General features: G+C 38.7%; 184 protein-coding genes, 3 tRNA genes, 5 pseudogenes, 4 riboswitches and 1 other annotated feature. Of the genes and pseudogenes, 161 read left to right on the top strand and 31 right to left on the bottom strand.

Annotated elements, in window-relative coordinates; translation table 11 throughout:
- Positions 1 to 207 precede the first annotated feature (207 nt).
- The 6 genes from K364_RS0117370 (at position 208) to K364_RS0117340 (ending at position 5,389) form a co-directional block, all read left to right on the top strand.
- Entirely contained in the window at positions 208 to 1,068 is an 861-nt protein-coding gene (locus tag K364_RS0117370; RefSeq protein ID WP_028309076.1) for a BON domain-containing protein, read from the top strand.
- Between the two features lie 103 nt (positions 1,069 to 1,171).
- Positions 1,172 to 2,425, top strand: a complete 1,254-nt coding sequence (gene murA / locus K364_RS0117365; protein ID WP_028309075.1) for a UDP-N-acetylglucosamine 1-carboxyvinyltransferase — start codon at positions 1,172 to 1,174, stop codon at positions 2,423 to 2,425.
- A gap of 41 nt (positions 2,426 to 2,466) precedes the next feature.
- Positions 2,467 to 3,597: a S1C family serine protease gene (locus tag K364_RS0117360; RefSeq protein WP_028309074.1), complete on the top strand. Its 1,131-nt coding sequence runs from the start codon at positions 2,467 to 2,469 to the stop codon at positions 3,595 to 3,597.
- Between the two features lie 97 nt (positions 3,598 to 3,694).
- Positions 3,695 to 3,862: a CxxH/CxxC protein gene (locus K364_RS26395; RefSeq protein WP_084296012.1), complete on the top strand. Its 168-nt coding sequence runs from the start codon at positions 3,695 to 3,697 to the stop codon at positions 3,860 to 3,862.
- 238 nt (positions 3,863 to 4,100) lie between these two features.
- The gene (gene rlmH, locus K364_RS0117345) at positions 4,101 to 4,580 is read left to right on the top strand and encodes a 23S rRNA (pseudouridine(1915)-N(3))-methyltransferase RlmH (protein WP_028309073.1); all 480 of its coding nucleotides are present in this window, start codon (positions 4,101 to 4,103) and stop codon (positions 4,578 to 4,580) included.
- A gap of 98 nt (positions 4,581 to 4,678) precedes the next feature.
- Complete coding sequence (locus tag K364_RS0117340) at positions 4,679 to 5,389, top strand: DUF5131 family protein (protein WP_028309072.1); 711 nt, start codon at positions 4,679 to 4,681, stop codon at positions 5,387 to 5,389.
- A gap of 50 nt (positions 5,390 to 5,439) precedes the next feature.
- Here the strand turns inward: K364_RS0117340 and K364_RS0117335 are convergent, their stop codons facing one another.
- Positions 5,440 to 6,354 carry an IS1595 family transposase gene (locus K364_RS0117335; RefSeq protein WP_051534181.1) on the bottom strand — a complete coding sequence of 305 codons (915 nt, stop codon included), beginning with the start codon at positions 6,352 to 6,354 and terminating at the stop codon, positions 5,440 to 5,442.
- 147 nt (positions 6,355 to 6,501) lie between these two features.
- A complete protein-coding gene (locus K364_RS0117330; protein WP_035270027.1) occupies positions 6,502 to 8,076 on the bottom strand; it encodes an SDR family oxidoreductase in 1,575 nt (524 codons plus the stop codon).
- A gap of 210 nt (positions 8,077 to 8,286) precedes the next feature.
- Here K364_RS0117330 and K364_RS0117325 point away from each other — a divergent pair, with 210 nt between their 5' ends.
- The 3 genes from K364_RS0117325 to K364_RS0117315 all read left to right on the top strand — a co-directional run bounded on the left by K364_RS0117325 (position 8,287) and on the right by K364_RS0117315 (position 10,239).
- Complete coding sequence (locus tag K364_RS0117325) at positions 8,287 to 8,748, top strand: MarR family winged helix-turn-helix transcriptional regulator (protein WP_028309069.1); 462 nt, start codon at positions 8,287 to 8,289, stop codon at positions 8,746 to 8,748.
- A 94-nt stretch (positions 8,749 to 8,842) separates the two neighbouring features.
- Positions 8,843 to 9,742 (top strand): hypothetical protein, encoded by a 900-nt coding sequence (locus tag K364_RS0117320; RefSeq protein WP_028309068.1) that lies wholly within the window; start codon positions 8,843 to 8,845, stop codon positions 9,740 to 9,742.
- Between the two features lie 17 nt (positions 9,743 to 9,759).
- Positions 9,760 to 10,239 carry a MarR family winged helix-turn-helix transcriptional regulator gene (locus K364_RS0117315; RefSeq protein ID WP_035270126.1) on the top strand — a complete coding sequence of 160 codons (480 nt, stop codon included), beginning with the start codon at positions 9,760 to 9,762 and terminating at the stop codon, positions 10,237 to 10,239.
- 93 nt (positions 10,240 to 10,332) lie between these two features.
- Here K364_RS0117315 and K364_RS25840 read toward each other — a convergent pair whose 3' ends face one another.
- A complete protein-coding gene (locus tag K364_RS25840) occupies positions 10,333 to 12,222 on the bottom strand; it encodes an LTA synthase family protein (protein WP_051534179.1) in 1,890 nt (629 codons plus the stop codon).
- 304 nt (positions 12,223 to 12,526) lie between these two features.
- On the bottom strand, positions 12,527 to 12,994 hold the full coding sequence (locus K364_RS0117305; RefSeq protein ID WP_028309066.1) for a CarD family transcriptional regulator: 468 nt from the start codon (positions 12,992 to 12,994) through the stop codon (positions 12,527 to 12,529).
- Between the two features lie 591 nt (positions 12,995 to 13,585).
- Between K364_RS0117305 and mttB the strand changes: the two are divergent.
- The 5 genes and pseudogenes from mttB (at position 13,586) to K364_RS0117265 (ending at position 20,332) form a co-directional block, all read left to right on the top strand.
- Positions 13,586 to 15,064 (top strand): annotated as a pseudogene (gene mttB / locus K364_RS27385) ([trimethylamine--corrinoid protein] Co-methyltransferase).
- 110 nt (positions 15,065 to 15,174) lie between these two features.
- Positions 15,175 to 15,427, top strand: a binding site (T-box leader).
- Between the two features lie 108 nt (positions 15,428 to 15,535).
- Positions 15,536 to 17,128, top strand: a complete 1,593-nt coding sequence (locus tag K364_RS0117285) for a 2-isopropylmalate synthase (RefSeq protein ID WP_028309062.1) — start codon at positions 15,536 to 15,538, stop codon at positions 17,126 to 17,128.
- A 273-nt stretch (positions 17,129 to 17,401) separates the two neighbouring features.
- Entirely contained in the window at positions 17,402 to 18,199 is a 798-nt protein-coding gene (locus tag K364_RS0117280) for a methyltetrahydrofolate cobalamin methyltransferase (protein WP_028309061.1), read from the top strand.
- A gap of 20 nt (positions 18,200 to 18,219) precedes the next feature.
- A pseudogene (gene mtbB, locus K364_RS0117275) lies at positions 18,220 to 19,665 on the top strand ([dimethylamine--corrinoid protein] Co-methyltransferase).
- 16 nt (positions 19,666 to 19,681) lie between these two features.
- Positions 19,682 to 20,332 carry a cobalamin B12-binding domain-containing protein gene (locus tag K364_RS0117265; RefSeq protein ID WP_035270020.1) on the top strand — a complete coding sequence of 217 codons (651 nt, stop codon included), beginning with the start codon at positions 19,682 to 19,684 and terminating at the stop codon, positions 20,330 to 20,332.
- A gap of 77 nt (positions 20,333 to 20,409) precedes the next feature.
- On the opposite strand, the gene K364_RS0117260 is transcribed toward K364_RS0117265, so the two are convergent.
- Both K364_RS0117260 and K364_RS0117255 read right to left on the bottom strand, forming a co-directional pair.
- A complete protein-coding gene (locus K364_RS0117260; RefSeq protein ID WP_028309057.1) occupies positions 20,410 to 21,495 on the bottom strand; it encodes a response regulator transcription factor in 1,086 nt (361 codons plus the stop codon).
- A 36-nt stretch (positions 21,496 to 21,531) separates the two neighbouring features.
- Entirely contained in the window at positions 21,532 to 22,767 is a 1,236-nt protein-coding gene (locus K364_RS0117255) for a sensor histidine kinase (protein ID WP_169734768.1), read from the bottom strand.
- Between the two features lie 215 nt (positions 22,768 to 22,982).
- Between K364_RS0117255 and K364_RS24640 the strand changes: the two are divergent.
- A pseudogene (locus tag K364_RS24640) lies at positions 22,983 to 24,255 on the top strand (4Fe-4S dicluster domain-containing protein).
- 14 nt (positions 24,256 to 24,269) lie between these two features.
- Here K364_RS24640 and K364_RS0117245 read toward each other — a convergent pair.
- The 7 genes from K364_RS0117245 to K364_RS0117215 form a co-directional block, all read right to left on the bottom strand.
- A complete protein-coding gene (locus tag K364_RS0117245; protein WP_028309055.1) occupies positions 24,270 to 25,163 on the bottom strand; it encodes a hypothetical protein in 894 nt (297 codons plus the stop codon).
- A 48-nt stretch (positions 25,164 to 25,211) separates the two neighbouring features.
- Positions 25,212 to 26,180, bottom strand: a complete 969-nt coding sequence (locus K364_RS25835) for a copper amine oxidase N-terminal domain-containing protein (RefSeq protein WP_051534178.1) — start codon at positions 26,178 to 26,180, stop codon at positions 25,212 to 25,214.
- A gap of 112 nt (positions 26,181 to 26,292) precedes the next feature.
- Positions 26,293 to 27,315, bottom strand: coding sequence for a hypothetical protein (locus tag K364_RS0117235; protein WP_028309054.1), 1,023 nt, complete (start codon positions 27,313 to 27,315; stop codon positions 26,293 to 26,295).
- 398 nt (positions 27,316 to 27,713) lie between these two features.
- Complete coding sequence (locus K364_RS0117230) at positions 27,714 to 28,427, bottom strand: DUF4367 domain-containing protein (RefSeq protein WP_028309053.1); 714 nt, start codon at positions 28,425 to 28,427, stop codon at positions 27,714 to 27,716.
- Positions 28,420 to 28,977 carry an RNA polymerase sigma factor gene (locus K364_RS0117225; protein WP_028309052.1) on the bottom strand — a complete coding sequence of 186 codons (558 nt, stop codon included), beginning with the start codon at positions 28,975 to 28,977 and terminating at the stop codon, positions 28,420 to 28,422. Before K364_RS0117225 ends, K364_RS0117230 begins: the two co-directional genes overlap by 8 nt.
- 162 nt (positions 28,978 to 29,139) lie before the next feature.
- Positions 29,140 to 30,009: a DMT family transporter gene (locus K364_RS0117220; protein ID WP_028309051.1), complete on the bottom strand. Its 870-nt coding sequence runs from the start codon at positions 30,007 to 30,009 to the stop codon at positions 29,140 to 29,142.
- A 78-nt stretch (positions 30,010 to 30,087) separates the two neighbouring features.
- The gene (locus K364_RS0117215; RefSeq protein WP_028309050.1) at positions 30,088 to 30,339 is read right to left on the bottom strand and encodes a peptidase dimerization domain-containing protein; all 252 of its coding nucleotides are present in this window, start codon (positions 30,337 to 30,339) and stop codon (positions 30,088 to 30,090) included.
- Positions 30,340 to 30,552: 213 nt separating this feature from the next.
- Between K364_RS0117215 and K364_RS0117210 the strand changes: the two genes are divergently transcribed.
- Entirely contained in the window at positions 30,553 to 30,918 is a 366-nt protein-coding gene (locus K364_RS0117210) for a type II toxin-antitoxin system RelE/ParE family toxin (protein WP_028309049.1), read from the top strand.
- Positions 30,911 to 31,195: a helix-turn-helix transcriptional regulator gene (locus K364_RS0117205; RefSeq protein ID WP_028309048.1), complete on the top strand. Its 285-nt coding sequence runs from the start codon at positions 30,911 to 30,913 to the stop codon at positions 31,193 to 31,195. Before K364_RS0117210 ends, K364_RS0117205 begins: the two co-directional genes overlap by 8 nt.
- A gap of 167 nt (positions 31,196 to 31,362) precedes the next feature.
- On the opposite strand, the gene K364_RS0117200 is transcribed toward K364_RS0117205, so the two are convergent.
- From K364_RS0117200 to K364_RS26385, 5 genes are all read right to left on the bottom strand, one after another.
- Positions 31,363 to 32,571 carry a M20 family metallopeptidase gene (locus K364_RS0117200; protein WP_051534177.1) on the bottom strand — a complete coding sequence of 403 codons (1,209 nt, stop codon included), beginning with the start codon at positions 32,569 to 32,571 and terminating at the stop codon, positions 31,363 to 31,365.
- A gap of 18 nt (positions 32,572 to 32,589) precedes the next feature.
- The gene (locus tag K364_RS0117195) at positions 32,590 to 34,023 is read right to left on the bottom strand and encodes a YfcC family protein (RefSeq protein WP_028309046.1); all 1,434 of its coding nucleotides are present in this window, start codon (positions 34,021 to 34,023) and stop codon (positions 32,590 to 32,592) included.
- A 137-nt stretch (positions 34,024 to 34,160) separates the two neighbouring features.
- On the bottom strand, positions 34,161 to 36,149 hold the full coding sequence (locus K364_RS0117190) for a sigma-54 interaction domain-containing protein (protein WP_028309045.1): 1,989 nt from the start codon (positions 36,147 to 36,149) through the stop codon (positions 34,161 to 34,163).
- A 420-nt stretch (positions 36,150 to 36,569) separates the two neighbouring features.
- The gene (locus K364_RS27095; RefSeq protein ID WP_028309044.1) at positions 36,570 to 36,824 is read right to left on the bottom strand and encodes a hypothetical protein; all 255 of its coding nucleotides are present in this window, start codon (positions 36,822 to 36,824) and stop codon (positions 36,570 to 36,572) included.
- Between the two features lie 48 nt (positions 36,825 to 36,872).
- The gene (locus tag K364_RS26385) at positions 36,873 to 37,844 is read right to left on the bottom strand and encodes a DUF3231 family protein (protein ID WP_169734767.1); all 972 of its coding nucleotides are present in this window, start codon (positions 37,842 to 37,844) and stop codon (positions 36,873 to 36,875) included.
- A gap of 431 nt (positions 37,845 to 38,275) precedes the next feature.
- Here K364_RS26385 and K364_RS0117170 point away from each other — a divergent pair, with 431 nt between their 5' ends.
- Positions 38,276 to 38,914 (top strand): DUF3298 and DUF4163 domain-containing protein, encoded by a 639-nt coding sequence (locus K364_RS0117170; RefSeq protein ID WP_169734766.1) that lies wholly within the window; start codon positions 38,276 to 38,278, stop codon positions 38,912 to 38,914.
- 118 nt (positions 38,915 to 39,032) lie between these two features.
- Here K364_RS0117170 and K364_RS0117160 read toward each other — a convergent pair whose 3' ends face one another.
- Positions 39,033 to 39,938 (bottom strand): LysR family transcriptional regulator, encoded by a 906-nt coding sequence (locus tag K364_RS0117160; RefSeq protein WP_028309041.1) that lies wholly within the window; start codon positions 39,936 to 39,938, stop codon positions 39,033 to 39,035.
- A 121-nt stretch (positions 39,939 to 40,059) separates the two neighbouring features.
- Between K364_RS0117160 and K364_RS0117155 the strand changes: the two genes are divergently transcribed.
- The 26 genes from K364_RS0117155 (at position 40,060) to K364_RS0117030 (ending at position 63,523) form a co-directional block, all read left to right on the top strand.
- Complete coding sequence (locus K364_RS0117155) at positions 40,060 to 41,280, top strand: pyridoxal-phosphate-dependent aminotransferase family protein (protein WP_242841743.1); 1,221 nt, start codon at positions 40,060 to 40,062, stop codon at positions 41,278 to 41,280.
- 339 nt (positions 41,281 to 41,619) lie between these two features.
- Entirely contained in the window at positions 41,620 to 42,096 is a 477-nt protein-coding gene (gene ybaK, locus K364_RS0117150; RefSeq protein ID WP_028309039.1) for a Cys-tRNA(Pro) deacylase, read from the top strand.
- Positions 42,097 to 42,173: 77 nt separating this feature from the next.
- Entirely contained in the window at positions 42,174 to 42,956 is a 783-nt protein-coding gene (locus K364_RS0117145; RefSeq protein ID WP_156946522.1) for an aldo/keto reductase, read from the top strand.
- 73 nt (positions 42,957 to 43,029) lie between these two features.
- Positions 43,030 to 43,128, top strand: a riboswitch (TPP riboswitch).
- Between the two features lie 117 nt (positions 43,129 to 43,245).
- Positions 43,246 to 43,440, top strand: coding sequence for a sulfur carrier protein ThiS (gene thiS, locus K364_RS0117140; RefSeq protein WP_028309037.1), 195 nt, complete (start codon positions 43,246 to 43,248; stop codon positions 43,438 to 43,440).
- A gap of 6 nt (positions 43,441 to 43,446) precedes the next feature.
- Complete coding sequence (thiF, locus tag K364_RS0117135) at positions 43,447 to 44,253, top strand: sulfur carrier protein ThiS adenylyltransferase ThiF (RefSeq protein WP_028309036.1); 807 nt, start codon at positions 43,447 to 43,449, stop codon at positions 44,251 to 44,253.
- Between the two features lie 33 nt (positions 44,254 to 44,286).
- Positions 44,287 to 45,066, top strand: coding sequence for a thiazole synthase (locus K364_RS0117130; RefSeq protein ID WP_028309035.1), 780 nt, complete (start codon positions 44,287 to 44,289; stop codon positions 45,064 to 45,066).
- Complete coding sequence (gene thiH, locus K364_RS0117125; RefSeq protein ID WP_028309034.1) at positions 45,063 to 46,166, top strand: 2-iminoacetate synthase ThiH; 1,104 nt, start codon at positions 45,063 to 45,065, stop codon at positions 46,164 to 46,166. Before K364_RS0117130 ends, thiH begins: the two co-directional genes overlap by 4 nt.
- Positions 46,167 to 46,769 (top strand): thiamine phosphate synthase, encoded by a 603-nt coding sequence (locus tag K364_RS0117120; protein ID WP_028309033.1) that lies wholly within the window; start codon positions 46,167 to 46,169, stop codon positions 46,767 to 46,769.
- A 261-nt stretch (positions 46,770 to 47,030) separates the two neighbouring features.
- Positions 47,031 to 47,573, top strand: coding sequence for an RNA polymerase sigma factor (locus K364_RS0117115; RefSeq protein WP_051534176.1), 543 nt, complete (start codon positions 47,031 to 47,033; stop codon positions 47,571 to 47,573).
- Positions 47,574 to 48,902 carry a TolB family protein gene (locus tag K364_RS0117110; RefSeq protein ID WP_028309031.1) on the top strand — a complete coding sequence of 443 codons (1,329 nt, stop codon included), beginning with the start codon at positions 47,574 to 47,576 and terminating at the stop codon, positions 48,900 to 48,902. It abuts the gene before it with no gap.
- Positions 48,902 to 51,106 (top strand): hypothetical protein, encoded by a 2,205-nt coding sequence (locus K364_RS0117105; protein WP_028309030.1) that lies wholly within the window; start codon positions 48,902 to 48,904, stop codon positions 51,104 to 51,106. The genes K364_RS0117110 and K364_RS0117105 overlap by 1 nt, the downstream gene beginning before the upstream one ends.
- Positions 51,103 to 52,029, top strand: coding sequence for an ABC transporter ATP-binding protein (locus K364_RS0117100; protein ID WP_028309029.1), 927 nt, complete (start codon positions 51,103 to 51,105; stop codon positions 52,027 to 52,029). The genes K364_RS0117105 and K364_RS0117100 overlap by 4 nt, the downstream gene beginning before the upstream one ends.
- Positions 52,026 to 52,955, top strand: a complete 930-nt coding sequence (locus K364_RS0117095) for an ABC transporter permease (RefSeq protein WP_028309028.1) — start codon at positions 52,026 to 52,028, stop codon at positions 52,953 to 52,955. Before K364_RS0117100 ends, K364_RS0117095 begins: the two co-directional genes overlap by 4 nt.
- A gap of 110 nt (positions 52,956 to 53,065) precedes the next feature.
- Entirely contained in the window at positions 53,066 to 53,428 is a 363-nt protein-coding gene (locus tag K364_RS24630) for a YtxH domain-containing protein (protein ID WP_242841742.1), read from the top strand.
- A gap of 2 nt (positions 53,429 to 53,430) precedes the next feature.
- A complete protein-coding gene (locus tag K364_RS0117085) occupies positions 53,431 to 53,877 on the top strand; it encodes a hypothetical protein (protein WP_028309027.1) in 447 nt (148 codons plus the stop codon).
- Positions 53,878 to 53,945: 68 nt separating this feature from the next.
- Positions 53,946 to 55,169 carry an aconitase X catalytic domain-containing protein gene (locus K364_RS0117080; RefSeq protein WP_028309026.1) on the top strand — a complete coding sequence of 408 codons (1,224 nt, stop codon included), beginning with the start codon at positions 53,946 to 53,948 and terminating at the stop codon, positions 55,167 to 55,169.
- A 133-nt stretch (positions 55,170 to 55,302) separates the two neighbouring features.
- Positions 55,303 to 55,716 (top strand): aconitase X swivel domain-containing protein, encoded by a 414-nt coding sequence (locus tag K364_RS24625; RefSeq protein ID WP_051534174.1) that lies wholly within the window; start codon positions 55,303 to 55,305, stop codon positions 55,714 to 55,716.
- A 23-nt stretch (positions 55,717 to 55,739) separates the two neighbouring features.
- Complete coding sequence (locus tag K364_RS0117070) at positions 55,740 to 56,150, top strand: thioredoxin family protein (RefSeq protein WP_028309025.1); 411 nt, start codon at positions 55,740 to 55,742, stop codon at positions 56,148 to 56,150.
- Complete coding sequence (locus K364_RS24620) at positions 56,125 to 56,601, top strand: MauE/DoxX family redox-associated membrane protein (RefSeq protein WP_051534173.1); 477 nt, start codon at positions 56,125 to 56,127, stop codon at positions 56,599 to 56,601. The genes K364_RS0117070 and K364_RS24620 overlap by 26 nt, the downstream gene beginning before the upstream one ends.
- 129 nt (positions 56,602 to 56,730) lie before the next feature.
- The gene (locus K364_RS0117060; RefSeq protein ID WP_028309024.1) at positions 56,731 to 57,699 is read left to right on the top strand and encodes an ornithine cyclodeaminase family protein; all 969 of its coding nucleotides are present in this window, start codon (positions 56,731 to 56,733) and stop codon (positions 57,697 to 57,699) included.
- Positions 57,700 to 57,771: 72 nt separating this feature from the next.
- Positions 57,772 to 58,797 (top strand): proline racemase family protein, encoded by a 1,026-nt coding sequence (locus tag K364_RS0117055; RefSeq protein WP_028309023.1) that lies wholly within the window; start codon positions 57,772 to 57,774, stop codon positions 58,795 to 58,797.
- Between the two features lie 34 nt (positions 58,798 to 58,831).
- Complete coding sequence (locus K364_RS0117050) at positions 58,832 to 60,001, top strand: branched-chain amino acid ABC transporter substrate-binding protein (protein ID WP_242841741.1); 1,170 nt, start codon at positions 58,832 to 58,834, stop codon at positions 59,999 to 60,001.
- A 79-nt stretch (positions 60,002 to 60,080) separates the two neighbouring features.
- Positions 60,081 to 60,998, top strand: a complete 918-nt coding sequence (locus K364_RS0117045) for a branched-chain amino acid ABC transporter permease (RefSeq protein ID WP_028309021.1) — start codon at positions 60,081 to 60,083, stop codon at positions 60,996 to 60,998.
- Between the two features lie 5 nt (positions 60,999 to 61,003).
- On the top strand, positions 61,004 to 62,017 hold the full coding sequence (locus K364_RS0117040) for a branched-chain amino acid ABC transporter permease (RefSeq protein WP_084296003.1): 1,014 nt from the start codon (positions 61,004 to 61,006) through the stop codon (positions 62,015 to 62,017).
- 16 nt (positions 62,018 to 62,033) lie between these two features.
- Entirely contained in the window at positions 62,034 to 62,810 is a 777-nt protein-coding gene (locus K364_RS0117035) for an ABC transporter ATP-binding protein (RefSeq protein WP_028309019.1), read from the top strand.
- Positions 62,807 to 63,523, top strand: a complete 717-nt coding sequence (locus K364_RS0117030) for an ABC transporter ATP-binding protein (RefSeq protein WP_028309018.1) — start codon at positions 62,807 to 62,809, stop codon at positions 63,521 to 63,523. The genes K364_RS0117035 and K364_RS0117030 overlap by 4 nt, the downstream gene beginning before the upstream one ends.
- A 139-nt stretch (positions 63,524 to 63,662) precedes the next feature.
- Here the strand turns inward: K364_RS0117030 and K364_RS0117025 are convergent, their stop codons facing one another.
- Positions 63,663 to 64,886 carry an MFS transporter gene (locus K364_RS0117025; RefSeq protein WP_028309017.1) on the bottom strand — a complete coding sequence of 408 codons (1,224 nt, stop codon included), beginning with the start codon at positions 64,884 to 64,886 and terminating at the stop codon, positions 63,663 to 63,665.
- A gap of 168 nt (positions 64,887 to 65,054) precedes the next feature.
- Here K364_RS0117025 and K364_RS0117020 point away from each other — a divergent pair, with 168 nt between their 5' ends.
- The 9 genes from K364_RS0117020 to cydC all read left to right on the top strand — a co-directional run bounded on the left by K364_RS0117020 (position 65,055) and on the right by cydC (position 74,896).
- On the top strand, positions 65,055 to 65,330 hold the full coding sequence (locus tag K364_RS0117020; protein ID WP_028309016.1) for a YqhV family protein: 276 nt from the start codon (positions 65,055 to 65,057) through the stop codon (positions 65,328 to 65,330).
- A gap of 4 nt (positions 65,331 to 65,334) precedes the next feature.
- The gene (locus tag K364_RS24615; protein WP_051534172.1) at positions 65,335 to 66,057 is read left to right on the top strand and encodes a 2-phosphosulfolactate phosphatase; all 723 of its coding nucleotides are present in this window, start codon (positions 65,335 to 65,337) and stop codon (positions 66,055 to 66,057) included.
- Positions 66,058 to 66,166: 109 nt separating this feature from the next.
- The gene (locus K364_RS0117010) at positions 66,167 to 66,583 is read left to right on the top strand and encodes an RrF2 family transcriptional regulator (RefSeq protein ID WP_028309015.1); all 417 of its coding nucleotides are present in this window, start codon (positions 66,167 to 66,169) and stop codon (positions 66,581 to 66,583) included.
- A 123-nt stretch (positions 66,584 to 66,706) separates the two neighbouring features.
- Positions 66,707 to 68,329 carry a hydroxylamine reductase gene (gene hcp / locus K364_RS0117005; protein ID WP_028309014.1) on the top strand — a complete coding sequence of 541 codons (1,623 nt, stop codon included), beginning with the start codon at positions 66,707 to 66,709 and terminating at the stop codon, positions 68,327 to 68,329.
- Between the two features lie 175 nt (positions 68,330 to 68,504).
- A complete protein-coding gene (locus tag K364_RS0117000) occupies positions 68,505 to 68,915 on the top strand; it encodes an RrF2 family transcriptional regulator (protein ID WP_028309013.1) in 411 nt (136 codons plus the stop codon).
- Positions 68,916 to 69,020: 105 nt separating this feature from the next.
- Positions 69,021 to 70,385, top strand: coding sequence for a cytochrome ubiquinol oxidase subunit I (locus tag K364_RS24610; RefSeq protein WP_242841740.1), 1,365 nt, complete (start codon positions 69,021 to 69,023; stop codon positions 70,383 to 70,385).
- Complete coding sequence (gene cydB, locus K364_RS0116985; RefSeq protein WP_028309012.1) at positions 70,385 to 71,404, top strand: cytochrome d ubiquinol oxidase subunit II; 1,020 nt, start codon at positions 70,385 to 70,387, stop codon at positions 71,402 to 71,404. The genes K364_RS24610 and cydB overlap by 1 nt, the downstream gene beginning before the upstream one ends.
- A gap of 13 nt (positions 71,405 to 71,417) precedes the next feature.
- Positions 71,418 to 73,127 carry a thiol reductant ABC exporter subunit CydD gene (gene cydD, locus K364_RS0116980; RefSeq protein ID WP_035270006.1) on the top strand — a complete coding sequence of 570 codons (1,710 nt, stop codon included), beginning with the start codon at positions 71,418 to 71,420 and terminating at the stop codon, positions 73,125 to 73,127.
- Positions 73,128 to 73,183: 56 nt separating this feature from the next.
- Positions 73,184 to 74,896 carry a thiol reductant ABC exporter subunit CydC gene (gene cydC, locus K364_RS0116975; protein WP_028309010.1) on the top strand — a complete coding sequence of 571 codons (1,713 nt, stop codon included), beginning with the start codon at positions 73,184 to 73,186 and terminating at the stop codon, positions 74,894 to 74,896.
- 257 nt (positions 74,897 to 75,153) lie between these two features.
- On the opposite strand, the gene K364_RS24605 is transcribed toward cydC, so the two are convergent.
- Positions 75,154 to 75,927, bottom strand: a complete 774-nt coding sequence (locus tag K364_RS24605; RefSeq protein ID WP_035270003.1) for a type II toxin-antitoxin system Phd/YefM family antitoxin — start codon at positions 75,925 to 75,927, stop codon at positions 75,154 to 75,156.
- Positions 75,928 to 76,177: 250 nt separating this feature from the next.
- A riboswitch (cobalamin riboswitch) is annotated at positions 76,178 to 76,365 on the top strand.
- A 152-nt stretch (positions 76,366 to 76,517) separates the two neighbouring features.
- On the opposite strand from K364_RS24605, the gene K364_RS0116965 reads away from it, so the two are divergent.
- The 12 genes from K364_RS0116965 (at position 76,518) to K364_RS0116910 (ending at position 88,696) form a co-directional block, all read left to right on the top strand.
- Positions 76,518 to 78,686 (top strand): anaerobic ribonucleoside triphosphate reductase, encoded by a 2,169-nt coding sequence (locus tag K364_RS0116965; protein WP_028309009.1) that lies wholly within the window; start codon positions 76,518 to 76,520, stop codon positions 78,684 to 78,686.
- Positions 78,673 to 79,200: an anaerobic ribonucleoside-triphosphate reductase activating protein gene (gene nrdG, locus K364_RS24600; RefSeq protein WP_051534171.1), complete on the top strand. Its 528-nt coding sequence runs from the start codon at positions 78,673 to 78,675 to the stop codon at positions 79,198 to 79,200. Before K364_RS0116965 ends, nrdG begins: the two co-directional genes overlap by 14 nt.
- A 114-nt stretch (positions 79,201 to 79,314) precedes the next feature.
- Positions 79,315 to 79,764, top strand: coding sequence for a hypothetical protein (locus tag K364_RS0116955; protein ID WP_051534170.1), 450 nt, complete (start codon positions 79,315 to 79,317; stop codon positions 79,762 to 79,764).
- 181 nt (positions 79,765 to 79,945) lie between these two features.
- Positions 79,946 to 80,132: riboswitch (cobalamin riboswitch) on the top strand.
- Positions 80,133 to 80,263: 131 nt separating this feature from the next.
- Positions 80,264 to 81,202, top strand: coding sequence for a nickel ABC transporter permease (gene nikB, locus K364_RS0116950; protein ID WP_028309007.1), 939 nt, complete (start codon positions 80,264 to 80,266; stop codon positions 81,200 to 81,202).
- Between the two features lie 19 nt (positions 81,203 to 81,221).
- A complete protein-coding gene (gene nikC / locus K364_RS0116945; protein WP_242841739.1) occupies positions 81,222 to 82,055 on the top strand; it encodes a nickel transporter permease in 834 nt (277 codons plus the stop codon).
- Positions 82,055 to 82,801 (top strand): class I SAM-dependent methyltransferase, encoded by a 747-nt coding sequence (locus tag K364_RS0116940; RefSeq protein WP_028309005.1) that lies wholly within the window; start codon positions 82,055 to 82,057, stop codon positions 82,799 to 82,801. Before nikC ends, K364_RS0116940 begins: the two co-directional genes overlap by 1 nt.
- 27 nt (positions 82,802 to 82,828) lie before the next feature.
- Positions 82,829 to 83,527, top strand: coding sequence for an epoxyqueuosine reductase (locus tag K364_RS0116935; RefSeq protein ID WP_028309004.1), 699 nt, complete (start codon positions 82,829 to 82,831; stop codon positions 83,525 to 83,527).
- Positions 83,528 to 83,565: 38 nt separating this feature from the next.
- The gene (locus K364_RS0116930; protein ID WP_028309003.1) at positions 83,566 to 85,125 is read left to right on the top strand and encodes an ABC transporter substrate-binding protein; all 1,560 of its coding nucleotides are present in this window, start codon (positions 83,566 to 83,568) and stop codon (positions 85,123 to 85,125) included.
- Positions 85,126 to 85,223: 98 nt separating this feature from the next.
- Positions 85,224 to 86,246, top strand: a complete 1,023-nt coding sequence (locus tag K364_RS0116925; RefSeq protein ID WP_028309002.1) for an ABC transporter ATP-binding protein — start codon at positions 85,224 to 85,226, stop codon at positions 86,244 to 86,246.
- A complete protein-coding gene (locus tag K364_RS0116920) occupies positions 86,246 to 87,223 on the top strand; it encodes an ABC transporter ATP-binding protein (protein ID WP_028309001.1) in 978 nt (325 codons plus the stop codon). Before K364_RS0116925 ends, K364_RS0116920 begins: the two co-directional genes overlap by 1 nt.
- Positions 87,224 to 87,312: 89 nt before the next feature.
- Positions 87,313 to 88,185, top strand: a complete 873-nt coding sequence (locus K364_RS24595; protein WP_051534169.1) for a DMT family transporter — start codon at positions 87,313 to 87,315, stop codon at positions 88,183 to 88,185.
- A gap of 55 nt (positions 88,186 to 88,240) precedes the next feature.
- A complete protein-coding gene (locus K364_RS0116910; protein WP_028309000.1) occupies positions 88,241 to 88,696 on the top strand; it encodes a nicotianamine synthase family protein in 456 nt (151 codons plus the stop codon).
- Between the two features lie 38 nt (positions 88,697 to 88,734).
- On the opposite strand, the gene K364_RS24590 is transcribed toward K364_RS0116910, so the two are convergent.
- Positions 88,735 to 88,989 (bottom strand): AbrB/MazE/SpoVT family DNA-binding domain-containing protein, encoded by a 255-nt coding sequence (locus K364_RS24590; protein WP_051534168.1) that lies wholly within the window; start codon positions 88,987 to 88,989, stop codon positions 88,735 to 88,737.
- 332 nt (positions 88,990 to 89,321) lie between these two features.
- Between K364_RS24590 and K364_RS0116900 the strand changes: the two genes are divergently transcribed.
- Positions 89,322 to 89,939, top strand: a complete 618-nt coding sequence (locus tag K364_RS0116900) for a DUF3793 family protein (protein ID WP_051534167.1) — start codon at positions 89,322 to 89,324, stop codon at positions 89,937 to 89,939.
- A 231-nt stretch (positions 89,940 to 90,170) separates the two neighbouring features.
- Here K364_RS0116900 and K364_RS27995 read toward each other — a convergent pair.
- Positions 90,171 to 90,653 (bottom strand): annotated as a pseudogene (locus K364_RS27995) (IS1634 family transposase); the annotation flags it as partial.
- A gap of 383 nt (positions 90,654 to 91,036) precedes the next feature.
- On the opposite strand from K364_RS27995, the gene K364_RS0116895 reads away from it, so the two are divergent.
- From K364_RS0116895 to K364_RS0116795, 17 genes and pseudogenes are all read left to right on the top strand, one after another.
- The gene (locus K364_RS0116895) at positions 91,037 to 92,419 is read left to right on the top strand and encodes an aminotransferase family protein (RefSeq protein ID WP_028308998.1); all 1,383 of its coding nucleotides are present in this window, start codon (positions 91,037 to 91,039) and stop codon (positions 92,417 to 92,419) included.
- Between the two features lie 56 nt (positions 92,420 to 92,475).
- Positions 92,476 to 94,212, top strand: a complete 1,737-nt coding sequence (gene xsc, locus K364_RS0116890; RefSeq protein WP_028308997.1) for a sulfoacetaldehyde acetyltransferase — start codon at positions 92,476 to 92,478, stop codon at positions 94,210 to 94,212.
- A gap of 174 nt (positions 94,213 to 94,386) precedes the next feature.
- Positions 94,387 to 95,227: pseudogene (locus K364_RS27990) on the top strand (aldehyde dehydrogenase family protein); the annotation flags it as partial.
- Positions 95,228 to 95,416: 189 nt separating this feature from the next.
- Positions 95,417 to 96,610 carry a M20 family metallopeptidase gene (locus K364_RS0116865; protein WP_028308995.1) on the top strand — a complete coding sequence of 398 codons (1,194 nt, stop codon included), beginning with the start codon at positions 95,417 to 95,419 and terminating at the stop codon, positions 96,608 to 96,610.
- Positions 96,611 to 96,650: 40 nt separating this feature from the next.
- Positions 96,651 to 97,886 (top strand): sensor histidine kinase, encoded by a 1,236-nt coding sequence (locus K364_RS0116860; protein ID WP_242841737.1) that lies wholly within the window; start codon positions 96,651 to 96,653, stop codon positions 97,884 to 97,886.
- A complete protein-coding gene (locus K364_RS0116855) occupies positions 97,879 to 98,655 on the top strand; it encodes a response regulator transcription factor (RefSeq protein WP_028308993.1) in 777 nt (258 codons plus the stop codon). The genes K364_RS0116860 and K364_RS0116855 overlap by 8 nt, the downstream gene beginning before the upstream one ends.
- A 266-nt stretch (positions 98,656 to 98,921) precedes the next feature.
- On the top strand, positions 98,922 to 100,124 hold the full coding sequence (locus tag K364_RS0116850) for an NAD(P) transhydrogenase subunit alpha (protein ID WP_028308992.1): 1,203 nt from the start codon (positions 98,922 to 98,924) through the stop codon (positions 100,122 to 100,124).
- Between the two features lie 72 nt (positions 100,125 to 100,196).
- Positions 100,197 to 100,493, top strand: a complete 297-nt coding sequence (locus K364_RS0116845) for an NAD(P) transhydrogenase subunit alpha part 2 (RefSeq protein WP_028308991.1) — start codon at positions 100,197 to 100,199, stop codon at positions 100,491 to 100,493.
- Positions 100,490 to 102,478, top strand: a complete 1,989-nt coding sequence (locus K364_RS0116840) for an NAD(P)(+) transhydrogenase (Re/Si-specific) subunit beta (RefSeq protein ID WP_028308990.1) — start codon at positions 100,490 to 100,492, stop codon at positions 102,476 to 102,478. The genes K364_RS0116845 and K364_RS0116840 overlap by 4 nt, the downstream gene beginning before the upstream one ends.
- A 154-nt stretch (positions 102,479 to 102,632) precedes the next feature.
- A complete protein-coding gene (locus tag K364_RS0116835) occupies positions 102,633 to 102,974 on the top strand; it encodes an NAD(P)(+) transhydrogenase (Re/Si-specific) subunit beta (protein ID WP_242841736.1) in 342 nt (113 codons plus the stop codon).
- A gap of 450 nt (positions 102,975 to 103,424) precedes the next feature.
- Positions 103,425 to 104,735 carry a TRAP transporter large permease gene (locus K364_RS0116830; RefSeq protein ID WP_028308988.1) on the top strand — a complete coding sequence of 437 codons (1,311 nt, stop codon included), beginning with the start codon at positions 103,425 to 103,427 and terminating at the stop codon, positions 104,733 to 104,735.
- 152 nt (positions 104,736 to 104,887) lie between these two features.
- Positions 104,888 to 105,979: a TRAP transporter substrate-binding protein gene (locus K364_RS0116825; RefSeq protein ID WP_028308987.1), complete on the top strand. Its 1,092-nt coding sequence runs from the start codon at positions 104,888 to 104,890 to the stop codon at positions 105,977 to 105,979.
- Positions 105,980 to 106,011: 32 nt separating this feature from the next.
- Positions 106,012 to 106,542 (top strand): TRAP transporter small permease subunit, encoded by a 531-nt coding sequence (locus K364_RS0116820; RefSeq protein ID WP_028308986.1) that lies wholly within the window; start codon positions 106,012 to 106,014, stop codon positions 106,540 to 106,542.
- 931 nt (positions 106,543 to 107,473) lie between these two features.
- Entirely contained in the window at positions 107,474 to 108,913 is a 1,440-nt protein-coding gene (locus tag K364_RS24580; RefSeq protein WP_051534166.1) for a sigma-54 interaction domain-containing protein, read from the top strand.
- 246 nt (positions 108,914 to 109,159) lie between these two features.
- Positions 109,160 to 110,806: an amidohydrolase gene (locus tag K364_RS0116805; RefSeq protein ID WP_035269994.1), complete on the top strand. Its 1,647-nt coding sequence runs from the start codon at positions 109,160 to 109,162 to the stop codon at positions 110,804 to 110,806.
- Positions 110,807 to 110,921: 115 nt separating this feature from the next.
- The gene (locus K364_RS0116800; RefSeq protein ID WP_028308983.1) at positions 110,922 to 112,385 is read left to right on the top strand and encodes a sodium:solute symporter family protein; all 1,464 of its coding nucleotides are present in this window, start codon (positions 110,922 to 110,924) and stop codon (positions 112,383 to 112,385) included.
- Between the two features lie 48 nt (positions 112,386 to 112,433).
- Complete coding sequence (locus tag K364_RS0116795) at positions 112,434 to 113,657, top strand: Zn-dependent hydrolase (RefSeq protein ID WP_028308982.1); 1,224 nt, start codon at positions 112,434 to 112,436, stop codon at positions 113,655 to 113,657.
- 585 nt (positions 113,658 to 114,242) lie between these two features.
- On the opposite strand, the gene K364_RS24575 is transcribed toward K364_RS0116795, so the two are convergent.
- Positions 114,243 to 116,069: an amidohydrolase gene (locus tag K364_RS24575; RefSeq protein WP_051534165.1), complete on the bottom strand. Its 1,827-nt coding sequence runs from the start codon at positions 116,067 to 116,069 to the stop codon at positions 114,243 to 114,245.
- 305 nt (positions 116,070 to 116,374) lie between these two features.
- Positions 116,375 to 117,835, bottom strand: a complete 1,461-nt coding sequence (locus tag K364_RS0116785; RefSeq protein ID WP_242841735.1) for a transposase — start codon at positions 117,833 to 117,835, stop codon at positions 116,375 to 116,377.
- 252 nt (positions 117,836 to 118,087) lie between these two features.
- Here K364_RS0116785 and K364_RS24570 point away from each other — a divergent pair, with 252 nt between their 5' ends.
- The 3 genes from K364_RS24570 to K364_RS0116770 all read left to right on the top strand — a co-directional run bounded on the left by K364_RS24570 (position 118,088) and on the right by K364_RS0116770 (position 119,991).
- On the top strand, positions 118,088 to 118,549 hold the full coding sequence (locus tag K364_RS24570) for a DUF3793 family protein (protein WP_051534164.1): 462 nt from the start codon (positions 118,088 to 118,090) through the stop codon (positions 118,547 to 118,549).
- A 127-nt stretch (positions 118,550 to 118,676) separates the two neighbouring features.
- Positions 118,677 to 119,132, top strand: a complete 456-nt coding sequence (locus K364_RS0116775) for a DUF441 domain-containing protein (RefSeq protein ID WP_028308980.1) — start codon at positions 118,677 to 118,679, stop codon at positions 119,130 to 119,132.
- A gap of 145 nt (positions 119,133 to 119,277) precedes the next feature.
- On the top strand, positions 119,278 to 119,991 hold the full coding sequence (locus K364_RS0116770; RefSeq protein WP_028308979.1) for a CvpA family protein: 714 nt from the start codon (positions 119,278 to 119,280) through the stop codon (positions 119,989 to 119,991).
- A 29-nt stretch (positions 119,992 to 120,020) separates the two neighbouring features.
- Here the strand turns inward: K364_RS0116770 and K364_RS0116765 are convergent, their stop codons facing one another.
- A complete protein-coding gene (locus tag K364_RS0116765) occupies positions 120,021 to 120,236 on the bottom strand; it encodes a hypothetical protein (RefSeq protein ID WP_028308978.1) in 216 nt (71 codons plus the stop codon).
- Between the two features lie 216 nt (positions 120,237 to 120,452).
- On the opposite strand from K364_RS0116765, the gene selD reads away from it, so the two are divergent.
- Genes selD through K364_RS0116735 form a run of 5 tightly spaced genes read left to right on the top strand, consistent with a single transcriptional unit; the run spans position 120,453 to position 124,243 of the window.
- On the top strand, positions 120,453 to 121,496 hold the full coding sequence (gene selD, locus K364_RS0116755; RefSeq protein WP_084295990.1) for a selenide, water dikinase SelD: 1,044 nt from the start codon (positions 120,453 to 120,455) through the stop codon (positions 121,494 to 121,496).
- A complete protein-coding gene (gene yedF, locus K364_RS0116750) occupies positions 121,496 to 122,071 on the top strand; it encodes a sulfurtransferase-like selenium metabolism protein YedF (protein ID WP_028308976.1) in 576 nt (191 codons plus the stop codon). The genes selD and yedF overlap by 1 nt, the downstream gene beginning before the upstream one ends.
- Positions 122,072 to 122,082: 11 nt before the next feature.
- Positions 122,083 to 122,970: a HEAT repeat domain-containing protein gene (locus K364_RS0116745; protein ID WP_028308975.1), complete on the top strand. Its 888-nt coding sequence runs from the start codon at positions 122,083 to 122,085 to the stop codon at positions 122,968 to 122,970.
- Complete coding sequence (locus tag K364_RS0116740; RefSeq protein WP_242841734.1) at positions 122,894 to 124,033, top strand: mechanosensitive ion channel family protein; 1,140 nt, start codon at positions 122,894 to 122,896, stop codon at positions 124,031 to 124,033. The genes K364_RS0116745 and K364_RS0116740 overlap by 77 nt, the downstream gene beginning before the upstream one ends.
- Before the next feature lie 3 nt (positions 124,034 to 124,036).
- Entirely contained in the window at positions 124,037 to 124,243 is a 207-nt protein-coding gene (locus K364_RS0116735; RefSeq protein ID WP_035269983.1) for a DUF951 domain-containing protein, read from the top strand.
- 43 nt (positions 124,244 to 124,286) lie between these two features.
- On the opposite strand, the gene K364_RS0116730 is transcribed toward K364_RS0116735, so the two are convergent.
- Positions 124,287 to 125,915: a BCCT family transporter gene (locus K364_RS0116730; RefSeq protein ID WP_028308972.1), complete on the bottom strand. Its 1,629-nt coding sequence runs from the start codon at positions 125,913 to 125,915 to the stop codon at positions 124,287 to 124,289.
- A gap of 596 nt (positions 125,916 to 126,511) precedes the next feature.
- On the opposite strand from K364_RS0116730, the gene K364_RS0116725 reads away from it, so the two are divergent.
- The 29 genes from K364_RS0116725 (at position 126,512) to menC (ending at position 159,755) form a co-directional block, all read left to right on the top strand.
- The gene (locus K364_RS0116725; protein ID WP_028308971.1) at positions 126,512 to 127,702 is read left to right on the top strand and encodes a trans-sulfuration enzyme family protein; all 1,191 of its coding nucleotides are present in this window, start codon (positions 126,512 to 126,514) and stop codon (positions 127,700 to 127,702) included.
- A 62-nt stretch (positions 127,703 to 127,764) separates the two neighbouring features.
- Positions 127,765 to 129,213 (top strand): trimethylamine methyltransferase family protein, encoded by a 1,449-nt coding sequence (locus K364_RS24565; RefSeq protein ID WP_051534163.1) that lies wholly within the window; start codon positions 127,765 to 127,767, stop codon positions 129,211 to 129,213.
- A 129-nt stretch (positions 129,214 to 129,342) separates the two neighbouring features.
- Positions 129,343 to 130,764, top strand: a complete 1,422-nt coding sequence (locus K364_RS0116715; RefSeq protein ID WP_028308970.1) for a trimethylamine methyltransferase family protein — start codon at positions 129,343 to 129,345, stop codon at positions 130,762 to 130,764.
- Between the two features lie 35 nt (positions 130,765 to 130,799).
- Entirely contained in the window at positions 130,800 to 132,218 is a 1,419-nt protein-coding gene (locus tag K364_RS0116710; RefSeq protein WP_051534162.1) for a sigma-54 interaction domain-containing protein, read from the top strand.
- A 122-nt stretch (positions 132,219 to 132,340) separates the two neighbouring features.
- Positions 132,341 to 132,646: a 30S ribosomal protein S6 gene (gene rpsF, locus K364_RS0116705; protein ID WP_028308968.1), complete on the top strand. Its 306-nt coding sequence runs from the start codon at positions 132,341 to 132,343 to the stop codon at positions 132,644 to 132,646.
- 27 nt (positions 132,647 to 132,673) lie between these two features.
- The gene (locus K364_RS0116700) at positions 132,674 to 133,072 is read left to right on the top strand and encodes a single-stranded DNA-binding protein (protein ID WP_028308967.1); all 399 of its coding nucleotides are present in this window, start codon (positions 132,674 to 132,676) and stop codon (positions 133,070 to 133,072) included.
- Between the two features lie 128 nt (positions 133,073 to 133,200).
- On the top strand, positions 133,201 to 133,428 hold the full coding sequence (gene rpsR / locus K364_RS0116695; RefSeq protein WP_028308966.1) for a 30S ribosomal protein S18: 228 nt from the start codon (positions 133,201 to 133,203) through the stop codon (positions 133,426 to 133,428).
- A 60-nt stretch (positions 133,429 to 133,488) separates the two neighbouring features.
- The gene (locus K364_RS0116690) at positions 133,489 to 134,463 is read left to right on the top strand and encodes a YybS family protein (RefSeq protein ID WP_028308965.1); all 975 of its coding nucleotides are present in this window, start codon (positions 133,489 to 133,491) and stop codon (positions 134,461 to 134,463) included.
- A gap of 29 nt (positions 134,464 to 134,492) precedes the next feature.
- Positions 134,493 to 134,942 (top strand): 50S ribosomal protein L9, encoded by a 450-nt coding sequence (gene rplI / locus K364_RS0116685; RefSeq protein ID WP_028308964.1) that lies wholly within the window; start codon positions 134,493 to 134,495, stop codon positions 134,940 to 134,942.
- A gap of 16 nt (positions 134,943 to 134,958) precedes the next feature.
- On the top strand, positions 134,959 to 136,923 hold the full coding sequence (gene lonC / locus K364_RS0116680; protein WP_084295986.1) for a Lon family ATP-dependent protease: 1,965 nt from the start codon (positions 134,959 to 134,961) through the stop codon (positions 136,921 to 136,923).
- A 17-nt stretch (positions 136,924 to 136,940) separates the two neighbouring features.
- On the top strand, positions 136,941 to 138,278 hold the full coding sequence (gene dnaB, locus K364_RS0116675; protein ID WP_028308962.1) for a replicative DNA helicase: 1,338 nt from the start codon (positions 136,941 to 136,943) through the stop codon (positions 138,276 to 138,278).
- 224 nt (positions 138,279 to 138,502) lie between these two features.
- A complete protein-coding gene (locus K364_RS0116670; protein WP_028308961.1) occupies positions 138,503 to 140,212 on the top strand; it encodes a hypothetical protein in 1,710 nt (569 codons plus the stop codon).
- A 93-nt stretch (positions 140,213 to 140,305) separates the two neighbouring features.
- The gene (locus K364_RS0116665) at positions 140,306 to 141,181 is read left to right on the top strand and encodes a diacylglycerol/lipid kinase family protein (protein ID WP_035269976.1); all 876 of its coding nucleotides are present in this window, start codon (positions 140,306 to 140,308) and stop codon (positions 141,179 to 141,181) included.
- A 13-nt stretch (positions 141,182 to 141,194) separates the two neighbouring features.
- Positions 141,195 to 141,647 (top strand): 2-thiouracil desulfurase family protein, encoded by a 453-nt coding sequence (locus tag K364_RS0116660; RefSeq protein ID WP_028308959.1) that lies wholly within the window; start codon positions 141,195 to 141,197, stop codon positions 141,645 to 141,647.
- Positions 141,648 to 141,918: 271 nt separating this feature from the next.
- Positions 141,919 to 143,202, top strand: a complete 1,284-nt coding sequence (locus K364_RS0116655) for an adenylosuccinate synthase (protein ID WP_028308958.1) — start codon at positions 141,919 to 141,921, stop codon at positions 143,200 to 143,202.
- A 575-nt stretch (positions 143,203 to 143,777) separates the two neighbouring features.
- Positions 143,778 to 145,469, top strand: a complete 1,692-nt coding sequence (locus K364_RS0116650; protein WP_028308957.1) for an L-lactate permease — start codon at positions 143,778 to 143,780, stop codon at positions 145,467 to 145,469.
- A gap of 280 nt (positions 145,470 to 145,749) precedes the next feature.
- On the top strand, positions 145,750 to 147,129 hold the full coding sequence (locus tag K364_RS0116645) for an FAD-binding oxidoreductase (protein WP_028308956.1): 1,380 nt from the start codon (positions 145,750 to 145,752) through the stop codon (positions 147,127 to 147,129).
- A gap of 15 nt (positions 147,130 to 147,144) precedes the next feature.
- Positions 147,145 to 148,425 (top strand): (Fe-S)-binding protein, encoded by a 1,281-nt coding sequence (locus K364_RS0116640; protein ID WP_028308955.1) that lies wholly within the window; start codon positions 147,145 to 147,147, stop codon positions 148,423 to 148,425.
- Positions 148,426 to 148,514: 89 nt separating this feature from the next.
- Entirely contained in the window at positions 148,515 to 149,114 is a 600-nt protein-coding gene (locus K364_RS0116635) for a LutC/YkgG family protein (protein WP_051534161.1), read from the top strand.
- Between the two features lie 56 nt (positions 149,115 to 149,170).
- Positions 149,171 to 151,375 carry an L-lactate dehydrogenase (quinone) large subunit LdhH gene (gene ldhH / locus K364_RS0116630; RefSeq protein WP_035269973.1) on the top strand — a complete coding sequence of 735 codons (2,205 nt, stop codon included), beginning with the start codon at positions 149,171 to 149,173 and terminating at the stop codon, positions 151,373 to 151,375.
- Between the two features lie 178 nt (positions 151,376 to 151,553).
- Positions 151,554 to 152,255 carry a FadR/GntR family transcriptional regulator gene (locus tag K364_RS0116625; protein WP_028308952.1) on the top strand — a complete coding sequence of 234 codons (702 nt, stop codon included), beginning with the start codon at positions 151,554 to 151,556 and terminating at the stop codon, positions 152,253 to 152,255.
- 102 nt (positions 152,256 to 152,357) lie between these two features.
- Positions 152,358 to 152,433, top strand: a tRNA-Lys gene (locus tag K364_RS0116620).
- Between the two features lie 14 nt (positions 152,434 to 152,447).
- Positions 152,448 to 152,522, top strand: a tRNA-Glu gene (locus K364_RS0116615).
- 5 nt (positions 152,523 to 152,527) lie between these two features.
- A tRNA-Phe gene (locus K364_RS0116610) sits at positions 152,528 to 152,603 on the top strand.
- Between the two features lie 157 nt (positions 152,604 to 152,760).
- Positions 152,761 to 153,495: a hypothetical protein gene (locus tag K364_RS0116605; protein WP_035269970.1), complete on the top strand. Its 735-nt coding sequence runs from the start codon at positions 152,761 to 152,763 to the stop codon at positions 153,493 to 153,495.
- Between the two features lie 124 nt (positions 153,496 to 153,619).
- A riboswitch (cobalamin riboswitch) is annotated at positions 153,620 to 153,798 on the top strand.
- A 75-nt stretch (positions 153,799 to 153,873) separates the two neighbouring features.
- Positions 153,874 to 154,929, top strand: coding sequence for a nicotinate-nucleotide--dimethylbenzimidazole phosphoribosyltransferase (gene cobT / locus K364_RS0116600; protein ID WP_028308950.1), 1,056 nt, complete (start codon positions 153,874 to 153,876; stop codon positions 154,927 to 154,929).
- A 146-nt stretch (positions 154,930 to 155,075) separates the two neighbouring features.
- Complete coding sequence (locus tag K364_RS25820) at positions 155,076 to 157,748, top strand: PAS domain S-box protein (protein ID WP_051534160.1); 2,673 nt, start codon at positions 155,076 to 155,078, stop codon at positions 157,746 to 157,748.
- Positions 157,749 to 157,818: 70 nt separating this feature from the next.
- Complete coding sequence (locus K364_RS24555) at positions 157,819 to 158,649, top strand: GNAT family N-acetyltransferase (RefSeq protein WP_051534159.1); 831 nt, start codon at positions 157,819 to 157,821, stop codon at positions 158,647 to 158,649.
- Positions 158,646 to 159,755: an o-succinylbenzoate synthase gene (menC, locus tag K364_RS0116585; protein ID WP_028308949.1), complete on the top strand. Its 1,110-nt coding sequence runs from the start codon at positions 158,646 to 158,648 to the stop codon at positions 159,753 to 159,755. Before K364_RS24555 ends, menC begins: the two co-directional genes overlap by 4 nt.
- Positions 159,756 to 159,872: 117 nt before the next feature.
- Here the strand turns inward: menC and K364_RS0116580 are convergent, their stop codons facing one another.
- From K364_RS0116580 to K364_RS0116570, 3 genes are read right to left on the bottom strand one after another with little or no spacing between them, the layout of a single operon-like run.
- Positions 159,873 to 160,664: an ABC transporter permease gene (locus K364_RS0116580; RefSeq protein ID WP_028308948.1), complete on the bottom strand. Its 792-nt coding sequence runs from the start codon at positions 160,662 to 160,664 to the stop codon at positions 159,873 to 159,875.
- The gene (locus K364_RS0116575) at positions 160,664 to 161,353 is read right to left on the bottom strand and encodes an ABC transporter ATP-binding protein (protein ID WP_051534158.1); all 690 of its coding nucleotides are present in this window, start codon (positions 161,351 to 161,353) and stop codon (positions 160,664 to 160,666) included. The genes K364_RS0116580 and K364_RS0116575 overlap by 1 nt, the downstream gene beginning before the upstream one ends.
- Positions 161,346 to 161,663, bottom strand: coding sequence for a PadR family transcriptional regulator (locus K364_RS0116570; protein ID WP_035269968.1), 318 nt, complete (start codon positions 161,661 to 161,663; stop codon positions 161,346 to 161,348). Before K364_RS0116570 ends, K364_RS0116575 begins: the two co-directional genes overlap by 8 nt.
- 542 nt (positions 161,664 to 162,205) lie before the next feature.
- Between K364_RS0116570 and K364_RS26780 the strand changes: the two genes are divergently transcribed.
- The 41 genes from K364_RS26780 to K364_RS26775 all read left to right on the top strand — a co-directional run bounded on the left by K364_RS26780 (position 162,206) and on the right by K364_RS26775 (position 184,253).
- Positions 162,206 to 162,352 carry a hypothetical protein gene (locus K364_RS26780; protein ID WP_156946507.1) on the top strand — a complete coding sequence of 49 codons (147 nt, stop codon included), beginning with the start codon at positions 162,206 to 162,208 and terminating at the stop codon, positions 162,350 to 162,352.
- Positions 162,353 to 162,354: 2 nt separating this feature from the next.
- Positions 162,355 to 163,560, top strand: a complete 1,206-nt coding sequence (gene tuf / locus K364_RS0116560; protein WP_028308945.1) for an elongation factor Tu — start codon at positions 162,355 to 162,357, stop codon at positions 163,558 to 163,560.
- A 209-nt stretch (positions 163,561 to 163,769) separates the two neighbouring features.
- The gene (gene rpsJ, locus K364_RS0116555) at positions 163,770 to 164,078 is read left to right on the top strand and encodes a 30S ribosomal protein S10 (protein ID WP_028308944.1); all 309 of its coding nucleotides are present in this window, start codon (positions 163,770 to 163,772) and stop codon (positions 164,076 to 164,078) included.
- An 18-nt stretch (positions 164,079 to 164,096) separates the two neighbouring features.
- Positions 164,097 to 164,729, top strand: a complete 633-nt coding sequence (gene rplC, locus K364_RS0116550; RefSeq protein WP_028308943.1) for a 50S ribosomal protein L3 — start codon at positions 164,097 to 164,099, stop codon at positions 164,727 to 164,729.
- A gap of 28 nt (positions 164,730 to 164,757) precedes the next feature.
- A complete protein-coding gene (gene rplD / locus K364_RS0116545) occupies positions 164,758 to 165,384 on the top strand; it encodes a 50S ribosomal protein L4 (RefSeq protein ID WP_028308942.1) in 627 nt (208 codons plus the stop codon).
- Positions 165,384 to 165,671, top strand: coding sequence for a 50S ribosomal protein L23 (rplW, locus tag K364_RS0116540; protein ID WP_028308941.1), 288 nt, complete (start codon positions 165,384 to 165,386; stop codon positions 165,669 to 165,671). Before rplD ends, rplW begins: the two co-directional genes overlap by 1 nt.
- A 17-nt stretch (positions 165,672 to 165,688) precedes the next feature.
- Entirely contained in the window at positions 165,689 to 166,516 is an 828-nt protein-coding gene (rplB, locus tag K364_RS0116535; RefSeq protein WP_028308940.1) for a 50S ribosomal protein L2, read from the top strand.
- A 27-nt stretch (positions 166,517 to 166,543) separates the two neighbouring features.
- Entirely contained in the window at positions 166,544 to 166,828 is a 285-nt protein-coding gene (gene rpsS / locus K364_RS0116530; RefSeq protein ID WP_028308939.1) for a 30S ribosomal protein S19, read from the top strand.
- 74 nt (positions 166,829 to 166,902) lie between these two features.
- Positions 166,903 to 167,247 (top strand): 50S ribosomal protein L22, encoded by a 345-nt coding sequence (gene rplV / locus K364_RS0116525; RefSeq protein ID WP_028308938.1) that lies wholly within the window; start codon positions 166,903 to 166,905, stop codon positions 167,245 to 167,247.
- A complete protein-coding gene (rpsC, locus tag K364_RS0116520; protein WP_028308937.1) occupies positions 167,247 to 167,909 on the top strand; it encodes a 30S ribosomal protein S3 in 663 nt (220 codons plus the stop codon). Before rplV ends, rpsC begins: the two co-directional genes overlap by 1 nt.
- A 3-nt stretch (positions 167,910 to 167,912) precedes the next feature.
- Entirely contained in the window at positions 167,913 to 168,347 is a 435-nt protein-coding gene (rplP, locus tag K364_RS0116515) for a 50S ribosomal protein L16 (RefSeq protein WP_028308936.1), read from the top strand.
- On the top strand, positions 168,337 to 168,534 hold the full coding sequence (gene rpmC / locus K364_RS0116510; protein WP_028308935.1) for a 50S ribosomal protein L29: 198 nt from the start codon (positions 168,337 to 168,339) through the stop codon (positions 168,532 to 168,534). The genes rplP and rpmC overlap by 11 nt, the downstream gene beginning before the upstream one ends.
- Before the next feature lie 32 nt (positions 168,535 to 168,566).
- Complete coding sequence (gene rpsQ / locus K364_RS0116505) at positions 168,567 to 168,830, top strand: 30S ribosomal protein S17 (RefSeq protein ID WP_028308934.1); 264 nt, start codon at positions 168,567 to 168,569, stop codon at positions 168,828 to 168,830.
- A 34-nt stretch (positions 168,831 to 168,864) separates the two neighbouring features.
- Positions 168,865 to 169,233 carry a 50S ribosomal protein L14 gene (gene rplN / locus K364_RS0116500; RefSeq protein ID WP_028308933.1) on the top strand — a complete coding sequence of 123 codons (369 nt, stop codon included), beginning with the start codon at positions 168,865 to 168,867 and terminating at the stop codon, positions 169,231 to 169,233.
- 36 nt (positions 169,234 to 169,269) lie between these two features.
- Positions 169,270 to 169,599, top strand: a complete 330-nt coding sequence (rplX, locus tag K364_RS0116495; protein ID WP_028308932.1) for a 50S ribosomal protein L24 — start codon at positions 169,270 to 169,272, stop codon at positions 169,597 to 169,599.
- Positions 169,600 to 169,626: 27 nt separating this feature from the next.
- Positions 169,627 to 170,169, top strand: a complete 543-nt coding sequence (gene rplE, locus K364_RS0116490; RefSeq protein WP_028308931.1) for a 50S ribosomal protein L5 — start codon at positions 169,627 to 169,629, stop codon at positions 170,167 to 170,169.
- A 25-nt stretch (positions 170,170 to 170,194) separates the two neighbouring features.
- Positions 170,195 to 170,380, top strand: coding sequence for a type Z 30S ribosomal protein S14 (locus K364_RS0116485; protein WP_028308930.1), 186 nt, complete (start codon positions 170,195 to 170,197; stop codon positions 170,378 to 170,380).
- Positions 170,381 to 170,407: 27 nt separating this feature from the next.
- The gene (rpsH, locus tag K364_RS0116480; RefSeq protein WP_028308929.1) at positions 170,408 to 170,806 is read left to right on the top strand and encodes a 30S ribosomal protein S8; all 399 of its coding nucleotides are present in this window, start codon (positions 170,408 to 170,410) and stop codon (positions 170,804 to 170,806) included.
- A 22-nt stretch (positions 170,807 to 170,828) separates the two neighbouring features.
- Positions 170,829 to 171,371 (top strand): 50S ribosomal protein L6, encoded by a 543-nt coding sequence (gene rplF, locus K364_RS0116475; protein WP_028308928.1) that lies wholly within the window; start codon positions 170,829 to 170,831, stop codon positions 171,369 to 171,371.
- Positions 171,372 to 171,426: 55 nt separating this feature from the next.
- On the top strand, positions 171,427 to 171,795 hold the full coding sequence (rplR, locus tag K364_RS0116470) for a 50S ribosomal protein L18 (RefSeq protein ID WP_028308927.1): 369 nt from the start codon (positions 171,427 to 171,429) through the stop codon (positions 171,793 to 171,795).
- 18 nt (positions 171,796 to 171,813) lie between these two features.
- The gene (gene rpsE / locus K364_RS0116465; protein WP_028308926.1) at positions 171,814 to 172,314 is read left to right on the top strand and encodes a 30S ribosomal protein S5; all 501 of its coding nucleotides are present in this window, start codon (positions 171,814 to 171,816) and stop codon (positions 172,312 to 172,314) included.
- Between the two features lie 12 nt (positions 172,315 to 172,326).
- The gene (gene rpmD, locus K364_RS0116460; protein WP_028308925.1) at positions 172,327 to 172,512 is read left to right on the top strand and encodes a 50S ribosomal protein L30; all 186 of its coding nucleotides are present in this window, start codon (positions 172,327 to 172,329) and stop codon (positions 172,510 to 172,512) included.
- Positions 172,513 to 172,524: 12 nt separating this feature from the next.
- Positions 172,525 to 172,965, top strand: coding sequence for a 50S ribosomal protein L15 (gene rplO, locus K364_RS0116455; RefSeq protein WP_028308924.1), 441 nt, complete (start codon positions 172,525 to 172,527; stop codon positions 172,963 to 172,965).
- Entirely contained in the window at positions 172,966 to 174,228 is a 1,263-nt protein-coding gene (secY, locus tag K364_RS0116450; RefSeq protein WP_028308923.1) for a preprotein translocase subunit SecY, read from the top strand. It begins immediately after the preceding gene.
- A gap of 21 nt (positions 174,229 to 174,249) precedes the next feature.
- Positions 174,250 to 174,900, top strand: coding sequence for an adenylate kinase (locus K364_RS0116445; RefSeq protein ID WP_028308922.1), 651 nt, complete (start codon positions 174,250 to 174,252; stop codon positions 174,898 to 174,900).
- Positions 174,900 to 175,646: a type I methionyl aminopeptidase gene (gene map, locus K364_RS0116440; RefSeq protein ID WP_028308921.1), complete on the top strand. Its 747-nt coding sequence runs from the start codon at positions 174,900 to 174,902 to the stop codon at positions 175,644 to 175,646. Before K364_RS0116445 ends, map begins: the two co-directional genes overlap by 1 nt.
- 21 nt (positions 175,647 to 175,667) lie before the next feature.
- Positions 175,668 to 175,970: a KOW domain-containing RNA-binding protein gene (locus tag K364_RS0116435; RefSeq protein ID WP_028308920.1), complete on the top strand. Its 303-nt coding sequence runs from the start codon at positions 175,668 to 175,670 to the stop codon at positions 175,968 to 175,970.
- 4 nt (positions 175,971 to 175,974) lie between these two features.
- A complete protein-coding gene (gene infA / locus K364_RS0116430) occupies positions 175,975 to 176,193 on the top strand; it encodes a translation initiation factor IF-1 (RefSeq protein ID WP_028308919.1) in 219 nt (72 codons plus the stop codon).
- Positions 176,194 to 176,326: 133 nt separating this feature from the next.
- On the top strand, positions 176,327 to 176,440 hold the full coding sequence (gene rpmJ, locus K364_RS0116425) for a 50S ribosomal protein L36 (protein ID WP_028308918.1): 114 nt from the start codon (positions 176,327 to 176,329) through the stop codon (positions 176,438 to 176,440).
- A 20-nt stretch (positions 176,441 to 176,460) separates the two neighbouring features.
- Complete coding sequence (rpsM, locus tag K364_RS0116420; RefSeq protein ID WP_028308917.1) at positions 176,461 to 176,832, top strand: 30S ribosomal protein S13; 372 nt, start codon at positions 176,461 to 176,463, stop codon at positions 176,830 to 176,832.
- A 16-nt stretch (positions 176,833 to 176,848) separates the two neighbouring features.
- On the top strand, positions 176,849 to 177,238 hold the full coding sequence (gene rpsK / locus K364_RS0116415) for a 30S ribosomal protein S11 (RefSeq protein WP_028308916.1): 390 nt from the start codon (positions 176,849 to 176,851) through the stop codon (positions 177,236 to 177,238).
- A 14-nt stretch (positions 177,239 to 177,252) separates the two neighbouring features.
- On the top strand, positions 177,253 to 177,879 hold the full coding sequence (rpsD, locus tag K364_RS0116410) for a 30S ribosomal protein S4 (protein ID WP_028308915.1): 627 nt from the start codon (positions 177,253 to 177,255) through the stop codon (positions 177,877 to 177,879).
- A 52-nt stretch (positions 177,880 to 177,931) separates the two neighbouring features.
- On the top strand, positions 177,932 to 178,879 hold the full coding sequence (locus K364_RS0116405; RefSeq protein WP_028308914.1) for a DNA-directed RNA polymerase subunit alpha: 948 nt from the start codon (positions 177,932 to 177,934) through the stop codon (positions 178,877 to 178,879).
- Positions 178,880 to 178,901: 22 nt separating this feature from the next.
- Positions 178,902 to 179,240 (top strand): 50S ribosomal protein L17, encoded by a 339-nt coding sequence (gene rplQ, locus K364_RS0116400; RefSeq protein WP_028308913.1) that lies wholly within the window; start codon positions 178,902 to 178,904, stop codon positions 179,238 to 179,240.
- A gap of 230 nt (positions 179,241 to 179,470) precedes the next feature.
- The gene (locus K364_RS0116395) at positions 179,471 to 180,295 is read left to right on the top strand and encodes an energy-coupling factor transporter ATPase (RefSeq protein ID WP_028308912.1); all 825 of its coding nucleotides are present in this window, start codon (positions 179,471 to 179,473) and stop codon (positions 180,293 to 180,295) included.
- Positions 180,271 to 181,143: an energy-coupling factor transporter ATPase gene (locus K364_RS0116390; RefSeq protein ID WP_028308911.1), complete on the top strand. Its 873-nt coding sequence runs from the start codon at positions 180,271 to 180,273 to the stop codon at positions 181,141 to 181,143. The genes K364_RS0116395 and K364_RS0116390 overlap by 25 nt, the downstream gene beginning before the upstream one ends.
- Positions 181,136 to 181,933: an energy-coupling factor transporter transmembrane component T family protein gene (locus K364_RS0116385; RefSeq protein ID WP_028308910.1), complete on the top strand. Its 798-nt coding sequence runs from the start codon at positions 181,136 to 181,138 to the stop codon at positions 181,931 to 181,933. Before K364_RS0116390 ends, K364_RS0116385 begins: the two co-directional genes overlap by 8 nt.
- Before the next feature lie 207 nt (positions 181,934 to 182,140).
- Complete coding sequence (gene truA, locus K364_RS24550; RefSeq protein WP_051534156.1) at positions 182,141 to 182,944, top strand: tRNA pseudouridine(38-40) synthase TruA; 804 nt, start codon at positions 182,141 to 182,143, stop codon at positions 182,942 to 182,944.
- Between the two features lie 86 nt (positions 182,945 to 183,030).
- A complete protein-coding gene (rplM, locus tag K364_RS0116375) occupies positions 183,031 to 183,459 on the top strand; it encodes a 50S ribosomal protein L13 (RefSeq protein ID WP_035269962.1) in 429 nt (142 codons plus the stop codon).
- Positions 183,460 to 183,473: 14 nt separating this feature from the next.
- Positions 183,474 to 183,866 (top strand): 30S ribosomal protein S9, encoded by a 393-nt coding sequence (gene rpsI / locus K364_RS0116370; RefSeq protein ID WP_028308908.1) that lies wholly within the window; start codon positions 183,474 to 183,476, stop codon positions 183,864 to 183,866.
- A gap of 210 nt (positions 183,867 to 184,076) precedes the next feature.
- Positions 184,077 to 184,253, top strand: a complete 177-nt coding sequence (locus tag K364_RS26775) for a hypothetical protein (protein ID WP_156946506.1) — start codon at positions 184,077 to 184,079, stop codon at positions 184,251 to 184,253.
- 382 nt (positions 184,254 to 184,635) lie between these two features.
- Here K364_RS26775 and K364_RS0116355 read toward each other — a convergent pair whose 3' ends face one another.
- Positions 184,636 to 186,384 (bottom strand): IS1634 family transposase, encoded by a 1,749-nt coding sequence (locus tag K364_RS0116355; RefSeq protein ID WP_028308907.1) that lies wholly within the window; start codon positions 186,382 to 186,384, stop codon positions 184,636 to 184,638.
- Positions 186,385 to 186,663 lie beyond the last annotated feature (279 nt).

Here is a 186,663-nt window from a genome sequence, read left to right as displayed (position 1 = left end):
TTTTTTCATTTGCATCACCCATATCGTTAGGGTATGGTAAATAATACCATCCATTTCGATTATGGGGACATTTTGCAATTGTCAAGTGTTTTTGGGATTATCTGGTTGCATTTTGAAAATATTTTTGGATTATGCTTTGGTGTTATTTTCCATCAACTGCATAAGTCCTGTTTATTAAAGAACTTATAAAGCAGGGAGGTTATGTTTATGAAATTAAATGACTCCCAGGTTAAGGATGCTATAATGACAGCCCTAATGAAGGATGGAATGTCAGATATTAATGTTAATGTCCGCAAGGGTATTGCTTCTATATGGGGAGTGGTTGACGTCCTGGATGACAGAAATAAAGTGGAAACTGTAGTTAAAAGAATCCCCGGGGTTAAAAAAGTTGAAAATAAACTAGTTATATCTGCTGATGGTGAGATTGGTGATGATAAGGTTGCAGAAATGATAAGCAAAAAACTTTTTGAAAAGCCTGGCTTGGATAGACTAACTGTAGAGGTTCATAAAGGAATTGCCCTGCTCATGGGTAATATAGACAGCATAGATCAAGAACGAAAGGCAATAATCATAGCCTCTAAGGTTTTAGGTGTTAAAGAAATAATCAGTAAACTTAAAATAAAAGATGAGCATAAAAAAGACGATGCTACATTGGTAAATGAAATTGAAAGAGCCATATCTCTTGAAGAAAGTCTGGACCTGCTGGATATTCGCACTCAGGTTAAAGATGGCAGGGTGATTCTAAGTGGTACAGTTGATAAAGCTAATCAGGCCATACTAGCAGAGGATGCTGCCTCTGCAGTAAAAGGGGTTAGGAGGATAACAAATAAGCTTCAAGCCATAGAAAGTGGTGGCCAGGATAACCGTCTAACAAAAAGGGTAAGAATTCTCCTGGCACAGCAGCCGCACATTAACAACGAAAATATTTCGGTATTTGTTGTGGCTGGAACTGCATATTTAAGTGGCGAGGTATATACTTCTGGTTCCAAAAAGGCAGCAGAAGTATTGGCGGCCTCAGTGCCAGGGATTTTAAGAGTAATTAATAACATCCACATAGACCATCATTAAATCTTGCATCTAAAGAAAACCATGCATACTTTTACTTTATTGCAGGAATACCCGCGAATTCCTCGAATATTTATTAAAAATAGAGGGTTTAGCGGGTGATTTTATGAAAAGGGTTTATGTAAATGGTGAGCAAATCTTAAAGGGCAGTGTAAAAGTTAGCGGTTCAAAAAATGCAAGCATTGCAATCATTGCTGCCTCTCTTCTTGTAAAGGGGGAGGTAGTATTGGACAATGTGCCAAGGGTAAATGATGTACAGGAGATGCTTGAATTGGTAAGAAGTATAGGAGCAAAGTATGACTGGATTGATATAAACCAGCTGGCAATAGACTGCTCAGAACTGAACTCTACCACAATAGACTATAAGCTTACCCAAAGATTACACGCATCTATTCTACTATTAGGCCCCCTTGTGGGCAGGTTTGGGGAATGTGCCATTTCATTACCCGGTAATGACAACCTTGGGCCAAGACCCATTGACCTTCATTTAAAAGGCTTTAAACTAAAAGGTATTCATGCAGATATATCAAATGGCCAAATTATTGTCAATGGACGCACCAACCAGGATAGTGCAATATACCTGGACTTCCCTAGTGTTGGTGCCACTGAAAACCTCATACTAAATTCTGTGCTGGGCAATGGTGTAACAGTAATCCAGGGTGCAGCAAAAGATCCGGAAATAGTAAATATGGCAAGTTTTTTAACTTCCATGGGTGCTAAAATAAGTGGTGCAGGTACTGATACAATTAAAATTAAAGGTGTTCCCCAGCTAAAGCCTGTTAGATATTCCATTATGCCTGACAGAATGGAAGCTGGGACTTTTATGATAATGGCAGCTGCTAATAGAGGTGATGTTATCATATCTGGAGTTGTAAATAAACACCTTAAACCAGTTACAGCCAAGCTAAGGGAGGCGGGAGCAGAAGTAGATGAAGTTGACGGTGCTGTTCAAGTCAAAAGCACACAAAGATTGCAGTCATTAATTGTTAAAGCCACACCATATCCTGGGTTTCCAACAGACCTTCAGCCTATTATCAGTGCTGCATTGACTACTGCAGCAAATACAAGTATAATTTCAGAAAAAGTATATAAAAATAGATTTCAATATATTGGTGAATTGCGAAGACTTGGTGCCAAGATAAAGGTGGAGGGGAATACGGCGGTCATAACTGGGGTGGATAGGCTACTAGGATCTACGGTAACCGCCAATGATACAAGAGGGGCAGCGGCTTTACTTGCTGCAGGGCTAATGGCATTTGGTAAAACTGAAATAATTAATGCAGAGCTTTTAGATAATGGGTATGAAAATTGGGTAGAAAAGGTAAGCTCTATAAATGGAAGTGTTAATATAGTTAATTAGATACTGGATAAGAACAGTGATGATGGAATGGGGGATAGAAATTGGGACACTTTTCTCATTATGAAAATAGGCGACCAGGATTATTATTAATAATTATTATTAGCCTTTTAAGTGCCATATTTGGTGGTATATTTGTTCTTTTTATGGCTCCTTCCTTTCTAGCCTTGGAGCAGCCACCCCAAAAAATTCAGCCGCAGGAGCCACCTGAATTGCCTATAATTCCCTTTAAGGTAGAAGATTCACCTGTCATAGCCATAGCGGAAAATGTGGGTCCGGCTGTAGTGGGTATTACTAACATGAGAGGCCATGATTTCTTTAACAACCCAATAATGAGTTCTGGGTCAGGTGTAATATTTGATAAGAATAATGGCTACATTGTTACTAACTTTCATGTGGTAGAAGGAGCTACTAATATCCAAGTAACACTAGATGATGGACAGCATTATGAAGCAAAACTTATTGGCCATGACAGAGATACAGATCTGGCGGTTTTGCAGATAGATGCAAGTAATTTACCTGAAGCAAGGTTCGGAGATTCTTTAGAACTAAGAGTAGGAGAGCTAGCAGTTGCCATAGGCAATCCCTTGGGTAAGGATTTTGCCAGGTCTGTAACTGCTGGGGTAATTAGTGCACTGGATAGGGAGATTACAGTCAGAACTACAGGTGGAGAAGAGATTACCCTGCAGGTAATTCAAACAGATGCGGCAATAAATCCTGGGAACTCAGGAGGGGCTCTAGTAAACTCCAGGGGTGAGGTAATAGGGATTAATAGTGTAAAAATAGCAAGGGCTGATGTAGAAGGAATGGGCTTTGCTATCCCTACTCATGTAGTCAGGCCTATAATAGAACAGCTAATTGAAAAGGGTTATGTAAGCAGACCTTTTATTGGAATATTTGATTTCAGGGAGATTACTCCCCAAATGTCAAACTGGTATAACCTCCCAGAGGGGATTTATGTTGGAGGTGTCGTATCTGGAGGGCCTGCTGCAGCAGCAGGCATGAGGCCTGGAGATGTGATAGTAGAGATGCAGGGTCAAATAATTAGAACATTTAATGATTTGCAGAAAATATTAAGAGCTCATAAAGTTGGAGACGAAACTAACATTGTGGTTATTAGAGATAATAAAAGAATAGAGCTAAAGGTTACTTTAGGAGAAATGCCAAGAAGATAAGACAGGGGGACTTCCTCTGTCTTATTTTTACACTAGTTTGCTATAATGATAATAGAATGCTAAAATTTACCCATAAATAATTAAGAAGGTGAAATATATGTATGTTGTATGTGACGAGCATATAGAAGAGGCCATAGATGAATTTGTGGAGATATATGAAATGCCCCCGGATATATATCTTTTGGACAAGGTTTCCTTTACTGACTGGACAGCCCCTCATCGTTGTGACAAATGCAGCAACCCCCCAAAATATCTGGTAGTATAAATTTAACATGGTAACTCAGATAGTGTATCATAAAAACAAATGGCTTTCTCCCCCAATGCTGGCGTTTATCTTCGCATAAGGAAAGGGGACACACCTGCTGAAGTCTGGGATATTTCTGGGGACAGGAATGTCCCCAAATATAAGGAAAGGGGACACACCTGCTGAAGTCTGGGATATTTCTGGGGACAGGAATGTCCCCAAATATAATGTGAAATTCTGGGCTGAATAGGAGGATTTTATGCAGATAGATATTATTGCAGTTGGTAAAATAAAAGAAGAATATATTCAAAAAGGCCTGCAGGAGTATCTAAAGAGGCTTGGTCCCTATGCAAGGATTAAAATTATTGAGGTTAATGATGAAAAAATTCCTGCAAATGCCTCTTTAGCTGAAGAAGAGGGAATTAGGCAAAGGGAAGGAGATAAAATTTTAGCTAAGGTAAAACCTGATAGTTTCATTGTAACTTTAGAGATAGATGGCGAGCTTCTTACATCTGGTGCATTTGCACAAAAAGTCGAGGAACTGATGGTAAGTGGAAAGAGTCACCTGACTTTTATTATTGGGGGGAGTATAGGTCTTTCAGATGATATAAAAAGGAGAGCAGACTTAAAGATATCCTTTGGACGGTTTACATATCCACACCAATTAATGAGATTAATTTTAATGGAGCAAATATATAGATGTTATAGAATCATAAGAAAAGAACCGTATCATAAGTAACAAACAATAACTTTCTACAACTAAATAATACTTGATAATTTTATAAAATACATAATTGGTAATAGGCAAGAGATAAACTTTAGAAAGGGTGGTCAATTATGGCTTTAAAATCAAAAATCGAGTGGACAGAAAACACCTGGAATCCTGTTACTGGTTGCACAAAAATCTCTGACGGATGTAAAAATTGTTATGCTTTTACTATGGCGAATAGGCTAAAAGCTATGGGAAATGCTAAGTATTCAAATGGTTTTGAAATAAAACTTCATAATTATTGTTTAGAGGATCCATTAAAATGGAAGAAGCCTTCTCTGATTTTTGTAAATTCAATGTCTGACTTATTTCATGAAGAAATCCCAGTGGATTTTATAAAAAAAGTATTTGATGTAATGAATAGAGCTTCCTGGCATACTTTTCAAGTATTGACAAAAAGAGCAGAGAGACTTTTCGAGTTAGCAGATTCTCTTAATTGGACACCAAATATTTGGCAAGGAGTAACAGTTGAAAGTGAAAAATACAAAAAAAGGATTGACTATCTAAGAGAAGTACCGGCAAGAGTAAGATTTGTCTCTTTTGAACCTTTGATAAATGAAGTTAATGAATTACATTTAGCAGGAATTGATTGGGCTATTGTAGGTGGGGAAAGTGGATTTCGGGCAAGAGAAATGCAACAAGAATGGGTTTTATCTATAAAAGAAGAATGTGAAAGGCAAGATGTATTTTTTTACTTTAAGCAATGGGGCGGTTTTAATAAAAAAAGCAATGGACGCACTTTGTTAGGCAAAACTTGGGATGCAATGCCTCAAATATAGTTAATTACTTTTGCAAATTACATACATAAAAACGCAATTATAAAAAATGATTATCCAACTAGCTCAGGATAAGTAATCGTTGAAACAGAAACGCAGGCTTTTACCAATCTATTAAATAATTCACCTTTAAACATTCTTCTATTAAAGCGATAACAAAACTCGTTTAAGTAGGCCTGCAAATGCTTTGCTCCTAGTCCATGGTAGGTACCTGCTACAAAAGCTTTTGCATTTGAAATAATAGTATGAAGCCACTTAAGGTGCTCGGAATCTTCTTTTGGGTTAAATATCTTTGGTTTATGCTCATATTTAGGATCAGCAGTTAGTACGTTATATGAACGATACTTATCACTGGAAATAACAGAACCCTCTTCAATAGTTCTTTGAGCAAAATCACTAATTGTAGTTCCTCTTAAGTCAGGAATTATTTCCATCTTGATATATAGTGGCTGCCCTATTGAATTTAATGATAGGCCTACTATTACTTGAGTTTGTTCTGTACCTCTACCACGTTTACCACCTTTAGTAGGAGAACCAAAATAAGCATCATCAAGCTCAACAATACCGGCTAAAGTATAATTTGTATCACGTTCACCCATAGCCTTTCTGATTTTATGAAGCATTGTCCAGGCGGTTTGATAGCAGATACCTAATTGGTTTGAAAGGAAAGTAGCAGAGCTTCCACGCTTGTCATGAGCAACTAAAAATATTGCTAAAAACCAGATGCGTAAGTCTGTTCTAGTTTTTTCAAAGATTGTTCCAGCAGTAACAGTAGTTTGATGTTTACAATCAACACATTCATACAAAGGAGACTTTCGGGTTTTAATCTTGTAAGCTTGTGAATGCCCGCATCTTGGGCACTTAAATCCATCAGACCACTTCATCTGGTATAAATGATTATGACAAGCTTCTTCTGAACTAAATATTGTTTGAAATTGCATTAAATTTATTGAGTTTTGTTTTGCCACGACAACCACTCCCGAACTGTTGTTTGTATTAATTATAGCAAACACTAGTTCTGGAAACAAGGGTTTCCTGAGCAAAATTGATAGTCATTTTTTTAAATATAATGTCCTTTGAACCATTTTGTTGGTGATTGGTGGTTAATCGGGGAGTTATGCCTGGGGGTCATCTTTTTCAAAATCTTTCTCAGCTTCCTCAATAATTTTCTGAATGGTAGTTTTAAACAGAGGTTTGTGAAAAGGCAGCATGGATTTCCAATAGAGCAAGCCTAAGAAGCCAAAAGGTTCAAAAATAGCCCTTAGGGTTAATCTATACTGTCCGATTGGTTGACTCATACTCAGGCTATCCATTATTGATTTATCCAGCCTTGGGGCATTCCTGTTATACTGACAAACTGTATGGCCTTGGTGGTGAGGTTTCAAGGAAAACTCAAGCCAGCCGCGTCCTGGCATTTTAAAGTCCACTTGTAAGCGGAGTAATTCATTTTCTTCAATGGTTTCCACCCTAAAAAAGTCTAATGGATCTCCCACCCTTAAGGATTCCTGGCTGCGTCGCCCTCTTTTCAGGCCCGAGCCGCCCTGCAGTTGGTCTATTAAACCACGTAATGACCATAAGAATTGATAAGAGGGCCAACCCCTGCTTCCTCCTATACATTTAATAACATGAAAGACCTTGCTGGGATCAGCCCATGTTAATCCTGAGATCTCTTCTACAAATAAACCTTCTTGTTGTATATGTTTAACCTCAGAAAAATGTCTATTATGAATTGAATAGTCTGTTCCAGCCCAATGGGTCTCTATCTTACCAAAACGCTGCTCCTTTAATGCAATATCTATGGCCTCATGAACAGACGTGGGCTCATACTTAAAAAGTTCTAAGGCAGTATGATTCTGTGCTACCACATCATTTCTCAATCCTTCTATTAAAGGAGTAGCAATATTCCGTGGAATAGGTGTAATAAAATTGACAAAATAAGCTAGAACCTTTGTTGGTAAAAATGGCAAAATCAGAATTCTTCTCTTAAGGTTGCGCAAATTTGCATAGGTCCTGAAAAGCTCAGCATAGGTCAGTCTGGTGCTGCCTCCAATTTCTATTACCTGATTAGCTGTTTCTGGAATTTCCAATGAATGAGATAAATAGTAAAGCACATCATCTATGGCAATTGGCTGTGTCCAGCTTTTTATCCATTTAGGAGCAACAATTATGGGTAATCTTTCAGTCAAATAGCGTATAAGCTCAAAGGAAACACTACCTGAACCAATAATCTGGGCAGCTCTAAACTCAGTAACCGGAACTCCGTACTCAGCTAAAATTTTTCCGGTTTTTTGACGGCTTTGTAAATGTTCAGATAAGGTCTTATCATCCTTACTTCCTAATCCACTAAGATAAATAATTCGTTTTACACCCTTCCTTTGAGCAGTTCTTCCAAAGTTGTGGGCAGCTTGTATATCCCTTTGGTGAAAATTTGCACCCTTGGCCATAGAGTGAATAAGATAATAAGCATAATCCACCCCATCCATAGCTTGTGCCAAGCTTTTTAAGTCAAATACATCCCCCTTGAAAACCTCAATATTTTTCCAACTACGGGAGTTAATATCTTCATGGTTTCTAATGAAGCAGCGAACTTTATAGCCCTTATCAAGAAGATGAGGGATGAGTCTACCCCCAACATAACCAGTAGCTCCAGTAACTAATATCCTTGGGGTTGCTTTTTTAGTATTTATCATAATAGATTCTCCATTTCTGATTTGTGCTGTCTTAGTATATGTAATCTTAACCTTATTTGATCATCTAGACAATTGCAAATTTTCTAGAGAAATTTGGTTGGCATTTACAAAGATTAAAAGTTCAAGTTCTACTTGACACCGGTGCAAATATGTAATATATTACATATAAATAGGTAATGTGTTACATAAGCTACAGGGGGTGACAACCATATGGATCTAAAAAACCTTAGTATCCTTGACAAGGAAAAATTTATTTTTGGCAGCATTTTTCTTTTATCAAATAAATTGCAGGTAATTGGTGATCAGTATCTGGGTAAGGATGGAATGACTTTAAGACAATGGTTCCTAACAGTGATGATCTTGCAATTTGGTGACAGGTCCCCTACCCTTGGAGAGGTAGCAGAGCTCATGGGTAGTTCTCATCAGAATGTAAAACAGCTAGCACTTAAGCTGCAGGAAAAGGATTTTTTAAGAATCGAAAAGGATGAGCAGGACGGCAGGGCAATCAGATTGAAGCTTACAAATAAGAGTTATGAATATTGGAAAAACAGGGAGGAAGAAGGGGAGTTATTCATTAAAAAGCTTTTTCAAGATTTAAACCAAGAAGAGACCCACATAATGTGGGTAAGCTTCAAAAAATTACTTTATAGAATAGACAATTGGGGTGAATAAGGCAGATAATCCCATGGACTCTACTAATTATTAGACAAATATGTAATACATTACATTTATAACACAAAAACTATATATGAAAGGGAAGGTTATTATGAGGAATGGAAGAACAGTAACTATACTTGTTATTATTATTACTATTTTTGGATTGGGGGCGGCGGCTGCAGGTATTTTTTCTGCAGGGGGACCTGGGGAGTATGAATATATTTCCATACGAGGTGAAACAGTAACTATTTATGGTAAAGGCATCTACCAGCACATGTCAGCAGAGGTAGCACCACAGGGCATTGCCCAGGATTTTGTTACATTGTTTATAGGTATCCCTATGCTGCTATTGTCACTTTATTTTGCTAGAAAGGGCTCAATTAAAGGCAGAATACTCCTTGCAGGGACACTAGGCTACTTCCTGGTCACTTATCTTTTTTACCTGGTTATGGCAATGTATAACTACCTGTATCTTGTATATGTGCTCCTACTATCAGCAAGCTTCTTCGGGTTCATGTTAACTCTAATGTCTTTTAATGTGGAAAATCTAAAACACTATTTTGATAATAAGCTGCCAGTAAAGCTTATAGGAGGTTTTCTAATTTTTAATTCTTTATGCATTGCCTTGTTATGGCTGCAGGTTGTAGTCCCACCCTTATTAACTGGTTCCATGCCAGTTCAAGTTGAGCATTATACAACTCTAATTGTTCAAGGCTTGGATCTAGCCTTGCTATTACCACTCGCTTTTATAGCTGGAGTACTTATTATAAGGAAAGCTCCCATGGGCTATCTAATGGCATCAGTATATCTGGTTTTTTTGTCTATACTAATGACAGCATTGGTAGCAAAAATAATTGCAATGAAATTATTAGGACTTAATGTTTTCCCGGTTATTATAATCATACCTTTAATTAATTTATTTACTGTTTTTTGTTTAACAATATGCTTAAAAAATATAAATGAAAATATAGTAAAGGAAAGATCGCCTTTCCAAATCAGCCTAAACTAATGAAGGGACTAGGGCAGATGAAGGAAAAAAATCTAGAAAGCTTGGATATTCAGAAAAATCTCTTTGGCAATATCTTTCTCACAGCAAACAGACTGCAGTCAATTGGAGACCAAAAACTAGGCTGGGAAGGAATAACTATTAAGCAGTGGTTTTTAACTATAATGATACTGAAATCGGGTAATTATTCCCCGACCCTTGGAGAGGTAGCAAAAGATATGGGTTACTCTCATCAAAATATAAAGCAGCTTGCTTTAAAGCTTCGGCAAAAGGGTTATTTAATACTTGAGCAGGACCAAGATGACAGGAGAGTAACACGTCTTAGGCTGACGCAAAAATGTTATTCGTTTTGGCAGGAGCGTCGGGTTGAAGTTAAAGGATTTTTAACAGAGTTATTCCAGGATTTAAGCATTGAGGATATTGACTCGTTATGCAAGACCTTGGATCTATTATATAAAAGAGTTTTAGAAATGGAAGCAGGAGCAACAACAATTTTCTAAAATAGATAACACTAGACCCAATAGCTTCTTTTCCCAGTATAATTTAAAATTGCAAAATATCTTAAAGCCTACTTTGGCTGATGGTGTATAAGGCTATTCCTTGGATAAGTATTCTTTTAAAATATAATCTAATCCATTTTCTTTGACAACAGATATCAAATTGTTTTGCATTATATACTCAGACAGGGCAATTTCAGCAAGGGCTCTTTCATAGCCGGACATGCATTCTTCAATGTCAACTGGTTCTCCGCTAGTCAAATACCATGCTCTGCTGTTTTCAAATATGCCATCATTGGACATAATAAATATTTTTTCGTTATCTATAAAAGAGCCCCTGGCTGTATTAATCTGGGTTGCAACAAAGCCTTCGTCAGTATTTAAAAGGTCCTTACCAAAAAACATCTTGCTGTTGATCTTTATTCCAAGGAGATTGGCTAGCGTTGGGAGTATATCTAATTGACCTCCAGCTAATGTAATTTCTTGATTAACCTGGGAGTTTGGTATGTGAATTATAAATGGGACCTGATACATTTCTGCTTCAGTATATTGTTTGCCCAGAAATTCTGATACCTGGTTGTTGGTCTCCTCATCTCTGGCATCTAAACCCTGATGGTCGCCATATATTACAATAATAGAATTATCATATAAATTGTGGGCTTTTAACGTCTCGATAAATACTCCCAATTGCTGATCAAAATAATGGACTGTTTGCAGGTAGTTTTCCAGCATTGTATCTTTAAAAGGGTCTTTAATGTTGAGCATCTTATGCTCGTTTTCCATGGTATATGGATGGTGAGATGTCAGGGTAATGTAAAAGCTATAAAAAGGCCGGGGCATATTTTTAATATGGGCCAAGGACTGCTCAAATAACTGGCCGTCACTTAAACCCAGACCTATAATTTCCGTAGGCTCAAATTTTTCTAAACTGATAAAGGTATCAATACCCTGAGAAGGATAAATGGCTTCCCTGTTCCAAAAACTAGCTTCAAATCCGTGAAAAACAATATTTGCGTAGCCGTGTTCTTTTAGAAGCATTGGCAGGGTAAAAAAGGTGTTATTTTCATAAGCCTTGTAGCTAAATACCTTTGTGGAAGGGTAATAGCTGTTATGGGTTACAAACTCAGAGTCAGAGGTGTTCCCCCAGCCAACCTGCTCATAAAAGTTACTAAAGTATAAGGTTTCTTTGTTTATAAGGTCATTAAGTACTGGGGTTATATACTGACCATTAATCTGCTGGTTAATCACAAAACCCTGGACAGATTCAGCCTGGATAACAAAAACATTTCTCCCCTTTGCCAAACCAAAGCCTATTTGTTCACTTGTCTCCTGGCTTATTGTATCAGCTATGGCCTCAACATCTATAATGTCCAGGGGCTTTATCAGAAAAAAGCTGGCTATATCATACAAATGATACTTAAACGCTCCCAGGTTATGGGGTGTAAAATAGCCCTGGGCATCTTTAACACTTTGATGGGTAAATGAGGCAACAAGGATGGTTAAAACAATTATAATAGCTAAAACTGGCTTCCTGGGAATTTGCCGGGCCACATGCTTTTCAAGTATAGTTTTTGCCCTGTGTCTATAGTAATAAAACCCTAAAAGTAAACTATCAATAAAGAGTAAGGAATATAATGGCTTCAAAACAAGTTTAATGCTTTCAGATACAGGGGTTAGCTGCTTTAATTGATAAATACTTTGGACAGGTGTAAGAGTGAAAAAATAAGTATAGTAAACTAGATCTATAAATAATAGTATAGATATTAATATATTCAATCCCAAGAAAACCCCTGGTTTTCTTTGATTGCTGACTATAAGATTGAGTATACAAAACAACCCTAGTATCATGAAATAATTGCTTAAAGTTATCAGAAACAAGGTTTCCCTAAGACCCATAATATAATGAATTAATAACAGTTTTATGAAAAGTCCAATACTAAACCAAAATATTTGGTTATATGGGCTAAATAGAAGTTTTTTAATCATCTTACATCACCAACATTTATGTATAATCTTCAGAGCATGCCTTGTTTACTATAATTACACCATTTTTCTTAAGTATATGTCAACCAACATGGTTATACTTAAATCTAATCTTAAGTCTAGCCTAATGCTGCAGGTTACTGCTGTTGAGTCTTACAAATCAATGCTAATATTATACTATAACATTAAGTTTAATGGTTTAGCATTTTTTGGTGTGTAGATGATTTTAGTGGCAAAAGCAAATGGGCCAATTCACAATTAATTAGTGAACTGGCCCTTTTTCAGGACTTTAGTTATTTAAGACATGTTAATTAGCTATAGCATCAGTTAGTATACAATCAGCCTGCTCATGAGCAATACCCTTTACTAATACAAGCTCGCTGATTAGAATCTGCCTGGCATTATCCAGCATATTTTTATCACTTGTAGCAAGGGGTCTCTTTTTACTAATGTGTACCAAATCGCGAATGACCTGTGCTCCTTCATAAATATCGCCACTTTTCATTTTATTCAAATTGCTGCGATATCTTTGACTTGGGTTAAGCGTTGGAGCTGATACATCATCATTAAAGACCTTTAGCGCATCTTCTAGTGTATCTAAATCAACAATCTGTCTAATTCTAAGATTAGATTCCAGGGGAAACAAAACCAGCATGTCTCGTATATTCATCACATAGTAAAATTGTTTATCACCCAGGATTTCTCTTTCTTCAATTGCTTCTATAACACCGGCACCATGCATAGGATAAAACACCTTATCACCAATTGCGAACATTAATTCCACCCCCTAAGAGTAGGCTTATTAAGTATAGCACATTACCAGCATAAATACAAATAAGGCGAAAAGCTTAGACCATTTAAGATATGAAGCTTGAATAGTTTCCAATACATAACATATTAACTTTTAAATAACAGAAATTATAACATTTACATGAGGCAAATTACGTATATAACTACTAATTTGTTGACCCATAATAGCTTTGGCAGTATAATTTGTCCAAGATGATATATGTGCAAAAATTCAACACATACATGCAATAATTGATAATTTAGGGAAGGTCTTATGCTAACAGTAAGCTTTTATGTTAATACTATATAGCGTTTAACCTGCCGGAAATCGGGCTAGGAGCCATATATTGGGCGGAAAATGTACAATCTTAATGTGCAACCTTTTGTTACTAACAAGTAATTTAGCGTATTAAATTTTGGCCAGGTTTTTGCAGTAGATTTTGATAAGGAACTTAGTACAAGTTTACCTGCCCAAAATTGGGCAAACAAACAAAGCAGGGCAAGGGGACATCCCCTGTCTTGTTTTAGATGGATAATAGGGGTGTTGTGTCCCCGTATATTATTAAGGAGGGAAAAAATGAGCCGTAGGAACATTTATGCTGGAAATACCATGCTGGATGGATTTGGATTAACTGTTTTTTCTAATGATGCTTTGGAGAGAATTCATAATGCAACCTTGGAAGTGCTCTGGTATGAGGGAATAAAAATCCAAAGTGACATTGCCCAGGAAATCTATCATGGTGGAGGCTGTACTGTAGACAAGAAAAATCAAAAGGTATACATACCTGCCCACGTAGTAGAAGATTGTATTCGCTCTGCACCAGCTACTGTTTTACTTGCAGGCAGGGATCCAAAGAATGATATTATTCTAGATGGTTCAAGGGTAAACTTCTGTAATTTTAGCAAAGGAGTTAATGTAATAGATCCATATACTGGTCAGCTTAGAATATCTACCAAGCAGGACGAAGCTAATGTATCCATACTTGTTGACTACTTAGATCAATATGACCTGCTGGATGTGGCTGTGGAAGCCAGGGATATAGACCCCAAAACCACCAATCTTGAGGCCTATGAGGCCATGGTTTCCAACTCGACCAAGCATTCTGCCCAATCACCCCATAGTATAGAAGAGGCACAAAAGCTCATTGACATGGCAGCAATTGTTGCAGGCGGAAAGGAAAATCTTAGAAAAAGACCAATAACATCAGCAACTGTATGTCCATCAAGCCCCTTGTCAATACCTCCAGAGACGGCTGAACCCATTATAACTTACGCAAGAAATGGAGTTCCATTAACAGTCTTGTCCATGGCAATGGCAGGTGGTACATCTCCAGTAACGTTGGCTGGAACCCTTGTTACACATAATGCTGAAGTTCTTAGTGGGATAGTGTTGGCTCAATTAACTAATAAAGGCACACCGAATATGTATGGCAGTTCAACTACAATCATGGACCTAAGGTTGGCATCTGCAACAATTGGCTGTCCGGAATTAGGCATGATTAGTGCTGCTGTATGTAAATTAGCACAGTTTTATAACATACCTAGTTATGTAGCAGGGACATAGACTGACAGCAAGCTTGGTGATGAACAGGCTGGACACGAGAAAACCATGTCAATGCTTTTGGCCGGATTAGCAGGTGCTAATATGATTTATGGCCTGGGCATGATAGACCTGGGAATGACCCTGGATTTTGGCCAACTAGTGGTTGATAATGAAATAGCCAAAATGGTAAGAAAGGTAATAGGAGGAATACCTGTTAATGAAGATACTCTGGCAGTGGATGTAATCCGTAAGGTAGGTACCGAAGGACATTTCCTGATGGAGGAGCATACATTAGCACACATGAAAACAATCCAGTCCCAGTCAAATCTTTTTGACCGCAATACTCGTCAGGTTTGGGAGGCAAAAGGTGCAAAGGATCTAGCCACCAGGGCTACAGAAGAAGCAAGATGCATCCTGGAAAACCATAAACCAACACCACTTCCTGAAGGCACAGCTAAAGCCCTAAGGGAGTTAATTGAAGAAGCTGAACTGGAATGGGGAGTAAAAAAATAATAGAGCAGCCCTAACCTAGAAAAAATAACCCTGAAAAAATCTTAGAATAGCCATGAAAATACATTTACAAGAAGATTTTCATGTGCTAACATATATAGCAATATAATAATGTAACTGCTGTGAAGAGGAATAGTAATCACTTGGAGGATTTGCAGAGAACTGTTGGTTGGTGCGAAACAGGATTTGAGAAGTGGTGAACTCGCCTATGAGCTGCCCGCTGAAGTATTAAGTAGGTGGGGACGGATGTCAACCGTTACAGTGACGGGATATCGGCAACTCTTGGTGTGGCTGCCCGTATCTTTTAAGTTATTTTTGCATTTGGCAAAAGAGTGGTACAGCGGAAATTAACCTTCCGTCTCTTGGAGGCGGGAGGGTTTTTTATTTTATACCAACGGTTGCAAGTATATTAACCTTTTTAAGCAATCTAAAAATACCCAAAAATATTTGATTAATTTTTAAGGAGGAGATTTTATGTCAAGAAAAATTTATGTTTTAGACACTACCCTGAGGGATGGAGAGCAGGTTCCTGGAGCAAAGCTTAATTTATATGAAAAACTAGAAATTGCAAAGCAGCTAAAAAGACTTAAAGTGGATATGATAGAGGTTGGCTTTCCAGCATCCTCAAAGGGAGACTTTGATTCTGTCAAAACAATAGCAGAACAGGTTGGCAAGGATGTGGTTATCACAGCCCTGGGCAGGGCAGTAAAAAATGATATTGATGCAGTTTACAATAGTATTAAAAATGCTGAACAGCCAATGATCCATATGGTACTTGGAACTTCAGACGTACATGTAGAGAAAAAATTCAAGCGTTCCCGGGAGTCTATCTTGGAAATGGGAGTAGAAGCTGTTAAATATGCAAAAACCCTGCTTCCAGAGGTTCAGTATTCACCTGAAGACGCAACTCGTTCTGACTTTGAATACTTGTGGCAGACTGTAGAGGCTGTAGTCAAGGCTGGTGCTACCTGTATTAATATAGCAGATACAGTAGGCTATGCTGTACCAGAACTATTCGGGGAATTGATCAAGAAGATAAATTATCGATTAAAGAACATGAACTACAAGGTTCTGCTTAGTGTTCACTGCCATAATGATACAGGACTTGCTGTCGCCAACACGTTAGCTGCTATTAGAAATGGGGCAGACAAGGTTGAATGCACCATAAATGGAATCGGAGAAAGGGCTGGCAATGCAGCTCTGGAGGAAGTGGTAATGGGGCTTAAGGTTCATCCTAATTATTATGATGGATACAGTGATGTTCAGACAACAGAATTGCTAAGGACATCCAAACTGGTAAGTGCCATGATGGGATTAGACGTACAAGTAAATAAAGCTATTACTGGAGAGAATGCTTTTGCACATTCATCTGGAATTCATCAGGATGGCTTATTAAAATCAAGAGACGTGTATGAAGTAATTCGCCCAGAGGATGTGGGAGCCCAGGAGATGGAATTGGTATTAACAGCACGTTCAGGACGTCATGCTTTTAGACATGTGTTAGGAAATCTAGGTTATGATAATCTGGCTGAAGCTGCTTTTGACACCATATATGAGAGCTTCCTGGAGTTGGCTGATAGGAAGAAAGAAGTTTATGACCATGATGTATATTATCTAGTGAAGGAGTATTACACAGGCAAGAACCAGGAGTTCACAGGAAATGGCATTGAACTATATGGCTTGGTAGACTTTCAGGTAATAAGCAATACACTATTTCCAACAGCTACAATCAAGCTTAAAAAGGGTGAAGAGACATTAGTGCAGAGTGCTAACGGTAATGGACCCATTGATGCATTGTATAGTGCCATTACAACCATGGTAGGCAAGGATATACAGCTCAAGGAATACCGTATAAACAGCATTTCCAGAGGCAAGGACGCCTTAGGCCGGGTATCCATTCAATTCCAATATAATGGGAAAATATATAACGCCAAGGCAGTAGACACAGATGTAATTAAAGCAAGCGTTATGGCATTTTTAAACGGAGTAAACAAGATTGTTTTGGAGAATAAAGCTAATTATGAAGATCAAGAGAAGAATCAAGAACAACATGTGTCAAACAAATAGAGTATTGGCCAAACTCAATAAACAATGAAAACAAATAATAAAGGTAAACAAAACATGTGCTCCAGTAATATTTTGCATATGTGGAGGCAAGAATTGCAAAGAAACTAGTAAGCATAATCATTATGCTTACTGGTTTCTTTATTTTTTTGGCAGTTATAAACAAGAAGGCTTGCATGGCAAGCCAAAGGCCTTAGAAATATTTTATAGAAGTATGAGAAGTATGGATTGTTTATAATTATTAAAAAATTCTCAAAAAAGAGGGAGGTTAGAATTTTGATAATTATTGGCGAGTTGCTTAATTCTACAAGGCGAGAAGTAAAAGATGCCATTGAAAAACGAGATGTTGAATTTGTAAAGGATCTAGCAAAGAAGCAGGTTGAAGCAGGTGCTCATTATCTAGATGTCAATGCAGGTGCTTTTGTAGATGATGAGGCTGAACACTTATTATGGTTGATGGATACTGTTCAAGCAGTTGTTGAGGTTCCCCTGGCAATAGATAGTGCTGATCCAGAGGTTATTGAAAAGGCGTTAGCGGTACATAAGGGTAAAGCTATGATAAATTCAATTACCGCCGAAAAAGAGAAACTTGAAGCCATTGTTCCACTTATTAGAAAGTACCAAGCTAAAGTAATTGCATTATGTATGGATGATTCAGGGATGCCAAATACAGCAGAAGATAGATTAAAGGTTGTTGAAAAGTTTCACGATGTCTTTACAAAGGAAGGCATACCAATGGAGGATGTATTTTTAGATCCATTAGTAAAGCCAGTAAGTGTAAACAGCAGTTTTGGAAATGAGGTACTCGTTGCCTTGGAAGAAATTAATAATCGTTACAAGGGAGTTCATACTACTTGTGGTCTAAGCAATATCTCATTTGGATTACCCCAAAGGAAAGTTTTGAATCAGGCATTTTTTGTAATGTGTGTTGCACGAGGAATGGATTCGGTAATTATAGATCCATTGGACCCAAAAATTATGTCTTTATTATACGCATCAGAAGTCCTGGTAGACAGGGATCCAAGGTGTGCAAATTACTTAAAAGCTGTTAGAAGGGGAGTAGTTCAAGGTTAGTACCGCTGAGTAAAAAGGGGGTGATATCTTATAAAGAACAGTGCCTCTGTATCTATCAAGATTTATTAAATCAATTGAAAGGAGTGAGTTTTTTGGTTTTCACACGTAGAAGCGACGGTTCTTATATGGAACTATCCATTGATGAGATTAAAAGAGATATTGAGTTAGGAACCAATGATGCCGCAGAACGCGGAAATATTAATCCTCTTTCTAGCGAAGAACAGGAAAGACTGCTTGAAATTATATGCAGAAAGGGAAGATTCGTTGGTGTTGAGCAAGGCAACGAGCTAGTTCTAACATATGACGAGGGTAGTGTAAAGTTAATGAGATTAGGTATTCCTATCGGAAGAGTTCAGGATCTGCAAATTTATGAGAGATGCTTTGGCGCAGATAGCGCTGAATTAGCTCATATAGATTACAGCTTTAGACCAACTAAGCCTATTATTCATGAAGAACAGGCTGAAATGGAGCAGGCCTTGCTGGTTACAGTAACACCCTTGTTTTATGGGGCAATGCCTAACCTAGCTCTCTACAGTTATCCAGATGGGCCAACATTAAATCCTGTAGAATTATTGCCAAAAGGCAAGATAAAAGAAGCTCGGGCTGCATATGAAGAGGGTATTGAGCTCATGACTAAAGACCTTGTCTTTACTGCAAGTAAAATGTATGAAGCTGGAGCAGACGGCATAAATTTTGATACAACAGGATCTGCAGGAGATGCAGACTTTTTAGCCACACTTAAGGCCGTAGAGATATTAAGAAAGAAATATCCTGATATGTGCATTGAAATGGGAATGGCAGGGGAATTCATTCTCGGTATGCACGGTGAGCTTTATTATGATGGTGTAAGGCTTGCTGGATTGTATCCCCATGAACAGGTCAAGGTAGCACAAAAGGCTGGAGTTACCATTTTTGGACCAGTAGTAAATATTAACACCAAGAATTCCTTTCCATTGGATATTGCAAGAGCCGTTACATTCTATAAAGCCTGTGGTGAATCTTCAAGTATACCTGTGCATGCTAATATGGGTATGGGGGTAGGAGGTATCCCAATAGTTGATACACCTCCTGTGGATGTCTTAAGCAGAGCCTCTGTAGCCATGGCAGAAATAGCTAAGATGGACGGGTTGTAGGTAGGCGTAGGAGATCCTTTTGGCATGGCAATCAGTCATGCAATGGCTTCGGGCATGGGCGGAGTACGAACTTCCGGAGATCTGGTAGCTCGTATGCAAATGGCTCGGGGTATGCGTCTTAATGAAGCCAAGGCGTATGTTGCAGACAAATTGGGAGTTTCAATTAATGAATTAACAGATCCTGTTGTTATGAATGAGGTCAGAGAAGACTTAAACATTGGCAGGATACACCAAATAGCTGGAGCAGCAAAGGGTATAGAAGCAAAATTTAATATAGCAGAGCTTCTTGATATAACTATCAATTGTGTTGAAAAATTTAAAAAGAGAACATAAAGGCGAGGAGGGAATCATGGTGAGTAATATGGAAATATTTGAAGCTGCTTCCAAATCAATCATTGATCAGGATATTGATAAAGCAGTCGAGATAGCAAAATCTTCCTTATCACAGGGAGTTAATCCACTGGAGTTAATTGAAAAAGGCTTCACTGATGGCATAAGAAAGGCAGGGGAGCTTTTTGATAGGGGGCAGCTTTTTTTACCAGAACTCATGAGTTGTGCAGATGCCATGAAGGCTGCAACAGATATATTAAGCGATGCAATTCCAGCTGACAGTAGAAACAAAAGCATCAAGTGCGTCATAGCAACTGTAGAAGGTGATATCCATGACATTGGCAAGGGATTAGTCGTATCACTCTTTACTGTAAATGGTATGGAAGTACATGACTTGGGTGCTGAAGTTCCATCTGATGTAATTATTGATAAAGCAATAGAGATTGATGCAGATATAATTGGAACAAGTGCCTTATTAAATACAACAATGAAGCAGATGAAGAAGCTTGAGGATGAATTGCGTGAACGCGGTCTCAAAGATAGATTTAAGACAATTATCGGTGGCGCACCAGTAACAGAACGATATGCTAAAAAAATCGGAGCCGATGCATATGCTGAAAATGCCATGGATGGTGTAAATAAGGTATTCCAATTAATGAAGGATAAATAGTTGATTTTAGAAAAATAAGCCAATTAGTGAGTAGAAGTGCTTCCTTATTGGCTTATTTAAATTATATTATGCAAAGACTAATTAGACTCATTAAATATATTCCTATATTTGCTGGGAGCTATGCCCACACATTTTTTAAAAACCCTGTTAAAGTTACTAACATCGTTATACCCTACCTGGTTTGCAATTGACTGGATTTTTAGGGATGAATTTTTTAAGAATAGCTTTGCATGATGAAGTCGGATTTGATTAATATATTCAGAATAACTAATCCCCGTTTCCCTTTTTATTAGTCTGCTGATATAGCTTGGGCTAAAATGAAAATGTTGGGCTATTACATTTATGGAGATATCTTTGTCATAATTGACTTTTATATATTCAATTACCCTATTGCCCAAAACTTTATTGTTGTTACTCATTAAATGAAAAATCTTAATTTTATAGGAATCTACAAATTTAATTAATTCGTCCTTAGAATCAATATACAGTAAGGCTTGTGGGAACCCCACTAACAATTCTGTAACAAGTTCCTGATCATACCCACAATTAATAAGAATCCTAGACATTACTGTATTAAGCTCATGAAGGCGTACTTTGATTAACATTATTATTTCGGTGGTATCAAACAGACTTTCAAGGTATTCTTGGAAACAATTATTTAACATCTTTGTATCTCCAACTTCCAAAGAACGAATGAGCAGAAGTTCTTTTTCATAGGGATATTTTATATTAAGAAATTCTTTTTGGTGAGTTTGAATATTGTCAAACAAATTTGTTGAGTTTAATTTGTTTTTTTGCTTGATCTGCATTAATATTGATAGTATTTCATCTGCCATAACAGGTTTTAGAAGATACTCATCTGCTCCTGCCCTTAAAGCCTTTTGAGCAAATATAAAGTAATCATAAGCTGTAAGGATAATACATTTTACTTTGGGATTAAGGCTTTTAATCTTTTGAGTGGCTTCTAAACCATCTATGCCAGGCATTTGGATATCCATAAAGATTATATCAGGATTAAATTGTTGGCTTAGATGAATTGCTTCACGACTGGAAACTGCTTCCCCAATTACTTTAAATTCTGATGAAATAGGATTTTCGGCAAAAAAGTTTTTGAGGTAGGTTCTTTCAAGCTCCTCATCATCAACAAGTAAGACCTTGAGCACGATAATACCTCCTGTTCAAAAAAATGACTTAAAGCTTTAAATTACATTTGAAAAAGTTAGGCTAACAATAGTTCCAGTTCCTAAAGAACTTTTAATATCCAAGTTAAATTTGTCCCCAAAAAATAGCTGCAATCTCTTGTTAACATTTTTTAAACCTATATTGTTATTAGTTGTTTGAGAAAAGGGCAATACCACATCTTCGGAAAGAATATGTTCTAAAATCCATTTATCCATTCCAATACCATTATCTTTAATAGTAATAATTAAGTTTAAACCTTGAATCAGACCTTGGATTTGCACTGTTCCACCAGCTTCTTTTGGTTCAAGTCCATGAATAACAGCATTTTCTACAATGGGCTGAATTGAAAAAAATGGAATTTGCATTGCTAAAAGTTCTGAATCCACATTAATGCAGTATTTAATCCGTTTGCCAAACCTAATGTTTTGAATAATCAGGTATTTTTCAATATATTCTAGCTCTCGTCGGAGGGTAACGATGTTTTGATTGCCATGCTTAAGGGCATATCTTAGCATTTTACTAAAAGAATTCAGAACTTCCTGGGCTTTTGCGTACTGTTTGAGACTTATTAATCTACTTATGGTATTTAAAATATTAAACATAAAATGGGGATTAATTTGTTGTTGTAATACCTTTATCTCCATTTCCTTGACCATATTTTCCAAATCTGAACGTGATTGAATTTCTCGTAATAAATTTTCTCTTTGTCTACCCAGTTCCTGCTGTGTTAGTCCGGAAAGGTGCTTTTCTATGATATAATTGACTATCAAAAATAGGGTATTGGAGATTGCTTCAAGCTTTTTTCGAGATACAGCCTGTATTTTGTCATATAATACCTGGTAATCAGGTTTTTTCAACCAATTAATGGGGGATGGCATTTTTTCTATATCTGAGGACTCGTTTTGGGTTAGTTTTACCTGTCCGGCTATCATATTTCCTAAAAATTGGTTTTCTACAATGATAGGTACTGAAATTTCTACTAGACCTACATGACACTTGTAAATATAAGGTCTGCCAAGAAGTCTTGATTTTTGTCCAGCAATGAAGTTGGAAAACATACAGCATTCTCTACCTAAGTGATTTGAATGCAGCTTTTTGCACAAATCAGTATAGTTTGACATGCCGTGGTTAATTGGGTTTCCAACCCTATCTACTAAAGCTGTGGCTAGGTCTGTGGACGTGGAAAAGGATTCTTGAATTTCCTTCAGCACCTTTAATTGTATAATTTGATTAAGCTGCTTTTTTTGGTGCATGATATACACTCCCTGCACAAGCACTATATATATTATTATTCTTAACATTTTTGCTAAATCCTTCTATTAATTATAATATACTAAAGCTTTATTAGTTATCACGGCATTGCTTAATTGTAAGCAAATGGTCTAAGAAGTATAATAATAATTATCATAAAAATCAAATTTGACCTCCTTAAAAGTAAAACTTAATGATTAGTAAAGAAGGAGATTCCATGGCGCACCATTCTATAAAAACCAGCTATAAAAGTCTTGAGGAAAGATTAAATAGATTTCCCCAAGGGGCCGGCTCCACCATCTAAAACCCTGTATCAAATATTGGAACTGCTGTTTAGTGACAAAGAAGCGGCCCTTGTAGCCCAACTTCCCATAAAGCCCTTTAGTGCCAAGCTGGCAGCAAATATTTGGGGCATGTCTGAAAAGGAAGCCCGAATAATTCTTGATGGATTAGCCAGCAGGGCAATACTATTGGATTCGGAAGTAAAAGGTACTATCATCTATACCCTGCCACCACCCATGGCAGGTTTTTTCGAATTTGCATTGATGAGGATTAGGGGTGACATAGATCAAAAGCTGTTGAGTGAGCTGTACCATGAATATTTAAATGTGGAAGAGGATTTTGTAAAGGAATTGTTCTTTGGCAGTGAAACCAGATTAGGCAGGGTATTTGTCCAGGAACCTGTCCTTACAAGCGATAAGGCAGTTTATATCCTTGATTATGAAAGAGCAAGCCATATAATACAAACTGCAAAACATATTGGGGTGAGCATGTGCTACTGCAGACATAAGATGGAGCATCTAGATATGGCATGTAATGCACCCATGGACATCTGCCTAACCTTTAACACTTGTGCGGATTCTTTAATAAGGCATGATTTTGCCAGGAGAATTGATGCTGCAGAGGGTCTAGAGCTCTTACACCAGGCCTATGAAAACAACCTGGTGCAGTGTGGTGAAAATGTAAGAGAAGGTGTAAGCTTCATCTGCAACTGCTGCGGCTGCTGCTGTGAGGCCTTAATTGCAGCAAGGAAATTTGGCAGTCTTCAGCCAGTACATACTACAAACTTTATACCAGATATAGATGAGGAAAGCTGCAATGGCTGCGGAAAGTGTGTTAGTGCTTGTCCCATTGATGTAATTTCTATTAAAGAACCTACTAATCACAATACCAAAAAAGCAGTTATAGATGAAAGCACATGCCTTGGATGTGGGGTATGTGCAAGATCATGCCCTAAAAAAAGTATAACGCTAATACCAAGAGAAGAGCGTGTAATTACTCCAGTAAATTCAGTACATAGAGTAGTACTAATGGCAATAGAAAAGGGGAAACTGCAGGAATTAATATTTGATAATAAGGCTTATAGAAGCCACAGGGCCATGGCCGCAGTACTATCTGCCATACTTAAAATGCCGCCAGTTAAACAGTCCATGGCAAGCAGGCAGATGAAGTCGGTATACCTGGAGAAATTGATTAAGAGATTTACATAGGATTTTTTATTATCCTACTCCGAAGGCGGAAGCCTAAGTGGTATATCTAGTTTTCCTTCTACTATGTGCTCATTGTTTCTTATTTCAAAAATAACCGTGGCTTTATCAATATATGGTATCCCATCTACATCTTCCACTAACGTATGCATAAAATAAAACCATTCTTCCTCCGCTGACTTTTGAATTTTATCAACAATTAATAATCCACTCTGTTCTAGAGGATTTCCTTCCATATCCTGAAAAGTTAAATATAATTCTCCAGCCTCTTGCCTATATTTTCCACCTATGTCTACTAAATGCTGTCCGTTATAAAAATAGCTAGATATATTTAGTATTATTAATGTATTGGGGATTACTTCAATTTCTTTTGACACTAGAATTGGTGGATATTCAAGGGGTATTTCCAATTTTTCTCTTATTATTTGTTCATCATTCCTTATCTCAAAAATAACTGAAGCCTTATCAATATATTGTATCCCATTTGCACTCTGAGTTAATCTATGTTGAAAAGAAATCCATTCTTCGTTTATCTGTTGAACTTCATCAGGTTTAAAACTTTCAATCTGCAAAGGATTTCCTTCTATATCATGAAAAGTCAAATATAACTCTCCGGCACTTTGTTTGTATTTCCCTTTTATATATACTAAATGCTGCCCATGAGCAAAAACACTATGAATCCTTGTTACTGTTAAAACTTCAGGTATTACTTCAATTTCCTCTGTTATTGTAATCGAATTATTTATTCTTGTTAGTTCTTTTTTAAGGTTATTAATAATAATTTCGTTATTGCTTACCATTATCTCATTCTCGTTAAGATTGGTTTTCTTTTTTGAGCATGATGCAGAAAATAGTGTAATAACTACCAAAAACGCTATAATAATGATTTTGCTTGAAGATAGGTTTTGCATGAAATCACCAACTTCTTTATATTGATATAATTATTAGACGTGAGTATTTTATTTAAGCTGGTATTCCCTGATTTCATTAGGCATTAATATTGTACGACCTATAGCTAGGATATATTTTATTTTCTGACGGGTTTTTACCTCCTCATTCACGATAATGATCTCATCCTTGGTACTGGCTGTGCGGGAACGCAGATCAGACTTTTCTCCCAAAGTGGAATTATCACGAGTACCAAAATAATCTGAAGCCATTGTATAGTAAGATATAAAAAAGTCTTCATTTCCTTTAGCAATTTCCTTGCCCGAAATGTTCTTTATCATATAAGATGCGGAGGTCAGGACTTTATAATATTCATCGTCTTTAATTTCTTCAAAAACCACTCTGTACGATAGGGGTTGAAACACATTTAATTCTTTTAGGTATAGCCATCCAAAATAATCCATGGACGCAAGGTGGCGGTAGAAAAAATCCGTTCCATGACGTTGTCCATCTTCTGCCGGATTCGGATATAGAAGCTCACCTCGTGACAGCTCTCTTACAAATTCTTTGGTATACAATCGTTCGTCCCGGATGCAGACCACTCCATGGGCATTGAGCTCCACCTTGAAGTCGAAGCTGTCAAATATGATCCGGGCTGGGACAAGCATGGAGCCACTTTCCAGCACGGCCATCGTATCCATTTCCACCGGTTCACCGTCCACAAAGGCTGTATAAGAGCCAATTGTAATCTGAACGGTATGACCATCCAGGGTCACAGTTGCGGTCCTGGTAGGACCGTCATAAGCCACGTCCGCTCCGAGAAGGTCGCTGACTGAACGCAAGGGTATTATTAAACGATTATTCTCATCAATATAGGGGCCCTTGGGATAGGTGTAAATGATGAAATAATCATTCATTTTGAGTACCACTCGGCCCTCATGGACTGCTTTTGTTCCGGCTTCAGCACCGGTCACGCCGAAAGAGATTAATATTGTCACTAAACATAACATTGCAGCTATTTTCCCTGTTCGTATTAACATGAATAACCACCTTATTTAAACCTTTTTATTATTTTAGACTGTTAAATCTTGAAAAAGTTGCATTATTATAATGAGCCCTTGTAGTTAGGAAGGGCTCATTATATATTTAATTTTATGGAATGATAATATCTACTGTTTCTTGGCTATAATCAGCAAAATTTACTTTAACAATACTGGAATTTGGAAATAGGCATGTTCCCCCTGTTTGATTAGAAAGCCAATTAGTGCTTTGACTATCACTTAATCCAATCTTTGAATTGCTCCAACGTACATTTTTCAAGTAGGATCCAGTTGTAAGGTTAGTTTGTGGCTGGGCAATATGAGTAATCCTTTTGATAATGTTACCAGTTCCATTCTTTTTCCATCCTGTTGCATCACCAACTATTGTATATGATATCTTTGTGGTATCACCATCTGGTATAGCTTCAAAATATAAAGCAATTTGATTGTATTGAGGAACATAAAATTTCCAATATATAGTTTGACCTGGTGCAAAACGAACAGGGGCAGAATACATAGTGCCACCAGCAACGCGCCTGAAAGCTCCCCAATTTCCATTGCCATTTGTACCTGCATTTGTATTATGCAAAAAACCAATATCAACCTCGATCCCCGAACTGCTTCGGCCACCAGTATAAATGTACGAAGTATCCCTATTGCCCCCGCTATAATTTTGATCTTTTACCTCATTTTTGGCTTTACTGGGCAAATACACATTTCCTCCATACCAAGCATAGCCAGATTTGGAATGTACCCTTCTATAAGGTCCCTCAGTGCCAGTACAGGTATAGCTTTGAATAGTAATAAGCTCTGATGATTGGCCTTCATCCATTGGTCCTATAAGGATGTTCCCTTCCTGATCCTGGTAGGTATTACCTTCAACCTTTTCGTACTGAGTCCAGCTCTCCTTGAGTTCCGGCTTGTTGGCATAAATGGTGCCGTCCTCAGCAAAAAAAATAACGTTTTCCCTATCACTAGCAGGAAGATTTTTTATCACATCGTAAATTATCTGTTTTTCTTCCCCCATGATCGAGGCATCAATATAAATAGAAGCCTCGTCCGATGGCTGTGCAGCAAATACATGACTACCAATCAATAAGCACATTACAATTAAAACAGCAATCCACTTTTTCACGTTATAAACCCCCTATGATTATTTTTACTTTGTTTTTGTAGTAAAACTTACTGCTTAGTAAATACTACCTAATTCCATTTTCCAAGCAGATCTAGCAGTCCTATTGCAATACTTTTTTAACCAACCCTCATAAACATCACTCCCCCAGCCTTGATATTCCTTTACTTTCAGGCTGGGGTTAAGTTAAAATTAATTTAACTGCCTTTGCCTTTGGTAAAGGAGGGGTCCCGGGCAAATGGGATTTTTCAGAGATTCTTGATTTGCCCGGGAACTATTTTTGCATTTACAAATCTTAGATCCTATAGAAAAAAATCACCTCACTTTATAATTTGCCTTCTATAAATAGAAACGCACAAGTGAGGTAATTTGTTACAAATATTAAAATATTTTTCCATTTTTTATTTTCTAAATTCCATGCTTTCTGCCATTTTTACCAACTCTTTTTTTGATATGGTTGCACTGATTAAAAAAGCATTTTCTTTATACTTGAATATTAAGTTTCCTGCCTCTTTTTTTAAAAAGTACTGTGCAAGCTCATTATTAATGACAATTTGTTCTATTTGAGCTTCTTCAATATCTATGCCTACCGAAGAGCCGCTTGGCAGCCTTTCTAGTTCGATTACTGTTCCAGCAGCATTTTTGTATGTTATTAAGTAATAATCATTAAACTTATCAACAGACACAACCATAAACCCTTCTGGTATATACGTTGGCAAATATAATCCTTGGGCTTCGGATAAAATTGTATCGTAACCTGTTTCTGTATCATCTATATAGATTGTAGTAGACCTGTCACCCATCTCACTGAAAAGATTTAGCACATGCACACGAAAAGCATCAACATTTGCTATAGTAATGGTAGACACTGCCAAGAAAATAAAGATTATAGCAGCAATTTTTAATATCGTCTTTCTTTTTCCTGCTTTAACTTCGCTATTTTTTTGCTGCTCAAATAGCAGCTGCATTTTATTATCAAATTCTTGGGTAAAGGTATACTTAGCAGCTAATTCTTTTTCCGAGGGTAGATCATTGGCTATTCTATTTACTTCATTGGCAGCAGCATATTTTATTATCTCGTCAAAGATTTTTTCATTTAATTCGCCCTTATTCATGATCAATGTCTCCCTTGACCAATTTATCAGCCAACATCTTTTTAGCCCTATAGAGCCTAACTCGTACGGTTTGTTCTGAAATGCCTGTTAATAAACCAATATTTGCATTTGAATGGCCATAGAAATATTTCAAGAGTACAACATCAGCATATTTAGGGTCCATTGTGGCAAGTGCTATATGAACTTTTTCTATTCTTTCAGTGTCAATTATAAAATCCAAAGGCAGAGGTTTTTCGTCAATTAGTTCCAGCATGTCATCGTCGATATTTACTAAGTTTTTTTCTTTTTTGTTCTGCCTGTATATATCACATGCAGTGCTTCTAGTGACAATAACCATGAATGTCTTTGTTTTATTACTAGAGATTTCATCTATAACAAAAGAACTTTTTGCAAGCTTAATAAAAGCTGCATGTACGGCATCTTCCGCAAGCCCGTGATCATTTAATATTTTAAAGGCAATATGGAACATTAGATTTCTATATTGTAGATATAGCTTTTCTAGCAAAGCATGTTTATCATTTCTTGCATTATTGGTGAAGATATGGAACATATTGCCTCCCATAAATCTAATATAGAATATTTATCAGCCTATACAGGATTCTTAGCCATAAAAATATTCGTGTGGCAAATGACCCTATATATACTAATTTATTCATATTACTTCTTACTTCGACAAAATATTTCCATATCCTTCATTTAATGGAATAACCCCTTAAAATATAACAAACCTTATAAAAGCTATACCTAATATTGCTAGTATTATACCTATAATCTTCCTTCTAAGGTTCCACCTTTCCTTAAGCACTATTAAGCCAACGATAATGGTAACGATTATGGAGGTTTGGGCAAGGGGACCCACCAGAGAAAGCTCTCCTATCTGATAGGCCCTATATAGGGCAAGGGTTGAAAGCATCTGCAGAAAACAGCATAAAAGGATAATATAGTTATTTTTTCTTGGTTTTACAAGAACCTTCATTTTTTCAAAAGTATTTGGAACAAAGATAATTGTTATAAGTGCAGGTATTAAATAGATTACAACCTGAAAAAGGGCTACTGAAAAATAACTTAAAAGATACTTGTCCAAGGCATAGGCACAGCTTATCAAAATTGCATATGACAGGGTGTAGAGATGGGGCTTTTCAAAATGGAATTCCTTTCCCCTTTGCCAGTATATTACTACAAGGCCAAAAAAGATAAGAAAAATGCCAACTACCTGGCTCAAATATAATTGTTCTTTAAAGAAAATTACCCCTAAAAGCATGAGCCAGATGGTACGGGTAGTGGCTAGGGCTTCTACCTGGCTTACTTCTATTGTTTTAAGTGCTTTAAAAAATAAAATCATGCAGACGGTGTAAAAAATGCTTGATAAAAGAACTACCAGCCATATTTTTGGTTCAGTTGGATATTGTATTTTTTCAAAAGGGAGGAAGGGTATGGTTAACAAACCTACTGCTAGAAGGAAATAAGCACTGTATGCTGTGGGATCCACTTCTTCATCCTGTACTGAATATTTTTGGAGCAGCTTGGAAGCAGCATTTGTAACTATATAGAATAAAACTAAATGAAACCAGCTTAATGTCATTCTTGATAGCTCCCTGGGATTGGTTACATATATATAGAATAACATCAAAATGTTTATAAGAATACTGTTTTTTAGTAATCAGCCCATGAAACCAACCCCTGGTCCCGGCTGTACATTAGAAATCATTTTCCCACATTCCATTAATTTCAGACGCACATCTAACCCTGGAACAGAATTTTTGAGCTCATTTATAAATTCTTGAATTTCTTTTTCCATATCTTCTATTGTTTCTGAGTTTATATATCTTCGATCTAATTGAATTTTGCAGTATTCTGCAACGGTGCTTGGTTGGGTGCCGTCCCGGTGCGTCGTTATCAAGGTGCAAGGCAATTTTGTTTATATTCTTCCTTCTTCCTACGCTATTTCCGACGAGCCGCCTGCACGCGGAAAGGATTATAACGACTATCTGAAAATCACTATAAAAATAAGGCAGTCGCGGGATCGCGAATAGGCTGAGACAAAAATTTAAACTTCTTGATTCTTGTTATCATATATGATAACATTAAAGTGAGACACGGCATATACTAAGATTGGAGGTGTATCATGGGGTGGCAAGTGGAATACTATAAAAAAGAAAATGGAGATGTTCCCGTCCTTGATTATTTGCTTACATTAGATGCAAAAATGCGGGCGAAAGCTTATAGTGAAATAGAACTGCTTGAAAAGCATGGTTCCCAATTAAGGGAACCCTATGTAAAACCGATGAAGGGTACGCGGTATAAGGGAATTTTTGAACTGCGAGTTAAATTCGCATCGGCCATCAGCAGAATATTTTATTTCACCTACCACGAAAAAACCTTTGTGCTGCTTCATGGTTTTACCAAAAAAACTAAAAAAACGCCGCAAAAAGAGCTCGAACGGGCACTGCGCTATAAAGAAGATTATGAAAGAAGGTGTAAGGATGAGTAAAGCAGGAGTAAATTTTTCCGAAGTGAAGGAACTTTTAATGAAAGATGAAGAATTCAAAACAGAGTACGAAAAGCTAAAACCGCGTTATGATGTAATTTCACAAATTATTGAAGCAAGAACAAGCCAGAATATTACCCAGGAAGAATTGGCGCTCCGGGTTGGGACCCAGAAATCCAATATCAGCCGCCTGGAAAGCGGAACGTACAATCCATCCCTGGACTTTCTGTCTAAGGTGGCCCGCTCCCTCGGCAAAGAGGTACAGATTACGTTGAAATAAAAAATTCCAATCCCATTTTCGACAGTTAAAATGAATGAAAGAGGCGAGAACGCGCTCAGTTGTGCGGTTACAGCCTCTTTTTAGTTTTTGAAAATGTTGTATGTAAATGCCATTTCAATAAGTTTTCCTATTAAACCGTGCCTTTGGCCTGCTCCTTTTGTTAAATTTCAACGCTCCTGGCTGCAAAAATCTATAGCAGTAAGTGTATATATTTGAACTGCCTGAACCAGCTGCTCAATGGGTATTTGCTCGTTTTTGGAATGGGAGTAGGAGATATCTCCACAGCCGCATATAATGGTAGGTATGCTGCGATAGAAATTCAACAGACCTGCATCAGTCCAGCCACGCCTGGTGGTGCAATTTGGGTTCTTTTTTGTAACCAGCTTGACATTTTTAATGACTTTTTGGACGATGCTTTCATTTTCGTTAGTCAACATTGGCACGTGGTGTAAGCTTTGCATTTTCCCACATTCCATTAATTTCAGACGCACATCTAACCCAGGAACAGAATTTTTGAGCTCATTTATAAATTCTTGAATTTCTTTTTCCACATCTTCTATTGTTTCTGAGTTTATATATCTTCGATCTAATTGAATTTTGCAGTATTCTGCAACGGTGCTTGGTTGAGTGCCCCCTTCAATTTTTCCGATATTCAATATGGATGGACCCATCAGGGGGTGATAACGCTCTTTTAATTTGGGAAGTAGTCTATCCTCAAGAGCAGTGACTAGTCTGCATGCCATGTTAATTGCATTTATACCCCTTTCCATATCCCCGCTGTGGGCTCGCCTTCCGAAAAACTCTATTTCATACCATTCCAGACCTCTATGGGCTATGGCATAATCAAAATTGGAAGGCTCTCCTACTATAGCACCTTCAGCCTCAATACCGCTTAATACAAGCTTTTCTGTACCTTCTGAACATCCTTCTTCGCCTATAACGGCAGTAAAAATAACATCACCTGAAAGTTTAATAGAAAGTTTACTCAAGACCAGCATTGTCATTAGCATGGCAGCTATGGGACCCTTCATATCCACTGCACCCCGCCCTAGAATATGACCATTTACAATGTCCCCGCTAAAAGGCTCAAAATCCATTTCATAGGGGGGCACAGTATCCACATGGCCGTTGAACAGCAGCCTTTTCCCCTTTCCTTGACCCTTTATTGTAACGATAATGTTATAAAGATTGTCTTTAACGTACTGCTTTTCATAAGGTAGATTATGCTTTTCCAGAAAAGTACATATATAATCTAATACTTCTTCTTCTCTATGGGGCACTTCCCAGTGACTTGGTCGCCTGATTAACTCTTGAGTTAGTTTGACAAGATCAGCAACTGAAAACAAGCTGTTAATCTCATCCAGCCATAATGACATTTTATCCCTCCATTAAAATTATTGTAAATTGATCATGGTAGCAATTACTAAAAATACTAAAGCAATCAATATCCATCCAACAATAAGTCTCCATATAAATTTAAACCACTTTTCATAGGGTATTCCGGCTATTGCCAGATAACCCATTAAGGCAGCAGAAGTTGGAATAATTGAGTTTGTAATGCCATCTCCATACTGGTAAGCCAAAACAGCAACCTGTCTGCTTATACCCACAAGGTCAGCAAGGGGCACCATGATAGGCATGGTTGTAACTGCCTGGCCGCTTCCAGAGGGAATAAAGAAGTTCAAGACAAGCTGAAATGCGTACATTCCAATAACAGTAGCAACATTGGGCAAATTCCCCAGAACAGAGGCCATACCGTTAATAATGGTATCAATAATGCGTCCATCTTCTAAAACTACCAGGATGGCCCTGGCAAAGCCAACGATAAGTGCTCCAAATGTTAAAGCTTTAGCTCCAATTACAAAGGATTCAAAGGTTCGATTAAGTGAGAGCCCTCCAACAAGACCAGATATTAAACCAATAGCGATAAATGAAGAGGCAAGTTCAGTTAGGTACCAGCCCCAATTGAAAACACCATAAACATTAATAAGAATACCGCCAAAGAGGACAACAAATACTAAAATATGTCTAACATTTAACTCGGGAATTTCCTCAGATGTAAGGTTTTGTCCCCTTTCTTCCTTTTTAACCTGTTCTTCTATTTCATACATTACACTGTTTTTAGGGTCCTTTTTTACAGAGGTTGCGTATCGAATAACATACCACATTCCAAAAGCCAGGAAACATACATATGCAACTGCCCTGAATGCTATCCCAGAAAACAAAGGCAATTCAGCAATACTCTGTGCCACTCCAACTGTAAAGGGATTTAGCATGCCGCCAAAGAATCCGGCAGCGGCACCACAGCTGATCATGGCAGTACCAGTAATGGCATCAAAGCCCATTGCCCTGGCAATGGCAATGCCTATAGGTACGAATATGATACTTTCCTCGGCCCACCCAATGGTAAAGCCGCCAATGGAAAATAACAGCATGGAAATGGGGATAATGAGTCGTTCTCGATCAGCAAGCTTTAATACGATTTTACCAATTCCTGCTTCAATTGCTCCTGTTGCTCTGATAATTCCAAAAGCTCCGCCAACAAGGAAGATATAAAATATGATGGTAGAGCCGGCAGACATTCCCCGGGGAATAGCTTTAACCAGTTCAAAGGGTCCAATGGGGTTAGGTTCGACAGATGTGTAACTTCCTGGTACAACCAGTGTTCTGTTGACTTCTTCATTAAAAGCCCTTTCAAATTCACCAGCTGGCACCACGTAGGATGCCAGGGCTGCTACAATTAATACAATAAACAACAGGGCGTAGGTGTGGGGTGTTTTAAACTTAAATTTCTTTTCTTGTACTGCCATCTCGGTGTTTGTACCCATACTATCAATCACCTCATTTATTAAATATTTATTAATAGAGATAATTGCAATATCTGTTCCACGGATACAGGGGGATAAAATATAGAAAATTTAAATAATTCCGGTAAATATTTAGGTGATTAGGTTAAATGTTTGTCCTAATCACCTAAATATAAGCTTCTTATATCACCTTTGCCCTTATCCGTCAAGAATGAACCTTGTTTAGTTTTGCCAACATAAATAAAGCCTTCTCTTTCAAGTGCTTTTAATTTATATCTCAATTGCTGCTCACTTAAATCAAGATTTTTATATCTTAACATTTGCAATATGCTCTGCCTTCCTGCACTTTTTCCTAATTTATTCAATTTATGTATAGCTGAAAGTATTAATTGCCTTTCACCAGTATGATTCGGTATAGCAGCACCCTGGGTTTTATTAGTTTTATTTGTCAGGGTATGGATTGGAGGTAGGTGGCATAATTGCACTTCATTATCTTCACAGATAGTTAGAACGTAGCTGATTACATTGATTAATTCTCTAATATTACCAGGCCAATGGTAGTCAGTTAAAAAGTCCAGGGCTTGTTTTGACCAATTAATATTCTTGTTGTGTCTTTGGGTTAGTGTTTTTAATAATAAAGGAATATCATCCCTTCGTTCACGCAAGGGGGGCAGAGTAATGGGAAGTACGTTGATGCGATAATATAAATCCTGCCTGAATTTTCCAGAGTTTACGAGTTGAGGCAAAGAATGGTTGGTAGCTGCAATAATCCTTACATCAACCTTAAGAACCTTTGTATCACCAACTCTAATCATTTCTTTTTCCTGCAGCACTCGCAAAAGTCTTGATTGGATAGATAATGGGGCATCACCTATTTCATCTAGAAAAACAGTACCACCGTTGCCTTGTTCAAAAAGGCCGATCTTTCCGCCTTTTCTAGCCCCTGTAAATGCGCCTTCCACGTATCCAAACAGTTCACTTTCCACAAGTGATTCGGGAATAGAGGCAAAATTCATGGCTACAAAAGGACCGTTATATCTGGATGAGCTGCAATGTATTGCATGGGCTAAAAGTTCTTTTCCCGTGCCGCTCTCCCCAGATATTAAAATTGAATAATCACTTTTTGCCATTTTCTCTGCTTGGGCAATTGTATTTTTGATGGTTGGGTTATTCCCAATAATATCTTTAAAATTATACTTGGCCAACCTGCCAGTATCTTTAAGGCTGTTTTTTAACTTTTTTTCCAGGTCGGTAATTTGTGTAATGTCTTTCATAAAAAACAATTTGCCGCAAGTTTTTCCCTCGAAATGAATGTCATGGCTATTGATTATGTATTTACGGTGGTTAATAGATACTAGCTGGTTATTAATACTTTCTAGATTTTGAATTATAGAAGAATTACTTTTTAAAACTATCTCGGCTGCTTCATTATGGAATATCAAGGTTTCGGTGTTATCAAATGCCAGGATGGGGTCTTGTATTGCTTCAAGAGTACTTTTTAAGTGAGCTAAATACTTTTGTTCACGAACATAGGCCTCGCCTAGTCTTTTTCCCAGTTCAATCATTCTGCATAGGAAACTATCTATATTCTTGTTAATCCTGTGTTCAGACAATCCCAACTTTTTTGCCACAGATAATAGGGTATTAAGGTGAATTAAACGAATTCCCACATCAACATACTGGGTTACACCAGCTGGCCTTATTAAAATATCCCTGAGTGTTATTGCTATTTTGACTTCCGGATCTTCATTTTTATAACCAGGGTAAATAGGAATGTAAGTAAGGTGATTTATGTTAGCCTTTTCTAATGTTTCGATTACTTCTTTACATGTTCCAGGAAGGTTGTTTATAACAAAAACTTTGGTACCTGTTGGTATTCTTATGAGCTGCTCAATATTTAATGGATCAAATTGTCGTTCTGCTACAATGGGCTCGATGTCATTTCCTGCTATTTTTATTGCAGGATTGTAGATTTCAGGATCTGAACTGGTAATTAAGGCTATATCGCCGACAAGTTTTTCATTTGTACCTGAATCAAGCGAACAACCTGTAACTCCTATTTCAGGTTCAAAAAATTCACATAACTGTTTGTACAGTACCTGGAAAGTATCATTTGCTTTGCAAATCAAACAAATTGTTTTTTTCAAGGCTGAAGCTCCTCCTTTCCTTGCTTATCCTTGTTATTATATACCTTACTTTTAGACGCACTTCTAGCATATCAATACAAATTATACACTATCAGAACAGCAAATGAAAAAACATTCAAAGATAAAAAAGGTGTAAAGCAATCTGAATAGCTATTTAACTCTCCAATAAAAATATTTGTTTAATTACACACTGGATAACTTTCACACAACATTTAACAAGATTAGGTAAAAATAGGCAGGAATAAGATTTTAAACAATAGAATTTAACATAATGATGAAATAATCTAGTATTTTACTAACTTTTAAAGATTGATTAAAGGGCAAATGTAATTAAGCAAATAATTGCTATTACTCCTGGCAGCCCTTGCATACAAGGAGTGTAGTCCATGTAAAAAACATCTACTTAGACTACTTGGACTACTATGGTTTTTTACCACGAGATATCTCACTAAATTTGGATTGTATTACTGTAATCTGAAATTCATTTCCATCCGGCAACTTGACGACTAACTCCTCATCACGAGTTATCCGTTCTAAGATATTCCTTAACCTAAGTATTGTTGTGTAAACATCTCCGTCAGATTTTTCTAACTGTCCATGGATACAACCTAACTTATAAGACAGAGAAGCTGGAGCCTCTTTTACGAGTGTCCCCAGCTTCTTTTCTGCAACCACTGTGCAGGTTTCTAAGTTTTCAGCGTGTTCCAGACAGCGGATGATTTATTACAATCTGTATAAAGGTGGGGATATAAGCCATCCCTTTACCTTTCCATATTTGATTAATCCATCAATGGAATCAATCTCCTCCGTTAACAGCCTGGCAAAGAGGTTCCTTATGCGGTCATTCGTTGTCGCTTTCTTGACCGCCTGAGCATGTATAATGCTTGCCGAATTCAGGCCATTTAAGAGCAAATTAAAGATAAAATCATCATCTATGAATTCAGTGTTTTCCATATGGCCCAATTCTTTCGGTGGTTGTTTGGGTAAATTAATTCCAAAGCAATTTGCTTCTTTTTCAAGCTCTTTTATTTGGTTTTTTAAAATGTCTAGTCCTTTTCCCAGCAATAGTTTAAAGTCTCCGTCATGAGCTAATTGTACGAACAAATTTGTTTGCTCAATATTTAAATAACGAAAAACTAAGTGATTCCAAATATGGTATGCTTCAGCAACGTCAATTTTTTCGTTACAGTCCGGGGGTACATTCTGCAACAATATAGGCTGTTCTATCCACCCTTTTAATTTCAAGTATTTTATTATTGAATTCAGGTTCTTGATATCTACACCAACTAGGTAAATAAAGAAATCCCGAACCTTATCGACATATTGTGCATTGCGTAGACATCTCACTTTCATTTCAATCCGCTCTTGAGCCATTAACAGCAGGTATTTTCCTATCAGCTCATCAGGCATTGCTTGAGAGTTAACGAAAGCAGGGGCTTCTTTGCGGGGAGAATCAGGTGTTCTGATTCTGAAATGAGACATAATCTTTTCAACCTTTTTTGAACGTCCCGTAATGTCGGAAATCGTATCATCAAGCTTTATTTTTAAATCTGGGTCTTGGGCATAAACACGCAGCATTTTCAAGTACTCAAGAGATTCGTAATACCCAGTTAAAATATCCCAGAAATTATATACTTCAGCTGTACTTATAGCTGGAGGTGGATTATTTGGTTGGTTTGTTTTTAAAAAAACCATCAGGCGTACTCCTTTCAGTGGTTGCTTCGGTTCTGTTTTTAAATATATATTCCCCATTAATTTACTTTTTAATCTCTACCTCCATGTCTGACAACAAATTTAAAAATTTTTCATTAATTATAGGATTAAACAGTTGCAAAAAAGTGGATTTTTTGATATCATTGCGTTGCATTTTATATCTCCTTTATATTAGGGATTTGGCAAGGACTACCTTGTTATCTCTATTATAAAGGATTTTTTTAATGCAAATACAGCAAAATATCTATTTTATCTTCTTAATTAGCAGTATTTCTTTAATTATCGCAATTTATCATAACTTGACAAGTTCTAAATGTTTTTTTGCAACTTTAATGATTTAATATAATTTTCTAATTAATGATGCAATTAACTCCCTAGAGGAATATGATATGAAAAAGGGAGTTGTATCGATAATGGATTGTCAAGATTTGAGAGCAAGTATAGTTGAGCGGAAGATAGAAGAGCCCAACATTAATGTTGCTTATCCAGAGGTAGTAGGATTACTTCCTCTCAATAAAAACGTAAGGTACAGGGGTGTGCCGGAGAAAATAAACCAAGCCATTCAAAAGCTGGTTAGACAGATGATGCTGGAAATGGGAGCCACTAATCCAGATCTGGCAGAAATGGAGGGTACCTATAAAGTAACGTTGAATCAAAATGGTGTACTGAGCATTAGGTTTGAGAATTTTTCTTTTATAGAGATGGCAGCTCATCCCTGGACCATTATGAGGGCATTGACTTTTAATCTAAAAACAGGAAATACTGTTGATATTGCTAGCCTTTTTAAGGTTGGAAGCGGATATAGGTTGATTATCAGCAACGAAATTAAAAGACAAATAAAGGCTAGAGATATACCACTTATTGCGGAATTTACAAGAATCAATGATGATCAGGAGTATTACCTGACGGATAAAGCCCTGGTAGTATTCTTTCAAAGGGCAACCATAGCCCCTAGTGTGGCAGGTATCCTTGAATTTCCAATCCCCTACAGTATGCTGACAAATGTTATAAGTCAGGAGGGGATACTGGCACTGGTTGTCTGGTGCAAATAGAGTAATTAATGTAATCAGCATTAACCACTGAAATGACACCGGAGGAAAACTGGGGCAAACTTGCCCCCTGCTATTGCAAGTGTGCAGATGCGGCTGATTAGCCAATTATCTGCTGGATTTAGCAATGAAGCGTCTCCTCAGTTTGTATGCGAGCTGTGGTAAAGGTCAGCCATTCTCTTACAGCAAAGGACTGATACTTGTCCTTCTTGCAGATAATCATCAGGTTGAGAAACAAGGACTGCTCTTTAATATGCCTGGCTGTTACCTTTTTGGGATTTAGTTCCTGGCAAATTTTTTGAGGCAGCAAGGCTATGCCCAGCTTTGCTGCTACCATCTCCATCATGAAATCCCTTTGGGAGCTCCTGCAGACAATTTGGGGTTGAAAGCCCACCCTTCCACAGCAATTAATGATATGGTCATGCAGGGAAAAATCCTCTCTAAAAAGTACAAACTTTTCATCCTTTAAATCCTTAAGGCTAAGGATACTTTTTTTTGACAAGGGGTGACAAGGAGATAAGACCACCATGAGGGGATCGCTGATAAGGGGGTAAATCTCAAAGGCTTCCGGTTGAGCCGGGGCTGAGCATATAATACCTACATCTACCTCTCCATCTTCCACTGCCTTCTCGATTTTTTTAGAACCTACCTCCATAAGCTCTAATTCTATTCCAGGGTATGTCTGAATAAACTCGCCAATGATCTTTGGAAAAAAGCTGGCACCAACAATAGGTGGTATACCAATTTTAAGGGTGCCTTTCTTAAGGGTTACAACATCTGACAGTGTGGTGGTCAGGTTATCAAAGGATGCAATTATATCCTTGGCCTGCTGATATACAGTCTGGCCAGCATCGGTCAAAATTACCTGTTTCTTATCCCGGTGGAACAGGAGAACCCCCAGTTCTTCCTCCATATCCCTTATCATCTTGCTGATGGAAGGCTGGCTGATATGCATATCCTGCGCAGCCTTTGTAAAGCTTTGATGCTTTGCTACTGCAAGAAAGTATTTGAGGTGATTAATGTTCACTATTATCAACTCCCTGACATATGGCATAGTTGGTATAGATAAAAGGCATAAAAAACATTCTTTATATATATTATACTTATACCTTACCAATATATATAATTATAGGCAAGAAGGAATTTCATTGAATATTAATGAATTTTCCAAAGGAAGGGAGCTGTTTTTTATTATGGAAATACCATCAAGAAACCCAGTACAAAAGATTTTAATGGGCCCCGGACCCAGCACAGTAGACCCAAGGATACTGCGGGCAATGTCAGAACCGACAATAGGACACCTTGACCCAGATTTCTTAAAGATAATGAATGAATGTATGGAAATGCTAAGGGTAGTATTTAACACCAGGAACCAGCTCACCATGCCCATGTCAGGAACAGGCAGCAGCGGAATGGAAACCACCTTTGTAAACATCTTAGAACCTGGAGACAAAGTAGTCATTGGAGTAAAAGGCGTATTTGGCATGAGAATGGTAGACATGGCAAAAAGATGCGGAGCCCAAGTAATAGAAGTAAAAGCACCCTGGGGCAAGCCCCTTGACCCGGCAGACGTGAGAAAAGCCCTCTCAGAAAACCCAGGAGTCAAATTCTTTGCAGACGTACATGCAGAAACCTCCACAGGAGTATTGCAGCCCTTAAAAGAGCTCTCAGACATCTGTAAAGAATATGACGTGATGTATCTAGCAGACACAGTAACCTCCCTGGGTGGAGTACCAGTAGACATAGACGACAACGGAGTAGACCTGGCCTTTAGCGGCACCCAGAAATGCCTGAGCTGTCCCCCGGGACTAGCACCAGTAACCTTTAGCGAAAGAGCCTATAAAGTTCTGCAGGAAAGAAAAACAAAAGTACAAAGCTGGTATTTAGACCTGACAATGATAGCCCAGTACTGGGGACAAGAAAGGGTCTACCACCACACAGCCCCAATAAACATGATCTATGCCTTCCATGAAACCATGAGAATAATATTAGAAGAAGGCCTGGAAAACAGATATGCAAGACATAAAAAGAACCATGGAGCACTAGTAGCAGGCTTAGAAGCCATGGGTCTAAAGCTCATAGTAGACAAGGAGTACAGACTGCCCCCCTTAACAACAGTATATGCACCAGAGGGAGTAAATGAAGCAGAAGTGAGGAAGCAGTTAATGGAGCAGTACCGTATGGAAATAGGAGGAGGACTAGGAGACTTTAAAGGCAAAGCCTGGAGAATTGGCCTCATGGGCTATGCCAGCACCCAAGCCAACGTTATCCTTGTTCTTACTGCTCTGGGTAATATTCTAGAAGGTATGGGCCAAAAGATTGATAAAATGGGAGCCCTAGAGGCTGCCCAGGGGGTTTATAGAGCATAGGGATTAATTAATGTGCCTTGAGTGGGGGAAGCTCAGGGCCTTTTCCTTTTTGGGTAAACTATAATTGGTAAACCTTCAGACAATCATATAATAATTCTAGAATATAATACATACTCTTTGAAATATAATTCTCAGTGTCCCTATATGCTAATTATTACGAATGCTACCCAGGCAGATTAACATCCCTAGGATTTCCAGCAATATGGCAGCAGCAAACAAGTAAAAACCAGCCTGATAGCTATATAAAGCACTCTATAAAGAATATTTAACTTCTATGACATTTTTAGATAAAACAACAGGTATAACAACAGGTAAGCTTTAGAAAGGAATTATAAAAAAATGGCACCTTCAAAAACAAATGCTATGCGTATCCTTGACAGCAGAAAAATTGCTTATAAGGTATATTCTTATGAGAATAATGATGGAAAAATTGATGGTATTTCTGTTGCAGAGAAAATAGGAAAGGATCCAAAGGTTGTGTATAAAACCCTGGTAGCCCAGGGCAGCAGTAGTAATTTATATGTCTTTATTATTCCTGTTCAGGAGGAACTGGACTTAAAAAAGGCAGCTAAAGCGTCAGGCGAAAAGAAAATTGAAATGATACCTTCCAGGGATATTCAAAAATTTACCGGCTACATCAGGGGAGGGTGCTCGCCAATAGGGATGAAAAAGCTTTACAAAACCTTTATAGATATGAGGGCAGAGGCATCCAAGGAGATCATTGTAAGTGGCGGGAAAATAGGAGTGCAAATAGCCATGAATGTTGATGACCTCATAAAGGTAGTTGAAGGTAAAGTGCAGGATATTATAAAATAAAGTGAAAGATACCAAAGGAGTTGAAAGCATTGATTAGGAGTATCCATGATTGTGCAGGGCTGTACAACGGTGTAAAAATGCCCTGGTTTGGACTGGGGGTATACAAAGCTAAAGAAGGTGAAGAGGTCAAGTCGGCTGTGAAAACTGCCCTGGATGTAGGGTATAGAAGTATAGATACTGCTGCCTTTTATGAAAACGAAAAGGGAGTAGGCCAGGCTATCAGGGAATATGGTATCCCAAGGGAGGAGGTTTTCATTACCACAAAGGTTTGGAATAGTGACCAGGGTTATGAAAGTACATTGCAGGCTTTTGAAAAAAGCAGAAAAGAATTGGCTGTGGATTATATAGACCTGTATCTAATTCATTGGCCGGGAAAAGACAAGTATAATGACACATGGAAAGCTCTTGAAAAGCTTTACAGGGAAGGTCATGTTCGTGCCATAGGAGTAAGCAACTTTCAAATCCATCACCTAGAGGATTTAATTTCAAAAAATGAGCTAGTTCCCATGGTCAATCAGATTGAGTATCACCCAAGACTTACTCAAAAAGAGCTGCACGAGTACTGCTCAGATCACAATATAATGCTGGAGGCCTGGAGTCCCTTGATGAGGGGACAAATCCTTGATAATGAGGTTATTGTAAGTTTAGCTAAAAAATACAATAAAACTCCTGCACAAATAATTTTAAGATGGGATTTGCAAAAGGGAGTTATAACTATACCGAAATCTGTTTCGGAGCATCGCATTAGAGAAAATGCCCATATATATGATTTTGCAATTGCAATGGAAGATATGGCTAAGATAGATTCTTTAAATAAAAATGAAAGGGTAGGTCCTGACCCGGATAGTCTGGTTTTCTAGAAAATAAAATATGATTATTTCTATTCCCTTGAAATAACAAATAGTTTATACTTATAACTAGGTTAAAAACTTAATAAAATACTAGGGGTGCCATCTGGCTGAGAAGGAGCAATCCTAACCCTCTGAACCTGATGTAGTTAATACTACCGTAGGGAAGTCATGTTTTTTAAACAAAAAACACTAAAAGCTTACCTAGGGTAAGCTTTTCTGGCGTTTAGGAGATTATGCTTTAAAGTAATGTGGAAGATATTGTATTATCTTGGCTTTGTACTGGAAAGGAGGAGTTTAAATGCTGGTCAATGGAAAAGCACTGGATATACCATCAGGAACTACAATACTGCAGCTTTTGGAAAGGCTGGGCATCTGTCACGAAAAGGTAGTTGTGGAAGTAAACCTGCAGATTATTGCAAAGGAAGACTATCAAGAAATGCTTCTTCATGAAGGGGATAAGGTTGAAATTGTCAGCTTTGTAGGGGGAGGCTAAGTTTAAATGAAGATTTTTGTTAATGACAGGATTACCAGCATAAAACCCGAGCTTTCAGCCTTTACAATAAGGGATATGTTTAAATCAGATGCAGATATTGTTGTATTAAATGGTTTTATCATAAAAGAAGATAGGAAGCTTAAGGAAAATGACCGTTTAGTCTTTATTAAAAGGGGCGAAATTCCCAGTCAAGGGGAAATGGAAGCACTATTGATGGCAAGACATACTCCAGGCGTGTTTGCAAAGGTGAAAAAGGCTGCTGTGGGAATAGCTGGTCTTGGGGGCCTGGGATCTAATACAGCCATATCCCTTGCAAGGTTAGGTATAGGTAAGCTTGTACTGGTAGATTATGATGTAGTTGAACCAAGCAATCTTAACAGGCAGCAATATTTTATCAGCCACATAGGATTGTTAAAAACAGAAGCATTAAGGGAGCTGATACAGCAAGTTAACCCCTTTGTAGAGTTAGAGACTAAAAATACTTATCTTAATGCAGATAATGTTCAAGAATGCTTTTCCAATGCAGACATTATTGTTGAAGCCTTTGATGATCCGAAATGTAAGGCTGAACTGGTGAATGCGGCTTTAAAGCTGTTTCCAAAGAAATATGTAGTAGCATCATCAGGAATGGCAGGATATTTTTCAAGCAATACCATAATCACAAAAAAAATAAGTGACTATTTTTACCTTATTGGTGATGGAGTGTCAGAGGCCAAACCAGGCTGTGGACTAATGGCACCCAGGGTAGCAATAGCTGCCAATCACCAGGCCAATACAGTTTTACGGCTGATCCTGGGAGAAAAGGATGTATGAAACAAATTCACATAGATAAACAAGGAGGAGCTTATGGATAGGTTAACAATAGGTGGAGTTGCTCTGGAAAGCAGGCTTTTTATTGGAACTGGAAAATATGCTAGTAACAGCATAATGCCCAAGGTCATTAATAGATGCGGCACACAGGTAATAACAATGGCATTAAGGCGGGTAAATCTAGATGATAAAGAAGATAACATACTAGAATATATACCAAAAGGCTGCATCTTATTGCCCAATACCTCAGGAGCTAGAAATGCTGAAGAGGCCGTAAGAATAGCCAGGCTTGCCAGGGCTATGGGCTGCGGCAATTGGGTGAAAATTGAAGTAATATCTGACAATAAATATCTGATGCCTGACAATTTCGAGACTATTAAGGCCACGGAGATGCTAGCAAAGGAAGGCTTTGTAGTTTTGCCTTACATGAGCCCTGACCTTATGTCTGCCAGGAGAATGGTTGAGGCTGGTGCAGCAGCAGTTATGCCCCTGGGTTCGCCAATTGGAACAAACAGGGGCATCAGAACAGGGGAATTGATCCAAATAATGATTAATGAAATTGACGTGCCCATTATTGTTGATGCCGGCCTTGGTAAGCCATCAGATGCGGCACAAGCCATGGAAATGGGGGCAGAGGCTGTCCTGGTCAATACAGCCATAGCTACCTCAAAGGATCCCATAGCCATGGCAGAAGCCTTTGCTCTAGCGGTTAAGGCCGGAAGATTGGCCTATAATGCTAAATTAGGTCCCCAGGGTCAGCTTGCAAATCCATCTTCACCCCTTACAGGTTTTTTAGATGAGGTTGATGCTTCATGAGTTTCTATAATGAGTATTCTAAGATAAAAGATTTTTCCTTTGACAATTTTTTTCAAAAAATACAAGGCAATGATATAAGGAGGATACTGGACAAGGATAAGCTTGAACCATGGGATTTTTTAGCCCTTCTTTCTCCTAAGGCCCAGGTCTATCTAGAACAGATGGCCCAAAGGGCCCATATGCTTTCCCTGCAGAATTTTGGTAAAACAATTTTGCTTTATACACCTATCTATATTTCCAACCACTGTGTAAATAAATGTGTGTACTGTAGCTTCAACGCAGCCAATAACATTGCACGAAAAAAACTAACCATGCAGGAAATAGAAGCAGAAGCCAGGGAAATTTCTAAAACCGGCTTGAAGCATGTCCTGGTTCTTACCGGGGAATCCAGGACACAGACACCAGTAAGCTATATTAAAGATGCCGTAAAGGTTTTAAAAGAATACTTTGAGGCTGTTTCCATAGAGATTTATCCCTTAACTGAAGAAGAATATAAAGAAGTAATAAATGCAGGTGTTCATGGACTTGTAGTTTATCAAGAGGTCTATGATGAAGCAATTTATGATAAACTTCATCCTGGTGGACCTAAAAGGGATTACCACTTTAGACTTGATGCTCCTGAAAGAGCGTGCAGGGCAAAAATGAGAAGTGTCAATATTGGTGCCCTTCTGGGTCTTAATCATTGGAGAAGGGAGGCTTTTTATACAGGGCTCCACGCAGATTACCTGCAGAATAAATATCTTGATGTAGAAATAAGCATTTCTCTACCTCGAATAAGACCATACATTGGTGGGTACACAGATGTATACCCAGTTGGCGATAGAGAGTTTGTACAGATTATGCTTGGGTTAAAAATATTTCTTCCCCATGTAGGTATTTCCATTTCAACAAGGGAAAGACAGGGTTTTAGGGACCAGCTCATCCCCCTGGGGGTTACAAAAATGTCAGCAGGAGTGTCAACTGAGGTAGGAGGCCACAAGGGTGAGACCACAGGTGAGGGTCAGTTTGAAATATCCGATGTAAGAAGTGTTGCAGAGATTAGACAGGCAATCCAGGCCAAGGGTTTTCAACCCATATTTAAGGACTGGATGGATATATAAATGAAAGCCAGGAAATTATTTTTAATCAGCAACAGGAGATTGGTTAAAACAGGCACATTCTATGATGTAATTCAAGGGGCTGTGGAAGGGGGTATTGATGGAATAATACTAAGGGAAAAAGACCTTCCATATAAATCTCTAATGCCCATGGCCCTCAAAATCAGGGAAATTGTTAAAGACAGGAATATCAGCCTTATTGTCCACAGCAATTGGCAGGCTGCAGCAGATAGTGGAGCAGATGGCCTGCATCTTGGGTTCTCAGATTTTATGAAAAAACAGCATGCCTTTAAAGGTGAAATAGGCGTATCTATTCATAGTGTTGAGGAAGCTGTCCTGGCCCAGGAAAATGGGGCTAGTTATCTTCTTGCAGGGCATATTTTCAAAACAGACTGCAAGAAAGGCCTGGAGCCAGGGGGCCCTGGTCTGCTCAGGAAAATAAGGCCATTAGTTAACATTCCCTTGATAGCCCTGGGAGGAATCTGTCCCCTTAATGCAAGGGAAGCACTTGATGCAGGTGCCCATGGCGTTGCAGTAATGTCATATATCATGGCATCAGGAAACCCTTATAAAGCTGCCTTGGACCTAAGGGAAGCTATAAAATAGAGAAACTTTGTCTTTTTTAAACCTTATCTTCATAGGATAAGGTTTTTTGTGCTGCCCTTTTCCCTTGTTTGCCTTGGAATAAATCCTTGGGAGGGTTTCTTGATGCTATTTGTAATAACTTGCCATGTCTGCCATTAAGTCTTAAGTAGCAGCCTTAATAATAAGTGTGATATGCTGGGTGTAACTTTTTTAATGAAAATCCGTCTTTATAAATAGAGCATACCTTGAGCAAAGCCTGAGAAAAACAAAGAGGTGTAGAAAATGGATAAGGCACAAGACATTGCCCATAATGCCACTGAAAACAACAGCAAGTCATTTGTAGAGGTTTACGATATATACTTTGATAAGGTTAACAGATATCTCCGCTATCGTGTTCGTAATACCTGGGATGCAGATGATTTAACTGCCCAGGTTTTTACAAAGGCCTTTGAAAACTTTCATCAGTGTCGAAATCCTGAGAAGGCAGGAGCCTGGATATTCAGGATAGCCCATACTACATACGTTGATTACCTTCGCAAGAGGAGGGACCATTTACCCCTGGATGAACATGCTTTATTAGCAGATAAAAGGGAGCAACCAGAGGAAACTGCCCTTGCTGATGAGGAAATCATTGAATTAAAGAGATGCATGGAGCAGCTGTCCCAGGAGCAGCGCGATGTACTGCTGCTCAGGTATTTTGGTGACTTGAAATATCAGCATATTGCACAGGTATTAGGTAAAAAGGATTCTACAGTAAAAACAATGGGCTACAGAGCCCTGCAAAGACTAAGAACCCTCTGGCATAAACAAGGGGAGGTGGATTAAATGGGTGATATTAACAAGGGATACAAGGGCAAGGATAAGGTTATTGATATCCAGCATCATAAAGAAATTTTAGAAAGAGACCCAGAGATGACAAGCCTGCTTCTTAGAATGAGAAAGGTAAGGGAAAGGGTCCCTGTCAATTATGATTTAAAGGAAGAATTAAGGCAAAAATTTTTAAAACATGGACCACCTGTAAAGGACACCAGTACACAAGGGTTTATTTCTCCCATGAAAAGTAAATTCCAGGAGGAAGTGGCCAAAAAAGAAAAACGAGTGCAGCTGTTTCAGTGGATGCTGTTTTTAATTCCCTTTGTGATTGTCATTGCAGCCATTCTCTACTCCTCTGCAGTGGATGAATCATCCATGGTTGACCAACCCTTTCAAAGAGAAGAGCGGGAAATATTCTCTGACAGCTTGGGAAGTAAAAACTTTAGTGTCACCATAGGTTCAAAAGGCAAGCTTTATTTTATATTTAGAGGAAGCGTATGGGAGATGAAGTATAATGGTCAGGACAGAAAGGAGGTTCTGGCACCAGAAATAGGAATGGTTTTTAGGGAGGCTGCCTTGTCACCAGATGAAAAACAGCTTTTATTGATTGCAGAGTCTAGCGGTAAAACCAGTTTATTCCTAGTGCATTTAGAAAATTTTAACAAGGAGTTACTTTTACGCTCGCAAGCAGGCGGAACCCTTGGCCAGCCAGTTTGGTCTCCAGATGGAGGACAGTTAGTTTTTACTGTTGGCAAAAAGAATGGAGAAGACTTCAAGTACGGAATATATAGATTGAACATTACTGAAGGGGATAAAGGCCCAGAGTTTGTTACCCAGGGCTCACATGCAGCCTGGTCTCCAGATGGAAAGCAGCTGGCAGTCCAGAGGTATAATGATAATAATGAAGCAGAAATATGGGTAGTTGAAATAGAAGGAGAAAGTGAAACCTTGTGGGGATTAGGGGGTCAGCCCAGGTGGTCAAGTAAAAATCAATTAGCTTTTGTAAATGATAGACGCTGGGAAAAAATCCTTAGTTATGACTCGGAGGGAAACCCGTTACTCATATCAGAACAGAGGGTTCAGGAAATATGGGTGGCAGATCTGGAAGGTAGGTTTAAGATAAACCTTACCCAGCTGCCTGGACCTGGTCCGGAGGATGAAAGCAAACTGCTAAGAGAATGGGAAGCAATGGGGCTTAAGGATACTGTCATATGGGAATTGAGAAGCACAACCAAGGACAATAACCCACAATGGTCGCCAGATGGTACCTTCTTGATAGTAGAAAGAAACCAGAGCAATCACAATGCTTTAGTATGGGTTAGAGCAGGGGGGATAGAGTAATGAATAGGGGAAAGCAAACTATTGTATTTGTTTTGCTTGTTTTATTTATTAGTTTATATGGCACTGCTGCCGTGGCAGACAACAATGTAACCATGAGAGCAAAGCCGGGCTTTAATGGTGTCTACAAGATAAACAGCCTGGTTATGGTCCAGGTTATAGTTGAGAATAAAGGACCGGATCTCACTGGCAGACTCGTATTAATACCCAAGGAGCACATGAGTAACCGGGATAATATTAACTACTTTATGGACATTAAAGTTCCTGCCGGTGAAACAAAAAAGGTTACCTTTTTACTCCCTGGTGAAGTTGTAGCAAATAACAGTCAGATTAATCTCATTGCCAACAATAGAATCATGGCATGGTCACCTTTAGAAGGACTGCAAATACAAGACGGTCTTTTGGTCATGGGCATTTCTGAAAGGGGGGACATATATAAACCTGTTGTGGATTCCCTTGGCCGTGGAGATTACCCAAGAATCGTAACTGCAAAAACCATAGAGGCAGGTGATTTGCCGGAAAAATTGCTGCCGTTAAAACCAATAGATTTAATTGTACTAGACGGTCCATTGGATGGAATCCCAACTGCTCACAAAGAAGTGCTTAAGAGCTGGGCTGCCGGGGGAGGAATCCTGATTGTTTCCCAGGGGGATGCCACTGGTCAAATCTTATTTGAGAAAAACCAAACCCCATTATTATATAGACAGCCCCTTGGAGAGGGAGCAATCATTACCAGCACTTTTGATCTTATGACAGGCTCAGGGTTAGGCAGGGATGAAGAGCTAGAGCTCTGGTGGGGATTGATGGAAAGTGAATTGCTTGTAAAGAGATCCCATATCAGCCACATGAGCTCCTGGGGAAATTACTGGAGCTATGTGGACGCAGCCAATTATTTTGAGGATATAGCTTCCCCAAATTTAGTGGTTTATGCCGGCATCCTGGCCGCATATGTACTGCTAATTGGACCTGTGCTGTATCTTGTTTTGAGAAGATTTGACAGAAGAGACCTTGCATGGATAGTTATACCAGCTGCAGCTATAGTATTAACCCTGGGTATTATGGGAGCAGGCAAAAATAGAATACCTGGAGAGGGAATTGTCCAGATAGCATCTAATATAAACATTCTAGATTCCCAAACAGCATTTATAGAAGGTGCCGCTGCAGCCATTGTTCCCAGGGGAGGAAGCTACAGCTTTGAAATATCCAGGAATACCAATGCAGCTCCAGTTATGAGGGGCGTGAGGGATACAACAATTAATGTAAAAGAAACAGGTGAACAGATAGTTAACTTTAACAGGGTGGAGTATTGGACTATTCGAAATATATACTTTACCAGTGAGCACAAGGGCTTAGGTGCCATTGAGGGGAACCTGGTATTAGATGGAAATGCACTCAAGGGAACCCTAACAAATAATACTGGATTGGACTTACAGGACGCGCTGTTATTAGCAGGAGCAAGGAGTATAACCATAGGAAATTGGCCTGCAGGAAGTGAAGTGACCATTGCTGAAAACCTTGAATGGAAACCAGGTGAGGTCTTTTTAGAATGGGAAAGTAGTGTTGGTCCACATCGGGGAATGTTAAATCAAGCCCAGCAGAGACTAATGCAGGTGGAATATGAGAAAAAAAATCGCTCACCAATGAATCAGGATGTGGCTAGGAAGTCTGCTAACCCACTAGATATTCCATATACAGGCTTCTGGAATATTACAATTAGCGGCTGGGCAGAGAATGATTTAACAATATTTGAAATTACCGGACTCAATACAACAAATAGGTCCAAGCACCTTGTTAATCAAGTTGTAACAGTTGATTTACAAGACGAAAACAGGGTCTTTTTTCCCTGGGGACACTTTAAACCAGTATATAAAAGTAATGTTGAGTACAATTATAAGCCGGGGGAAAGAGAAATTATTGTTCAAGGCACCACTACAGTAGATTTTGAAATTGGGCATATTGACATTGAAAAAATCTATCATAATTTCTCAATAGTCCCTTCGCCTGCTTTGAAGTATAGCCTATACAACTGGCAGACAGATCAGTGGGATTCAATAAGTTCTGGAGAGCTAGCAATAATTACTCAAGAGGATGCCCATTCTTACCTTTCAGAAAAAGGGGTACTAAGACTTGGTATTGTGGTTGAAGGCGGATTCAGGGAAATTATTCCCGAGCCTGCCATTCAGGTCCTGGGGAGGTATGATATATGATTAAGACTGTTGGACTTTCAAAGAATTATAAAGAGGTTGAAGCCCTGGTTGATTTGAATCTTACCATAGATAAAGGGTCAGTATTTGGTTTTATTGGCCCTAATGGTGCAGGCAAAACTACTGCAATGTCAATTTTGGCAACCCTGCTTTCACCAACCAGGGGAAAGGCCTATGTTGGTGGTTTCGAGGTTACCGAACAGCCAGAAGAGGTAAGGCAAATAATTGGCTACATGCCGGATTTCTTTGGTGTCTATGATAATCTTAAGGTTGACGAGTATTTGGATTTCTATGCACAGGCCTATTTTGTGCCAGCTTCCAAAAGGCCTGGACTGATAATAGACCTTCTTGAATTGGTTAACCTCAGTGGAAAGGAAGGGGTTTATGTGGATACCCTTTCACGGGGTATGAAGCAAAGGCTTGGTCTAGCCCGCTGCCTGGTGCACAGCCCACAGGTTCTAATTCTAGATGAACCGGCTTCCGGCCTTGATCCAAGGGCGAGGGTAGAAATGAGGGAAATACTAAAGGAGCTGGGAAAGCTGGGCAAGACCATTTTAATAAGTTCCCATATCCTCCATGAGCTAACAGACATGTGTGATACTATAGGCATAATTGAAAATGGACGAATGGTTACAAGTGGACAGGTAAAGGATATACTTTCTCAGGCAAAGGGCATGGGCACAATTAGAATCAATCTCCTGGGGCAGCATCAGGAGACATTTGACTATCTCAAGAGACATCAGCTTGTTAATGATGTAATAAGAGATGACCATGGGTTGCGAGTATATATTACTGGGGGACAGCAAGAAAGCTATAGGCTCTTGAAGGAATTAGTAACAAATGGTTTTCCTGTAACTGGTTTTTATCCGGAACAAGAAGATTTGGAAAATGTGTTCATGAAAATTACCCAGGAGGTGGCACAATGAAAAAAGAGGGTCTTTTAAGTCCAGTATTGACTAAAGAGCTGAAGCAGCGTTTTCGTACCTTTAGAGGACCCTTGGTGGTTGTCCTCTACCTGGGAGCGGTTGTTGCCATTACCCTTGCCTTTGTCTATCTTAGTACCAGGCATGGTGTTGGAACCTTTCAGCCAGATAGAAGCAGAGAGCTTTTCATCATGCTTTCCATGCTCCAGTTATTTATGATAGCATTTGTTACGCCGGGCATGTCTGCAGGTGTAATCAGCAGTGAAAGGGAAAGGCAGACCCTGAATATCCTGTTAACTACCCGTCTGTCACCAGCCTCAATTATCCTAAGCAAACTTATATCTTCCCTATCCTTTACTTTATTGCTGGTGATAACAACATTACCTGTATATGCAGTGGTTACATTATATGGGGGAATCGCACCAAAACAATTGGCAGGGGTATTTGGACTGTATCTCTTAAATATGGTTTTCTTTGGAAGTGTGGGGGTTTTTTTATCCACCTGGATACGTAAAACTGCCATCAGCACAGTAATATCTTATGCATTAATATTTGCCCTGGTGGTATTTACCTTCCTTGGTGCAGAACTTATAGACCAGTATGCCAGAAACAATTATCATATGGAAATCCAAAGGATGACCACAGAAACCACAACTGCGGCTGCAGAAAAACCCGGCAGCTATCCTGATACCCAGGTACATCCATATATTATGTATGAAACACCTGGAAGTGTATGGATCTTAAGGAGCTTGAACCCTGTAATAGTAATGGTGAGCATTTTTGAAATGGGGTTTGGGGGAGAATTTCCTTATAATCCATGGAAAATTTATACCATCTCTTATGCAGTGTTAAGTGTGGTTTTAATTATAGTTAGTATTTACATGCTTCCCCCAGTAAAGCGTGGGATAATAAACAGGACGCGAATGTGAAGAAATTGTGAATAAATCTTGAACTATTGCATAATACCAATGACAAACCACCCCATCTTTGTTAAACTTTTAATAATATAAGGGTTAACAAATCTAAGGGGGTATGTATAATGCTGAAGGATTATTTAGAGAAGTTAAAAGCTGAAAAGAAAAAGGAAGAAAGAAAGGATACAGCAAAAAAAGTAGGTGCAGGATTAGCAATAGGTACTGCCATTGGGGCTGCTGCAGGGGTACTGTTAGCTCCAAAGTCTGGTAAGGAAACTAGAGAGGACATAAAAAATAAAGCAAAGGAAGTAATAGAGGAAGGCAAAGAATTAATAGAAGAAAGCAAGGAAGTAATTAGTGAAAAGCTTGAGCAAATAAAAGGCAAAAAGGAAGCTGCTGGGGAGGCTGTTGAGGACATAATAGAAGACGCAAAAAGTGTCATTGAGGAAAAAACCGGCAAGACTGCAAAAACTGTGCAGGCCGAATAATCATGTACATTTCATTACAAGATTTGGGGATATTTTTGGTTTTTAGTATAGTAGCAGCTGCCAGCATTTTTTTGATTATTACTTTAATTAAATTTAATAAAATGCTTAATGAAGTTAATAATAGAATAGTTAAGAATGATGAAAAGATTCAAAAAACTATTGACAACTTTGCAGCAACCTCGGAAAATATTAACGTAATTACCACTTCTCTAAAGAAGAACAAGCATATTTTTGATGAAACCATTCCCGCTTCAATTAGTAATATTCATTCAATTTCCGAGACATTAAAAAACACCACTGAAAAAGTAGACAAGTCGTTGGATGTGGTAAACCTAAACCTCATGGAAACTGCCAGTGCTGTTAAAGAAAATACCCAGGATATTATCACATATATAAGGGTAATTGGTGAGGCTGTAAGAGTACTTGTGCAGCTTGTATTCAAAAAATAGGTTAAACAATTAAGAGTTTTGTTTCCTATTGGGGTAATGCTTAAATCAGACAGCCAGGATGTGGTATTATGCATTTGACCAGGATTGAAGAAGACATGCTCATGGGCAGGCAGGGCAGGGGAACCCAACTTGCCATGGAAATCATTGTAAAGCTGGGAGAGTTATATGGAGCAGATGGCTTAATTCCAGTTTCACAAGCTCACATTGATGGATGTTTATATGCTGCAGTTGGTGAAGCCGGCCTCTTATTTGCAGAGAAGCTGGACCAGCTGGGAGCCAAGGTGACAATTCCCACCAGCTTAAATGCCACCTCCTGTGATGTTGATAACTGGCGGGAACACGGGGTTGACCCTGCCTTTGCAGAAAAGAGCAGCCAGCTGGAAAAACACTATTTAAATATGGGAGCAGTTCCAACGTGGACATGTGCCCCCTACCATTTTGGATTGATTCCCAGGTTTGGTGAGCAGATAGCCTGGGCCGAATCCAATGCCATTGTCTATGCAAACTCTGTTATAGGAGCAAGAACTGAAAGGTATGGGGATTATACAGATATTTGCTGTGCTGTAGTTGGAAGGGTACCTGAGTTTGGTCTCCATAAAAGGGAAAACAGGGCAGGTCAGATACTCATTGACTGCTCATATTTGGATTTAAAACCCACTACAGAAAATTTTGCAGTACTGGGCTATTTGGCTGGGGAAATAGCAAAGGATAAGATACCTGTACTAAAGGGAATTCCGTCATGGGTTTCAGGAGATCATTTAAAAGCTTTTTGTGCGGCTATTGCCTCATCTGGTGCAGTTGCCCTGTTTCATATGACTGGAATAACCCCAGAGGCTTTAGATGAAAAGGCTGCATTTCAGGGCAGAAAACCCCTGGAAGTTTATGAGCTCTCGCAAAAAATGCTTCTAGAAGCAGAAGGAAACTTGTCTAATACTTGTACCTGCCATGTGGATGCAGCAGTTATTGGCTGCCCCCATGCTTCGGCAGCAGAAATACTGGAGCTGGCAAAACTAATGGTCAACAAAAGGGTGAAAAAAAATAAACAGCTGTGGGTTTATACCAGCAGGTCAGTTTATTCATGGCTGAGCCTTAAGGGAACGGTTGATGAGCTAAAGGAAAAGGGGGTAATATTCTTTAGAGACACCTGTTTTATCAACACCTCCCTTGGAAGCTGGGAATTTCAAAATGCAGCAACCAACTCAGCAAAATATGCACATTATATCCCCGGGCGTACAGGTTTAAATGCTGTATTTGCCAATCTGGAGAGATGCATAGATATGGTAGCAGAATAAAAATCTTTTCAAAAGCGTGTTTTAGTGATAATATAAAAACAACAATGAGCAATGGCGCTCTAGATTAACATGTTAAGACAGGCATGTAATTTAGGGCGCTTTACTTGTTAAATAGTACTGGTGGTGGTTAACAATGGTAAAAATAATAGCCGCAACTACCATAGTAGACGGCCAATGCCAGGGAGAATTAATCTATTCAAAGCAGAGTTTTAGCTTTTTTGGTGGATTTGATTTTAAGACAGGCACTGTTGTAGATCCTAAAAGTGATGTCTTTGGTCAATGCTTAAAGGACAAGATCTTTGCATATCCAAGGGGTAAGGGATCCAGCAGCACGGCAGGAGTTATTCTGGAGGCACTTAGACGGGGATTGGCTCCAAAGGCTATTATTAATATTGACAGTGAGAAAATATTAGCTGTAGGTTCTATAGTAGCCCAGGTAGTCTTTGAATGGAAGCTGCCCTTATTAAGTATATCTGAAGAGGATTTTCAATTGCTATCCCAGGCTAAATATGTGAAAATCAGTCAGGGGCATCTTGAATTATCCTAGAACATATAAATGGAGATGATAATGTGAAAAAAATACTTATAGGTATCTTTGTGATTGGAATTATCATGTCTTCAACTATATATTACATGCAGGTCCAGCAGGTAAGGGATCTTAAGGATAGTGAAATTACTGATGTGGAGTTTGAGCAGATGCTTGTGCAGGAGAAGGCTTTTTATGTATATTTTTTTTCACCTGCCTGTACAGAGTGTAAATCTGCCGAGCCTAAAATTATCCAGGCAATACAAGGAAAACAGATTAAACTTGTAAAGATTAATATTACGGAGTATCCAGAATTGTTCAGCGGTTATAAGCAGCAGTATAATCTCCCAGGTGTGCCTGTCATACTGCGTTTTGAAAATGGGATAATGACCGGGGGAATTGCCGGCTCACCTGAAAGGACTGAAACATATGCTGAGTTTTTCAAGGTTAGGTGATTTTAATTTAATTGTTAAAATTTTGAAGTATATTTTAGGATTTATTTTTCTATATGCTGGGGCCAGTAAAATATTTGAACCCATGCTTTTTAAAGCAGTTATTCAAAACTACTTTTCCATGCCTGACCTTTTAGCCTTGATAATAGCCATTGTAGTTCCATGGGTCCAGATACTTGCAGCACTTTCTTTGTTCTTTAACTGGAATGTTTTGTACAGCAGCGGCTTGCTTTTTGCAATGTCAATTTTCTTTTTTGTGTTAATGGTAATAAATTATGGCCAGTTTCTGCCGTTTGGATGTGGATGCTTTGGTTTCAGAGGTGAAGAAGTGGTTGGCATCTACCATGTTGCCAGGGACTTTTCTATAGCTGTACTAGCTGGTATAATTTTTTATGATAGTTATATAAAAATTCAGGGACAAAAGAGGAAAAAATCTTTTTCCATAGAATATTAGTATCACAGTATGCAGTATTTACAGATTTAAATGGATAAATGTCTAGAACTGTCTACAGCAGTATTAAAGCTAGAACAGAAATTCATATAATGTGAATATTCTTAATATCTTTTAAGAGGGGTACTAAAAATGCTTGTATTATCTGAAAGGGACATTCTCAAGTGTGTATCATACTCTGATATTGTAAATGCAATTGAGGAGAGTTTTATAGTTTATGAGCAGAAGGATTTCCATATGCCAAACAGGATGCATATTGACCATGGCCCAAATACCCTTTTGCTAATGCCCTGCTTTGGCAGGGAATATTTTGGGACAAAACTTGTTACAGTATATCCCGGCAACAGGGGTACAGGGTTTCCAGTTATTAATGGGGTTGTCATACTAAATGATTTAGATACTGGCAGCCCATTGGCCTTGATAAATGGTCAGGTTTTGACTGCACTAAGAACAGGGGCTGTAGGAGCAGTTAGCGTCAAGCATTTAGCCCCAGAAAATGTCTCCCAGTTAGGTATTATTGGTGCCGGGGTGCAGGCATTTTATCAGGTGATGTCAACAGCAGTTATTAGGAAATTACAATCTATTGCTATTTACGATATTTATCAGGAAGCCAGTCAAGTTCTGGCCCGGAAAATCAGGGAAAAACTTCCTGATGTTATGGTCAGTATTGCAAACAACGTGGAAGAATTGCTGGCACAGTCCCAGGTGGTAGTTACTTCTACAACTGCTGCAAATCCAGTATTGCCTGATGACAAGACACTTCTAGAGGGCAGGCATTTTGTTGGGATTGGTTCATTTAAGCCAGAGAATAGAGAGTTTCCTAAAGCCTTGTATGAGTTGATTGATAGTGTGTATGTAGATACTGAGCATGCCGCAAAAGAATCGGGGGATGTCCTGTATCCTCTGGTACAGAAATGGGTAGCCCCGAATCAGGTGCATACCCTGGGAAGTTTAATAAAGGCTGGTGGAGCAGGGGATGCTGTGAAAAACAAAACCACCTTTTTTAAATCTGTGGGTATGGCACTTTTTGACCTGGCCGCTGCCGGAGTAATATATGCAAAGGCTTTAGAGAAGGGAATAGGACAAGAATTGGTTCTTTGAAATAGTATTGATAAGTTGTATAATGGAATGTGGCTGTACAAATAACTGACAGTAACGAGGGGGATAGACATAATGGAGTTTTCCCGGATTATCAGCACAATTGATGCTCATACCGCGGGTGAACCATTAAGAATAATTACTTCAGGTTATCCGCCAATACAGGGCAAAACCATTTTAGAAAAAAGGCGCTTTATAAGTGAACGCTATGATCACCTGCGTAAACTTATTATGCTTGAACCCAGGGGTCATAGTGGTATGTACGGCTGTTTAATCACGCCGCCCACAACAGAGGATGGAGATTTTGGCGTTTTGTTCATGCATAATGAAGGCTATAGCACCATGTGCGGCCATGGAATTATTGCGGTAACCAAGGTTGCTGTGGAAACGGGAATGGTAGAAGCAGGAGATGAAGAAAAGCTGACAATAAAAATTGATGCTCCCGCAGGAAGGATTACTTCTTTTGCCCATCTAAAAGCCAAAAAGGTTGAAAAGGTTAGTTTTCATAATGTCCCTTCCTTTGTATATGCAGAGAATATTAGAGTGCCGGTGGAAGGTATAGGAGAGGTAATTGTAGATATAGTCTTTGGTGGAGCTTTCTATGTTTTTGTTGATGCTGGCCAGCTCGGGGTTAAAGTAATACCCCAGCAGTCCGATATACTTGTTAAGTTGGGCATGGAAATTAAATATAAGATAATGGAGCAGATGGAAATTGTTCATCCTTTAGAGCCCGAGCTCCATGGCATATATGGTACTATTATTACTGAGGAAGTTGCCAGTGACACTTCAGGTAATCTTGTATCCAAAAATGTAACAATTTTTGCTGATGCACAGATTGACAGGTCACCCACAGGTACAGGTACATCTGCAAGGGTAGCTCTTTTACATAAAAAGGGTTTGCTGCAGAAGGGATTTACTTTAAAAAATAAGAGCATAATTGATACTGAATTTGAAGGGCTTATAGTAGATTTTACAGCGGTAGCAGGTCTAGATGCAGTAATACCTGAAGTATGTGGGACAGCCCAAATTATGGGGTTTAACCAGTTGGTGCTTGACCCCCAGGATCCTTTGCCTGAAGGGTTTAGGATTACAGGGAGTTGAGGATAGAAAAAACACTAAAGAGGAGGTTGTGTTTGTGAAGATTAAAAAACAATGGGTTTTATTACTAGTTGTTGCAGTATTAGCTTTAGCCATTGTAGGATGTGGACAGAAGGCTGAGCAGCCAAAGCCTGCTGATCCAGCTCCAGGTGAAGAAGTGAAATTTGATGGAGAGGTTCTGATAGGCATTATGGTGCCAACAACAGGCGGTGAGGCTACTTATGGACAGGACATGGTAAATGCTATTCAAATTGCTGCAGATGAAATTAATGCAGCAGGGGGAATTCTCGGTAAAGAGATTAAGCTGACAGTAGGCGATGACGGTTGTGATCCACAGATGGCTGCTGCAGCGGCAAGTAAGCTTGTTTCTGAAGAGGTTGTGGCTGTAGTAGGTGGATATTGCTCAGGGGCAACCCTTCCTACACTAAAGATTTATGGGGATGCTAAAATACCAATGGTTATCCCTGCAGCTAACTCAACTAGAATTGCTGAGGAAAATCCAGGCTGGTCCTTCCAGATCAACGGCACTGGTTTCCACCAGGCTGCCAAGGCGGTAGAGTGGTTTGAGCACCTGGGAGTAGAAACAATCTCATTAATTCATATGGGAGATGGTTTCTCAGCTGATCTAGCAGACTTGACCAAAAAAGCATGGGAAGCAAAGGGCAAGCAAGTTGTTACTTATGATGTTGTCAATAGGGGAGAGCAGGATTTCTCAGCCCTTGTAACAAAAATCAGATCTGCAAATCCAGATGGTGTTTATTGGACTGCATATCATGCTGAAGGTGCTCCACTAATTAGACAGCTGCGTCAGGGTGGATATCAGGGTGAAATTATTGTTAGTGACGGCTCCAGTTCAGTACAGCTTTTAGAGCTTGCAGGGTCAGCATCAGAAGGTGTATATTGCACTGCACCTCCAGTAGTTGACTTTTTGCCCCAGGCACAAGAGTTTATTAATACCTATGTAAGCAGGTTTAATCAACAGCCTGGTCCCTATGCTGGATTATCCTATGATGGAATGCGTTTACTGGCTCATGCCATTGAGCAGGCTGGAAGCTTTGATACAGATGCAATTCGTCAAGCACTTGATGCTACTGACAATTTCCCAACTTTAGCAGGTCCAGTTAGCTTTACACCTGAAAAGACATTGGTTGAAAGTAACTTTGTTATCTTAAAAGCTGAAGGTGGCAAGTGGGTTCTAGCAGAATAATAAATATATGGCTTAGTGCAGGTCAAGTAATCAATACTTGACCTGCACCTTCTACTTTAATATGAGAAAGGGTGAGGGTATGTCTTTTCAGGAAATATTTCTTCAACAGCTTTTTAATGGACTACTTTTGGGTTCCTTTTATGGACTTGTAGCCCTTGGATATTCAATGGTTTATGGAATTATAAAACTACTAAACTTCGCCCATGCAGACATCTATATGGTTGGTGCGTTTGTTGGCTTATCCATTTTAGGTGTTTTAGGAGCTACTGTAATAGGAAATCAGTGGCTCGGTATTATGATTGCAATGATTATTACCATGATAATTGTGGGATTATTAGGTGTTTTAATACAAAGGGTTGCTTATAGACCCATGCTTGCTGCACCAAGGCTTTCAATTTTGATTACTGCCTTGGCTGTATCTATGATTTTATACAACTCAACCATGATTATTACAGGGGGTCAATATAGACCATTTAGAACTGGTCTTGGATATGAAGGCTTTTCTCTAGGTAGTGTTTATATTACTCAGACCCAGCTGATTTTAATAATTTCGGCTTTTGTCCTTATGTTTATACTTCATATGTTCATTACAAGGACAATGTACGGAAAAGCAATGAGGGCCATTGCCCTTGATCATGACTGCTGTCGCCTCATGGGTATAAATGTTCATAAAATGATTGCCCTTACATTTTTTGTAGGTTCGTCCCTGGCAGCAGCGGCGGGAATAATGGCGGGGGTATATTATGGAAGCATTCATTTTTTTATGGGTTTTATTATAGGCATTAAAGCTTTTACCGCGGCAGTTATTGGTGGTATTGGTATTATTCCAGGTGCAATGCTTGGCGGAATACTATTAGGATTATTAGAGGCCTTTGGAACTCAGATTCCTTTTATTGGTTCTGAATGGAAGGATGTATTCTCCTTCGGCATCCTCATCTTGATTCTCATATTCAAGCCTACAGGTTTATTAGGCAAAAAAGAAAGTGAAAGGATGTAGATACAATGGCGGGAAAAGAATCTGCTTTGCAAAAAGCACAGCAACAAGGCCTCAAGAATAATAATCCCTTTAATAAATTAATAGACAACCTCTATGGGCTTTTTGATAAACCTGTTGTACGTTATGGTTTCATAATTTTGGTAGTTTTAGTGGCTCTATATCTGCCTCAAACCACCAGCAGATATACCCAGGAGGTAATGACCAATGCCTGGTTTTATATAGTAGTTTGTTTGGGACTAAATATCATTGTTGGATTTGCAGGGCTTCTTAGCTTGGGCTATGCTGCTTTTTTTGCAGTAGGCGCCTATACAACTGGCATCTTAAGTGCCCAGTTTGGTATGAGCTTTTGGTTGACCCTGCCCTTTAGTGCTCTGGCTGCCATAATCGCAGGATTGATGATTGGTGGTCCAACACTTAGACTTAGAAGTGACTATTTGGCAATAGTCACCCTGGGTTTTGGAGAAATAACAAGGCTGGCTGCCAGGAACCTTGAAATTACAGGTGGTGCTAGTGGACTAATTGGTATAGAAAGACCGGTCTTATTCGGCATTACCCTTAATCAGATTAGTCACTTTTATTACATGTTCTTTATATTAGCTGTAATAGCAATAATTGTTTCATATAGATTATATTATTCACGTCTTGGAAGGGCATGGCAGTACATTCGGGAGGATGAGGATGCTGCTGAGGCCATGGGTATAAATGTGGTAGCAGCTAGACTTTATGCCTTTATTATTGGCTCAGTTTTTGGTGCCATTGCAGGCTCCTTTATGGCCGTGAAAATGACTGCAATTTCACCAGAATCCTTTATGTTTATTCATTCAGTAATGATTCTTTTGGCAGTAATCCTTGGTGGTATGGGTAAAATCCCAGGTGTTGTTCTTGGCGCCTTAATTGTGACCATTTTCCCAGAGGTGTTCAGGGGAATTGGACAATACAGAATGCTGATTTTTGCTATTATCTTGCTGTTGATTATGATATACCGTCCCCAGGGAATCTGGCCGGATCGACGAACTTGAAAGGGCGTGATGAGCTATGGCATTATTAGAAGTAAAAGATATTACGCTGAGTTTCGGTGGCTTAACTGCAATAAACAAGTTATCATTTGTAATAGAACCTGGCTCCATTAAGAGCTTGATAGGTCCAAATGGAGCAGGAAAAACCTCTGCGTTTAACTGTTTAACAGGTTTTTATAAGCCTAATTCTGGGGATATTCTTTTTGAAGGGCAAAGTATCATGTACAAAAAACCCCATAAAATCACCCACATGGGTATGGCACGAACCTTCCAAAATTTACGATTATTTAAAAATTTAACTGTTTTGGAAAATGTTATGTCGGGAATGCACTGCCGGGGAAGTGCAGGGGCATTTGGAGCAATCTTTAGAACACCCCAGCAAAAACACGAGGAAAAGAAGATTAGGGAGGTCGCAGAAGAGTGCCTTGATTTTGTTGGAATTATTAACAAAAAGGACAGGATCGCAAAAAATTTGCCTTATGGTGACCAGAGGAGAATTGAGTGGGCTAGAGCCTTGGCTACTCAACCAAAGCTTTTACTTCTTGATGAGCCTGCAGCAGGATTAAACAATGATGAAAAGGAACAGTTAATAGAGTTAATTATAAGAATTCGGGATGAAAGAAAGATAACGGTATTTTTGATAGAGCATGACATGGGTCTTGTAATGAAAATATCAGAGAAAATATTTGTTCTTGACTACGGAGTAAAAATAGCAGAAGGTACAGCAGAGGAAGTACAAAATAATCCCAGGGTAATTGAGGCCTACCTGGGGAAAGAGGAGGAAGACGCAGTATGAGTGATGTAATTCTTTCTCTAGAAAACCTTGAAACTAGATATGGGCAGATATATGCCCTTAAGGGAATAAACCTGGAGGTACGTAAAGGTGAGATTGTCACCCTCCTCGGAGCAAATGGTGCTGGGAAAAGTACTACTCTCAAGACCATATCTAGTCTGGTGTCGGCTTGTTCCGGTGCAGTTAAGTTCATGGGGTTAGACATAACCAAGGTGGAGCCCCATAAAATTGTGGAAATGGGTGTAATTCATGTTCCCGAGGGACGTAGAATTTTTAAAGAATTAACTGTTCTTGAAAATTTAGAATTAGGCTCCTTTACACTGAGAGATGATAAAGAGAGAAAAAAGAGAATTGAGCATGCCTTTGAATTATTTCCAGTTTTAAAAGATAGGCAGAAGCAGATGGGAGGCCTTTTATCTGGAGGAGAGCAGCAAATGCTGGCCATAGGCAGGGCACTTATGGTCAATCCTAAGGTATTGCTTCTTGATGAGCCTTCAATGGGACTTGCACCAATTATAGTTCAGGGTATTATGAATATAATTAAGACAATAAATGAAGAGGGAACTACCATACTCCTTGTAGAACAAAATGCCAAGGTAGCGTTGAAACTGGCCCATAGGGGATATGTCCTGGAAACTGGAAAAATTGTAATGGATGGTGACGCCTCTGTGCTGAGCAAAGACGAGAGTATAGTCAAGGCTTACCTGGGGCATTAGGACTGGAATTGATTTAATATGCAATAGAAGCCGCTTTACAAGCGGCTTCTATATTTATCGGTAGAAAGATAAAATCTTACTATCAATCTACCGGTATTATTAGTATTTTTATTTTTCCTAAAAGATATTATGACAATTATTAACTTCCCTGCAAGAGTTCAGGAGGCAGCAAGGCTTTTGAATTTATTAAAATAAATCCAATTACAATGGAGATCAGCACCAGACCGCTTGCACCCAGGAATAGGGGCAGCTTGCCTATCTCTGTTACAAGACCAAAGGCAGGAGGTCCCATGGCTACACCAAAAAATCTAGTAGAACCATATATACAGGTAATTATTCCCCTTTCTGAGGTTTCTGCAGCACTGGTTATCAGGGTGTTGATGGCTGGAAGAACTGATCCTGTACCTATCCCCATTATTACCAGGGCAATAAATAAAATATAGATATTTGCCACAAAGGCTATTGCTGCCATGGAAACTCCAAGTATTGCTAAGCCACCAAGGGTTATATACTTTAGGACATTGCCTATCTTTTTTTGCAGGATAAGTCCAGATAAATATGCCGTAATTGCCATGGAAGCAACTGGGATGGCAATGAGAAGCCCACTGGTTATTCCCCTAATCTGGTACTGTTGCTCCAGGATATCTGAGATGTAACTTAAAACACCAAAGAGAATAAACAATACAACTGCACCTGCAAGAAAACATGCTGCCAGGGACATTCCCTTTTCCTTGAAAATGTTCTTTAATTCCTGAAAGTATTGGGATTTAGCTGCCTTCTGTTTCTTATTTTGTTCAGGTTCCTTTACTAAAAACCATACTGCCAGGGCTATAGGTATTGCAAGGAGTCCATAAGCGAAAAAGGGAGCAAACCAGATTACTAATCCCAGGGCTGCACCTGTAATTGGACTAACTACTTTGCCCAGGCCATTTGCAGCTTCTAATATACCTAGTGCCTTTGCCCTTTCACTGCTCTGGAAAATATCACCTGTTAAAGCCATTGCTAATTGATATGTTCCCCCTGCTCCAATACCTTGTATTACCCTGCCAACCATTATCATGATAAAAGGGTTTGCCAAAAGCAGTGCAGCTGTCCCGGCTATAAGGCCTCCTGCGCCATATGTAATCAGGGCTGGAGCGATAATGACTTTTCTGCCAAACTGGTCGGAAAAGTAGCCTGCAATAGGTATTACAATCCCTGCTGGTACAGAAAAAGCAGTAATAATAAGCCCTACCTCAAACAAGGTCAAGTTCATTTCCGCCCTCATGGCAGGCAGCAGGGGAATTAACATGGAGTTGCCTAAAACCATTATGAAAGGCACGGCACATAAAACTGTAAAGGGTAAAATCATCTTTTTTTTCATCTATTTTCCTCCAGTTGTAGACTCTTTATCATGTTTTTCACTGTATCTCAATTTAGGTTTTCCAGCGGACAAAGTTAGTATACGAAAAAAACCTGGTAATTCTAACTTAAGTCAGTTGAACATATACCTAGAATATAACTGACTGATTAAACAGGCAGGAGGGAAAAAATGTTTTTTATTAAGGAGAAAATAGTAGTAGGCATGGCACTAATCAGAATCCTTTCATGTATGATAGAGCTTAGTGCCGCAATTTTAATGTTAAAATTTAACAAGGTTGAAACAGCCTTGAAGATTAACGCGGTGTTAGCTTTTATAGGACCACTAATTTTGATGAGTGTTATGGCCCTGGGATTATTTGGGGTGGCCGGGAAAATGCCTTCTTCTAAAATGTTTTTTATTATATTAGGCGTTTTGTTTATTTTTTATGGAGCTAGTAAGGGGTAATTATATGAGAGTAGATATTATAAATAAAAAGGAAGATATAGTACCTTTACGGTTAGCTGGAAAAACAGTGGTAGTCATTGACGTTTTAAGGGCCACGTCAACTATGGTTGCAGCCTTTGAAAATGGGTGCAGGGAAGTAATAGCTGTTTCAACACCTGAAGAGGCATTGGCTCTAAAAAAGCAGCTTGGAGCAGAGGGAGTCTTGGGCGGTGAAAGAAAAAAGCAGAAGCTGCCTGGTTTTGATTTTGGAAACTCTCCGAGAGAATACACCTTAGAAAAGGTAAATAATAAAATTCTTATTTTTACTACAACTAATGGAACTATTTTAATCAATTCATGCATCCATGGACAAGAAACTCTTATTGCTTCTTTTAGGAACGCTGTATCGGTAGTTGGCAGCCTAAGGAATAAAGAGGAAGTTTTACTAGCATGTGCAGGTACCAGGGGGACTTTTTCTTTAGAGGATAATCTCCTTGCAGGCTATTTATCTCTCCTTATTTCCAGGAAATACCATGATTCTTTATTGAGTGAAGGATGCAAAAGTGCAATAAAACTATATAAACTGCTGGAAAAAGATATTACTGGTATTCTAGAAAAAACGCCCCACGGTCATGGCTTGGCAGTACTGGGTCTTGAAAAGGATATAGGTTATTGTTTGGAAAAGAATAAGGTTACAATAGTGCCCAGGGTAAAAACAAGGGCATTTTATCCTCGCGTCCAATTATGAAATTTTATTGAAGATTATTAAAAATTAAAGGAATAAACTCTAAATTGAAGAATAATAACAAATACCATACAATATAGATTACAAGTATTTGTTATTTAGGGGGCTTCTTGTGCAGATAACTAGACAGACTGAATATGCTATTCGTACATTGATGGAATTAAGTAAAGTAAACAAGGGGGATTATTTACAAACAAAAGTTATCTCTGAGAAACAGAATATCCCTGAGGTTTTCCTTAAAAAAACCATACAACTGTTGTCTTATGCCGGGCTGGTTAAGACAAAACGCGGGAGCCTAGGGGGAGTCTCTTTAAATATTCCCAGCTCTGAGATTACCATTGCAGATGTGTTAAGGGCAATTGAAGGCAAGCTGGCTATTAATCCATGTTTAACGGATAAGGAGTATTGTATTAATTGTTCAAGTTGCCCTGTTCATAAGGTGTTAAATAGGGCACAGGAAAGACTTATAGAGGAGCTAAGCAGGGAAACCATAGAAGATATTGTCAATGGTAAGATACATACTGACTAGCCTGTTAATAGGGTATGAAGTTAGATTGATTCAAGTTGTCTAATTCAGGCGTAAATTTTGTGGATGAATAAGGTCCACATTATCTAATATAATAAATTATTTGAATTGAGAGGAGATGAATTCATGTTTTGTAATCAATGTGAGCAGACTGCAAAAGGTACAGGCTGTACTGTATCAGGAGTTTGTGGGAAAAGCCCTCAGGTTGCAGCCCTTCAAGACTTGTTAGTCCATTCTATCAAGGAGCTTTCCCTTTGGGCTCATGAAGGAAGAAAGGTTGGAGTTGTTGATCAAGAGGTAAATCGTTTTACATGTGAAGCTTTATTCAGTACGTTGACCAATGTGAACTATGATGAGGAACGCTTCAAGGAGTATATTCAAAGGTGTGGAGATTTTACTGAAAAGCTTTCAATTAAGGTAAAGGATGCTGGCGGTGGCAAGGAGCTTGGTGAACCTGGTAAGAGAGGGGCAGCTGACCTGGCCTCATTAATAAAGGAAGGTGAGCAAGCAGGGCTGCCAGTAGACCTTGAAGCACAGGAGGATATTAAGTCCCTCCAGCTTATAACCCTATTTGGATGTAAAGGAGTTTCTGCCTATGCAAACCATGCTTGCATACTTGGACAAGAAGATGACAGAATATATGCTTTTATACATGAAGCCCTGGCTTCCATTTCAAATCCAAACCTTGGCTTAAATGACTGGGTAGGTTTAGCACTTAGATGCGGTGAGGCAAATCTAATAGCAATGGAAACCCTGGACAAGGCCAATACTGGAAAATATGGCAGTCCCGTACCAACAGTAGTGCCCCTGGGTTATAAGCAAGGCAAGTGCATTCTTGTTTCAGGACATGATTTGAAGGACCTGGAAGAACTTCTAAAACAAACAGAAGGCAAAGGTATTTATATTTATACCCATGGGGAAATGCTGCCAACCCACGCATATCCAGAGCTTAAGAAGTATGGCCATTTCTACGGTCATTATGGTACTGCCTGGCAGAATCAAAGGAAAGAATTTGCTGAATTTCCAGGAGCAATTCTCATGACAACTAACTGTCTTATGAAGCCTGTTGAAAGCTATCAGGATAATATATTTACCGCTGGAGTAGTTGGTTTTCCAGGAGTACAGCATGTAACTGACTTGAACTTTGCACCAGTAATAGAAAAGGCATTGTCAATGCCTGGCTTTGCAGCTGATGAAAACAAAGGAACAGTTATGACTGGCTTTGCTAGAGATGCTGTTTTAAGTGTTGCAGACAAGGTGATTGGAGCAGTAAAGGATGGTGCCCTGAAGCATATCTTTTTAGTCGGCGGCTGTGATGGTGCAAAACCTGGACGCAGCTACTATACTGAATTTGTAGAGAAAACTCCCCCAGATACTGTTGTGTTGACTTTGGCCTGTGGTAAATTCCGTTTCTTTGACAAGAAGTTGGGAGATATAGGTGGAATACCTCGTCTATTGGATATGGGACAATGTAATGATGCGTACTCTGCCATTAAGGTGGCTGTTGCACTAGCTGAAGTATTTGACTGTGGCGTAAATGATTTGCCCTTGTCCCTGGTACTATCCTGGTACGAGCAAAAGGCAGTAGCTATTTTACTCACCTTACTCCATCTAAACATCAAAAATATCCGTCTAGGCCCCAGTTTGCCGGCCTTTATAACACCTAATGTTTTAGATGTCCTGGTTAAGAACTTTGATATTAAACCTATATCTACTCCAGATGAGGATTTAGCAGAAATATTGGGATAATATAAATTAAAGCACGCTCCCATAGATGATTATCATAGTTAAACTTTAAGTTAGTTATGATAGTCTAATATAGGAGCGTGTTTTTAATTTCTTCTTTTATGCTGTTGCCAGGATGGCTCAAAATATGTATACTATAATTAAACTATACTATAATGGTATACATTAAGGAGGCCCCATGGTTCTTAACCAGGCAACAGATTATGCATTGCGAATTACACTATTTCTAGCTAAACAGGAAGAGGGTCAGATTACTGAGGCTTCTGTTATCCGGTCTACAGAACTAGTGCCTGAAAGATTTTTGTTTAAAATAATGCGCAGTCTAGTCAAGGCAGGCATAGTTAAATCCTTTCGAGGTAAGAGGGGAGGTTTTATGCTGGGACGCAATCCTAAGGATATAACCCTCTATAATGTAATTGAGGCCCTTGAAGGTCCAATTGTCTTGAACCACTGTCTAATAGATATTGACAAGTGCAACAAAGATGCTGCTGGATATTGTGTCATACATAGGGAACTAGCAAAATTGAGAAATGAATTAATTGCTAGGCTGCAGGGCATTAACTTTAAAATGCTGGTGGAAAATGAATAAATTTGATGAAAGGCGGGTGATAAAATATTTTTTAATCCTAAAGTATACTTATCTGGTATACTTAGGCATTCTTAAATTAATGGAGAAAGGGAGGGTTTACTATTCATGATGGATGTTGTGCTTTTATCTAGACTTCAGTTTACTTTAACAGCAATTGTTCACTATTTTTTCGTTCCCTTGACTTTAGGTCTAGCAGTTCTAATTGCTTATATGGAATACAAATACTGGAGAACTAATGAGAAAGTCTATGATAGGATGGCCAGATTCTGGACCAGGTTATTCCTCATAAATTTTGCCGTGGGTGTTGCCACAGGTATTACCATGGAATTTCAATTTGGTACCAACTGGGCAGATTATTCAAGGTTTGTGGGAGACATTTTTGGTGCGCCCCTGGCTGCTGAGGCAGTTTTTGCTTTCTTTCTTGAATCCACCTTTATTGGGCTTTTGGTATTTGGCAGGGATAAAATTTCAAGGGGGATGAGGTTTTTTAGTGCAGTTATGGTGGCAGTTGGAACAAATCTCTCTGCCTTTTGGATTATTGCCGCCAACTCCTGGCAGCAAACTCCTGCAGGCTTTGTCGTTGAAGGGAACAGGGCTTTTCTTACCAGTTTTTCTGAAGCCATATTCAATCCTTCAACCCTCATAAGACTAACCCACACCCTGGAAGGGGCTTATATCACTACAGCCTTTTTTGTAATAGCCGTTAGTTCCTACTACTTATTAAACAAGAGAAATACAGAGATAGCTAGAAAATCATTGAAGATAGGAGTTGTCTTCGGTCTGGTTTTTGCACTGCTGCAGTTGGTTTCAGGTCACAGTCATGCTGTACAGGTAGCCAATACACAGCCTGCCAAGCTTGCTGCCTATGAAGCCCATTGGGATACAACAGAAAGGGCATCCATGGTGCTTTTTGCCATACCCAATGCAGCAGAGGAAAAAAATAACCTTGAAATAGCAGTACCGGGGCTGCTGAGCTTTCTCGTATACAATGATGCCAGCAAGCCTGTAACAGGCCTAAAGGAATTTCCCAGAGAGGAAAGGCCCCCTGTGGGGATCAATTTCTTTTCCTTTAGAATCATGGTGGGCATCGGCTTGCTTATTATTTTAGTAATGGCGTATAGCGGATACCAATTGGCCAGGGGAACTATCTATGACAACAAGAGTCTTTTAACAGGTCTCCTTTACATGCTGCCCCTGCCTTATATAGCCAATACCACTGGCTGGATAGTTGCAGAGGTGGGCAGACAACCATGGGCAGTCTATGGTGTCCTAACTACTGCCGATGCAGTTTCAAACATTAGTGCTGCTGAAGTAATGATAACCCTGGTATTATTCTTGAGTGTCTATGCCTTTTTAGGTGCCTTGATGGTATACTTGATGGTAAGAGAAGTTAGGAAGTTTGATGAGGATGTTGTCTTTGGACCTGGTATAGATAGACCAGTGGTACCTGGAAGGGAGGTATCTGTATAATGGATTTAAATATTGCCTGGTTTTTGCTGATTGGAGTGTTGATCATAGGTTACGCAATTCTTGACGGTTTTGATCTGGGTGTAGGAAGTCTGTTCTATGTCCTTGGAAAAACAGATGATGAAAAAAAGACTCTTATAAACTCCATAGGCCCTGTATGGGACGGCAACGAGGTCTGGCTCCTTACTGGAGGAGGAGCTTTATTTGCAGCTTTTCCCCTGGTCTATGCCACTGTGTTTAGCGGCTTTTATCTAGCAATGATGCTGGTGCTTTTTGGTTTGATTTTCAGGGCTGTGGCAGTAGAGTATTATTTTAAGCTTGAGGGGGATAATCTGCAAAGCCTTATGGGGAAAATGTTTTTCGTTGGAAGTCTAGTACCCGCCCTGCTTTTTGGTGTAGCAGTAGGTAATGTTGTTAAGGGCATTCCAATTGATCCAGTAACTACAGATTATACAGGATCCTTCTTTGCTCTGCTCAATCCCTATGCTTTACTATTAGGGGTAGTAGGTTTGGTGGCCTTTTTGCTTCAAGGATCTGCTTATACTATTCTAAAAACTGAGGGAGAACTCCAGGCAAGGGCAAAAAAGCTAGCACATATTTTCTGTTGGTCCCTCCTGGTGCTGTGGATTGCAGGTGGAATTGCCGGTAAAATCGCAGCTCCTCATTTGTTCTATAATTACGGGCTCTATCCTGTACTATATTTGATACCCTTACTGACCTTTGCCTCTATGGTGTTAGTACCAATACTACTTAAAATGGGTCATTACGGAAAGGTGTTTCTAGCCAGCTCAAGTGTCATGGCCACAATGATCTTGACATTATGCGCAGGTATATTTCCCAATTGGGTGATAGCTACCAACCCGGCATACAACTTAACAATATACAACGCTTCCTCTTCGCCCCTTACTTTAAAAATAATGCTTATTATAGCTTTAATAGGTGTACCCATAGTATTGCTGTATACTGGTTATGTTTATTATGTGTTCAGGGGTAAGGCTGCGCCTCATCGACAAGGATATTAAGGAGCGCTAAGATATGCTGGATAAAAGCCTCACCAGGGAAGCCTTTTCAAAACCTCTAATCATAGCCCTGCTTATAGTAGTGAGTATCTTAACTGCTGTAGCCATAGTAGTCCAGGCTTATTTGCTGTCTACTGTTGTAGATATGGTTTTTGTACAATCAAAGGTAATTGAAGGCCTCTGGTATATGCTTTTTGCACTCTTGCTGGTTTTTATACTACGCGGTCTACTGGCTTTCATGCATACAAGGGCGGGGGCTGTTTTAGCAGCTGAAGCAAAAAAATCTCTAAGAAATAGGCTTATTAAAAAATTTGAAGATTTAGGACCAGCTTATCTGGTAGAAGAAAAAACAGGTCGCCTGGTCGGTGTCATAACTGAGGGCATCGACCAGTTAGACCCCTATTTTAGTCGCTACCTGCCCCAGGTTATTCAAGCTTTAATAATTCCTCCAGTTATATTAATAGTTGTCTTTTTTCACAATATTTTATCAGGAGCAATAATGCTCATTACAGCTCCATTGATTCCTGTGTTTATGTATTTAATAGGCAACATGGCAGAAGCTAAATCTCAAAAACAGCTGCAAAGCCTCCTTAGATTCTCTGGGCATTTTCTGGAGGTTCTTCAAGGATTAACCACATTAAAGCTCTTTGGCAGGAGCAAGGAGCAGGGCAGATATATCTCCCTTATGAGCGATAATTTTAGGGATGCTACCATGGATGTTCTTAAGATTGCTTTTCTCTCTGCCTTGATGCTTGAGATTCTTGCAACTATAAGCACAGCAATGATAGCTGTTGAGGTAGGCTTACGTCTCGTATATGGATTACTAACCTTCCAGGTGGCTTTTTTTGTTCTCCTATTAGCCCCTGAGCTATATCTACCTCTGAAAAATCTAGGCGCAGCCTTTCACTTTGGGAGGACCAGCATAGGGGCTTGGAAGGAGATATGTGCCACGGAGGAAAGGAATGTTCAAAAGCCTCAATGGGGCACTAAACCTTTTCCTCAACCCCTGCCACCTGGCATTATATTAAGCACTGTTGATTTTTCATATAACGGTCACAAAAAGGTCTTGTCTAGCATTGAACTGCAGATTAATCCAGGTGAAAGAATTGTCATTGTAGGTCAGAGTGGCTCAGGCAAATCAACCTTATTAAAGCTTTTGATGGGACTGCTAGCTCCAGAGAAGGGGAAGGTGCTCATTAATGGAACCCCCCAATTTGATATTTCCCAGGAGGAATGGTTTAGCCAAATAGCTTATGTGTCTCAAGAGCCTCATATTTTCTCGGGAACAATTGCTGAAAATATTGCCCTTGGAATGCCTAAAGCCTCAAGGAAAGAAATTATAAGGGCTGCAAAAAGAGCCAGGGTTGATGATTATGTAAAATATCTGCCCATGGGGTATGACACAATGATTGGTGACGGGTATAGAGGTCTGTCGGGAGGGGAAAAGCAAAGGGTAGCAATAGCACGGGTTATTTTAAAGAAGGTATCCCTTGTGCTATTAGATGAGCCTAATGCCGGACTTGATTTGGAAAGTGAAAAGCTGGTTAAAGAAGCAATATCTGAGCTGGCTGGAGAATGCACTTTAGTTACAGTTGCCCATAGAAGGCAGACCATTTTTGATGCAGACAGGATTGTGGTGTTAAGAAATGGCACTATAGAGGCAGTAGGTAGTCATAGAGAGCTAATAGATTGCTCTGAACACTACAGAAGATTAGTTTCCAGCTAATTAGAATGAGTTTAAAAATATGGAAGCTAAAAACCCTATTTATTATGAGGTGCACAATGAAGTACTTACTAAGCCTGACCAGGCTGCTGCTTCAAGAAAAAAAGCATATCTTTTTGGCAGCATTTTTTGGTCTACTGGCTGCAGGCAGCTCTGTAGGCCTCATGGCAGCAGCTGCCCTGCTCATATCCAAGGCAGCTCTTCAGCCGCCTCTCTATGCATTAACCCTTACAATTGTAGCCGTAAGGTTTTTCGGCTTGACCAGGGCAGGTGCGAGATACGTGGAAAGGTATTTTTCCCACAAGGCGACCTTTGCAATTCTCGGAAGGCTCAGGGTATTCTTCTATGAAAGGATGGAACCATTGGTACCTGGAGTTTTTCTAAATTACAGAAGCGGTGACCTGCTCTCCAGAGTAGTAGCCGATGTTGAAAACCTGCAGTATTTCTTTTTAAGAACAATCTACCCGCCATTAATAATGATATTGGTCTTTATATTTACTGGCATCTTTCTAGGTTTTTATTCTCCTGTTTTTGCCCAAATCCTCTTGGTTAGCTTTATCACGGCTTCTATAATAATACCAATACTGACCACAGCATTAAGGGCGCGTTTAGGAAATGTCTTAAGACAAGACGGATCCAATCTATCAAGCCTCACGGCAGAGTTTCTATATGGATATTACGATCTAAAGGTAAATAATAGGTTAACCCAAAAGGCTGGAGAGATAAAAAAAGTCTCTAATGGGCTTATTTACAATCAGCTTAAGGCAGCCACATCCTTTGGCCTAAATGAGAGTCTGCTCCTTGTCATTTCCTATCTAACAGCCTGGGCAGTACTTGTCATGGGAATTATTTTTGTCCAACAAGAGATTATTTTAGGAGTGCATTTAGCCATGGTTGTATTGGCTGCCATGACTGTATTTGAAGCTGCTCTACCCATGGCATCCATCCCGGGACATTTAGATGAAAACAGGGCAGCGGCAGATAGACTGTTTTCCATAACAGATAAGGCTTCCAGGCAGGATGTAGGGGTTTACTTTAAAGATCTTGAACCAAGAAATATGCGCATTGAAATAGAGGATTTAACCTTTTTCTATCCCAATCAAGATGGGCCAGCAATTAAAAACATTACAATTAATCTTGATCCAGGCAAGAAAATGGCTGTGGTTGGACCAAGCGGCTCTGGCAAGAGCAGCCTTTTAAATATTATCTTGAGGTTTTATGAATATGAAAAGGGCACAATACTTTTTGGAAATAAAGATCTTAAAGAATATGATCCGGAAAAATTAAGGCAATACTTTGGTGTAGTTGCCCAAAGCAACCACTTCTTTAACCTTTCTGTTAGAGAAAACTTACTGATTGCAAAGCCCCATGCAGGGGATGAAGAATTGCTAAATGCTTTAAAGATGGTTTCCCTAGCCCATATTCCCCTGGAGTTTATTATAGGTGAAAAGGGCTCTGCCTTATCTGGGGGTGAAAGACAAAGACTGGCTATTGCTAGAATGCTTCTAAAGGATGCTCCTATAGTTTTTCTTGACGAGCCTACAACAGGCTTGGACGCAGTCACAGAGGCAGAAATTTTTGCCTTGCTTTGGCCAATTATTGAAAGTAAAACTCTCCTTTTCATTACCCATAAGATGAGCGGACTAGAAAAAATGGATGAGATATTAGCATTTAATAAGGGTGAAATAGTTGAAAGGGGTACCTACAATGAATTAATGGAGAAGAAAGGATATCTTTATAACTTAAGGCTCCTGGAAAAGGATAGACTTTGAAACCACGTGATATCATGCTTTACACCCAGACATACCCTTTCTGCAGGTGTATATCGAGTGAAAAATTGTTTAAATGACACCTGTACTCCTAATGAAGAAATAGTTTATCTTCGCACAGCCTGTAAGACCCCGCCCTCTTAGGTCGGGGATTAACAGGCTATAAGCTCGAAATAAGTGCGGCTAAGGTTCAGGTGGGGTTAAAACCCCACCTGAACCAAGTCTTCTTTATCAGAGAGCTGAAAGCTATAGAACCTTAACTATGGAGACAGCAATTCATTAAACAAGGCTTCAACATTTGCCGATAATCCATTAAAAACCTGTGACTTGGCGTTAGCACCCTTTTCAAAAGCCTTTACCCAGTCGATTTCGTAGTCAGTAAAAACATAAACCATTATACTCTTTTGCTTTGGGTCAATAATCCAATATTCTCGTACTCCAGAAAGTCTGTAAGTGTCAAGTTTCGTTATCATATCTTTGCTTCGAGTATTATCAGATATAATCTCAACCACCAATGTAGGCGTACCCATATACTGTCCTTTTTCCGTAACACTACCCTCCAGATCACAGGCTACAAACATATCGGGTTGCATGACATCAGGTTCTTTAATATTGTTCTTTTTAAAATGCACATCGCAAGGAGCAAAAAATACTCTGCAATTACTGCCCTTAAAATAATCACTAAAAATCAAGTATAATCTGGCAAGAATCTCCTGATGCATAATGTTGGGAGACGCTAATAAATAAATTTCACCGTTAACAAATTCCATTCGAAGTGTGCTCTTCTTGGAAATCTCCATAAACTCTTCATAAGAAACCTTTTTCCCACCGTACTGATAATCCAACGCATTTTCTCTTACCAAAAAATATTGTTCAATGTCTGTTACATATGGAGTTAAACGTGCAATTTTACTGCCGTTTTTTGTGATTACCACGTCATTCTGCTGTTCAACAAAATCTAGAAACTTCCCCAAATTTTGCTTAAGCTCAGTAGCTGTTATCACAATATCTTCTTTGTAATTAATTGATTTCACAATTAATCACCTCCGATAACATTTTACCAGATAGGACCTTTTGATACAAGGAATTTGTGCGAAATATTGAATGATATTGTACAATATTATGCAATTGAACGTACGTATCACCTAAATTAAATAAATCCTGGCGTTTCAGGATCAACTAGGATGATTCTCTAAATATTAGAAGATTAGCATAATATGTTTAATTATATATTGACTTGTCCATAGCGTGGTGGTAGCCTATATTTAAGTTTTATAATTAAATAATATGGATAGTGGAATAAGTGATACTTCATATGGAAGTAGAGAGGGAAGCTGGTGAGAGTCCAGCACGGTCGCGCCACTGTAAGGGAGAGTCAAGCTTCTATAATATTGTCACTGGTATAAATACTGGGAAGACGCAGTTTGGCAATGAACCCAAGTCAGGAAACCTGCTTGTTCTAATGTTTAATTAATTCTTGCCCACGCGAAATGGGAAAGGTGTATCTTTTATACCTGTGTCATTTACCCTTTTTGTGCATATCTGGACAAGAAGGGTTTTTCTTATCAAGAAAAGGAAACAAGGAGTGATTAATGTGAGGAATCTAGCCGGTGAATTTAATCCAATGGAAGTTAATAATTTAAGACTACCTAAAAAAATTGTTAAAAGAGATGGTACTATAGCACCTTTTGAATCAAAGAAGATTACGGATGCAATATTTAGTGCTGCCAGGGCTGTTGGTGGTGAGGATTATAATACTGCTCAGAGTCTTACCCTGGAGGTTTTAAGAGTAATTAGTTACAGCTTTTATGATACGCCTTTAGATGTGGAAGAAGTTCAAAACCTCGTGGAAAAGGTTTTAATAGAAAAGGGTCATGCTAAAACTGCTAAAGCATATATTCTTTACAGAGACAAACGCAGTGGTATTAGAGAAGCCAGGTCAGACCTGATGAATGCCGTCAATGAAATATTGCAGGAAACCCATAGAGAAAATGCCAATGTCAGTAACTCACCATCGGCAAAGGTGCTGCAGATTTCTGAAGCAGCTTCAACAGACTTCTATTTAAAGCGTGTCTTAAAGCCAGAACATGGACAGGCCCACAGGGAAGGCAATATCCATATTCATGATTTATCCTGGTACGGCAAGACTCTCACATGTTTGCAAATACCCCTGGGAAGACTTCTAAATAGAGGTTTTAATACAGGAAATGGCTATATAAGAAAGCCAAAGTCTATTCGCAGTGCTGCAGCTCTGGCCTGCATAATCCTGCAGAGCAACCAGAATGACCAACATGGAGGGCAATCCTTTGCTTTCTTTGACAGAGACTTGGCACCCTTTGTAGATGCTGAATTTAATAGACAAAGAAAGATGTTAAAAAATGAATTTTTTAAACTATATCCTGGAGCAAAGGATATGGACAAGGATTTAATTAAGGATTTAATTGATGAAAGAATCAATAAACTGGCCTATGAAAAAACCAAAGAAGAGACCTTTCAAGCAATGGAAGCTTTTATATACAACTGCAACTCAATGCACTCCAGGGCCGGTGCCCAGGTACCTTTTAGCAGCATAGCCCTGGGAACTGATACTACCTACGGAGGTCGAATGATAACCGAGCAGTTCTTGTTAGCATATGAAAAGGGCTTGGGTAAAGGAGAGCAGCCAATCTTTCCAAATGTAGGCTTTAAGCTTAAATCAGGCATTAATCTAAACCCAGGAGACAGGAATTACTATTTATTCAGGCTAGCCATGTATGTTGCAGGAAAAAGGCTGTTTCCTGCATTTATAAATCTAGATGCCAGTTTCAACGCCAAATACCAGGACGAAGTAGCTTATATGGGATGTCGTACAAGGGTTATTGCCAATGTAAATGGGCCGGAGGTGACAGATGGCAGGGGAAACCTTTCATTTACCACTATCAATCTACCTAGAATTGGTATTGAGGCAGCTGGAAATTGGAAGAATTTTTATAGAAAGCTTGACGAAACAGTAGACCTGGTTATTGACCAACTCCTTCATAGATATGACATACAAAAAAATCTAAAAATTACTGATTTTCCTTTTTTATTTGGTGAGGAGCTTTATCTGGGAAGCGATGCCCTTAAGCCTGGTGAGAAAATAGAAACATGCATAAGGAATGGAACACTGAGCATGGGCTTTATTGGCCTTGCCGAGATTCTAGTAGCCATGACAGGCAAGCACCATGGTGAATGTGAAGTAGCTCAAAGCAAAGGGTTGGAAATAATAGGGCATTTGCGCAGGAGAGTGAACGAGGCCACAGTTAAACATGGGTTAAACTTTACTCTCCTTGCCACCCCTGCAGAAGGCTTGAGCGGCAAATTTCTAAAGATGGATATTCAAAAATTTGGAGTAATTAAAGGTATTACAGACAAAGAATGGTATACAAACTCCTTTCATGTACCAGTAGAGTATAACATGTTTCTATTTGATAAAATCAAGGTTGAGGCCCCATACCATAAATTTTGCAACGCAGGACATATTTCCTATGTAGAAATGGCGAGCAGTATGGAACACAACTTGATAGCTTATGAGCAGATTGTAAGAGAAATGCATGCCCAGGATATGGGATATTTTGCAATTAACTTTCCAGTGGACTGCTGCAGTGGATGTGGTCATTCAGGTGTTATATATGAAGACAATTGCCCAGTTTGCCAGAGCAAATCAATAAAGAGAATAAGGAGGATTACTGGATATCTCTCTACTCTTAATAAATTTAATAATGCAAAAAAACAAGAAGAGAAAAACAGGGTGATCCACTTTGAAGGAAACTAAAATGTATTTGCAAATTGCTGATTACATTAGAACCAGTGTTGTGGATGGACCTGGAATCAGGCAGGTATTATTTTTATCCGGGTGCAATTTTGCTTGCAAGGGATGTCATAATCCTAAGCTTCAGGACTTTCATTATGGAAAATCAATGTCAATAACAGACGTAGAAAAACTTTTTACTTTTGATAAGAGAATAAATAGAGTAACTTTTACTGGAGGAGAGCCCATGGAGCAGGCTTTTGTTCTAGAAAAACTTGCCACCAGGTTAATAAGCAAGGGCGTGGAGGATATATTAATTTACTCGGGCTATATAATTGAAGAAATCTTATCTGAAGGAGATGAGAATAAAATCAAACTTTTAAAAAAGTGCAGTACCCTTATAGATGGTAGATTTGAGATTAGCAAAAAAGACCTTAGGCTTCCTTTTAGAGGTTCAGCTAATCAAAGGATCATTGATTTGCGAAAAATAAGGTCTTTATTAGTTAATAATCCGGTCAGCCAAGTTGTCAGACCTTAAAAAATTTCTCCTTTACCATATGTTTTTTTCTTGGTAAGATATAGTAAAATATAAGCTTTTAGATATTTGTAAGATATAAAAACAAGGGGGTTTAATATCAAAAGGAGGTTAGCAATGAGAATGAATAATATCGAAAGAATTTTAAAAGATATTTTACAAGGCCAGCAGGAAATGCGCGGAGACATAAAGCAAATGCAAGGTGATATTGCGGAGCTAAGAAGCAATCAACAGCAAATGCAAGGAGATATCAAGCAAATGCAAGGTGATATCACACAGATGCGTGGAGATATCAAGCAAATGCAAGGTGATATTACAGAGTTAAAAACAAATCAGCAGGTCATGCGAGGAGATATTCAACATATACAGGAAGATATTAAAGAAGTTAAGTGCGATATAAAGGATATTAAATTAAAGCTTGATGATTTGGAAATTAAAAATGCTGAAAGACATATTGAGATTTATGGTGAAATCAAAGCTCTTCGAAAGGACTTTTTAGCCATTGAATCAGTAACAGCTAAAAACTGGAATGATATTGTTCATCTTAAAGGTGTTAAGCTTATATAAAGGGCAAAATCTTTAGTTTAAAATTATTTGGGATATATTTGTATAATAATTTTCTTATTTAATGAAGTCGGGTCACAGCAAATCTCAAATTCTATCTTAATAAAAAGGTAATTAACTAGTTTGGGAATTTCTTAATTGACAGTTCAAATCTTTGTTGTTAAGCTGTAAATATAGTATAATTTAATACTTGTATGAAGCAAGTGATACTTCATGGAGAAGTAGAGAGGGAAGCTGGTTAGAATCCAGCACGGACCCGCCACTGTGAAGGGTAGTCAAGCTGCATTTGTGTCACTAGGCATTAGCCCTAGGAAGACGCAGTATTGACAATGACCTGAAGTCAGGAAACCTGCTTGTTTTATAAACTAATAGCTTGCCCACGTGGACTTGGGAAGGGTTGTTTTTTATTGTCTTGATTACCTTAAGACGTATCCCTTTTGCCATGTACCGCAAAAGGGTTTTTGTTTTAGAAATAGCGTTTTAGAAGGGAAGATGATATACAGTGCGTGCCTATATTCTGCAAAGACTGCTGTACTTGATACCTGTATTTTTTGGTGTTTCTCTTTTAACCTACAGTTTAAGTAAACTAGCCCCGGGGGATCCAGCAGAAATAAAACTTAGACAGGCTGGCTTTGAACCTACCCAACAGATGCTTGAAGCTACAAGACAACAAATGGGATTAAATGATCCAGAATATGTTCAATTCTTAAATTGGTTAAGTGGGGTACTTAAGGGTGACCTGGGTGTGTCCTTTTATTCTGGTACTCCTGTGACACAGGAAATATTATATAGGCTTCCGGCAACCTTTGAACTAACCTTTGCTGCTTTAATAGTAATGATTGCCATAGCAATGCCTGTTGGAGTTTTAGCGGCAGTTTATAAGGGCACGTGGGTTGATAATATAAGCAGAGTATTTGCTTTTTTAGGTGCATCAATGCCAGCGTTTTGGTTGGGTTTAATACTAATGTATTATCTATCAGTGAAATATACGATTTTCCCGGTAATGGGCAGACATGGCATAGATAGCCTGGTATTGCCTGCAGTTACCCTGGGTATGGGAATGGCTGCAACCTATACTAGACTATTAAGAGCTAGTATTTTAGAGGTATTGGGACAGGATTATATAATGGCGGCAAGGGCTCGGGGACTAAAGGAAAGGATAGTTATTGTAAACCATGCCTTAAAAAATGCACTTATATCAATTGTAACCCTACTTGGTATGTCACTGGGCTTTTTGCTCGGGGGTACGGTGATTGTTGAAACTGTGTTTTCTTGGCCAGGGGTTGGTAAATATGCAGTTGAGGCTATTTTCAACCGAGACTACCCAGTAATTCAGGGGTATGTTCTGTGGATGGCAGTAATATTTGTACTGGCAAACCTTCTCGTAGACATTTCCTATAGGTTTTTAGACCCGCGCATACGCTTAGGAAGGGGGTCTTGACATAGGCATAATTAGGAGCTTGGCTAAAGATAAGATGGCCCTAATCGGACTCATAGTAATTTTAAGTATAGTACTTTTAGGTATATTTGCACCCTATGTAACCCCTTATTCTCCAGATAAACAGAATTTAAAGCAAACACTCAAACCACCAGATAAGGATTTTCTAATGGGTACGGATCATCTGGGAAGATGCATATTTACGAGGATAGTATATGGAATAAGATTATCACTTGGAGTTTCCTTTGTTGTAATAAGCATCATTTTTACCTTGGGGGTTGCGATTGGTACAACTGCAGGCTATATGGGTGGAAAAATCGATAACCTTTTTATGCGGTTTGCAGATGTTATTCTGGCCTTTCCAGGACTTGTTTTAGCCATTGGCATAGCTGGCATTCTTGGACCAAGCTTAATCAATATAATGTTAGCTTTAGCTGCTGTTAACTGGGTTGGTTATGCCAGGATAGCCCGGGGACTAGTTCTATCACTACGGGAAAAGGAGTATGTACTGGCAGCAAGAGTCAGCGGAAGCACTCATTTAAACATTATTTTTAGACACATACTGCCCAATATGATTTCTCCCCTAATAGTGCTGGCAACCTTAGACATGGGGGCTATCATATTACAAATATCTGGACTGTCTTTCCTGGGATTAGGTGCTCAGCCCCCAGATCCAGAATGGGGTGCCATGTTAAATGACGGTAGATTCTTTTTTCAAAGGGCACCTTGGTTAATGCTTTTTCCTGGGTTTGCTATCTTAATAGTTGTTATGGCCTTTAATCTGGTAGGTGATGGCCTGCGAGATGTCCTGGATCCAAAGTTCAAAAAAATAATCTCACATAAGAGGGTGATGTAATGTTAGAAGCAAGGATTGAAAAGTACTGGACAGGCAGAGCTAATGGATATAGCGAAGCGATACAGGAAGACATGAACTCTTTTAAAAAAAATGCATGGCAGACAGTTATTAAGGATTATGTAGGAACTGATGGACCAATTAAAGCTTTAGATGTGGGAACGGGTCCTGGCTTTTTTGCAGTAATTATGGCTGAACTTGGTTATGAGGTCACAGCCTTAGATACCAGCAGTGAAATGCTTAAAGAGGCTAAAAAAAATGCTCAATTTGCCGGCTTTGAAATAACCACAATCAAGGGAGATGCACATAGAATTGAGCTTTCAGATGGCAGCTTTGATTTAATCATTTCTCGAAATCTAGTTTGGACTCTGCCAAACCCAATGGAAGCTTATGCTGAATGGTATAGACTTCTTAACCCAAGAGGAAAAGTTTTAGTTTTTGATGCTAACTGGTATTTACGTCTCTCGGTTCCACAGCTTCAGGAAAAGTATGAGGCCTGCAGACAAGAGGCAGTAAAAAAAGGCTATTCCGATGGTGTGACCTCAAATCAGCACAAAGAATGTGAGGAGTTGGCTAGAAAACTACCTTTGACCTATGAGAAAAGACCTGAGTGGGATAAAAAAGCCTTAGCCCAGTGTGGATTTAATACGATAGATATAGCTGAAAACATCAATGACGTTGTTTATGATGAAAGACAAAAAACCATGTATAGTGAAGTACCACTATTTGCAGTTTTCGCGAGAAAATAACTTATTAGATTAGATTGGGAGACCACGGTGGAGATATTAACCAATAGTCTTAAGGAACAACTAAGGAAGAAAGCCAATTATATGGGAGCAGACTTGTTTGGTGTTGCTGATTTGGAAAAAGCCAAGCCTTACATAAAAGACAATTATGGACTTGAATTTTCAAAGTACCCATCAGCAGTTTCCATTGGGGTTTTCTTTCCAAAAGAAATCATACGCCTTTTAGAAGAGGGGCCACAGCAGGTTTATTCCTATTACTATAGTGTGATAAACCAAAAGCTGGATGAAATTTCCCTGCTGCTGGCAAACCATCTTGAAAGGATGGGATACAAGGTGTTTCCCATCCCAGCTTCTCAACAGCTCTTAACTAATAAATATAAGGGTATCTTTTCTCATAAGCTGGCTGCTTCACTGGCGGGTTTAGGTTGGATTGGCAAATCATGCTGTTTAATTAATGAGCAGGTCGGGCCTAGATTGAGGTTAGCTACAATATTAACCAACGCACCTCTTGAACCAGACACCCCAACGAATAACAAGTGCGGCAGCTGTACGGCCTGTGTAAAAGCTTGCACTCCTCAGGCAATTATAGGTGTAGCATTTAACCCAGATGACATACTCTCAAAAAGGTTTGATCCAAAGGCATGTGATGATTATTTCGATTACGTTAAAAGCAGGCATGGTATTGGTAATTGTGGTAAATGCATTGCCGCTTGTCCATGGGGTAGATAATAAATTCATAAATTATGAAAAAAAGGAGGAAAGGTTAGGTGTACAAAGACATTAAGAAAATTATTGTATTAGTGTTGTGTATATTTTTTGTGATTGGGTTGCTGACAGGCTGCGGTTCTAAGAGTGAAGAACCAAAGTCACAGCCAGAAGCAGAGGTTCCTGTTAAACAGGAATTGGTTGTAGGCGAACAGTGGTTTCCTAGCACAATGGATCCTGCAGAAGGATGGAATGGTTGGTATACCATTAAGTATGGACTAGGAGAAACCTTGGTTAAGGCAAATGATAAAATGGAAATAGTGCCATGGATAGCAGATTCTTGGAAGCAGTTGGATGAGCTTACATGGGAAATCAAAATTAAGGATGGTGTTACCTTTAGTACAGGGGAAAAATTAACTGGAGAGGCCGTAAAGGCTTCTATTGACCGTGCCATTGAAATTAATGCAACTGCTGCTGGTTTGCTTGATATTGATCATATTGAAGCTGCAGACAATGGCATAATTATTAAAACAAATGATCCTAATCCAGCCCTTATTGCAAATCTAGCATCACCATCTGTTACCATTCTAGATGTAAATGCTGGCAACTTTGAAGAAATGCCTGTTTTAACAGGACCATTTAGGTTGGTTAAATTCGATAAAGATGCAGAGCTAGTTGTTGAAAAGAATGAAAACTATTGGGGCAAAGAGCCTTACTTAGAGAAAGTGACCTTTAAGCATATTCCAGATGCAAACACAAGGGTTATGGCACTCCAAGCAGGAGAAGTAAATGCTGCCCTTGGCCTTCCTGCTGCCAGTTTAGATATTTTTATGAACAGCAGTGATTTTGAGGTTTTAAGCAGATCAACAGCACGTACACATATGATTATTTTTAACCTTAAGAATCCCCTATTTAATGATCCTGCAGTAAGAAAAGCAATAAGCATGGCCGTAGATAGGGAAAGTATTGTGGACAGCATAATGATGGGCATGGGAGTTCCCGGAGTTGGACCATTTCCATTAGTGATGCCCTTTGGTGGTGAGCAGTTAAAGGGATATGGCTATGAGCCTGAAAAAGCTAAAGATATGCTTGAAGAGGCTGGATGGACATTAGGTTCCGATGGAGTATTTAAAAAGGGCAGTGAAACTCTTGAATTTACCCTGGCAACCTATAGGGGTAGACCTGAGCTCCCAATAATAGCTGAAGTAGTACAGGCACAGCTCAAAGACATTGGCGTGAAGGTGAATATTGAGGTTATTGAAAACATTTCCAGCTATCTTGGAGAAAAAGCCTTTGATACCTCCATTTACAGCATGAATACAGCAACTACAGGGGATCCCCAATACTTCTTAGAAATAGTTTTCAAGACCGGGGCAAGCTCAAACTTTGGCGGCTACAGCAATCCAGCACTGGACGCCAAAATTGATGAGCTTAAAACTGCCTATAATATGCAGGATAGATATAGAATTGCTAAAGAGGCTCAGCAGATTATTCTAGACGATGCAGGATTTATTTTCCTTGTATACCCTATGAACGTATTAGTTGTTGATTCAAGTGTCAAAAACATGTCAACCCATCCGTCTGATTTCTACTTGTTAAATGAGTCTGTTCGTATGGAATAAGTCTTACGTTAGGTATTCTGTAAAGTTGACATTATATTAAGAATTCTTGCTATGGGGTTTTAAGAACCCCATAGCAATTACCAAAGGGAGAGATATTCATGACTGCCCTTAATGAAAGCTGCAGGCCTATATTAAGAGTTAATAATCTATCCATACAATACGATAGTATTACAGGCCCTATTAAGGTGATTAGAGACCTTAGCTTTTCTTTAAATGAAAAAGAGGTGTTGGGCATTGTTGGAGAGAGCGGTTCAGGCAAGACTACTTTAGTTTTATCTCTGTTGGGAATGCTGCCTCCAGGTGGTAAGGTAATTGACGGTGACATTAACTTTAAAGATAAAAGCATTTTTAGCCTATCCAAGACAGAAAGAAGAAGTTATAGAGGTAAAAGTATTGCCATGATTTTTCAAGAACCAGGATCTACATTAAACCCTGTTAGAAGAATAGGAACGCAGTTCATAGAGACTCTGTGCTGTCATTTTCCTATTACAAAAACTCAAGCCAGAGAGAGAGCTATAGATATGCTTTCAAAAATGAGCCTACCAAACCCCGACAGGGTTATTAATTATTTTCCCTTTCAATTAAGCGGAGGAATGAAGCAGAGGGTTACTATAGCAATGGCCATGGCCCTGGAACCAGATATTTTAATTGCTGATGAACCAACTAGTGCTTTGGATGTAACTGTACAGGCCCAAATTATTGCAGAAATGCAAAAGCTATCAGACAAATTTTCAACCAGCATAATTCTCATAACTCACAATATGGGAGTAGTTGCCCATATGGCTGATAGGATAGGTGTCATGTATGCGGGTCAAATGGTGGAGTTAGGAGCCAAGCATGAAATTATAAATCAGCCCAGGCATCCCTATACCAGAGCCCTATTATCTTCTGTTCCTGTAATAAACCCGCCTAGAAATAAAAAATTGTTTTCAATTAAAGGGCAGCCTCCTGATTTTCTAGATTTACCAATTGGGTGTACTTTTGCTCCACGATGCAGCTTTGCAGACAGGACCTGTAACTCCAAACCTCCTCTTCCCGTAGAAATAACTCCGGGTCAAACAGTGTTTTGTCATAAGGTTGAGACTGTAAGTAAAGAATACAGGGAGGCTGCTGCAATTTAATGATAAAAAAAGCCCCTCTATTAGAGCTGGAAAATATGGCAAAACACTATTATAATAGCACATCTTTATTTGGTAAACACAAAAGTCTGGTAAGGGCTGTAGATGGTGTAAATCTATGTATTAATCATGGTGAAACATTAGGGTTGGTAGGAGAAAGTGGGTGCGGCAAGAGCACCCTTGCTAGGGTACTTTTACATTTGGAAAAACCTACAAGTGGAAGGATATTCTTCAAAGGTGAGGAAATTACGAAATTGCAGGGTGAGAACCTTCGAAGATTTAGAAGCAGCATTCAAATGGTATTTCAAGACGCCTATTCATCATTGAATCCAAGGATGAAGATAGGTGCAGTAGTCAAGGAACCATTAGACAACTTTAAATCAGCAGCAAAAAATAGAGATGAGAGGGTAATTCAATTGCTGGAACTGGTAGGTTTGGATAAAAGCTATATGGGCAGATTTCCCCATGAGTTAAGTGGGGGGCAGCGCCAGAGAATTGCCATTGCTAGGGCTCTGGCTTTAAATCCGTCACTAGTTATCTGTGATGAGGCCACTGCCAATCTGGATGTGTCAATACAGTCTCAGATAATTAACCTGTTATTAGCTTTAAGAAAAACGCTGGGGTTATCTTACCTTTTTATATCCCATGATCTCGCGTTAGTTCAACATGTAAGCCATAGAATTGCAGTAATGTATCTAGGTAAAGTTGTTGAAGTTATTGACAGCAGCACGCTAAATAAAGATACACTGCATCCCTATACAAAATCCCTAATTACCTCAGTTTTTTCTATAAAAAACATAGATAGTAAAAAGTCCTTAGACCTCGTAGAAGGTGAACCACCTAGTCCTATTGACATACCCATGGGATGCAGATTTCATCCAAGGTGCCCTAATGCTATGGAAAAGTGTAAAGAGGCTGAACCTCAATTAGTCCAGATAAGTAAAGGACACATATGTGCATGTCATCTTATAACAGGATAGATGCCAGAATTTCGAGGTGTTTGATATGTTGCTTCAGGGATTGTATGTGGTAAAACAAAATAAGAATAAACGATTAGTGGAGATGAAACATGACAAACGGAGTTATTCTAGCAATTTTATCCTCTTTGATTTTTAGTATTATGAATGCTCTAGTAAAGGCAGTTAGCTTCACCATTCCTGCTTCTGAAATAGTCTTTTTTAGAAGTATTATCGGAACCGTAATCATTCTAATTTTAATTAAATACAGTAAAGTGAAGTTTTCCAGAGAAGGAATCCCAATGCTTTCCCTAAGGGGTCTGCTGGGTGGCCTGTATATGCTGGCCTATTTCTATACAATTTCTAAAATACCTTTAATAGACGCAATTATTTTGGTAAATTTATCTCCAGTCTTTGTTATACTCCTGGCAGCCTTTTTGCTCAAGGAGAGACTGTCCCAAAAGGCCTTTATGATTTTACCAATAGTATTCTTAGGCGTTATTTTTATGATTAAGCCCTTCAATTACTCTACATATTCCGTATATGCCCTAGCGGGTATACTTGCAGCCGTACTGGCAGCAGGTGCTGCAACTAGTATTCGTTACCTAAGCAAAAAGCATCATACCTATGAAATTATATTCTATTTCATGGCAGCAGCCACGCTGATATCAGTTCCATTAATGTGGAATTGCTTTGTAGTGCCTACAACATTAGAATTGTTCTATCTGGTCTGTATAGGTGTTGTTTCTTTACTGGCCCAAGTATTCTTGACCAAGGCCTTTACCCATCAAAGCGCAGCAGTTGTAGAGGTAGTCCGTTATATTGGCATTGTATTTAATGCTATGTGGGGCTTTCTTTTCTTTGCTGAAATACCAGACTGGCTAACAGTTATAGGTGGAACCCTTATAGTTGCGGGTTGTATAGCTCTGTCAAGGGCTAAAAGCAGTATTGTCATACCTACCGAAACTGTTAAGGCTGCTAAATAGTTTTTATAACTTCTTATAAATGGCACCACTTGCTAGTAAATGGACGGTGAAAGCTATGTCTTTGGTGACCGAAATAACAAAGCAAACCGAAAAAGCAGTCAGTAGGCTGCCTATTATGGTTATTATCTTTAGAGTGTATTATAGATATTTAGTTAAAAAAGAGGTTGAAATATGTAAAATAACAGATAAGGATAAAGTCTTATTTATAGGCGGTGGTCCTCTGCCATGTACAGCTATGGAAATAGTTTGCATGACAGGTGCAGAGGTTAAGGTGATTGACAATGATATAAAATCTGTTGAAGCTGCACGAAGATTAGTGAATACATTGGGCATGTCCGACTGTATTAAGGTGGAGCATGAGGATGGAAGGCTAGTTGATACAAAGGACTATTCAGTTATCCATGTTGCCAAACAGGCTCATCCCCAGGAGCAAATATTTGAACACCTTTGCAGTACAGTAAGTTCAGGAACCAGAATATATTCTAGGTTATCAGGTGAAATCTATGGTTAAATTTAACTTAATACTAGTTTATAATATGTGTTTGTGGACTAGATATCCCCCTTGGGCAGGTTTTTAAGCATTGTAAAGACTGTCTTAAGTATAGCAAGTTCAGTAACGTTTTTGTCTTTTAATACACCATAGATATTCTCAAGATTTGTCTTAATGGGCCTAATCTTTACTTGGTTATTACCATCAATGATGAACTCAACTTTATCTCCATAATTTATCTCCAACTTTTCTCTTACAACTTGAGGAATAGTGACCTGTCCCTTTTTAGTAACAGAACTAATTCTCCTTTTCATTAATTGTATTACCTCCTTTTTAAGTAAAACAAAATTATATAAGATTACTTTGGGATTAATGCCTCTTTAACTAAAAAATAATTGACAATGAAAATCGTTATCATTTATAATAGTTTTAGTTATTAGTTTTATTAGGTATTTGTTACCAGAACATAGGAAATCAAAAACTTAGTTTATGTTTATTAAGAATAACCAGGGATGAAAATACTAATGAACAGGAACAAATATATTTTACACTATCAGAAAGTATAAGTGCAACTAAGGCTTTCGCTGGCGCCAAAAGGCTTGGCGAAAGCCAAGTTTTCTATTAAAAATTCTAAGGGGTATTTAGCATGGATAAGTATATCAAGCATCAGTATGTGAAAACAGCAAATAGTCTAGAAGGAAAGAATTATATTTCAGCTATGATAGCCTATAATGCTGCTCCCACTGTAAAAGGTTTAAAACCCGCCTCCTTAATAAATTTTACCATTGGCAGAAAAAACCGTATAGAGCTGTGGAAATTTTATAAAGATGAAATTTGTAAAGAGTTTGATCTTGAATATATTGAACTCAGGGAAAAATTTGAAAGTTTAATAGTTCTGTTTTATAAAAAAGAACTTCTTGAATGGTATCTGTCAAAGCCCAGTAGTCAGGTTTTTTTAGATGGTTTAGGATATGAAGGCCATATGACATTAGAAGAAAAGCTTCAGCTTTTGAGAGAGAGGTTCTCCTGTTCATGTCCCGATGAAGTAGGCATATTTCTTGGTTATCCCATTGAGGATATTCAGGGTTTTATAAAAAATGAAGGCAAGAACAGCCTTATGTGCAGATACTGGAAGGTGTATGCTAATCCAGATCGTGCGCAAGAGCTTTTTGAAACTTACGATAAAGCTAAAGCCAGTATTGCAAGGTCCATTATTTCAAACACAACTTTATCCTCAACAGATATAAATTACCGTCCTAATTAAATGGGCGGTTTTTGTTAGGCTAAATAAAACGTTCCTTTCAATATATCAATATAGCACATATCTAATGTGCCATGAATATAGTTGATAAGACGTTCTTATTGTTGAGATTAATACTGTAAGTGAGCTATATTTATTATCCTACTCTTCAGAAGCAAAAACCAATAAAAATATCCATAAAGCCTTTAAAATGAAAGCTTCTATTGATTTTATTTTTGCCATAAAGTTGTAGTACTAAATCAACGTTTTTAACCATTTTAAAAATTTTTTCATATCACTAAGAGTTATAATTTTTTGTCCAATATTAAGATTAAAAACGTCATATGTCATCATATCCTCATCAGCATAATCAAAGAGATAATGGTTAAATCTATATGACTACAAGAAACAGAGCGTAAAGAATTATGGATTTTTTCTATGGAGTATTTGTTATGTAAGCGGATTTCAACAACCCTTGCAGTTACTAAAGCTATAAAGCAAATTAAAAAATGCGCATTAATGTGATCCATTCTTGTAAGATAGACAGGTCTTGCATCCAAGTTGCTTTTTGTTATTTTAAATGATTCTTCTATTCTCCAAAGTCCTCTATATATTTCTGATTATTAGACTCATCTAGTTCACTGGTTATTATGGCATAATAGCCATCAAACTGCTCCTATTGACTTATTCTTTCTTCATCCCAAAACAGTTTTTCCCTGTATCTAATGTTTCTCCCGTACCTAAAATAATTGCGTCAACCAGGTAATCAATAATGTCTACAGTAGAGAACTTAGCATTACTAGGCTTTTGATAGCTAACCTTACTGGCAATTAAACATTATTTGAAATTAATAACGGCTAGTGTCTACATTAAACTGTTGATTTTCTTCTATAAAATAATTAACTGGCTAATAGGCTGCTAGCAAGTGTGATATTTATTTGAATAAGCTAGAGAATCAAAATAATCTTACAATTTATCTAAAGATTTTATAAAAAAGTTTAATATCCATAGATTTAGCAAGCCCATTTAATAATTTTATTAATACTATCCATATGCTTAATGTTAAGCTTTTTTTAAGGTTATGAATTTTGTACTGTAAATTTATCAAGGAGGTAATTAAGGTGGATAGTAAAACTAAAGTAGATTTCAGAGAACTGGAACAGCAGGATATAGAACACCTTTGGCACCATTTGACTCAGCATAGTGTTTTTAAAGATCAAGCTCCCCCAATTATGGTTGAAGGGAAAGGGTGTATGTTAAAGGATCATACAGGCAGGGAGTATCTAGATGCAGTCTCAGGGGGAGTATGGTGCGTAAACGTTGGGTATGGAAGAGACAGTATTGCTGAAGCAGTATATGAGCAGCTTAAACAGATGCCCTATTATGCATTAGCACTGGGAAACATTCCTACTATCAAACTTGCTAAAAAATTAACTGATTTATTACCAAGACTACAGAAGGTTTTCTTATCAAATAGTGGTTCAGAGGCTAACGAAAAAGCCTTTAAAATGAGCAGACAGTATTTCAGACTAAAATACAATGATAAGGATAAGTACAAGATAATTTACCGCAATAGAGATTACCATGGAACTACAATAGCTGCATTAAGTGCTACAGGTCAAGATGAAAGAAGAGCCATGTATGGTCCATTAGTTCCTGGCTTTGTTGAAATTCCTCATGCACTCTGCTATAGATGCCATTTTGGTAAGACTTATCCAGGATGTAGTCTTGAATGTGCATATGCATTAGAAGAGACTATCAAAAAAGAGGGTCCTGATACAGTCGCAGCATATATTGTTGAACCCATTACTGCAGGTGGAGGTATCATTGTACCAGTAGACGAGTATTTTAAAATCGTTCAGGACATATGTAAAAAGTATGAAGTATTGTTAATTATGGACGAAGTAGTAAATGGATTTGCTAGAACAGGAACATGGTTTGGCCATGAGCACTTTGAAGTAGACCCTGACATTGTCACCATGGCAAAGGGAATGGCAAGCTCCTATCTGCCAATTTCAGCAACAATGACAAAACAAGAAATATTTGACCAGTTTGTCAATGAACCAACAGATAAACTAGCTTACTTTAGAGATATAAGTACCTATGGTGGTTGTGCAGGTTGTGCAGTTGCTGCCCTTGAAAATATCAAAATTATTGAAGGTGAGAATCTCTGTGAAAGAGCCAGGGAAATGGGAGAATACTTTATTGGTGCTTTAAAGGAGCTTGAAAGTTTTCCAATGGTGGGAGATATAAGAGGAAAGGGGCTTTTTGCAGGAATCGAGTTAGTTGAGGACAAAATTACAAAGGTCCCAGTATCTGAAGCATATCTAAATAAGATAGTAGCAGGAGCAAAGGCGGAAGGTGTACTCATAGGAAAGATGAACCGAAGTGTCCCAAACTTAAACAATGTGTTAGGCTTTGCACCTATGCTGATAGTTTCCAAAGAAGAAATAGACAAGATTGTAGGAGCAGTTAAGATTGCATTGGAGAAGAATCCAGTTTAAAGTTAAGTATATAGTATAGAAGTCAGAAAATCATATAAACATAGGAGGAATAAAAAATGGCAAAAGTTAAAATGACACCTAGCGAAGCTATAGTAGAACAATTGTTAGCTGAAGGAGTAGAGTATTGTGTTGGTATAGTAGGATCAGCATTCATGGACATGCTGGACTTATTTCCAGCAGCAGGGATTAAATTTATACCAGTAAGAGACGAGCATACAGCAGGACATATGATGGATGCTTATGGAAGAATATCAGGTAAGGTTGGAGTATGTATAGGACAAAATGGCCCTGGAGTTACAAACCTTGTTACTAGTGTGGCAACAGCAAACCTTGCCCATACACCTATGCTAGTACTTGGCCCATCAGCTGGCACACCAACAATCGGTTGGGATGGTTTCCAGGAATGTGATCAGGTGCCAATCTTTAAGCCAATTACAAAAGCATCCTTTGGCATTCCACATCCAAGCAGAGCAGCAGATTGTGTAAGAACAGCATTTAGAATAATGCATGCAGATAGAGGACCAGTGTACTTAGACATACCAAGAAACTATTTTTATGGTGAATTAGAAGATGAAATATTGCCACCAGAAAAGTATCGTCCCACAACTAAGCTTATACCTGATGTAGAAATCTTAAAGCAGGCAGCAAAAGTATTATCAGAAGCTAAAAATCCAGTAATCCTATCAGGAAGAGGTGCAGTAGACGCAGGAGCCTTAGAAGTAGTAGCAGAACTAGCAAAATACCTAACAGCACCAGTAGCAGTATCATATCTGCACAATGATGCATTCCCAGCAGATAATCCATACTGGGTAGGCCCAATAGGCTATATGGGTTCAAAAGCAGCAATGAATTCAATCAAAGAAGCAGATGTAATCCTGGCAGTAGGAACAAGACTATCAGTATTTGGCACACTGCCACAATACGACACCACATACTTCACAGGAGAACAAAAGATAATTCAAATAGACATTAATCCAAAACAAATTGGAAGAAGACACCCAGTAGAAGTAGGAATAGTAGGGGACGCTAAAATCGCAGCACAAGAAATTTTAAATATCTTAAAGAGCCAGGAAGACAGATCAGTAGATGAAGCAAGAATGGCTAAAATCAAAGAAAAGCAAGAAGCTTGGGACAAAGAAATCTATGAATTAGCAATGAAAGATGGTAATCCAATTAACCCAAGAAGAGCTCTTTATGAAATAGCAAAGTTTAAACCAGCAGATACAATCGTAACAACAGACATTGGAAACGTATCTTCAACAGCAAACAGCTACATGAGATTTACAAAGCCAAAAACCCATGTGGCATGCTTAACCTTTGGAAATACAGGTTTTGCTTTACAAGCTGCATTAGGAGCAAAATTAGCAAAGCCAGAAAGTCCAGTATTAGCAATTGTTGGAGATGGAGCTTGGGGAATGAGCTTCTACGAAATTATGACAGCAGTAGAACAAAACCTACCCGTAATCGCCTGTGTATTCAACAATGGAGCATGGGCAGCAGAGAAGAAGAACCAGGTAGACTTCTACAATAACAGATTTGTAGGTGCTGACATTAAAGCTCCAAGCTGGGCAAAACTTGGAGAAGTTATGGGAGGCAAGGGCATTAAAGTTGAAACACCAGAGCAAATCCCAGCTGCATTAGAAGAAGCATTCACTGCAAGTGCAAAAGTTCCAGTAGTATTAGAATTCATGGTTGATGGAACACAGCTTGCACCTCCCTTTAGAAAGGATGCTCTAGCTTTACCAACACGTTTCCTTCCAAAATATGCAGCACTGGATCATAGAAATTGGTAAGTAGTTAATAATCTAAACCACTCATTATAATGAGGACGAGACAACATTGAGGGAAAAGAATACCCTATGTTTGTCATCATACCTCTAAATAGTGAGTGGTTTCTGTTTTAATTATTTACATTATTCACTATGTAAGGGAGGCATTTTACTATGAAAACTCATGAAAACTATAAAAATTATGTAGGCTCAACAACTGTTGGAATGCATATATACTCTACAGCAGCTGCCTATGGCAAAAGGGTTCAGGCCCTTTGTGAGGCAAAAACCATGCCCTTGTACTTAGGGATTGTGAGCTCGAGTTGACAGCCCACAGGATAGTAGTCTCTGCCTTTGGAGCAGCCGGTCAGCGGTGTATGGCACTACCTGTAGTATGTGTGGAGGAAGAAATTGCAGATGAGTTTATAGAGCATATAATCAGGTTTGCCAAGGAACAAAAAAATAGGACCGGCTTATAGAGATTGCACTATGCTTGGACCAGTTATATCAGAGGAACAAAAGAAATCTGTGGCTGATTGGATTGAAAAGGGTATAGCCCAAGGAGTTGAGTTGGTATTAGACGGTAGGGGTGCATCGGTTGAAGGATTTGAAATGGGTATTATATAGGACCGACCATTTTTGATCACGTTAAGCCTGGCATGTGTGTTGGTGACGAGGAAATATTTGGTCCTGTTTTATGTGTGAAAAGAGTTAAGAATTTTGAGGAAGGCTTGAAAATAGCTAATGCAAATCGCTTTGACAACGGCTCTGTGATATTTACTCAAAATGGCATTACGCAAGAGAATTTGTGACTAGAACTCATGGAGGTATGATAGGCATAAATGTGGTCATACCAGCAGTGGCACCTGGTTTTCACTTCTCTGGGCACAAGGAATCTTTATTTGGTGATCTCCATGCCAAGGGCAAGGATGGCATTGCTTTCTATACCCAGGTCAAATGCGTAACTACAAAGTGGTTCAGTGAAGAGGATAAAAAGGCATTAAAAGAAATAAAAGCTGTAGCAAAATGTGGTGAATAATTTTTAACAAAAAATAAGCAATTAATGGATTGGTCCTTTTTACCTGTATTATGTACACGCACAAAATGGGCCAATTGTTATGTATATTGGTTTCCAAGGTTTTTTGCTTTGTAATTGGCAGTAAGTTTTGATAAAATAAAAATCAGCAAGTTAAATTTGTATCATTTAAAATTTAGTAAGGAGTTAAACATGAATGATTACGAAAATAATGAAATAAATAAAGCCATTGACTCAATAAGTTTGGATGAGTTGATTAATGTTACCCAACATCTAATACAAATACCAAGTGTTAACCCCCCCGGCCTTGAATGCAAGGTTGGAAGATACGTTAAAAATTACTTGGAGCATAAAGGCATAAAGACGGAGATTCAAAAAGTAATGCCAGGAAGATTTAACGTTATTGCAAAGTTAAGGGGTAAAGGTGAAGCAAGGCCTATTTTATTTTCAAGTCATATGGACGTGGTACCAGTTAGTTCTTATGAAGCTAAACGCTGGAGGTTTGATCCATTTGCTGGGCAAATCAATGACGGCTACATTTATGGAAGGGGTGCAGCAGATGCAAAGGGTGGCCTTGCAGCTGCCATGGTGGCCTTGTGTACCCTTCACGAGTCTAATATAAAGCCCAAGGGAGATGTTATTTTAGCAGCCACTGTTGATGAGGAAAACCTTATGACAGGAGCAAAAAAGCTTATTGAGAACCCCATTTTGGCTGATGTTGAGAGGGCTGTATGCTGTGAGCCTACCAATCTTGAATTAAAAATATGCAGTAAAGGCCGGATGTGGGCCGAAGTAACCGTATATGGACAGACAGCACATGCCTCAGTTAAGAGCGCGGGTTCAAATGCCATTTACAGAGCATTAAGATTAATGAACGAAATGGAAACCCATTCCTTTTCTCATAAAAAGCATCCAAGCTTGGGGGAAACCTTTTGGCAGACAACAATGATTCATGGAGGTGGGGCTAGCGGTATTATCCCTGACAATTGTACCCTTAATGTTGACGTAAGGTTAGTTCCGGGGCAGACACATAATGATATATGGAAAGAAATGAAGGTTATTTTTGATACAATAAAGAAGGATATACCTGATTTTCATGCCGATATAAATGAAATAGAAAGAAGAGAACCCTGGGAAATAAGCAGCGATGATAAATTGGTGAGAACCATGGTTAAGTCATGCTCCATGGTGGATGTTCCTATCATATATTCAGGCTATATAGCAACAGCAGAATGTACAATTTATAAAAGAATGGGCATTGAAGGAATGATATTTGGACCGGGAAAGCTGCAGGACAATGCATACAAGGAAAATGAACGGGTAGCAATTGAGGAGCTTTTAAAAGCAGCTCAGGTTTACCTAGCTACAATGCTCAATTGGGAATAGGAGTATAGTTGCCACTAGCACAATATTGGGGGTATTAACATTGAAGCCTAGACCTGAGCTTTTACATTTCATAGAAAATGATAAGATGATGCAAATTGTTGAAAGCTTTAATAAAGCAACGGATATTACCATTGGTATTAATGACAATCTAGGTTTTCCTATATTTGAGCATGACTACTTTAACGGATTCTGCAAGTACATACGTTCAACAGAAAAGGGTTTAAGACGATGCATTGAATCTAATGCAACAATAGGTTTTCATTCTGCAAATAAAGGCCAGATTGCCATATCTCCATGTCATACTGGGGCGCTGCTCATGGCTATGCCAATAATAGTTGAGGATTTATTTTTAGGTTCAATAACATGTTGTCAATTACATTTACAAACTCCCAATGAAAAAGCCATAGAAAAGATGCTGGCGGCTACCAAAGATTTGGGTTATAATTCTGAAAAACTTGTAAAATTATTCAAGGATATAAAAGTAATAACCCATGAGAAATGCACTGCTGTCTCTAATTTGATACAGCTTGTGGTGAACTACATAACTGAATTAATATACCGTTCTAAAAAGCAAGAAGGGCATTTAATGGAAAAAATTGATGATATCTTGGAGGCTAAAACAAAAACAGAACTAGAAAATAGTCTTCGTCTAGCAAAGCTAAAGAATCTTCAGGCACAAATACAGCCCCATTTTTTATTTAATACATTAAATACATTATCCGGTTTGATTACCTTAAAGCAAAATGAAAAGGCACTGGATGTGGTTTACTCTATTTCTGAAATCATGAGATACAACCTTGATAGGGCTGGAGAGCTTGTTACTCTAAAAGAAGAACTAAGAAATGTAGAAAACTATTTACATATAAAAAAGATCAGGTTTGGAAACAGGTTGGATTACAAGTTTAATATCGAAAAGGGGTTAATGGAGATTGAATTACCCTACTTAACCCTTCAGCCTCTAGTTGAAAATGCTTGTAACCATGGGATAGAGCCTAAACCAGGAAATGGTTATATTTTAATCACTGGAAAGAGTATAGAGGATCGGATTGAGATTGTTGTTGAAGATAACGGCCTGGGGATGCCTGAGGAACTTATCGAGAGCTTCCCTGAATGTGTAGAAGAGATGAACAAAAGAAACTGCATTGGTTTAATCAATGTTCATAGCCGATTACAACTTTGTTTTGGATTGGGTTTTGGCGTTAAACTAGCTAGAACACGGGGGAAAACTCAAGTCAAGTTAATTTTACCTTCAAAAAAGGAGGTATTTTATGTATAAGCTTCTTATTGTGGAAGATGAGGAACTAGAGAGACAGGTACTTAAGACCCAGATTTCCAGCAGCCAACTTCCTGTAAAAATAGTTGCCGAGGCTGCCAGTGGTAATGAAGCTGTAATGCTGTTCAAAACAACAAAGCCTGAAATAATACTAATGGACATCAAGATGCCAGGCATGGATGGACTTGAAGCTACAAAAATAATAAAGGAACTTGACAATAATATTGAAATTATTTTCATTACAGCCTATAGCCGTTTTTCTTATTCAAATGTTGCCCTTAAGCTGAGGGCAGCTGATTATCTGCTTAAGCCGGTACGACCAAATGAATTAATAGAATCTATTAAAAACGTAATTAAGTTTATCGAGGAAAGAAAAACTGAAGAAAATATTAACAGATCCAAAAACGAACCTGATAATGTTGAAACTGCAGAGGTTTTAAATGATAATTTACTTATTAGAGAAATAAAAAATTTCATATGCGGTAACTATCAACACAGACTTACCCTAAACATACTGGCAGACTTTGTTCATTACAATCCATCCTATATAAGCAGCCTTTTTAAAAAGATAACAGGTCAGGGTATAACAGAATATATTACTGAAGTTAGAATAAAAAAAGCCAAGGAACTACTAATTAATAAGAATATATCTATGGATGAGGTTGCAGATGAGGTTGGCTTAAATAACAATAGTTATTTAACAGCAATTTTTAAAAGGAAGGTGGGCATTAGCCCCTCTGAATATAGAAGAAAATTTTCAAAACTAAAATAAAAATGCCTGGTTTAAAATACGATCATCAGCCAAAAACGCCTGAAACATCAGGTGTTTTTTTCATTTTTAAAATTCAAAAGATATATAAAAATTATCTAAAGATATTACTACAATATTCAATATCCATAGATTTAGCAACCTCATTAAATAATTTTATTAATACTATCTAAAGGACTAATGTTAGACTTTTATTAAGTTAAAAAACACATGTAGCAGCAAGCTTATGGAAAAATTGTTTGATGAATAATACTATGGGAGGAATCATTATGGAACTGAAAGGATTAACAATTGGTATACCAAAGGAGATTATGCAAGGAGAACGCCGTATTGCTGCAATTCCAGAAACCGTAATGAAAATGGTTAACGATGGCGCAGAAGTATTAATCCAAGCTGGAGCTGGAACAGGTTCATTTTATCAGGATGCAGAATATGTTGGAGCAGGTGCCAAGATAATTGATAAAGCACAAGAGATTTTTAACAGAGCTGATATTATCCTAAAGGTAAAAGAGCCCCAGTTTAACCAGGATGTTGAAAAACATGAAGTTGAAATGATGAAACAAGATCAAGTTCTAATATCATTCATACACCCAGCTTCACCATCCAACCATAATATGGTACAAAATCTAGCCAATAAGGGAGTAATTAGCTTTACCTTAGATGGAATTCCCAGGATATCGAGAGCTCAAGCCATGGATGCGTTAACCTCCATGAGTGCCGTAGCAGGATATAAAGGGGTCCTTCTAGCAGCAAACCGTCTATCAAAATTCATGCCCATGACTGGAACAGCAGTGGGAATGATTAAACCATCAACAGTCTTAGTAGTTGGATCAGGTGTAGCAGGACTACAATCCATTGCTACAGCAAAACGCTTAGGAGCTGTTGTATATGCTGCTGACATCCGTCCGGATGCTAGAGAACAAGCAAAAAGTTTGGGAGCAAAAATAGTAGATTTGGGTATTCCAGACGAAATAGCTATTGGTAAGGGTGGATATGCTCAAAAGCTTTCAGAAGAATGGTTAGCTAAGGAAAGAGAAACATTAAAAGATGTAGTTGCTAAATCCGATATTATTATTTTGTCAGCTTTAATTCCAAACCGAATGGCACCAATTCTATTAACTGATGAAATGTTAAAGAGTATGCCAGCTGGATCTGCAGTAGTAGACATTTCAATTGACCAGGGTGGTAATTGTGAAGCTACAGAACCAGGAAAGGTTGTAGAGAAGTATCAGGTTAGTATCGATGGAACAAAGAACATTCCAGGAATGGTACCCACAAGCTCAACGTGGATGTTTGCCCATAATATATACAACTACTTGGTTAACCTTGTTAAGGATGGACAGGTACAGATTAATATGGATGATGAAATTATTGCAGAAACCATTGTAACTCGGGATGGAAGTATAGTTCATCCTGGTACCCTAGAAGCCATGAATAGTAATTTAATGCACAATAGTTGTCGAGTATCTTGATTGTAGATGTCTTGGCAGGAATTAAGCTGCAGTTTTATTTTATTACAAACGCAAGATAAGGAGGATTAAAAAATGGGTACGAGTGCACTGCTTGCTATTTTTTTTGTTGCTGCATATTTAGGCTATAAAGTAATTAGTCAAGTGCCGCCCCTCCTTCATACTCCGTTGATGTCAGGAATGAATGGATTGTCAGGAGTTACAATAGTGGGTTCTGTGGTAGTGACAGCATATGCAGTTTCAACCGGAAGTCAAATCCTAGGTTTTATAGCTATCACTTTTGCAACCATTAAGCTTGCAGGAGGGTTTTTTGTAACAAATAGGATGCTGAAGATGTTTAAAGTTAAACAGAAAGGGGAGGTGCTCAAATGATTGGCATCTATGAAATAGTTACCATACTATTGTCAGCAGCAGTTCTTATTGGAATTAAGCTTATGAGCTCTCCCAAGACTGCAGTAATAGGAAATCTTCTTGGTGGCGGGAGTATTTTTGCGGCAATGGTCTTTGTCCTTGTATACAATGATATTGTTGCAGTTCCTTTAATATGGATTGCCATTGCAATTGGTGGAAGTATAGGATATTTCCTGTCTGTAAAAGTTTCCATGCTTCAACTACCTCAAATGGTAGCATTTTTTAACGGTATGGGTGGAGGTGCTGCTGCATTAATTGCCCTAGTAAAAATCTTTGAAAGCTACATGGCTTTAGGCTGGTTTTATCTTTTCACCAGCTTGACAGCTCTTGTTATAGGGTGTTTAACCTTTAGTGGTAGTATGGTGGCTGCTTTAAAGCTTGATAATCGCATATCACAGAAGTCAATATCAATTCCAGGCCACAGCACCATAAGCATACTATGTGCCATTGCAATAGTAATATCAACGGTTCTGGTATCCATGCCCACACTCATATTTGGTGATGCAGCAGTGAATTCAGGCATGTATTTTACAATAGTTATGGCCATGGTAGCAATAGCATTGTTTTACGGTGTACTTCTCTCCATCAGAGTGGGTGGTGCTGACATGCCAATTACCATCTCACTGTTGATCTCCTGCTCCGGTATAGCTGGTTCTGTAGTAGGCCTTGCCATAGCAAATGTACTGCTCGTTGCTGTGGCAGCAATAGTGGGTGCATCGGGGATAATTCTAACAAATATTATGTGTAAGGCCATGAACAGATCCCTGCTGGAAATCCTAAGCGGCAAGACGACTGTTTCCGAAGATAAATCAAAAGTTAAAGCCCAAGACAAGGCGACTCCTATGGAAGATAAGAAAGGGCATACAGACCCACTGGTGAGTGCTGTTCATAAGTTATCACAAGCCCAAAAAGTCATAATTGTACCTGGATACGGTATGGCCCTTTCTCAGGCACAGTGGGAAGTTAAGAAGCTGATGGATATTCTAGAAGGTCAAGGAAAGGATGTTAAATTCGGTATACATCCTGTGGCAGGACGAATGCCAGGACACATGAATGTAATGCTGGCTGAAGTAGACGTGGACTATGATAAGTTGGTGGAAATGGAGAAAATAAACCCAGAATTTGCTGATACAGATATGGTAATAGTTATTGGAGCTAATGATGTTATTAACCCAGCAGCATTAACTGCAGAAGGCACACCAATTTATGGAATGCCCATATTAGAAGCATATAAGGCTAAAAACATTATAATCTGCAACTTTGACGCCAACCCAGGCTATGCTGGAGTAGACAACCCTTTATACAAAAAGGATAATGTATTCATGCACCATGGAGATGCCAAAGAAACAATTGCTAAGCTGACTAAGAGTTTAACAGGACCAAAGACAGACAGCACAGAGTCGCAAAAAGATGGATTGGTAGAAAAAGAAATGCTCATGAACGCAAAAAAGATTATCATAGTACCTGGCTATGGTATGGCCTTGGCCCAAGCGCAGTCAGAGGTTAAGCAGCTTTGTGACCTCCTTGAAAGTAAAGGCAAGCAGGTAGATTTTGCCATACATCCAGTTGCGGGTCGTATGCCTGGACATATGAATGTACTGTTGGCTGAAGTGGATGTGGATTATGACAAGCTTATTGAAATGGAGATAATTAACCCAGAATTTGCAAACACAGATATGGTAATAGTTGTTGGAGCCAATGATGTTATTAACCCTGCAGCATTGACTGCGGAAGGTACACCCATTTATGGAATGCCCATTTTAGAAGCATATAAGGCCAAAAACATCATCATTTGCAACTTTGATGCCAACCCAGGTTATGCAGGAGTGGATAACTTACTATATAATCAGGAACATGTAAGTATGCTATTGGGTGACGCTAAGGATACAATTAATAGGCTGATTAAACTGGTCAAGAAGGAGGAAGGGTCATCAGGCATATCATAGATATAATAGCTCCAATTGCTAATGTTTTAAACAAGATGATACTACTCAAGGAAGCCAAAAAGGTTATCATAGTACCTCTATATGGTATGGCCTTGATCAAGCACGAACAGAGTTTAAGCAGCTTTGTGACCTCCTTGAAAGTAAAGGCAAGCGGTTGATTTTGCCATACATCCTGTTGCAGGTCCGTATGCCTGGACATATGAATGTGCTGTTGGCTGAAGTGGATGTGGATTATGACAAGCTTATTGAAATGGAGGTAATTAACCCAGAATTTGCAAACACAGATTTAGTAATAGTTCTTGGAGCTAATGATGTTATTAACCCAGCAGCATTGACTGCCGAGGATACTCCCTTTTATGAGATGACCATTTTAGAAGTATATAAGGCTAAGAACATAATAGTCTGCAACTTTGACGCTAACCCAGGTTGTACGGGAGTAAATAACTCACTGTATAACCTGGAAATTGTACTAATGCTGGAAGGTGATGCCAAATAACGGTTGCTAAATTAGTACAGATTATGCTTTCATTGTAGTTTATTAGCAGTTTTCATAATATAGCCAAAGATTAGAAATGGGATGACTGCTTAATCTAAAGATATTAATAATTTCTAAAGATATTGAAATAGAGACCTAGAAATATTCAGAAAAATGAAGAACTATTTTCAATAAAATTAATATTATCAAAAATTCAAAGGATGTTATAATTTGTATAACCAAGTTAAATAAATCCAATTGTTAAAACTTATCATAAATATTATTGAAAATTCAGTACAGCTTATTGCACTACTCTGTTATAAGTTCAGACCACTTAGCTCTTGTTAAACATTCCAAAAAGTCTGAATATCAGAATGAATTTCAGTGGAAATATAAAAGTTTTGAAGCCTTTGCCCATTCTATTATGTATCTATTACTATGACATCGAAAGATTAGAAGGGAGAGAATAATTTGAGTGTTGAACTAATCACAGTGTTAATGTTTGCCAGTCTTTTTATTTCCTTATTTATGGGACTGCCTGTCGCCCTAGGGTTAGGAGGTACAGCCGTTATATTTGCCTTGATTTTAAGCCCTCATACCCTTCTAGCCGCCCCAAGTGCATTTTTTTACACCCCTTGGCAGAGTATTTTAGTAACAGTTCCATTATTTCTGTTTATGGGGAATTTAATCCGTTTTTCAGGTATTGCTGAGGCCGCTTATGACTCTGCTTATAAACTAATTGGCCATCTTCCGGGTGGACTTGCAATGGGAACTGTTAAAGTATGTACCCTCTTCGCCGCTATAACCGGCATAACTCCTCCAGCAACTATAACCATGGGGCAAATAGCCTATCCTTCAATGATGAAATATAAATATCATAAAGGAATAGCCATTGGTGCCATTGGTGCGGGTGGGGCACTGGGTGCCTTGATTCCACCTAGTGTACCTTTTATCTTCTATGGGCTATTAGCCAAAGAATCAATAGGGGCGTTGTTTTTGGGTGGTGTAATTCCTGGACTTCTTTTAGCTACACTATACATAACCTATATAGGTATTATATGTAAGATCCAACCTCATATGGGACCACCAATACCTCCAGATGAAAGATTTTCAGTAAAGGAGAAAGTAGCCTCTCTAGTTGCCATTTGGCCGTTTATTGTTCTCGTTTTCCTTGTTCTAGGTGTAATATGGATGGGAGTAGCAACGCCTCCAGAAGCGGCTGCTTTTGGAGCAGGTGGTGCACTACTCATAAATATCTTATATCGCAGACTTACCTGGCAGATACTTAAAGACTCACTTGATATTACTGTTAAGCTTTCTGCAATGGGTTTATGGATACTGATTGGTGCAAACTTATTTGTCAACGTCTTCAGTGCTTTAGGATGCCAAGCAGTAGTCACTTCTGTTGTACTGGGAATGCCAGGAGGTGACATTGGTGTGCTACTGATGATGATGCTGGTGATAATGATTTTGGGTATGGTCATGGATGATTGGGCAATAATAATGCTGGTTACTCCTTTATATGTTCCTATATTAAATGAATTAGGGATTAGCACACTATGGTTTGGTGTACTATTTATTGTTAATATACAGATTGCCTATCTAACTCCTCCTTTTGGATTTGTTCTATTTTGGATAAAGAGCATCATGCCTAAAGATGTAAACATGGGAGATATTTACCGTTCGGTGTTCCCATTTATTATACTTCAATTAATTGGACTATCGTTAGTTATAATGTTTCCACAATTAGCTTTATGGCTTCCAAGTACAATGATGAAGTAAGAACCCGATCCGGAGTAATAAATAGAGAAAAATAAATTATTACGACCTAAATGTAAGTCAATTCTTTCTTTAAGGAGGTGATAGGTTAAAACTTACTAGTTTTAAAGTGTACCCTATGCAATAACTTAAGGAAAATTTGGGAGGTGTGTTTATTGAAAAAGTATTCAATTTTAGTACTTGCAGTTCTGTTGGTTTTTAGCATGTTTTTAGTTGTTGGTTGTGGAGATAAGCCTGCACCTGTACAAACACCAAGTGAGCCAGGTGCAGCCAGTGATTATGGTCCTCCATCAGAAGTGACCACGTGGGTTTTTCAACCGGTTTTTGATTCATCAGATGCTGGTTGGAGTCGCGGTGTTGTGCCATGGATAAAGGCTGTTGAAGAAGCAACTCAAGGTACAGTAAAATTTGAACTACTTCCAGTTGGCTCTATAACAAGTGGTGGAGAAGCATTTGCTGCTACTATGGCTGGAATGATAGATGTATACGCTGGTTGGGCAACATACTATGGTGGAGATATGCCTGAAGGCATGCTGGCTTATGGATTGGCAATGGGAGCTGATAACCAATTTGAGGCTTGGGCAGCAATGTGGGGAGATCCCAAATATAGGATTGGTGATATTGTTCAGCAGGCAGCTAATGAACGTAATCTACAGTGGATTGGCTGGACTAATCAGGGTCCAAATGCCGCTTTTACCAAATTTCCCGTATATAAATTGGAAGACTTTGCTGGACGTAAGATGAGAGCCGGTGCTCCACAGGCAATATTTCTTCAGGCTATGGGTGGTGCTCCAGTATCAATGCCTGGTGGGGAAATATATATGTCAATTAGATTAGGTACTATTGAAGGCACCTTCTGGGACACAGGGGGCATGGCTGATATGAAGTTCCATGAGGTTACCGATTATGCTATTATGCCAGGCTGGTGTCCTGCACAGCATCAGGAGATATACGTTAACTTAGATAAATGGAACGCTTTAAATCAGTGGCAGAGAGATCGTATCAGCGAAGTCTTCATGTCAACGTACTTTGAAACAAGTAGACTCCACCTTGAGAATGTAGAAACAGCCTTACAGATTTTTGTTGATGCTGGCGGTGAAGTTATAACTCTATCTGACGAAGAAGTAGACAGAATGCGTAGAAAATCAGTAGAGGAAGTCTGGCCAAAGGTAGCAGAAGCATCTTCTGGCACTGCTAAGGGTGTTGAGTTATGGAAACAATTCCTTATTGATATAGGTAAATACTAGAAACGGCAATAATAAAGGGGGCATATTAGGTAATGAAAGTTTGGAGCAAGGTAGAGCAAACAATTGATTTTATCAGTGAAGTTCTAGGCAAATTTAGTTGGTTGCTTATTCTTTACTGCATGATTTTTGGCCTAACTGATGTAATACTTAGATATGCTTTCAACCAACCATCCTTATGGATCAGTGTGACAGTTCAGTATGCCATGGTTTTATTGGCCTGCTCAGCAGGGGCATATGCCCTGAATAATGATGCTTTTGTAAAACTGGACCTTTTTTATGCTCGCTTTTCTCCAAAAACTAAGGCAATTTGCGATATCATTACTTTTTTTATCGCATTCCTGTACCTGTATGTGCTGGTGACTAAGGGAATTCAGGCAGCTAAGATATCCTTCTTCTTAAAGCAGGTGACACCAACTGCCATTCCCATTCCACTTTACCACCTAAAGGCTTTTATACCGGTTGGGGCTTTCTGTGTACTGCTGGTTGCAATCAAGAAACTCGTTATAGATATTCAGACAGTTATTGGATATGACAGAAGTGAGCAAGAACAAAGAACCGTATAGAACTAGATAATAAAGGCTAAATCATAGATCTTAAATGGAGGCACCCGTTTAATTGCAGCGGGTGTTTTGTTTTACACTTTCAAAGACTTCTTACTTATACAAACCAGCAGTAATATGGTGGAAAGTTAACTAGACAATATAATCTTATTTGAAAACAGGTGCCAGGCGGTAATAAATAGGAGACATAGAGACAAATATTTTACGATAGATATTCTTTGCTAAAAATAGACATTGGATAGATTTGTACAAAAGTGTAGCAATAGGATTCTACCTATACTAATTAAAGAGTTGAGAAATTTAGAGACTGTAGGAACCTTAAAAACGGTTTTAAGATATTAGTATACGATGCATGCTATGATATAGGGAGAAGTGTGTCTAGAAGACGGCAAATTAAAAATAAAATATGCAGCATGTAAAACAGCCAGAGCATGCTTAGAAAGGATGCATATCATCGGTATCAAAGCATCGAAAGGTAATGAAAAAAATAAAAGCACAGGCAAAATGGAAATTCAAAGCAACTGTATTAAGACTTCAACTACGTATGTTTATCGAACACTACGGAAAAAGGAGCTACCAATAGTAACAGAATGGAGACCACAAAAACTAATCTATGGAAAACTACCGCTATGGCAGCAGTGATATTTAAACTGAAAACGGAACTGTCCAATACTGTTTAGACAAATTATGCCTTATTTGTGTAGTAGGTCAGAAGAAAATAGGATCTCTGCAGTTAGTGCCTTGGTTTATTTTGAAACAGGTTTTATTATAGGAACAAGACGAAGATATAACTAAACATGTCTTGAGACAGAGAGAAAATTATTATAATATTTTATTTTTATTAGAGGAAAATAGGAAGAATTATGGAAAAAGAATGACAGTAAAATGATTTTTTGGCAAATTTTTATTACCAGGGAAAAGGAGGAATAATTAAATGAATAAAAATGGAAAATATGACTTGGCGAAAATCTTATATCAATGGGCCGATGAAACGCGAGATGCCATATATATTGCAGATTCGGATGGTATTACCCTTAAAATAAATAAAGCCTATCAAAAAATGAGTGGATATCAGCCTTCTGACCTGGTTGGAAAAAGCCTAAAAAACCTTGTAAGCAAAGGATATTTTAGTTCAGCAATTTTACTAGCTTTAGAAAAAAAAGAGCCAGTGACAATTGTAGGTATGCAATTTAAAAGTAAGAAGCATTTGATTAGTGCAGCCATTCCAATTAAAGACCCTAGTGGTAAAATATATGCTGTTGTTGCAACGCATAGAGATATATCCGAATATGAAAAGTTGCAGGATGAGTACGAAAGATTAAAGGGCGAACTGGAAAGGGCAGAGAGCCTAAACAAAGAATTACTAAATACCAAGGAGTTAGTTTCAGAGGATGTTATTCCGGGAAATAACATGCAGCAAATATTACGGCATGCAATTCGAATTGCTCCCTATCCCATCAATGTTTATTTGTATGGGGAATCTGGAGTAGGCAAAGAGGTTATTGCAAATTTGATTGTGGAAAAAAGTGATAGAAACAATAGACCCTTTATTAAAGTAAATTGTAGTGCTATTCCCGAACAGCTATTAGAATCGGAACTATTTGGATATAACCCAGGAGCTTTTACAGGGGCACGTGCCAGCGGCAAACCAGGATTGTTTGAATTGGCTGATCATGGAACAATATTACTGGACGAAATTGGTGATATGTCTTTGAGGGTTCAGGCTAAGGTTTTGAGGGCAATTCAGGAACAGGAGATAACAAGGGTTGGAGGTGTAGAACCAAAAAAGATTGACGTAAGAATAATTTCAGCTACTAATAAAGATTTGTTGGAATTAGTAAAAAAAAATAAATTCAGAGAAGATTTGTTTTTTAGACTAAATGTTGTCCAAATAAAAATCCCTCCTTTAAGGGAAAGAAAAGATGAAATATTGCCTCTTGCAGATTTATTTACAAAAAAGTTTGGGGAAAAATATGGGTTGAAGAAGGAATTTTCTCAAGAAGCGAAAAGATATCTATTAGGCTATGATTGGCCTGGTAATATAAGAGAACTTCAAAACGTGATTGAAAATGCTCTTGTTTCAACTAACTCAACTGTTATTCAATATGATGACCTTGCAGATAGATTAGAAAAGAAAAACAAATTAAGTCATAAAAATACCAAGGTTACATTAAAAGAAGCTGTCAACGATTTTGAAAAACAGATAATAATAGAGGCGCTTAAAGAAAATAACTCAATTCGCGCCGCAGCAAGAATTTTAGGGGTTGATCATTCAACTTTAATAAGGAAAATAGGAAAATATAATCTTGAAAAAGGGAAGTATGGCAGTGCAATTTTCCACCAGCAGGTGAAAAATTGCACCAAAAAAAATTAGAGACATCAGGTTTAGGAATTTAAATATTGGTGCATAAATGCACCAATATTTTTTATCTGCCACAAAGCATTATTGTAGAAGATAAATAACTAGATAATATTTTACTCCATATTTTGTATTCTAAACATGTTGCAATGTATACAGTAGTTAACTATCTTTTCATAAAGATACAATAGTGGCACATTATTTGCTTAAATATAGGGCATGCATTATTTTCTAAATACCATCAATAAGGGGTGAAGCTAGATGAATAAAGTTGGTAACTTGTTTGCTCCGGACCTGGTTTTTATCAACGGAAACATTATTACCTTGGATTCTATGAAACCAACAGCGGAAGCAATCGCTGTTAAAAAAGGTAGAATTGTAAAAATAGGCAGTAATTCTCATATTACGTCACTAATACAAACTGCCACTAACGTTATAGATCTTAAGGGTAAAACCTTAATACCAGGGTTTATTGAATCACATACACACTTGATAATGTACGGCGACACTTTGTCCCAGATAAACTGTCGTACTCCTCCAAATAAATCTATTTCTAACATTCTAGAAAAAATAAAAGAAGAAACTGCAAAGAAACCCCCAGGGGAGTGGATTAAAGGGTGGGGGTATGATGATACTTTACTTGAAGAAAAGAGGCATCCTAATAGATGGGATTTGGATATGGTTTCACCTAATCACCCGGTTTATATCACACATGTATCCGGACATTTAGCTGTTGTAAATAGCTATGCCTTAAGGCTTGCGAGAATAGACAAATCAACAAGCGATCCAGTTGGAGGAATAATTTACAGAACAGAAGGTTCCCAGGAGCCTAATGGTATATTGGCTGAGCCTCCTGCTATGGATAAAGTGACTAAGCTAATGCCAAAGGCTACGGTACAAAGCCTAAAAAAGGCAATATCTATAGCAAATGATAAATACTTATCTGTTGGAGTTACAAGCATCCATGAAGCTGGGGTTGGTCTTTTTTTCGGGCGCAATGAGCTTACAGCCTACATTGAAGCTTCCATGGAAAGCATCCTTAAGCTCCATGCATATTTAATGATATATTACAGCCTTTTTGAAGAAATGATTGATAATGTTTCAGGTAATTTAGGTATTTCAACAGGTAGTGAATTTGGAAAAATTAAAATAGGTTCAATTAAAACTCTTCAGGATGGTTCCATACAAGGCATAACCGCAGCCTTGCAGCAGCCTTACTATTGTGATCCTAATTACATGGGAGGATTAATTTTAAGTCAAGATAAACTTGAACAAATAGTTGAGGCAGCATATAGTAAGGGATTTCAACTTTCAGTCCATGGTAATGGTGATGCATGTATAGAATCTATTTTACAAGCTTATGAAAAAGTTCTTGGGGAAAATAAAAAAAGCAATCACAGGTTCAGAATTGAACACTGCCAAACTGTTACCAATAAACAGCTTGATCGCATTAAAAAAATGGGAATAACCATATCTTTTTTTCCTGTCCATACTTATTATTGGGGAGATAGACATAAAAATATTTTTTTAGGTCCCGAACGTGCTGAAAGAATAGACCCACTTAAATCTGCTTTAGATAGAGGAATACTCTTTGGAATGCACAATGACTGCCCCATAACAGAAATTAATCCATTAATGTCAATATACTCTGCAGTAAACAGACTTACCAAAGATGGGCATGTTTTAGGCGAACATGAAAGAATATCTGTAGAACAGGCCTTGAAGGCCATGACTATAAACTCCGCGTATCTAGCATTTGAAGAAAACCTGAAGGGTACATTAACCCCGGGGAAGCTTGCTGACATGGTTGTTTTGGACCAAAATCCGCTAACAGTACATCCTGAAAAATTGAATCGGATTCAGGTAGAAATGACAGTTGTGGAAGGGGAGATCGTTTTTAGGAGGTGATATGTTTTAAACTAAATGAAAACACAGTTAAGGGGTTATTTTTTAGGTTTGATAGGAATTTACAATGGAAATAATTGTCATAATTAAAATTATAACCATTTTGGAGGTGTATCAAATGGCGTGGTATTTGGGGTATATTTTAGTTTATCTTGCAATACTGGTAGGGATCGCCTTTTACTATTTCACAAAAGTTAAAACTTCTGATCAGTATATAATTTCTGCTTGGAACACAAGCTTTTGGCCCTTGGTGGGAACTATTGTAAGCACATGGTGTGGGGCGGCAGTATTCATTGGATGGGTCGGCATGGGCTTTAGGGTTGGCGTGTCAGGTTTCTTTCAGTTTGCATTACCCGGTATAATTTTTTGTTTGTTATTGATTTACTTTTTTGCCAAGCCCATTAGAAGGCAAAAAATGTATACACTTCCTGATATGTTTGCAGGACGTTTCGGAAAGGAAGCTGCAATAGTACCATCAACCTTGTCAGCTTTTGTTTATTCAGTTCCAACAACTGCACTGCAACTTGTCGGCATGTCAACTATTTTCCTGTTGGCCTTTAATATTCCTGTTCCCACAGGAATACTAATTGCAACTGTCATAATGTTAACGTTTACTTTGCTGGGTGGTTTGCCTGCCACAATCATGACTGACGCCCTTCAAAGCTTTGTATTGGTATTAGGCATTATCGTATTATTTATAGGCAGCTTAATTTATGCAGGGGGTATCTCTAAAGTTTTGGCTAATACACCAATAGAGTATTTGTCACCTATTGGACCAGAAGGATTGGGAGCGGTTTTATTATTTGCCCTATCAGTAGGACCATTTTATCTTATATGGCAGTCGACTTGGCAGAGAATATATGCTGCCAAAGATGAAGATACAGCTAGAAGTGCGGGTCTTACAGGTTTTGCACTTGCAGGGGTTATAAGTATACTGCCTTATTCAATTGGAATTATGGCCAGGGGATATCTTCCAGCTGACCTAAACCCCAATTTAGTTTTCTCTACAGTAGTTTTCGAGGTTTTACCACCATATATAGGGGGAATAGTCTATATAGGCTTGATTGCAGCGCTGGTCACTGGGGGCACATCTTTTCTTATGCAAGGTGGTTCGAATTTATCTCGAGATTTTTACCAGAAGCTTCTGAATCCCTATGCTGATAACAAAAAAATGATGCGTGCCTCTCGTCTTTCAGTGCTAATCATAGGTGTAGGTGCTTTTATCGTAGCAATATATATGACCGACATTATTACCTTATATCAGTGGGCATTAAGGTTATCTGGAACTATGCTGGTATTCCCATTTTTAGCCATAATGTTTTGGAAAAGAGTTACAAAAGCCGGTTTTCTGGGCAGTATGGCTGTAGCAGGCCTTGTTACACTGACTTTCTCATACTGGGGAATAGGTGCAGGGCTGGACCCGGCAATTGCAGGTTTCCCAGCATCACTAATCAGCTTAGTTGTTATTTCCTTGTTGACAAAACACTCCAAAACTGAGCAGGTAAAGGCGATTTATTATGGTGAAGTCTTTGATACAGATATAGCAGATAGTATTGTAATGGGAAAAAATATAAAGGCATAAATACAAGATTAGTTAGGAATTTCTAAAACTATTGACGGGAGGTAGCAAATGCAAATAAATATAGCAAGACTAAAAGAAAGCATTGATGTCGTTAATAATATTGCTGTAACCGTTGATGGCGGGGTTAATAGAGTTGCCTTATCCAATGAAGATAAGCTTGCCAGGGAAATATTTAAAAAATGGATGTTGGATGAGGGCATGAATGTTAGAATTGACGATATTGGTAATATGTATGGTAGACGTACTGGAACGGATAATAATAGAGAGCCTGTATGTATAGGTTCACATTTGGACACACAGTCAAACGGAGGTAGATTTGATGGCACTTTGGGTGTTATGGCAGGGCTGGAGGTCATACGCACTCTAAATGACAATAACGTGCAAACATTATTTCCTATAGAGATAATCAACTGGACCAATGAGGAAGGGGCAAGGTTTCAACCAGCACTAATGGGAAGTGGCGTAGTTGCTGGCGCCTTTTCTAAGGACTGGGTCTACAGCAGATGCGATAAGGAAGGTAAAACCTTTACAGATGAACTTAGCAATATAGGTTATAAGGGAGCAATGTCAAATCGTTTAACTTCGGCAAAAGCCTACCTGGAAATGCATATCGAACAGGGTCCTGTTTTAGATCAGAACGGATTATCATTAGGCATTGTAAGCGGCATTTCTGGAACCTGTTGGCTGAAAGTGTCTATAACTGGTTCATCCAATCATTCTGGAACTTGCCCAATGGGTTTCCGCCAGGATGCACTGGTTACTGCTTCTAGGATTATAGTAGATATCCGTGATAAAATTAAGGAATTGAGTAATGATGCGGTAGTAACAGTTGGGGAAATGGCGGTTTTCCCTAATGTCATAAATATAATTCCAAATAAAGCACAATTTAGCATTGATATAAGATGTCCGGAAGAGAAAATACTCTTAATTCTTGAGAGTTCTATAATGGAAATTATAGAGAATGTTTGCGCGAAAGAGAATACTAATTATAAAGCAGAACGTTTTTGGTATAGTTCCCCAATCGAATTTGACATCGGGTTAATTAAGGTGCTTGAAAAATCCTGCGAAACTATGGAAATACCATTTTTTCAACTTGTTTCAGGAGCAAATCATGATGCTAAACATATGAGTAGTATTGCGCCTTCAGGAATGATATTTATAAGAAGCATTGGAGGAAAAAGCCATTGTCCTGAGGAACTTTCAACCTGGAAGGATATCGAGAAGGGGACAAATGTATTACTTCACACTGTGCTAACTTTTTCGGCAGGTTAGGTTACAAGTAATGGAAAACAATGGCAAAAAGTATAACTATCGGAATCATCCTAGGTTGTGTATAAGTTATCTTTTTACAAAGCGGTTTGATGTATGAGTATGAATACGTACTAACAGTGGGCCATATTATACAGGTGCATTGAAAGGTGGGGAATAATCTAGGCGAACCAAATAGTGGACTTGATTCAAAGGGTTTGGCTATTAGGGTAGAGGTTTCAGCAATCCTCCATTGGCACTATCAATTCCATATCGGACTTTTACCAAGTAGTAAGCACCCATGTTGGACGCAATAAAAAACTCAAAGCCTTCCCCTCCATAAACACCTTCTTAAAATTTACATACTAAAACAAGAGTACACTTAACACTTATTAGCAATTGCAGGTACGAAAGACAACTTGTAGCTTAACTATTTCAAAGAAGATATTACTGAAAGCTAAACGGCCTCGGCTCCTAGGAATTTGGGGCTTTGGCCGCTTAACTTAATCAGCTATTTTTATTCTGAACACAAATCTTTTTCTAAAGACCCTCAAACTTACTTCTTTGTCTCTATGGCTTAATCATATGGATGTAACACAACGTTTTAATTTATTTCAGCATCTTTTGACCTGGTATCCACTTTCCGTCAGCTTTGAAAACTGTAGTACCTCCTACAATTGTTTCTAGTACCTGAATATCTTTGATCAACATTGGATCCACGGTAAGAGGGTTATTTGAGAGTATAACAAAATCTGCCCATTTACCAACTTCAATAGAGCCTTTAACGTCATCTAAAAAATCCTGATAGGCGGCATATATTGTAACTGCACGTAGGGCATCCTCGGGAGTTATTCTTTGATCAACAGAACGGTATTTGCAGTTAGGGTCGTAAACTGTAGTAAAAATTTCTTGACCGTGGTAGGAAAACCTGTTTACAGCTGCCCACATCATCATCAGAGGGTTATGTGGAAGCACGGGGGTGTCACTGTGTATCGTAAAGACCATATCGCGATCGACGGCATCTTGACATGCACTCATTCTGTAAGATCTCTCTGACCCAAAATAGATATCCTTGTGTCGGTCTCCCAAATAATATGTGTGCAAAATATAAAATGATGGAATCACACCCAATTCTGCCATTCTATCTAATTGATCTTCCCTATTAAACTGAGCGTGAACAAGAATGTGGCGGAGGTCATCTGATTGCCTGTATTGTGGCTTACGTACTTCTTCATAGGCATTCAAAAGTTGGTCAATGGCGGCATCACCGTTAGTGTGAACAAATATGTTGTCAAAACCAGCTTCATGTGCATCTATGACCATTTGAGTCATCTGTTCATCCGTAAACCTCGGAAAACCAACCCAGTCGGGAGGATGTTCTCCGGTAGTATAGTATGGATCAGTAACCCAGGCTGTGCGAAGCTGTGGTGAACCGTCTGCAAAATACTTTATTCCAGTTTGAAAAATCATCCCTGTTTCATCAGATTCGGCTCTATAGGGGCCACCTGGTTCTAGACCAAGGTAACCGCAGATTTGCAAACCACCTGCAAGAGTACTCCAAACAGTGGTTCTAATATTCAGGTAGCCTTCCGCTACAGCATCTTCCAATAGTTGGAAATTAAAAAGGTTTCCTCCTGAACCATGGTTGGCCATTGTTGACCCTACTGAAGTCCACATATCACTGGCCAATCCTATACCTTTAATCCAATCTTCACGAGTTATCTCTCGTTCCCAGATGGGGTTACCGTCTGTGGCGTTAGCAACCATGTCAGCAGCCCCAAAAAACTGCCCGTTAGGCTCACCGGTATCTGGGCATCGCCCCATAACTCCCACAGCAGGATCGGGAGTATCAGCGGTGATGTCTGCTAGCTCTAAGGCGTAACTGTTTACTACAATTCCATGCCCTGAGAAGTGTGTAATTCGTATTGGATGTTCCGTTGAGGCTTGATCAAGGTCCCAACGGGTGGGATGTCTTTGGTCTGCCAAAAAATAGTCATCATAACGCACACCTATAACAGGTTCGCCTGGGGGTGTTTCATCGGCCCGTTCTGCCAAAGCAGCTATCATTTCATCAATATCAACTATGTCGCCAATTGGAGGGCTTTGAAGTTGCACATCCATAAGTAAAGATAAGCCTACTCCAATAAAATGGCTATGAGCATCAATAAATCCTGGAAGCATGGTCTTGCCCTGCAGGTTTATCATTTGAGTACCTTTTCCTGACAGTTTCATTACCTCTCCTCGGTCACCAACGGCGATTATCTTACCATTAGCATCAACTGCCACAGCTTCAGTATAACTCATGTTTTCATCAACGGTAACAATTATTCCGTTATAATAAATAGCTGCCGCTGGTGTGGAATGATGAGGTGGTGCCGCAACAATGGAAAGAGACATACCTATCATTAAACTAACTAATAAAACTAAAACCATCATAAAAAAATCTTTTTCTCAAATCTTTGACCTCCCTTTTTTTTCATCCGAACATCCATTTGTCATAATGTCAACAAAACTAATTCCTGCTTTCTATACCCCCTTACTCCACAATCCCTTTTTAGTTTAATACCACCCCCGAACTAACCCCATTTTATTCCTTGTATTATATATTTTACCACGAGGGTCGACGTGGGATTGTTTTTATTTTTAAAAGATCTTTTCGAAATATCTATTATTATGTTTCAAACTTTTTTTAATATATTTGGATTTTAATAAAATATTTGGGTTCTAATTAGTATCAGTAGTTATGCACTTCCAGGATAATAATCCCAGTTCCATAACCTTAGTGATAAAAATTTTGGCCAAAATTTATCAATAATCCTTGCAAAGCGCTCGGTTGCTATGTCAAAATAGACTTGGATCAGCTGATTGTGACAGTGGATCCGACAACCGGCGTTGAAAAAGTACCTTACCACTTCGCATAGGGATGGGGCTTGTTCGACGCCTTCTTTATTGCATTCCCAAGTAGCAAAACAAAGAAGAGTTTGCGCCGTAAACAATAGTTCCACATGTGCGAAGTGAGCTGGTTCCGATTGAGCATAACATGAAGTTAATCCTAGGTTCTGCTTAGCTGTACGATAAAAAACTTCAATTTTCCATCGTTTAGTATAGGCCTTAGCTGCTTCTTCTGGTGCATCTGCTCGATTGCTTAGCAGGAGATACGTACCTTTAAAGGTTGCCACCTGGTATTCTTCTTCTGGAAGAACCACAGTTTTCTCATCCACCTGTTCCTCATAGGTGGCCCCAATTGCAGCAACGAGTAAAAATCGTTGTCTGGTAATAGGTTTTCCTTTGCGGGTCAGTGTCTCATAAGGCACTTTGATGTAAATATCGGGAATACTAAGAACTGAGTTTTTGCCAATAACCCTAATTTTAGGATAAATCTCTTGCAGTAATTGTTTAGCATTAAGTTTGACAAAGCGCTCCTTACCTAGAACAGGGTCATAGATTTTCCTAAATAATACTGTGTTGCGTTTAGCCTTGGTAACCCAATCAAAATTGTTATCCATAAGCCAAGTTAAAAACTTCTTGCATAAAAACCAGCGGTCCATGGCAACCCATAGTCTAGCGTTGTTAAATTGACGTAGCTCTTTTAACATCTCTATAGCAAGATTGAGTTTGGTTTGTTTTTCATTATCCTGGTCTTTTTTAACCCAGAAACGCCACAACATAGGAAATTCAAGGCCGTTATTTAAGACAGCTAGAGTAGAAACAAGATTAATGCACCATACATGTCGCTTATCTGAACTATCAAAAAGCCAACAGAGAAAGGGGATTTTTTTACCATAAGGATGTTCAATTTTAGTATCGTCTAAGGCAATTATATCTCCGTCGGTCAACCGGGTCTCTGTACGTTCCTGCAGTCTAGAAATTCTACCAATAGAGAACTGAAGCCACTGAAAAGGCTTAGACAGGAACCGGCTAAATGCACTCTGCGAGATTAATTGCCCGGAAAGAAGCTGTTTTAAGAAAGGGGCATCCGCTGAAAACTTAGCATTTTGATTTGCATAGCTCGCATTACTTACCAGACCACAGATGTAGGCAAAAGCCAAAAGCCATGTTGGAACCCCGGAGTGCTTACGGATTCCTGTTTGAGTAAAGAGCAAAGAAAGATCAAACAAATCCCAGATGGTCTTAAGTACTGGAATCCCGGCACCTTGACCGTGATCCTTCTCTTTGAAAGTTGGTTTACACAGTTTTTTCATTTGCATCACCCATATCGTTAGGGTATGGTAATAATACCATCCATTTCGATTATGGGGACATTTTGCAATTGTCAAGTGTTTTTGGGATTATCTGGTTGCATTTTGAAAATATTTTTGGATTATGCTTTGGTGTTATTTTCCATCAACTGCATAAGTCCTGTTAGTATTACCATGTGGTTTTAATGTCAATTACAACAGCTTTGGGATTAATGCCTATAATATTAAACCTTAGCCTCCTTAACTAAAAAATAATTGACGCTATGGAAATTCTATAAAGATGAGATATCTAAAGGGCTTGGCCTTGAATATATTGAACTCAGGGAAAAATTTGAAAGTTTAATAGTTGTGTTTTATAAAAAAGAACTTCTTGAATGGTATCTGTCAAAGCCCAGTAGTCAAGCTTTTTTAGGTGGTTTAGGATATGAAGGTCATATGACATTAGAAGAAAAGCTTCAACTTTTGAGAGAGAGGTTCTCCTGTTCATGTCCCGATGAAGTGGGCATATTTCTTGGTTATCCCATTGAGGATATTCAGGGTTTTATTAAAAATGAAGGCAAGAACAGCCTTATGTGCAGATACTGGAAGGTGTATGCTAATCCAGATCGTGCGCAAGAGCTTTTTGAAACCTACGATAAAGCTAAAGCCAGTATTGCAAGGTCCATTATTTCAAACACAACTTTATCCGCACCAGATATAAATTACCGTCCTAATTAAATGGGCGGTTTTTGTATTATAGAAGAATGAATGTGTTTTTCTTAATGTCATGGGAGGTTTAAATAAAGGTATATTAGGACAAGGTTGGACTGCATATATTTGTAAAAAAGACTAAGGAGCGATACAATTGACTGCAGCCACACTTTTAATGCTGTTTATTCTAGTGCTAGGAATCATTGGCAGGTCAAATGTTGTTGCAGCAGCAGCAGCTATTATGCTGCTAATACATTTTACAAATTTGCAGAGGCTCTTTCCTGTTATTGAAAGGCGCGGATTGGAAATGGGCTTGCTCTTTTTGATGCTGTCAGTCCTAGTTCCCTTTGCTGCCGGAAGGGTTCCTGTAAAAGAAATATTAAAATGCTTTATTTCAGTGCCCGGTCTTATAGCCATTTTTAGTGGAGCTTTGGCAACATATATGAATGGTAAAGGCCTGGATATGCTGCAGCACGCTCCCCAACTTATGATAGGACTTGTCATTGGAGGTATTATTGGCATTGTTTTTTTTGGGGGAATACCTGTGGGCCCCCTTATGGCTGGAGGAATTGCAGCCATATTAATGCATTTCTATCAAATCTTTCGCTGAAATGGTATAATTAATAGAGTTGTTGTTCATATTAAAGATATTTGCAAATCATTAATAAGATATACCTCAAATCTTACTGATAATGCTTAGCTTTGTTAAAAATGTTAAAATAAATATAACTTACCCTATTTAAGGGGGGACGATCGTGAATTTATTTGATGTTGTAGTAGGCTTTATTGTAATTTGGGGTTCTTACAAGGGATTTAAAAATGGTCTAATTAAAAGTTTAGGTGGAATACTTGGGTGGATAGCCAGCATAATAGTGGCTTTATCCTTTAATCGTCCTTTGGCTGATTATTTGGACAAGCGGTTTGATATAGTGGCTACCTTTGGAGAGGTTATCCCATTGCCTAACTTTTCCTTTGAAGCTGAAAATATCAGCAAGGCCATTGTAAATGCTGGTGTTCAGGAAATGGCTTTGCCAGATTTTTTAAAGAAAAGCCTCATTGAAAACATTGACCAGCTGTTAATTGGTGGAAATTATTTTGATGTAAGCCTGTCTGAACTTATAGCATATGGTTTAGCCGGAATGCTTCTTAAAGGTGTAAGCTTTCTAATTTTATTTTCAGCTACAGGTATTTTAATAAAAATAGGAGTTGACTTGTTATCCGGGGTATTTGCAGTTACTCCCCTGGGACCTATTAACAAACTCTCAGGTGCTGCCCTGGGCTTCGTAATGAATGTAGTTATAGTCACAGTTATTATTGGGTTACTTTCACCTGTGGTTATTCTTTCAGCTGCACAAAATGGTACTATTGCAGCAATCATTCATTCTTCATACTCATTTCCTTATCTGTTGGAATTGTTTTTATCAATCGGGAACTATATATTTGGGCTGATTAACGTCGCCTATCTATAAAGGATGGAGCACGATTGAGCACCATTAACTTATTCTATGGACTCTAGTGCTTTTTCTATAAGCTCTATTCTTTTTTTTATCAAGGCAATTTCTTTTGCATATTCCTTATTAACATATCCTGGAACATGTTGACTGTTGGTCTTACCCAGAACATAATATCTTTCTTCTTCAACTTCTTGCAGCAGTTCCTTTTGTTCTTTTAATTTTTGATCTAGCTCTTTCTTGGATAGTTTTGAATAATCCATAATAACCTCCATGAAATTAATCTACTTACCATTAGCTTCTTTTAGTTTATCAAAACTATATTTATTTATGAAGTCTAAATATCGAGTTAAATTGTATATGTTTTTTCAATAGGCCTAGAAATGGTATCCCCTGGTAAAACTATTAGAAAACGTGTAATATAGAAGAAGTAAGATTTACCATTATAGCAAACTATTTTTTAAAAAGGGGGGTTATCCATGGATATAAGAATAAGATTGACAGAAATGGTCAGGGCAGCAGGCTGAGCAGCAAAAATTGGTCCGGAAACCTTATCAAAGATACTGCATAAACTGCCAAAAATCACGGACCCAAACCTGCTGGTCAGCGGGGAAAAAATGGATGATGCTGGTGTATACAAAATTAGTAATGACATGGCCCTGGTCCAGACACTTGATTTCTTTACACCCATGGTTGATGACCCTTATTTGTTTGGTCAGATTGCGGCAGTCAACTCATTAAATGATGTTTATGCAATGGGCGGCAGGCCGCTTACTGCCATGAATATAGTATGCTTTCCTAATTGTTTAGATGTTCAGGTGTTAGGTCATATATTAGAAGGTGGGTATTCAAAGATTCAGGAGGCTGGGGCTGTACTCCTGGGTGGTCATAGTGTTGAGGATAATGAACCCAAATATGGCCTTTCTGTTACTGGGATTATACATCCTGAACAAGTTATAACAAATGCAGGTGCGCGGCCGGGCCAGACTATTGTTCTAACCAAGCCTATTGGTACTGGCATTATAAGCACAGGGATTAAGGGTAAAGTGGCTGATGACAGGTCAATTGACGCAGCAGTTAGTGCCATGACCGCTCTTAACGATAAGGCTTCAAAAGCAATGGTAGAATGTGGTGCTGCTGCTTGTACAGATATAACTGGTTTTGGACTTCTTGGCCACATGCTTGAAATGGCTGAAGCCAGTAATGTTACAATAGAGATGGAATTATCCCTGGTACCTATCCTTCATGGGGCCCATGAGCTAGCAAAGATGGGCATAGTCCCAGCAGGGGCTAGAAGCAACTTGAAGTTTGTTGAAAACAAGGTGAAATGGCAGAAGAATGTAGATGATACATACAGGGATATTCTAGCTGATCCACAAACAGCTGGAGGGCTATTAATAGCTATTGACAGTAAAAGGGCAGTTGAGCTCATTAATCTCCTGAAAGAGTATGGTGTGGAAGGGTATATAATAGGAAGGACAGCCCAGTTTACGGGTAAAAATATTGTTGTGGAGGGAAAATAATGGATAATTTAGTAGATGCTAGGGGTTTAGCCTGTCCCGAACCAGTTATTTGCACAAAAAAAGCCCTGGAAAAGCTAGAAGCGGGAACTATTACTACCATTGTGGACAATGATGTAGCCAAAGATAATATAATTAGATTTGCCAAAAGCTTTGATTATCCGGTAGAGGTTGAGAAAAAGGATGAAAACTATCACATAAAAATTAGAAAGTCCGGTGGTTTAATCGCAGATATAGATTCAGGTAAAAATATTGCAATATTAATAACTTCAAAATTTCTTGGAAGAGGTAACGATGAATTAGGAAAAGTTTTAACAAAGAGCTTCTTTTTTACTTTAACAGAAACCTATCCACTCCCTAAGACCATTATGTTTATTAATAGTGGTATAATTCTAACTTGTGAAGGCTCTAATGTATTAGAAGAGATTATTGATTTAGAAAAAAAAGGTGTGGAGATCTTATCTTGCGGCACGTGCCTGGATTATTACCAGTTGAAGGATAGGCTTTGTGTTGGAAGTATAACCAATATGTATAGTATAGTGGAAAAAATGATAAACAATAAACTCATTAGTGTATAACAGGTGATTTAATGAAAAGCTTATTAGGCAGCCTCAAGAGAAGACTCAAGGATGCAAAGGTAAACAAGCTAATAAGAAAGCTGTTGTCAATGGAGGAAAGGATTTCACCCCGGGTTATTGATGATCTGCAGGGGTTTTCTGATGAAGAGATAACATATGCTTTAAGAGAAGCTTATCCAAGCTTGGAATCATATATGCAAAAGCAGCTCCTTGTTGTATTAGAAGATCGAGGCTACATGAAAATGATTTATGATAAATTAATTAATGGAAGTGAAAGGGAAATACTCTTTTCCCTGGAACTATTAGCTTTATTGAAGCCATTTAAAGCTTTAGATCCAATTTTTAGAAGGCTGGCTGATAATCGCGAGTCCATCCGTTTTGAAGCAGCACATACATTAATACTATACAAGAATAAAAAAGTAGTGAAGTTAGCAGTAAAAGAACTAAAACAAAATAGTCCATATTTGCCTGCAAGGCTGGCTCAAATACTTATGGGCTATGGTTCCCTGGCCGCATTAGAATTAATAAATAATCTTAACAACCCTGAGCTTGATACTGATATGATTGTAGATATATTAATACTAATGTCAGATAAGACAATAGACGGGAGAGTTGCTGAGTGCCTGGCTTCAGCAGATGTAAAAACTAGGATAGGTGCTTTAAAGTACTTTTCTAAGCAAAAGGATGCCAAAAACATTGAGATTTTCACTAATGCTTTAATGGATTGTGATGCGTCTGTTAGATTCCAGGCACTCAAGGGTCTGGAAATTATGGGTACAAGGGAGGCAGTTGAAATCATACAGAAGCACAGGGATGTGATGGATGATGCTCTTAAACAAGCAGCAGTATCCATGGAAGGGGATAGACAAGATGGAGCAATTGCTAAATTATATCAATAATGTTGACATGGGGGATTTGGCTGTAAAGCTGGCATTATCTTTTCTTGTTCTTATAGCGGCTTATTTTTTAATAAGCCTCAGCAAGAAAATTTTAGACAGGGCTATTGGGTATGGGGATAAAGAAAGCAGCTTAATAAACCCTCAGCTAATGCAAATAATATGCACAACATTAAAGGCTGTAGTCTTTTATGGTGGCTTTTTTATAGCTTTGCTTGTAATTCTGGAAATCTTTGAGGTCAGCATTTTTAAATCTGAAGACTTAAAAGGGTTTGGTTTTCAACTAATAAGGGTTATTGCTATTTTTATAGGTGCTAGACTTGTTATTCAGTTTCAGAGGTCCTTTACTACTCATTGGATTTCCAAATCCCAGGAAGATAGTGATAAAGCCTTTTCTCCTAGAATGAAAACCTTAGGGTCACTGGTCAACAGTATTTTAACCTATGGTATTTTCTTTATTGCTGGACTCATGGTACTTGAAACCTTTAACATAAATACCACAGCTATTCTGGCAAGTGTAGGTGTACTGGGCCTGGCCGTTGGCTTTGGAGCCCAAAACCTGGTTAAAGATGTTATTTCTGGTTTCTTTATTATCTTTGAAGATCAGTTCCGTGTAGGTGAGTTTGTGGAAGCTGGTGGTGCTACTGGTGTTGTAGAGGAAATAGGCCTTAGGACAACAAAAATTAAAAGGTGGACAGGTCATTTAGAAATAATCCCCAACGGTTCAATAGCAAGGATTGTCAACTATAGTAGAAGTAATATGCTGGCAGTATGTGTGGTTGGTATTGCCTATGAAATGGATATAGATAAAGCACAGGAAGTGCTTCGCAGCATTTCAGAAAAGGCCTATCAAGAAATTGAAGCCATAGTTGAGGTTCCAGTTGTACAGGGCGTTGTTGAGCTTGCTGATTCAAGTGTCAACATAAGGGTCATTGCCAGAACAATACCAGGAGAGCAATGGGCCACTGAAAGGGCTTTATTGGGAAGATTTAAAAAAGGCTTAGATGAAGCAGGCATAGAAATACCTTATCCACGCAGGGTCATTTACCAAAGGGAGGAGAAATAGCTTATGAGCAAATACAAGGTGTATCCCTTTCAAGTTGGAGACATTGTAAAGATGAAAAAAACTCATCCCTGTGGTAGTGATAGGTGGGAAGTCTTAAGAACTGGAGCGGACTTTAGAATTAAATGCCTGGGATGTACTAGAAGTGTGATGCTTCCAAGGCCAAAATTTGAGAAGTCAGTAAAGGAAATATTGTCAAGCGCAACTCAATAAAAACAACCCCCCTTGAAAAATCATTTCCAGGGGGGTTGCGTTTTTAACTATTAATAGTTTTACCGCCAGTTGGCACATTTGTTGTATCTGTATCATTATCTGTGATTATGGGTTTAACGGTACCATCTGCGTAATAATCTTCTTTAAAGGTATCAAACTTTCTTGGGTTTGATACAACCAGGATTAGTCCTACTGCTACTGCTAGTTCTAGTATCATGGCAGGGAAGCCGCCTAGATTGGACAGCATCTTAATGCCGTCAATTCCGGCAAAACTCAGCATAACCCATGCAACTATTCCTACAGTTAACCCCCATACTACCTTGATAAGGGTTGGTGGTTCTGGGCTATCAGGAGAAATGCAGGATGTACTAATCCCGCCCATTGCAGTTGTATTTGAGTCTGCAGCTGTAACAAATGCCAAGAAGGCAATAAACAGGAAGAAGGGAATAATTAACGCAGATATTGGCAGCTGTCTGAAAATAGTGAAGCCTACCGCTTCTGGTCCTACATTAGTTAATGCACCTAACAAATCTACTCCATTCATCTGGAAATTGATTGAAGTTGCACTAAAAACAGTAATCCAGATAGCACCAAAAATGGCTGGAAAAAAGAAGTTCATTTTAATAAAATCCTTAACAGTATGCCCGTAGGAAATTCTTCCAAGGAACAAAGCAGTTATTGGCGCCCAAGCTAACCAGTTAGCCCAATAAAAAGTTGTCCACCACTGGGGCCACTGATCTCCTGCGGCTGCTCCAGTAAACAAATTCTTTTCAAAGAAGTGGGTCAGGTAATGACCAAAGGATTCAGCGCCAAGGTTTAGTAAAAATGCAGTAGGTCCAAATACGAAGATAAAGGCAATGATACCAAAGAAAACTTTGGTGTTAATATCGGATAGAATACGAATTCCTCTCATTAGTCCAGTAGTTGCAGAAACTATAAAGGTACCTATGATTGCAGCACCAATAATGGCCCAGGTAAAGGGATTGCTGCCAATACCGGCAATGGAGTTTAAACCTCCAGAAATGGTAAGGATGCCCGTTGCCAATGAAGCTGCCATTCCAGCAACTAGAGCATATAGACAGATGGCATCAATAGCCTGACCAGCCTTTCCAATTGCCTTGTCTCCAGCTATTGGAGTAAGGGTAGAGCCCAAGCTAAAAGGTTTTTTCATATTGTAGTAAGCAAAGGCAAACATTAGTGCAGGAACACAATACAATGCATAGGGTGTAAAAGTCCAGTGTAAATACATGGTTGACATTGCAAATATAGCAGCTTCTGCGCTACCTGGTTCTAAACCCAAGGATGCGGGTGGATAAACTAAATGGTAGATGGGCTCGGCAGTGCCCCAAAATAAAATGCCTATAGCAATTGTCGTACAAAGGGTAATACTGAACCACTGCCACTTATTAAGAAGGGGCTTGGCTTTGGAACCACCAATTTTAACCTTGGCAAAGGGTGAAAAATATATTACCAGTACAATTAAAACCATTAGAAATCCAGTCATGCTAAATGCCCAACCAAAGTTTTCAATGAGCCAGTTGTTGGCACCTGTGGTCATTGCTGCAAAGCCTGCTTCATTTACAAAACTGAATATTACGGCCCCGAGCAGCAGCAGGAATGGGGGCCAAAACACTAACGGCTTGATAGAGCTATTGCTAATGTTATTCTTCATACTTTAACCTCCCAATATTTTTTCTTGCTAGGCTAGTAACTCTTCTTTCATCCTCCCCTCAAGTATAGTAGACCTGAAGAAATAGAAATTTAGTTACATTATCTTTATGCAAGAAATGTGCCGTAATACCCTGGAATTATTTAAAAGCGAAAGTAATTGAGCAAATAAGAAATTTCAGAAAAAGTTTTATTCTTTTAAATTTGGTAATGCAGCCAAAGGATGCATGTTTAGTTAGTGACACAAACTCCTATATCCTGTCTAAGCTAGATACTCCAAATCCTGCAACTGAAAATTGCATGCAATAAAGGGCTGCTCTTAGAAGCAAAAGTCTTTTAAATTATAACTTAATAAATGGTGCTATGGCTATAAAATAATATGTGTTGTTAACTTATACTATTTATGATTTAGCTTGAGACTATTTATCACAAGGATTTTGGCTATTGTGGTAGTTATTGTAAAATCTATTTAATAAACAGCTGAGCAAAGATAAAGCAATAGGCACGAATATTGCAATGGATTTACGTTAAAGGGGCATTAATTTGCTTGTTTAACAAATGGGACATAGCATTTAAATAATAAAAAGAGGGGTTGTTTGCATGGAGAAAGATAAGAATTGGAAGCTAAAAACGAAAATAGTGAGAGCAGCCCATTACGGTTGTCCGCAAACTGGTTCCATTGCACCTCCAATTTATCAAGCAGTAAACTTTAAAGTTGATAATGTTGATGATGGAGCAGACAGGTGTAGGAATTTTGACAATGGATACATTTATACAAGGTTAGGAAGCCCTACTCAAACACTTTTAGAAGCAAAAATGGCTGAATTGGAAAATGGAGAAGCTGCTTTGGCTTTCACTACTGGGGTTGCAGCTATTACTGCCACGCTAATGTGCATTTTGAAGCAGGGTGACCATGTGGTAGCTGACGGAACAGTATATAGTGCTACAAATTATTTTTTATCCAATTTAATGACTGACTATGGAATTGAAACCACCTTTGTGGATTGTTCTAATCCAGATAACGTTAAAAAGGCTGTTAAGGAAAATACAAAGATCATATACTTCGAAACACCTGCTAATCCCACTGTGAAGCTAGTAGACCTTAAGGAAATGGCAGCTATAGGAAAAAGTAGGGGGATTATGACTATTGTTGACAGCACCTTTGGCTCACCATATTTGCAAAGGCCTTTAGATTTTGGTATAGACGTTGTAATCCATAGTGCCACCAAATATATTGGGGGCCATGGCGATGTAATGGGTGGTATAGTTATAGGGAAGAAGGACTTGATGGATGCAATCAGGGACAAAACTCTTAAAAACTTAGGTGGAGTTATAAGTCCCTTTGACGCTTGGCTCCTATTTAGGGGGTTAAAAACTTTACATTTAAGAATGCAGAGGCACTGTGAAAATGCCATGGAGGTTGCCAAATTTTTAGAAGGCCATCCCAAGGTTGAAAGGGTATTCTATCCTGGCCTGCCATCCCACCCTCAACATGAGTTGGCCAGTAAACAGATGGATGATTTTGGTGGAATGATAGCCTTTGAATTAAAGGGGGGCTTTGAAGCTGGAAAAACCTTAATGAATAATGTTAAATTGTGCTGGTTAGCTGTTAGCTTGGGAGATGTGGATACTCTTATTCAGCATCCTGCTTCCATGACCCATGTTTATATCCCTCAGGAGGAAAAGTTAAAGGCAGGTATTACTGATGGACTTGTTCGTCTATCTGTAGGGGTAGAGGATGCTGAGGATTTGATCAAGGATTTAGAGCAGGCCCTTGAAATTACAAAGTAGGTTGCATCAAGCATGTCCAATACCATATGATGGAAAAAATGATCTAGGAGGTTTAAAAAAACATGACAAATGTATATAGTCCCTATGCACCACAATTTAGTTTAATGCCCAAAAATGCTTTAGAGGAGATTCACTGGAATAGCTGCAGGCTCCTTGAAACAGTGGGTGTGAATGTTTTTAACACTGAAGCATTAAACCTATTAAAAGATGCTGGTGCCCTGGTTAAGGGAAACCACGTAAGAATACCTACCGGGCTTGTAGAATGGGCATTAAAAGCAGCTCCTTCAAGAATTACTGTTTATGATAGACTTGGCAACCCCAAAATGTATTTAGAGGGAACCAAAAGTTATTTTGGAACTGGTTCAGATTGTCCAAACATTATTGACCACCAAACAGGAATTAGAAGAAAACCGGTAAGAGAGGACATAGCCCTTTCAGCCAAGCTATGTGATGGTCTGCCAAATATAGACTTCTTAATGTCCATGGGCCTTATAACAGATGTTCCAGAAGAAATGGCTTATCTGGAGCAGTTCAATATAATGGTTAATAACTCCAGCAAACCCATGACCATTATAGCTGCCGATGGAAAATGCCTGGAGTATACAATAGAAATGGCTTCACTTTTAGTAGGGGGTCAAGACGAGCTTTCCAACAAACCAATTTTTGTATTGTATGATGAACCCAGTTCACCTCTGCAGCATTCAGATACAGCTGTTGAAAAGCTGCTAATAATGGCTGAGAAAAGGCTGCCAACTAACTACTCGCCAGGGGCCATGGCAGGAGCGACCTGTCCTGTAACACCAGCTGGAGCTGTAATTCAGGCAGTATCTGAGATACTTAGTGGACTGGTAATGCATCAATTAAAAAATCCAGGTGCACCCTTTGTATTTGGTGCAGGCATGTCCCCAATGGATATGGGAAGTATGCAGCCAACCTATTGTGCACCTGAGGCCATGCTTACCCAGGCTGCAGTATGCCAACTAGCACAGTATCATAACTTGCCTTCATGGGGTTTTGCTGGATGCAGCGGCTCCAAGACTGTAGATGAACAGGCCGCTTTAGAGGCAGGAAGCTTTGTATTTATGGCAGGAATCATGGGCTCTAACCTTGTCCATGATTTGGGATATCTTGAATTTGGCCTAACCTTTTCAAATGAGCTTTTGGTAATTTGCAACGAGGCTGTAGGTCAAGTAAGAAGAATTTTAGGTGGGGTCCATATGACTCCTGACCAAATGGCCATAGATGTAATTGAAAAAGTGGGTCCAGGTGGAAACTATCTAGGGCATGAGCATACCTTTAATAATTTCCGCAGGAACTGGCAGCCTGATGTTACAGATAGAAGAAGTTACGAGCAGTGGGTAGACAAAGGCAGCACTACCATGAGACAAAGGGCAAAGGATAAAATTGAACATATTATTGACACTCATACAGTTGCACCTTTAGATGATAAGACAAGGCAAGGATTATTAGATATATTAAGAGAAGCGGAAAAAGACATGGTGAAGAAATAAATTTATATTGATCAAAACCTTTTAACAAATAACGGGATAGAACTCTATCCCGTTATTTGTTACACTAACAGAGAGCATAAAAAATAAAACTATAAATATTTTATTGTGCATTATAAAGGAGGTCTTTAAATGTTTTGGGAAATGAAAGTGCTTTCAAAGGACCAGGTTGAGGAACTCCATTTTCAAACCCTGGAATTATTAAACACTAGAGGTATTGCAATTCACCATGAACCCACAAAGAAATTGCTTATAGAAAATGGTGCTGCAGCTGGCAATGGTGACATAATTAAAATATCCAAAGAACTCATTGAAGATAGATTAAAACTTGCGCCAAAATCTTTTGAGATTAAGGCTCGCAATAGGGATAAAAGTATTACCATTGGAAATGGCGAAACAATCCTGGCGCCTACCGGAGGCCCTGTATTTGTCCATGACCATATACGAGGAAGAAGAAAGGGAAAGCTGGTTGATGTAATTGACTTTTATAAGCTGGCCCAGACCAGCAGCCAGATTCAGGCCGTATGTGCTGGCATTTTAGACCCAAATGATATTAAAGAAGAATACAAGCACCTGGTTTTTATGAAGGAGCTAGTCCAAAACTGTGATAAGCCTCTAATGGGAATGTCCATGGGGGCTGAAGTTACCCAGGACTGTATTGATATAGCAAGAATAGCCGTTGAGCCAGGGCAGGGTGATTGTTTTATCTTTGGAGTAGTAAACACACTATCACCAATGGCATGGGATGAGAGGATGCTGGAGGCTATTTGGACTTATGCAAAGAATAATCAACCTGTTGTAGTGACATGCTGTTCAATGGCGGGCTTTACATCTCCAACCAGCCTGTGGGGAACTATACTACAGAACAACGCAGAAATTATTACAGGCATTCTAGTGACCCAATTAATTAATCCAGGATGTCCAGTGGTTTATGGCAACACTTCCACTATTACTGATATGAAGACAATGAATTTATGTATTGGTGCACCCGAATATGGGCTTCTTACCACAGCCTTCAAGCAGCTGGCAGATTTTTATGGTGTCCCCTTTAGGGGCGGTGGAGGACTGACTGATGGCAAAGAGGTAGACGTGCAAACTGGAGTAGAGTCCACCACCAATCTATTATTCACCTTTGGCAACAATGTAGATGTTGTTTTGCATGGTGTGGGTGTAATGGAGTCTTTTTTAACTGTAAGCTATGAAAAATGGATTTGGGATGAAGAGATAAGTGGTAGAATTAGAAGAATTTTGCAGGGTGTAGACATGGTCCAAAGAAATGATGCCATTTCCCTTGCTGGAGATGTGGCAGCTGGAGGTCATTATTTGGAACACCCAGATACCTTTGCCAGATTCCGTAAGGAGTTCTATGCACCTCTAGTATCAGATCGAAATAATTGGAGCACATGGCATGAAAGAAATAAAAACTCAGTTGAAAATGCCTGGGAAAGGGTTCAGCAGCGGTTGAAGGAATTTGAAAAGCCCGGCCTGGAGGTTGGTGTATTAAATACTCTTTTTAAGCATTTAAGGGCCAAGCTCCCTGAAGAATTGCTGTAAGAATTCTTGCCTTTTAGACAGAGGAGGGAGTTCCAATGGTTGACAAGGACAAAAAGATTAAGGAGTTGGAATTAAGGCTCAAATGGTATGAGACTATTTTAAATACTGTAAGTGAGGGAATTAATGTTGTTGATAAGGATGGGGTTACCACCTTTTACAACGAAGCATGCAGCAAGTTTGAAGGAATTGCTCCAGACAAAGTAATAGGAAAGCATATTATGGAAGTATATCAGCTTGATGAGGATAACGCCGCCTCTTTGCATGTATTAAAATCAGGGTCTCCCATTTATGATAGATACTATTCCTATAAAATAAAGGAGACTAACAAAAGAATTAATATAGTGGCAAGTACAATTCCCTTATTGGACAAGGGAGAAGTGAAAAGCGTTTATTCCATTGCAAGAGACTTAAGTCAGCTTAAGGAAGTATTGGAAAGGACAATGAAGGTAAAGGATACTGAAGTCTTTCCAGTACCATCTATAAATGGGGCAAGGTATTCTTTTGAGCAGATAGTTGCTAAAGGTGATTCCATGATTAGACTAATCAACTCTGCAAAAAAGGCTGCGAAAAATCAGTCCAGTGTTATGATTTATGGGGACACTGGAACTGGTAAGGAGCTGTTTGCCCAGAGTATTCATAATGCAAGCCAAATTTCTGGAGGGAAATTTATAGGTATAAATTGTGCGGCCATGCCTGATACTTTACTAGAAAGTATTTTGTTTGGTACAGTTAAGGGTGCCTTTACTGGAGCAGTTGATAATCCCGGTCTTTTTGAACAGGCCAATGGTGGCACCCTATTTCTTGATGAAATAAACTCAATGAGCATACATTTACAAGCTAAACTGTTAAGAGTTCTTCAAGAAAAAACAGTCAGGAGGCTTGGAGACAACAAAGAAACCCATATAAACTGTAGAATAATAAGTTCAACTAATGTGGATCCCTTGGAGGCTGTTAGTAAGGGAATGCTCAGGCAGGACCTTTACTATAGATTAGCAGTAATCACACTTCACCTGCCGCCATTAAGAGAGAGACAATCAGACATACCATGCCTTATTGAACACTTTATATCCAAGTATAATAAAAGGTTTGTAGAAGAGGTAAAGACAGTTCATGAGGCTTTTTTGAAAATGCTTTTAAACTATCCATGGCCTGGAAACGTTAGAGAGTTAGAGCATGTAATTGAAAGTGCAATGAATATGGCTGATGGTGATTCTGAGCTTAAACTAGAGCATCTGCCAAAATATATTAGAGACAGAATTGAACACAACCAGACTCATAGACAACCTTCTGCATCGGGCACCCTAACGGATATTTTGCTGCAGACTGAAAAAAAGATCATTACCCAGTCATTGGAAAAAAATCAATGGAATATTTCTAAAACGTCCCAGGAGCTTGGTCTCTACAGACAATCCCTGCAGAAGAAGATTAAAAAGCTTGATATTAAAAAGTGGTAGATATTTTACATTAATTTTGCAACAAGCTTGTGTTAGAGAGTACCTTGTGCTATAATTTCCATGGTATTCCCTGCTCCATTCTTGAAATGGGGCCATAGACCATAGGGAGGAGGTGTATATTAGTGCGTAACTACGAATGTATGTATATTTTACATCCTGAACTGTCAGAAGAGGAGCTTAACCAGCATGTGGAAAAGTTTACAAGCATAATAACTGATCAGGGTGGACTTGTAGAAAAGACGGACCTGTGGGGTAGAAGAAGACTGGCCTACGAGGTAAAAAAGCTCAAAGAAGGATATTACGTACTAGTTCTGTTCCAGGGAGAGCCAGCGGCAGCCCAGGAATTAGAAAGGGTATTTAAAATAACAGAAACTGTTATTCGTTACCTTATTGTCCGTTTAGACGATACTGACGCTGTGGAAGAGTAAAAGTGTAATATTTTGGGGGTGTCTTGGTTGCTTAATAAAGTAATTCTTATTGGGAGATTGACTCGAGATCCGGAGTTAAGATATACAGGTTCGGGAGTGCCTGTAGCCAATTTTTCTCTAGCTGTTGATAGGCCCTATGCAAATCAGCAAGGGGAAAGGGAAACAGATTTTATTAGAATAGTTGTCTGGCGTAAATTAGCTGAGGTTTGTGCAAAGAACCTGGGAAAAGGCAGGCTGGTAGCTGTTGAGGGACGCTTGCAGGTAAACAGTTATGAGGCACAGGATGGAAGCAAACGACAGGCCACAGATGTTGTAGCTGAAAATGTACGTTTTCTGGATTGGCCAAAGGATAAGCTAGGGGCATCCAATGACACAGATTTTGGAGAAGAACTTGGAATACCAGATGACAGTGAGTTTCCATTTTAACCTGACTTAGTTGTCGTAAGCTATTATACACAACGCCAACCAAGTCATGCATTAGTAGTTCTAAAAATTTAGGAATAATAGAGCATCTCCTAAATTAAGAATTTCACGCCAAATTAAGGAGGCAAACCATGAAAAAAGATCGTAGGCGCTCACGCCGCAAGGTTTGCAGCTTCTGCGTTGATAAAGTACAGCACATTGACTACAAGGATACGGGACGTTTACGTAGACATATAACAGAAAGGGGAAAAATTCTACCTAGAAGGATTTCCGGTAATTGTGCTCAACATCAACGTCAGCTTACAGCTGCAATTAAAAGAGCTAGACATATAGCTTTAATACCATTTACAATGGAATAGATGGGAAATAGGGGAGCAAAAATTTGCTCCCCTTTGTATAAGGTGAATGGGGTGTACTTTATGGATAACCAAATGAAACTAAACAATTACATAGAAGGGGCTTTAATGGCAGCATTGGCAGCCATGCTGGCTTTAATTGGTCTATATATTACTCCTCTCCAGGTAGTTACGGTATTTGTATGGCTGGTGCCAATAGTTGTAGTATCAGTAAGAAGAGGCTTTTATACAGGTGTTTTGGCCATGATTACTGCCGCCATATTGTTGATAATATTAGCTACCCCTTGGAGAGCATTTATTTACCTTGTTCAATTTGCAGGCCTGGGTATTGTATTTAGCTACTATTTCAGCAAGAGGGCTGATTTTTCAAAGATTATAATGATGGGAACAATAGTAGTTGCCATTTCCACTGTAATATCCTTTTTATTAAGCTTTCTAGTGCTGGGTTTAAGTATATCCGAGCTGTCAGCTGCCTTTGAAGAAACCACAGAAAGCGTTCTGCTCATGTATGAAAGAATGGGAGTCCTGGACAGGCTTCAGGAGCAGGGCTTAACCAGGGAGGAAATAAGCAATACTGTTATGAATCTATCAATTATGGTAGCAAGATTAATACCAGCCACTATGGTAATTTATGGAATGATGGTGGCATTTGTTACCTATTTTATTACTCGCAAGACCCTGCAGAAGTTAAAGCTACAGGTTAGTGAGCTCCCCATGTTTCGTCATTGGCAGATACCATGGTATTTTGTATGGGGCGTGATTGTAGGCTTGGCCTTTCTGCTGTATGGGGATTTTACAGATTGGGAGATAGGTAAAATAATAGGGATGAACATTATGTACATGTATTCGCCTATACTCTTTATTCAGGGGTTATCAGTATTTGTATTCTATTATCATAAATGGAAGATTCATATCTTACTTAAAGTTCTTTTATTGGGTATAATTGTTTTAAACATTCCGTTAACATTAATGGTATTATTAATAACAGGACTATTTGACCCCTTGTTTAACTACCGTAGATTGGGAATAAAGCAATAAAAATGAAAGGCTGGAAGGGTGTGTTATAAATGAAGGTGATCTTAATGCAGGACGTAAAAAAGTTGGGGAACAAGGGAGATGTAGTAAATGCATCAGATGGATATGCAAGAAACTATTTATTTCCCAGGAAACTAGCCATTGAAGCTACTCCACAGAATCTGCAAGGCTTAGAGGCCATGAAACAAAAGCAGGATAAGCAGAAGGAGTTGGAAAAAACAAAAGCCAAAGCTGATGGAGATAAACTGACTAGAAGCCCATTAGTTATTGCTGCTAAGGCTGGAGAAAAGGGCAGACTTTTCGGGTCTATTACCACTATGGAAATTGCGTCTGTAATCATGGAGCAGGTTGGAATCAAAATAGACAAAAGAAAGATAGAACTTCCGGAACCAATAAAAAATCTGGGAGAATATAAAGTAAAAATTAAACTGCATCCCGAAGTTCATAGGGAAATTAACATAACCATTAAAGCAGCAGAATAAAGGGAAGGAGTTACTTATGCCTAGTATGATGGAAAATCTAGCAAAGGATTTTGAAAAGGACATTAAGCTACCACCATTAGAAAAGACAGGGTATAAAATTGACATAATTGACAGGATAAAAGCTATTTTCACTATTTTATGTGATTTGTATGGTACTGATAGGTTGGTCCTAAAAGCAAGCAAGCTCAATGCTTTAGATCTGTTAAATTCAACACGTGTTGGAGAAAGGCTGCTGGCTTTACAAAAAATCATTATGGAGGATCCCACTATTGATGAGATTCCCTCGGCAAAAAAGGCAGGAAAGGTTTTAGCTGTCCTTGAGGAGGGTATAGCTGAACAGATTGCACTGCGTACTGTAGAAGAAGAGTTAGAGCGGAAAATTGCACTTAAAATGCATGAGCGCCAGGAGGAATATTATCAGGAGATAAAAATGCAGATTCTTAAAGAGAATCAAAATCCTGAGAATGCCCAAACTCTAAAAAAGCTGGCAATTTTAGAAAAAAAGGATTCTATAAGTCTTGCCAAATCTGCCATGGAAATGCTAAGACCCACAGAATTAAATGAAATTGTTGGCCAGGAAAAGGCAGTAAAAGCACTGCTTTCAAAGCTTTCCTCTCCCTATCCCCAGCATATCATACTATATGGGCCGCCAGGGGTAGGAAAGACTACGGCAGCTAGAATTGCTCTGGATGCTGCCAAAAAATTAAAAAAGTCACCCTTTGAAAAGGATGCACCCTTCATTGAGGTTAATGGTGCTACTTTAAGATGGGATCCAAGGGAAGTGACCAATCCCCTTCTTGGATCAGTACATGATCCAATTTACCAGGGTGCCCGCAAGGATTTGGCTGAAAGTGGAATACCTGAGCCAAAGCTTGGGCTGGTAACAGAAGCCCATGGTGGAGTTCTATTTATCGACGAAATAGGAGAACTAGATCCTATATTATTAAATAAACTGCTTAAAGTTCTTGAGGATAAAAGGGTTGAATTTGAATCGTCTTATTATGATCCTAATGATGATAGAATACCACAATACATTAAAAAAATATTTAATGAAGGCGCCCCTGCAGACTTTGTCCTTATAAGTGCTACTACTAGAAGTCCAGATCAGATTAACCCTGCTATACGGTCACGATGTGCAGAAATATTTTTTGAACCTTTATCACCAAATCATATAAAGCAAATAGTAGGCCAATCTGCAAGCAGGCTAGGTATAGACTTGCATCCAGTGGTCCCAGAGATAATTAGTGAGTATACCATTGAGGGTAGAAAAGCAAACAATATTCTGGCTGATGCTTATGGCCTGGCACTATATAAACAGCAAACCCGTAAAGGCAGACCTCCCAAAAGTCTATTTATTACTAAAGAGGATATTTATGAGGTTATTCAGAGCTCCAGGCTGGTACCGTATGTTACAATGAAGGCAAATAAAAAACATGAGATTGGCAAAGTGTTTGGACTGGGTGTATCTGGATTTGTTGGTTCAGTCATTGAGATTGAGGCGGTAATCTTTCCTGCAAGGGAAAAGAGTAAGGGTTCAATAAGGTTTAATGATTCAGCTGGAAGCATGGCAAAGGATTCGGTATTTAATGCAGCTTCAGTAATTAGAAGGATCACTGGAGAAGAGCTATTAAATTATGATGTCCATATTAATGTTATTGGTGGAGGAAATATCGATGGTCCTTCAGCAGGCCTGGCTATTTGTTTGGTGCTGTTAAGTTGTATCAAGGGGGTACCCCTTATGCAGGATATAGCCATAACAGGTGAAGTTTCTGTACAGGGCAGGGTAAAACCAGTTGGAGGGATTTCGGAAAAGATTTATGGTGCAAAACAGGCAGGAATGACTAGGGTTATTATTCCCAAGGAAAATGAAAGAGATTATCCTGCAGACCTTAAGGGAATAGAAATTGTTGCAGTCTCCACAGTAGAAGAGGCACTAGAAAACCTGGCTATTCATAACCTTCAAGGAGAAAAGGTTTGCTAAAATCAGGAGGCACAAAAATGAGTGTTGTAGAAGAACGGTTGCCGCCCCATAGTATAGAGGCTGAACAGGCAGTATTAGGTGCCTTGATGATTGACCCGGAAACCATCTATTCGGTTGTTGATATTTTAAAACCGGAGGATTTTTACAGGCAGGCACATAGAGTTATATATCAGGTTATCCTTGAGCTAATAGAAAAGAATAAACCAGTAGATATGCTCACTGTTGTAGAAGCTCTGAGGCAGAACAATAAAATAGAGGAGATTGGAGGAGCCACGTATATAGCAGCTCTGTCTTCCTCTGCTCCTACTTCTGCAAATATCAGCGTTTATGCTGGAATTATCATTGAAAAGGGAATTTTACGTTCACTGATAAGTGCTGCTTCACAAATTGTGCATAAATCATATCATGGCAATTTAGATACTGCAGAGCTCCTTGATGAAGCTGAAAAGATTATCTTTGAAATTGGCCAAAAAAAGCATAAGGAAGGCTTTAGTCATATTAAAGATATTCTTGTGGAAACCTTTGACCAGGTGGAAAAGCTTACCCAGCATAAAGGTGATGTTACTGGAATACCTACCTTTAAAGACCTGGACAAGCTCTTATCCGGCCTACAAGCAAGTGACTTAATTATTTGCGCCGCACGACCTGCCATGGGAAAAACGTCCTTTTGCATGAATATTGCCCAGAAGGTGGCATGTGGGAGTAACACTACTGTTGCAATCTTTAGCCTGGAAATGTCAAAAGAACAGTTGGTACAAAGGTTATGGGCATCAGAGGCAATGGTGGATCAGCACAAGCTTAGAAGCGGCAATTTAAATGAGGAAGATTGGAAGAGGCTAATTCGGGCTGCCGAAGGGATTTCAGATGCTCCTATATTTATCGATGATACCCCTTCCATTTCAGTAATGGAAGTCAGGGCAAAGGCTAGAAGGCTAAAATCTGAAGCAGGACTTGGATTGATAATTGTTGACTATTTACAATTAATGAGAGGGTCTCGCAGGGTAGAGAACAGGCAGCAGGAGATATCTGAGATATCACGATCTCTTAAAGGCCTTGCCAGGGAACTGGACGTGCCAGTTCTTGCACTTTCACAGCTAAGCAGGGCAGTGGAGCAGACCCATGATAAAAGACCAAACCTGAGCCACTTACGTGAGTCAGGAGCACTGGAACAGGATAGTGATGTGGTTATGTTCATCCATAGGCCTGATTATTTTGACCCCGAATCCGAAAAAAAGGGAATAGCTGAAATAATTTTAGCTAAACACAGGCATGGCCCTACAGGAACTGTTGAGCTTGTTTTTTTACCGGAGTTTACAAAGTTTGTTGATTACGCTAAAGGGAGTCCCGAGGCTTGATTGAAAGCCTTGTGGCTTTTTTTAATATGCAATCAAATTAAAAAAATTCATAAAAGCTTCATAAACTTTCAATATATAAGTAACAAATTAATGTTACACTATGAACAATTAATTATTTTAAGTAAAAATATAGTCTATTTTTTCACTTATTATGGTATAATATGGTAATTAGATGGAACTTTTTTGGTGTTTTTATAGTCTATAAATATAGGAGGGATGTCACTATGGGATTATCAAACAAGTACATATTAATATTGGTAATATTCTTTGCTTTTTTTGTCCTATTAGTTGGCTGCTCGCCCTCTAACATTGGCATGGTGGATTCCAGGGACAACCATGATAAGCAAATAAAAGAATCAACCATAGAAGATGATACTGATGGACAAAATAAGCCAGAGGGACAAACTAAGGATGAAGCTGGCAATAGAGCTTCTCAACCCGAACCTAATTATACAGACAAGAATGCCTCATATGCGCCACCAAAGGGTTCTTTTGTCCTTGGGAAATATTCTTCTCCAAATCAATTAAATAGTATTACCCTTTGGGGCTGGCATGAGCTAAACGGTATTGATTTGCAGGTGGATTATATTCTATGGGACTGGAATAGAAAAGAAAATAAAAAGCTGTTTACTCTTGTTAAGGAAAATAGAAGGAATGACAAGGCACCTGTTATTTGGCTGGATGATAATAGAGTATTAATTGAAGGTATACATTTATATCATGTAAACAACCAAGAAATTAAACAACTCGGACCCAATGAAATTAACAAGCTTCATGATTATGCAGTAGATGGGCAAAATTCAAAAATAGCCATTGTAGGGCAAAATGATGATTATATGGGAGTATGGTTAATTCATATTGAAACAGGATATATTCAAGAAGCATCTCTTTTTGATAGAGACTATTCTGGCGACTTGGGGTTTTTTAAGGTAGTATGGGGTGCAGACAATACTATCTATTTTGATGGCGTGGAGGCAGGTGTGGCTACAATATATGAGTATCAATTTGATAATTATGAACTTGTACCCTTATATACCCATGCTAAATTAATTGATTTTAATAAGCAAACAGGCAGCATAAATTATCTGCAGCTGGAGAGTAAAAAGAGCAAGGAAAGAGAAATATCAGGCTCTGATGAAGAAAGGGCTATATTAAAAAAAGCTGCGGATTATTTGAATGAACTGGGCTTTAAAGTTGGCAATGATCCAGGGAAAATATCAATGGCAGTTGATAATATTTTTGGAGATAAAGCAGTGGTGCTTTATGGCTTCTGGTCCTCAGAGTTCCTGGGGGAAATAGTATTAAAGAAGATTAATGCTAATTGGCAGGTGGATTTCGAAAGACAAAGGTATTATCTTCCATACCAGAGCAGATTTGCTGAAGCTAGTGAATTTTTATCAATTCATGAAGGATTCAGGTATGGGGACGAACCAGGAAAAAGTATTATAGGTAGCCCCTATTGGAATGATCAGCTCATAGTATTCCTTGTAGGTGATTATGGAGAGCCATGGGAGTGGGAATACCATGTTGCAAGGAGAAATAATTCATGGGTTATAGATAAGAAAATACAATTAAAAGGTGAGGTGGCTGATTGGTGGGCCCAAGGCTCTCCCACAAAGACAGTACAGGATTTTTTAGAGAATATTTTTAAGGAAAACTACTCTCTGGCATATAACAGTATCCATTCAGATGGCAATTCTTTGACCTTGGAAGAGTTTAGATTTGAAATGGTTTCTTTACAATCTAAAATGAAATCTATTGACTTTGATCTGGGAGAAAACCGTGTCCAGCAGAAAGAAGGCCTGGCAAGTGTTCAAGTATGGTTCATAGGAGAAAGATACAATCAACATGAAATCTTTTATGGAAGGTTGGAGCTAGTAAAGGTTCAAGACAGCTGGAAAGTCACCTGGCCTTTAAATATCCTGGGAATCTAGTGCAAAAAGCTCCAGGGGAGAAAGCTATGAAAGGATTTTGTAGAATTATCACGAATAACTATGATTATCACAGTTATTTGGAGGGCTAAAAAAGTGAAGACAGCGGTCATAGTTAACCCTATTGCAGGAAGAGGAAAATCACCTGCTAGATGGAATGTTCTTAAAAAGGAGCTAACTGACAATAGCTTACATGTTGAAGAGTTTTTTACCAAATCAAAGGGCATGGCAGCTGATTTGGCTGAACAAATACAAAAGGCAGGCTACACAAGGCTCATGGTAGCCGGCGGAGATGGAACATTGCATGAGGTAATAAATGGTCTTAATCTGCCAGCTAGTATTGAGGTAGGTATCCTGCCTACTGGTACCGGTAATGATTTTGCAAGGGCTGTAGGGATTACTTTTGAAAAGAACCTTGCTTTGAAATTAATCACAAAGGGCAGAACCAGGTTAATTGATTTAGGAGAAGTTAATCAAAGAAAGTTTATTAATATTGCCGGTGTAGGATTTGACGCTCAGGTAGCCCATGAGGTAAATGCAGGCTTTAAGTTTGTCTCAGGTACTATGGCCTATCTCATGGCTTTGGTAAAGGTTATGTTAACTTATAAATCATTACCTATAGATATTTTTATTAATGACACAAAACAGACAGAAGAGATTCTGTTTTTTTCTGTGGCAAATGCTCCTTATATAGGTGGAGGAATGAAAATTGTTCCCCAGGCAGTAATAGATGATGGACTATTTCATATTTGTCTTGCTCAAAAGGTTAATAGGTTAGAGATATTAAATACCCTTCCTAAAATCTATAAGGGGAAACACATTGAACACCCCAAGGTACATATGATGACAGCAAGGGAGTTGAGTCTTAACTCAAATTTTCCATTGCCATTACACGCTGACGGAGAATTATTGGGGACACTGCCAGCCTATTTTAGAGTTCTGCCTGGGATTTTACGTTTATTAGTTCCATGAAAGGATTAGCATTATGATATTAATTAGCGGTTGTTTACTGGGAATAAACTGCAGATATAATGGAGGCAATAACTTAAAACCCGAACTTTTAAAGCTGATGAAGGAAGGCAAGGCTGTTCCTATATGTCCTGAACAATTAGGCGGAGCCCCTACACCAAGGCTTCCCTGTGAGATTGTTGGAGGAAACGGCCTTGAAGTTTTAGAGGGTAGGGCAAAGGTTATTAATAAGCTGGGGGAAGATGCTACAGAATTGTTTGTTAAGGGGGCCGAAGAGGTTCTAAAGATTGCTGTGGCATCAGGAGCCTATGCAGCAATACTAAAGGAGAGGAGTCCATCCTGTGGTGTAAGGGAAGCATACGATGGAAGCTTTACTGGAAAAACCATTAGTGGTATAGGGGTAACGTCGGCCATATTAAGAAACAAGGGAATTAAACTCTTCACGGAAGATAAACATCCCTACCGCTAGACATACTGTTAAGCCATATCTGTTATTGACTTCCAGATATATCTATGGTAAAATATTACGGGTTAAGAAGATATTTGGAAAAGGTTCTACTCAAATAAAAGGCTATTTGTTGAGTCCTGTATTTGGGTAATTTTTATGTAAAAATGGGCAACTAAAAAATTTTAATATATTAATAATGGAAAAAGGTAATATTATTACCAAAGAATTATAGGATAAGGTTGAAATCAGGCTAAAAAGACCAGGGGTCTAGTTTAGGGAGGTGAACTGCACAATGTCTGCAGTTGTATTGGTAGGAGCTCAATGGGGAGATGAGGGAAAGGGAAAGGTAACCGATTTCTTAGCTAAAAAAGCAGATGTAATATGCAGGTATCAAGGGGGAAACAACGCTGGGCATACAGTAGTGGTGGGTGATAAGACATATAAATTACACTTGATCCCGTCGGGAATACTATATCCCGGAAAGTCTTGTATTATTGGTAACGGTGTTGTTCTTGACCCACTTGTTCTATTTAAAGAGTTAGAGTACCTACAGCAAAACAATATTGAAAGTGACGCGCTTAAAATTAGTGCAAATGCTCACCTTATTATGCCCTATCATAGGTTATTGGATGAGCTTCAGGAGGAAAAAAGAGGCGAATTTAAGATAGGTACGACAAAAAGGGGTATTGGTCCATGTTATATGGATAAAGTATCTAGACTTGGTATAAGAGTGATAGATATAATGGATGCTGAAGAATTTAAAGAAATTTTAGAGAGAAATCTAGAAGAGAAGAACTTCTTTTTAAACAGAATTTATGGACATAAAGGTTTTGATTTTAATGAAATGTATGAGACGTATCTAGATTATGGACAAAAAATGCAGCCATACCTGGTTGATTGTTCTTTGTTCATTAATAAAGCGTATAATGATGGAAAAGATATTCTTTTTGAAGGTGCTCAAGGAACACTCCTTGATGTAGATCATGGCACATACCCCTTTGTTACATCGTCTAATCCTACCTCAGGGGGTGCTGCTATTGGGGCTGGTATAGGGCCCACAAAAATCAAGGGAGTTCTTGGCGTTGTCAAGGCTTATACAACAAGAGTTGGTGAAGGACCATTCCCAACTGAGTTAAAAGACAGTATAGGCGAACAATTGCTCAAAGCAGGTCAAGAATTTGGAACTACTACAGGTAGAGCTAGAAGATGTGGATGGTTTGATGCCATAATTCTCAGATACTCTGTACGTATAAATGGTATATCATCTCTTGCTGTTACTAAATTGGATGTACTGGATGGTCTTGATACTATAAAAATTTGTGTAGGCTACAAATATAAGGGAGAAATGCTTAAGGAATTTCCCCAAAGCATTAAAAAATTGTCAAGCTGTGAACCAGTATATGAAACATTGCCAGGCTGGAAGCAAGTTACCTCCCAGATTAATGAATATAAAAAACTTCCCCCAAATGCCAAGAGGTACATTGAAAGGATTGAGGAACTAGTTAAGGTTAAGGTTAATATAGTATCTACAGGTCCAGGCAGAGAACAAACAATGGTTTTAGATAAGATTTTCTAATAAAAGCTTTTAAGCAACTTTCTAATAATGAAGGTTGCTTTTGTGTTTTAACAATATATTTTACACTATCAGAAAGCATAAGTTCCATAAGGTAGATAGTGGTCGGCTAAAACGCAGCGTCCTGCTGCATAGCCGACATTAGAACGTCCTGTTCGTCATTCACTAGACTAAGGCTTCCGCCGACGTCAAGGACTTGGCGCAAGCCAAGTTTTGTTTTATAATTTGCATCAGAATTATCCTTAAGCAGCAAAACAGTATTGTACTTAAAGAATATTGTCATAAAAATATTTAATTAATAAAATTGTAAAATGTCTGACATTTTAGGGAGGAATTTTCACATCAATGTATAATATATGTTAAGAAAGGGTGGTCGAGAAGGATATCAGCCTAGTGGTCAGGCCAATATTTTAAAAAAGAGGATCTGGTCTTTTTGGATTTGCACCTGGCTGCCTTAAAACTGAGGAGGTGGATAATAAAAAAACATAAAAAAGGTATACAAAGGTATACATTATAAAGGGTATATTGTATACGGGAAGTTAATTATGTGAATATTTCTAAAAAGGAGGATTTATTTTATGGGTCTTGGTGTTTTAGCGCTTTTGGCATTTACGCCTATTCTTGTTGTATTTATTTTTCTGGTATTTTTAAGGTGGCCTGCAAAACATGCCATGCCGATAGCATGGGCATACACAGGAATCATGGGTTTGCTGGTTTGGAAGATGGACCTGGTTCGTGTTATTGCTTCTAGTATACAAGGTGTAGTAATTGCCGTATCAATTTTATACATTGTTTTTGGTGCAATTTTAATGCTTAACACCTTGACATATAGTGGTGCTGTTACCACTATTCGTCGTGGTTTTATGGACATTACCCCGGATCGTAGAATCCAGGTTATAATTATAGCTTTCTTATTTGGTGCTTTTATTGAGGGTGCTGCAGGCTTTGGTACTCCAGCTGCTGTTGCCGCTCCTTTACTTGTGGTGCTTGGCTTCCCAGCCCTTGCTGCAGTTCTAGCAGCTCTCATCATCCAAAGTGTGCCAGTATCCTTTGGAGCTGTCGGCACTCCAATGCTTATAGGTGTTAGAACCGGCTTAGATAACCCAGTTGTTCATGAGTATATTGGTGTAGCAAGTGCAGCTGATCCTGGTTATCTAGAATATGTTTATATGACTGCTGCAAATGTGGCTGTTCTGCATGCTATAGTAGGTACACTTATTCCCCTAGCAATTTGTATGATGCTAACTAGATTTTTTGGCAAGAACAGAAAGTTTTCAGAAGGTTTAGAGGTTCTTCCCTTTGCAATATTTGCAGGATTAAGCTTTACAATTCCATATGTTTTAGTTGGCGTTTTCTTGGGACCTGACTTTCCATCGTTATTAGGTTCTTTAATTGCCTTACCAATAGTTATTACTGCTGCGCGTAAGGGCTTCTTAATGCCCAGCAAGCCCTGGGACTTTCCACCAGAATCTGAGTGGGAGTCTGACTGGATGGGTTCCTTAAGACCAAAGCTAGAAGAAGAAAGGGCAAACATGACCCTTTTCAAAGCATGGGTTCCCTATTTAATAGTTGCTTTATTGCTTGTACTTTCAAGAATTGTTGACCCTCTTAAGGCTGCTTTAACTGCCCCAGGTGTTACACTATGGGTGAGAAATATTATGGAGACTGGTATCAGCCAGAATTGGCAGATACTGTACTCTCCAGGCACAATCTTCATTGTCACAGTAACATGCTCCTTCTTCATTCTGGGCATGAAATGGGAAGAAATGTCCAAGGCAATCTCAGTTTCTGCCAAAACCATGATAGGTGCCAGCGTTGCTTTAGGTTTTGCAGTACCAATGGTTCGTATTTTTATTAACTCTGGTGTAAATGCCTCAGGCTTCGATAGCATGCCAATAGCGTTAGCTCAAGGTGTTGCTGCTGTAGCAGGCTCTGCCTGGCCAGCCTTTGCAGCTGTAATTGGAGCTTTAGGTGCTTTTATTGCAGGCAGTAATACTGTTAGTAACATGATGTTCTCCCTGTTCCAGCATGGAGTAGCTACCGAAATTGGTGTTAATGGAGCATTGGTGGTTGCCCTTCAGGCTGTTGGTGGGGCAGCAGGCAACATGATTTGTGTACACAACGTTGTTGCAGCATGCGCTGTTGTAGGTTTAGTTGGAGTGGAAGGTAAGCTTATCAAGTGGGCTCTAATTCCCATGACCTATTATCTGGTGGCTGCAGGTATTTTAGGTATGACTGCAGTTGGACTAGGATTAGGCTTTGGGTTCTAAATAAATAACAATTAATAACATACCTAATAAATGACAAATGCGGGAATTGCCTTCCCGCATTTGTCTCAATTTTATTATACTATCAGTAATTATAATGTCAAAAATTTTGAAATTATTTTTTTATATAAAGGCTATCCATAAGTCATAATATTAAAAAGCAAGTCAAATCATGCTATAATATGTTCAAAGCATATAATATATAGGTCTATTATCAACCGGAATGGTCTGACCATTAGGCTGCTGGAATTGTATTGAGTATTAATAAAAAGGAGGTTTTTCTATGGAAAAGAATTTTATTAATGAGTTGACTAACCTGCTGGGAAAAGAAAACGTTATTACTGACAAGGAATCGCTTCATTGTTATTCTTATGATGCTACTGCTGATATGCCATCTGAAATGCCAGATGTGGTAGTTACCCCAAACACCAGAGAGCATGTTATAAGTATAGTGAAATATGCAGCAAAGCACAAAATACCCATTTATACAAGGGGTGCTGGTACAAATCTAAGTGGCGGCACAATTCCAATTAGGAAGGGTATTGTAATGTCCATGCTTAAGATGAATAGAATTTTGGAAGTAGATGCGGAAAACCTCACAGCTACAGTAGAACCAGGAGTGGTAATTCAGGATCTAAATAACGCTGTGGCAAAGCATGGTTTAATCTACCCTCCTGACCCAGGGACGGTTACAACTGCCACCATGGGTGGAAGTGTTGCCGAAAACTCAGGGGGATTAAGGGGACTAAAGTATGGTGTTACTAAACATTATATAATGGGCCTTGAAGTAGTTTTGGCAAATGGTGAGGTAATGAAATGCGGCGGCAAGACTGTAAAGAATGTTACAGCTTATGACATGGTGAAGCTATTTACAGGTTCAGAAGGAACATTAGGTATTATCACTGAGATAATTGTTAAGCTCATACCTGCACCTGAAGATAGAAAAAGTATGTTAGCGGTATTTAACAGTCTGGACGATGCTGCGAATACAATTACAGGAATTATTGCTAACAAGGTAATACCTGCCACTTTAGAAATAATGGACAATGTTACCATTAAGACAGTAGAAAACTATGCTAAGGTGGGATTGCCATTGGAAGCAGAAGCTGTTTTACTAATAGAGGTTGACGGCCTTCCGGAGGTAGTAGCTAAAGAAGCTGAGGCTGTTGCCAGGGTTTGTAAGGAAAATAATGGTGAACTTAGGATTGCCGAAACAGCAGAGGAGAGAGAAAGGCTGTGGACTGCTAGAAGGGCTGCCCTTCCTTCTTTGGCCCAGGTTAGCCCCACTACTGTTTTAGAAGATGCTACTGTTCCTAGAAGCAGGATACCTGATATGCTAAAAGCGTTAAATGAAATTGCCAAAAAATATGATTTAACCATTGGTACTTTTGGCCATGCAGGTGACGGCAATTTACACCCAACTATCCTAACTGATGAAAGAAATAAAGAGGAAATGGAACGTGTTCATAAAGCTGTAGACGAAATCTTTGCAGTAGCCCTGGAATTAGGTGGTACTCTATCTGGAGAACATGGTATTGGAATTGCAAAGATGAAATACTTGGAGCAAGAATTTGGACCGGCAGGTGTTGAAGCCATGAAAGCTATAAAGAGAGCCCTGGATCCTGACAATATATTTAACCCTGGCAAAGTTGTAAATATCTAAAGGGGGAATTAAAGCATGGCAATTTATGATGATCTGAAAAATATTGAAAATGAGATTATTAAATGTATGAACTGTGGGAACTGCCAGGCTGTCTGCCCTATTTATAAAGAAACACTTGGAGAATCAGGTGTAGCCAGGGGAAAAATTCAACTGGCTAAGGCTCTCCTTGAGGGTAAATTAGAATATACAGATAAAATGGCTGAAATATTAAGCCTCTGCCTAACTTGTCGGGCGTGTGGGGCAAATTGCCCCTGTGGAGTTCAGCCTGAGAAAATTATTCTTGCCACTAGAGCAGCCATGGCCAGGAAAAAAGGTATTCACCCTATAAAAAGAAGGATATTTGATGTTCTTAAAAGACCAAAGCTATTTAAGTTTGGAATGACAGCAGGCAGCAAGTTTCAAGGTCTTGGTATGAAAAAGGTAAAGGGCAAAAACCTTGCTTCACCAAGATTTCCAATTGGTTTAGATATGAGGAGAGTCATACCAAGGCTGGCAGATATCCCTTTGATTAAAGAGCTGCCAAAGGTCAACAAGGTTGACAATCCCAGGTGTAGAGTTGCCTTTTTTATAGGATGTGTAAACAACTACATCTATACAGATGTAGGCAAATCAGTTGTAAATGTATTGTTGGCCAATGATGTTGAAGTGGTTATACCTGAACATCAGCACTGCTGTGGAATACCAACCTTAATGCATGGTGACCTGAACACAGCAAAGGAGATTGCCAAGTACAATCTTAATGAATTGAGCAAAGAAAATGTTGACTATATTGTTACTGCTTGTGGCACCTGTGGAAGTGCCTTGTCACATCACTATCTAGATATATTGGGTAATGAAAGCGGCTACATTAATGTGGCAAAGAAGATAGCTCCAAAGGTTTATGACATTTCAGAGTTTCTAGTAGAGGTAATTGATTACAAAAAACCACAGGGAGAAGTAAAAGAAAGAGTCACTTATCATGACCCATGTCACCTTGTAAGGGGAGATAAGGTTGTAGCAAAGCAGCCAAGAGAGATTCTAAAGAGTATCCCCGGTTTGGAATTTGTTGAAATGTCCAAGCCAGACCGCTGCTGTGGAAGTGCCGGGTCCTTTAGTTTAACCCACTACGAAATGTCCAGCTCAATTAGAAATAAAAAGACAGAGGACATTCTTTCTGTAAAACCAACAATGCTTGTAACAAGCTGTGGTGCATGCAAAATGCAGTTAGAAGACGGCCTCCATCAAGCAGGAGAGGATATTCCCGTTTTTCATGTAGCCCAGCTATTAGAAAAGTCATATAATAATGAAAAAAAATAAACTGCCGCTGCCATCAGCTTGCCTACTGAAAAACCGAGAAAATTCATAAATATATAGGTTTCACTTATATACAAGAAGGAGTGAGAGTTATGGGACAATCAGCTAAGGTCTTCGACTGGCAGATAAACATACCAGCGAACCAGGATATTGATGCACTATTTAATACTTTCAAAGAGAAAGCGGAAGCACTTACTGTAAAGGTAATCAGGTGCGTGTCTAGTGAGGAAGCTGAAAAAGCAATAAGCAATGAGATTAAAGAAGGCGGCTTTAAGAAAGTTGTATCAGTACCCCTTGAAAAAATAAATTTAGAGGCAGTCAAGCAGCGGGCCCAGGAAGATGGTGTTGAGTTTACAACAGATTTAAACAGGGACGTAATTGAACAGTCTGAATTGGGTATTTCTGAATTTGATTTAGGAATATCAGCACTAGGGTCCATTGTTCAGGATGCCACAGATGTTTATAAAAGGCTGGTATCAACATTACCACCAACTCATTTAGCCGTTATTAACACCAGGTCACTGGTTGGAACCTTTGAGGATTCCCTTGATGTGATTCAAAAAACCTACGGAAATGAGGTTCCGGGATTTATAGCCTATGTGACAGGTCCAAGTAAAACAGCTGATATTGAGAGAGTATTAACAATTGGTGTTCATGGGCCTGGACGTTTAATAATTATATGTGTTGACTAAAAAACTCGGGTAAATTCATCTGAATTCAAAATCCTGTCAATGGGGGAGTGGGAATTATGCCTATAGATCAAACTTTTAAGAAAAGTGTTAATAAAGCACTTAATGATCCTAACCTAAGAGGAGCCCTGGGCAAATTCGGGGACGTTTTCCCAGTTGCAAGAGCTGCGGTGTATAGTGAGATTGATTTTGAAGCCTTAAGAACAGAAATCGCAGAAATAAAATCTTCGGCAGCTGCCCGTGCAGAGGAGCTGGCACAGCAATTTGAAGCTAATATAGTTAGAAGGGGTGGTCAGGTCCATAGGGCTGCTGATGGCAATGATGTGGTTAAAATCCTAACTGAAATTGCTAAAAAAAGAAATGCCAGGCTTTGTGTCAAAGCAAAATCAATGGCAACGGAAGAAATTCATCTTAATGAAAAGATGAAAGATGTAATGGAAATGGTAGAGACAGACCTTGGTGAGTGGATTATCCAGCAGGTTGGAGAAAAACCATCCCATATGGTTATGCCTGCTATTCATTTAAGCAAGGAACGCTGTGCCGAAATTTTTTCTGGGGCATTAAAGAAAAAAGTAGAACCAGATATAAAACTAATGGTAAGACTGGCAAGAGAAACCCTGCGTGAGAAATTTTTAAAGGCTGATATTGGTGTGTCAGGCTGTAATGTTGCCGTTGCAGAGACTGGTACAATGTGTTTATTCATGAATGAGGGTAATGGAAGGCTGACAACTACCCTGCCTCCAGTTCATGTGGCAATCTTTGGCTATGAAAAGCTTGTGGAAAAGTTTAAAGATGTTGCTCCCATAGCCAAGGCTCTCCCAAAAAGTGCTACAGCCCAGCCCATAACGGCTTACACAACAATGATCACAGGTGCTGTACCAACCTTAAAAGATGGCATAGGACCAGAAATCATTGACAAAGAGCTCCACGTGATAATTCTAGACAATGGCAGAAAGGAATTATTAAGGGATCCTGTGTTTAAACAAATGGCCCAATGTGTGCGTTGTGCTTCATGCCTTAATGTTTGCCCAACCTACCAGTTAGTAGGAGGTCATGTTTACGGGCACATTTATGCAGGTGGTATTGGTGTTCTCCTAACATCCTTTTTTAACAGTAAGAGAGATGCTGAAAAGCCTCAGGAAATGTGCATTGGCTGCGGCCGCTGTAAAGAGTTTTGCCCTGCAAAGATTGAAATACCGGAACTAATAATGGAAATGAGAAGCAGAATTAGAAAAGAAATACCCTTGCCCTTTATACAAAATACAATTATAGAATCAGTTTTAAAAAACAAGGGGTTGTTCCACTTTGGTTTACGTCAGGCTTCATGGGCACAAAAGCCATTTGTTGCTGAAGGTAAAGATGGCAGCAAATTCATTAGAAAACTTCCACTGGGCTATTCAAAGCTTTCCCATTGGAGAAGCTTACCAGCAATTGCTCCGAAACCATTTAGAGACATTATAAAGTCGGTGAAGCAAAATGTGGAGAATAAGAAGGGTAAAGCAGCCTTTTATGGAGGATGTGTAATTGACTTTGCATATCCTGAAATAGGTGAGTCTTTGGTCAGGGTTCTAAATAAAAAGGGATACGAGGTAGTTTATCCACAAGAGCAGACATGTTGTGGAGCACCGGCAAAATATATGGGCAGAAATGATGCTGCTGCAGTAATAGCTAAACAGAATTTATCCTCCCTTGCTAAAGATGAATACGATTATATAGTAAGTGCTTGCCCCACCTGTACATCAGCACTTAAGCATGATTGGATGGACTGGTTAGCAGGTGATAGTGATGCAAAGGCAAAGTCTGATGCCCAAAAAGTTTCTGAAAAAGCAGTTGATTTTATAAAGCTTGTTCATATTCTGGATTCAAATGAACAAGGTCTTAGTGTTAAGGAAGTTGCCGCTGCATGTGATGTAGCTTGTACAAGTCCCATTAAAGTCACCTATCACGATTCCTGTCACTTGAATCGCGGCATGGGTGTGAAAAAAGAACCTAGAGAAATATTACAGGCAATGCCACATCTAGATTATACAGAAATGGAAGAGGCAGATCGCTGCTGTGGTTTTGGCGGCTCCTATTGTGTGAAGCTGCCAGAGGTTTCTGCAGAAATGCTAAATCGTAAGCTTAAAAATGTGGAAAATGCTGATGCAGCATTGGTTGCTGTTGACTGTCCAGGGTGCTTAATGTCACTGCGGGGTGGTTTAGATGTTAAAAAATCTAATACAAAGGTATTACACACGGCACAAATATTAGACGGTAAATACTAAACACATCATGCCCTGTTAAGTATAAACTTTTCAGGGCAGTTTTTTCTTTTGTGCTCAATATTACCTTTATTAGGGTGAATTTTAATATAGACGTTGACATGAGGAAATGCTAAACTTTAAAAAGAAGAATGTAAGAAAAATTATTACTAAACTAAAGGTAAGATGAGGGGTATGCTTAATGCAATTCAAACCAATAAAACCCAGAAAAATTTATGAGCAAATTGTAGAACAGATTAAGGCAATGATTACTGAAGGAAACCTAAAACCAGGTGATAGATTGCCATCGGAAAGAGAGATGGCAGACAGACTTAAGGTTAGCCGTGCATCAGTGAGGGAGGCTTTAAGTGCCTTACATTTAATGGGTCTGGTTGAAATTAAATCTGGTGAAGGCACTTTTATTAAGCAGACAAGCATTGATTCAATTATTGAACCCCTTGCGTTAGTTTTGTTGATGGAAAGGGATACTGTCATTGAAATCTTAGAGGTACGTAAAGGATTAGAGGTAGAAGCGGCTGGTCTGGCGGCAATGAGACGTGATGAAGAGGACCTGGCAAAGATGAGGGAAGCCCTGGATGAAATGAAGCGAGATGTTGATCAATCAGAAATTGGTGAAAAGGCGGATTGGAAGTTCCATTATACAGTTGCCCAGGCTTCACAAAATGTTTTATTAACTAGGCTTATGAATACTGTATCAGATACCATTGAAAATACCATGCGCACCAGTCGCCAAAAGCTGTATTCAACAGAAAGAATGCCCCAAACACTTTTAGATGCTCATGAGGGTATTTATGAAGCTATAAAAAATGGTGACTCAATGGAAGCTCGTAAAAGAATGTTTGAACATCTTTTAATGGTAGAAAATAATATGATATCAGAGTAGGCTGCTTTAAATGGATGATTTGAAATATAATGAAATTATTTAAAACATTTTTCTATTGACACTTTGGATTTAGTAGTGTACACTTGTGACTTGTTGACATGAGAGCCATTAGCTCAGTCGGTAGAGCACCTGACTTTTAATCAGGGTGTCCCGCGTTCGAGTCGCGGATGGCTCACCATTTAATTTTAAAATGGCCCGTTGGTCAAGCGGTTAAGACACCGGCCTTTCACGCCGGTAACAGGGGTTCGAGTCCCCTACGGGTCACCATATATGCCTCGGTAGCTCAGTCGGTAGAGCAGAGGACTGAAAATCCTCGTGTCGGTGGTTCGATTCCGCCCCGAGGCACCATCAAACAAAAACAAGACAAGGTGACGTTTCTCTTGTCTTATTTTTTTACCTGCTTTAACTGCTGAGAAATAATATTACATTGGTAAATAAGGCTTTTTATAAAATCTGTATGGTTGTATAATAGGTAGTAAGGATATTAAATATGGGAGAGAACATTATGGATAAAATTAGAGCAGCCATTGAGTGTACAATAATTGAAGCCGTTCAGAAAAGTCCCTTTGGCTTCAGGGAACCCTTAATAGGATATGCCAATCCAAATGACCCTTTGTTCCTGGAACTAAAAAAATTACATCCTCATCACTTAATGCCCGAGGACCTATTAAAAAATGTCAAAACCATTGTAACTTTTTATGTTCCCTTTAATATAGAAATAGCACGATCCAATAGAGATGGAGTCAGGGTCTCAGAAAAATGGGCAAGTGCATATATTAATGCCAATTCTTTAATAAATGAAATATGCATATTATTAAGTGAGAGGCTTAATGCTTTAGGAATTGAAACTGCTTATCAAAAGGCTACACATAACTTTGACGAAAAAACTCTTACAGCTGCCTGGTCTCATAGGAGTATTGCCTACATCGCAGGTCTGGGTACATTTGGAGTTAATAAAATGCTAATAACTCCAGTTGGATGTGCAGGCAGATTTGGCAGTATTGCTATTAGCCACTTTATAGAACCAACAGTAAAGCCTGCTAAGGAATATTGTCTGTTTTATGAAGGAAAGGGCTGCTTGAAGTGTGTAAAAAACTGCCCAGTTGGGGCATTAACTGAAAATAGTATTAATAAACCTTTATGTTATGAAAGGCTCCTAAAAGTAGCTGATGAGCACAGTGCCATTGGTTTTGCAGATGTATGTGGAAAATGTATTGGGCCTTGTGCTAACTATAAATAAACTTTGGAGATTGCCCATAATCAAAGCTTTTTGAAAATAATAGAGAGATAATGAATGATGCCCAAAATAATGGTGTTCAAAATATATTGAAATTGATGGTCAACAATATTATAATGTCAATAAATGAATATTTAATGTATTAGGTGCCCAGATATGGGGTAAAAGGGAAACTGGTTAGATTCCAGTACGGTCCCGCCACTGTAATCGATGAGTCAGGTTATGTCACTGGAGGTTTCTCTGGGAAGGCTGGCCACAGGCGTTTGAATCGGGAGTCAGGAAACCTGCCTAAAGCATTAGGTCTTTAAGGATGATGGAAAAGTTCTTGAGCTGTTAAGCTTGGGAACTTTTTTTATACATTAAAAGGAGGAGGTAAACAAAGTGAAACTATTCAAAGAAACCCTTGAAAGCATTGTTAAAACTAATCCAGCCATGGGAGAAGAAACTCAGAAAAGGTTAGACAATCTAACTAAACCACCTGGGAGTTTGGGGGTGCTGGAGAAAATTGTCGTACAGCTAGCACAGATTCAGGAAAATCCCCTTCCAACACTAGGGGATAAGGTGGTAATGACAATGGCAGGTGATCATGGGGTGGTAGAAGAAGGTGTTAGTGCTTTTCCCCAGGAAGTGACACCCCAGATGGTACTTAATTTCTTGTATAATGGTGCGGCAATAAATGTCTTATCTAACCATGCTGGAGCCAGGGTAGTTGTTACAGATGTGGGAGTAGCCGGGGAGCCAATAGACCATCCGGACTTAAATAATTGCAGGGTCAGACCTGGTACAAGGAATATGGCAAAGGGGCCAGCCATGACAGAGGAAGAGGCAGTAGCTGCCATTGAAGTGGGTATTAAGCTGGTAAATGAAGAAATTGATAAAGGTGCAGCATTGATAGGAACTGGGGAAATGGGGATAGGAAATACTACTCCAAGCAGTGCCATTCTTGCATGCTTTAGTGGGAAAGATGTGGAGTTTATTACTGGTAGAGGTACTGGGGTTGATGACCATGGGCTGATAAAAAAACAGCAGGTAATTAAAAAAGCCCTGGAAGTTAACAATCCAGATCCAACAGATGCACTAGATGTTTTAAAAAAGGTTGGTGGATTGGAGATTGCCGCCTTAACAGGTGTGATTCTCGGAGCTTCAGCAAGAAGGGTGCCGGTTGTTATAGATGGTTTCATTTCAACAGCAGCGGCTTTAGTGGCTTATAACATGAAGAAGGAATGCAAAGAATATATGCTTGCTTCCCATTTATCTCAAGAACCGGGACACAAAATCATGTTAGATTTCATGGGCCTACAGCCTGTTTTGTACTTGGATTTAAGGTTAGGAGAGGGTACAGGAGCAGCTTTAGCTTTTCATCTAATAGAAGCAGCTGTTAAGATAATCCATGAAATGGCTACCTTTGAAGAAGCAGGGGTTAGTAACAAAGAATAAGGCTTATGAAAATGGCGACAAATCAGTTTGTTGCCATTTTTTTACGTAATCCCAGAAAAACTTCTCAAAGAAACAAGGTTATTAGAAAATAATGTAGAATTCTCAGATAATGTGTTTTTGTTTAATTAAGGCTGGGTGATAAATAAATGTCTTCTACACAAAAAAAGAAGGATGATACCGGAATTTTTATGTTAGAAAATAAGCACTTTGAAGCCCTTTTCAAAAATGCGACTGATGCCATTGTATACTTTGATAGAGAAAACAGAATAGTAGAAATCAATAGCAGATTTACAGAGCTTTTTGATTACCATATTGATGAAATCAGGGGCAAAAAAATTGAGGATGTGTTAGTAGGTGAATTAGAAAATGAGACATATCTTCATGAGTATGCAAGGGCAGTAGAAACTTCTAAAGAGATATTATCAGGCAAATCTAATTCTTTTGAAACTGTAAGATATGGAAAGGGAAATAAGCCAGTTAACGTTATTGTTAAAGGAATACCAATTATAATAAATGAAGAAGTGGTTGCAGGCTACGGTATTTATTCAGATATTACACCTCAAAAACAAGTTGAAAATGCTCTTAGAGAAAGTGAAGAAAAATATCGCTCCTTTTTTCAAAATGTATCAGTAGGAATTGGTGTTTCTGATATTAAGGGCTATACATTGACAGCAAATGAGACATTGTGCAATTTCTTGGGTTATACAGTTGAAGAAATGTCCAGGATGCATTTTTCTAAGTTTTCATATTATGAGGATTTGCAAAAGGATATACATTTGTACAACTCATTAATAACCGGTGAAATTGAGAACTACTGTATTGATAAAAGGTATGTTAGAAAAGATGGGCAGATTATCTGGGGTCGTTTAAACATTTCACTTGTAAAAGATGCTGAAGGTAATTTCAAGTATTTAAGTACTGCTATAGAAAATATAGATGAACGAAAGCGCGCAGAGGTAGCCCTTGAGGAATCGGAAAGAAAAATGGCTGATATTATCAATTCGCTGCCTGAGGCTACTTTTGTTATAAATAAATACGGAAAGGTTTTGTTATGGAATAAGGCTATTGAAGGACTTACTGGTATCAAGGCTGAAAGCATCATTGGCAAAGGCAATTATGAATACGCCCTGCCATTTTTTAACTCAAGAAGACCCATACTAATAGACATGGTATTAAATTATAACCAAGAACTGGCCAGAGGATATTCATACATGGAAAGAGTGAAGGATGGATCTTTAATAGGCGAGGTCTTTTGCCCGGCAATTGGTGATTCAGGTGCCTATCTTTGGGCTAAAGCAACTCCCCTTAGAGACAAGGATGGCAACATTGCAGGAGCAATTGAATCCTTTAGAGATGTTACAGAGCGTAAAAAAGCCGAGAAGGAATTACGGTATCAGAAACAGTGCTTTGAGACATTATTTAGAAACTCCTTTGAAGCTATTGCTTTATTGAATAAGAATCATGAAATTATTGAAGTAAATAGTGAGTTTGAAAGAGTATTTGGGTTTGGTTTGGAAGAAGTCAGGGGCAAAAACATTGATTTATTGTTGGCTCCTGGAGAAAAATTAGCCGAGGCAAAGGAAATTACGAAAAATGTTTGTAATGGAAAGCCAATATGTTTAGAAACAACTAGATATTCAAAATCTGGTCGCCCCATACATGTACAAATAAAAGGCGTCCCCATAGTTATAGATAATGACGTTGTAGGGGTCTATGGGATATATGACGACATAACTGAAAGAAAACTCCATGAAGAAAGGCTTAAATACCTCTGTATGCATGATGTCTTAACCACCCTGTATAATAGGAATTACTTTGAGGAAAACCTCAGACGATTGGACACAGGAAGACAGCTTCCATTAAGTATTATCATTGGAGATGTAAATGGCTTGAAACTGATAAACGATGCTTTTGGTCATGGTGAGGGGGATAAGCTCCTTAAAAAAATTGCCAAGGTTTTCAAAAAAATATGCAGGAGTGAGGATATAGTATGCAGACTTGGCGGGGATGAGTTTGCCTTCATTTTTCCCCAAACAGATGAATATGTAGCTGAAGAAATATGTAATCGCATAAAGAAAGAATGCCTTAGAGCCGATGATGAGCCCATCCCCCTTAGTTTAGCATTTGGTGTGGCTACAAAAAGGGTTGAAAGTGAAAATATGTTGGATATATTTAAAGATGCAGAAGATAGAATGTACAGGAATAAGCTTCTTGAAAGTAAAAGCTCTAAAAGTTCTATTATATCATCACTTCAAAAAACCCTTTCAGAAAAAACCCACGAAACAGACCAACACTGCCAAAGACTCAAAGAACATGCTTTGATAATAGGCAGAGCCCTGGGGTTGCCCGTAAGCAGTTTAGATGAACTAGTGCTTCTGGCCACTTTACATGATGTTGGAAAGGTTGCAATACCAGAACAAATACTCCAAAAACCTGGCCCTTTAACTGAGGAAGAATGGGAAGTTATGAAAAAGCATACTGAGGTTGGTCACAGGATTGCCCAGGCTGCCCCTGAACTACTACCCATTGCTGAAAAAATTCTGTATCATCATGAACGTTGGGACGGGACTGGTTATCCCCATGGATTACACAAAACAGATATTCCACTAGCTTCAAGAATTTTAGCAATAGTGGATGCTTTTGACGTTATGATTAATGGCAGACCATATAAACCTGCACTGGCTATAGGAGATGCCAAGGCTGAGCTAATTAAATGTGCGGGAACGCAATTTGATCCTCATCTGGTTAATATTTTTATTAGGAGTCTGGATATATTAGTGACCAAAGAAGGCAAATTGATTGATCTTAAAAAATTATAGGGAGTGTTAAGCCTGCTGCTGTGATATAGTTAAACTAGCGGTCAAAGATTTATGAAAGGGAGAATTTTGGATGGATGAAAATGCTATTATAATACGCCCCTTAACGGAAATGAAAGAATTCCGTGCCTGTCATACAGTTCAAGCTAAAACCTGGGGCCTTAAGGATATGGAGGAAGTGATTCCTGATCACCAGCTTTTTACAGCCCATAGAAATGGAGGGCTGGTGGTAGGGGCCTTCCATGGCGGGGAAATGATAGGCTTCTCCTATGGCTTTGTTGGCTTAAACCATCAAAACAAGCCAATTTTTTGCTCCCATATTCTTGCAGTTCTTCCCCAGTATAGAGGCATGGGCCTAGGATATAAAATGAAGCTGGCCCAAAGGGAAGGTGTTCTTACTAAAGGAATAGATATAATTAATTGGACATTTGATCCCCTTGAGGCAGCAAATGCAAAGCTAAACTTCACCAAGCTGGGAGGTATATCCACTACATATTATATAAACCATTATGGAGAAATGCTTGATGAGCTAAATAGGGGATTGCCATCTGATAGATTACTAGTTGAATGGCATATAAATACTAACAGAGTTAAGGATATTATTGGAGGAAAAGATATTAAAATGCCTGGGGAAGCTTTTAAAGTACTTGAACTTATACCAGGCACCAATGGTCCAGAGCCATTAATTAGAGAATTTAAAGCAGAAAAAGCAGTACTGCTTGACATACCAGTAGGTTTTCAAAAGCTAAAAAAAGATAATAAAGATTTAGCTCTAAAATGGCGCTTGGCTTTAAGAAATGCCTTATGCCACTATTTTGACAGAGGCTATTATATAAACTGTCTAAACAATATTACAGATAAAAAAGCAACCTATATTTTGGTTAAAGGGGGACAATTGTCTTGAAGATAGAAAAGGTAGAGATCCGGCAGGTTGAATTGCCCTTGCTCAGCTACTTTGAAACCAGTTTTGGCAGAGATGAGGTACGCAAAGCACTTATTATTGGAATTCACAGTGAAGGACTAGATGGATATGGAGAGGTTGTGGCATCTGAATTTCCCGGCTATAGCTATGAAACCCTCGGTACATCCCTGCATGTAATTAAGGATTTTTTAATTCCCATTGCCAATAAGAATAATTGGAGTACTCCCCAGGAATTATCAGATAGATTTGAAGTTGTAAAGGGTCATCCAATGGCCAAGGCAGGTTTTGAGGGAGCTGTATGGGATTTATATGGCAGGCAGCATCAACAGCCCCTAGTAAATTTGATAGGTGGGGTTAAAGAAAAAATAGGAACGGGAGTCAGTATAGGCATCCAGGATAGCATTCCAAAGCTTGTTGAGCTGATAGAAGGCTATTTAGAAGAGAAATACCAGAGAATAAAAGTAAAAATCAAGCCCAATTGGGATCTGGAAATGTTAAGGGAAGTGCGCAAGAAATTTCCTAATATACTTTTAATGGCAGATGCTAATTCAGCTTATACACTAGATGACATTGAACTTTTTAAGGAAATGGAAGACTTGGGTTTAATGATGATTGAGCAACCTCTAAGTCATGATGACATAATTGACCATGCAGCCTTGCAAAAAGAATTAAAAACACCCATTTGTCTGGATGAAAGCATTCTTAATCCGGACGATGCAAGAAAAGCCCATGAACTTGGCAGCTGCAAAATTATTAATATCAAGGTAGGACGTGTTGGCGGCTTGACAAGGTCCATTAAGCTCCATGATATTTGTGCTGATTTAGGGCTTCCAGTCTGGTGCGGCGGCATGCTGGAAACAGGAATTGGTCGTGCCCAAAACCTGGCCCTGGCAGCTCTGCCAAACTTTACAATACCAGGTGATACCTCAGCATCCAAGAGATACTTTGCAGAAGATATTGTAGATATACCTGCTGTCATCAATGCTGATGGAACTATTGATGTGCCAACAGGGCCTGGCATAGGTGTTAATCCTGACCTTGAAGTTATGGATAAATATACCACACTAAAGCAAGTCATCAAACTATAAGACTCATGACGGTTCTTTTGTCTTATAAAAGAATAATTATTTAATTATTTTATCTTATGACGTTCTTTATTTAAAAGCTTTATAGCTGAATCGTCCAGAGTTATAAGGCAGGGCACTTCAAATGTTTTTTAACATAAGCTGGGCACGTTTGTTAAAGAAAGTTCTGTAGCCCAATTGAACTAATATAAAAACAGACAAACCCACGCTTCCTACAATAGCTAACATAATGGCTATCTGATAGGCAATGGCAGTATTGGGTGATATGCCGGCTAAAATTTGTCCCGTCATTAAACCTGGTAAAAATACAATGCCCATACCCATCATTGAATTTATGCTGGGCAGTATTGCAGCGTTATAGGCATCCTGGACAATTTCCATGGAAGCTGCAGCTGGTGATGCGCCTAAAGCAAGGGTTCCCTCAATTAGTTCACGCCTGTTAATCATACCGTGAACTAAGCGTTCTACACCCAGGGATATGCCTGACATGGAATTGCCTATAATCATGCCGGCAATGGGTATAAAGTAACGAGCGTCATACCAGGGCTGCAGGGCTAGAATAACTAACAAAAAATAAAATATGGAGAAGCAGGTGCCTACCACTATTGAAACTGCAATGACCTTCTGCATTGCCCTGCTTAAGGGAATTTTAGTTCTGCCAAAAACATTATAAACCGCAAAGGATAGCATTAAACTTAAGATTAAAATAGTTATCATCCAGTTTTGATTTTTAAATATATAATCCAATAAAAACCCCATTAAGATTAACTGAATTGTCATTCTGACAGTGCCAATAACCAGTTCCCGCTCTTTATTTATTTTGGTCTTATAAAATAAAAGCAATAGGAAAAGCCAAAAGACATAAGCCAGTAATAAATTTCCAATACCAATATTAACAACCTGCTCCTCCATTACAATACCTCCTTGACAATTGAAAAGTCCTTTTTAAAATGAATTAGACAGTCGCTATATTTTCTGCCTATCTGTTCAGAATGGAGAATCATGATTAAATCCCTATCATTGTCCCTTGCATGCTGGGTGATTCTATTAATAATCAACTCCTGGTTTTTTTCATCTAAGGCCGCTGAAGGTTCATCCAAGAGAAAAACTTCTGGGTCCATTAACGTTAGACGTCCCATGCAAATGCGCTGTTTCTCGCCTCCAGACAAAAGAACCGCATCAGCATCTAAAGAAATCTTTTCTAGCTCAAGCCATTTTAGAATATCTAACAATTTATTATCATGGGCCATGTTTTTTTCTGCAACCCTTAAACCAAACAGCAAATTGTCCCTGACAGTACCAGAAAAAATTACTGGGGATTGCATTAACATTACAATCCTTTGCCGTAAGTCCAGAGGATCCATTGATTCCAAAACTTGATTTTTAAAGATAATTTGACCCTGATCTGGGCTTATTAAATTGTTTAACAGCTTTAAAAAAGTACTTTTTCCTGCACCACTTTCACCTAAAATGCAAGTTACCCCTTTAGATATTTCCAGCTGTTCAATAGAGAGGATATGTTTATAAGTGACATTTTGAATAGTAAAAAGGGTTTCAGGGTTTTTGTTTATTTTCATTATATTAGATAGCATATCAGTCATCTTCCATCAACTCCCTTGCTAGTTCAAGAACCTTGGTTTTAGCATTTTTCAAAACCATACTGCCTTTATGGGTTATACTGTAGTACTTTCTTTGTTTGCCTTCTACCGTCTCCATGCCTACTTCTAATAAACCCTGATCTTTCAAATTGTGTAGTATAGGATATAGTGTGCCAGGACTAATTTCGTAGCCGTGACTTCTTAGTTCTTCAATTAGCCATTGACCATATATAGGTTCTTTTTCTGCATGCAGCAGGATGTGGGTTTGAATAAATCCTAAAAAGAGTTTTCTTAAAACCTTATTTTCTTTCATATATATATTTTCACCTTCTTTTTACGATAACCGATAACGATTTTAGATAACAATAAACTAATTTTAGCAAAATGTCAAGTTAGTGATGCAAATTAGTGATGAATATTCAGTAATGTATCTTTTATTAATATTGCAATTTATAATTAGTATTGCAATTATGTATATATTTGACAGGCAATTTGAAATATTATAGAATAATGCTGGACAGTACATATGAGATAAACCTAGGACTTATACAGCTCCTTATTTGCTGATGTTTATGGCTAATAAAGTGTAGGCTGTGGGATAATGTATTTATTTAGTATAAGTTAAGAGCGTAATTTAAGGTATCTCGTGATTATAAAACATAGTAGTTAAAGTAGTCGATGTAGATGATTTTCACATGGACTACTATGTAATCTCGTGGTGTGTAGTCATAGTAGTCCAAGTAGCCCATGTAAATCAGTAGCGTTTATGCCGCGAAAGCCTCTTGACAATGAGTACCGGCATGTTAGGCTGATCCGCCAGGCATCAACCATGCTCTGGCATGGGGGATGCCGGTGATGCCTGCAGACATGCCGGTGGAGGCTCATTGTCAAGAGGACCGTGGAATAAATGCGGCACATCAACTACATGTAGCTGATGTAAAAAACACCGTGGTTACAGGGCTTTACAGCCCTGACCACGAGATACGAAAGGGAGGATTTTAAAAATGGCCAAGAAAAAATTTGAGAGGACCAAACCCCACGTTAACGTAGGAACAATAGGTCACGTAGACCATGGGAAGACAACATTAACAGCAGCAATAACAGTATGCCTATCAAAAAAAGGTGGAGCAGTAGCAACAGCATATGATCAAATTGACAATGCGCCAGAAGAAAGAGAAAGAGGCATAACAATCAGTACAGCCCACGTGGAATACGAAACAGATAACAGACACTATGCCCACGTTGACTGTCCAGGACACGCTGACTATGTAAAGAACATGATAACAGGAGCAGCCCAGATGGATGGAGCCATTCTGGTAGTAAGTGCAGCAGATGGACCAATGCCACAGACAAGAGAGCACATATTGCTGGCAAGACAGGTAGGAGTACCATATATAGTAGTATTTTTGAACAAAGCAGACATGGTAGATGACGAAGAATTAATGGAGCTAGTAGAAATGGAAGTAAGAGAACTACTAAGCGAATACGAATTTCCTGGAGACGACATACCAGTAATACCAGGCTCAGCATTAAAAGCATTAGAATGTGGATGTGGAGAAAACAGTTGTGAATGGTGCAGCAAGATAAATGACCTAATGGATGCAGTAGACAGCTATATCCCAACACCAGAAAGAGACAAGGATAAGCCATTCTTGATGCCGGTAGAAGACGTATTTAGCATTACAGGTCGTGGGACAGTGGCAACAGGAAGAGTAGAAAGAGGCCAGGTAAAAGTACAAGACGAAGTAGAAATAGTAGGATTAACAGAGCAGCCAAGAAAGACAGTAGTAACAGGAGTAGAAATGTTCCGTAAGCTACTAGACTATGCAGAAGCAGGAGACAACGTGGGCTGTTTGTTAAGAGGAGTAGACAGACAAGAAATTGAAAGAGGTCAGGTATTAGCAAAGCCAGGCTCAATCAAGCCATTAACAAAATTCAGTTCAGAAGTATACGTTTTAAGTAAAGAAGAAGGTGGAAGACACACACCATTTTTCTCAGGGTACAGACCACAGTTTTACTTTAGAACAACAGATGTGACAGGCATTATTGCATTACCAGAAGGAGTAGAGATGGTAATGCCTGGAGATAACATTAAAATGGAGATTTCCTTGATTACACCAATAGCCATTGAACCAGGACTGAGATTTGCAATTAGAGAAGGTGGAAGAACTGTTGGTGCAGGCGTTGTTTCTGAAATAATTACCGACTAATTTTTTAAAATATTTCAGGCAACACTTAAAGAGTAATACAGGGAATAGAATAGGGCAATTATTCTATTCCCTTTAATACCGTTTTATTCTATATATATACTAGCTAATATAAAAAGATATGCGATGAAGTGAAAGGTTGCTGCCAAAAGGACAGGAAATTTTCGCTGAGAATTGTCCGTAATACAATCGGGCGTTAGGAGGAATAGAAAATGGCAAAAAATAAAATTAGAATTCGCCTTAAGGCTTTTGATCATCAGCTCCTTGATCAATCGTCTCAAAGAATTGTAGAAACTGCAAAGAGGACCGGTGCTAATGTATCTGGACCTATTCCACTTCCTACTGAGAAAAATATATATACAATTTTGAGGTCTCCCCACGTCAACAAGGATTCAAGGGAACAGTTTGAAATGAGGACTCATAAAAGACTCATTGATATAAACGAACCTACACCTAAAACAGTAGATGCATTAATGCGTCTTGACTTGCCGGCTGGCGTAGACATCGAAATAAAACTTTAGTAAAAGGGGGTGTAGAAAATGTCCAACGCTATTTTAGGAATTAAAAAGGGTATGACTCAGGTGTTCCAAGATACAGGTGAAGTTGTGCCAGTTACTGTGATAGCTGCAGGTCCATGTATAGTCCTTCAGAAAAAAACTGTGGAAACAGATGGATATAATGCTATTCAAGTAGGGTTTTATGAAGCAAAGCCAAATAGAGTGAATAAACCCATGAAGGGTCACTTTGCAAAGGCAGGAAACAATAAGGTCTTTAAATATATTAAAGAATTTAGAATTGATAATGTAGACCAGTATGAGGTTGGGCAGGCAATAAATGTTGAAATATTTAATCCTGGAGACAAGGTAGATGTTACTGCCAAGTCAAAAGGTAAAGGCTTTGCTGGTTCAATCAAGAGGCATAATTTTGGCAGAGGTCCAACAAGCCATGGTTCAAAATACCATAGGGGTACTGGTTCATTAAGTGCCAAAGGCCCAGCCAGGGTCTTTAAGGGTCGAAAAATGCCAGGGCGCATGGGTGGCGAAAAGGTGACAACCTTGAATCTGGAAATAGTAAAGGTTTTTCCAGGTGAGAATCTGTTGTTAGTTAAGGGAGCCGTTCCTGGTCCTAGTAAAGGTTTAGTTTATGTAAAGAATTCAGTAAAGACCAAGTAATAATTCTGTTGGGAAAGGAGGCAGTGCAATGCCCGTTGTAGCAATCTATAATGTCCAAGGCCAACAAGTTGGAGATTTAGAATTAAATGACAGTATTTTTGCTGCCAATATAAATCAAGCTGCTGTACATCAGGTTGTGGTAAATCACCTTGCAAATCTTAGAAGAGGAACTCACTCCACTAAGAGCAGGGGAGAAGTAAGAGGCGGCGGGAAAAAACCATGGAGACAAAAGGGTACAGGTAGGGCTAGAGTTGGAACAATACGTTCTCCCTTGTGGAGAGGTGGTTCAATAATCTTTGGGCCAAAACCAAGAGACTATAGCTATAGTGTGCCAAGAAAATTAAAAAGAGTGGCTTTAAAATCTGCATTTTCATCCAAGGTAAAGGACGATAAATTTATTGTATTAGACCAACTTTCCTTTGAAGCACCAAAAACAAAGGAAATGGTAAATATACTAAAAGCACTAAACAATACAGGCGTAAAAACATTAGTAATTATTGCCGAAAAGGACGATAATGTTACTAAGTCCATTAGAAACATTGCAGGTGTAAATGTAATAAATTCAAACAACATCAATGTTTATGATCTTGTAAACCATGAGAAATTAATCATGACCAAGGATGCTGTTGCAAAGGTTGAGGAGGTGTTGGCATAATGCGTAATCCTCATGACATTATTATTAAACCTGTTATCTCTGAAAAAACTACTGATTTAATGGCTGACAGCAAATACACTTTTATTGTTGATAATAAAGCTAACAAGGTAGAAATTGCAAATGCCGTTGAAAAGATATTTAATGTAACTGTGGAAAGAGTTAATACCCTTAAAGTGAAGGGTAAAAATAGAAGAATGGGACGTTTTATTGGTAAAACTCCTACTCGTAAGAAAGCAATTGTTACCTTAAAAGAGGGAGACAAAATTGAGATTATTGAAGGACTATAAAATAAGGAGGGATATTCATGGGTATCAAGAAATTTAAGCCAACCTCTCCTGGTAGACGTCAGATGACTGTTTCAACCTTTGAAGAAATCACAACGGATAAGCCAGAAAAAAGTCTGTTAGCTCCCTTAAGAAAAAATTCTGGCCGTAATGCCCAGGGTAGAATAACAGTTAGACACAGGGGCGGCGGTCATAAGAGGGCTTATAGAATAATTGATTTCAAAAGGAATAAGGATGGTATTCCAGCAACTGTAGCTACCATTGAATATGATCCAAATCGTTCTGCAAATATAGCACTTGTAAATTATGCAGATGGAGAAAAAAGATATATTCTAGCACCAAATGGTTTAAAGGTTGGAGATAAAATAGAGTCAGGTCCAGAATCTGATATTAAAGTTGGTAATTGTCTACCACTGCAAAATATTCCTGTTGGTAGTATAATCCACAACATTGAATTAAAAGAAGGTAAAGGTGCACAGATGGTTAGATCCGCTGGAGCCTCTGCACAGCTTATGGCAAAAGAGGGAAGCTATGCACATGTGAGATTGCCATCTGGAGAAGTAAGGTTAGTCCACGTAAGATGTAGAGCAACTATAGGTCAGGTTGGTAATCTTACTCACGAGAATATTACCATTGGAAAAGCAGGCAGATCTCGCTGGTTAGGAAAAAGACCAGTTGTTCGTGGTGTAGTAATGAACCCTGTTGATCACCCACATGGTGGTGGTGAAGGTAGATCACCAATAGGTCGTAATCCAGTTACACCTTGGGGTAAACCGGCGCTTGGAGCAAAGACAAGGAAGAAGAATAAACCGTCAGACAAATATATTGTAAAACGTAGGAATGCTTAAAGGCTTTAGGAAAGGGGGTTGTCACTAATGGGCAGATCTCTAAAGAAGGGTCCCTTTTGTGATCCAAAATTGTTAAAGAAAATTGATGCCATCAATGAAAAAGGTGATAAAAAGGTAATTAAGACCTGGTCAAGAAGTTCTACTATTTTTCCTCAAATGGTAGGTCATACAATAGCCGTTCATGATGGACGCAAGCATATACCTGTTTACATTACCGAGGACATGGTGGGACATAAGCTGGGCGAATTTGCGCCAACCAGGACTTTTAAAGGTCACGGATCCCATACTGAAAGATCAACTAGTCTTAAATAAAGAGACATTCATGTGACAAGGGGCAAGAGAATTATGCAACCTGTGTCATGTACGATGAAAGGGGGTACAAATATATGGAATCAAAAGCTGTTGCTAAATATATAAGAATGTCACCTACCAAGATCCGTCAGGTAGCTGATTTAATAAGAGGCAAGAGTGTACGTGAAGCGTTAGCGATTTTGAGATATACCCCTAAAGGTTCAGGACTACCTATCTCAAAAGTGGTAAAATCAGCCGCGGCTAATGCTGAGCACAATTTTGAAATGGATACGGACAGATTGTATATTTCAAAGATTATGATTGACCAGGGTCCAACCTTAAAAAGGTTTAAACCAAGGGCAATGGGAAGAGCAGATAGAATACGTAAGAGAACCAGCCATATTACTGTAGTAGTTAGTGAAAGGGAGGAGGTTAATTAGTGGGTCAAAAGGTTCATCCTAAGGGATTAAGAATTGGTATTATCAAAGATTGGGATGCCAAGTGGTATGCTGACAAAAACTATGCAGAACTTCTTCATGAAGACATTAAAATACGAGAATATATTAAGAAGAAGCTTTTTGCTTCCGGCATCTCTACTGTGGAAATAGAAAGAGCAGCAAATAAAGTTAAAGTATCTGTGCATACTGCAAAGCCAGGTATTGTAATTGGTAAGGGTGGAGCAGAAGTAGAGAACCTGCGCAAGGACATTGAAAAAATATCAGGCAAACAGGTAGCGATAAATATTATTGAAATTAAAAAACCTGAGCTAGATGCTCAACTAGTAGCTGAAGGTGTAGCTCAGCAGTTAGAAAAACGTGTTTCCTTCCGGAGAGCAATGAAACAGGCCGTTAGTCGCTCAATGAAATTTGGTGCCGAAGGCATAAAAATAATGTGTGCTGGTCGTTTGGCTGGTGCTGAAATGGCTAGAACAGAATGGTATAGTGAAGGTAAGGTACCCCTGCATACATTGAGAGCTGATATAGACTACGGTTTTGCCGAAGCTAATACCACTTATGGAAAGATTGGTATTAAAGTTTGGATTTATAAAGGTGAAGTTCTTCCGGAGGCAAAGAAACAACCTGCCCAGGAAGGGGGAAACTAACCCATGTTGATGCCAAAAAGAGTTAAATTTCGTAGACAGCATAGAGGTTCTTTAAAAGGAACGGCCCATAAGGGCAATACAATTGATTATGGTGAGTATGGTTTACAGGCTTTAGAAAATGGCTGGATCAGCAGCCGTCAAATAGAAGCTGCCCGTGTTGCTATGACAAGGTTCATTAAGAGGGGCGGTAAGGTTTGGATAAAAATCTTCCCAGATAGACCAGTTACAGCAAAACCTGCCGAAACACGTATGGGTAGCGGTAAAGGTGCACCTGAGTATTGGGTTGCAGTTGTTAAGCCTGGTCGTGTTATGTTTGAGTTAGCAGGCGTTAGTGAAGAGGTTGCAAAAGAAGCAATGCGTCTAGCTTCTCACAAACTCTCAGTAAAAACCAAGTTTGTAAAACGTGCAGGAGTGGGTGGTGAGGCCGATGAAAGCTAATAAATTGAGAGATTTATCAAAACAGGAAGTTGCCCGTAAAGTTGACGATTTGAAGCAGGAGTTGTTCAACCTAAGATTTCAGTTAGCAACTGGTCAGCTGGATAATCCAATGAGAATCAGGCAGGTTAGAAAAGATATAGCTAGGGCCAAAACTATACTCAGAGAAATAGAGATTAATGAAGGTTAGTCTAGGTAACTGAAGTAAAAGGAGGGAATACCTTGGTAGAGCGTTCAGCCCGTAAAACCCGAATTGGGAAAGTGGTAAGTAATAAAATGGATAAAACAGTAGTAGTGGCCGTAGAAAACTTTGTCAGCCACAAACTTTACCAAAAAGCCATGAAAAACACAAAAAAATATAAAGCCCATGATGAAAACAATGAATGCAATATTGGCGATAAGGTTAAAATTATGGAGACTCGTCCGTTGAGCAAGGATAAGAATTGGCGAGTTGTAGAAATATTAGAAAAGACGCAGGAAATTTAAATTACGTAAGGTTTATTGGGAAGGGGGTAGTATTATGATACAAGTCCAAACCATGCTAAGAGTTGGAGACAATACTGGTGCCAAACGCCTTCAATGTATCAAAGTAATAGGCGGATCTGGCAGACGTTACGCATCCATTGGTGACATAATTATTTGTGCGGTTAAGGAATCTACACCAGGGGGCGTTGTCAAAAAAGGCGATGTTGTAAAAGCTGTTATAGTTCGGACTAAAAAGCCCATAAGAAGAAAAGATGGAACCTATATTAGATTTAGTGAAAATGCAGCTGTAATTATAAACGATAACGGAGACCCCCGGGGAACAAGGATTTTTGGTCCCGTTGCCAGAGAATTAAGAGATAAAGAATATATGAAAATTGTATCTTTAGCTCCTGAGGTTTTATAGGATTTTAAAGTATAAGCGGGTAATGGAGGTGACTTTATGGCAACACCTAAAAAGGTTCACGTCAAAAAAGGTGACAAGGTAATGGTTATATCCGGAAAAGATTCCGGTAAGATAGGTAAAGTATTAGAGGTTATGCCCAAAGCTAACAGGGTGGTAGTAGAAGGCGTAGGCATTGTTAAACGGCATACCAGACCTACAAAAAAGGTTTCAAAGGGTGGAATAATTGAACAAGAATCTGCCATTCATGCTTCTAATGTAATGTATTATTGCTCCAAATGTAAAAAACCAGTTCGAACCGGAGCTTTAATTGAGGGCGATAAGAAGATAAGGGTGTGTAAGAAGTGTGGAGGCTCTGCTGATAAATAGAGTTGTCTTGGAAAGGAGGTAGGTTTAATGGCCAGACTAAAAGAGTATTATAAGGAAAGCGTAGTAGGCACTTTGAAAGAGAAAATGGGCTATAAAAATGTAATGGAAATTCCTCACTTGGAAAAAATCATTATTAACATGGGCATTGGAGAGGCAACACAGAACCCAAAGGCCCTTGATGGAGCAGTTAAAGACTTACAGGCAATATCTGGACAAAAACCAATCATTACAAGAGCAAGAAAATCCATTGCTGCTTTTAAATTAAGAGAAGGTATGCCTATTGGCTGCAAGGTTACTTTAAGAGGAAATAGGATGTATGAATTTATGGATAGACTAGTTAATGCCACACTGCCACGTGTAAGAGACTTTAGAGGTGTTTCAGCAAAGGCATTTGATGGTAGAGGAAATTATACCTTGGGACTTAAAGAGCAAATAATATTTCCTGAGATAGATTATGATAAAGTTGACAAGGTCAGGGGAATGAATATTGTTTTTGTTACCTCTGCTAAAACTGACGAAGAAGCTAGAGAACTTTTAAAGTTAATGGGTATGCCCTTTAAAGAACACTAAGGTTAATGTTTAAGGAGGTAATTTAATGGCAAAAAAATCCATGATTGCCAAGCAAGCTAGAACGGCTAAGCATAAAGTTAGAGCATACAATCGCTGCAAAATTTGTGGAAGACCTCGTGGATATATGCGCAAGTTTGGTATGTGTCGGATATGTTTTAGGGAAAGAGCATACAGGGGCGAAATCCCCGGTGTAACGAAAGCTAGTTGGTAATGAGAGTACTAAAGGGGGTGCTGAAACATGGTAATGACTGATCCTATTGCTGACTATTTAACAAGAGTAAGAAATGCAAATAATGTCATGAAGGACACAGTTGAAATTCCAGCTTCTAATGTTAAAAAGAACTTGACAGAAATCCTTAAGAATGAAGGCTTTATTAAGGATTATGAATATATAGAAGATGGAAAACAAGGGATCATAAGAATCTATTTGAAATATACACCAAATAGAGAAAAGGTTATAAGCGGTTTAAAAAGAATTAGCAAGCCAGGTCTTAGAGTATATGCAAAAAGAGACGAAATACCAAAGGTGTTAGGCGGCTTGGGAATAGCAATCATATCCACTTCAAAGGGAATTATGACAGACAAGGAAGCGCGAAGGGAAATGGTTGGTGGAGAAGTTATTTGCTATATTTGGTAGTTGCTAGAATGGAGGTGTTTACATGTCAAGGATAGGAAAAAAACCTGTAGATGTTCCATCTGGAGTTGAAGTAAAGTTGGTTGATAATATAATCACTGTAAAGGGTCCCAAGGGCACTTTAGAAAGAGAACTTCATCCAGAGATAAACGTAGCCATTGAAGAAAATTCTATCGTAGTAACAAGGCCTAGTGATCAAAAGAAGCACCGTGCTCTTCATGGACTTACCCGAGCCCTTGTGAACAATATGGTGGAAGGTGTAACAAAGGGCTTTGAAAAGAAATTGGAATTAGTTGGCGTTGGCTACAGGGCTTCTATGCAGGGCAGCAAGCTAGTTCTTAATGTTGGATACTCACATCCAGTTGAAATGGTTCCCGATACTGGCCTGCAAGTTGAGGTAGGTCCAAAACAAAACCTTATTATCATTAGCGGTTACGATAAAGAAGTTGTTGGACAGTTTGCAGCTAAAGTAAGGGCTGTAAGAGAACCTGAACCATATAAAGGTAAAGGTATTAAGTACTCAGACGAAAAAATTCGCAGAAAAGCTGGTAAAGCTGGCGGTAAATAAATTAGTGTCTAGTTTCTTTCACCTATTCGGGTGACGTGGGAAGGGAGTGAAATTTGTGTATAAAATATATGAGCGAAATGCTACTCGCAAAAAGAAGCACAGACGCTTGAGATTCCGATTGACTGGTACTAGTGAAAGGCCAAGACTAAATGTTTTTCGCAGCAATAGTCAGATGTACGCTCAAATTATAGATGATACAGCAGGTAAAACAATGGTATCAGCTTCAACCTTGGAAAAGGATATTCAGGAAGAAATAAAGGGCTTAAATAAAAAGGAAGCTGCAAAGGTTGTCGGAAAGCTTGTTGCTAAAAGGGCTGCCGAAATGGGCATCAATAAGGTTGTATTTGATAGAGGCGGATATATCTACCATGGTAGAGTAGCGGCCTTGGCAGAAGGTGCTCGGGAAGGTGGATTGGAATTTTAACCATGAAGGAGGAAAATTATGAATAGAATTGACCACAGGGAAATGGACATATCCGAAAGAGTGGTTAATATAAGCCGGGTTGCAAAGGTTGTTAAAGGTGGACGTCGTTTCAGCTTTAGTGCCTTAGTAGTAGTAGGTGACGGTAAGGGTCATGTTGGTGCCGGCTTGGGAAAAGCAGGAGAGGTTCCTGAAGCCATTAGAAAAGGCGTTGAAGATGCTAAAAAGAATATGATTAGTGTTCCCATAGTAGGAACTTCAATACCCCATGAGATTATTGGTACTTTTGGAGCAGGAAAGGTTCTTCTAAAGCCGGCTTCAGAGGGAACTGGTGTAATCGCCGGTGGTTCTGTAAGAGCGGTTCTTGAATTGGCTGGTGTAAAGGATATTTTAACAAAGTCCCTTGGCTCGGCTAATGCAAATAACATTGTATACGCTACCTTAGAGGGGCTAAAGTCCCTGAAAAAAGTAGAAGATGTAGCAAAACTACGTGGCAAAACTGTTGAAGAATTGTTAGGGTAGGAGGTATTTTTAGTGGGAAAATTAAAAATTACCCTGGTTAAAAGTGTTATTGGATCTACAGAGAGACAAAAGAAAACTGTAGAATCATTAGGACTTGGTAAAATAAATAGTAGTGTAACTCAAGTAGATACTCCAGATATACGTGGTAAGGTAAAGAAGGTAGAACACCTTGTTTCTGTAGAAGAGATTGAAGCATAGGGGGTGTAAAGGATGAGAATTCATGACTTAAAACCTGCGGAGGGCTCCAAGAAAACCAGAACTCGTAGAGGAAGAGGTATAGGTTCAGGTTTAGGAAAAACCTCTGGCAGAGGACATGGAGGACAAAAGTCACGTTCAGGCGGTGGAGTAAGACCCGGATTTGAAGGTGGCCAAATGCCTCTTATTAGAAGAATACCAAAAAGAGGGTTTACAAATATATTTAAAAAAGATATTGCCATAGTAAATCTCGATGCCTTAAATATTTTCGATGAGGGTAATGTAGTTACTCCAGAGCTAATGCTGGCAAAAGGTATTGTGAAAAAGAGCAAGGACGGTGTAAAAGTCCTTGGGACTGGTGAAATTTTAAAGGCACTTACAGTTAAAGCACATGCTTTTAGTCAGACAGCTGAAGATAAGATAAAAGCTGCTGGCGGAACTGTTGAGGTGGTATAAATGTTAGAAACCTTACAAAGCGCATGGAAAGCAAAAGACCTAAGAGCGAAAATTATATTTACCCTGATGATGTTTTTGGTGTTTAGATTTGGGGCTCATATACCAGTTCCCGGAGTTGATACCGCTGCTTTTAGAGAAATGTTGGCAGGCGGTACCATATTTGGTTTTCTCGATGTTATATCAGGTGGTGCTTTAAGAAATGTAACGGTATTTGCAATGGGCATCATGCCTTATATTAACGCATCCATCATCATGCAGCTGTTAACTGTAGTGGTACCTTACCTCGAGAGATTGGCTAAAGAGGGTGAGGAAGGCAGAAAGAAAATTGTTCAGCTGACCAGATATGGTACAGTAGTACTAGGATTTATTCAAGCAGCGGGAATGTCCGTATTTTTTGGAAGAAGTGGTATACTTGAAGAAACAACTTTTGCAAGCTATGCTGTTGTTACCATATCATTAACAGCAGGTACTGCATTCTTGATGTGGTTAGGTGAACTAATAACTGAAAAAGGTATTGGAAATGGTATATCCCTGATAATATTTGCTGGTATTGTTTCTGGTATACCTGGAGGTATTGTAACACTTTACAATTATGTAGTAGCAGGCGAGGCAAATATTATTACAATTGTACTATTCCTAATTATGTCATTGCTGATAATAGCAGGAATAGTATATATACATGAGGGACAGAGAAGAATACCGGTTCAGTATGCAAAAAGAGTTGTTGGAAGAAAGGTGTATGGAGGTCAAAGCACCCATATTCCTTTGAAGGTTAATCAAGCCGGTGTTATTCCAGTTATATTTGCAATGTCAATATTGTTATTCCCATCCACGATTGCCCAGTGGTTTCCGCAAAGTGGATTTGCTCAATGGATATTAGGTGTATTTAATTTTACATCAATACCTTACATGATAATGTATGCCATGTTGATCATATTCTTTACTTACTTTTATACTGCAGTTACCTTTAATCCTCAAGATGTAGCAGATAATATGAAAAAGTATGGCGGATTTATTCCAGGGCTCCGTCCCGGAAGACCTACCTCAGAATATATTGACAGGGTATTAAGTAGAATTACTTTAGCAGGTGCATTGTTCTTGGCCTTCATTGCATTGATGCCCAACTTTATAATGGGTATTACAGGTTTAAACATTGCCTTTGGTGGTACCGGATTACTAATCGTGGTGGGTGTTGCATTAGAAACCATGAAGCAGCTTGAATCCCAGTTAATGATGCGTCATTACCAAGGGTTTATGAAATAGGCCACAGGGAGGTAAGAAACCATGAGAATTATTTTAATGGGCCCTCCAGGTGCTGGAAAAGGTACTCAAGGGGAACGTTTAGTGGAAGAACTGAAAATTCCGCATATATCAACAGGTGATATGTTCAGACGTGCCATGACAGAAGGTACCCAGTTAGGAAAAAAGGCCAGGGAGTATATGGAAAAGGGTGAGCTTGTTCCTGATGAAGTTACCATTGGGATAGTCAAAGAAAGACTCCTTGCAGATGACTGTCAAACTGGTTTTATGCTAGATGGTTTTCCTAGAACAGTTCCACAAGCGGATGCGTTAGATAAACTTCTTAATGAAATTAATCAAGAACTAGATGCTGTAATATATATCAGGATGCCTGAAGAAGACTTAATCTCTAGAATGACTGGAAGAAGGGTCTGCAGACAGTGTGGTGCAACATATCATTCAGTATTTGCACCACCCAAAGCTGCTGGAGTATGTGACAAATGCCAGGGAGAAGTTTATCAGCGAGAAGATGATAAAATAGATACTGTTGAAAATAGACTAAAAGTTTATTTAAAAAACACACAGCCTTTAATAGACTTTTATAAAGAAAAGGGACTATTAAAGGAGATTGACGGTAATCAAGATATGGAAATGGTTTTTAAGGATATAGGACGAAGTCTAGGGAGAAAGTGGTAATGATTATTCTAAAGTCTGACAGGGAACTGGGATATATGAGAGACGCAGGCAAGATTGTGGCAAAGGTTCACCATGAGCTTGCCAAAGCCATAAAGCCCGAGATCACCACAAAGGAACTAGATACCCTGGCTGAAAACGTAATAATTGCTGAAGGTGCTAAACCAGCATTTAAAGGTTATAAAGGGTTTCCTGCAAGCATTTGTGCATCAATTAATGAAGAAGTGGTACATGGAATTCCTAGTTTAAAAAAGCTAAAAAATGGTGATATTGTTAGTATTGACATTGGCGCTGTTATCAACGGATACTATGGTGATGCTGCTCGGACTAATCCCGTTGGGGAAGTTGATGAGGAATTAAGAAGGCTGTTAGATGTTACAGAGGAATCATTAGCCAGGGGAGTAGAAAAAGCTGTAGTCAACAATCGGATTACTGATATTTCCCATGCTATTCAAAGCTTTGTTGAAAACAACGGTTATTCCGTTGTTAGGGATTATGTAGGTCATGGTATAGGTAAAAATATGCACGAAGAACCGCAGGTGCCTAACTTCGGAAAGGCTGGTCGAGGACCAAGGTTACACGCTGGAGTTACCTTGGCCATTGAACCAATGGTCAACATGGGAACCCATGAGGTAGAAACTTTAGAAGACAACTGGACGGTAGTTACCAAAGACAGAAAACCTTCTGCACATTTTGAACATACTGTTGCAGTTACTGAAGATGGGCCTGAAGTTTTAACAAAATTATAGGTTCATTTTGGGGGTGTTCAAGTGACTGAGGTTAAGGTAGGTCAAGTTGTAGAGTCTATAGCTGGCAGAGATAAGGGTTTTCATATGATAGTATATAGTATTATTGATAATCAGTATGTTACTGTGGTTGACGGACGTCATCGGAGAGTTGAGAATCCTAAGAAGAAGAAGCTTAAACATCTGCATTTGACTCCAAAGGTTGCCAGTAGGTTTGTGAAAAATATTCAAACTGGGCTGGTTCCTACTAATGAAGAAGTGAGAGAGTTTTTAGATGAATTGGTAGGACCAGATAAATACTTGCCACACAATAAGGGGGTAAGATGAGGTAATGTCCAAACAGGATGCAATCGAAGTTGAGGGTACCGTGATGGAGCCTCTACCAAATGGAATGTTTAAAGTAAAACTGGATAATGGCCATAAGGTATTGGCACATGTATCTGGAAAGATACGAATGAATTTTATTAGAATACTACCTGGAGATAAGGTCACAGTTGAATTGTCCCCATACGATCTTACAAGGGGCCGCATAGTGTATCGATTTAAGTAAACAGGAAACAAGAGGAAAGAAGCAGAAGTATAATTCGAGACATGTCCCAATGTTTACCATGGGTGTATTCCTGTGCTGGTAACTTCTGACTTCTGACTTCTGATTTCTGACTTCAGAATTAGGAGGGATTGCAGTGAAGGTTAAACCATCTGTAAAACCTATCTGCGAAAAATGCAAGATAATTAGACGTAAGGGCATCGTAATGGTTATTTGTGAAAATCCAAAGCACAAGCAGAAGCAAGGATAACTTGGATTGGAGGTGTAATTATGGCAAGGATCGCTGGTGTTGATTTGCCGCGTGATAAAAGAGTGGAAATAGCACTGACTTATATCTATGGTATAGGTCACGCTACTGCACAAAAAATTGTAGCAGAAGTAGGTATAGATCCACAAACCAGAGTAAAAGACTTAACTGATGCAGAAGCTAATAAGCTAAGAGAAACTATTGAGAAAGGTCATATTGTTGAGGGTGATTTAAGAAGAGAGATTGCCCTAAACATAAAAAGACTAATCGAGATTGGATCTTATAGAGGTCTTCGTCACCGTAGAGGTTTACCAGTTAGAGGACAAAAGACAAAAACTAATGCAAGGACTCGAAAAGGTCCCAAGAGAACTGTAGGAGCAAAACGTAAAAAGTAGAAAGGGGGAAGAATACTTGGCTAGAAGGACAACTCGTACCAGAAGAAGAGATCGAAAAAATATTGAAAACGGAGTAGCCCATATTCAGTCAACTTTTAACAATACTATTATTACTATTACTGACAAAACTGGAAATGCAATTTCATGGGCTAGTGCAGGTTCTGTAGGATTTAAAGGCTCACGTAAAAGTACTCCCTTTGCTGCACAAATCGCTGCAGAAACAGCTGCTAAGGAGGCCATGGAACATGGCCTAAGAGAGGTTGAGTGTACAGTAAAAGGACCGGGCGCTGGAAGAGAGGCTGCAATTAGATCGTTACAGGCTGCAGGTTTAGAAGTAAATATCATTAGGGATGTTACACCTATTCCCCATAATGGATGTAGACCACCTAAACGTAGAAGGGTATAAGGAGGTGTTGATAAGTGGCTAGATATAAAGAATCAGTATGTAGACTTTGCCGTAGGGAAGGTGTTAAGCTGTACCTTAAGGGTGATCGCTGCTATACAGATAAGTGTGGTGTAGTGAAAAGAGCCTATGCTCCAGGACAACATGGGCAGCGTAGGAAGAAACCATCAGAATATGGTTTACAATTGAGGGAAAAACAAAAGGCTCGTAGATTTTATGGAATTTTAGAAAAGCAGTTCAGAAACTATTTCTACGAAGCTGATAGGCAAAAAGGTATTACTGGTGAGAACTTGGTGCGTTTGTTGGAAAGGCGCTTGGATAATGTGATCTATCGTTTAGGGTTAGCTGGATCAAGACCTGAAGCTAGACAGTTGGTTCGCCATGGCCATGTGACAGTTAATAATAAGAAAGTTGACATTCCTTCATATTTGTTGAAGGTTGGAGATGAAGTTGCTATTAAGGAAAAGAGCACATCAAGTCCTAAGTTCAAGGAAATAGCAGAGGCGGCAATGCATAAATCTTCTCCACCCTGGTTAGAAGCAGATAAAGAAAACCTTAGAGGCCGAGTTGTGGCAATGCCTAGTCGCGAGGATATAGACGTTCCATTAGAAGAACACTTGATTGTTGAGTTATATTCCAGATAGGTAAAGAAACAAACCGACTGTTGTGTCCAGGCTGTGAGAAGGAGGGTCAATTTTGTTAGAAATAGAAAAACCAAAAATAGAAATTGTGGAAAAAAGCGAAGACAATCGCTATGCAAAGTTTGTGGTGGAACCTTTAGAAAGGGGTTACGGTATTACCCTTGGTAATTCACTACGTAGGATTTTGCTCTCTTCTCTACCAGGGGCAGCGGTTACTTCAATAAAAATTGAAGGTGTACTGCATGAGTTTTCTACCATACCAGGTGTAATTGAAGATACAACGGATATTATACTGAATTTAAAGAATCTATGTATAAAGCTGCTATGTGATGAGCCAAAAACTATTAGAATAGAAATGGAAGGCGAAGGAGATATAACTGCAGGAGATATTATTGCAGACGCCGATGTAGTTATATTAAATCCCGAGATGCATATTGCAACCTTGGACAAAAATGGCAGGCTTTTTATGGAAATGACTATTGAAAAGGGTCGAGGTTATGTTCCTTCTGAGAAGAATAAAAAGGAAGAGCATATAATTGGGGTTATTCCTGTTGATTCCATATTTTCTCCAGTAACCAAGGCTAACTTCCAGGTAGAAAACACCCGGGTAGGCCATAGAACTGATTACGATCAATTAACATTGGAAATCTGGACTGATGGAAGCATTGCTCCAGATGAAGCTGTTAGTTCTTCAGCTAGAATTCTTAGTGATCACTTAAAATTGTTTATGGGCCTGACAGAAGAGATTAGCGATGAAGTTACTATGGTTGAAAAAGAGGAAGAAAAGAAAGATAAGGTTCTTGAAATGACTATAGAAGAGCTTGATTTATCAGTTCGTTCTTATAACTGCTTAAAACGTGCTGGTATTAATACTGTAGAAGAGCTTATTCTAAGAACCCAGGAAGATATGATGAAGGTAAGAAATATGGGGAGAAAATCCTTAGAGGAAGTAAATAATAAATTGGAAGAATTAAACTTAGGTTTAAGAAAATCAGAAGACTGATTGAGTAAAGGAGGGTTGTATAATGGCCAGTGGTAAACTTGGAATGACTGCTGAGCACCGCAAGGCAGTTGTCAGAAATATTGTTACTTCACTGTTAAGAGCAGAAAAAATTGAAACCACTGAAGCTAGAGCCAAGGTCTTGGTTAAAGAAGCCGAAAAAATGATAACCCTAGGCAAACGTGGCGATTTACATGCTAGACGTCAGGCATTAGCTTTTTTGAATGACGAAGATGTAGTTACAAAGCTATTTACCCAGTTGGCAGAAAAATACAAGGACCGACAGGGAGGCTACACCCGCATAATTAAAAAAGGTTTTCGTCGTGGGGATGCAGCTTCAATGGTAATAGTAGAGTTAGTATAATAATAAGTGAGATGGAGGATGTGGGATTATCCCATTTCTAACTTCTCACTTTTAACTTCTTTCTTAAATCAGTCGGTCATTGTCCGGCTTTTTTGTGCTATTCTTTGTAAACCCGCTTTGCTCAAACACTGCAAACATAGTAAGTTGACAAGTTTCGCTCAATGCACTTCAGATGGTGCAAAACTCCACAAATTATTATGACAGACTTACAAAGTTATAAGGAGATAAGAATGATTAAGTTAGAAGGGGTATTCTTCAGCTATTCCTCCAATTCAAAACCTGTGATAAATAATGTTTCCTTAGATTTTATACAGGGAGAGTATGCTGCCATTGTTGGCCCAAACGGCTCTGGGAAATCAACTCTGGCAAAGCTGATAAACTCCCTTTTACTTCCATCCCAAGGTAGAATTTACGTAGATGGTATGGATACAAGAGAATACAGGTGGAATGTAAGGAGTAAGGTGGGAATGGTATTTCAGAACCCTGAAAACCAGTTAATAGCATCCTCAGCAGAAGAGGAAATAGCTTTTGGCCCAGAGAATCTAGGTATTCCTACTGATGAAATAAAGAGTATTATCAGTACTACTTTGAAAATAGTAGGCTTAGAGGACTTCCAGCACAAATCTCCAGCCGACCTTTCAGGTGGGCAAAAACAAAGGCTGGCCATTGCAGCTGTTTTGGCAATGAAGCCACAGTATATCATCTTGGATGAAGCTACAAGCATGCTGGATAAAGAGGGTAAAAATGAAATTCTTAAAACAATAGAGGAACTTAATAAGCATCATTCTCTAGGAATTATTCATATTACCCATGATATGGGTGAAGCTGCTAGAGCCAATAGGATTATTGTCATGAATGAAGGCAGGGTAATTGCGGATGACACACCCAAAGTTATATTCTCCGAGGTTGAAAAATTGGGGGAAATAGGTCTCAAGCTTCCCAGAATAACTGAGCTCGCAAATGCCCTTGCAAATAAAGGAATACCTTTATCTAGAGGTATAACCAACTATAATGAATTGGTGGATGAACTATGCAAATCAGATTTGAAAATGTAAGCTTTACCTATGATCAAAGTTCAAATGCTCCACAAATGGCAATAGAAGATATAAACCTGGAGATCAATCAAGGAGAGTATGTTTGCATCACCGGCCCAACAGGCTCAGGTAAATCCACCTTAATTCAGCATATTAATGGCCTGCTAAAGCCTACCCAGGGAAGGGTGCTCATAGACGGTCAACAGCTAGCCTATAAAGGCCACGGCTTACAAGAAATCAGAAAAAAGGTAGGGCTGTTGTTTCAATTTCCAGAAGATCAATTATTTGAAGAAACCATTGAAAGGGATATCTGTTTTGGCCCCAAAAAGTTGGGAATAAAACATGAAGAGATCAACTCTAGACTTAAAAAGGTTATGGGTCATGTTGGACTGCCATATGAAGTATATAAAGATGTGTCTCCTATGAAAATCAGTGGTGGTCAAAAAAGAAGGGCCGCCCTGGCATGCACCTTGATAACAGAACCGGAAATACTCATCCTGGATGAACCTACAGCAGGGCTTGATCCAGGGGGAAAGAATGAAATATTGAAATTAATTAAAGACCTGAACCATTCGGGGAGAACAATTATTAAAATTACCCATGATCTGGAGGACATTGCCCAATTTGCCACCAGGGTAATAATCATGCACCAAGGAAAGATTATACTTGACCACAAGCCGCAAGAAGCTTTTACCCAGATAGATATCCTAAACAGTATTAGAATGTCTTCTACAGAGCCCTTTTATATTTCAAAGGAATTAAAAAAACGAGGTTGGAGCATGACTTCTAAGATTATAACATGGGAAGAACTGGAGAAAGAAATATTTAGCATCTGGCAAAAAAAGAAAGAGAAAAATAAAAATGATTAAGGGTATCTCTATTGGAAACTATTATGCAGGTAACTCAGTTGTTCATAAATTAGATCCCAGAATTAAAATAATTTTTGGATTAGGACTTATTATTTCATTATTTTTAATAAATAACTATTTAATCTTACTATGGATTACAGGTGTGTATACTATTTTAGTAGTTTTATCTGGATTGTCAGTTAGATATATTTTTAAGGGTTTAAAACCAATATTTATAATTATTTTCTTTACATTTTTTATACATATATTTTTTACTCCAGGAGATGCAGTTGCCTACCTAGGACCCATCAGCATTACAAAAGAAGGCCTGGACAGGGGTGTATTTATGGCCTTTAGGCTAATCCTTTTAATTGGGGTTTCAGTATTATTAACTGCTACAACACCTCCCCTAAGGCTAACTGATGGCTTACAGAACCTATTGTCTCCTCTAAAGAGAGTGAAGGTTCCTACAAGTGAGCTGGCACTTATGGTAAGCATTGCCCTTAGATTTATACCAACCTTTATTTCGGAGACTGAAAGAATTATTAAAGCTCAATCTTCTAGAGGAGTTGACTTTTATTCAGGAGGTTTAAAAGAGCGATTGGAAAACCTTGTTCCCATATTAGTTCCCTTATTTATCAGTTCATTTAAAAGGGCTGAGGATCTGGCAGTTGCAATGGAAGCCAGATGTTACAGGGGAGAGGAAGGCAGGACAAGACTGTATCCTTTAAAATATACTGCTGTTGATTTAATAGCTTTTGGGGTGCTGGTAATCTATATTGGTGTTGTAATTGTTTTGAGAAATATGTAGAAAATGTCATATTCCCTCACCTGGAATTAAATTTTAGCAATTCTAAGGCCCATTCCAGCCAAAAAGCCTATGCTTTGCAAACTCGCTTCGCTCAAACAGTGCAAATCATCACGCCTTTTTGGCTTCCATGGACCAACAATTGCTGGAAAATTTAATTAGGGTTCGTGCATAAGACATTTTCTTATAATATATATAGAGGTAAATAATGTGAAGACGATTAAACTTACCCTTGCATATTTAGGTGAACAATACAGCGGGTGGCAGATACAGCCCAGGCAGCCCCATTTAAAAACAATACAAGGTGAATTGCAAAAGGGGCTAAAGCTTCTAACGGGTGAAGAAGTTCAAGTTATTGGTGCAGGAAGAACAGATGCAGGTGTAAACGCCCTGGGCCAGGTTGCAGCATTTCGAACCAGCAGCTCCATACCCTGTGACAGGTATCCAGAAGCCTTGAATGGAATACTCCCTGAGGATATTATAGTATATAAGGGTGAAACTGCTGGGGATAGCTTTCATTCCATTAAAGATGCTAAGGGTAAATGGTATAGATATCATATTTATGCAGGAAAATTTCCTCATGTTTTTTTCAATAAAATAAGTGTTCATATTAAACAAGAACTTGATTTTGCAAAAATGTCTGAAGCAGCTTCACTATTTAAGGGTGTGCATGATTTTCGCAGTTTTTGTGTGTCAAAGACTGAAAAGAAAACCTTTATAAGAAATATAAAGGAATGTAAAATATCTCAACATCAGAATTTTATTTTCTTAGATATTTACGGAGATGGATTTCTGCATAATATGGTTAGAATAATAGCAGGAACACTAATAAATGTTGGCAACGGCAAGCTTTTGCCAGATGACATCCCTTGCATAATTAGAGCCCAGGATCGCACCCTGGCAGGGCCAACAGCCCCAGCAAGGGGATTATGTCTGATAAAGGTTGACTACGATATAAAGGAAAATTTCTTCTGTAAAGCAGAAAATCTTGACATGCCCCCACTATTTTATTAAAATAACATGGGTAAGAATTTATTCAGATTACCTGCCCCGTTAATCTGGTAAATATATAAGTAATAATAAGTTTAAGGAGGGTCATTATGAAAACCTTTATGGCTAAGCCTAATGAAGTAGCTAGAAAATGGTATCTAATTGATGCCGATGGTAAAACCTTAGGCAGACTGGCCTCTGAAATAGCAGTATTGCTAAGAGGTAAACATAAACCAATATTTACTCCACATGTGGATGTGGGAGATCACGTAATTGTAATTAACGCAGAAAAGATTCACTTAACAGGTAATAAGCTGTCCCAGAAAAGATATTACTGGCATACAGGTTATCCAGGTGGAATAAAATCCATGGATTATCAAACTTTTATAAGCAAATCACCAGATAAAGTAATCTTGAAAGCAGTTAAGGGAATGCTGCCGCATAATAAGCTGGGCAGGCAAATGTTAACAAAGCTTAGAGTATATAAAGGTAGTGAACATCCACACCAAGCTCAAAAGCCAGAAACTTGGGGAGCATAGAAAGGAGGACTAATATGGCGCAGGTACAATTTTACGGAACAGGTAGAAGAAAGAACTCTGTAGCTAGAGTATATCTAGTACCGGGAGACGGAAAAATCACTGTAAATGGTAGAGATATTGATAATTATTTTGATAAAGAAACTCTAAAAATGATTATTAGACAGCCCTTCGATGTAACTGAGACCTTGGGAAGGTTCGATGTTAAAGCAAAGGTTGAAGGTGGAGGCTCAACTGGACAGGCAGGAGCTATCAGAATGGGCATAGCTAGAGCCCTTTTAATAGCAGATGAGGGATATAGACCTCCTTTAAAGAGAAATGGTTTTCTAACCCGTGACCCAAGAATGAAAGAAAGAAGAAAGTATGGTTTAAAGAAAGCCCGTAAGGCACCACAATTCTCTAAAAGATAGAGCTTTGCATTGTATTAATATATTAAATAATGAAGAACTAGCTTGGTCAGATGGGTATTACCCATCTGGCTTTTTGTTTACCGATTATCCCACATAATTAACCGTTCACAGTTTGATTTATACTGTTAATCGAAAATGTTTAGAAGAAAACCTATTTTAATTATATAATATAATCAAAGGTAAGAATATTCAGACATGGAGGTGCTTATAATGGAAGAAAAGAAAGCTAAGATAGAAGAAATCAAACAACAAATTGAATTGTTAGGTTTTGAATTAGCTCTTATGAAAAAATCATGTGAACATGAAGAAAAGAAGAGAGAAGAAGATTATGCTTTCTGCAATATTTGCGGTGAGAAGTTAGGCTGGTGGGGATTATATATAACTTAATTAGTCTTCAAACAGTTGCCATGTCAATGAGTATTAATGTGCCATAAAAGCCCTTTCTTATATGGAGAAAATCCAAATGGGAGAGGGCTTTTATAATATAAACTTAAAATCTAATTGTATAGGCCAATACATTTTGTGGGAAAATAGCCACAAATACACTTTTGTCAACAACCAGTTAACGGAACAAATCAATCCACTTACCTCAAATTTCATGCAGCTAACCGAAAAGGTTTAGGAGAAAAGGCCTTGATAGAATATAATACTATCAACAAATAATTATAAACCTCTATTTGACAGGTAAAAAAGAAATAAAGCCCTTAGACCCCTTCCAATGAAAGGGTTTGAGGGCTTAGTTATTTGTCAGAAAAACATAGCATAATTTTTATTTTTTTGAGGTTGCCAAAATATTTTTTATTTCGCTAAGGCGGAGTCTTTTGTTTGAAAAATCAATACCAAAAGTTTTGCCGATATAATCTGAAATATTACTACGATAATCAAATATGTAAAGGTTTGTATGTTCAAGACTACAACTAATGTTATTAAGACAGTTAATAATCTGTTCAGGCGTAAACTTGTAGTTGGTTTTCTTTTGAACAAGGCGCAAAATGACTAGGGAAATAAAGCAAGTAAGGACATGTGCATTTATCCGGTCCTCACGGGAAACATGAACCGGTCGAATATCCAAATCGCTTTTAGAAACCTTAAAATTGTCTTCAATATCAGACAATCCTCGATAAATCTCAATTACACGTTGTTGATGCATTTCCAGCTCACTGGTTATTAAGCAGTAATATCCGTCATATTTAGCGTCTTCTGCAGCTTTCTCTTCATCGTATATCAACATCTTACCTGGTTTTTCATATATTTCTCCGGTCTTTTTATCGAAGGCAATGTTTTTAATGTATGCTGCTGCACCATGAGCTGTACTCTTATTATGATTTTTGGGATTAGCTATGATATCAAGTGCCTTTTTTATGGTTTCTTCTCTTTCTGCTCGTGCCTTTCTTGCATATTTTTCACTCCAATATACCACCTGTTTTTCGTCTATCAGCATACTTTTTTTAGAGCCATTTTTCATAGTCACCTGGATTTCCCGGACTTCAATACGTGACTTAACCTTGTAGTCAAAGTCCTTCTTTAACGTCTTGCCGTTCTCGTCTGTGTAACCATCATCATCCAGAACGTATTCCTTAAATTTTTCTGAGCCTTTGCGGATTGAAAAGCTGAATACATAACCATTTACACGCTTATCCCTGTCACCTCCTTTGAGGAAAAAAATATTATCGGATGATGTACAACCCATATCTGCAACAGCGATAACCCTTCCGGGGGCAAATCTTACACATACATCTTTAAAGGCAGGAATAAAGGTCTTAGTATCGTGGGTATTGCCGGGAAACAGCTTGTAATACAGAGGTATCCCATCTGCATCCATGGCTAAGGCCATCTGCACAATGGGATCAGGACGGTTGTTTTTTTCCTTTCCATACTTGCGCATATCATCTGGTTTATCAATCTCAAAGTGGAAGTTTGTAACATCAAAGTACATGAGAGTGGTGTTCCTGCCGAATTTTGCATGAATCTGATCGCTGATGAATTGTTGACATTCCAAACTTATCTTTGAGAAATATGATAATGCACGGTATATATCATGCAGCTCAAAGTCAAAACGTTCAAAGAACATATCCTTGTATTCATAAGCTCTCTTTTTAGATGAAGGATGTAAAATACGAGCTATGGTTAAAAGTGTCATAATTGAATTCGTGTTATATTTAAAGGCCTCGTGTCTCGCTTTATTGTTGAAAAACCGGTCTAATTCCAACTCATGATATATTTTCATGATTACAGCGTAGCCCATATTATATCGAGCATGTGATTCTTCCGGAAGTTTTTCATTCAAATCAATTTCTAGTGTAAGTTTTTTGTTTTCCTTCTTTTCAGTATTCATTTGAGCAACAACTTCATTGAAGTGGGCAATCGGGTCAGGAAATTCTTTTTGCAAATCATGTACATATCCTAAAGTCTTATGATGCTTGGTTCTAGCTTGCTTTTTCTCTTTGTCCCTATACTTTTCTTCAATAACTAAGTAGGTTCCCTTTTTTTGATTTCTAATATCAAGTCTATAAGACATAATACTTTTCTCCTGTTCATGTAGCAGATATCAATATTGAATGCTGTATATTTGATTCCATTATATTATACTATGCTACATTATGCTACATATATATGCAAAGAAAAACAAAAAAATATCCTCTCAACTTCAATGATTGAAAGGACTTTGGGAGAGGTATCTATTTAAGGGCTGTCAAACAAGCGAGAGGGCTTTTATAATATAAACTTAAAATCTAATTGTATAGGCCAATACATTTTGTGGGAAAATAGCCACAAATACACTTTTGTCAACAACCAG

Origin of the sequence: Desulfitibacter alkalitolerans DSM 16504, from assembly GCF_000620305.1 — a bacterium.
In the GTDB taxonomy this organism is placed as follows: Bacteria; Bacillota; DSM-16504; order Desulfitibacterales; family Desulfitibacteraceae; genus Desulfitibacter; species Desulfitibacter alkalitolerans.
This window is presented reverse-complemented; position numbering and strand designations above follow the sequence as displayed.

Bases quoted from the DNA above. Each gene is read 5' to 3' on its own strand.
- cydB (WP_028309012.1), top strand. From the start codon at position 70,385: ATGGATTTAAATATTGCCTGGTTTTTGCTGATTGGAGTGTTGATCATA.
- rplP (WP_028308936.1), top strand. From the start codon at position 167,913: ATGTTGATGCCAAAAAGAGTTAAATTTCGTAGACAGCATAGAGGTTCT.
- rplF (WP_028308928.1), top strand. From the start codon at position 170,829: ATGTCAAGGATAGGAAAAAAACCTGTAGATGTTCCATCTGGAGTTGAA.
- K364_RS0117205 (WP_028309048.1), top strand. From the start codon at position 30,911: ATGAGTAAAGCAGGAGTAAATTTTTCCGAAGTGAAGGAACTTTTAATG.
- rpsR (WP_028308966.1), top strand. From the start codon at position 133,201: ATGAAAAAAGATCGTAGGCGCTCACGCCGCAAGGTTTGCAGCTTCTGC.
- K364_RS0116570 (WP_035269968.1), bottom strand. From the start codon at position 161,663: ATGAAAGAAAATAAGGTTTTAAGAAAACTCTTTTTAGGATTTATTCAA.
- K364_RS0116670 (WP_028308961.1), top strand. From the start codon at position 138,503: ATGGGATTATCAAACAAGTACATATTAATATTGGTAATATTCTTTGCT.
- K364_RS0117210 (WP_028309049.1), top strand. From the start codon at position 30,553: ATGGGGTGGCAAGTGGAATACTATAAAAAAGAAAATGGAGATGTTCCC.
- K364_RS0117000 (WP_028309013.1), top strand. From the start codon at position 68,505: ATGGTTCTTAACCAGGCAACAGATTATGCATTGCGAATTACACTATTT.
- rplN (WP_028308933.1), top strand. From the start codon at position 168,865: ATGATACAAGTCCAAACCATGCTAAGAGTTGGAGACAATACTGGTGCC.
- cydC (WP_028309010.1), top strand. From the start codon at position 73,184: ATGAAGTACTTACTAAGCCTGACCAGGCTGCTGCTTCAAGAAAAAAAG.
- K364_RS0116925 (WP_028309002.1), top strand. From the start codon at position 85,224: ATGACTGCCCTTAATGAAAGCTGCAGGCCTATATTAAGAGTTAATAAT.
- K364_RS0116710 (WP_051534162.1), top strand. From the start codon at position 130,800: ATGGTTGACAAGGACAAAAAGATTAAGGAGTTGGAATTAAGGCTCAAA.
- K364_RS0117325 (WP_028309069.1), top strand. From the start codon at position 8,287: ATGGATCTAAAAAACCTTAGTATCCTTGACAAGGAAAAATTTATTTTT.
- K364_RS0116785 (WP_242841735.1), bottom strand. From the start codon at position 117,835: ATGAAAAAACTGTGTAAACCAACTTTCAAAGAGAAGGATCACGGTCAA.
- K364_RS0116900 (WP_051534167.1), top strand. From the start codon at position 89,322: ATGGATAAGTATATCAAGCATCAGTATGTGAAAACAGCAAATAGTCTA.
- K364_RS0116800 (WP_028308983.1), top strand. From the start codon at position 110,922: ATGGCGTGGTATTTGGGGTATATTTTAGTTTATCTTGCAATACTGGTA.
- K364_RS0116690 (WP_028308965.1), top strand. From the start codon at position 133,489: ATGGATAACCAAATGAAACTAAACAATTACATAGAAGGGGCTTTAATG.
- K364_RS24590 (WP_051534168.1), bottom strand. From the start codon at position 88,989: ATGAAAAGGAGAATTAGTTCTGTTACTAAAAAGGGACAGGTCACTATT.
- K364_RS0117080 (WP_028309026.1), top strand. From the start codon at position 53,946: ATGCATTTGACCAGGATTGAAGAAGACATGCTCATGGGCAGGCAGGGC.
- K364_RS0117370 (WP_028309076.1), top strand. From the start codon at position 208: ATGAAATTAAATGACTCCCAGGTTAAGGATGCTATAATGACAGCCCTA.
- secY (WP_028308923.1), top strand. From the start codon at position 172,966: ATGTTAGAAACCTTACAAAGCGCATGGAAAGCAAAAGACCTAAGAGCG.
- K364_RS0116390 (WP_028308911.1), top strand. From the start codon at position 180,271: ATGCAAATCAGATTTGAAAATGTAAGCTTTACCTATGATCAAAGTTCA.
- thiF (WP_028309036.1), top strand. From the start codon at position 43,447: ATGAAGATTTTTGTTAATGACAGGATTACCAGCATAAAACCCGAGCTT.
- K364_RS0116355 (WP_028308907.1), bottom strand. From the start codon at position 186,384: ATGTCTTATAGACTTGATATTAGAAATCAAAAAAAGGGAACCTACTTA.
- K364_RS25835 (WP_051534178.1), bottom strand. From the start codon at position 26,180: ATGTTAATACGAACAGGGAAAATAGCTGCAATGTTATGTTTAGTGACA.
- K364_RS0117170 (WP_169734766.1), top strand. From the start codon at position 38,276: ATGGATTGTCAAGATTTGAGAGCAAGTATAGTTGAGCGGAAGATAGAA.
- rplE (WP_028308931.1), top strand. From the start codon at position 169,627: ATGGCCAGACTAAAAGAGTATTATAAGGAAAGCGTAGTAGGCACTTTG.
- K364_RS26395 (WP_084296012.1), top strand. From the start codon at position 3,695: ATGTATGTTGTATGTGACGAGCATATAGAAGAGGCCATAGATGAATTT.
- rplI (WP_028308964.1), top strand. From the start codon at position 134,493: ATGAAGGTGATCTTAATGCAGGACGTAAAAAAGTTGGGGAACAAGGGA.
- K364_RS0116855 (WP_028308993.1), top strand. From the start codon at position 97,879: ATGTATAAGCTTCTTATTGTGGAAGATGAGGAACTAGAGAGACAGGTA.
- ybaK (WP_028309039.1), top strand. From the start codon at position 41,620: ATGGCACCTTCAAAAACAAATGCTATGCGTATCCTTGACAGCAGAAAA.
- K364_RS24555 (WP_051534159.1), top strand. From the start codon at position 157,819: ATGGATGAAAATGCTATTATAATACGCCCCTTAACGGAAATGAAAGAA.
- K364_RS0117320 (WP_028309068.1), top strand. From the start codon at position 8,843: ATGAGGAATGGAAGAACAGTAACTATACTTGTTATTATTATTACTATT.
- K364_RS0117055 (WP_028309023.1), top strand. From the start codon at position 57,772: ATGGAGTTTTCCCGGATTATCAGCACAATTGATGCTCATACCGCGGGT.
- K364_RS0117045 (WP_028309021.1), top strand. From the start codon at position 60,081: ATGTCTTTTCAGGAAATATTTCTTCAACAGCTTTTTAATGGACTACTT.
- K364_RS0117245 (WP_028309055.1), bottom strand. From the start codon at position 25,163: ATGCAAAACCTATCTTCAAGCAAAATCATTATTATAGCGTTTTTGGTA.
- K364_RS0116955 (WP_051534170.1), top strand. From the start codon at position 79,315: ATGAGAATGAATAATATCGAAAGAATTTTAAAAGATATTTTACAAGGC.
- K364_RS0116640 (WP_028308955.1), top strand. From the start codon at position 147,145: ATGGCAATTTATGATGATCTGAAAAATATTGAAAATGAGATTATTAAA.
- K364_RS0117330 (WP_035270027.1), bottom strand. From the start codon at position 8,076: ATGATAAATACTAAAAAAGCAACCCCAAGGATATTAGTTACTGGAGCT.
- K364_RS0116650 (WP_028308957.1), top strand. From the start codon at position 143,778: ATGGGTCTTGGTGTTTTAGCGCTTTTGGCATTTACGCCTATTCTTGTT.
- K364_RS0117195 (WP_028309046.1), bottom strand. From the start codon at position 34,023: ATGGGTACAAACACCGAGATGGCAGTACAAGAAAAGAAATTTAAGTTT.
- K364_RS0117035 (WP_028309019.1), top strand. From the start codon at position 62,034: ATGGCATTATTAGAAGTAAAAGATATTACGCTGAGTTTCGGTGGCTTA.
- K364_RS24595 (WP_051534169.1), top strand. From the start codon at position 87,313: ATGACAAACGGAGTTATTCTAGCAATTTTATCCTCTTTGATTTTTAGT.
- K364_RS0116840 (WP_028308990.1), top strand. From the start codon at position 100,490: ATGATTGGCATCTATGAAATAGTTACCATACTATTGTCAGCAGCAGTT.
- K364_RS0117025 (WP_028309017.1), bottom strand. From the start codon at position 64,886: ATGAAAAAAAAGATGATTTTACCCTTTACAGTTTTATGTGCCGTGCCT.
- thiS (WP_028309037.1), top strand. From the start codon at position 43,246: ATGCTGGTCAATGGAAAAGCACTGGATATACCATCAGGAACTACAATA.
- murA (WP_028309075.1), top strand. From the start codon at position 1,172: ATGAAAAGGGTTTATGTAAATGGTGAGCAAATCTTAAAGGGCAGTGTA.
- thiH (WP_028309034.1), top strand. From the start codon at position 45,063: ATGAGTTTCTATAATGAGTATTCTAAGATAAAAGATTTTTCCTTTGAC.
- rpsI (WP_028308908.1), top strand. From the start codon at position 183,474: ATGGCGCAGGTACAATTTTACGGAACAGGTAGAAGAAAGAACTCTGTA.
- K364_RS0117115 (WP_051534176.1), top strand. From the start codon at position 47,031: ATGGATAAGGCACAAGACATTGCCCATAATGCCACTGAAAACAACAGC.
- K364_RS0116605 (WP_035269970.1), top strand. From the start codon at position 152,761: ATGGATAAAATTAGAGCAGCCATTGAGTGTACAATAATTGAAGCCGTT.
- K364_RS0116850 (WP_028308992.1), top strand. From the start codon at position 98,922: ATGGAACTGAAAGGATTAACAATTGGTATACCAAAGGAGATTATGCAA.
- ldhH (WP_035269973.1), top strand. From the start codon at position 149,171: ATGCCTATAGATCAAACTTTTAAGAAAAGTGTTAATAAAGCACTTAAT.
- rpsS (WP_028308939.1), top strand. From the start codon at position 166,544: ATGGGCAGATCTCTAAAGAAGGGTCCCTTTTGTGATCCAAAATTGTTA.
- K364_RS0116485 (WP_028308930.1), top strand. From the start codon at position 170,195: ATGGCAAAAAAATCCATGATTGCCAAGCAAGCTAGAACGGCTAAGCAT.
- rplV (WP_028308938.1), top strand. From the start codon at position 166,903: ATGGAATCAAAAGCTGTTGCTAAATATATAAGAATGTCACCTACCAAG.
- K364_RS0117040 (WP_084296003.1), top strand. From the start codon at position 61,004: ATGGCGGGAAAAGAATCTGCTTTGCAAAAAGCACAGCAACAAGGCCTC.
- K364_RS0116940 (WP_028309005.1), top strand. From the start codon at position 82,055: ATGTTAGAAGCAAGGATTGAAAAGTACTGGACAGGCAGAGCTAATGGA.
- K364_RS0116655 (WP_028308958.1), top strand. From the start codon at position 141,919: ATGTCTGCAGTTGTATTGGTAGGAGCTCAATGGGGAGATGAGGGAAAG.
- K364_RS0116805 (WP_035269994.1), top strand. From the start codon at position 109,160: ATGAATAAAGTTGGTAACTTGTTTGCTCCGGACCTGGTTTTTATCAAC.
- K364_RS0116820 (WP_028308986.1), top strand. From the start codon at position 106,012: ATGAAAGTTTGGAGCAAGGTAGAGCAAACAATTGATTTTATCAGTGAA.
- K364_RS0116580 (WP_028308948.1), bottom strand. From the start codon at position 160,664: ATGGAGGAGCAGGTTGTTAATATTGGTATTGGAAATTTATTACTGGCT.
- K364_RS0116920 (WP_028309001.1), top strand. From the start codon at position 86,246: ATGATAAAAAAAGCCCCTCTATTAGAGCTGGAAAATATGGCAAAACAC.
- K364_RS24575 (WP_051534165.1), bottom strand. From the start codon at position 116,069: ATGATGGTTTTAGTTTTATTAGTTAGTTTAATGATAGGTATGTCTCTT.
- K364_RS26780 (WP_156946507.1), top strand. From the start codon at position 162,206: ATGCCTGCAGACATGCCGGTGGAGGCTCATTGTCAAGAGGACCGTGGA.
- K364_RS0117060 (WP_028309024.1), top strand. From the start codon at position 56,731: ATGCTTGTATTATCTGAAAGGGACATTCTCAAGTGTGTATCATACTCT.
- dnaB (WP_028308962.1), top strand. From the start codon at position 136,941: ATGAGTGTTGTAGAAGAACGGTTGCCGCCCCATAGTATAGAGGCTGAA.
- rplO (WP_028308924.1), top strand. From the start codon at position 172,525: ATGAGAATTCATGACTTAAAACCTGCGGAGGGCTCCAAGAAAACCAGA.
- rplW (WP_028308941.1), top strand. From the start codon at position 165,384: ATGCGTAATCCTCATGACATTATTATTAAACCTGTTATCTCTGAAAAA.
- rplD (WP_028308942.1), top strand. From the start codon at position 164,758: ATGCCCGTTGTAGCAATCTATAATGTCCAAGGCCAACAAGTTGGAGAT.
- K364_RS0117305 (WP_028309066.1), bottom strand. From the start codon at position 12,994: ATGTTCGCAATTGGTGATAAGGTGTTTTATCCTATGCATGGTGCCGGT.
- K364_RS0116715 (WP_028308970.1), top strand. From the start codon at position 129,343: ATGTTTTGGGAAATGAAAGTGCTTTCAAAGGACCAGGTTGAGGAACTC.
- rpmC (WP_028308935.1), top strand. From the start codon at position 168,337: ATGAAAGCTAATAAATTGAGAGATTTATCAAAACAGGAAGTTGCCCGT.
- K364_RS0116965 (WP_028309009.1), top strand. From the start codon at position 76,518: ATGGAAGTTAATAATTTAAGACTACCTAAAAAAATTGTTAAAAGAGAT.
- K364_RS0116635 (WP_051534161.1), top strand. From the start codon at position 148,515: ATGGGACAATCAGCTAAGGTCTTCGACTGGCAGATAAACATACCAGCG.
- rpsM (WP_028308917.1), top strand. From the start codon at position 176,461: ATGGCAAGGATCGCTGGTGTTGATTTGCCGCGTGATAAAAGAGTGGAA.
- K364_RS24610 (WP_242841740.1), top strand. From the start codon at position 69,021: ATGATGGATGTTGTGCTTTTATCTAGACTTCAGTTTACTTTAACAGCA.
- K364_RS0116745 (WP_028308975.1), top strand. From the start codon at position 122,083: ATGAAAAGCTTATTAGGCAGCCTCAAGAGAAGACTCAAGGATGCAAAG.
- map (WP_028308921.1), top strand. From the start codon at position 174,900: ATGATTATTCTAAAGTCTGACAGGGAACTGGGATATATGAGAGACGCA.
- K364_RS0116385 (WP_028308910.1), top strand. From the start codon at position 181,136: ATGATTAAGGGTATCTCTATTGGAAACTATTATGCAGGTAACTCAGTT.
- K364_RS0116575 (WP_051534158.1), bottom strand. From the start codon at position 161,353: ATGACTGATATGCTATCTAATATAATGAAAATAAACAAAAACCCTGAA.
- K364_RS0117265 (WP_035270020.1), top strand. From the start codon at position 19,682: ATGGTGAGTAATATGGAAATATTTGAAGCTGCTTCCAAATCAATCATT.
- yedF (WP_028308976.1), top strand. From the start codon at position 121,496: ATGGATAATTTAGTAGATGCTAGGGGTTTAGCCTGTCCCGAACCAGTT.
- K364_RS24620 (WP_051534173.1), top strand. From the start codon at position 56,125: ATGCTGAGTTTTTCAAGGTTAGGTGATTTTAATTTAATTGTTAAAATT.
- rplX (WP_028308932.1), top strand. From the start codon at position 169,270: ATGGCAACACCTAAAAAGGTTCACGTCAAAAAAGGTGACAAGGTAATG.
- hcp (WP_028309014.1), top strand. From the start codon at position 66,707: ATGTTTTGTAATCAATGTGAGCAGACTGCAAAAGGTACAGGCTGTACT.
- K364_RS0116740 (WP_242841734.1), top strand. From the start codon at position 122,894: ATGATGCTCTTAAACAAGCAGCAGTATCCATGGAAGGGGATAGACAAG.
- K364_RS0117285 (WP_028309062.1), top strand. From the start codon at position 15,536: ATGTCAAGAAAAATTTATGTTTTAGACACTACCCTGAGGGATGGAGAG.
- K364_RS0116660 (WP_028308959.1), top strand. From the start codon at position 141,195: ATGATATTAATTAGCGGTTGTTTACTGGGAATAAACTGCAGATATAAT.
- K364_RS0117200 (WP_051534177.1), bottom strand. From the start codon at position 32,571: ATGTCATTATGGCTGGATGAGATTAACAGCTTGTTTTCAGTTGCTGAT.
- K364_RS0117100 (WP_028309029.1), top strand. From the start codon at position 51,103: ATGATTAAGACTGTTGGACTTTCAAAGAATTATAAAGAGGTTGAAGCC.
- K364_RS0116765 (WP_028308978.1), bottom strand. From the start codon at position 120,236: ATGGATTATTCAAAACTATCCAAGAAAGAGCTAGATCAAAAATTAAAA.
- rplC (WP_028308943.1), top strand. From the start codon at position 164,097: ATGTCCAACGCTATTTTAGGAATTAAAAAGGGTATGACTCAGGTGTTC.
- infA (WP_028308919.1), top strand. From the start codon at position 175,975: ATGTCCAAACAGGATGCAATCGAAGTTGAGGGTACCGTGATGGAGCCT.
- rpsH (WP_028308929.1), top strand. From the start codon at position 170,408: ATGGTAATGACTGATCCTATTGCTGACTATTTAACAAGAGTAAGAAAT.
- K364_RS24565 (WP_051534163.1), top strand. From the start codon at position 127,765: ATGACAAATGTATATAGTCCCTATGCACCACAATTTAGTTTAATGCCC.
- K364_RS26385 (WP_169734767.1), bottom strand. From the start codon at position 37,844: ATGGTTTTTTTAAAAACAAACCAACCAAATAATCCACCTCCAGCTATA.
- K364_RS0117145 (WP_156946522.1), top strand. From the start codon at position 42,174: ATGCCCTGGTTTGGACTGGGGGTATACAAAGCTAAAGAAGGTGAAGAG.
- rpsJ (WP_028308944.1), top strand. From the start codon at position 163,770: ATGGCAAAAAATAAAATTAGAATTCGCCTTAAGGCTTTTGATCATCAG.
- K364_RS24580 (WP_051534166.1), top strand. From the start codon at position 107,474: ATGAATAAAAATGGAAAATATGACTTGGCGAAAATCTTATATCAATGG.
- rplB (WP_028308940.1), top strand. From the start codon at position 165,689: ATGGGTATCAAGAAATTTAAGCCAACCTCTCCTGGTAGACGTCAGATG.
- K364_RS0117105 (WP_028309030.1), top strand. From the start codon at position 48,902: ATGAATAGGGGAAAGCAAACTATTGTATTTGTTTTGCTTGTTTTATTT.
- K364_RS25820 (WP_051534160.1), top strand. From the start codon at position 155,076: ATGTCTTCTACACAAAAAAAGAAGGATGATACCGGAATTTTTATGTTA.
- K364_RS0116845 (WP_028308991.1), top strand. From the start codon at position 100,197: ATGGGTACGAGTGCACTGCTTGCTATTTTTTTTGTTGCTGCATATTTA.
- K364_RS0117020 (WP_028309016.1), top strand. From the start codon at position 65,055: ATGTTTTTTATTAAGGAGAAAATAGTAGTAGGCATGGCACTAATCAGA.
- K364_RS0117315 (WP_035270126.1), top strand. From the start codon at position 9,760: ATGAAGGAAAAAAATCTAGAAAGCTTGGATATTCAGAAAAATCTCTTT.
- K364_RS26775 (WP_156946506.1), top strand. From the start codon at position 184,077: ATGGAAGAAAAGAAAGCTAAGATAGAAGAAATCAAACAACAAATTGAA.
- rplQ (WP_028308913.1), top strand. From the start codon at position 178,902: ATGGCCAGTGGTAAACTTGGAATGACTGCTGAGCACCGCAAGGCAGTT.
- K364_RS0116735 (WP_035269983.1), top strand. From the start codon at position 124,037: ATGAGCAAATACAAGGTGTATCCCTTTCAAGTTGGAGACATTGTAAAG.
- rplM (WP_035269962.1), top strand. From the start codon at position 183,031: ATGAAAACCTTTATGGCTAAGCCTAATGAAGTAGCTAGAAAATGGTAT.
- K364_RS24630 (WP_242841742.1), top strand. From the start codon at position 53,066: ATGCTGAAGGATTATTTAGAGAAGTTAAAAGCTGAAAAGAAAAAGGAA.
- rlmH (WP_028309073.1), top strand. From the start codon at position 4,101: ATGCAGATAGATATTATTGCAGTTGGTAAAATAAAAGAAGAATATATT.
- K364_RS25840 (WP_051534179.1), bottom strand. From the start codon at position 12,222: ATGATTAAAAAACTTCTATTTAGCCCATATAACCAAATATTTTGGTTT.
- cydD (WP_035270006.1), top strand. From the start codon at position 71,418: ATGCTGGATAAAAGCCTCACCAGGGAAGCCTTTTCAAAACCTCTAATC.
- K364_RS24615 (WP_051534172.1), top strand. From the start codon at position 65,335: ATGAGAGTAGATATTATAAATAAAAAGGAAGATATAGTACCTTTACGG.
- K364_RS0116445 (WP_028308922.1), top strand. From the start codon at position 174,250: ATGAGAATTATTTTAATGGGCCCTCCAGGTGCTGGAAAAGGTACTCAA.
- K364_RS24625 (WP_051534174.1), top strand. From the start codon at position 55,303: ATGGTAAAAATAATAGCCGCAACTACCATAGTAGACGGCCAATGCCAG.
- K364_RS0116645 (WP_028308956.1), top strand. From the start codon at position 145,750: ATGGAAAAGAATTTTATTAATGAGTTGACTAACCTGCTGGGAAAAGAA.
- xsc (WP_028308997.1), top strand. From the start codon at position 92,476: ATGGCAAAAGTTAAAATGACACCTAGCGAAGCTATAGTAGAACAATTG.
- K364_RS0117030 (WP_028309018.1), top strand. From the start codon at position 62,807: ATGAGTGATGTAATTCTTTCTCTAGAAAACCTTGAAACTAGATATGGG.
- K364_RS0116730 (WP_028308972.1), bottom strand. From the start codon at position 125,915: ATGAAGAATAACATTAGCAATAGCTCTATCAAGCCGTTAGTGTTTTGG.
- K364_RS0117340 (WP_028309072.1), top strand. From the start codon at position 4,679: ATGGCTTTAAAATCAAAAATCGAGTGGACAGAAAACACCTGGAATCCT.
- lonC (WP_084295986.1), top strand. From the start codon at position 134,959: ATGCCTAGTATGATGGAAAATCTAGCAAAGGATTTTGAAAAGGACATT.
- K364_RS0117130 (WP_028309035.1), top strand. From the start codon at position 44,287: ATGGATAGGTTAACAATAGGTGGAGTTGCTCTGGAAAGCAGGCTTTTT.
- rpsE (WP_028308926.1), top strand. From the start codon at position 171,814: ATGAATAGAATTGACCACAGGGAAATGGACATATCCGAAAGAGTGGTT.
- K364_RS0117120 (WP_028309033.1), top strand. From the start codon at position 46,167: ATGAAAGCCAGGAAATTATTTTTAATCAGCAACAGGAGATTGGTTAAA.
- K364_RS0117255 (WP_169734768.1), bottom strand. From the start codon at position 22,767: ATGCACCAAAAAAAGCAGCTTAATCAAATTATACAATTAAAGGTGCTG.
- K364_RS0116795 (WP_028308982.1), top strand. From the start codon at position 112,434: ATGCAAATAAATATAGCAAGACTAAAAGAAAGCATTGATGTCGTTAAT.
- K364_RS0117220 (WP_028309051.1), bottom strand. From the start codon at position 30,009: ATGACATTAAGCTGGTTTCATTTAGTTTTATTCTATATAGTTACAAAT.
- K364_RS0117225 (WP_028309052.1), bottom strand. From the start codon at position 28,977: ATGTTCCATATCTTCACCAATAATGCAAGAAATGATAAACATGCTTTG.
- K364_RS0116910 (WP_028309000.1), top strand. From the start codon at position 88,241: ATGTCTTTGGTGACCGAAATAACAAAGCAAACCGAAAAAGCAGTCAGT.
- K364_RS0117095 (WP_028309028.1), top strand. From the start codon at position 52,026: ATGAAAAAAGAGGGTCTTTTAAGTCCAGTATTGACTAAAGAGCTGAAG.
- K364_RS0116865 (WP_028308995.1), top strand. From the start codon at position 95,417: ATGAATGATTACGAAAATAATGAAATAAATAAAGCCATTGACTCAATA.
- K364_RS0116725 (WP_028308971.1), top strand. From the start codon at position 126,512: ATGGAGAAAGATAAGAATTGGAAGCTAAAAACGAAAATAGTGAGAGCA.
- K364_RS0117110 (WP_028309031.1), top strand. From the start codon at position 47,574: ATGGGTGATATTAACAAGGGATACAAGGGCAAGGATAAGGTTATTGAT.
- tuf (WP_028308945.1), top strand. From the start codon at position 162,355: ATGGCCAAGAAAAAATTTGAGAGGACCAAACCCCACGTTAACGTAGGA.
- K364_RS0116625 (WP_028308952.1), top strand. From the start codon at position 151,554: ATGCAATTCAAACCAATAAAACCCAGAAAAATTTATGAGCAAATTGTA.
- K364_RS0117085 (WP_028309027.1), top strand. From the start codon at position 53,431: ATGTACATTTCATTACAAGATTTGGGGATATTTTTGGTTTTTAGTATA.
- K364_RS0116395 (WP_028308912.1), top strand. From the start codon at position 179,471: ATGATTAAGTTAGAAGGGGTATTCTTCAGCTATTCCTCCAATTCAAAA.
- K364_RS0117230 (WP_028309053.1), bottom strand. From the start codon at position 28,427: ATGAATAAGGGCGAATTAAATGAAAAAATCTTTGACGAGATAATAAAA.